Genomic DNA, 230686 nt, shown 5'->3' on the forward strand with positions numbered 1-230686 from the left:
GTCCCATTCCGAACCCGGTAGTTAAGCCCTTCTGCGCCGATGGTACTGCACTGGTTACGGTGTGGGAGAGTAGGTCGCCGCCGAACTTAATTTGCCCTGCGGGTTGAGCGCCACAAGCGCTCCCCGCAGGGCTTTTTCACGTCCTGGTGCAGGTGGCGCCGGCCTGCTGAGCGGCTGACCGGGTGATGAGACCCGGCGAGCGGGTGACGCGCGTCAAGCCGGGGTCGTTCATCCCTACCGTGATCGTCATGAACGATCAGTGGGCAGGGGAGGCACCATTGCGGTGGCGAGCGCGCAGGAGGCGGGGCAGGCACGCCCGCGAGCCCGCGCCGTCCTCGCAGTCGCTCCTGCCCGCAGTGCTCGGCGTCGTGCTGCTGGTGTGCCTGATCCTCCTCCTGCTGACGTACCTCTAGCGGGACTGCAGCGCGTCGAGCGCCACGGCCTGAGCGATCACGAGCCGGCGGTCGACGCCAGGATCCTGGATGCGGACCAGGTAGTGGTCGCGGATCCAGGTCTTCTTGTCGACGCTGAACACGGGAGCGCCGTTCTCCGTGGTGAAGTCGAAGTGATACCGCATGGGGAACGGCGCGTCTCCGATGACCGGGATCCACTGCCAGAGCCGCCGGAAGCCCGCGAGGAGCCCGTTCCGCTCGGCTCCTGTCGATTGGCCCCAGCCCGGCTGCTCTAGGTGCCAGGTCGACCGCAGCAGCGACTTCGCGAAGTTCTTGCGGAACAGGCCGATCGACCGGCCGCCGGCGTCCGTCACGTCGTAGCCGCTGCCGAGGTCGATCACCTTGCGGGCGTTGAACTCGAACAGCACCTGGTTCTTCGACGAGTCCGTGTAGACCGTGATCTTCTCCTTGATCTTCAACCGCTTCTGCTCGGCGAAGCCGACCAGTGCTCCGGGCTTGCCGTTGTCGTCGGCGAAGACCTCGTAGCGGTTGACCATGAACGTGACCTTCTGGTGCATGTGCAGGGCTTGCGCGTTCTGGAGATTCACAGCTCCCCCTTCTCCACGGCGACAGGCGTGAGGCTCCCGGTCGGGAACCGCCGCTCGTTGCGCTCGATCTTGGCGAACGCGGCCTCCACGAGGTCGACGTCGAGCTTGTCCGCCAGTCTGGTGAGGTAGTGCATCACGTCCGCGAGCTCGTCCCGCACGTTCCACGCGAGCTCCGGGTCCTTCATGGCGTCTCTCGCCTCTTCCGGCGTCAGCCACTGGAAGAGGTCGGTGAGCTCGCCGACCTCTGCGGACAAGGCCATGACCAGGTTCTTCGGCGTGTGGTAGCTGTCCCAGTCGCGGGCAGCGGCGAACGCCCGCAGGGCGTCCCTCAGGTCCACGAGATCACGCTCACTCATGTTCCACTGACTACCACGTGGACGAACGAGCAAGGATGGCGGTTGATCAATCATGGATCGTCCGCGTCAATGTTGATTGGCTCTTGTCATGTCAACATCGATCGCAGTCACCACCTCGTCCATCCTCGTCCTCGGTGCCACGGGCAAGACCGGCCGTCGCGTGACCGACCTCCTCGGCGCTGCCTCCCGTCCGGCCTCCCGGTCGTCGTCGACCAGGTTCGACTGGTCCGATCAGGACACCTGGGAGCCCGCTCTCGCCGGCACGACCGCCGTCTACGTGGTGCCGCCGGAAGACCCTTCACCCCTGGCCGAGTTCGTGCCGCTCGCCGTGAAGTCCGGCGTCACCCGGCTCGTGCTGCTGTCCATGCGCGGTGCCCAGGACGACGACCCGTTCGAGGCTGCGGTCAAGGACTCCGGTGCCGAGTGGACCGTCCTGCGGCCCACCTGGTTCATGCAGAACTTCGACGAGGACATGTTCGCGGCGCCCGTCCAGCACGGAGAGCTGGCCGTCCCCGCGGGCGAGGGCGTGCACCCGTTCATCGACGTCGTCGACATCGCCGAGGTCGCCGTCGTCGCGCTGACGCAGCACGGCCACGACGGGCAGACCTACGAGCTGAGCGGTCCGGAGGCGCTGTCGTTCCCGGAGATGCTCGCGCGGATCACCGAGGTCACGGGCAGGCCCGTGCGGTACAGCGACATCGCGCCGGAGGAGTTCGCCGCCTCGATGCGCGCGCTCGGTTACCCCGACGAGATCGCCGATCTCGTCACGATGCTGCTGGTGCGCATTCGCACGGGGGAGGAGGCGCACCTGTCCGACGGCGTGCGGCGAGTGCTCGGACGAGAGCCGCGGACGTTCGCCGACTACTTGGGCAGCAGCAAGTTCGCCTGAAGCCCGCGCGTGCCCTCGTTGGTGATGACGGCTTCGCAGAGGGCACGCCCGGTGCGGGTGCGCCACTCCTGCGCGGTGTCGCAGTAGCGCAGACCCGTCGCGTAGCTGAGCTGGCCGACGGACTCGCCTTCGAGGAGCACCTCGAGGGTGCGTTCGCCGATGTGGGAGCCCTTGGTGATGCGGCTGTCGCGGAGTTCGGCGATCACGTGGACGGGCGTGCGGCCGTTGACCACGCGGTGCAGCACGTACTGGTGGGCCGGTTCTCCCACGACGGCGACCTGGTGCTCGGCGGGCAACGTGGGTGTCGTGCCGAGTGACTCGTGGTCGAGCAGCAGGAGTCGAGGGGCCCCGAGGTGCAGGTGCACGGTGTAGGGGCGCTGCCCGCCGAGAACGCGGGCGGGGCACGAACCGACCTCCCCGCGCTCAGCGAGCTCGAGCAGGAGCGGCTGGTACTCGGCGGCCTGGTCGCCGCGCAGGTAGCCGGCGGTGACCGCGGAGCCGTCCCCGCGCAGCAGGTCGACCCGCACCGCCGCGGGGTCGTGCCGGCTCGCCGGTTCCGGCACCAGCACGGCGGTCGCCGGAACCGCGTCGTCCAGCGCCGGGAGGTGCCTCGCCACCTCGGCGATGGCGTCCTGGTGGTGCACCTCGCCGACGATCGCGACCCGTCCCGCCGTCGACAGGCGGCGCAGGCGGGAACGGGTGCGCGCCGGGACGATCTGGTCGGCGGTGTTCTTCTTGCTGCCGACGAACATGAGCGCGAAGAGCGCGAGGCCGATGACGAAGCCCAGCGGGCCGAAAGCAACGGTCAGGACCAGCGCGAGCACGGCAACGGCGATCAGGACCGCGGCAGGCGAAGGTTCCGTGCGTTGCTGCATCGTCATGGGGCGTCCTCACGACTCGGCTTCCCGTCACTCTCAGTGTCGGACGAGCCGGACGATGCGTTTCACAAATCGCTCGTTCGGCCTAGCGTCATCGATTGAGGGCTCCAGCCCGTGACTGGAACCCGGCGCGGATCAGGATCGTCGGCCAACGGCGACACCGGGTTCTCCTCGGTGAGCTTGTAGACGATGCCCTGCCGGAACCACACGTGCGTCGCGCCCCACGCGATCGCCCCGAAGACGAGGACGCCCACGAGGTAGCTCCAGCCGTCGGTGAAGATCCGGTACGCCGAGTAGAGCGCCATCGGCGTCGTGAGCGCGGAGATGATCAGCGCCGCCCAGCGGTTGCCGTGGTTGACCTTCTGGGTGTTGCGGACCGGCGGCTCCTGGTCGGCCAGCTCCCACAGCAGCTTGGCGTGGAACCACCGGCCGCTGTCGAGCGGCGGTCGAGGGTCCGGCGTCGCGCGCACCCGCGCCCGTTCCGAGACGAACCGCGCCGTCCCCTCGGCGTCGTCGACCGGCAGCAGCCACTCCTGCCCGCCGCCGATGATCCGCAGGACCGGGCCCGGTGTGATCGTGAGCTCGCTGGTGTTGGCCAGTCGCCACTGCGCAGGTGTCCGCACGACACCCGCCTCGACGCCGCGGATCCGGTCGAACCGGAGCGCGACCCGCCCGACAGGGCTCATCGGGTGCACCGGCGCCGGCAGCCGGTCGAGCAGCAGCCGCCGGGACTGGATCCGCAACCGGCCTCCGCCGCGCAGCCCGACGGCCACCTCGACCGCCGACCGCCGCACGGCACCGCTCACCGGCCGCACCACGATCTGCGCGGCGATCCACGCGAGTCCGAACGCGACAACCGGCGCGGCTGCTCCCGCCGCCGCGTGCTCCCAGCCGTCGAACAGCCCGTAGATCAAGCCGCCGAACAAGGCGGGCACCGACGGCACCAGCGCGATCTTCGGCCATGCCGTCGTCATCCACCAGAAGACGGCGAACAGCACGACCGCCAGCGCCGTCGGCCACAGCACGGCGGTCTGGGTGAAGGAATCGCGGAACTCACCGGCCCAGTCGAACGTCCCGTCGCGGACCTCGCGCCGGTACAGGTAGGACGAGAGCACCTTGGAGCCGGCCGGCACGCCGACGACGGCGGTGAGCAGGAACGGTGCGGCCAGCAGGTACCGCAGGTGGATCAACACGACTTCCCCCGGGATGGTCTGATCAGAACAGCGAGCGGCTCGGGGAGGCCGGTCGAGGGCTCCAGCCCGTGACCGGCGTCCGGTGTGGATCGGGATCTCCGTCCAGCGGAGAGCGCGGGTTCTCCTCGGTGAGCTTCTGCGTGGCGCCGATGGAGGCCCAGGACAGGACCGAGCCCAGGGCGACACCACCGAAGAACAGGGCGCCGAAGACGAAGGTCCAGTCGCCGGTGAACATGCGGAACGCCGCGAACCCGGCCATCGCTGTCGTGAGGGCGCTGAGAACGAGCATCATGTGGTGCGCGCCGTGCCTGACCTTCTGCAGGTTCGGCCGCAGCACCGGGGCGTCTTGGAGCTTCCACAGGTGCTTCGCGCTGGTCCAGCGGCTGCTGTCCATCGGCGGCCGTGGTTCTGCCTTGGAGCGCGCTTCGGCCCGTTCGAGCACCAGCCGGGCCGTCGTCTCGACGTCGTCGACCGGCAGCAGCCACTCCTGGCCACCCCCGATGATCCGCAGGACCGGCCCCGGCGTGATGGTGAGTTCACTGGTGTTGCCGAGCCGCCACTTCGCCGCGGTCCGCACGGCTCCGGCCTCGACGTGCTTGATCCGGTCGAAGCGGATCGCGACCCTGCCCACCGGAGACCCCTTCTGCAGTGGCGGCGGCAGCTTGTCGAGCAGCAGCCGCCGCGACTGCACCCGCAAGCGCCCCTCGCCCCGCAGCCCGACGACGACCTCGGCGGCCGAGCGCCGCACATCCCTCGTGAGCGGCCAGGACACGCTCTTCGCCGCGAGTTGCGCGAGCCCCCACGCCACCGCAGGTGCGGCCACGGCCAGCAGCGTCTTGTCGAACGTCCCGCTGAACAGTCCGGTGAACGCGAGCGGCGCCGACGGCAGCAACGCGATCCGAGGCCATGCCGTGGTCATCCACCACAGCGCCGCGAAGAGCACGAGCGCGACGGGGACGGGCCAGAAGCCGCTGATGTGCTCGGTGAACGTCTCGGTGAACCCGGTGGTGAAGGACTGGCTCGTGCCACCCGGCAGTGACCGGCGGAAGAGCTGCGACGACAACGTCAGGTACGCGAACGGCACGCCGACGTAACTGGTCAGGATCAACGGCAGCGCGACGAGATACCGCAAGAACATCATGTGGGTCCCCCAGGACTTGATCAGTGGACCAGGGTAAGGCGTGCCCGTCCTCCGGGTCCTGGTTCTCCACCACCTGGCAGTGCCGTCAGCACGAGCCCGAACACCATGCCGTTGAGCTCTTCCAGTCCGAGGTGGAGCGCCTTGGCCACCTGTGCCGGCGTCGTGCCGTTCTCACGCAGCACCCTGAACACCTTGGTGAGCAGCTTCGAGCTCTCGCGCCGCGTCATGCCGCCCTCGACGAGGCTGTGGACGTTCGCCCACCTCGTGAACTGCTCGCGGCCCACGTGCCAGTGCCGGTGGTCGGTGCCGGGCAACTGCCGCTGCGGCATCAGGAACTCGGCCGCGAACTCCCGGGGTTCGTCGTGCCCGAGGAGCACCGCGAGCTGCACCGCGGCGTCGAACCGCGCCTGCTCGGGGGACGACGAGGGGTCGAGGAACAGCAGCGGTGTCCCGTTGTGCCAGCAGCAGAACGCCTCGTGCCCGGCGCAGTCGACCGGCAACGAGAACACCCGCACACCGTGCGACTCCAGCAACTGCACCATGTTCGGCGCCGGCCCGTCCGCGAGCCGCCACGCGTCCCGCGTGCCCTGGGGAGACGTCCGCGGCGGCGGCAGGTCCGGCTGCGGCAGCACGAACAGGCGCTCCAGCCACCCGTTGAACTCGATCGCCAGCTGCGCGGCCGCCGCGACCTGCTCGTCCGGCGGCGCGTTCTGCGGCCGCGGCGGTTCGTCGGCCGTGAAGAACTCGGCCGGGAACCCCAGCGCTCCCGCCAGCGACTCGACCGTGGCCGGCAGCGGCGTGCGCGACCCGCGTTCGTACTCGCCGATGGCCCGCGCCTGCACACCCGATTTGTGCGCCAGCTCAGCAGCGGTGAGACCGCGCCGGGCGCGGGCGAGCGTGAGTCGCGAGGGCGTGAGCATGATCCGGTCATTGTCGCTGCTGGCTCACCGGGCTGCCAGGCGGGTCCTGCCGCGACCGCCGGACCTGCGGTCTCGCGCCCCTCTGCGGGTGCCGGTAGCGGAGTCGCCCCGGCCGTCACCGCCGGAGTGCGATCGGGAAGTCCACCTCCTCCGGACCGTCCACATTGGGCGTCCTGGTCCGCGCGAACTCCATCGGCGGCAACGAGATCCGGTGCGCCCACCGCTCAATGACCTGGTTCTGCGGCGTCGGCTCCGGCTGCGACACCTCGCGCAGCACGACGAGCCGGTCCTCCAGCTGCAGCGCGTACGTGACGAGGAACCACAGCTTGAAGCCCTCGTTGCGCACGTTCTCGAACAGGGCGAACTGGTCGTGGTCGTTGTCCCGCATCATCGCCGCGATGGCGGGCCCCTTCGCGTAGTCGCTGCGCAACGGCGCGTCGGGCGACCCCGTGCCCCGGTTGCCCTGCAGCGTGCCGAGCAGGATCGGCCGCGACGGGTGCCGGACCAGCCCCGCGTTCCAGTGGTCGAGGCGCTGCCAGCCCTCCTCGGCCAGGAGCTGCCGCAGCGTGCCGACCCGGTGGATCCAGTCGAGCAGGCCGGGCGCGTTGGTCGGCCCGAACGGCGGCGAGGCGGCGCGGGCGTCGATCCCGGCGGCGACCGCGCGGTCCAGGACCTCGAGGCGCAGGCCGAGGTCGGCGAGCTGCTCTCCGGCGGTGGGGGTGCGCTTGCGGAAGGCGGCGTTGGTCATGGGTCGACGGTAGCCGCGGGGTCTGACAATTCCGGGAGACTGCGGGTCGTGTACCGCTACGTCGACGCCGGTCCCGCCCCTCCGGCCACCTCCGAGGCGACGGCGCAGGTCATGCGCCGGACCCGCCGCACGGGCACCGCACCGGAGATGGCGGTGCGGCGGGCGTTGCACCGCCGCGGACTGCGCTACCTCGTGGACGTCGCGCCGCCGGGGACGAACAAACGCAGGCGGGTGGACGTGCTTGGCGGTCGCGGCGGCCCGGGCGTTGTGCCAGCCGGCGCCCGAAGTCCTGTCCGAGACGCAGGACATGCTCGACACGACGGGTGTGCTGCAGGCGTGGCAGATGTGGGAGGCGTGCGCCTCGATCGACGACCCGGTGCGGTTGCGGCGGGAGATGTTCGACCGCCACGCGGAGCTGGCCCAGGCCGTGGAGCAGCTGAAGTCCGTGGCGCGGGAGCAGATCGACCGGCGCGACCTCGTGTGGCGGCCGATGGCGATCGCGTTGTTCGAGTGGCACTCCCAGGCGCAGCAGGCGCTGGCGGACAGCGAGGTGCTCGCCGGCGTCACCGAGGCGGAGAACTGGATCCGCAAGACCGCGGCCACGCTGCGGTCCGAGCGCATCGCGCCGTTCGCCAGGGAGTCGCAGCGGATCTGGCAGCGGCTGCGCCAGCAGAGCAACGTCGACCTCGGCGCGGTGCGGCTCGGCGGCACCCGCAACGTCGAGCTGGACGTGTCGGTCGACGGCGTCTCGAACTCGGCGCTCGCGGTGATGAGCCAGGGAGAGCTGCACTCGCTGGGGCTCGCGCTGTTCCTGCCGCGCGCCATGGTCGACGAGAGCCCGTTCCGGTTCGTGATGATCGACGACCCGGTGCAGGCCATGGACGCGTCCAAGGTGGACGGTCTGGCGCAAGTGCTCGCCGACGTCGGCCTCACGCGCCAGGTCGTGGTCTTCACGCACGACGAACGGCTGGTGGAGGCGTTGCGGCGGTTGCGGCTCAGCGGAACCGTCTGGGAGGTCTGCCGCGGCGAGGAGTCCGTCGTGCAGGTGCGGATGTCCGACGACCCCGTCGGCCGGTGCCTGAACGACGCCCGGTCGATGCGCGGTGACGCCGATCTGCCGGACGCGTTGCGGGCCGAGCTCGTGGCGTCGTGCTGCCGCACGGCCCTGGAAGCGGCGTCGCACGCCCGGTTCCGGCGCGAACGGCTCGAGAGCGGCATGCCGCACGCCGAGGTCGAGCGCGTGCTGGAGTGCGCGCTGACGACCAGGCAGAAGCTCGCGCTGGCCGTGCTCGACGACCACGCGGAGCCCGCGGCGCTGCTGCCGCACCTGGAGGACGTCGTTGGCTCGTGAGCGGTGGACCTGCTGCAGGCGTGCCGCGTCGGCGGCGAGACCGGCGATCTGGACGTGCTGATACGGGACACCGAACTGCTGGCGGGGTGGCTGCAGCGATGACTCTTCCCTCCGACGTGCGGGACCGGCTGACCTGCGTCGCGAACCTGCTGACACGCCCAGGGCAGCTCGACGGCGTGCGGATCCGGTGCGGTGCCTACGTCCAGGCGGTCCGCGGCTCCGTGCAGCTGCGCGGCGGCCTTCGCGAGGTGCTCGGCGCGCCCGCGGGCCTTGCCGAGCCAGTGGCCGTCGAGCTTGCCGAGGTCGCACACCGGGCACGTCCGGGTGCCGCCGGACTCCTGCAGCTGGATCGCGAGGCGCAGGATTTCGCTGGAGCGCAACGAGTCCTGCGCGTTGTCGGTCGCGACGGCGGTGACCGCGCCGAGCGCCTGGTCGAGCGCGTCGCGAACCCTGGCCACCTCGTCGTCGGGCGGCAGCGAGATGTCCGCGACCCGGTGCAGGAGACCGGTCCCGCTGCCCACGTCGGCGTGCAGTGCGAGGTCCGCGATCGCGTCGAGGTCGGCGGAGTCGCTGCCGAGCAGCTCGGCGGCGCGGCGGGCGCGTTCGTCTGGGGACGCCGCCAGCTCCGCCCGCACGCGTTCACGCCGGTCGTAGGGGCGGGCGACGATCTCGGCGAGGCGCTTGCGGTGGTCGGCGAGCGCCTGCTGCGCCTCGGTGATCGCCTCCAAGCCCAGAAGGCGGTGCATTGCCTCATAGAGGTCTTCCGGCTGTGCGTCGAGAACGGTCCCCAGCTCGCTGTACGGCAGGAACGGCCGGTAGGCCTCCAGCGCGTCGTGCCACCTGAGGTCGTCGAACGGCTCGTCGTCCTGCGTCCACTCGCCCTGCGCGGCGTCCTCGCCCGGCGCCCAGCGTCTTCGGATCGTCGTCCGGCCCGGCCGCGCGGCCTGCACGAGGTCCAGTTCGACGGCGGTGTCGGGCTGGTGCAGGTTGCGCCAGCCCTGGAGCCACACGTCGTGCCTGGCGCGGGTCCAGCGCGCGTTGTAGCCGGTCAGCACCAGTTCCGCGGCCTCGGCGAAGCTCGACTTGCCCGAGCCGTTGCGCCCGGTCACGACGGTCAGGCCGGGACCCGGTGCCAGCGGCAGGCGTGCCCGGGGGCCGATGCCCCGGAAGCCGCGCACGCGGATCTCCGACAGGTAGATCCCGTGACCGGGGCCGTCGGTCTGCTCCCGCGGGGCCTCCTGCCTGTCGGGCACGCCGGCGAGGGCGCGGTCCAGCGCTCCTCCGCCACGGCACGCCGCCAGCACCAGTTCTGCCGCACGTGGGGTGAGATCGTATTTGGCCAGTCTCCCGGCCATCAGTTCGAGTAACCCGGCTTCACCCGCCACGGTCACGTTTCCTCCAGCTGCCACCACTCGATAGGGCGGCAACTTAGGCACCAAATGAGGGCTACTGACGAGTACTCACACGATCGGGTGGTGTTACATAGGGTGACTAAAGCAAGCCGTCGTCGTTATGGTCCCCACACCTCGAGCCCTCGGACGACGAAGTACGCGTCGGGCACGTAGGTGCCGTGCCTGGGGTAGGTGGTGAACTCGGCCTCGGTGGAGCAGTTCTCGCGTTGGTAGACGGTCGCGTCCCTGCTCAGGCGGTTGACGAAGGACTTGCCGACGATCTCGAGCGTGATGCACTCGCCGGGGTTCGCGGTCTCCAGGTCGAGGCGTTGCACGGCACCGGTGTAGTCGGGTCCCGCCCACACGCAGAACTCGCCCTTGTCGCAGCTCTTGTCACTCTGCGCTACGGCGATCCCACTGCAGGCGACCGCGCTCGCGGTGACCACCAGGGCGGTGATGAGGCTCTTCGACGGCATGGACGCACCTCCGCCAAGGAGTGTGGGTCCATTCGGGTCACTCGGCCAGACGATCTTGGAGCGCCTTCGCGTCGCGGGGCGCGTAGGCCTTCGCGTCGTTGTCGAAGTAGACGTACACGTCACCGTGCCGCGCCCACGCCCGGACCTTCTCCGCCCACATGTCGAGGCCCTCGTCGGTGTAGCCGCTGACGTAGAGCTCGTCGTGGCCGTGCAACCGGACGTAGACGAAGTCGCTGGTGACCTCCTCGATCAACGGGTACTTGCCGGCGGCGTCCGCGACCACGAGCGCGATGTCGTGCCGTTTGAGCAGGTCGAGGAACTCCGGCGTGTTGTAGCTCTCGTGGCGGATCTCGAGGGCGTGGCGCATCGGCCGTTCGGCGTCGGTGGTGGTGTGGGCCGGGTCGACGCGGTGGTCGTGCCGTTCGGCGATCTCGGCGGCCTCGGTGGTGGTGCGGGGCAGGCGCTCGAAGAATTCGGTGAGCAGGTCGGCGTCGAACCGCAGCGTGGGCGGGAGCTGCCAGAGGATCGGGCCGAGCTTCGGGCCCAGTGCGAGGACGCCGGAGGCGAGGTAGTTCGAAAGGAGCTCGTTGCCGTCCTTGAGGCGCTTCATGTGCGTGATGAAGCGGCTTCCCTTGACGGCGAAGACGAAGTCGTCCGGGGTCTCGGCGGCCCACCTCAGGTAGCTCGACGGGCGTTGCAGCGAGTAGAACGAGCCGTTGATCTCCACGGAGCCGAGTTGCCGGCTCAGGTAGGCCAGCTCGCGCTTCTGCGTGACGCCCTTGGGGTAGAACACGCCGCGCCAGGGCGGGTACACCCATCCGGAAGTGCCGATCTTGACGTCACCCATGCGGTTATCGTGGCACGGTGGACGCCTACCTACAGCGCATCGGTGCCTCGCGCACGTCGTCGTTGGCCGAGTTGCAGGAGCGGCACCTGCTGAGCGTTCCTTTCGAGAACCTCGACACCCACATGGACGTCAGGATCGTCCTGGAGGTCCCGTGGCTGCACGAGAAGATCGTCGAACGGCGCCGCGGCGGGTTCTGCTACGAGCTCAACGGGTTGTTCGCGGAGCTGTTGCGCGACCTGGGCCACGAGGTCGAGCTGCTGGCGGCGCGGGCGTACGGCGCGGAGCAGCGGCTCGGGCCGCCGTTCGACCACCTGGTGTTGCTCGTGGACGGTGAGTGGCTGGTGGACGTCGGCTTCGGGGCGTTCGCGCTGCACCCGCTGTCGTGGACGTCGCGGGACGACCAGGAGGACCCGGCCGGTGTGTTCCGGCTGCGGGACAACGGCGGCGACGTGGACGTGTTCCAGGACGGCGCGCCCGCGTACCGGGTGGAGCGCAGGCCGAGGGAGCTGGCCGAGTTCGTGCCCACCTGCTGGTGGCACCAGACCTCACCGGAGTCGCACTTCCGCAAGGGCCCGATGGCGACGCGCGCGACACCGGGCGGGCGGATCACCGTGACCGGCCAGAAGGTCGTGGTGACCGAGAACGGCCGCAAGACCTCGACCGACGTCGAGGATCCCGCGGCCGCTTTCCGGGAGCACTTCGCCATCGAGTTCCAGCGGGGTCACTTGCGGCAGAGCAGCGCGTCCGGCGTCCTGCGCCAGTCGTAGGCGACACCGGCGACGTGCTCGTCCTGCGCGCACTGGCCCTTGTAGTGCCCGTTCGCCCAGTCACCGCCCAGGTCCGGGCGGTTGTCCCCGCGGTCGAACCACACGACGCGGGTGGTCGTCCCGCCCGCGATCGGCGCGCAGACGAGGGTGAGGTTCGCGTAGCCGACGGCCGCGTTGCCGTCGGGGCACTGCAGCTTCGTGTAGCCGCGTGCCCAGTCGGTGGTCACGTGCTGCTCGTTCGTGACCCGGGTCGTGCCGCTCCACTGTGGACCGCTGGCGCACAGGCCCCGGCCGCCGGTGTGGCTGATGCCGGCGAGCTTCTCGTTCCGCGGGCACGACTCCTGGAGGAGCATGTTCCACCGGGTCTCGTGCGGGATCTGCCCGGTGCGGCCCGACGCGTGCACGAGCCGGTTCCACGCGCTCGCGCGCCAGTCGTCGCCGTCGTTGACGCTGACGCGGTTCCCGGCGGCGTCCCAGCGCAGCAACGCCCAGCTGTTGCCGGAGCGGTTGGTGTGGAAGCCGACCAGCGGCCAGTAGGCGAAGTCGGTGTCCTGCGCGATCAGCCGGTCGACGAACCGCTCGAACCAGGCGCGCGCCTTCTGGTTCGACTCGTCGACGCCGCCGACGCCGAACTCGCTGATCCACAAAGGCGCCGTGAAGTGCTTCTGCGCCTCGGTGATGAAGAACGCCTGGCGCTGCAGGACATCCGTGAGCTCCTGCGGTGACAGGTCCTGGTAGCGGGGGTCCGTCGTCTCACCGATTCCCGTCGCGCCGCTGTGGTTCGGGCCGGTGTAGCCGTAGAAGTGGGCGCTGTAGACCAGTTTCCCGGGGTTCGCGAGCGTGTGGCTGAGGAACCGCGCGGGTTCGAGCGTCGGCCGGCCGTGCGCGAAGCCGTCGGCCGGGATGCCGGTCCAGTTGATGCCCTCGACGATCACGAGCAGGTCCGGAGCGACCTGCTGGAGGCGGTCCGCCGCCCGCTGCGAGGCCTTGTGCCAGTCGTGGTCGTTGCCCCAGCCCCAGTTCGGGTCGTCGAAGACGTTGCGGCGCACCTCGTTGTAGAGGTCCGCGCCGACGACCCGCTTGTCGGCCTTGTACCGGTCGGCCATGAAGGCCCAGTCGGCGATCCACTGGTCGGTGCTCTGGCTGGTGTTCCACCGCTCGTTGCCGTCGACACCGCAGCACCAGCGCGACGTGGTGGTGTGGTTGTTGAGGATGACGGCGAGGTTGTTGCGCGTCAGTTCGGCCACGACCGCGTCGTAGACCTCCAGCGGCCGCTTGCCGTTGAGCTGCGCGTCCTTCAGACCGGTGACGGGGGTGGTGTCCCTGATCATCTGGTTGGAGAACGGCAGCCGGACGCTGTTGACGCCGATCTCCTGGAACCCGCTGATGATCGTCGCCATGGTGGCGCGGCCGAGGCCCAGGGGGACCTGGTCCGCCTTCTCGCCGGCGTGGTGGTTGGCGGGGTCGTTGATGTCGCCGGAACCGTTGTAGGTGCCGCTCGCACCGTGCCAGTTGCCGGACTTGAGCTTGAAGCGGTCGCCGTGGGCGTCGACGATCCACCGGCCCCTCGTGCTCAGAGGGCCGGTCCAGGTCGCCTCCTCCGCGTGCGCTTGCACGGGGGCCACGAGACTCGCGGCCAGCAGCAGGGGAGCTAAGACGCGAATCGTTCTCATGTCTCAGCACGCTAGTTGACATCGGGGTGCGCCTCGCAAATACTCGAATCCGAGCGATCGGAGTCGAGTAATGAAGAACCCTCTGGGTATGGCTGTGCTGGGGCTGCTGCTGGAATCGCCGTTGCACCCGCACGCGATGGCGGCGGCGTTGCGGGAACGCGGTTTGGACCGGGCTTTCAAAGTCACGACGGGCTCGCTTTATGACGTAGTGCGCGCGCTCGTGCGGGAAGACTGGATCGAGGCGCGCGAGACCGTGAAGGTCGGTGCGCGGCCGGAGCGGACGGTCTACGGGCTCACCGCGGCCGGGCGGGAGGAGTTCACCCGCTGGGTCGACCGGCTCGTGCGCGAGCCGCAGGCCGAGTTCCCGAAGTTCCTCTCCGCCGTGAGCTACCTGGGCGCTCTCGGGCCGTCCGGTGCGGTGGAGGCGTTGCGCGAACGCGCGGACCGGCTGCGGGCGTCGCTGGAGGAGATGCGCGCCGGGCACCGGGACGCGCTGGAACAGGTGCCGCGGTTGTTCGTGGTCGAGGTCGAGTACGCGGTCCGGATGGCGGAGGCCGAGCTCGGGTGGGTCGAGGAGATCGTCGGCGACGTCGAGTCCGGGCGGCTCGCCTGGCCGGATGAGTCGCGATGACGGTGCTGGTGGCCGGGGCAGGACCGGCGGGACTGGTGGCGGCGGCCGAACTCGCGCTCGCCGGGGTCGAGGTCGAGGTGGTCGACGCGGCCGCGCGGCGCGGGTCGCACCCGCGCGGGTTCACGTTGTCCGCCCGCAGCCTGGAACTGCTCGACCGGCGCGGGATCGTCGACCGGTTCCTCGCCGAGGGGCCCGCGGTGCCGTACGGGATGTTCCTGCCCGGGGTGTTCCTCGACCTGTCGGTCATGGACACCGACCACCCGTACACGCTCGGCATCGCGCAGAACCGCGTCGAGGAACTGCTGGAGGAGTGGCTCGCCGAGTTCGGGGTGCGGGTGCGCTGGGGACAGGAGGTCGTCGACCTCGCGCAGGACCCCGACGGGGTCGACGTCGTCGTCGGTGGCCAGCACCGGCGCTTCTCGTACCTGGTCGGGTGCGATGGCAGCCGTAGCGTCGTGCGCCGCCGTGCCGGCATCGCGTTCCCCGGCGTGGACGCGTCGTCGTACGGGCTGATTGCGGACGTCGAGGCCGATTACGACGCGCTCGCGACCGGTGAGGTGTTCGTGCTGCCACGGCCCGGCTACGTGCGGATCGTGCTCGAAGAGCCGGAGCCGCGCTCCGGTCCCGTCGAGGTCGAGTACGTCCGGGAACTGCTGACCGCGCGGCTCGGACGTGAGGTCGAGCTGGGAAAGCCCTTGTGGCTGAGCAGGTTCTCCGACGCCGCGCGGCAGGCCGAACGGTACGTCCACGGACGGGTCGTCCTGGCGGGAGACGCCGCGCACGTCCACCCGCCGGCCGGGGCGGTCGGCGTGAACGTGGCTCTGGCGGACGCGGTGAACCTCGGCTGGAAGCTGGCCGCGACGGTCTCCGGCCGCGCGCCGGACGGGTTGCTGCAGACCTACCACGACGAGCGGCACCCAGTAGGTGCACGCGTGCTGCGCACAACCCGCGCGCAATCGATGCTCGGACGTGAGGACCTCGCACCGGTGCGAGACCTTCTAGCAGACCTGAACGGCAAGCGGCTGGCCGAGCTCGTCGCCGGCCTCGACACCCGGTACGACCCGCGCATCCCCGGCGACCACCCGTTGCTCGGCAGGCTCGCGCCCAACCGCCCTGTGGTGGTGGACGGCAGGACGACGTCCATCGCCGAGCTGCTGCGTCCCGGACGGCCGGTGCTCCTGCCGGACGACGGCGGGATGCTCATCCGGCCGGACGGTCACGTCGCCTGGGTGGCGGATCCGGCGACGCTCAGCGCCGCGCTGCAGACGTGGACCGGGCCATGAGGTCCAGGGCGTTGCGCGGTGCGGCGCCGTGCATCGTGTTGTCGAAGTAGACGTAGGTGTCGCGGTCCCAGCCGTGGATCTTCTCGGCCCACTCGTCGAGCTGCTCGTCGCTGTATGAACTGATGTACAACTCGTCGTGCCCGTGCAGCCGCACGTAAGCGAAGTCAGCCGTCACGGCCTCGATGCACGGAAACGTCGGTGCGTCCGACACGACGTGAGCGACGTTGTGCGCGCGCAGCAGGTCGAAGTAGGTGTCTGAGCGGAACGACTCGTGGCGCGGTTCGAGGGCGTGCCTGCCCGGCGGCAGCAGCGCGAGGAAGTCGCGCAGAACCGCGTGGTCGAAGCGGAGGGACGGCGGCAGTTGCCAGATGATCGGGCCCTGCTTGTCGCCGAGGGCCAGTGACTCGAGGAACGTCTTCAGCGGGTCCTCGACGTCGCGCAAGCGTTTGACGTGCGTGACGAGCTTGGGCCCCTTGACGGCGAACACGAAGTCCGGCGGCGTCTCGGCGACCCACTTGCGGTAGTTCGACGGCGGCTGGAGCCGGTAGAACGAGCTGTTGATCTCGATCGTGTCCACGTGCTCGGCGAGGTGGCCGAGCCAGCGCCGTTGCGGGACGGAGCGGTAGAAGCCGTCGCGCCACTCCGGGTAGCGCCAGCCGGACGTGCCGATTCTGATCATTCCGTCCGGGTAGCCGGACGAGGCTGTAGCTACTCTGTAGCACTTTTTGGCCAACTGCGCTACATTGGTGGCATGCAGCAGCTCAACGCCATAGGGCAGCGTGAGCTCCGCAACGACAACGCGGAGATCATGCGCCGCGTCGAGGCGGGGGAGAGCTTCGTCGTCACCCGCAACAACAAGCCGGTTGCGCAGCTCTCGCCGTACCGGGAGGAAGCCGTGTCCAGGCCGCCGCTCGGTGACGTCCAGGTGCTGTTCGGCACCCTGCCCCCGGTCGACGCCGACCGCTGGGAGGCCGACCGCCGCGCCGCCGACGAGGTGTTCGGCGCGGACGACCCGCTGGAAGACCCGTGGCAGAGGTGAGGCGCTGCCTGCTCGACACCTGTGTGCTGATCCGGCTCGAGCGGGCGAACCTCGGCGAGTACGTCCACGCCCAGCCGTTCCTGAGCGCCGTCACGATCGCGGAGCTGGCGTTCGGGCTCGACACCGAGGACCCGGTGGAGCGGTTCGCGCGCACCGAGCGGTACTACGCGGCGCTGCAGACGTTCGAGGTGCTGCCGTTCGGCGTGGAGGAGGCCAAGGTCTACGGGCAGATGGCCTCGCTGGTGCGCCGTGCCGGCCGCTCACCCCGGCCGCGGCGGATGGACCTGCAGATCGCGGCCACGGCGGCGGTCGCGGACCTGCCGGTGCTGACGATGAACGTCAAGGACTTCCAGGACGTCGAACGGCTCGTCGAGGTCGTGCCGATCCGCCAGGTCTGAGCACCGTGGAAGAGGTACCGGCCCGGGCCGATGGCGACCACGAGCATCCCGTGCAGCGCGTGCTCGGCCGACGCGGCCGGCGGAACATCACCTGATCGAAACCATCCCGACTGCTAATGCTCGCGCGATTTTTCCCGATACCTGACACATGACTGTCACGGACATCGCGGCGTGGGGGACGGCGAACCACGTGCGAGCCGCTCTCGAACGGCACCTCACGGGCGCGCTGGTGGAGGTACCCGAGCACGACGAGTCGCCCCGCAGGGCGTTCAGCGAGGCGTTGCGCAAGTCGTTGCTGCTGCGCCAGACGCACCCGTTCGACACCGTCGCGATCGGGCTGCCGGACCTGCTGCGCTACCGCGACCTGGTGGCCGGGTCCGAGGTGACGCTGCGCGCGACGAACATCGACGCCTACTTCATCCGCCAGGACGGCAGCGCGGAGCAGTACCTGCCCGAAACGGAGTGAAGCCCCGGCTCCGTCGGGGGGAGAGCCGGGGCTTCGCGGTCCTGGACGACTAGGCGGGCACGGACGCCACACCGGGCGCCAGGAACCGCTTGCCGGTCACCTTCTCCGAGATGCCCGTCCGGTCCAGGTACGGCGTGATGCCGCCCAGCCAGAACGGCCACCCGGCGCCGAGGATCATGCACAGGTCGATGTCCTGCGCCTCCGCGACCACGCCCTCGTCGAGCATGATGCGGATCTCCTCGGCCAGGGCCTCCAGCGCGCGGTTCTTCACCTCGTCACCGGTGAGCGGCGTCGAGCCGAACTCCCAGAGCGCCTGGACCTCGGGGTCGACCGTCTGCGCGCCCGTGGAGTCCCACTGCCACACGGCGGTCTTGCCCGCGGCCACGAACTTCTTCATGTTCTCGGACACGGAGAAGCGGTCCGGGAACGCGCCGTGCATCGTCTCCGACACGTGCAGCGCGACGGCGGAACCGACGAGCTGCAGCAGGATCATCGGCGACATCGGCAGGCCGAGCGGCTCGGTGGCCTTGTCGGCGACCTCGAACGAGGTGCCCTCGTCGACCGACTTGATGACCTCGCCCATGAAGCGGGTCAGCAGGCGGTTCACGACGAACGCGGGCGCGTCCTTCACGAGCACCGAGGACTTCTTGAGCTGCTTGCCGATCGCGAACGCCGTCGCCAGGGTGGCGTCGTCGGTCTGCTCGGCGCGCACGATCTCCAGCAGCGGCATGACCGCGACCGGGTTGAAGAAGTGGAAGCCCACGACGCGCTCGGGGTGCTTGAGCTTCGACGCCATGTCCGTGATGGACAGCGACGACGTGTTCGTGGCGAGGACCGCCTCGGCGGAGACGTGCTCCTCGACCTCGGCGAACACCTGCTGCTTCACGGCGAGGTCCTCGAACACGGCCTCGATCACGAAGTCGGCGTCGGCGAACGCGGCCTTGTCGAGCGAGCCCGACACCAGCGCCTTGAGGCGGTTGGCCTCGTCCGGCGAGATGCGGCCCTTGCCCGCGAGCTTGTCGACCTCGGCGTGGACGTAGCCGACGCCCTTGTCCACGCGCGCCTGGTCGATGTCGGTCAGCACGACCGGCACGTGCAGGCGGCGCAGGAACAGCAGCGCCATCTGCGAGGCCATCAGACCGGCACCGACGACGCCGACCTTGGTGACCTTGCGCGCGAGCGACTTGTCCGGCGCGCCGGCCGGGCGCTTCGCGCGCTTCTGCACGAGGTTGAACGAGTACAGGCCCGCGCGCAGCTCGTCGCTCATGACGAGGTCCGCGAGGCCCTCGGTCTCGGCGGCGTAGCCCTTCTCGAGGTCGTTCTCGCGCGCCAGCTCCAGCAGCTCCAGCGCCTTCTGCGCGCCGGGCGCCGCGCCCTTGGTCTTGCCGTGGACGATGCCCTTGGCGCGCGCGACGGCGGCGTCCCACGCCTCGCCGCGGTCGATCTCCTTGCGGGGCACGGTGATCTCGCCGCGCACGACGCCGGACAGCCACAGCAGCGACTGCTCCAGGTAGTCGGCGGAGTCGAACAGCACGTCCGCGATGCCGAGCTTCAGCGCGTCGGCCGGCTTGAGCATCTTGTTCTGGTTGAGCGCGTTCTCGAAGATCACCGTCACGGCGTCGTTGGCGCCGATCAGGTTCGGCAGCAGCTGCGTGCCGCCCCAGCCCGGGAACAGGCCCAGGAACACCTCGGGCAGCGCGATCGCGGCCGCGTTCGACGCGAGCGTGCGGTAGTGGCACGACAGCGCGAGCTCGAGGCCACCGCCCATGACCGCGCCGTTGACGAAGGCGAAGGTCGGGATGTCCGAGTCGGTGAACTTCTTGAAGACGTCGTGGCCGAGCTTGCCGATCGTCACGCCCTGCGAGCGGTCGGTGGCCTGCTCGACGGCGGACAGGTCCGCGCCCACGGCGAAGATGAACGGCTTGCCGGTCACCGCGATGGCGGCGGGGCCGGCCGCGTGGGCCTCGTCGAACGCCGCGCCGAGCGACACGAGCGACTGCGGGCCGAACGTCGACGGGCGGGTGTGGTCCAGGCCGTTGTCGATCGTGATGAACGCGACCGGCTTGTCGAGGCCGGGAACGTCGATCAGGCGCGTCTTGGCGTGGGTGACGACCTCGTCGGGGAAGATCGCCTTTGCTTCCTCAGCGGTGATGGTCACTTGTCGCCACTCCAGTTCGGGTTCTCCCAGATGACCGTGCCACCCATGCCGATGCCGATGCACATGGTGGTGAGGCCGTAACGGACGTCCGGACGCTCGGCGAACTGACGCGAGAGCTGCGTCATCAGCCGCACGCCGCTCGAGGCCAGCGGGTGACCGGTCGCGATGGCGCCGCCCCACTGGTTCACGCGCGGGTCGTCGTCGGAGATCTTGAAGTGGTCGAGGAACGCCAGCACCTGGACGGCGAACGCCTCGTTGATCTCGAACAGGCCGATGTCCTCGATGGACAGGCCCGCGCGCTGCAGGGCCTTCTCCGTCGCGGGCACCGGGCCGACGCCCATGACCGACGGGTCGACGCCGAGGAACGAGTAGCCGACCATGCGCATGCCGATCGGCAGGCCGAGCTCGTTCGCGGTGTCCTCGTCGGCCAGGATGCAGCCGGTCGCGCCGTCGTTCAGGCCGGCCGCGTTGCCCGCGGTGACCCGGCCGTGCGGGCGGAACGGCGTCTTGAGCTTGGCGAGGTCCTCGACCGTGGTGCCCGGACGCGGCGGCTCGTCGGCCGTCGCGAGGCCCCAGCCGTTCTCCGCCGAGCGGGTCGCGACCGGCACGAGCTCCGGGCCGATCTTGCCCGCGGCCAGCGCGGCCGCGTACTTGGCCTGCGAGGCCGCGGCGTACGCGTCCGCGCGGTCCTTGGTGATCTCCGGGAACCTGTCGTGCAGGTTCTCCGCGGTCTGGCCCATGACCAGCGCGCTCGGGTCGACGATCTTGTCCGACAGGAAGCGCGGGTTCGGGTCGACGCCCTCGCCCATCGGGTGGCGGCCCATGTGCTCGACGCCGCCCGCGATGACGACGTCGTAGGCGCCGAACGCGATGCCGCTCGCCGCCGTGGTGACGGCGGTCATCGCGCCGGCGCACATGCGGTCGACGGCGTAGCCCGGCACCGACTTCGGCAGGCCCGCGAGCAGCGCCGCGGTCCGGCCGATCGTCAGGCCCTGGTCGCCGATCTGCGTGGTCGCCGCGATGGCGACCTCGTCGACGCGCTCCGGCGGCAGCTCGGGGTGCCTGCGCAGCAGCTCACGGATGACCTTCACGACGAGGTCGTCGGCACGGGTCTCGGCGAAAATCCCCTTGGGGCCGGCCTTGCCGAACGGCGTGCGGACGCCGTCGACGAAGACCACGTTCCGAACGCGTGCCGGCGCTGCTGGTGCGGCCACGGCGTCTCCTCCACTTGTGGTGACAACTCTGTCCACTCGGCAGGGGAGCGCGACGTCCCTACCGGTCGGTAACGCCAACTCTAGCCCTAGTTACTGGCCGGTAACCACAGCGGCGCCCCTGTTCTTTGCGTCACACACCTTGCGGATGACCAGGAACAGCGGCAACCCGGCCGGGGCCAGCAGGATCGTGATCACCAGAACGGGTGCCATCACCAGCGGGTGCACGTCCAGCCGGCGCCCCTCCAGGTACATCCAGCGCCCGACGAACAGGTCCCACGCGAGCATGTGCGCCCACGCCAGCGCCGTGCCGGTGTCCGTGGCCAGGTACTCGGCCAGCGGGCCGATCTCCGGCCGGGTGACCAGCGGCAGCACCGTGGAGAGCTCCGGGACCAGCAGCACGACGTAGATCAGCGCCGGCGGCAGCACGATCAGGTACGACTCGGCGATCCTCTCCGTCCACGACCACTTCGGCGCGAGGATCATGAGCGCCCAGAACGGCGCCACGACCAGGAACGTCAGGTCGAACAGGGTGGCGGTCATGCGGCAACGAGCTCCTTCTCCGGTTCACGCGCCCACGCCAGTCCGAGTGCGGTCGCGGCGATGATCCCGGCCAGCGCGACCAACGTCGTGCCGTCGGGCTGGACCAGCGACTGGCCGCGCAGGGCCTGCCAGGTCACGAGCAGGAAGATCCCCAGGAACGAGGCGCCGGCGACCCACGCGATCTTCGCGTTGGCGCGGTCGCCGAGCAGTGCGACGACGACCGGCAGCACCTGCAGCGCGTGCATGCCGATGAAGTGGCCGACGCGCAGGTCGCCGTGCTCGGTGCTCCACCCGGTGAGCGCCATGTACGCGCCACCGTCGGGCGCGCCGACGGTGTGCGAGCCGAGCGTGTCGCCGTCGAGCGCCTGGCCGGGCTTCGGGCTCGTCATGAGGAAGCCGACGCCGAGGCCCAGGAACGAGATCACGAGCCCGAGCCGGATCGACCACGCCAGCGCCTCGTTCTCGAACTTCGTGCGCCACAACAGGACCGCGACGACCGCGTGCGTCAGCCACAGCACGACGATCGTGGTGCCCATGATCGAGAACAGTGCCGCGTCGAGCGGGGTCTCGAAGTTGAAGTGGCTGCGCCTGCCGCGCAGGACCTGGCCGACGATCACGACCATCTCGGCGGCGCCGGCGAGCGCGAGGACGGTGCCCGCCCACCAGCCGACGCGTTGGAACTTCCGCAGGAACGTGAGCAGCCACGCCAGCGTGAACGCGTAGATCGTCAGCGACACGGCGAACTTGAGCGGCTTGAGCCAGATCGGCGAGTTGACCACCGTCCGGTCATCGACGAGCAGCCCGATCAGCGCGATCGGGATCAGCACTGCCATCGCGAGACCGAAGACCACTAGCGGCCGGTGCCACGTGCGCAACATCTCTGTACCCCCTGAATGGATAGCGGCACTCTCTACTATCCGGAAGTTACACTATCCATATGCGTGTTGGCGAGCTTGCGAAGAGAAGCGGCGTCCCGGTGCCGACCATCAAGTACTACCTGCGCGAAGGGCTGCTGCCCGCCGGCGTGCTGACCAGCCCGAACCAGGCGCACTACGACGACGAGCACCTGCGCCGGCTCCGACTGGTCCGTGCCCTGGTGGACGTCGGCGGCCTCTCGATCGCGTCGGTGCGCGAGGTCCTCGCCGCCATCGACACCCGCGACGAGTCGCTGCACAGCAAGCTCGGCGCGGTGCAGGAGGCGATCAGCCAGCCGAGCGCGGTGGAACTGGACCCGCTCGCCATCGAGGACGTCCAGGCCTTCTTCGCGCGGCAGGGTGAGACCGAGTGCGTCGACGTCACCGAAAGCAACGTGACCCACATGCTCGCCGCGGCGCTGTCCGTGGCCCGCTCGGTCGGTCACGACCACTTCCGCGACCTGCTCGACCCCTACCTGGCAGGGCTGAAGATCATCGCGCAGGCCGACGTGGAGTACATCGCGGGCCGCGGCTCGCGTGACGACGTCATCGAGGCGATGGTCGTCGGCACCCTGATCGGCGACGCCGTTCTCAAGGCCGTCCGGCGGCTCGCACACGTCCAGGTGTCGCGCGACGTGATCGACGGCCGGCCCGATTCCGATCCCCAGAACTGATGAGGTGAGGAGCGGCCGTCCCGCCCGGCATGGCGCGCACCGCGCCGGACGGCCTCCGGTACGGATGGATCATGACGACCCGTGTGCCCTGGAACCCCGGCGGCTACCTCGCGCTCGCTCGCCGCGCCTGCTTCGTCTGCGAGCTCCTCGTCGGCAACCCGGACCACCCGCACCACGTCGCCTACCGGGACGAGGTGGCGATCGTGTTCGCGAGCAGGTTCCCCTCGGCGGTCGGCCACTTCCTGGTGGCGCCGGTCGAGCACCGCGAACACGCCATCGGTGACTTCACGCCCGACGAGTACGCCGCGATCCAGCGGGTCGTGCACCGGGCGGGCGGCGGCTTGACCGCGCTGCTGCCCGTCGAGCGGCTCTACGTGCTCTCGCTCGGCAGCCAGCAGGCCAACCGGCACGTGCACTGGCACCTCGTGCCGCTGCCGCCGGGCGTGCCTTACGAAGATCAGCAGTTCGCCCTGTTCGAGCCTTCCCGCGGCTACCTCGACCTGCCCGACGACGAGGTGGCGGACTTGGCCCGGCGCCTCGGCGACCACATGGTCAAGTGAGGTGCCAACCGATATATCAGTTCGGGCAGCGCGCTGAGCTGGCCGTTAGCAACGACTCTTTGGACTTCGTCCGCAAAAGAGTCATTGCAAAGGCTGGTGGAGCAGCCAGCGGACCTCGCCGTCGCGGACCTCGGAGGTGGGCGTGAGACCGGCCGAGGCGGCGACGGCCGCGGAGGCGTGGTGGTTGGGATGGACGTGGGCGATGACCGTGTGGACGGGCTGGGTCCTCAGCCAGGTGACGAGGCCCTGTGCCGCCTCGCGGGCGATGCCGCGGCCTTGCCACGGGATGCCGACCACCCAGGAGACTTCGGCGACGTGGTCGGTGATGGTCGCCTGGACGGTGCCGGTGAGGCGGTTCTCGTCGCGCAGGGTGATCACCCAGTTCAGCCACCGGGTGCCCGGGTCGGGTGAGCCCGCGGTCAGCCGTTCGTAACGGGCCTGGAGCGCCTCGGGGGTGAGCGGTGCGCCGCCGGTGAACGTGTGCAGGGCCGGGTCGGCGAGCACTTCGGCCATTTCCGCGGCGTGGTCGACCCGCAACGGGATCAGGTCCAGGCGGGCGGTGCTGATCACGGGGGAACGTCCCTGGTGGCGGTGCGGGAAGGCGGCGACGAGGTCGCCGCTCCGGTCTAGGACGGGGAAGAGAGATCGGCTGCCAGGGAGACGTCCGGGCCGCGTGGACAGCGGGGACGACCCGTTCGGCGCGTTGACGACGGTCCTCGGCGGCGCACTGGGTGACCCAGGCGCGTGGACGTCGAGGCCGTCGTCAACGCACAGCTCTGCAGGACCCGGCTGATCTGCCGGACGTCAGCCGGCCGGTGGTGGTGCTGTCGCCGCCAGCGCCTTCGTCAGCGCTTCGAGGGTGAGCTCGATCTGCCACGACCGGGCTCCGCCCTCCCGCAGCGCGGACGCCACGGACTCGGGCGAGAGGTCGGCAGGCGGCTGCCAGCAGGTGCGGCGCACGAGGTCGGGCAGCAGCAGGTTCTCCACCGGGAGGGTGTTGGCCTCGGCGATGGCACCCAGCGCCGCCCTGGTCGCGGTCAGCCGGGCCGCCGCGTCCGGGTCCTTGTCCGCCCAGCGGTTGGGCGGGGGAGGGCCGTCGTGCTGGCCCGCGGGTTCCGGGAGTTCCGCCTTCGTCAGGTTCGCCGCCTTGCGCAGCGCGTTCATCCAGACGCCCGCCATGCGGCGCTGGGAACGTCCGCGGAAGACCGGAAGCGCGAGCAGTTCGGCTTCCGAAGAGGGGTTGCGAGCGGCCGCCTCCATCAGGGCGGAGTCCGGGAGGACCCGTCCTGGGGCGATGTCGCGTTCACGGGCCACGGCGTCGCGGGCTTCCCACAGCGCACGCACGAGGGCCAGTTGCCTCTGGTTGCGCACGCGGTGAATGCCCGACGTGCGTCGCCAGGGGTCGGTGCGGGGGCGCGGCAACGGCGCCGTCCGCACCGCCTCGAACTCCTCGAGCGCCCAGGCGAGCTTGCCCTGGCGCTCCAGTTCGGCTTCGAGAACGTCGCGCAGCTGCACGAGCAGCTCCACGTCGAGAGCGGCGTACGTCAGCCAATCGGCGGGAAGGGGCCGGCGCGACCAGTCGGCCGCGCCGTGCCCCTTCTCGAGCCTGTAACCGAGTAGCCGTTCCACCAGCGTGCCCAGCGCGACGCGCTCGAACCCAGCCAGCCTGCCCGCCAGCTCGGTGTCGAACAGCACGCCGGGACGCAGCCCGAGTTCGGCGAGGCACGGCAGGTCCTGGGACGCTGCGTGCAACACCCACTCGGTACCGTCCAGCGCCTGCACCAGCGGGTCGAGCCGTCCGCCCAGGGCGATCGGGTCGACCAACCACGTGCCGGCGCCCTCCCGGCGCAGTTGCACCAGATAGGCACGTTGTGAGTAGCGGTAGCCCGAGGCTCGCTCGGTGTCCACCGCGACCGGGCCCTTCGCCCCGGCGAGCGCGTCAGCGGCTCGCCGGAGCGCAGCAGGATCGGCGACCACGGGCGGGACCCCATCAGCAGGTTCCGTCAGCGGTACCGGATCTGGTCCGGTTGGTGCGGTTGGCTCGTCGGCGGGTACATCCACAGCGGATGACCCTACGACGATCGCACCACTCACAGGTGTTCTCGGCCGGTTCAGTGCTTCAAACCGGTATCTAACGGATCACGCCGGCACGCATGGCCAGCGCGACCATCTGAGCGCGATCCCCGGTGCCCAGCTTCCGGCCGATCCGCGACAGGTGAGACTTCACCGTCAACGCGGACAGGCTCAGAGCCTCGCCGATCTCCTTGTTGCTCTGGCCATCGGCGACCAGCTGGAGCACCTCGACCTCACGCGCGGAGAGTTCCCGCGGCGTGTTGTCCGTGCCCGGCACCCGAGTACCCGCTGCGAGTACTGGTGCCACGCTCGGATCTGCGTAAACGCCGCCGTCGAGGACCCTGCGCACCCCGTCGGTGACCACCATCGGAGAGGCGGACTTCAGGAGGTACGCCTGGGCGCCCGCCTGGAAGGCCGACCTGACCGCGTAGGGGTCGTCGGAGGATGCGAGGACCACGATGCGGGGCCAGCCCTGGGCACGGAGTTCCGTGACCAGGTCGATGCCGGTGCCATCCGGCAGGCCCAGATCGAGGATCGCGAGGTCGCACGGTCCGGTGGCAAGTGCCCGCGCCCGAGCCTCTGCCACCGATGCGGCCTCATGCACTGTCCCGGCTCCCATTTGGGTGAGCCGAGCTGATATCGCCTCCCTCAGCAGTGGGTGGTCGTCGACCACCAGCACTGAAAAAAGCTCTTCCCGCGGGTGCGGGACCATGTTCGCCGGCAACGAGCCGGCTGGCGTGGTACGAACGGCCTGACCTAAGCCGACGGCAGCCACGTCACTACCTCCCTGGAGTCGGTCGTGCCCCCCGACCGGCACCGGAGACTTTCGTCCAATCAGCCGCGCCACTGATCGACCGAAAGTGGTGTCGTCTGGGGCAGCGTAGCCGCCCATGCGGGTCTACGGGACGATCAATCGGGTATCTATCCCTATTGAGTTGTGACAGATGGCCTCATGTGTCACACGATTGGATGACAACTGGATAGGGGGCGTAACGCGAGGCCCTCTCGGAACGACATCTAGGAGTTGGTTGTGCGGAGCGGTTCGGGTGTCGAACGAGCGCGGGCACTGCTGCGGCGCGTGCCCCTGGTCGACGGCCACAACGACCTGCCGTGGGCCCTGCGGGAGTTCGGAGAGGGAACCGGCGAGGACGTCTACACGACCGCCGCGAAGATCGATCTCACGGACCGTCATCCCAGCCTGCACACCGACATCGTGAAAATGCGCGAGGGCGGCCTGGGAATGCAGTTCTGGTCCGTCTGGATCCCCGGCAGGCTCGCGGGAGACGGAGCCGTCACCGCCGTGCTGGAGCAGGTCGAGCTGGTCCACGAACTGGCCGTGCGGTACTCCGACCACCTCGGGATCGCGACCACCGCCGCCGAGGCCGAAAAAGTTTTCGCATCCGGGCGTGTCGCGTCACTGCTGGGCGCCGAGGGCGGCCATTCCATCAACTCTTCACTCGGTGTCCTGCGCGCCCTGCGCCGGCTGGGCGTCCGCTACATGACGCTGACGCACAACGACAACACCCCGTGGGCCGACAGCGCCACCGACCAGCCCGAACACGGCGGCCTGACCGAGTTCGGCCGCGAGGTCGTGCGCGAGATGAACCGGATCGGCATGCTCGTCGACCTGAGTCACGTCGCGCCCAGCACGATGCACGCGGCGCTCGACACGAGCGTCAAGCCGGTGATCTTCAGCCACTCCTCGTGCCGCCACGTCGCGGACCACCCGCGCAACATCCCGGACGACGTCCTGGTCAAGCTCGCGGCCAACGGTGGTGTGGCCATGATCACATTCGTCCCGGACTTCGTGTCGCCGCGTGTCGCTGAATGGGACGCGGCCCTTCGTGACGCGATGACCGCCGCCGGCGCGAGCCACGCGGACATGGACGAGCGGAAGCAGTTCGCCGAGAAGTGGGTCGTCGACAACCCCAAGCCGGTCGCGACGCTCGACGACGTCGTCCTGCACCTCGACCACGCACGCGAGGTCGTCGGCGTCGACCACATCGGGCTGGGCGGCGACTACGACGGCGTCCAGGCGCTCCCGCAGGGCCTCGAGGACGTCTCGACCTACCCGAACCTCATCGGCGCGCTGCTCGACCGTGGCTGGTCCGAGGACGACTGCACGAAGCTCGTCGGCGCCAACGTCCTGCGCGTGCTGCGCGACGCCGACAGCTGACCTGTCGTTTTGTCGTCGAGTCCTGTGCAACTGGTCTTTGCGAACGTCCGCAAAAGACCAGTTGCAAAGACGGCGGCGTGCGGAACAGCCGCTGATATATGGGATATCGGTGGATCAGGAGCGCTGGCCGAACAACGTCACGCCGACCGGGGGCAGCCCCACGGCCGTCGCCATCAGTTCGTAGAACGCGGTGCCGTGCTCGGCGAGCTCGCCGTCGAGCGCCGTCCACGACGCGCGCAGCTCCAGGTCGTCCGTGCGAGCCGGACCGGCGATGTCGCCGAACCTCGCTGACGACGTCTGCGTCACGGTGCCGCCCAGCGCGGTGAACCGCGCACCGGACTGGTCGAGGGCCTCGGTCAGCCACGACCACCCGACCTCGGGCAGCAGCGGGTCGGAGGCGAGCTCGTGGTCCAGCTCGACGCGCACGTACGCCACGACGCGCAGGACACCGCCCCACGCCTCGTCGCCGTCCGGGTCGTGCAGCAGCACGAGTCTTCCGGTCGACAGCTCGTCCGAGGGACCCGTGACCTCAGCCGTCAGCGCGTACGCCCACGGGGCGAGCCGCTGCGGCGGGCGAACCTCGGTGAGTTCGATCTCGGGCCTGTGGCGAACCGACTTGAGCGTCCCCACCGCCCGGCGGAAGATTTCCGGCTCGGTCACGCAACTGACTGTATGCCTCGGAAACCGACCGAGTGACGGCGGCACGCCGGGACGTGGGACCATGAAAGAGATATGACTTCTTCAGTTCCCCTCCTCGTGGCCGCAAGTGGCGGCACCCCGTCGCACACCCCTGTCTGGTTCATGAGGCAGGCGGGACGGTCGTTGCCCGAGTACCGGGCGCTCCGCCAGGGCACCGCGATGCTCGACGCGTGCATGGACCCGGAGATGGTCTGCGAGATCACCATGCAGCCGGTCCGGCGGCACGGGGTCGACGGCGCGATCCTCTTCTCCGACATCGTGGTGCCCCTCAAGGCGGCCGGTGTCGACCTCGACATCGTCGCGGGTACCGGTCCCGTCGTCGCGAACCCGGTCCGCACGCTCGACGACGTGAAGGCGCTGCCCGCGCTGCACGCCGAGCAGGTGCAGCCGGTCGCCGACGCGATCAGGCTGCTGCTCAAGGAACTGCCGCGCGAAGTCGCCCTGATCGGGTTCGCGGGGGCGCCGTTCACGCTCGCCTCGTACCTCGTCGAGGGCGGCCCGAGCAAGAACCACGAGCGCACCAAGGCGCTCATGCACGGCAACCCCGAGCTGTGGCACGCGCTGCTCGCGAAGATCGCCGACGTCACGGCGGCCTTCCTGCACGCGCAGCTCGACGCGGGCGTGCAGGCGGTCCAGCTGTTCGACTCGTGGGCGGGCGCGCTGTCCGAGCGCGACTACCGGGAGTTCGTCCTGCCGCACTCCCAGCGCGTGCTGGAGACGATCAGCACCGTTCCGAGGATCCACTTCGGCGTCGGCACGGGCGAGCTGCTGCCCGCCATGCGCGAGGCCGGCGCGGACGTCGTCGGCGTCGACTGGCGCCTGCCGCTCGACGTGGCCGTGCGGCGGCTGCGCGAGGCCGCCCCGGACCTGCCGGAGCCGGTCGTGCAGGGCAACCTCGACCCGGCACTGTTCTTCGCGGGCTTCGAGGCCGTCGAACGCGAGGTGCGCCGCATCCACGCCGAGGGCAAGGCCGCCCGCGGCCACATCTTCAACCTCGGCCACGGTGTCCTGCCCGACACGGACCCGGAGATCATCACCCGCACCGTCGAACTGATCCACAGCCTGTAATGCACGCCAGAGCACCGCACGTCGCCATCGTCGGGGGAGGCATCTCCGGACTCGCCGCCGCGCACCGCCTGAGGATGCTGCTCGGCCCCGACGCCAGGATCACGGTGGTCGAGCAGTCCGACCGGCTGGGCGGCAAGCTGCGCACCACCGAGCTCGCCGGTGTGCGGTTCGACGTGGGCGCGGAGGCGTTCCTGCACCGCAAGCCCGAGGCGCAGGAGCTGATCGGCGAGGTCGGGCTGCAGGACCACGTCGTGCACCCGACGGGCGCGAAGGCGAGCGTCCACGCGGCCGGGCGCACGCACCAGCTGCCGGCGCACACGTTCATGGGCGTCCCGGCGAGCGTCGAGAGCGTGCGGCACGTGCTGTCGTCCGAGGGCGCGCTGCGCGTCGAGATGGAACCGACGCTGCCGCCGGTCTCGCTCGGCGGCGGGGACGTCGCCGTCGGCGCGCTCGTGAAGGACAGGTTCGGCCCCGAGGTCGCGGAGCGCCTGGTCGGCCCGCTGCTCGGCGGTGTCTACGCGGGCCGCGCCGACGAGCTCGGCCTGCGCGCCACGATGCCGCAGATCGCGACGCTGCTCGACAAGGGCGTCGGGTCGCTGCTCGCGGCCGCCGCGATGACGATGCCCGCGCCACAGCAGCCCCGCGCGGCCCGCCCGCCGGTGTTCGCGTCGCTGGCGAACGGCGTCTCGTCGCTCGTCGACCGGCTCGCCGAGGTCGCGAAGCCCGAGGTGCGGCTGGGCCTGCCGGTGCGGGTGCTGTCGTGGCTCGGCGACGGCTGGCGCCTCGAGATCGGCTCGGCCGCGACCCCGGAGTACCTGGAGTGCGACGGCGTCGTGCTCGCGGTCCCCGCGCCGTCCGCGCGCAAGCTGCTGCACGAGATCGCCCCGCAGGTGTCCGCCGCGTACGGCAAGGTCGAGGTGGCCTCCATGGCCGTCGTCGCGCTCGCCCTGCCGCCGGGCACCGTGCTGCCGGACCGCTCCGGTGTGCTGATCGCGGAGGGGGAGCGGTACTCCGACCGCATCACCCCGTTCACCGCCAAGGCCTTCACGTTCTCCAGCCGCAAGTGGGCGCACTACGGCGAACCCGTGATCCTGCGCGGCTCGGTCGGGCGGCACGGCGAGACGGCGCTCCTGCAACGCAGCGACGCCGACCTCGTCAAGGCCGTCCGCAACGACCTCCACGAGCTGACCGGCGTCAAGGACGCGCCGATCGACTACGTGGTCCAGCGCTGGGGCGGCGGGCTGCCGCAGTACGGCGTCGGCCACGGCGACCTGGTCGACACCATCGAGCGCGGTATCGCCGACGTGCCGGGCCTCGCCGTCGCGGGAGCCACGCTGCACGGCGTGGGCGTGCCGGCGTGCATCGCGACCGCGGACGCGGCCGCCGCCCGTGTCGCAGCACACCTGCTGGGCCGCGTTCGCCGCTGAGAGGACCGTGCCAAGATGGACGTATGGCGCGCTTGAACTACAACGAACTCAACGACACCATCCGCTACACGATGTGGTCGGTGTTCCGGGTCGAACCCGGCAAGCTTCCGGACGACCGTTCGGCGGCGGCCAGCGAGACCCAGGACTACCTGGACGCGTTGGAGGGCAAGGGCGTCGTCGTCCGCGGTGTCTACGACGTGGCCGGTCTGCGCGCCGACGCGGACTACATGATCTGGTGGCACGCCGAGGAGATCGAGCAGGTCCAGGCCGCCTACACCGGCTTCCGCCGCACGCCGCTCGGCAAGGTCTCCACGCCGGTCTGGTCGCAGGTCGCCCTGCACCGCCCCGCGGAGTTCAACCGCAGCCACATCCCCGCGTTCCTCGCGGGTGAGGAGGCGCGCAAGTACGTGTGCGTCTACCCGTTCGTGCGGTCCTACGAGTGGTACCTGCTGCCGGAGGAGGACCGCCGCAAGATGCTGGCGGACCACGGCAAGGAGGCCCGCGACTTCCCGGACGTGCGCGCGAACACCGTCGCGTCGTTCGCCCTCGGCGACTACGAGTGGCTGCTGGCGTTCGAGGCGGACGAGCTGCACCGCATCGTCGACCTCATGCGCCACCTGCGCGGCACCGAGGCCCGTCTGCACGTGCGCGAGGAGATCCCCTTCTACACGGGCACCCGCGTCTCGGCCGCCGAGCTGGTCCTGAACCTGCCGTGAGGGCGGTCCCGGCCGTCCGGAGCGGGCGGCCGGGACCCCTCCGGGTGGATCAGTTCGACCGCCAGAACTTCCAGCGGGCCTTGCGCTTCGCCGACAGCTCGCCCGCGGCGCGGCACCATTCCGCGAACGATGCGGCGTCCTCGCGCGCGCGTGACCCCGCCCGGCGGGGGTGCTCGACGGCGTAGGCGTCGAACAGCGGCCGGAACCGCTCGCCGAGCTCGTCGGCGACAGCGGGGCCGAGCATCCGCACGATGCCGCGTCGTTTCGACAGCAACGTGCGCCGTTCGACGGCGAGGCGCTGTTCGTCGAATCCCGCCGGGGCCGGTCCGTTCGCGAGCAATGCGGTCAACAGCTCGGCCTGCCGGGCGGCGAGCCTCGCGCGGGCGGCGGGGACGTCGTCCTCGTTCACGACTTCAGCCACGGTGCTTGTCCACCACGGCGCGGATCGCGGCCAGCTCCGCCTCGATCTCCGCGTCGGACGGGTAGTTGTCGTCGCGTTCCAGCAGAACGCCCGGAGGGCTGACCCGCGAGCACAGTTCGTCCAGCACCTCCAGGACTTCCGGCAGGACGGCGTGGGCGTGCGTGTCGTGGTAGATGCCGCCGTGCTGCTCGCCGCCGGCCACGTGCACGTAGGCCAGCCGTTCGAGCGGGATCTCGTCGAGGAACCGCTCCGGGTCCGTGCCGATGTTGCGGGCGTTGGCGTAGAGGTTCGCGACGTCGACGAGCAGCCAGCAGTCCGTGCGCTCCACGAGCTCGGCGAGGAACTGACCCTCGGACAGCTCGCCGTCCGGCCACTCCAGCAGCGCGGCGACGTTCTCGAGCGCGAGCGGCACCGGCAGGTTCGCCTGGGCCAGCTTGACGTTCGCGACGAGCACGTCGAGCGCGTCCCTGGTGCGCGGCACCGGCATCAGGTGGCCGGAGTCGAGCCCGCCCGCCCGCACGAAGCACACGTGGTCGCTGACCATCGGCGCTCCGACGGCCTCGGCGACGGCGCCCAGGTGCTCGACCCGGTGCAGGTCGACCTCGTCGGCACCGCCCAGTGACAGCGACACGGCGTGGGGGAGCACCGGGACTCCGCGCTCCAGCAGCAGCGTGACCGACTCCGGCAGGTGTCCGATGTGGAGGTTCTCGGCGACGACCTCGACGAAGTCCACGCCGGGCAGCCGTTCCACGGTCAGGTCGATCTCCGAGCGCCAGCCGATGCCGACACCCAGGTCCGCGATCCCCGCCATCAGTCGCCCCCTCCGCCGCCGCCACAACCGCCGCCACCGCAGCTGCTGCTGCCCGACGAACACCCACTGGTACCACAAGAACTTCTGCCGCACCCGCTCCCGCAGCTGCCGCACCTGTCGTCCTCGGCGCGCTTCCTCTTCTTGCGCGGCACCGTCCTGACGACGCTCTGCGGCAGCCCGAAGAGGTCGCCGACGTTCCGGTCGCCGACCCGGCCGCGGAAGCCGTGCAGCGCGACCGCGAGCACCCTGTCGTCCGCGGTCACGCCCTTCATCGCCGCCCTGCCCGCCCTGGTGACCGGACGAGCGCCGAACGACCACCAGGAGGCCCCGAACAGCGCCGCGGTGCCCACGAGCAGGGTCGGCTCGGTGATCGCGGCCAGGGCGAGGAACGACCCGATCACCAGGAAGATCCACCACAGCCGCATCCGGGGACGGGGGGCGCGGATCAGCTTCCGCTCGCGCAGCCCCTGCTGCAGCACCCGCATCTCCAGGCTGGTCGCGGAGGCTTGCACCACCTGACCGAACTGCACGGGTTTGGTGAGCCGGCCGAGCATGCGCGTCTCGACCACCGTGACGCCGCCGCCGCTCTGGTGCACGGGGGACACCCGGCCGTCGCGCGCGACCCGCACCACGCCGGCGTCGAGCAGCCGGGCCAGCGCGGTCTCGGCCGCCCTGCCCGGTCCCGCCGTCAGGAAGCCGATCTCCTCGGGGGACAGGACCGTCGCCCGGGAGGTCGTCGGAGTCACCATCAGTTCTCCCTCAACTGCTGGAACTGCTGCAACTGCTGCTGGAACTGGAGCTGCTGCAACTCGAACTCGAACTGCTGCTGCTCGAACAACTGCTTGCGCTGGAGCAGCTCGACGAGCCGCCGCAGCTGTGGTGGCTCCAGTCGTAGGAGCCGCAACCGCCGCCGACGTGCGAAGTGGACGAACCGGAGGACTTGACCGCGCGCTGCTTGCCCCGCCGCAATCCGGACAACGCCACCGCTTCCGCACCGCTGTGCGTCGACCTGAACGCGTATCGCACCACGATCTTGCCGTTCGCCGTGAGCCTGCCCTTGTCCCGCAACAGGAGCGCGGTCACCAGCATCATGCCCGTCAGCACGAGCACCAGGGGTTCGACCGCGAGTGCCACGAGCAACGAGGCGAACGCCATCAGGAACAGCACGACCCGCAACGCGGTTTTGCCGCCGCGGGGCCTGCCCCACGAGGAGCGCACCACCCCGCGGGCTACGAGGCTCTGGTGCAGCGCGCCCATCTCGTGGCTCGTCATCGCCACCCGCACGACCTGCTGGACCGGCCGCGGCGTCCCGTGCAGTCCCGCCAGGACGTACGCCTCCAGCGGACTGGTGGCGCCGTAGGTGTTCTGGTGGACGGCGGTCACGAGTCCCTCGCGGGAGACGCGCACGAGACCGCCGTCCACCAGCCGGGCGAGAACGGCTTCCGCCGCCCTGCCCGGTCCCCCTGCGAGAAACCCGATCTCCTCCGCGGTCCACGTGGTGCGGTGCGGTGTCGAAGGCGTGGACATCAGCACTCCCCTCACTGGTGCCTGTGCTTCTTCGACGTGAGATCCACCCCCGGGTTCCTCGCGTTACCGGAAAAGAACGAGGGAGGACGGCTCAGCTGCCCCCGCCGCAGCCACCACCGCACCCGCCGCCCCCGCCGCAGCTGCTGCCGCTCGAACACGAGGAAGAGCTGGACGAACACCCGCTGTAGCCGGTGGTCGCCGACGTGGTGGAGGAGGAGGCGAGCAGCGAGCTGCGCACCGCCAGGTCCGGGTACACGGCGAGGCCGCCGAAGAGAACCGCTCCGGCCGCTCCCGCGTAGAGGGCCTCGTCCCCGCTCGCCGCCCTGGTGCGGGCGCCGCGGGCGGCCTCCAGCACCCTGGTGCCCTTGGCGGTGCGGAGGTGCTTGCCGCGCCGCGTGAGGAGCACGATCAGCAGGACCGTCAGGACGAGCTGGACGGAGAGCCAGCCGATGTCGGCGCCGATCGCGATGCCGTTGACCCAGCGGGCGGCACCGATCGCCAGCAGGACCCACAAGGCGGCACATCCCTTGTGCAGCGCGCTCTTGGCGACGGCCGGGTGCACGAGAAGGCCCATGTCCTCGAGCCGCCGGCCGATCGCGGTGACCACGTCGTCCTGGGCGACGGCCGGGATCATCAGGGTGACCGTGCGGTTGGTGTAGCGCTGGCCGTCGGTCACCACCGCGCGGTCCACCGGGTTCACCGAGTGCGTGGTGGACGTCACCTGCACCGTGCCGCGCCGGGACGTGCGGAGCTCACCCGCGGTGAGCAGGCGCGCGAGGGACGTCTCGACCACACGCCTCGGACCGCCTGCGAGGTAGGCGAGTTCGTCCATGTCCAGGGAGCGCGCGGGCTGGTCGCCGCGACCCGCCCGCACGCGTACCCGGACGACGATCGCGACCAGCACCGCCAGTGCCAGCCCGATCCAGTACAACTGGAGGAACTCCGGTCCGGACAGCCCCCAAGCCTTCATGCGACCCACCCCCTGAACTGCCCCGAATGTGCTTCGGTGCGTCCATGGTGTGGTCCGCGCCACAGCCCCACAAGGCTTGTTGACGAAGCCTTAGGGTTGCCCGTCACCGGTCGGCGGACGTGGCGCCGTGACTAGCTCGACGAGCCGCCGTCGACTCCGCTGGAGCCTTCACCGTCGGTACCGAAGAAGTTCATGGTGCCTCCCAGGTCGGTCCGGTCCGGTCGACCGGACTCCTCCCGCAGTCTCCTATTCGGACGGAACGAGTTTCAAGGAAACCGAGTTGATGCAGTACCGCTGGTCCGTCGGGGTGGGGTAGCCCTCGCCCTCGAAGACGTGCCCGAGGTGGCTGTGGCAGGCCGCGCAGAGCACCTCCACGCGCTTCATGCCGAGGGTGCGGTCCTCGCGCAGGATGACCGAGTCACCGGCCAGCGGCGAGAAGAACGACGGCCAGCCGCAGTGCGAGTCGAACTTGGTGTCGCTGCGGAACAGTTCGGCCCCGCACGCACGGCACTCGTAGACGCCCTCGGTCTTGGTCTCGGTGTACTCGCCGGTCCACGGACGCTCGGTGCCGGCCTGGCGCAGCACCGCGAACTCGGCGGGGTTGAGCAGCGTGCGCCATTCCTCTTCGGATCGCACGACTTTGGGGGTGGTGCCGACAACAGGTTCCATGTCTCTTCGTAACGCCGACGCGCTCGTGAGACTTCCCGGCGCGACGTTTCCCGTGCGAGGTCGTAAGACCCCGTTGAGAACTCGTTCTCATCCGGGTCAGAAGATGATGGTGAGGATGTCGCCCAGCGCGAACCAGATCGTGAGCAGCACGCCCAGCAGCAGCAGGCCCACGACGATGACGGCGACGAGCCGCTGGTGCCCCGTCGTGCGGTTCGCCGAGTCGGCGAAGTCCCGCACACCGTCGAGGTAGCCCTCGACGGTGTAGCCGGGACGCTGCCGCTGCATCCGGTCCAGGTGGTCCGCGAACGCCTTCGTCTCCGGGTCGTGGGGGTCGAGGCCGATCAGTTCCTCCTGGAACTTCTCGTCCTCGTCCTTCGGATCGCCCATGAGCCCAGCTTAGTGGCTTGGTCAGCCCGCGAGCGCGAGCGACGGCTTGACGGCGCCCACGGCGCGGCCGTGCCCGAGGACCGGGACGGTGGCGAGGTCCTCGACCGCGCTCACGTCCACCCCGAGGCGCTTGAGCACCGCGATGACGACGACGGCACGGGCGCGCGACGAACCGTCCGCGATCTTCAGCGCCACGCCCTCGCCGGAAGGGAGGCCCACGGCGTAGACGCCCTCGGCGCCGTCCTTGGCGATGACTCCGGGCAGGGCGCCCATCAGGGCCGTGACGTCACGGCCGGTGCCGCCGACCCACTCCGGGTGGGCGTTCATCGCGGCGGCGACGCGGTGCTCCAGCGTGCCGGGGGCGGCGCTGGCGAGGCGGCCGAACGCGCGGGCGAGGCCGGTGAGGCTGATGGCGAAGATCGGGGCGCCGCAGCCGTCCACGCCCACCTGGGCGACGGGCTCGCCGGCCACGTCCTCGATCGTGCGGCGGGTCGCGACCTGCAGCGGGTGCGCCGGGTCGAGGTAGTCCTCCGTCGACCAGCCGTTGACGACGCAGGTGGCGAGCATGGCGGCGTGCTTGCCCGAGCAGTTCATGTACTTCGGCGCGGCGGCGAGACCCTGGGCGAGGTGCCGGGCGCGGGCCTGCTCGCCGAGGGGCAGGTCGGGCGTGCACCGGAGGGCTTCCTCGCCGAGGCCGGCCGAGGAGAGGATCTCCAGGGCGCCGGCCACGTGGAAGTCCTCTCCCGAGTGGGAGGCGCAGGCGAGCGCGAGCAGCGGGCCGTCGAGGCCGAGGCCGCCGCGCAGCATCGCGAGGGCCTGGAGCGGCTTGTTGGACGAGCGTGGGAACGTGATGTCGTCCGGCCTGCCGACGGACAGGACCGGGGCGCCGGACGCGTCGGTGGCGACGACGGTGCCGTGGTGCACCGACTCGAGGAAGTCGCCCCGCCAGACCTCTGCCACCACTTCGTGTCCCATGTCGCCCCTTTCGCCCCCGGAAACTGCCAACTGTCGACAGTTGACACGTTCGCTAGCTTAGCGGGAGGACGGCCGGTGCCGTCCAGATCGGGAGACGAAGGTGACACCCCCGCTGCACCTCAGCCTGGCCGGGCAGGCCGTGGACGTCCTGCGCGAACAGGTGCTGACGGGCGAGATCGCGCCGGGCTCGCGGGTCAACGAGGTCGAGGTCGCGCAGAAGCTCGGCATCAGCCGCGGCCCGTTGCGCGAGGCGATCCGGCACCTCGCCTCCGAGGGGTTGCTGACGCTGGTGCCCCACCGCGGCGCGTTCGTGCCCGATGCCACGCCCGAGGACGTCAAGGCCCTGTTCGAGCTGCGCACCGCCCTGGAGTGCGCGGCGGCCGAGCTGGCGGCGTCCCGGCGGACCGACGTCGACCTGGTGCGGCTGCAGGAGGTCTGTGCGGAGAGCCGCCGCAACTACCGGGCGGGGCAGCCGTTCCCGTACCGGCTCGACCTCGCGTTCCACCAGTCGCTGCTCGACGCGGCTCGCAGCCCGCGCATCGCGGAGCAGGTGCGGCTCGTGCAGCAACGCGTGGTGCTCCTGCGCAGCGCGCTGGAGGACGACCCGCCGCACCAGCACGCGTCGCTGGACGACCACGACGAGCTCGTCCGGGCCGTCGCGGACGGCGACGCGGCCAAGGCGTCCGCGGTGATGCGCCGCCACCTCTCCCGCGTGTGTGCGCAGATGCTCACGAGCCTGAACCACTAGCTTCGGGTCATGACGTTCGGCGACCGGCTCGTGCGGCACCGCAGGAACGCCGGGTTCAGCCAGGAGGAGCTCAGCGAGCGGTCCGGTGTCAGCGTCCGCGCGATCAGCGACATGGAACGCGGCCGCGCCCGGTCACCGCAGCGCCGCACGACCGAAGCCCTGCTCGACGCGCTGGACCTCGGCGAACGCGACCGCGCCGAGCTGCGCCGCCTCGCGCGGACCGGCGGGGTCGCGCTGACGAGCCCTGTCCGGTCGCTGCCGATGTACGTCGCCGACCTCGTGGGCCGTGACGCCGAGCTCGACGCCATCGCGGGCAAGCCCCACGGCCTCGTGGTGGTCCACGGCGCGGCGGGCACCGGCAAGACGAGCCTCGCGGTGAGGGCCGCGCATCTGCTGGAGGGCCGGTTTCCGGACGGACAGCTGCTCGTCGACCTCGAAGGCTCCCGGCGACCGCTCCAGCGGCTGCTGAGAGACCTCGGTGTGCCCGCCGAGCACGTGCCTGAGGACGTCAACGGCCAGACGCGGCTCTACCGGTCGTTGGTCGCGAATAAGCGTCTGCTGCTCGTGCTCGACGGTGCGCGCACGGAAGAAGAGGTCCGCACACTCGGGGCCGATCCGGGGTGCCTCACGATCGTCACGTCCCGCCACCGCCTCGCCGGCCTGGCGGGCGCCACGTGGATCCGCCTCGGCGGTCTCGCGGAACCCTTCGCCCTGGACCTGCTCGCGTCGATCGTCGGGGCGGAGCGCGTCGAGGCCGACCGCGAGGCCGCGCGGACGCTCGTCCGGCTGTGCGGGGAGTCGCCGCTCGCGTTGCGGATCGCGGGCAACCGGCTCGCCAGCCGCCCGCGCTGGCCCCTGTGCCACCTCGTCGAGCAGATCGAGGAACGCCGCCTCGCCGCGCTCACGGCGGGCGACCTCGACGTGCGCGGCGCGTTCGAGGTGTCGCTCGCGCACCTGCCGGAGACGGCGCGCCTGGTGTTCCGGCGGCTCGGGCTGCTCGTCGGCACCCACGTGACCCCGGACCTCGCCGCGGAGCTGGCCGGCGTCACCGCAGCCGAGGCCGGGCAGGCGCTGGAGGAGCTCACCGACGTCAGCCTCCTCGACCCGGACGAGCACGGCTACGCGATGCACGGCCTCGTCCGGACGTTCGCCAACGGCCTGATCGACGCCACCGACGACGACGCGCACCGCAGGATGCTCTCCTGGCTGCTGGAGTCGACCGTGGCGGCGGGAGTCCTGTTCGGACAGACGGGCGACGCCCGGCGCGTCCGCCCGCGGGGCAGGGCGTTCGCCGACGTGGCCGCGGCGAGGCGGTGGCTCGACGAGCACCGCGACCTGCTGCCGGAGATCGTCGACCGGGCGCAGGCCAGGGGCTTGCACGACGACGTGGCCCGCGCGGTGATCGCCCTGTCGCACTACGCCGCCATCGAACCGGGCCTGCTCTGGGAACGCGTCTACCGCGCTGCTCTCGCGTCCGCGCACGAGCCGTGGCAGGAGATCGTGGTCCTCGCCCAGCTGGGCTGGGTGCTGTTCGACGTGGCCGGCCGGTCGGGCCCGGCGCTGGAGGTGCTGACCCGTGCCGCGCGGCTCGCCGAGGAGTCGGGGGAGACCGGGCACCTCGGCTGGGTGTGGCTCGTCGCGTCGGCCGCCCACAGCGGGCTCGGCCAGTTCGACGAGGCGGAACGCGTGTGCCTGAAGGCGATCGCGTCGATGCGCGAGCCCGGGGACGAGCACTACGCGCGATCGGTGCTCGGCGTGCTGTGGCGGTTGATGGGCCGCCCGATCGCCGCCGTGACCGCGCACGAAGAAGTGGCGGAGGAGCAACGCGCCTATGCCCGCGGCATCTACGACCTCTCCGCCCTCGGTCGCACGCTCGGATGGCTCGGCCTCGCGCTGATGGACGCCGACAGGGCGGACGAGGCCGTTGTTGTGCTGACCGAGGCCGAGGACGTCTACCGGCGTGCGCACATGAGGTCGTGGCTTGCGCGCACGCTGCTGCATCGCGCCTTGGCCCACCGTGCCGCCGGGTGCCTGGACGCGTCGGACGACGACCTGGCCCGGGCGCTGGAGGGGTTCCGGGCGATCGGTGACGGGCTCGGCGAGATCGAGATCCTGCGCGCGCTCGCCGACAACGCCGTCTCACGGGGCGACCACGACGCGGCGCAACGGCATCTGCGCGACTCGCTCGCGGTGTGCGAGCGGTGGGACACCGACGCCACCCGCGAAATCGCCACCGAGGTGCGAGAGCACCTGTCCGCGGTGTGACGGCCTAGCGCAGGACGGTGCTCAGGAACGCGTCGGCGTCGAACCGCTCGGAGCCGGGCGGCACGAGCTCGTGGGTCGCGCCCAGGAACTTCCGCAGCGTGCCCGCTCGCACCCGGAACACCGTGACCTGCCGGTCCGAGATCAGTTCCAGCAGCAGCACGCGGCCGGTGACCGGGCGCAGCCGCACGTCGCCTTCGCCCGCCGCCGCGGCCATGCCCTCGGAGATCAGGTCCCTGCCCACGACCCAGGTGGCCACCGAGCCGCCCGCGCGGAACCTCATGGTCACCGCGAACGGGTCGTCCGCCTGGTAGACCAGCTCGGTCTCGACCGGGGCGGTGGTGCCGTCCGGCCGGACGAAGTCGAAGACGGTGCGTGATGCGACCCGCATGGGGACTCCCGAGTGTTCGTGCCTACCTGGAGGAACACGTACCGGGATCCGGAACGGTTCACCGTCGTCACCGATCGATTGGTCGGGCGGGTTTCGCGTTCGTGCCCCGAAGAGCGGTCACCGGTGCTGTGCGAAGGGGCAGAACCGGCGGACTTCTGCCGGTGCTTCTGCATGGTCTGGCGGGGTCGCGGGCGATTTGCTGGACGGCATGGTCGTCCCACCTCGTCCCGGCCTCGTCGACGCCGCCGCGCGCCGGGCGGGCGGCCTGCTCGTGGGGCGTGAGCGGGAGATCGCCGTCTTGACGAACGCGATCAGCGGTGGTGCGAGGTCGTGCGTTGTGCATGGCGCGACTGGTATGGGCAAGAGCGCGTTGCTGTCGATCGCGTCGTCGATCGCGGTGCGCAGCGGGCTGCGGCCGGTGCGCGGGCTGAGGGCGCCGGCCGGGGCCGGCAGCCGCACGGTGCTCGTGGTGGACGACGTCGAGCGGCTGTCCGGGGAGGAGACCGAGCGGCTGGCGCGGTTCCGGGGCGCGGTGCTGGTGGCGGGGGACTGCGATCCGGACGCCCTGCCGGTCGTGGACGCCGTGCGGGTGCCCGTGGGGCCGGTCGGGGCCCCTGCGGTGGCCGAGATGCTCCGGCGCCGGTGCGACGCCGAAGTCTCGCCGGAGCTGGCAGAGCTGTGCCTCGAGTTCAGCGGCGGGGCACCCGGTGTGCTGAGCGACGTCCTGGACGTCGTCGCGGACGTGTCGGTGTCCTCGTTGCGCGCCCTGCTGCCCGGGCTGAGGCTGCCGCGCCTGCTGCGGGCGGTGCGGCGGAGCTGGGAGGCGCTGGACGCCGACGCGGTGGCGGTCGCGCGGGCGCTCTCGGTGCTGGGGACCGCGTCGCTGGACGTGCTGGGCGAGGTGGCGGGGACGGGGTCGTTCCGGACGCTGGCCGCGTTCGAACGGCTCGTCGACGCCCGTCTCGCCCGCGGTGAGCCGATGCGGGTCCGGTCGCCGGCGCTGCGCCACGCGATCCGGCACGAGATGGCGCCCGAACCACGGGAACGCCTGCATCGCGCCGCGGCGGAGGTGATGCACCGGCGGAGCGACCCACCTGCCGCTGTCGCCGAGCACGTCGTGGCGTGCGCGGAACCGCTGAAGGCGTCGTGGGCCGCTCCGCTGCTGCTCGGCGCGGCGCGGCTGCACCGGGCTGCCGGACGGCCGGAGCACGCGGTCCGGTGCCTGCGCGCCGCGCTGCGGGAGCCGCTGGACGCCGGGGTCGCGGGGGAGGTCGCGGTGGCCATGGCGGAGCTGCACCTGCGCTGCGGGATCGCGCCCCTGGCCGGCGAGCTCGCCCGGCAGCGGCCCGTCGCCCGCGCGTGGGTCGACGCGGTGGTCCTCGACTGGCAGTGCGACGAGGACGTGCTGAGCCTCGGCGGGACGCCGGTCGTCCCGCCTGATCCGGAACGGGTGCTGCGTTCGCTTCCCCCGAGCGGGCCGGTGGTGCCGTCGCTCGCTCTCGCCGGGCTTGCGCTGCTGCGCACCGGCTCGGAGCACGTGCTGCTGGAACTGGCGCCGCTGGTGCGGCCGAGGCTCGTGGGGGCGGAGCAGGACTGGCTGACCGCGTGGGTGATGTGGGCGCACCGGGCTCGCGGGCACCACGCCGAGGTGGCGCGGCTCATGCGCGAGCTGGCCCGGGCGTCACCGTCACGTGGCTGCGTGGCGCTGGGAGCGGCGGCCTTCGTCGCGTCCTGTGTGGACGCTCGACGGCCGGCCGATGCCCGGGAGGTGCTGGTGCGACTGGGGTACACCGGCACGGTGCCGCCTGCGTGGACGTGCGACCTGTTGCTGCACCAGCGCGCCCGCATGCACCTCGCGCTGGGCTCGCCGCGTGCCGCCGTGGCCGACGCCGAACGGGCCGGCGCCACCGACGTGGTGGAGCAGGCGAGGGCGGCCCTGTCCCGTCCCGCACGGCCGGTGCGCCCGGCGGCGTGGGACGAGCTGACGCCGCACGAGTCGCGAATCGTCTCGCTGGCGCTGCAAGGGCGGACGAACCGGGAGATCGCCGAGCGGTTCGGCGTGACGCGGCGGGCGGTCGAGCTGCACCTGACCCGCGTCTACCGCAAGGCCGGGATCGGCAGGCGGGTGCAGCTCTCGTCCGTCTTCGGTTACGGCTAGAGCAGGCCGGAGCGCAAGGCCCACGCCACCGCGTGCACCCGGTTGCGCAGGCCGAACCGTTCCAGGAGCTGGTGCAGCGCGTACTTCACGGTCCGTTCCGAGCAGAACAGCCGTGCGGCGACCTCGGCGATCGTGGCGCCGTCGGCCAGCAGCCGCAGCAGCTGCAGGTCGCGGTCGTTCAGCACCGGGGACCGCTCCTGCACGGCTTGGCCGCCGACGAGCAGCTTGACCAGGCGTTCGGCGTTGACGTCGGCGCGCCGCAGGGGCACCGGCAGCCCGGCCTGGGCGGCGATGGACGGCGTGAGGTCGTGCACGCGGGCGGCGATCACCACGATCCGGGAGGAACCGCAGGCCCGCAGCCGTGCGGCCTGCTGCGCGCACAGCTCGTTCACCAGGGCCAGCAGCACCTGCGCGTCGGAGCGGTCCTGGACCACCCGCACCCGCGGTGAGCTGGTCAGCAGGTGCGTCACACCGGCCGCGCTGATCAGGTCTCGGGACTCCACCACCACGCGCACCGGTTCGATCCCGGAGTCCACCATTGCCAGGGCACCACTCATGACACGATCGTGCGAACCTCCGGGCTGCGCTCCGCTTCGGAAAGCCGAACCGTTCCGATGAGGACCTGCTTCCCGTCGACGAGCGTGCGGAACTCGCCGGTGGGCCAGCGTTCGACCCGCAGCAGGTCGCCCGGCAGGACGGGGGCGGTGAAGCGGGCGTGCAGCTCGGTGAAGTCGAGGCCGCGCACCGTGATCCCGAGCGTGCAGAGGCCGTGCAGGATCGGCCCGGGGAACCCGGCGCGCCGGGCGAACTCCGGGTCGGTGTGCATCGGGTTCACGTCACCGGTCTCGCGGTACAGCAACGCCTGGTTCCCGGCGGTCCGGAAGAAGCCGACCTCCGGCGGTGCGCCGGGAACGGTGAACTCGCGGGTCTCGCCGCGTTCACCGCCGAAACCGCCCTCGCCCTTGACGAAGCACGACGACCGGGTGGTCGCGAACTCCGACTCCCACCTGCTGACGACCAGGGCGCCCGAGCCCTTGTCGTAGATGTTCTCGACCGTCTTGGTGACGGTCACGGGGAGGCCGGGGCGCAGCCTCCGGTGCAGCCACAGCGACTGCTCGGCGTGCAGGACCCGGGTCATGTCGGCGCCGGTCAGGCCGAGCTGCGGGCCACCGTGCTGCAGCAGCGGGATGGCGAACGCGGGGGAGAAGCCGCCCACGGCCGCCGCGTACACCTCGGCGTCGCGGACCGACCAGGTGCGGACCTGCCGGTCGACGACGCCGAGGATGCCGTGGTCGAGCACGAGTTCAAGCTAGCCGAGCGTGCCCCGCACGCTCGCGTGGCCCTTGAGCAGGTTGCGCGCGATCGTGCGGCGCTGGATCTCGTCGGTGCCCTCGTAGATGCGCAGCAGGCGCAGCTCGCGGTACCAGCGCTCGATCGGCAGCTCGCGGGTGTAGCCCATGCCGCCGTGGATCTGCAGCACGCGGTCGACGATCTCGTTGGCCTTGATGCCGCCGTAGAGCTTCGCGATCGACTGCGCCTGCCGCGAGTCCTGCTTCTGGTCGACGAGCCACGCGGCGTGCAGCACGAGCCAGCGCAGCGCCTCGATCTCGACCGCGGAGTCGGCGATCATCCACTGGATGGCCTGGTACTCGGCGATGGGCTTGCCGAACGTGACGCGGTTGCGGGCCTGCTCGACCGCCATCTCGACGAGCCGCTCGACGCTGCCGAGCGCGCGGGCGGGCAGCAGGTAGCGGCCCTGGCCGATCCACTGCATCGCCAGGTGGAAGCCCTTGCCCTCCTCGCCGAGGATGTTCTCGTGCGGCACGCGGACGTTGTCGAACACGAGCGCCGCCGGGCCCCACTGGCCCATGGTCGGGATCGGCTCGGACTTCCAGCCCATGTCGCGGTCGACGAGGAAGCACGTGACGCCGCCGTCGGCGCCCTTCTCCTTGTCGGTCACGGCGAACACCATCACGAAGTCGGCCTCGTTGCCCTGCGTGATGAACGTCTTCTCGCCGTTGATCACCCACTCGTCGCCGTCCCGCACGGCGGACGTGCGGATGGCCTTCGCGTCACTGCCGGCGCCCGGCTCGGTGATCGCGAAGCACGAGACGCGTTCGCCGGAGATCGTCGGCAGCAGGTAGCGCTGCTTCTGCTCCTCGTTGCCGTGGAACAGGATGTTGTCCGCGTAGCCGCCGAAGCGGAACGGCACGAAGCTGCGGCCCAGCTCCGCCTCGATGAGCGCGGTCATCATCGCGCCGAGGCCCATGCCGCCGTACTCCTGCGGCGTCAGCACGCCGAAGAACCCGGCCTGCTTGGCCTTGTCCTGCAGTGCCTTGAGCTCGTCGCGGCCGAGACCCGGCTGGCCCGCGCGCTCGCGGCGCAGCACCTCGGGCTCGAGCGGGACGATCTCCTTGCGCACGAAGGTCCGCACCCAGTCGCGGATCTCCTTCTGCTCTTCGTCGAGCGTGAAGTCCATTGCTTTCCTTTCAGACGAACGCGTTCACGCCCGTGAGCGCGCGGCCGATGAGCAGTTTCTGGATCTGGCTGGTGCCCTCGTAGAGGGTGGTGACGCGGGCGTCCCGGAGGTACTTGCCCACCGGGTACTCGTCGATGTAGCCGTAGCCGCCGAAGACCTGGATGGCGTTGTTGGCGACCTTCACCGCGGCCTCGCTGGCGAACAGCTTGGCCATGGACGCCTCGGTGCCGAACGGCTGACCCCTGTCGGCGAGGTCGGCGACGCGCCAGGTCAGCAGCCTCGCGGCGTCGGTCTCCACGGCCATGTCGGCGAGGAGTTCCTGCACGAGCTGGAACCCCGCGACGGGCTTGCCGAACTGCTCGCGTTCCCCGGCGTAGCGGAGCGCGGCTTCCAGCGCACCCCTGGCGGCACCGACGCAGCCCGCCGCGACGGACATCCGGCCCTTGTCCAGGGCGCCCATCGCGAGCTTGAAGCCCTCGGTGCTGAGCAGGGCGTCGTCGGGCACCTCGACGTCGTCGAGGGTGATCTCGGCGGTGGCCTGGCCCCGCATGCCGAGCTTGCCCTTGATCTCGGTGGCGTGGAAACCCTCGGAGTCGGTGGGGACGAGGAACGCCGAGATGCCCTTCGGACCTGGTCCGCCGGTCCTCGCGAACACGAGTGCGACGTCCGCCCACGTGCCGTTGGTGATGAAGACCTTGCGGCCGGTGATGCGGTAGCCGCCGCCGGTCTTCGCGGCCTTGGTGACGAGGCTGCCCGCGTCGCTGCCGGTGCCGGGTTCGGTGAGCGCGAAGCACCCGACCTGCGAGCCCGACGTGAGGCCCGGCAGCCAGCGCTGCTTCTGCTCCTCGGTGCCGTGCCGCGCGATCGACTTCGCGACCAGCCCGAGCGAGACGGAGATGATCCCCCTGACGGCCGAGTCGCCGCGCGCCACCTCCTCGAGCACGAGGCAGTAGGCGAGGTTGTCGCCCCCGGACCCGCCGTAGCGCTCGTCGACGCCGAGCCCGAGGAACCCGACCTCGCCCAGCGCCGGCACGAGGTCCCTGTCGATGGCCTCCTCGCGGTCCCACCGCGTGGCGTGGGGGACGATGCGGTCGTCGGTGAACCGCCGGGCCAGCTCCCTGAGCTGCCGGTGTTCGTCCGAAAGCGTTAGATCCACAGGCCCTCCCGACTAACCGAACAGTGTTAGGTTAACTCACATGCCCCGGCCGAGCACCCCTCTGCTGAGTCCCGACCGCATCAGGTCGGTGGCCCTGGCCATCATCGACCGAGACGGCCTCGACGGCCTGTCCATGCGCAAGCTCGCCGCCGAGCTCGGCGTGCAGGCCGCGTCGCTCTACGGGCACGTCCGCACCAAGGACCAGCTGCTCAACGACATCGCGTCCAGCATCCTGTCCACGGTCGACGTCACGGGCTTCTCCGACGGCTGGCGGGAAGGCCTGATCAGGTGCGCGCGCTCGTACCGCGCGGCACTGTCGTCGCACCCGAACATCGTCCCGTTCCTCGCCTACGGCCCGGCGGGCCGCGCCGAGTCGCTGCAGCGCCTCGACCTCCTGCACGGCGCGCTGGTCGACGCGGGCTGGTCGCGCCGTGAGGCCACGATGATCGCCGCCGGCCTGATGTACATCGTGTTCGGCTCGGCGCTGAGCTCGTTCTCGAGCGGTTTCTCCGCCGACCCCGCCGACTACGCGGACCGCTACCCGCACCTCGACCGCGCCCACCTGCTCCCCGGCGTCGCCCGCGAGCTCGACCGCGACAGCTTCGAGCTGGCCCTCGCGGCATTCGTGCGCGGCCTCTAGGGTTTTCCCGTGGCTGCCAAGTCGAAGGCGATCGAGCTCGAAGTCGGTGACCAGCTCGTGCGGGTGTCCAACCCGGACAAGCCGTACTTCCCCGCGCGCGGCATCACCAAGGGGCAGGTGGTCGAGTACTACCGCACCGTCGCCCCGGTCCTGCTGTCCGTGCTGCGCGACCGCCCGGTCGTCCTCAAGCGCTACGTCGACGGCGTCGAGGGCGAGGCGTTCTACCAGAAGCGCGTGCCCAAGGGCGCGCCCGAGTACGTCGAGACCGTGCAGGTCCGCTTCCCCTCCGGCCGCCCCGCCGACGAGATCTGCCCGACCTCCGAGGCGGTGGTCGTCTGGGCCGCGAACCTCGGCACGTTCGACTTCCACCCGTGGCCCGTGCGCCGGCCGGACGTCGACCACCCCGACGAGCTGCGCATCGACCTCGACCCGCAACCGGGCACCGGCTTCTCCGACGCCGCCCGCGTGGCCGGGGTGCTACGCGAGGTCCTGGCCGACGCGGGTCTCACCGGCTACCCGAAGACCTCCGGCGGCCGCGGCATCCACGTGGCCGTGCGCATCCGCCCCGACTGGGACTTCGTCGACGTGCGCCACGCCGTCATCGCCCTGGCCCGCGAGGTGGAGAAGCGGGCCCCGTCCCTCGCGACCTCGGCGTGGTGGAAGGAGGAACGCGGCTCACGCGTCTTCATCGACTTCAACCAGGCCGCGCGCGACCGCACCATCGCCTCGGCCTGGTCGGTGCGCGGAACCGCCCGCGCCACCGTCTCGACGCCGGTCACGTGGGACGAGCTGTCCACTGTGGATCCCGACGACTTCGACGTGCTGACGGTGCCGAAGTACCTGCGGGAGCGCGGGGACCCGCACGCGGCGCTGGACTCCGAGGCGTTCGGGATCGAGACCCTGCTGGAGTGGTACGCGGCGGATCCGCGCGGGGAGATGCCGTATCCGCCGGACTACCCGAAGATGCCGGGCGAGCCCATGCGGGTGCAGCCTTCGCGTGCCCGCAAGCAGGAGTGACCGCGACGCCGGGTCGTTGCGCGACCGGCTCGGCCTGCGCGGTGACGCGGTGCGGCTCACCGGGGCTCGCTGCCCGTCTTCGCCGTCGGCGGCGAGCCGGTGCTGGAGCTGTTCCCGCCGCAGTTCCACGGCGAGGCGCCGGTCGAGCTCGTGGTGATGGAGGCGTTGCACGGCAAGGAACCCGATGTGCCGGACGTGGAGGTCGCCGCGCGGGTCAGTGAGGTGGTGCGGGCGCTGCACGGCGTCGAACCCCCCGCGGTGCTCGGGCCCGCGGACTGGACGGCGTTCGTGGCGCAGCGGCGGTCCGCTTGCGTTGAGCAGCAACGCAAACGTGGGCTGGGTGAGTGGTGGCTGGAGCGGATCCCGGAATTCCCCCGCGGTGTGGACCTCGGTGCCGAGCGGGCTGTTCGACTTCGAACCGGCGGTGCGCGGGGCGTTCGAGTACGAGTTCGCGGGCGTCGGCGTCTTCGTGACGAAACGCGATCGCCGGTGCTGGCAGGCGTTGGTCGAGGCGTACGGGCGCGTTCCTGACGCTCGGCGTGTGATGGCTTACGCGCTGTTGCGCGTGTACTCGAACATGCCGTGGTACATGCGTGAGATGCCTGCCGGAGGAACGTTCGACGACCTCGCCGTGCGGTGGTTCGGGGGGTGAGTGAGCCAACTGGCTGGATCGGGACGGATCGAAGTCGCGACCTCGTAGACTGGACGAAACGCGCGAGAGGAGGTCGCCGTGTCACAGCCCTATGTCGTCCGGTACGTCGGCGGTCCTCTCGACGGCCGGGTGGACTCGCTGCCGTCCACGCCGGATGTCCCGAAGCAGACGGTGACGTACGTGCACCTGCACGGCGGGCCCAAGATCGTGCACGTGTACGAGCTGTCGTACACCGTCGAGTACGGGTGCGAATACCGGCTTCGCGTTGTCGAGACCGAAGAGGCCGAAGAGGCCTGAGCGCGTCCCGCGCCGCTTGATGATCTTGGCGGCGACCCGGTGCTCAGAAATGTCAGGGGTGTAGGGCATGCTGGGGCACAGGTGTTCGAACGGTGGGGAGGCAGCGCGATGGCGAAGAAGAGCGGGCTGTCGGCGGAGGACGTCGACAGCCTGCGCTCGCAGTTGAACGAAGGCACTCAGCCGATGGTGTGGTTCACAGCGGCCGCCGTGGGCATGGAGGCGGGCAGGTCGGCGAAGCTGCTCGCGTTCACCGAGCCCGAGGAGGGCGACTTCATCCAGGTCCGGCCCACGGGGTCGAAGGACGAGATGTCGTTCTCCCCGGCCGAGTTGACGCTGGAGAAGCCCCCGCCGCGCAAGAAGCCGGCCACCCCGCCCCCTGCGCCCCCGGAGCCGCCGCGGGAGACTGAGATCATCCACCCCTACGTCCCGGAGGCGCCGGTGAAGACTGCGGCCCCCAAACCGAAGCCCGCCCCGGCGCCGGTCGAGGCGGTGGCGGCGCCGAAGCCCGCCGCGCGCAAGGCGTCCGGCAAGGGCTCCACGCCCGAGGTCACCGTGACACTGGTGACGACGGGTGAGGGCGAGTGGACCGTCGAGGTGCTGCAGGGCAGCCGCAAGGCGGTCCGCCCGACCCCGGTGCCCCCGGCCGCCGTGGCGCAGGCCGCGAAGCTGCTCACGCCCGAGGTGTCCGAGATCGTCGAGGGCGTCCTGAACGCGGCGCGTGCCCAGCAGCTGGCCCGCGTGGAGCAGTTGCGCGCCGAGTTGGAGGCGGCCCAGAAGGCCCTGGACGAGCTGGGCGCGTAGCGGTATCACTCGCTGCGACGCCCCGGTGGTTGTCCGCACGCGTTCGGGTGAGAGGGGTTCCCAGGGCCGGTGCCGGAGCGGACCGTGGTGAGCGCGGAGGTCCCGCGCAGGTCCGGCTTGGAGGACGGGGAGGCCCTGATGGGTACGTGTGGGTGCTGTTCCGGGTGCACGGGGCCCGGCTGCGGCTGCTGTTCGAGCTGCTGACACGAGATTCGGTCGGGGAGCCCTCGCGCTGTGGTCACGCGAGAGGCTCCCTGCGCCGTGTCCGCCGGTGGAGCGTCAGCGGACCTGTTGCGGGACAACGGGCCTGACCGTCACGGCGGGCAGACGGTGCCGTTCGACGGCACCTTCGCGTCGATCAGGTAGTCCTTCACGGCGGTGGTGGCACAGCCCGAGAGCGTCAGGGCGCCGTGCCCGCTGCCCTGCCACCCGATCAGCACCGCACCCGGCAACCGCTGCGCCGCGTGCTCGGTGCCCGGCGCGGGGGTGGAGACGTCGTTGGCCGTGCTCAGCACCACGATCGGCGGCGCGCTCTTCAGCGCGTCGACCTTCTCGGCCTTGGGCGGCGGGAACGGGTTGCAGTGCAGCAGCTGGCGGGCGAACACGGCGCCGAACAGCGCGTGCTTGCCCTGCCAGTCCGCGGCCAGTGCCTTCACCCGGTCCGGCGGGATGCGGGTGGAGGTGTCGTTGCAGCCGATGATCAGGCCCGCGTCGAAGCGCGGCGGGTTCTCGTCGAGGTCGTTCACCACCGGGTCGAGCAGGGCGAACAGGCCGGAGGCGTCGCCGGCGCGGGCCTTCACCACGGCGTCGGCGAGCGCGGGCCAGCGGGTTCGGTCGGCGAGGCCCAGCAGGATCGCGTTCAGCGCGGAGCCCGGGGTCAGGTCGACGTACTCGCCGCGCAGGCGTCCGTTGCGCAGCTGGGTGAGAAGTGCGGAGACGTCCTCACGGGGGTTCGCGAGAGCGCAGCCGCGCGTCTTGCAGTCGCGGGCGAACGCCTCGAACGTCGCTTCGGCCGCCACGGCACGGGACTCGAGCACGCCGACCTGGTCGAGCGTCGGGTCCGGGGCGCCGTCGAGGACGGTGCGGCCGATGCGGTTCGGGTAGCGCTGCGCGTACGTCGTGATGGCGCGCGAGCCCTCGCCGAAGCCGAGGGCGTTGAGGCGGTCGGAGCCGAGGGAGTCGCGGAGGCGTTCCAGGTCGGCGGCGGCGCGCCACGAGTCGAACGCGGTCAGCCTGCCCTCCAGGTCGAGCACGCACTCCTGCGACGCCTCACCGGCGGCCACGACGAGGTTCGACTGCTCGGTCTCGGCGGGGTCGTACTCGACGAGCTGTGCGCGCGTGGCCTGCGGAACGCACGACAGGCCGTCCGAACGGCCCGTGCCGCGGCGGTCCATGCCGATGATCGTGTACGTGCTGAGGACCTCTTTCGGCAACGCCGCCGCGAGCCGCGCGGCCTTCAGCGTGCCGGGCTCGCCGCCGGGGTCGTTCACGACGACCAGCGCGCTCTTGCCGGTGCCGACGCGCATCAGCGCGATGCCGAGCGTGCCGCGGCCGGGACGTCCCGGCGGGTCGAGCACGACGGTCATGCGCGAGCACTCGTAGGTCTGGTCGCCCTGGGGCGCGGTGGCGCCGAGGCGGTCCTTCATCTGCTCGTTGCACGCCGACCACGCCAGCGAGTCCTTTTTGAACTCGCCGAGCGGGGGCACTGGCTGCGGCCCGGCGAGCGTGCTCTGGTCGAAGGGCTGGTTCTCGTCGCCCTTCACCGCGATCACCGGCCGGGTCGACGGCCCCGCGCTGCACGCCGTCAGCACGCTCACTGCCAGTAGGGCCAAGGCAGCGCGACGCACAGATGTCCTCGCTCTCGTTCACGGTCCGGGTGGTGAGCGTCGCACGCGGAAGGTGAGAACGCGGTGAGTCGATGAGCCAGGATGGAGACCATGGCTCACGCTGACCGGCTTCCCGTCGCCCGGTTCCTGGGCGGCATCCCGCCGACGGCGCTCGTGCTGCTGGGGATCGTCAGCGTGCAGGTGGGCGCGGCCGTCGCGAAGCAGCTGTTCGCGACGGCGGGCGCGGTCGGCACGGTGACGTTGCGGCTGGTCGTCGCGGCGATCGTGCTCGTCGCGATCTGGCGGCCGTCGCCGCGGATGGACCGCCGCACGCTGACCGTCGTCCTCACCTACGGCGTGGTGCTCGCGGGGATGAACCTCTGCTTCTACTCCGCGATCGAACGCATCCCGCTCGGCGCGGCCGTCACCATCGAGTTCCTCGGACCGCTCGCGGTGGCGGTCGCCGGGTCGCGGCGCTGGCTCGACGGCCTGTGGGTGCTGCTCGCGGGCACCGGCGTGGTGCTGCTCACGCGCGTGCAGGGCGGTCTGCTGTGGACGGGAGTGCTGTTCGCACTGGCCGCGGGCGCGCTGTGGGCGGCGTACATCCTCGTGACGGCCAAGCTCGGCAGCACCACCAGCGACGGCAAGGGCCTCGCGCTCGCGATGGTCGTCGGGGCGGCGGTCGCGCTGCCGTTCGGCGTCACCTCGGCCGGCACGGCGCTGCTCGACCCGGTGGTGCTGGCGGCGGCCGCGGCTGTCGCGCTGATGTCGTCGGTGATCCCGTACTCGCTGGAGCTGGAGGCGTTGCGGCGCATGCCGCCGCGCGTGTTCGGCATCCTGATGTCGCTCGAACCGGCGGTGGCCGCGGTCGCGGGCCTGCTGCTGCTCGGCGAGCACCTCGCACCGGCGCAGTGGGTCGCCGTCTGCTGCGTCGTGATCGCGTCCGTGGGAGCGACCAGGTCCGCGAGACCCGAGGTCTAACGGGCGCGCAGCTCCCCCTTGAGCACGGAAGCGACGTCGTAGCGGGCCGGGATCTCCAGCTGGTCGTAGCGGCACGACAGCGGCTCGCGGTCCGGGCGCCACCGCGCGAACTGGCCGTTGTGCCGCAGCCGCACCGGCTGCTCGCCCTCGGTCTGGGTGTAGTGGATCTCCAGCACCCGTTCGGGGCGCAACGCCACGTACTCGGCCTGCTTGCCGCGCCACCGGTTGATCTCGCCGGGGATCCGCTGGCCGGGCCGCGGGTCCGCCCACGGGTGCTCCGGCGAGTCGGTGATCAGCGGCGCGAGCTCCGCGGCCAGCTCGCGGCGTTCGGCCGCCTTGAACGAGCCGCAGACGCCGATGTGGTGCAGCAGGTCGTTCGAGTCGTAGACGCCGAGCAGCAGCGAGCCGACGGCCGTGCCGGGCTCGGTGTCCTTGTGCCAGCGCAGCCCCGCGAGCACCACGTCGGCGGTGCGGGCGTGCTTCACCTTGATCATCGACCGCTTGCCCGGCGTGTACGGGCCGTCCGCCGGCTTGCCCATGACGCCGTCCAGCCCGGCGCCCTCGAACAGCGCGAACCACTGCCTCGCCGTCTCGGCCGACGTGGTCGCCGGGGTGACGTTGAGGCCGGGCAACGCGAGCAGCGCCTCGCGCCGCGCCACCGTCGGTGACTCCAGCAGCACCTCGGACCCGAGCGCGAGCAGGTCGAACGCGACGAACGTGGCCGGCGTCGACTCCGACAGCATCGTCACCCGCGAGGCCGCCGGGTGGATGCGCTCGGACAGCGCGTCGAAGTCCAGCTCGTCGTTCTTCGCGACCACCAGCTCGCCGTCGACGACGACCCGTTCGGGCAGCACCTCGAGCATCGAGGCGACGACCTCGGGGAAGTAGCGGTTGAGCGGCTTGCCGCTGCGCGACTGCAGGAGGACCTCGTCGCCGGAGCGGAACACCAGGCAGCGGAAACCGTCCCACTTCGGTTCGAACAGCAGGTCGGCGGTGTCCGGTATGCCGTCCACCGCGGTCGCGAGCATCGGCTGCAGCGGAGGCGTGAGCGGGAGGTCCACGCGGACATCCTGCCTCTTCAGCCGGAATCGCGCCGCCGGTATCGCAACAACAACACGTCGTCCTCGCGCAGCACCGACTCGAGCGCCAGGTCGACCGGGGGCACCACCGGGCCGTGGGCGATCCGGGACGCGTCGCCGACCGCCAGCACCGGTGCCAGGGTCAGGTTCAGCGCGTCCACGAGCCCCTCGGCCACCATCGTCCCGAACAGCCGGGGACCCCCTTCGAGGTCGATCCGGTGCAGCCCGCGCGCCGCGAGCTCGGCGACGGCCACGTTCAGGTCCACCTCCTCCTCCCCGGCGATGACCACGTCGGCGCGCAGCGGCGGCATCCGGGCGGCCTCGGTGGTGATCACGATCGGCGGCACGGACGTGTCGGTGAACAGCGGCAGGTCCGGCGTCAGCGTCCCGCGCGCCGTCACCACGGCGATCGGCAGCGGCGTGGCCCTCCGCGCGCCCCGGTAGCCCTCCGCCAGCACCGTGCCGGCGCCCACCAGCACCACGTCGGCGAGCTCGCGGCCCAGCAGGTAGATCTTCTTGTCCGCCGGCGAACCGAGCCCCGCCGAGCGCCCGTCGACCGACACCGAGCCGTCGGCGCTCGACACGAAGTTCGCGGTCACCCAGGTCCGGCCCCGCGGGTAGGCGTAGAGCGACTCCAGTGCTGTGTCGGTCATCTCAACGCCCGGTGAGGGCCACAACATCTCCACGAACCCATCCCACCACGCCGATAAGGTGCGGGCATGCGCTTGTCCGACCGGGATCCCCAGATCGGTGCCGACGAACTGGTGGAGAGCCTGGTCCCCCCACCGAGGTTCGACCACGTCAGCTTCGACAGCTACCTCCCCAACCCGGACGAGCCCAGCCAGGCCGCCGCGGTCGAGGCCGGCCGCCTGTTCGCCGCACGCGTCAGCACCCGGCGCAAGAAGTGGTCGCTCTTCGGCGGCAGGGCCGAGGACGAGGGCAAGCTCGGCCTCTACCTCGACGGCGGCTTCGGCGTCGGCAAGACCCACCTGCTCGCCTCGCTCTGGCACGCCGTGCCGGGCCCGAAGGCGTACGGCACGTTCGTCGAGCTGACGAACCTGGTCGGCGTCCTGACGTTCCCCGAGGCGGTCCGGCGCCTGAGCGGTCACAAGCTCCTCGCGATCGACGAGTTCGAGCTCGACGACCCCGGTGACACGATGCTGGTCACGCGCCTGATCAAGGAGCTGGTCGCGGCCGGGGTGCACGTCGCCGCCACGTCCAACACGCTGCCCGACAAGCTCGGCGAGGGCCGGTTCGCCGCCGCCGACTTCCTGCGCGAGATCCAGTCGATGTCGTCGAAGTTCGACGTCGTGCGCGTCGACGGCCCCGACTACCGCCACCGCGGCCTGCCCGACGCCCCGCCGCCGATGTCGGACTCCGAGCTGGTCACGAAGGCCGCGAACACGCAGGGCGCGACCCTCGACGACTTCGACGACCTGTGCGCGGCGCTCGCCCGCATCCACCCGTCGAAGTACGGCCGGCTCGTCGACGGCGTCACCGCGGTGCACCTCAAGAACGTCAAACCCGCGCCGGACCAGTCCGTCGCGCTGCGGCTCGTGGCGTTCGGCGACCGGCTCTACGACCGCGACATCCCGGTCGCGGTGTCGGGCCAGCCGCTCTCGGACCTCTTCACCGACGAGATGCTCCGGGGCGGCTACCGGAAGAAGTACCTGCGCGCTGTCAGCCGATTGGTCGCACTGTCCCGGGTTTGACTACCGCGGCGTTCGAGTATCCACTGGTTACGGGCGGGAATGATGACGTCCCGACGTCTTCCGGAGGCACCCATGCTGAGTGAAGCCGAGCGCCGCTCGCTGAAGGAGATCGAGCAGCGGTTGTTGGCGGACGAACCGAGACTGGCCCGCACCATGAACCGCCAGGTGCGGCCCTGGCTGTTCTACTCCCTCCTGCTCGTCTTCGGTGGGCTCACGGTGCTGCTGACGGTGATCGGCGCGTTCGGCGCCGCGTTCCAGTGCCTGCTGGTCACCGCGGCGGCGCTGGTGCTGCGCAGGCACCCGATCCGCCTCCGGTAGCCGGAAACTCGCTGGCGCCCGCGCGGCACGCCCCCGACCATCTGCTGCGTGGGTTATCTGGAAGCGAACGGGCTCGCGTACTCCCTGCCCGACGGCAGGGAGCTGTTCCGCGACGTGTCGTTCAAGGTGAGCGGCGGCACCGTGGTCGCGCTGGTCGGCGCGAACGGCGTCGGCAAGACGACGCTGCAGCGGATCCTGTCGGGTGAGCTCACCCCGAAGCAGGGCAGCGTGCACGTGCAGGGCGGGCTCGCGGTGATGCCGCAGTTCATCGGCTCGGTCCGCGACGACAGCCTCGTGCGCGACCTGCTGCTCGCCATCGCACCCCCGGTGTTGCGGGCCGCCGCGCGGGAGCTCGACGACTCCGAGCTCGCGCTGATGGACACCGACGACGAGGCCGCCCAGATGCGGTACGCCAACGCCCTCACCGCCTACGGCGAGGCGGGCGGCTACGACGTCGAGGTCCTCTGGGACACCGTCACCGTCGCCGCCCTGGGCCTGCCCTACGACCGGGCCCGGTTCCGCGAGGTCCGCACGCTCTCCGGTGGCGAGCAGAAACGCCTGGTCCTCGAAGCGCTGCTGCGCGGTCACGAGCAGGTCCTGCTGCTCGACGAGCCCGACAACTACCTCGACGTCCCCGGCAAGCGCTGGCTGGAGGACCGCCTCCGCGCGACCGACAAGGCTGTGCTCGTCGTCAGCCACGACCGCGAACTGCTCGCCAGTGCCGCCACGCACGTCGTCACCGTCGAGGCGCACTCCGCCTGGACGCACTCCGGCTCGTTCTCCACCTGGCACGCCGCCCGCGCGAAACGCATCGAGAAGCTCCTTGAAGAACACCGCCGTTGGAACGAGGAGCACGAGCGCCTTCGTGAGCTCGTGCGCACTCTCCAGCAACAGGCCAAGTACTCCGAGGCGATGGCGCCCAAGTACCGCGTGATGGCCGCACGTCTGCAACGGTTCGAGGAGGCCGGTCCTCCTCCGGAGATCCCCTCGGACGAGAAGGTCACCCCTCGGCTGAAGGGCGGCCGTACCGGCGTTCGCGCGATCACGTGCGAGGAGCTGGAACTGACCGGGCTGATGAAGCCGTTCTCGCAGGAGATCTTTTTCGGCGACCGGGTCGCGGTCCTCGGCTCCAACGGCTCCGGCAAGAGCCACTTCCTGCGGCTGCTCGGGGGCGACGAGGTCCGGACCACCGGCGAGTGGAGGCTCGGCGCCCGCGTCGTGCCGGGCCTCTTCGCGCAGACGCACGAGCACCCCGAGTGGCTCGGCCGCACGCTCGTGGACATCCTCTGGCACGGCGAGGGCCGCCGGCCCGGCCGCGACCGGGGCGCCGCGATGGCGGTGCTGCAGCGCTACGGCCTGCACCACGCCGGTGACCAGCGCTTCGAGAACCTCTCCGGCGGTCAGCAGGCGCGGTTCCAGATCCTGCTGCTGGAGCTGTCCGGGGCGACGTTGCTGCTGCTCGACGAGCCCACCGACAACCTCGACCTCGCGTCGGCGGAGGCGTTGCAGAACGCTCTGAACGACTTCGAGGGGACGGTGGTGGCGGTGACGCACGACCGGTGGTTCGCGAGGTCGTTCGACCGGTTCCTGCACTTCCGGGCGGACGGCCGGGTGTCCGAAGTGGACGAGCCCGTCTGGACTTAACCGTGCAACTGCGTTCGGCGTCGTTGACCCCGGAGTGAGCTTCCGACACTGTCGCTATCAACTGAGATTTACTGAAAATCTCAGACGGTAAACCTGGGGGAAGGTCCATGAAGCTCCGGTTGTCGATCCTGAGCCTGCTCGCGGTGGTGGTGAGCCTCCTCGGCTTCGCCGGTCCGGCGGCGGCGGTCACACCTATCCGTGACCAGCAGATGTGCAACGCGCGCACCGACTTCACCGCGTTCTTCCGCAACCACGACGCGAAGGACAAGTACTGCTTCAACAACTCGGGCCCGACGACCATCTTCCTCAACATCGAGAGGGTCACCTGGTTCAACGCAGGCGCGAACAGCGGCTCCTTCGAGTTCTGGGACAGTGCTGATGGCAGGACCAAGAGCTACAGCTTCGACAAGGGCAACCAGACCGGGTGCACTTACTGCACGATCTTGAGCCTGACCCTCGACCCGTGACGTGTAGGCGGGTCATCCGGAGTGGACGTGAGCGGGTTCAGGAGAGGTCCCAGCTGACGAACGCGCCGTCGTCCACCACCCCGCCCGCCTTGCGGTAGGTGGCCTGCGCCGCCGCGTCACCCGCGGCGGTGCCGGTCCACATCGCGTAACAACCCCGTTGCACCGCAAGGGCTTTCAACGCCTCGACGAGCGCCGTGCCGATGCCGCGCCGCAGAAAGGCGTCGTGCACGCCCAGTTCGTAGAGGAACATCTCGGTGCCCTTGTCCGGGTGCGTCGTCTCCACCCCGGACACGAACCCCGCCGGCTGGTCGTCCACGTAGGCGATCAGCAGGTGGCTGTGGTCCTGCGCCAGGAACCGGGTGGTCGCGTCCGGCCGCGGCGGCGCGTCGAACAGGTGCGCGGCGGCGGCCACGTCGTCGGGGGAGGCGGCGCGGCGGATCTTCATGCGGCCAGGCTAGGTCACCCGCGCGGCGGGAGCGGGAAGGCGCGTCAGCGCTGTTCGACGTGCGCGGGCAGCTTCCCGTTCCTGACGAGCCTGGTCAGCTCCTCGTGGTCGGCCTCGGTCCGGTCGGCGTAGTCGAACGCGTACCGGGCGAAGGCGTCGTCGAGGTCCTCGCCGCCGCCGTTCTGGAAGTACCCGGCGAGCAGCCGCGGGTCGAGCGAGCGCGTGTGCGCGCGGGCCAGCAGGGCTCCCGCGAACCGGCCGTAGTCGTCGAGGTCGTCGCGCTTCAGGGAGGTCGGGTCGATGCCGCCCTTGCGGTTGCGGAACTGCCGCACGATGAACGGGCGGCCCTCGATCGTCGTCCAGCCGAGCAGGATGTCGGTCTCGGCCTGGACGAGGCGCGCGCCGTGCACGATGCGCTTGCCGTCGTGCTTGGGGTGCTCGACGTCGAGGAACGGCTTCAAGGCGGACGGGCGCGCTTCCTTCGCCTGCAGGACGAGGGCCTCGGAGCCGTTGCCGTGCAACAGGACGAGGTAGTTGCGCAGGCCGACGCTGCCGGTGCCGACGACGCGGAAGGCGACGTCCGAGACGCCGTAGCGCATGATCAGGTTGCGGCGGGACTCGCGCAGGCTGTCCACGTAGGACGGCAGTGCGCCGATCACCGCGTCGGCGGTCTCGGGGGAGACGTCGGTGAAGGTCGGCGGGTTCGTGACGAAACGCCACTTCTCGCCGTCGTGCGCTGTCCACTTCGCCGCGAACCGGGCGCTGGTGTTCCTGCGGGACTTCTCGGCGGCCTTGGAGAAGTCGTTCATCAGGTCGTCGGCCTTGACCTTCGACAGCGTGGACTGGTCGCCCAGGGCGCTCCACGAGTCCATGAACGGCATGTCCGCGAGGCGCTTGATCACCGCGCGGTAGGCGCTCACGGCGTCCTCGGCGGCATCGCGGCAGCCCTTGTCCGACACGCCGCCGACGCGGCCGGCCAGCACCAGGGACGCCACGAGCCGCTTGAGGTCCCACTCCCACGGGCCGGGGAGGGTCTCGTCGAAGTCATTGATGTCCATGACGATCTGGCCCTCGGCCGTGCCGTAGAGGCCGAAGTTCGCCGCGTGCGCATCACCGCACAACTGAGCGTGCAGGCCGGTGACGCACCCGGCGGCGAGGTCGCCCGCCTGCAACCCGGCCGCGCCGCGGAAGAACGCGAAGGGGTTGGCGAGCATCCGCCCCACCCGCAGCGGGACGAGGTGCTCGAGCCTGCCCTCGTTGCTGGCGCGCACGTATTCCAGAACGGACGGGCGTGAGCCGGCCAGCGACATGGGGCGGTGCGCTTTGAAGTCCACTGAGGACCGCAACGCGCGCCCCTTGGCGTAGACCTCTTCCGGCTCGACCCACCTGCCCAGCGCGGCAGCGGCCTCAGCACGCACCCGTTCACCCATAGGAGTCATGATGCACGCGACGGACGGGCGAAGAGGCCCGTCCGTCGCAACTGTGACCTGGTCAGGCCCGCGAATCACCCCAAACCGGGACGAACGACCTCCGCGATGGCCCGGACGCCCAGGTCGATCTCGTCCCTGGTGATCACCAACGGCGGCGCGACGCGCAACGTCGACGCGTGCGTCTCCTTGCACAGCACCCCGCGGGTGGCGAGGGCCTCGGACGCGGCACGGCCGACCGGGCCGCCGGGCGCGATCTCGACGCCCGCCCACAGCCCGCGGCCGCGCACCTCGGCGATGCCGTGGCCGACGAGCTTGCCCAGTTCCGCGTGCAGGTACGCGCCGAGCGAGCGGGAACGTTCCTGGAACTCCCCGGTCGCGAGCAGCCGGACGACGCCGCGGCCCACGGCGCAGGCGAGCGGGTTGCCGCCGAACGTCGACCCGTGCTCACCGGGCTTGAGCACGCCCAGCACCGCGCGCGAGCCGACCACCGCGGACACCGGCAGGATGCCGCCGCCGAGCGCCTTGCCGAGCGTGTAGAGGTCGGCGCGCACGCCCTCGTGGTCGAGCGCGAACAGCTCGCCGGTGCGCCCGAGGCCCGACTGGATCTCGTCGGCGATCATCAGCACGTTGTTCTCGTCGCACAGGCGCCGGATCCCGGCGAGGTAGCCGGCGGGCGGGACGACGACGCCGGCCTCGCCCTGGATCGGTTCGAGCAGCACGGCGGCGGTGCGCGGGGTGATCGCGGACTCGACCTCGTCCAGCGCCCCGTACTTCACGACCTTGAAGCCGGGCGTGAACGGGCCGAAGTCGTTGCGCGCGGTCTCGTCGGTCGAGAACGAGACGATCGTCGTGGTGCGGCCGTGGAAGTTCGACCCGGCGACGATGATCTCGGCGGTGCCCTCCGGCACGCCCTTGACCCGGTAGGCCCACTTGCGCGCGACCTTGATCGCGGACTCGACCGCCTCGGCGCCGGAGTTCATCGCGAGCACCATCTCGGTGCCGGTCAGGGCGGCCAGCTCGCGGCAGAACAGGCCGAACTGGTCGTGGTGGAACGCGCGGCTGGTCAGCGTGACGCGGCCGAGCTGTTCGACGGCCGCGTTCACCAGGGCGGGGTGGCGGTGCCCGAAGTTGAGCGACGAGTAGCCCGACAGGAAGTCCAGGTAGCGGCGGCCCTCGACGTCGGTGACCCACGCCCCCTCGCCGTGCGAGATGACCACCGGCAGCGGGTGGTAGTTGTGGGTGCTCCACTCTTCGTCGAGAGCGACGTAATCAGCGCTGGCCAGGTTCATGGTTCCCGCGGTGTGGTGGTGGGCGGTGGCGGTCATCCTCCAAGGCTAGGGGCCGGAACAGGCGATTTCAGCCGTCAAGCATTGCGCATGGCCTCAGTTCGTTGCGTAGATTCGTCAACGAGCGGAGATGTCTTGCACAGCAGGCGGACGCCGCGGTGAATAGCTACGGTCGGATGATGGTGAAGAAGTCGGTTCGTGACGCCCTGCGACTCGATCGGGTGGACCTCTCCACCCTCGACCCGGCCGGCCGCCCGATCGGCCCCAGGACCAAGAAGGAGGCGGCGGACGACCTCGCCGTCACGGGGGACGAGCTGGAGGCCCTGCAGGAGGCGCTCTACGCGGAGGACTCGCGCGCGGTGCTGCTCGTGCTGCAGGGCATGGACACCTCCGGCAAGGGCGGCGTGGTCAGGCACGTCATGGGCCTGGTCAACCCGCAGGGCGTGCGCATCGCGTCGTTCAAGAAGCCGACCGCCGCCGAGCTGCGGCACCACTACCTCTGGCGCATCCGCAAGGTCCTGCCCGACAAGGGCCACATCGGCGCGTTCGACCGCTCCCACTACGAGGACGTCCTCGTGCCGAAGGTCGAACGTCTGATCAACGCCGCCGAGCTGCGCAACCGCTACAAGGAGATCAACGCGTTCGAACAGGAGCTCGCGGACTCCGGCATCACCCTGGTCAAGTGCTTCCTGCACATCTCGCCGGAGGTGCAGAAGGAACGGCTGCTCGCCCGCCTCGACGACCCGAAGAAGAACTGGAAGTACAACCCGGCCGACATCGACGTGCGGTCGAAGTGGTCGAAGTACCAGGACGCCTACACGCAGGCGTTGCGGAACTGCCGGGACACGCCCTGGTACGCCGTCCCGTCGGACCGCAAGTGGTACCGGAACTGGGCGATCAGCCGGCTGCTGCTGGAGACGATGCGCGAGATGAACCCGGTGTTCCCGCAGCCCGCCTTCGACCTGGAGGCCGAGAAGGCGCGCCTGGTGAACGACGACCCGCTGCGCTAGCCGCTGTTGCGCTGGGCGCAATCTTGATCGTTCCTATTGCCTGGCCGCGACCGTCTGGGCCAGTGTGGAGCCACCGCCGCCGAAGAGATCGACCGGAGGTGCGGACGTGGGTGTGGACCGGCGACGTTTTCTCGGAGCCATGGGCGTAGGAGCTGGACTGCTGATGACCGGAGGAACCGCCGAGGCGGCTGCCGCCACGCGGAGAGTCTTTCTCGGTGCCTACACGACGTGGAGCGGGGGCGCCGAGGGCATCGGCGTCGGCACCTACGACACCTCGAACGGCCAGCTGAGGACTACCGGTGTGATCCGCGGTGTGGTCAACCCGTCGTTCGTCGTCGAGTCGCGCGACGGCAGGTTCCTCTACGCCGTCAACGAGACCAGCCGGGGTGAGGTCACCGCGATCGACGCGGCCACGCTGGAGGTCGTCGGCAAGCAGCCGACCGGCGGCGCCGACCCGTGCCACCTGACGGTCGACCCGTCCGGGAAGTTCCTGGTCACGGCCGACTACTCGTCCGGCTCGCTGAGCGTTTTCCCCGTCGGCGCGGACGGTGGTCTCGGCGCGCGGACGCAGAAGGTGCAGCACCAGGGCTCCGGGCCGAACAAAGAACGCCAGGAGGGCCCCCACGCGCACCACATCGTGTTCGACGTGGCGGGCAGGTACGCGGCCGCCGTCGACCTCGGCGCCGACTCGGTGTTCGTCTACTCGCTGGCCGGCGGGAAGCTGACCCGGGTCTCGCAGGCCAGGGTCAAGCCGGGTGCCGGGCCGAGGCACATCGCGTTCCACCCGGACGGCAAGACCGCGTACGTGGCGAACGAGCTGGACTCGACCATCGTGACCTGCTCCTACGCGAACGGGACGCTCACGCCGGGCCAGGTGCTGCCCACCGTGCCGGCCGGCAGCCCGACGAACTACCCGGCCGAGGTCCTGGTGTCGGCGGACGGCAAGCACGTCTACCTGTCGAACCGGGGACACGACAGCATCGCGCACTTCGCGGTCTGCGGGTCCGGGCTGACCCTGGTCGGCCACACGCCGGTCGGCGGCAAGTACCCGCGGCACATCACGTTCGACCCGACCGGGTCGTTCCTCTTCGCCGCCAACCAGAACTCGAACAACGTCACGTCGTTCGCGGTGGACCGGGCGACCGGGAAGCTGACCCCGTCCGGGACGCCGCTGCAGACCCCCATCCCGGTCTGCGTGCTGCCCGCACGACAGGGCTGACGCCCTGCTGACCGACCGTCCACAGTGGTGCTCCGCCCGGCGTGCCGACGACGTGCGCGCCGGGCGGACCACGGCGGGTGCCCGTCGCCACCGCCGGCCAACGGCGTATCGGGCTCGGCTTCGAGGCGCATTCGTGTGATCATGCGCGGGTGAGTTCTCTGAGGGAGGTCACGGCCACCCGGTACGTGACGCCGTTCCGCGAGGGCGGGTCGATGCCGGGTCTGGTCGAGGCCGACGACCTGGGCATGTACGTGGTGAAGTTCCGCGGCGCGGGACAGGGCGTGAAGGTCCTGGTCGCCGAGGTCGTCGTCGGCGAGCTGGCGCGACGGCTGGGCTTCCGCATACCGGAGATCGTCCTGGTGCACCTCGACCCGGAGCTGGCGCGCGCGGAACCCGACCAGGAGGTCCAGGAGCTGCTGCGGGCCAGCGGCGGGCTCAACCTCGGACTCGACTACCTGCCCGGCTCGTTCGACTTCAACCCGGTCGTGCGCGACCCCGGCGCCGGGCTCGCGACGAAGCTGCTGTGGTTCGACGCACTGGTGCTCAACGTCGACCGCAGCTGGCGCAACCCGAACATGCTGCTGTGGCACCGCGAGCCGTGGCTCATCGACCACGGCGCCGCGCTGTACTTCCACTACTCGTGGAGCGAGGACCGCCCGGCCACCAGGGACTACCGCTACGACGCCTCCGACCACGCGATGCTGCCGAGCGCCGCCGCACTGTCCGAAGTGGACTCGGAGATGGCGGGGCGGATCACGCCGGCGCTGCTCGACGAGGTGCTCGCGCTCGTCCCCGACTCCTGGCTCGAAGGCGACCCGGCCGAACTCCGCGGCCGCTACAAGGACTTCTTCACCTACCGCCTCGCGCACCGCGGCTGGGTCGACTCGCTGGAGGCCGCGCGTGCCGCACGTGTTTGAGTACGCGCTGCTGCGGGCCGTCCCGCGGCAGGAGCGCGGCGAGTTCATGAACGTCGGCGTCATCGTCTACTGCGCGCCGCTGGACTTCCTGTGCGCGAAGACCCATGTGGACGGAGACCGGTTGCGCGCGCTCGACCCGCACCTCGACGTGGAGACGCTCGAAAGCAGCCTCGCGCACCTCACCCGCTCGTGCGACGGCAGCCCCGACGCCGGTCCGGTCAGCAGGACCACGGTGGGGCAGCGGTTCCGGTGGCTGACGGCGCCGCGCAGCACCATCGTCCAGACGTCACCGGCTCACACCGGGTGGACCGACGACCCGTCCGCCGAGGTCACCCGCCTTTTCGAGACGTTGGTGCTGCCACCCCGGTAGGTTTCCTCGCAACCTGACGGGACGAACGGCGTCCCTAGTTGCAAAGCGGAACTGAAGCGATCGGGGTTGGCGACACATGAGCGCTGGGTATCACCACGGCTACCAGCAGCCGCGGCGGCCCATGCCGCCGCAGCGGCCGATGAGGAAGAAGAGGCGTCCCGGACGCGTCATCCTGGTGCTGCTGCTCGTCCTGGTGCTGGGCACGGTCGGGTTCGCGTTCTACGTGGACTCGACGCTGACCCGGATCAACGCGCTGCCGGACTACGAGGGCCGCCCCGCCGAGACGCCGGGCACCACGTGGCTGCTCGTCGGGTCGGACGCGCGGGAAGGCCTGACGCAGGAGCAGAAGGACGCGCTCGCCACCGGTGACGCCGCGGGCCGGCGCACCGACACCATCATGATGCTGCACCTGCCCGACAACAGCGCCGCCAAGCCGGTGCTGCTGTCGATCCCGCGCGACTCCTACGTCCCGATCCCGCAGAACGGCCGCAACAAGGTCAACGCGGCGTACGCGTTCGGTGGGCCGCAGATGCTCGTGCAGACCGTCGAGGGCGCGACCGGCGTGCGGATCGACCACTACATGGAGATCGGCTTCGGCGGGTTCTCCGACATGGTCGACGCGGTCGGCGGTGTCGACCTCTGCCTCGACCAGCCGATCAAGGACCCGCTCGCCGGCATCGACCTGCCCGCGGGCTGCCAGGAGCTCGACGGGCCGCAGGCGCTCGGCTTCGTCCGGACGCGCGCGTTCGCGACCGCCGACCTGCAGCGCGTGCAGAACCAGCGGCAGTTCCTGTCCGCGTTGTTCACCAAGGTCAAGAGCCCGGCCACGCTGGCGAACCCGTTCCGCGTCATCCCTTTGATGAACGCGGCCTCGGGTGCGGTGTCGGTCAACGAGGACGACCACGTGTGGCACCTCGCGAGCGTCGCGCTCAACATGGGCGACGCCACCAGCGGAACGGTGCCGGTCGGTTCCACGCCGACGGTGCCCGGTGCGGGCTCGGTCGTGCAGTGGAACAAGGAGAAGGCCTCGCAGCTCTTCGACCTGATCAGCAAGGACGAGCCGGTGCCCGCCGAGCTGATCGCCCCTCCGAAGTAGCTACTGCCCGTCGGGCTCGGTTGTGGGCTCCGAGCCGGTCAAACCGGCCTCCTGCGCGATGCTTTCGAACTCGCGCAGGAGGTCGTCGTAAATAGGCGTGGTCGACATGGGTACAGCCCCCTCGTGCGGATCTTCCCCCGTTCAGGTGACGGGAGCTTACGCCCCTGTACCCACCTTCCCGGCAGATATGCCTTCTAAACGCTAAATGGTGGCTAAAGCCACCTGGTGACCAGGCGTTGTGTGGGTCGACCACATGTCGATGACGCCGTGTGACGCCTACCGTTTCCGGTCATGTCGAGTGTCACGGGTCACAGCGCGCTGGTCACCGGAGCCGCGAGCGGCATCGGTCTGGCCTGCGCCCGCGCACTGGCCGCCGAAGGTGCCGAGGTCCACCTGGCCGACCGCGACCCCGGGGTCCTCGCCGTCGCCGAGGAGCTCGGCGGTGTCGGGCACGTGCTCGACCTGACCGGTCCGGTCGACGCGCTGCCCCGCGAGGTCGACATCCTCGTCAACAACGCCGGCGTGCAGCACGTCGCCCCCATCCAGGAGTTCCCCGCCGAGCGCTTCTCGGCGATGGTCGAGCTCATGCTCGGGGCGGCGTTCCGGCTCACCCGGCACGTGCTGCCGCACATGTACGACCGCGGCTGGGGCCGGCTGGTCCACATCTCCAGCGTGCACGGGATGCGCGCGTCCGCCTTCAAGTCCGCCTACGTCGCCGCGAAGCACGGCCTGGAGGGGTTCTCCAAGGTCGCCGCGCTCGAGGGCGCGCCGCACGGCGTCACGTCGAACTGCGTGCAGCCCGGCTACGTGCGGACCCCGTTGGTGGAGAAGCAGATCGCGGACCAGGCGAAGGTGCACGACATCGCCGCCGAGGACGTGACCTCCCGGATCTTCCTGCAGCGCAGCGCGGTCAAGCGGCTGATCGAGCCCTCCGAGGTGGCGTCGGCCGTGCTGTGGTTGTGCGACAACAGTTTTGTCACCGGTACGTCGTTGGCCGTCGACGGCGGCTGGTCAGCTCAATGAGGAGTTGTCGATGATCAAAAAAGTGGTGGGTGCCTCGCTCATCGGGACAACTGTCGAGTGGTACGACTTCTTCCTCTACGGGTCGGCCGCCGCTCTGGTGTTCAACAAGTTGTTCTTCCCGACCGCGGACCCGCTGACCGGCACGCTGCTCGCGTTCACCACGTACGCGATCGGCTTCCTGGCGCGCCCGCTCGGTGGCCTCGTCTTCGGCCACTACGGGGATCGCCTGGGGCGCAAGAAGCTGCTCGTGCTGTCGCTGCTGCTGATGGGTGGCGCGACGATGCTGATGGGCGTGCTGCCGACGTACGCGTCGGTGGGTGTCCTGGCGCCGTTGCTGCTGACGTTGCTGCGGCTGGTGCAGGGCTTCGCGCTCGGTGGCGAGTGGGGCGGGGCCGTGCTGATCGTGTCGGAGCACGGTGACTCGAAGCGGCGCGGGTTCTGGGCGTCGTGGCCGCAGGCGGGCGCGCCGGGCGGCAACCTGCTGGCGACCGGTGTGCTGGCGGTGCTGGCGGCGGTGCAGTCCGACGAGCAGTTCCTCGCGTGGGGCTGGCGGATCCCGTTCCTGCTCTCGGGTCTGCTGGTCGTGATCGGCCTGTGGATCCGCCTGCAGGTGGCCGAGTCCCCGGTCTTCCTGGCCGCGCAGGAGAGGGCGGCCAAGGAGCCCAGGCAGGAGAAGGCGCCGGTTCTCGAACTGCTCAAGCACAACTGGCGCGAGGTGCTGGTCGCGATGGGCGCCCGGCTCGCCGAGAACGTGTCGTACTACGTGATCACGGCGTTCATCCTGGTGTACGTGACGACCGGGCTCGGGTTGTCGAAGTCGGTGGGTCTCAACGCGGTGCTGATCGGCTCGGCGGTGCACCTGGTGACGATCCCGCTGTGGGGCCACCTGTCCGACCGGTTCGGGCGGAGGTCGATCTACCTCGTCGGCGCGGTGGGCATGGCCGTGTGGGTGTTCGCGTTCTTCGCGATGCTCGACACCAGGAACCCCGGGTTGATCATCCTGGCGACGACGGTCGGTCTCGTGCTGCACGGCGCGATGTACGGGCCGCAGGCGGCGTTCTTCTCGGAGCTGTTCGGCACGCGGGTGCGCTACTCGGGCGCGTCGATCGGCTACCAGCTCGCGTCCATCGCGGCCGGCGCGCTGGCCCCGCTGATCGCGACCGCGCTGCTGAAGGCGTACGGGTCGTCGTTCCCCATCTCGATCTACGTGGTGGCGATGTGCGTGCTGACCGTCGTCGCGGTGCTGGCCGCCCGTGAGACCCGTGGTGCGGATCTGGAGGAACGTGACAGGGTTGGGGTGTGACACGGCGGCGTGAGGCCGAACTGGCGGCGTTGTTCGAGACCGCGTCCGAGCTCGCCGGCATGCGAGACCCGGACGCGGTGCTCCGCTCGATCGTGCGCAGGGCCCGGACGCTGCTCGGGACGGACGTCTCGTACCTGTCGATGAACGACCCGGCCGGCACCTACATGCGGGTGACGGACGGGTCGTTCTCGCCGTTGTTCCAGAAGGTGAGGCTCGGGCTCGGCGAGGGCCTGGGCGGGCTCGTCGCGCAGACGGCCCGGCCGTACGCGAGCTCCGACTACTTCGCCGACGCCCGCTTCAACCACACCCGGGCGATCGACTCGGCGGTGCGCGACGAGGGCCTCACGGCGATCCTGGGCGTGCCGCTCAAGCTCGACTCGAAGGTCATCGGCGTGCTGTACGCGGCGGACCGGACGCCGCGCGAGTTCCCGCCGGAGGAAGTGGCGCTGCTGCAGTCGCTGGCCGACCACGCGGCGATCGCGATCGACACAGCGTCGTTGTTCGCCACGATCCAGTCGCACAACGAAGCCATGAAACGCGCCGAGGAAGCCCACGACCGCCTCACGGACCTGGTGCTGCGCGGTGGTTCCTCGGCGGAGGTGGCGGCGGCCGTGGGGGAGCTGCTCGGCGGGCCGGTCGAGGTGCTGGAGACGGTGCCCACGCCCGCGGTGCGCGCCAACGGGCGGGCCGTGCTGCTCGGCGACGTGTGGGTGTGCGCGGTGCTGGCGGGCTCGGAGCTGCTCGGCGGGATCGCGCTCTCGCACCGCCCGGACCTCCCGGACGCCGACCGGCGGGTGTTCGAGCGGTCGGCGGCGGTGACCGCGTTGCTGTTGCTGCTGCGGCGCACCGTGGCCGAGGCGGAGAACAAGGTCCGCGGTGAGCTGATCACCGACATCCTCGACGGCCGGGACGCCACCGGGCTGCTCGCGCGGGGGCGCCGGGTCGGCGTCGAGCTGAGCGACCCGCACGTGGTGCTGGTGGCGGACGGGAACCTGTCCGGCGCGACGCACTACGCGTCGGTCCACAGAGGACTGGCGGGCTCGCGCGGCCGGGACGTCGTGCTGGCGCTGCCCTCGACGTCCACGGACGTCGCCCGTGACGTGGCCAAGGCGCTGGACGCGACGGTCGGCGCGTGCGGACCGGTCGCGGGACCCCGGGCGATCGCGGCGGCCTACGAGGAGGCGCGGCGGTGCCTGAAGGCGTTGCGGCAGCTGGGCCGGGAGAAGGACGCCGCGACAATGGCCGACCTCGGGTTCGTCGGCGTCCTGCTGGGTGACCGCGCGGACGTGTCCGGGTACGTGCGGTCGGTGCTCGGCCCCGTGCTCGACTACGACTCCGAACGCGGCACGGAGCTGGTGCACACGCTGGAGGTCTACTTCCGCTGCGGCGCGAACCTCAGCCGCGCCAAGGCCGAGCTGCACGTCCACGTCAACACGGTCACGCAACGGCTCGACCGCGTCACATCGCTGCTCGGCGACTGGCAGTCGCCGGACCGCGTGCTGGAGGTGCAGCTCGCCCTGCGGTTGCTCCGGCTCCAGGGCTGACGCGGGCGCGGCGGAGCGGCCGGACCCACGTCGTGCGCCGGCGTGGACCCGAGGTCCTTCAGCCCGTCCCGGCTGTCAGGCTCCTCTGATCAGGTCTGCGGCGCGTTCCCCGATCATGAGCACCGTGACCATCGGGTTCACGGTGGGCATGGTGGGGAAGACGGACGCGTCGACGACCCGCAGGCCCTCCAGGCCGATGACCTTGAGGTCACCGTCCACAACGGACCCGATCGCGCACGTCCCGGCCGGGTGGTACACGGTGTGGGCCGCGCGCCGGGCGTACTCGGACAGCTCCTCGTCGCTCGTGACGTCCGCACCGGGCGCGATCTCCCGCGCGAGCCACGACTTCAGCGGCTCCCGCGCGGCGATCTCGCGGGCGATCTTGAAGCCGTCGACCAGCGTCTGCTCGTCGTAGCCGTCGGGGTGGGTGAAGTACCCGAAGTCGAGAGCGGGCTTCTCGTCGGGGTCGCTGGACTTCAGCCACAGCTTGCCCTTGCTGTGCGGCCGCGGGACGTTCGGCGTCATGCAGACCCCGTGCTCCACCTCCGGGTAGCCGAGGCGTTCGGTGTTGGTGGTGAACGGGATCTGGTAGAAGTGGAACATCAGGTCCGGCCGCGGGTCGGAGGGGTCACGCCGCAGGAACAGGCCCGCGTCGGAGTCCATCACCGAGTTCTCCGGCAACGGCTTCGTGGTCTCCCAGACGATGACGGACTCCGGGTGGTCGAGCAGGTTCTCGCCGACACCGGGCAGGTCGTGCTTCGGCTCGATGCCGATGGCGCTGAGGTGCTCCGCGTCGCCGACGCCCGAGAGCATCATCAGCCTCGGGGTGTCGATGGCGCCCGCGCAGAGCAGGACCTCCCTGTTCGCCTCGATGTAGCCCCGGTCGGTGTGCACGCCGATCGCGCGCGTGCCGTCGAACTCGATCTTGCCCGCCCAGGTGTTCAGCAGCAGCGTCAGGTTGCCGCGGCTGTCGAGGATCTCGTGCAGGTACGCGGTGGACGCCGACGACCGCCGGTTGTTCTCCTCCGGGTGGTAGGCGACCGAGAAGAAGCCGACGCCGTCCTCGAAGGGCTTCGCGTTGAAGTCGTCGATCTCCGGGACGCCGGTGGCCTGCCGCGCCGCGGCGACGAAGTCCTCGGCAACGGGGTTCCGGTCCTTCTCGGCGACCGGGATGATGTTGAGCTGGACCTTGTCGTAGTACGGGCCGATCGCGTCCCACGTCCAGCCGTGGCCCCACTCGTCGAAGTCCTGGGGTAACGGGGTGAAGCAGATCAGCGTGTTGTGGCTGGAACACCCGCCGAGCACCTTCGCGCGGCTGTGCCGGATGTGGGAGTTGCCGCGCGGCTGCTCGACCGTCGGGTAGTCGTAGTCGTACTCGGTCCCGAGCAGGTTGATCCAGTTGCGCAGGTCGAGGATCTTCTCGTCGCCGACGTCGGAGGGCCCGCCCTCGATGACGGCGACCGTGACGTCCGGGTCCTCGGTGAGCCTCGCCGCGAGCACGCAGCCCGCCGTGCCGCCGCCCACGATCACGTAGTCGTAAGCGGTCACTTCGAGTCCCTTCGCGCGAACCAGTTCTGGGCCTGCGGCTTGAGGTTCTGGTACACGTGCTTGGGCTCGGTGTACTCGTGCAGACCGGCGATGCCGAGCTCGCGGCCGACACCGGAGCGCTTGAAGCCGCCCCACTCGGCCTGCGGCAGGTACGGGCCGAACTCGTTGATCCAGACCGTGCCGTGGCGGAGCTTCTTCGCGACGCGCTGCGCCTTGTCGAGGTCCTGGCTCCAGACGCCGCCCGCGAGGCCGTACTCGGTGTCGTTGCCGAGACCGATCGCCTCCTGCTCGGTCTCGAACCGTTCGGCGGTGATGATCGGGCCGAACGTCTCGTCCCGGACGAGCTTCATGTCGCTCGTGCAGTCCGCGTAGACCGTGGGGCGGAAGAAGAACCCGTTCTGCAGCTCGGGTTCGCCGGGCCGCTTGCCACCGGCCTTGAGGGTCGCGCCCTCCTGCCTCGCGACCTCGACGTAGCTCTCGACCTTCGCGCGGTGCTCCTCGGAGACCAGCGGGCCGGACTCGGTGTCGGGGTCGACGCCGTTGCCCAGCTTGACGAGGTCGGCTCGACGCGCGACCTCGTCCACGAAGTCGTCGTAGACGCTGCTGTGCACGAGGAGCCTCGTGCCCGACGAACAGACCTGGCCCGCGTGGAAGAACGCCGCCGTGAGCGCGTAGTCGACGGCGGTGTCGAGGTCGGCGTCCGCGAAGACGATGTTCGGGTTCTTGCCGCCGAGCTCGAGCGCGACCTTCTTCACGGTCTTCGCGGCCGAGGCCATGATCCGCCTGCCGGTCGCGAGGCTGCCGGTGAACGAGACCAGGTCGACGTCGGGGTGCTCGCTCAGCGGCGCCCCGACCTCCGGCCCGGTGCCGAGGACGAGGTTCGCGACCCCGTCGGGCACCCCGGCCTCGGCCAGCAGCTCGAACAGCTTGATCGTCGTGAGCGGCGTGATCTCGCTGGGCTTGGCCACCAGCGTGTTGCCCGCGAGCAGGGCCGGCGCGATCTTCCACGAGATCTGCAGCAGCGGGTAGTTCCAGGGCGCGATCAGGCCGCAGACGCCGACGGGTTCGTAGTCGACGCGGCTGAGGACGTCGTCGGGGGCGCCCTGCACGATCTTCGGGTGCAGCAGCCCGGCGAGGTTGCCGTAGTAGCGGAACACGGAGACGACGTCGTCCACGTCGATGCGGCTTTCGACCAGCGTCTTGCCGGTGTCGAGCGTCTCGGTGAGGGCGATGTCCTCCTTGTCGCGCTCCAGCAGGTCCGCCACGTGGTTCAGCACCGCCGCGCGGTGCTCGGGGCTCGAGTGGGCCCAGTCGCCGTGGTCGAAGGCGTTCCTGGCCTTCGCGATCGCCTGGATCGCCTGGTCGCGGGTGTGGTCCTCGACCTCGGTGAGAACACTGCGGTCGAAGGGGTTGATGATCTGCCGCACCGGCGACACGGGGCCTCCCTGTTCGTCCGTCCGCGAAGGACATGGGGGTGTTGCCGATCGCCGGTGGCGGTAAACCGTGACGACCGTCTCCTACTTCAGGTTCCTGCGCAGCCTCGTGAAGAGGCGCGCGTTGCTCATCGCCACGATGCCGACGACGTCCTCCGGGTTGCCGGCGTCCCGATACGTCGCGACGAACTTCCTGTCCTGCACGGACCCGTCTTCGACGCGGACGTCCCGCGTCGCTCGCCCGATGAACTGGATGCGCACCCCGTACTGGTCGGACCAGACGTAGCCACCATTGGTGTGCGTGGCCACCGTCTCGCCCGCGAGCAGGTTGCGGGTGGCCACCTGGGCCTGTTCGGTCGCGGACGTCCAGTGCTCGGCGCGGTGTCCCGCGCAGTTCGCGACGTCGCCGACCGCGACGACGTTCCTGACGTTCGTCACGCCACCCGCGTCGCACAGCACGCCGTTGCCGAGGGCGACCGGTCCGCCGGCGAGCCAGTCCGTGGCCGGGCGCGTGCCGATGCCCGCGACGACGACGTCGGCGTCGACTCGACGCCCGTCGGCGAGGTTGATCCCACCGTCGACGTTGACCGAATCAACGTTGACTCCCGTGATCAACGTTGATCCGTGGTCGCCGTGCAGCTGTCCACACGCGGCACCCATCTCGGCGCCGAGCACCCGCGTGAGCGGCGCGGGCAACGCCTCGACGACGGTGACGTCCTTGCCGAGCGCCCGTGCGCTGGAGGCGATCTCGGCGCCGATGAACCCGGCGCCGATGACACCGATGTGCTGCGCGCCGCCGAACGCGTCGCGCAGCCTGATGGCGTCGTCGAGGGTGCGCAGGACGTGCGTGTTGGGGACGGTCCGCGGCAGGCCGCCGGTCGCGATGACGATGCCGTCGGCGGAGACCGTCGAGTCGTCGCTGAGCGCGATCTCCCGCGTCGACAGCAACCCGGTCGCCCGCACGCCCAGGCGCCACTCGGCGTCGAGCGCGTCGAGGTCCTCCTGGTCGGCGAGCGGCACCGCCTCCACCTTGCCGAGGAGGAAGTCCTTCGAGAGGGGAGGCCGGTCATAGGGGAGATGGACCTCGTCGCCGATGACGACGATCCGTCCGTCGAACCCCTGCTGGCGCAGCGCCTGCGCCGACCTCAGGCCGGCCAGTGATGCGCCGATGATCGCGATTGTCCTCACGCCACGTCCTCGTTCACCTCGACTCCGACATAGACCTCTCCATCTATAACCGAGACGGGGTAGGTCTTCACCGGTCTTTTGGCGGGTGGACACGTCGGCTCGCCCGTGCGGAGGTCGAAGCTCGCGGCGTGCAGCGGGCACTCGACGAAGCACCCCTCCAGCCACCCCTCGCTGAGCGAGGCGTCCTGGTGGGTGCAGGTGTCGTCGATGGCGTACAGGTCGCCGCCCGCGTTGAAGACGGCGATCGGCACGGGTGGGCCGACGACGCGAACCGCCTCCCCGGGGGGCAGGTCCACGAGAGCGCAGACGCGGATCATCGTCGGCCTCCGTTGCGTGACACGGCACACGTTCCGAATGACGCAACACAATGTGGGCCTCGGACGACCCGCCGTCAAGAGTCCACCAGGTTGTTTTACCTGTCGATTACTGTTGCGCGATGAGCAACTCCGCCTCGGCAGCTCAGGTGCAGTCCGTGGACAGGGCCATCAGCGTGCTCGAACTCCTCGCCCGGGGCGAGGCGGGCATCACCGAGATCGCCGGTGAGCTGGGCGTGCACAAGTCGACGGTGTCCAGACTCGTCTCCGTGCTGGAGGCGCGCGGCCTGGTGGAGCAGCTCGGCGAAAGGGGCAAGTACGCCATCGGGTTCGGGGTCGTGCGCCTCGCCGGCGCCGCCACCGGCCGCATGGACCTGACCAAGCTCGGCCAGCCCGTCTGCCAGAGCCTCGCGGACTCGTTCGGCGAGACCGTCAACATCGCCGTGCACGACGGCGGCGTCGCCATCAACATCACCCAGGCCCGCGGCTCCGCGGCCGTGTCCGCCGTGAACTGGATCGGCCAGCGCACGCCCCTGCACGCCACGTCGTCCGGCAAGGTGCTGCTCGCGCACCTCCCCGAGGACGAACGCCGCCGCCTGGTCTCGCTGCCGCTCGACGCCTACACCGAGAACACCGTCGTGGACGGCTCGGAGCTGCTCGCGGAGCTGGAGGAGGTCGCGGCGAAGGGGTACGCGTCCTGCTTCGAGGAACTGGAGCTGGGGCTGCACGCCGTGGCCGTCCCGGTGCGCGGGCACCGGGGCGAGGTGGTCGCCGCGATGAGCGCGTCCGGGCCCTCGTACCGGTTGTCGCGGCAGCGCGTGGACGAGATCGTGCCGGCGATGTCCACGGCGGCGGCGGACCTCTCGGCGCAGCTCGGCTACTTCGCGGGCTGAGCCCGCCAGGGGACCGCCCACGCCGGTCCGGGGCTCGCGGGGGTGTCCGGCGAGTCCCCGGTGCGCGAACGGCGGTATTGACAGCGGATCCGCCGAGCCGCAGGTTTGTTGCTGATAGCGGAACGAGTTCTGCGATTCGCAACTGCGGCGAAGGGATGTCCTGATGCCTGGTGCAGTTCCGCGCGTGGTGCTGGTGGGGGCGGGGATCGTCGGGTGCGCGCTGGCCGACGAGCTCACCGAACGGGGCTTCACCGACGTCACGGTCCTCGACCAGGCGACCGGGCCCGCGGCCGGCGGGTCCAGCAGCCACGCCCCGGGCCTGGTCTTCCAGACCAACCCGTGCCGCAGCATGACGCAGTTCGCCCGCTACACCGTCGAGAAGTACACCGCGCTCGGTTGCTTCGACCGGATCGGCGGTCTGGAGATCGCCACCTCCGGGGACAGGCTCGCCGACCTGTCCCGCCGCCACGGCTGGGCCACGTCGTGGGGGGTGCGGAGCCGGTTGGTCGACGCCGCCGAGGTCGCCCGGCTGCACCCGTTGCTCGACCGCGACCAGGTGCTCGGCGGGTTCCTGACCCCGGACGACGGCCTCGCGCGGCCCGTGGAGGCCGCCGGGGTCCAGGCGCGGCGCGCTGCCGGGCGCGGCGCGCGGTTCGAGTTCGGGCAGGAGGTCGTCGCGGTCGAGACCACCGGGGACCGCGTCACCGGTGTGCGCACCGAGACCGGCGTCTTCCCGGCCGACGTGGTGGTGTCGTGCGCCGGGATGTGGGGCCCGGTGCTGGGCGAGATGGTCGGGCTGACCGTCCCGCTCGTGCCGATGGCGCACCAGTACGTCTTCACCGGCGAGCTGAACGCCGACGCCGAGGCGCTGGCGAGGCAGCCGATCCTGCGGCACCAGGAAGCCGACCTGTACTTCCGCTCGCACGGCAAGGCGCTGGGCATCGGCGCGTACGGGCACCGGCCCATGCCGATCGCGGCGCGCGACATCACCGGCTCGGAGCTGCCGTTCACCGAGCAGGACTTCGACGCCTCGTGGGAGTCGGCCGTCGAGCTGATCCCGGCGCTGGCCGAAGCCGGCGTGGACCGCGGCTTCAACGGGCTGTTCTCGTTCACCAGCGACGGGATGCCCCTGCTGGGCGAGCATCCGGGGCTGCGGGGTTTCTGGGTCGCCGAAGCGGTGTGGATCACCCATTCCGCGGGCGTCGCGCGGTCGGTGGCCGAGTGGATCGTGGACGGGCAGCCGGAGCTGGACCTGCACGCGAGCGACCTCAACCGGTTCGAGCAGGTGCAGCTCGCGCCGGACTACGTGCTGGAGCGCAGCTGCCGGAACTTCGTCGAGGTTTACGACCTGCTGCACCCGTTGCAGCCCATGCAGAGCCCGCGGCCGCTGCGCACGAGCCCGTTCCACAGCCGTCAGCAGGAGCTCGGCGCGTTCTTCCTGGAGGCGTCCGGCTGGGAGCGGCCGCACTGGTACGAGGCCAACGCGTCCCTGCCCGAGGTGGCCGAGGTGCCGGACCGCAACGAGTGGGCGAGCCGGTTCTGGTCGCCGATCTGCGGCGCCGAGGCGCTGGTGACGCGCAAGCGGGTCGCCCTGTTCGACATGACGCCGTTGAAGCGGCTGGAGGTCGGTGGACCGGGGGCGCTCGAGTTCCTGCAGCGCATGACGACCAACAACGTCGACCGCAAACCGGGCGCGGTCGTCTACACGCTGCTGCTCGACGAGCAGGGCGGCGTGCGCAGCGACCTCACGATCGCCCGCCTGGGAACGAGCACGTTCCAGGTCGGCGCGAACGGCACCCTCGACCTCGACTGGCTCACCCGGCACGCGCCGGACGACGTCTTCATCAGGGACATCACGGCCGGCACGTGCTGCATCGGCCTGTGGGGCCCTCTTGCACGTGACCTCATCAACGACGTCCCGCACACCCTCGACGTGCGGAAGGGCTACTTCACCGCGCAGCAGGGGTTCGTCAAGAACGTCCCGGTGACGGCGCTGCGACTGTCCTATGTGGGCGAACTCGGCTGGGAGCTCTACACCACCGCCGACCTCGGCCCGAAGCTGTGGGACACGCTGTGGGAAGCGGGGCAGCGGCACGGCGTGATCGCGGCCGGGCGCGGGGCGTTCACCAGCCTGCGCCTGGAGAAGGGCTACCGGTCGTGGGGCGTGGACGTGACCACCGAGCACGACCCGTTCGAGGCGGGGCTCGGCTTCGCGGTGCGCCAGGACAAGGAGTTCCTCGGCAAGGGGTCGCTGCACAACCTCACCTCGACCAAGAAGCTCACCTGCCTCACGATCGACGACCCGTACGAGGTCGTGATGGGCAGCGAACCGGTGTTCCACCAGGGGGAGCCGGTCGGGTACGTCACGAGCGCCGCCTACGGGTACACGACCGGGCTCAACATCGCCTACGCCTGGCTGCCGAGCGAGATCGACGACGAGGTCGAGATCGAGTACTTCGGGCGGAAGGTCACCGCCCGGCCCGCTCGGGAGCCGCTGTTCGACGCCGGGATGAAGCGGCTCCGCGCGTGACCTGCGACGTCATCGTGATCGGGCTGGGCGGCATGGGCGGTGCCGCCGCGCACCGGCTCGCCCAGCGCGGCGAGCGGGTGCTGGGGCTGGGGCGGTTCACACCGGTGCACGCGCTCGGGTCGAGCCACGGCGGGTCGCGCATCACGCGGCAGGCCTGCTTCGAGGACCCCGCGTACGTGCCGTTGCTGCTCAGGGCCCACGAGATGGGGGACCGGACCGAGCGCGACAGCGGCGAGCGGATCTTCCACCGCGTCGGCGGCATCGTCGTCGGCGCCGCGGACTCCGGGGCGATCACCGGCAGCAGGGCCGGCGCCGAGCAATGGGACCTGGAGCACGAACTGCTCGACGCGCGCGAGATCCGCCGCCGCTTCCCGGCCCTGCACCCCGCCGCGGACGGGATCGCGCTGTACGAGAGGGGCGCGGGACTCGTCGTGCCGGAGAACGCCGTGCGGGCCCACCTGGCGCTCGCGGAACGGGCGGGCGCCGAGCTGCACTTCGAAGAGCGGGTGACGCACCGGGAGACCGGTCGCGTCACGACCACCAGGGCGACCTGCGAGGCCGGGCACGTCGTGGTGTGCCCGGGAGCGTGGGCACCGGAGTTGCTGGGGGGACCTGGGAATCCCGTTCCAGGTCGAACGCGCGGTCCAGTTCTGCTTCACGCCCCGCGAGGACCTCCGCGACCTCCACCACGGCGGGCAGCTCTGCACCCCGGAGACCGTCGACCGCACCGTGCACGCCCACGGGGTCGAGGCGATGGCGAACGCCACCAGGGCGCCGATGCCCGGTGTCGCCGGATCGTTCCAGCGCGCCGCGACCTGCCTCTGCACCAACACCCCCGACCCGCACTTCGTGATCGCGCACCACCCGGAGCACGAGCGCGTGACGGTGGCGTGCGGCTTCTCCGGGCACGGCTTCAAGTTCGCGCCCGTCGTCGGGGAGATCCTCGCCGACCTCCCGACCGACGGGGCCACGCGGCACCCGATCGCCCTTTTCGACCCTGCTCGCTTGAGAGGCGGAGCATGACCGGCAGCCTGATCTCCACCCTTGAGGGGCGCTACTACACCGATCCCGCGATCTTCGCGCGGGAGCAGGCGCACGTCTTCGAGAAGATGTGGTTCTGCGCGGTCAGGTGTGGCGACCTGCCGAACCCCGGCGACTTCCGCACGGTGCAGGTCGGACGGGAGAGCGTGATCGTCGCGCGGGACCGCTCCGGTGGCCTCAACGCGTTCCTCAACGTCTGCCGGCACCGCGGCGCGCGCATCTGTGCCGAGGGGTCCGGCAGCGTCAAAAGGGCGTTCCAGTGCCCATACCACGCCTGGACCTACGCGTTGGACGGCAAGCTGATCGCCGCACCCAATCTCACCTCTATGCCGGACGTCGATCGCACAGAGTACGGGCTCGCGAAGGTGCACCTGCGCGAGTGGCTCGGGTACGCCTGGGTGAACCTGGCCGACAGTCCTCCGAGCTTCGAGGACGACGTCCTGAGCGCCGTCACCGAACGTTTGGGGTCGCTCGAGGCCATCGACGGCTACGGGATCGACCGGTTGTCCGTGGGCCGGCGGATCACCTACGACGTCCAGGCCAACTGGAAGCTGATCATCGAGAACTTCATGGAGTGCTACCACTGCGCCACGATCCACCCCGAGCTCACCGAGGTGCTGCCGGAGTTCGCCGACGGCTACGCGGCGCAGTACTACGTGGGGCACGGCGCGGAGTTCGGCGACGGGATCAGAGGCTTCACCGTCGACGGTGGTGAGGGCTTCGAGAAGCTCACGGCCCTGGAAGAGGAACGCGACCGGAAGTACTACGCGATCACCGTCAAGCCGCAGGTGTTCATCAACCTCGTACCGGACCACGTGATCCTGCACCGCATGTACCCGCTGGCCGCGGACCGGACGGTCGTCGAGTGCGACTGGCTCTACGCCAAGGAAGTCGTCGACACCGGCCGTGACGTGTCTCGCTCGGTCGAGCTGTTCCACCGGGTGAACGAGCAGGACTTCGAAGCCTGCGAGCGATGCCAGCCGGCCATGGCTTCGCGCGCTTATGCACATGGTGGGGTGTTGGTGCCATCGGAGCACCACATCGGCGGTTTCCACGCCTGGCTGGTCGACAAACTGGAATCAGCCGACTAGGGGATCGACTGCTCACCCGTGCACGCGAAAGCTTGCACGGGTGATGGAGCAGACCGATTTCTTGCTCCCCCAAGGGGAGCCCGACCTCCTCCGCCGCATCAGGCTTCTGGCCGAGCGGGCGGAACGGACGGCGCACGACAGGTCCAACTTCGTGGGACCGCCGCCGTCGCAGGAGCACCTGAACATCCTGGCGGAGATCAAGAAGCTGACCGCCGAGATCGCCACGGCCACCGTCAGCTCGACGATGACCGCCGCGCCCGCGAAAACCAGGCGGGCCGAGGCGCTGCCCCGGCCCGCCAGACCCGCGGACGACCTGATCCCGAACAGCTAGACGTCAGCGGCGCTGGCCGCGGACCATCTTCACGAGACCCTTCATCGTCTCCTCCAAGCCGGAGCCGAACGGGTTGTCGTGCACCAGGTACGTCCACGTCGAGCTGGGGCGCTTCACCCCGGCGTCAGCGAGGTCGTAGCCGTCGTCGGTAATCTTCGCTGCCTCGTACCTCTCCCTGGTCAGCTCCCACGACTCCGGCACGATCTTGTTGAACGCCGGGATGGCCTCGCGGTGGAACTCGTCGAGCGGGTTCTGCCGGGCGAGCGCGCGCAGGTGGATGCCCTCGCGCAGGTCCGACAGGAACGTCAGGTGGTGCGTCCACAGGTCGTCGAGGAAGAACAGCGTGATCTTGCGGGCGGCGTCGGCGGCCACCTCGTCGGACACGCCCTCCTTCGCGCCGACCTTCTCGAAGGCGGCGTCCGTGCGCAGCACCACGTCGCGGTGCTGGAGCAGGATCTGGCGCTGGTGCTCGATCAGCTTGTTGTAGCGCCAGGTGTTGCGGTGGATCTCCAGGTTCACGCCCTCGGCGACGCGCTGCGCGTGCTCGAAGGTGTGCAGCAGGCCCTTGTCGTGCACGCGGCCGTCTTCGTCCACTTCGGACGGGTCCTGGGCGTCCGGCGCGTACTGGGTGATCAGCTCGTCCTGCATGGACGAGAAGAACACCGAGCCGCCGGGGTCGCCCTGACGTCCGGCGCGGCCGCGCAGCTGGTCGTCCAAGCGGGACGACGAGTGGCGTCCCGTGCCGATCACGTAGAGACCGCCGAGCTCGGCGATCCGGTCGTGGTCCTCGCCCTCGTGGCCGCCCAGCCGGATGTCCGTACCGCGACCGGCCATCTGCGTGGAGACCGTGACGCGGCTGTAGGAGCCCGCGTCGGCGATGATCGACGCTTCCTCGGCGTCGTTCTTCGCGTTGAGCACCACGCACTCGATGCCGGCCGCACGCAGCTTCGAGGAGATGCGCTCGGACTCGGCGACGTCGAGCGTGCCGACGAGGATCGGCCGCCCGGTCTCGTGGACGGTCTTGATCTCCTCGACGATCGCGTCTTCCTTCTGCTCCAGCGTCGCGTAGAGGCGGAAGTGCTCGTCCTCGCGGATGTTCTCCTTGTTCGGCGGGATCACGAGCACCTCGAGCTCGTAGAACTCCCGCAGCGTCTCGGCGACGGCGACGGCGGTACCGGTCATGCCGCAGCGCGTCGGGTAGCGCGACAGCAGTGCCTGCACCGTCATCGAGTCGAGGATCTCGCCCGACTCGGTCGTCTGCACGTTCTCCTTGGCCTCGACGGCGGCCTGCAGGCCGTCCGGCCACCGCTGCAGCTTCGCGACACGGCCACGCGTGTCGTTGATCAGGTGCACCTTGCCGTCGCGCACGATGTAGTCGACGTCGCGATGCAGCAGCACCTGAGCGTGCAGCGCCACGTTGACCTTCGACAGCGTGGACGTCACGTGTTCCTGCGAGTACAGGTCGATCTCGCCGAGCGCGCGCTCGACGGCCTCCGACCCGGCACCGGTGAGGAAGACGTTGCGCTCCTCGTCGTCGATCTCGTAGTGCAGGTTCTGCCGCAGCCGCTTCACCAGGTCGGCGATGACCGGGTCGGCCGCCTCCGCGCTGGTCGAGCCGGCGAGCACGAGCGGCACGCGCGCCTCGTCGACGAGCACCGAGTCGGCCTCGTCGATCAGCGCGACCTCCGGCTCGGGCACGATGAGGTCGTCCGGGCTCGTGACGATCCGGTCGCGCAGGACGTCGAAGCCGATCTCGCTGACCGGCGCGTACGTGACCTCGCACTGGTAGGCCTCGCGGCGCTCCTCGGCCTTCGAGCTGCCGTTGATCCAGCCGACCGTGACGCCGAGCAGCCGGTACAGCGGCCCCATCCACTCCGCGTCGCGCTGGGCCAGGTAGTCGTTGACGCTGACCACGTGCACGCGCTTGCCCTTGACGGCGAACCCGGCCGCGGCCATGGCACCCGCGAGCGTCTTGCCCTCACCGGTCGCCATCTCGACGACGAGGCCGCTGAGCATGCCCAGAGCGCCCAGCACCTGCACGTCGAACGGCCGCTGCCCGATGGCGCGCTCCGCGGCCTCCCGCGTGAGGGCGACCAGCTCGGTGTCCGTGCTCTCCTCGCGCAGCTTCTTCGCGTGCTCGGTCAGTTCCTCGTCGCTGAACGCCTTGAACGCGTCAGCGTGTTTCTCCACGTCCTCGAGCAAGGCCTGGAACGGGGCGAGGTCGACGGAGCCGGGTTTCTGCGCGAACCTGCGCATCCGCTGCTTCAAGCGCGCCATGAGAGTGGTCACGACTCAGCAACGTACGGCATCGGCTCCAGGTTCCGCAGACCTCTTGACTGTGAAGGCCCGATTTATCCGTTAGGTCGGGCCTTCACAGCCTCTGATCAGGCCCGTTCCGGCTGGTGCGTCTCCGGCAGCTTCAGCACCGACACCAGCGTGCACAAGCCCATGACCAGCAGGAACGCCGAAACGGACATCGACGTCCCGGTCGCGCCGAGCAGAGCCGTCATCACGAACGGCGTGCCGCCGCTGACCAGGATCGACGCCAGCTGGTAGGCGAGAGAGGCGCCCGAGTACCGCACGTGCGCCTCGAACAGTTCACCCAGGTAGGCGGCGATCGGCCCGTACACGAGAGAGGACGCGATGCCGCCGATGGTGTTCGCGACGAACAGCAACAGCAGCGAGGCCGTGTCCACGAGCAGGAAGTACGGGAACGCCCACACGATCAGTCCGACGGTGCCCGCGATGATCAGCGGACGACGTCCCAGGCGGTCCGACAGGTGCCCGGCGTAGAGGATCACCGGAATGCTCACCAGCGACGACAGCAGCGACACGACCAGCACGGACTCGCGGCTGAGGCCGAGCGAGGTCGTCGCGTAGGACAGCACGCCCGCGATCGACACGTAGAAGATCGCGTTGGACGCGAACATCAGCCCCGCGCCGAGCAGGATTGGCTTGCGGTGCGTGCGCAGGGCCTCCTTCAGCGGTGCGTGGACCACGGCCGGTGCCTCCGCGCGGCGCTGCTGCAGCTCCTTGAAGACCGGGCTGTCCTCGACCTTCAGCTGGATGAACAGCACCACGGGGAACAGCAGCGCCGACGCCAGGAACGGCACCCGCCAGCCCCACGACGCGAACGCCTCGGGTGAGAGAGCTGTCGTCGCGCTGATGAAGGCGACGTTGCCGAGCAGCACGCCGATCGGCACCCCGGCCTGGCCGAACGTGCCCGCGAAGCCGCGCCGGCGCGGTCCCGCCGACTCGGTCAGCAGCAGCACCACGCCACCCCACTGCCCGCCGACCGCGATGCCCTGCAGGAACCGCAGCAGGACCAGCAGCAGCGGAGCGCCGACGCCGATGGACGCCGTCGTCGGCAGCAGGCCGATGAGGAACGTCGCCGCCGCCATCATCGCGAGGCAGATGACGAGGGCCGGCTTGCGGCCCATCCTGTCGCCGACGTGCCCGAAGACCAGGCCGCCGACCGGGCGCGCGATGAAGCCCGCCCAGAACGTGCTGAAGCTCAGCAGCAACGCCACGAGCGGCGTCGCCTCGGGGAAGAACAGCTTCGGGAACACCAGTGCCGCGGCGGTCGCGTAGATGAAGAAGTCGTACCACTCGAGAGACGAACCGACGAGCCCGGCTGCCATGAGCCGGCGCAACGTCTTTTTTTCCGCAGGGGCGACGCTGACCACGGATTCTCCTCACCACGTGTCGATGAACGGGCGTTTCTTCCCTTGTGCTCGGGAAGTTGCGGGGGCCAGCGCCGTGGCGATCCAGCGGCGGGTGTCGGCCGGGTCGATCACGTCGTCGATCTCGAAGACCGAAGCGACGTTCAGGGCTTTGCCGTGCTCGTAGGCCATCGCGACCATCTGGTCGTAGCGCTGCTTGCGCTCGTCCGGGTCCTCGATCGCGTCGAGCTCCTTCTTGAAGCCGAGCTTGATGGCGCCTTCGAGCCCCATCGGGCCGAACTCGCCGGTGGGCCACGAGACGGCGAACCGGGGCACCTTGAGGCTGCCGCCCGCCATCGCCTGAGCGCCGAGGCCGTACGCCTTGCGCAGCACGACGAGTCCGAAGGGGACGGTCAGGTTCGCGCCCGTCACGACCATGCGGGTGAGGTGGCGGACGGTGGCGGTGCGCTCGGCCTCCGGGCCGACCATGAAGCCCGGCGTGTCGGTGAGCGAGACGACCGGGAGGCCGAACGCGTCGGCGAGCTGCAGGAAGCGGGCGCACTTGTCGGCGGCGTCGGCGTCGATCGCGCCGCCCAGGACGGCCGGGTCGTTGGCGACCAGGGCGATGGGCCGGCCTTCGACGCGGACCAGGGCGGTGACGATCGCCTTGCCGAAACCCCGGCGGAGTTCGAGGACCGAGCCGGTGTCGGCGAGGGTGTGGACGAGGGCGCGGATGTCGTAGGCGCGGAGGCGGTTCTCCGGGACGGCGTGGCGCAGCAAGCGCTGGTCGGCGCAGCTCCACGCCTGCCCGCCGGCCGATGCCTGCCCGCCGGCCGATGCCTGCCCGCTGGTCGGTGCTTGCTCCTGGGGACCCAGGACAGCCTGAGAACTCGGGGAGGCCTGGAAGTACGAGAGGTACTTCTTGGCGACGGCGACAGCCTCCTCCTCCGACGCCACCACGACGTCCACGACGCCGTTGGGCACCTGAACGTCCAAAGGCCCGATCTCCTCGGGCCGGAACACCCCCAGCCCGCCGCCCTCGATCATCGCCGGCCCGCCCATGCCGATGTTCGCGCCCTCGACCGCGATGATGACGTCGCACGTCCCGAGCAGCACCGCGTTGCCCGCGAAGCACCGTCCGGCCACCACCCCGACCAGCGGCACCTGCCCGCTGAGCCGGGCGAACGCGTGGAACGAGCCGCAGTCGAGACCGCTGACCGCGCTGTGGTCGGTGTCGCCGGGCCGCCCGCCACCGCCCTCGGCGAACAGCACCACCGGCAGGTTCTCCTGCTGCGCCAGCGCGAAGAGCCGGTCCTTCTTCTGATGGTTGCGCATGCCCTGCGTACCGGCGAGCACCGCGTAGTCGTAGGACATCGCCACGACCCGTGAGCCGTTCACGACACCGATACCGGCCACCATGCCGTCAGCGGGCGTGCGTTCGATCAGGTCTTCCAGCGAGCGGCGCCGGCGTTGCGCGGCGATGGCGAGCCCGCCGTACTCGACGAAGTCCGAACAGAGGTCGGCGATGTTCTCCCGCGCGGTCCGGCCACCGCGGGCGTGCCGCTTCGCCGCGGCCTCGGGACGGTCGAAGTCGTGGCGTGCCAGCACCTCGGCCAGATCCGGGCGCACGAACGACGGGTCCACCGCCTCGGCGTCCTCGGTGGACTCGGCGGAACCGGTGGCCAGCACCTGCCCCTCGGACACCGTGTCGCCCACCGACACCAGCACCTCGCCGGACACCCGGACGACGTGCTGCATCTTCATCGCTTCGAGCACCACGGAGTCCGAAGACACCGACACCACCGTGCCCGCCAGCGGCGCCCGCATGCCCGAGACGGGCTCGTCGACCACGAAGTCGGTGGTGGCGCCGACGACGTCACGGGCCAGGAGCCCCCGCAGGAACTCCAGGTTCGTCGAGACGCCCTCGATCCGGAACTCCCGCAACGCCCGCCGCGCCCGGTTCAGCGCCACGTCCAGGTCCTCGCCGTGCACCACGAGCTTCGCGAGCAGCCCGTCGTACCGCGTGCCGGCCCGGTAGCCGACGTACCCGTGCGTGTCGACGCGGACACCCGGCCCGGCGGGCAGGCCGAACGACGACAGCACGCCGCCCGAGGTCTGGTTCACCCGCACCTGCACCGCCGCGCCGCGGTCGTGCGGCGTGAAGTCGACGTCGCCGCCCCACGCGAGCAGCAGCTGGGTGCGCACGAGGTCCACTCCGGACACCATCTCGGTGACCGTGTGCTCGACCTGCAACCGCGGGTTGGCCTCCATGAAGTAGAACGCGTCCCCGGCGACGAGGAACTCCACGGTGCCGATGCCGGTGTAGCCGACCGCCTCCGCCAGCGCGACGGCCGCCGAGTGCAGGGCCTTGCGCAGCAACGGGTCCAGCAGGGGAGCGGGCGCGATCTCCACGACCTTCTGGTGCCGCAGCTGCAGCGAGCAGTCGCGGTCGCCGATCACGGTCGTGCCGACGAGCTGCACCTCGACGTGCCGGGCGGAGGTCAGCAGCCGTTCGAAGTAGACGTCGTCCACCCCGAACGCCGCCAGCGCCTCCGCCCTGCACGCCTGCACCGCGCTGTCGAGGTCCTCGGGCCGCCACACGGCCCGCATGCCCTTGCCGCCCCCGCCCGCGACGGCCTTGACCATGACCGGGAACTCGCCGGGCGCCGCGTCCAGCACCGGGATCCCCAGCGACGCGGCCAGTTCCCGTGCTCGCCGCTTGTCACCGAGCAGTTCCAGAACGTCAGCGGAGGGCCCGACGAACGCCAGCCCGCGCGCCGAACACGCCCGGGCGAACGAAGCGTTCTCGGACAGGAAACCCCAGCCGGGGTGCACCGCCTGGCACCCCTGCGCGGCGTCGAGGATCTGGTCGGCGTCCAAGTAGGGCGAGTCGCCGCGCAGGGCCACGGCCCGGTCCGCGAGGGTCACGTGCAGGGACGAGGCGTCGTCCTCCGCGTACACCGCCACGGTGCGAATTCCCAGGTCAGCTGCCGCGCGCAGCACGCGGACAGCGACCTCACCCCGGTTGGCGACGAGCAGCACGGCAATCCTCCTGAGCGACCGCTTAGTATGTGACGGCGGTCGCATGTTGCCATCTGAAGTCAACGGAAGTCCATACGGAACCGATCGTGGGGTCGAGGCGTCAACGGAACACTTCGCCGCAAACGGGCGATCCAGTTGGCAGACTCCCCGCAAACATGCGAAGGGCATTCAGGAGGCCGCAGTGGTGTTCAAGAGGATGATGCGCGCGTTCGGCGTGGGCGGGCCGACTGTCGACACGGTGCTGACGAACCCGAACGTCCGCCCCGGCGAGGTGCTGTCCGGCGAGGTGCGCATCGCGGGCGGCGACCACGCGGCCGAGATCGACCACGTCACGCTCGCGCTGCTCACCCGCGTCGAGGTCGAGAGCGGCGACAACGAGTACAACACCAACATGGAGTTCCACAAGTTCTCCGTCGGACAGCGGATCATCGCCCAGCCGCACCAGAACCTCTCGCTGCCGTTCCAGGTGCCCGTGCCGTTCGAGTGCCCGCTCAACGTCGTCGGCGGCATGCAGCTGAACGGCATGCAGCTCGGCCTGCGCACCGAGCTCGAGGTCCGCGGCGCGGTCGACCCCGGCGACCTCGACCCGATCTGGGTGCACCCGCTGCCGTCGCAGGACGCCGTGCTCCAGGCGTTCGGGCAGATGGGCTTCCGCTTCACCAAGGCGGACAACGAGCGCGGCCGCATCCACGGCGTGCCGCAGCAGCTGCCGTTCTACCAGGAGATCGAGTTCTACCCGCCGCCGCAGTTCGCCGGCCGCCTCAAGCAGGTCGAGCTGACGTTCGTGACGACGCCGACCGAGCTGCACGTGGTCCTGGAGGCGGACAAGCGCGCCGGCCTGCTCCGCTCGGGCGGCGACGCGTACGGCCGGTTCGCCGTGTCGCACCAGCAGGCCGCCGCCACGGACTGGACCGCGACGATCAACCAGTGGATGGCGCAGGTCTCCGGTAGCCGCTGGTAGTCCGATCAGGGCCGAAAGGCGCAACCCACTGCTCCTCGTGCTGCGGATCGATGCGTCCGAAGGGATGATTCGGCCGAGATCCGTTCATCAGCGGGAGGAGGCGGTCATGTCCATCGGCGGTGTCATCAGCGCGATCATCATCGGTCTGGTCCTGGGCCTGCTCGGCAAGCTGCTCGCGCCGGGCAGGCAGAACATCCCGATCTGGCTGACCATCCTGGTCGGCATCGCGGCCGCGTTCGTCGGAACGTGGATCGCGCGGCTGCTGGGCGTGGAGGACACGCGCGGCATCGACTGGATCGAGGTGGTCATCCAGCTCGTGCTCGCCGCGGTCGGTGTGTCCGTGGTGGCCGGCGTGTACGGCCGCAGATCGGTCAGGTAGCGGGGCGGACCATCCTCAGGACGAGGTCGGCGTACAGCGCGCCGATCTCGTCCGGGGTCCGCTTCCCGCCCGGCTGGTACCAGCGCGCGACGTCGATGCACAGCGACAGCACGGCCAGGGTCGCGCCCTTCACGTCCGGGACGTCGAACACGCCCGCCTCGACACCGTCCTCGAGGTAGGACCGCATCCGCTGCTCGATCTGCCGCCGCAGCTCCGCCACCTTCTCGTGGTGCTCGGGGGAGAGCGCGCTCAGCTCGTACTGCACCACGCGCGCCGTGGTGTGGAACTCCGCGTGCCACCCCGCGAACGCCGACACGGCGTTCTTCAGCCTTTCCACCACGTCGCCGCCCTCGATGCCCGCCAGCAGAGCCAGCGACGTCTCGTGGCCCACCAGCGAGATGTTGAAGAGCAGCTCTTCCTTCGAGCGGTAGTGGATGTAGACGGCCGCGGGGGACATCCCCGCGAGCGAGGCGATGTCCCGGGTGGTCGTGGCGTGGTATCCCTTTTCCGCGAACGCGCGGACGGCCGCGATGAGCATCCGGCGGGCGGCTTCCGGGGTGACCTCGCGCCAGATCTCGTCGAGCAGCGCGAACCCGTCCACTCCGGTGGTCGTCATCGGTGCTCCTCGCATGTTGACAGGTGATGGATCGTACTGCACGCTAAGCGTGCGCTTAGCGCTAAGCAACCGCTTAGTATGGAGGTAAGTCGTGCAGCGGACGCTGTTCAACGAGGATCACGCCGCGTTCCGGGAGTCGGCGAAAGCGTTCGTCGAGCGCACGATCACGCCGAACGTCGAGAAGTTCATCGAGCAGCGCGTGATCGACCGGGACGTGTGGCTGGAGGCCGGGCGTCAGGGCCTGCTGGGCCTGGAGATCCCCGAGGAATACGGCGGCAGCGGGGCGAACGACTACCGCTTCAACACCGTCTTCGCCGAGGAGCTGTGCCGGGTCAACGCCGCGGTCGCGTCGTCGCTCGGCATCCACGGCGACGTCGTGGCGCCCTACCTCGTCGACCTGTGCACCGAGGAGCAGAAGCAGCGCTGGCTGCCCGGCATGTGCACCGGCGAGATCAAGACCGGCATCGCGATGACCGAGCCGTCCGGCGGCTCCGACCTCGCCGCCCTGAAGACCAACGCCGTGCGCGACGGTGACGACTGGATCCTCAACGGCTCCAAGACGTTCATCACCAACGGCTACACCGCCGACATGATCGTCGTCGCGGCCCGCACCGACCCGTCGAAGGGCTCGCGCGGCATCTCGCTGTTCGCCGTCGAGACCGGCATGCCGGGCTTCGAGCGCGGCCGCAAGCTCGACAAGGTCGGCCAGCACCCGTCCGACACCGCGGAGCTGTTCTTCTCCGACGTGCGCCTGCCCGCCGCGAACCTGATCGGCGAAGAAGGCCAGGGCTTCATCTACATGATGGAACGCCTGCCGCAGGAGCGCATCGGCGCCGCCATCTCGAACCTGGCGCACGCGCAGGGCATCTTCGACGAGACGCTCGAGTACGTGAAGGAGCGCAAGGCCTTCGGCCAGGCGATCGGCAAGTTCCAGCACAACAAGTTCCTGCTCTCCGAGCTGCGCACCAAGCTCGACGTCACGCAGGCGTTCGTCGACACGCTGACGATGCAGCACGTCCGCGGCGAGCTGAGCCCGGTCGAGGCGGCGCAGGCGAAGTACTGGAGCGCCGACATCGAGAACGAGGTCATCGACGCCTGCGTGCAGCTGCACGGCGGCTACGGCTACATGACCGAGTACCGCGTCGCCCGCGCGTGGATGGACGCCCGCGTCACGAAGATCTGGGCGGGCTCCAACGAGATCATGAAGGAACTCATCGGCCGCGAACTGGGCCTGTAAGGGGAGAACGGCATGCCTGAAGCAGTCATCGTCTCCACCGCCCGGTCGCCGATCGGCCGTGCCCGCAAGGGATCCCTCGCGTCGATCAGGCCCGACGACCTGGCCGCGCAGGTGATCTCGGCGGCGCTGGGCGACCTCCCGGCGTCCGAGATCACCGACCTGCACCTCGGGTGCGCCGAGCCGCAGGACGAGCACGGCCAGAACATCGCGCGCCGCGTCGCCGTGCAGCTCGGGTTCGACACCCTGCCCGGCACGACCGTGAACCGGTTCTGCGCCTCCTCGGTGCAGACCGCGCGCATGGCCTTCCACGCCATCAAGGCGGGCGAGGGGCACGCGTTCATCTCCGCCGGCGTCGAGTGCGTCTCCCGGTACATGCACTCCGGCGTGCCGTCGTTCAACCCGTTGTTCGACGAGGCGCAGCAGCGGACGCTCGACACCGCCGCCTCGAACGCGCCGTGGACCGACCCGCGCCTGGACGGCCGGCTGCCCGACTACTACATCGCGATGGGCCAGACGGCCGAGAACGTCGCGACGCAGCTCGGCATCTCGCGCCACGACCAGGACGAGTTCGGCGTCCGGTCGCAGAACCTCGCGGAGAAGGCCATCGCGGACGGCTTCTTCGCCCGCGAGATCACGCCGGTCACCCTGCCCGACGGCACGGTGGTCTCCGCGGACGACGGCCCGCGCGCCGGCGTGACCTACGAGGCCGTGTCGACGCTGAAGCCGGTCTTCCGGCCCGAGGGCACGGTCACGGCGGGCAACTGCTGTCCCCTGAACGACGGTGCCGCCGCTGTCGTGGTCATGAGCGACGTGCGGGCGCGCGAGCTCGGCCTGACCCCGTTGGCGCGCATCGTGTCCACGGGCGTCTCGGGCCTCTCGCCGGAGATCATGGGTCTCGGCCCGGTCGACGCGACGAAGCAGGCCCTGGGCCACGCCGGTCTGTCCATCTCGGACATCGACCTGGTGGAGATCAACGAGGCGTTCGCCGTCCAGGTGCTCGGCAGCCAGCGGCAGCTGGGCATCGACGTCGACAGGCTGAACGTGCACGGCGGCGCCATCGCCCTCGGCCACCCGTTCGGCTCGACCGGTGCGCGGATCATGACGACGCTGATCAACGGCATGCGGGCCCGCGACGCCCAGTTCGGCCTCGAGACGATGTGCGTCGGCGGTGGCCAGGGCATGGCGATCATCCTGGAACGACTGAGCTGAAGGGCCTCTGGCGAAGATGGGCATCCTGGACAAGTTCCGCCTGGACGGACGGGTCGCGATCGTCACCGGCGCGTCCTCCGGCCTCGGCGTGGCGTTCGCGAAGGGCTTGGCGGAGGCGGGCGCGGACGTCGTGCTCGCCGCCCGCCGCGCGGACCGGCTGAAGGACACGGCGTCCCTCGTCGAGGCCGCCGGCCGCCGGGCGCTGGTCGTGCAGGCCGACGTCTCGCAGCCCGACGACTGCCGCGAGGTGGCGCGCGCCGCCGCCGAGTTCGGCACCGTCTCGGTCCTCGTGAACAACGCGGGCGTCGCCTCGGCCGTGCCCGCGTCGCGCGAGACGCCGGAGGAGTTCCTCGGCGTCATGGACGTGAACCTCAACGGCGCCTACTGGATGGCCCAGGCCGCCGCGGCGGTCATGACGTCCGGCGGCTCGATCATCAACATCTCCAGCGTGCTGGGCCTCGTGACCGGCGGCATCCCGCAGGCCGCGTACTCGGCCTCGAAGGCGGGCCTGCTCGGCCTGACGCGCGACCTGGCGCAGCAGTGGACCGGCCGCAAGGGCATCCGCGTCAACGCGATCTGCCCCGGCTTCTTCGCCTCGGAGATGACCGACCAGTACCCGCCCGGCTACCTGGAGAAGATGCAGGCGTCGCTGCCCGCGGGCCGCGTCGGCGACCCGGAGGAGCTGGCCGCGGCCGTCGTCTTCCTCGCCTCACCGGCGGGTGGCTACGTCACGGGCGAGACGCTCGTCGTCGACGGCGGCGCCGTCATCGTTTAGTCGCTGGACACGTCGGGGACGATCAGCACGTGATCACATTGGACCAGGTGCTGGTCGTCGACGTGGAGTCGACGTGCTGGGAGGCCTCGCCGCCGCCGGGTGAGATCTCGGAGATCATCGAGATCGGCATCTGCCCGGTCGAGGTGGCATCGGGCAGGCGTGGCGAGCGGCGCAGCATCCTCGTGCGGCCTTCCCGCTCGTCCGTCAGCCGCTTCTGCACCGACCTCACGACCCTGACCGCCGGCCAGGTCGCCGGCGGCAGCTCGTTCGCGGAGGCGTGCGCGTTGCTGCGCAAGGAGTACAAGTCGGACAACAGGGTCTGGGCGTCGTACGGCGACTACGACCGCAAGATGTTCGAACGCCAGTGCGCGGACTTCGGCGTCCGCTACCCGTTCGGGCCGCGGCACGTGAACGTCAAGACGCTCTTCGCCCTGAGCCGCGCGCTGCCCCGCGAGGTCGGCATGGCCGAGGCGGTGCGGCTCACCGGCCGCGAGGTCGACGGCACGCACCACCGCGGTCACGACGACGCGTTCAACATCGCCGGACTGCTGGCCGGCCTGCTCAGAAGGTGATCACGTCGGCGGTGGCCGGGTCCGCGCCGCCGCTCAGCACCGACCGCCACACCTCGGCCAGCCCCTCCGGCCCGCTGTGGTGCGCGATCGCGACCCACTCGCCGGCCTGAGCGGTGAACGCGTGCCACGCCTCCCCGAACCGCTCCGCCAGCCCCTCCGCGCCCCAGTCGGCCGTGCGCTTGCGCAGCCGGTCCGGCGCGAAGAAGAACGACGTGCGCGGGTCCCGCGAGGTGGCCTGGTGCGTCAGGCCGATCGAGATGTCCTCCACGAGGTCGGCGCCGAGGCGGTCGTGCAGCGCGGAGCGGACGTCCGGCGAGCCGCTGAAGTCCAGGTACACCGACGGTTCGACGTCCACCGGGGCGCCGTAGGGGAGCACGGTGTCGTAAAGGCCCAGGCCGGTGGTGAACTCCACGTTGCGGGGTGAGGTCAGGCCGACGAGCCGGACGCCGCGGGAGCGCAGGCACCGGGCGGTGCCGAAGGCGGTCTTGCTGGACGCCGACGAGATCACGACGGTGCGGGCGCCGTGGAAGTCGTTGTCCGCCAGTTGGTCCGCCAGCAGGAACGACGTGTAGAACAACGGGCGGTACAACACCTGCAGGTCCTCGAGCGACGCGTCGTGGGCGGGGTCGGACGACGTCACGAGGTAGCTGTTGTAGACGGCCGGCAGCTCGGCGCGGTGATCGGCCGTGTCCACGAACCCGGACGAGGTCAGCCGGGCCCGGACCACCAGGTGGCTGGACATCGGCAGGTAGCCGTAGACGCGCGTGCCGGCCGGCAGGGCGTCCAATGTGGACTCGACGACGTCGGCGAAGCCCCACAGCGGGATCACGCCCTGGCCCGGTCCGCCCGCCGGGAAGAAGTCCCAGTAACCGATGGCGTCGCCGATCACGCCGTAGGTGACGTTGTTGGCGGTGAGGCCGACCCGGCTGACGCGCAGCAGCACCTCGCAGTCCGCCAGGTCGGACGCGGAGGGCGGTTCGTCGTGCAGGACCTCGGTTCCGGCGAGGTCGCCGCGGTCGACGACGATGGTCCAGCGGCTGATCATTGCCCAGGTTCTCCTCGGTCGGGCGGTACGCTCCGGTCGTGACCGTGCCTGAAAGACTGATCGACGCCGCCACCCGCCTGTTCGCGGACAAGGGGTACGAGCGGGTCGCCGTGCAGGAGATCGTGGAACACGCCGGTGTCACCAAGGGCGCGATGTACCACTACTTCGGGTCGAAGGACGACCTGCTGCACGAGATCTACGGGCGGCTGCTGCGCCTGCAGACCGAGCACCTGGAGAAGATCGCCGCGGCGGACGGGCCGGTCACCAAGCGGCTGCGCGAGGCCGCGGTCGACGTCATCGTCACGAGCATCGACGACTTCGACGCCGCGAAGGTGTTCTTCCGCTCGATGAACCACCTCTCGGCCGAGAAGCAGCGCGAGGTGCGAGCCGAACGGCGGCGCTTCCACGAGATGTTCCGCGCGCTGGTCGAGGAGGGGCAGCGGGACGGGACGTTCCGCGCCGACGTGCCCGCCGACGTCGCCACGTACTACTTCTTCGGGTCGTTGCACCAGCTCGGCACGTGGTACCGCCCGGACGGGGACATCCCGCCCGGGCGGCTCGCCGAGCACTACGCGGACCTGCTGATCCACAGCCTCAAGGCCTGATCGTCAGGGGACGATCACGCTGACGATCTCGGCGACGCACGCGGGCTTCTCACTGCCCTCGATCTCGATGACGACCTTGGTCACGAGCTGCTTGCCCAGCGCGATGTCCGTGACGTCGAGCAGCTCGACCCCGCCGCGCACCCTGGCCCCGACGAGCACCGGCTGCGGGAAGCGGACCTTGTTGCTGCCGTAGTTGACGCCCATCTTGATGTTCTTGACGGTGTAGACGTCGCGCACCAGGTACGGCACCAGCGACAGCGTCAGGTAGCCGTGCGCGACCGGTCCGCCGAACGGGCCCTGCTTCGCCTTCTCGACGTCGATGTGGATCCACTGGTGGTCCAGCGTCGCGTCGGCGAACAGGTCGACCTGCTCCTGCGTGATCTCGTGCCACTCGCCGAAGCCGAGGTGCTGCCCCTTGGCGGCGACCAGCTCGTCGATGTTCTCGAAAGCGCGCATCTCAGTCCTTCGGTCCGCCGGCGACGTAGATGACCTGGCCGGACACGAACCCGGCACCCTCGCTGACGAGGAACGACGCGGTGTGGGCGATGTCCTCCGGCTGTCCGACGCGCGCGACCGGGATGGCCTGCGCCGCGCCGTTGACGAGGTCCTCGAACGAGATCTTCATGCGCTCGGCGGTCGCCTTCGTCATCTCGGTGGCGATGAAGCCGGGCGCGATCGCGTTGACCGTGACGCCGAACTTGCCGAGCTCGATCGCGAGGGTCTTCGTGAAGCCCTGCAGACCGGCCTTGGCGGCGGAGTAGTTGGCCTGGCCGCGGTTGCCGAGCGCGCTCGTGCTCGACAGGTTGACGATGCGGCCGAAGCCTTCCTTCGTCTGGTGGGCCTGCACGGCCTTGCTCATCAGGAACGCGCCGCGCAGGTGCACGTTCATGACCGTGTCCCAGTCGCTCGCGGACATCTTGAACAGCAGGTTGTCGCGCAGCACACCGGCGTTGTTGATCAGCACGGTCGGCGCGCCGAGCTCCTCGGCGACCTTCGCGACCGCGGCGTCGACCTGCTCCTCGTCGGCGACGTCGACCTTCAGGCCGATGGCGCGCCCACCGCTCGCGACGATCTTGTCCGCGCCGTCGAGCACGCCCTGCTCGTCGAGGTCGAGCAGCGCGACGGCCAGGCCGTCCGCGGCGAGGCGCTGCGCGACCGCGGCACCGATGCCGCGCGCCGCGCCGGTGACGATCGCAACCCTGTCGGCCACGGGTCCTCCTTCGGTGAGGGGATGGTGAGCTAAGCAAGCGCTTAGTAACGTACCTATCAGTCGCCTTGACGTCCAGCGTCGTCGAGACGACCATACCGACTGGTCGGAATGTGGCAATACGAGGAGGCAGGTGCCCGTGGAACTCACCGGCAAGGTCGCGCTCATCACCGGCGGATCCAACGGCATCGGCGCCGCGTCCGCCCGGCGTCTGGCTTCGCTCGGCGTCCGCGTCGTCGTGGCCGACATCGACGCCGAGCAGGGCAAAGCCGTCGCCGACGAGATCGGCGGCGTGTTCGTGCGGTGCGACGTGACCGTGCCGTCGGACTCGGCCGACGCCGTGGCGCTCGCCGTCCGGGAGTTCGGCGGCCTCGACATCGCCTTCCTGAACGCCGGCATCGGCACGGGCTGCTCGCTGGGCGACGACTTCGACGTCGAGACCTACCGCCGCGCGATGGCCATCAACCTCGACGGCGTCGTCTACGGCGCGCACCACGCGCTGCCCGCGGTCCGCGAGCGCGGCGGCCAGATCATCGCCACGGCGTCGATGGCCGGCCTCATGCCGATGCCCGGCGACCCGGTCTACGGCGCCAACAAGGCCGCCGTGGTCGGCCTGGTCCGCTCGCTCGGCGGCGCCTACCCCGACGTGCGCGTGAACGCCCTGTGCCCCGCGTTCGCCGACACCGGCATCATCACGCCGCTGCGGTCCACGCTGGAGGAGATCGGCATGCCGATCCTGCCCGTGTCGGCCGTCGTGGACACGTTCATGTCCATTGTGGAAGGTTCCGGCACCGGCGAGGCATGGTTCGTCCAGGCCGGCCGCGAGTCCGAGCCGTTCGGCTTCCGCAACCCGCCCGGCCCGCGCGCCGCGGACGGCTCGCGGATCCAGGCCGCCCAGAAGGACCCCGTTTCGATCGCGCTCAAGGAGAACTGACCGTGCGTGCCATTCAGATCACCGAGTTCGGTGGCCCCGAGGTGTTGCAGCAGGTGGAGCTGCCCGACCCCGTCGCGGGTGAGGGCGAGGTGCTGATCACCGTCTCGCGCGCCGGCCTGAACTACGCGGACACGCACCAGGCGGAGAACTCCTACCTGGCGAAGATGGAGCTGCCGATGGTTCCCGGCGGCGAGGTCGCCGGGGTCACCGCGGACGGCCGCCGGGTCGTCGCCCTGACGAAGAGCTCCGGTGGTTACGCGGAGAAGGCCGTCGCTCCCGCCCTGACCACCTTCGACGTCCCCGACGGCGTCGACGACCTGACGGCGCTGTCGTTGGTCGTCCAGGGCGCCACCGCGTGGTTGTTGCTGCGGAAGTCGACCCACATGGAGCCCGGCGAGTCCGTCGTCGTGCACGCCGCTGCCGGTGGCGTGGGCACGATCGCCGTCCAGCTGGCCAAGCTGTGGGGCGCCGGGCGGGTCATCGCCACGGCTTCTTCCGGCGACAAGCGGAAACTGGCCCTCGACCTGGGGGCGGACGTCGCCGTCGACTCGCGTTCGTCGGACATGACCGCCGCGCTGATCGAGGCGAACGGCGGGCGGCGGGTCGACGTCGTGCTGGACATGACCGGAGGGGCAACCACTGACCAGTCCTTGGTGGCGCTGGCTCCGTTCGGGCGTCTTGCGTTTTACGGCATGGCCTCGCGCGAAAGGCCGAAGCCGGTCGACCTCGGGGCGTTGCTGGTGCACTCCACGACCGTTGCGGGTATGTGGCTGCCGCACGCGCTGAAGGTCCGGGACGCGGAGCACGGAACGCTCGCCCACCGCGCCATGGCGGAGCTGTTCGCACTGGTGCTGGACGGCAAGTTGAAGGCCGTCGCGGGTGGGGAGTACGGGCTGGGGGAGATCCGGCAGGCTCACGAGGACCTCCGGTCGCGGAAGACGACGGGGAAGCTCCTGCTCGACCCGTCGCGCTGACCGAACACCCCGCGGTCACCAGTGTGGTGAAACGCAGGGAGGGGCGGTCCGCCGAAGCGGCCGCCCCTCCCCGCACGCGGGTCCTACTCGGAGAGCTCCGCCAGCTGCGCCTTCACCCTGGCCAGCTCGGCTTCCAGCTCCTCCATGCGGGTGCGGTGCTGGTCGCGCGCCGCCTCGAGCACCGACTCGATGCCCTCGGCGATGTCCTCGTGCAGCTCCTTGGCCGCCTTCGCCACCGCGATGGCCGGGATCACCAGGCCCGACACGACGCGCTGCGTGCCGTGGACCAGGTCCGCCTGCCATTCGCCTTCGGCGGTGCCGGTCACCGTGAGCGTGAGCTCGACGGTGCGGGTCTTCTTCGCCGTGCTCTTCGGGCGGCCGGCCTTCGGCTTCTCAGCCTTGGGGGCTTCGGCCTTCGGAGCCTCGGCGGGCTTCGGGGCCTCCACCGGCTTCGGAGCCTCGGCCTTCTCGGCCGCGAGGGCCGGCGCCGGAGTCTCCTCCACGACGGTCTCCTCGACTGCCTGCACCTCGGTGAGCGTGTCCGACACGATCAGGTTTCCTCTCTGCGCAACGACGTGACCCCGAGCACAGTGTAGAACACGTGTTCGATCAGACGTGAACGGGGTCAGCGCAGAGCCTAGTCAGTCAGTACGGCGGGAGCTGTACGCGCCACTGCCGTTCCACGTCCAGGACGCCTGGTACGGCCTGCAGGGCCGGAATGGCCCTGACCTCCGCCGTACCGGTCACGACGCCCAGCGCCTCGAGGACCGTGTCGACGACCAGACCGGCCTCCCGCAGGCCGTCGAGGACCTGCGGGAGGGTGTCCTCCGCCACGGAGACCATCACCTGGTCCACCGGAGCGGTCATGGCGCCTGGACTAGTCCGCTGCCGATGTCGGTGGACGGCAGGGGCAGGCGCAGGGTGGTGCCGACCAGGCGTGCCCACAGTTCGTAGCCCCGGGCCCCGGTCTTCTCCGCGATCAGGACGGCCACGCCCGCCGCGTGCGGGGTCGCCATCGACGTGCCGCGCAGGCGGCGGTACTTCTCCGGCAGCTTGAACGACGAGTAGACGTCCACGCCGGGTGCGCACACGTCGATCTGGCCGATCTTGTCCGCCGAGCCCGAGGAGAACGACGCGATCGCGCGGTTCACGTCGATCGCCGCCACCGCGATGATGCTGGGGCAGCGGGCCGGGTGGCCGACCGGTGCGATGCGCGCCGGGCGTGCGGAGGCGTTGCCCGCCGCCGCGATGATCAGCGTGCCCTTGGCCAGTGCGCGCTGGGCGACCGTCTCGTAGATCTGCGAGTACGGCGTGTTCACCGGGACGTCGGCGCCCAGGGACATCGAGATGACGGCGCAGCCGTTCGCGACGGCCCAGTCGATGCCCGCGAGGATGCCGCCGTCGGAGCCGGAGCCCGCGTTCGACAGCACCTTGCCCGCGAAGATCTCTGCCTCGTGCGCGACGCCGTAGCCGGGCGGGGTCGCGGGCTTGCGCGGGCCCGCGGACGTGCCGACGCAGTGCGTGCCGTGGCCGTGGCCGTCCTGCACGTCCTCACCGGTGATGAACGACTTCGTGGTGATGGCGCGGCCGGTGAAGTCCGGGTGGTTCTTCTCCCAGCCGGTGTCCAGGACCGCGATCTTGACGCCCTTGCCGGTGGCCGTGCTGACGTCCGCGCCGACCGCCTGCAACCCCCAGGTCAGCACGGACTCGTCGGCCACCGCCTCCGGCGCCTCCTCCTCCGCCGGCGCCGCGAACACGTGCACGACGCGTTCCGGTTCGACGATCTGGACCGGGCCGGGGCGCTCGGCGGCGCCGTTCAGCTCGGCCAGCAGGTTCGGGTCCGCGGACACGACCGCGACACCCAGCTCCGGGAAGACCTGGACGGCGTCCGCGTCCAGGTCACCGCTGTTCGGGTCGAACCCGGCGATGGCGCCGAGCTCGGCCAAGCCCTCTTCGACCGCGTCCTCCTGCAGCAGCACGAGGAAACGACCTGTGGTCTCCACTTCCGCGGGTTCGGTCATGACGATTCGCCCCTACTCTCCGTTCAGCCCTCACCTAGAGAGTCGTCACATCGGGGCAGTTGTTTCAGGCCATTTGCCGTCTGCGCGCGAAGAATTCACCGATCGGCTCAACGTACTTGGCCGCGATGGGGCCCAGGATGGCCATCAGGAGCACGTACGCGGTCGCGAGCGCGGCCAGTTCGGAGCTCACCTGGCCCGACGCCACGGCCAGGCCGGCGATGACGATGGAGAACTCGCCGCGCGCGACGAGTGCCGCTCCCGCACGCATGCGGCCCATCTTGCCGATGCCCTGGCGCCGCGCCGCCCACCAGCCGGTGAAGACCTTCGTCGCCGTCGTGACGGCGGCCAGCGCCACCGCGATGCCGAGGACGGGCGGGATCGAGCGCGGGTCGGTGTTGAGGCCGAACACCACGAAGAACATCGCGGCGAACAGGTCCCGGAGCGGTTCGAGCAGGCGCGTGGCGTTCTCGGCGGTCGAGCCGGAGATCGCGATGCCGAGCAGGAACGCGCCGACCGCCGCCGACACCTGCAGCTGCGAGGCGACGCCCGCGACGAGCAGGGCCGAGCCGAGCAGCTTGAGCAGGAACACCTCGTGGTCGGGACTGTCCACAATGGCCGAGATGAACCGGCCGTACTTCAACGCCACCACCAGGACCACGGTGATGGCGAAAAGCGAGATGCCGACCGAGGTGAGCCCGCCGAGGAAGCTCACGCCCGCGAGCACGGCGGTGAGCACCGGCAGGTACACGGCCATCGCGAGGTCCTCGAACACGAGCACGGACAGCACGACCGGCGTCTCGCGGTTGCCGAGCCGGCCCAGGTCGCCCAGGACCTTCGCGACGATGCCCGACGACGAGATGTAGGTGACGCCCGCCATCGCCAGCGCGCCGACCGGGCCCCAGCCCAGCAGCAGCGCCGCGATCGCGCCCGGCGCCGAGTTGAGCACCAGGTCGAGCACACCGGCCATCCACGACTTCTTCAAGCCGGTCGTGAGCTCCGACGCCGAGTACTCGAGGCCGAGAAGCAGCAGGAGCAGCACGACGCCGATCTCGCTGGCGAGGTGCGTGAACTCCTCGATGCCGTGCAACGGGACCAGCCCGCCGTGCCCGAACGCCAGTCCACCGACCAGGTAGAGCGGGATCGGGGAGATTCCGGCACGCCGGGCCACACGACCCAGCAGGCCGAGGCCGAAGAACACCGCGCCGAGCTGGATCATGGCGATTGTTGTCTCGTGCACTGTGATTAACCGCCGTGGAGGATCTCAGCGGCGGCGTCGAGGCCTTCCGCGGTGCCGACGACGACCGCGAGGTCACCGTTTTCGAAGAGGAAGTCGGGGCCGGGCGACGGATGCGCGTTGCCCGCGCGCACGACGGCCACGACGGACACACTGGTCCTGGTGCGCAGAGCGGTCTCGCCGAGCGAGCGGTTCGCGAAGGCGGTGACCGGCAGCTGGCGGGTGGTGATGCCCGCGATGTCGCGGGTCTCCTCGCGCAGGTGGGCGACGAGCTGCGGCGCGCCGAGCAGGCCCGCGAGCGTGTTCGCCTCTTCCGGTGAGAGGGGTATCGACGCCGCGCAGGAGTCCGGATCGCTCGCCTTGGAGAGGATGAGCTCGAACCGGCCGTCCCGGTACGTGATCACACCGACGCGCCGGCCGGCACGGATCATGAAGTCCTGACGCGTGCCGATGCCCGGCAGGGGCGTGATCTCTACGTTCACACAGATCATGATACGTGCATGTCCGAAACATCGAGGACGCTGTCCGTGGGCCCCGTGCGCCGGGGCTGGATCGTCCGGGAGCGCGTGCCCGGCCCGGACGTCGACGAGTTCGCCGAGCCCGGTCAGGTGATCGGGGCGCTCGCGAGAGCCCCGCACGGCACGTTGCTCGCCGTGCAGCACCCGCACCGCACGCCCGCCGCGCTCGCCGCCGGCACCGGGCTGCTCGACGCGCTGCCCGCCGCCCGCACCGAGCTCGCGGCGTTGATCCGGCGGGCCTACCGGGAGGTCACCGACGTCGTCGCGCCGTACCGGGTCGACGGGCCGGACGGCACGGCGTGCGGGCTGCTCTGCCTCGTCGACCCGGACGCGATCGAGCACACCGAGGACGTCTACCCGGACGTGGTCGCCGAACGCGGCCGGGTGCTGGCGTCGCTGGGCATCGCGACGAGCGCGGCCATGCTGATCCCGGTCACCCCGCACGACCGGCTGACGTCGCTCGTGCTCGGCATGACCGGGGAGCCCGCCGTGTCGCTCGTGGACTCCGGCGGGCGGCGGCACTGGGTGTGGCTCGTCGGACCGGGGGAGGCGCAGGAGGCGTTCCTGCGGGCGGCGGGCGCGCACCCGTTGCTCGTCGCGGACGGCAACCACCGGGTCGCGGCGGCGCGCGAGGCGGGGCTGTCCGGCCTGCTCGCGCTCGTGACGTCCGGGCCGGGGCTGCGGGTCGGGCCGATCCACCGCGCGATCGCCGGGACGGGGCTCGGCGCGTCCGACCTGGTGGCGGCCTGGGAGGGGGTGGGGCTGACGGTGTCGTCGCTGCCCTACGTCGTGGATCCGGAACCCGGTGTGGTCGTGGTGCGCTGTCCCGACGAGGTGCTGCGCGTCGAACTGCCCGCCGGGAAGGGCATCGACCACGCCGTCGTGGAGTCGTTGCTGCTGGGAACCGCTCTCGGGCTGGACCCGGAGAGCCCGTGCGTGCGGCCGGTCGTCGACCCGTCCGTCGAGGCCGAGGCGGTGCTGCTGATCGCACCCGTGCCGCTGCGGGAGGTGCTGGAGGGCGGGAAGATGCCGCGCAAGAGCACGTACTTCACCCCCAAGCCGCGCAGCGGGCTCCTGCTGGCCGACCTGTCACCGTAGGTCCCTGCCGGGCGGGTTCGTTCGGCCCTGGTCACCCTGTCCGGCGCGGGAACAGACTCCGTGGGCACGCGCTCACGGGGTCCTCTCCCCGGAACTTCGCCCCAGGAGGAGGACCCCCTGGCAGAAGAGGCGCTTCGGAGTCCACCGGCCCTGGTGGCCGTGGATCTGCTGACGTCTCATGGTGGGGGAACCAGGTTCGCGGTCTCCCCACCTGTGAGGCACCGACGATGGAACCGGAACGAGGCTTGCTGCGGGTGCGCCGCCACGACGCCGTGGTGGTGCTGACCGGTGAGGTCGACCTGACCACGAGCGACCTGCTGAGGTCGGAACTCGCCCTCGCCCGCGCCTCGGGGGACGGCGACGTGGTGGTCGACTTCACCGGCCTGACGTTCATCGGCTCGAGCGGCCTGCACGTGCTCATCGAGACCGCCGAGGCGCTGGGCGAGCGGCGGCTGGTGCTGCTCGGCGGCGGCTGGGCCGCCTACGTCGTGAACCTGCTCGGCCTCACGCTGAAGTTCCCGAACATCGTTGTCGGCCAATGACGTCCGGGCCGTCCACTGAGGACGCTGCCAGGGCCGGCCGCATGGCGGTGCGAGCGATCAGGGGAGCCACGCAGATCGACGCGGACTCGCGCCTCGGAGTTCCCCGCCCGCGCCGCGGGACGTGCCGCTGCTGCCCGCGACCGAGATCACCGTCCCGGCTCCCTGCCCGCGTGATCCGGCTGTCGGCACACGTCGAGGAACGACCTCCACCGCTGAAGACCGTCAGGCGCTGAAGTCCTTGCCGGGCAACCACCCGTTGGGGATGTCCGTGACGCGCCACCGCGGCACGGCCACCCTGACCGCCCGGACCGGCGTGGCCAGGAACGGTCCCGCCTCGGGCACCTTCGCCACGAGCGCCTGCCGCACGAGCTCGTCCTCGGCGCCGCCGACCACCACGGCCGTACCGCGCGCCTGCAGGAACGGCTCCATCGGCGACCCGGTGGACACGACCAGCGACACCTCGGGGTTCTCCCTGATCGCTTTGAGCGTCCGCCCGCGCTCCTCCAGCACGAGCACGAGCTCGTGCGGCCCCCGCTCGGCGAAGTACACGCCGCTCACCCACGAGCCGTCCGACCCGGCCGTGGCGAGGAACATCGACTTGTGCGCGGCGAGCGTGCGGTGCAGCAACGCCTCGACGGCGCCGCGCTGTTCGGTGGTGGTCACTGGAGCCTCCGTGAGTTCGGTGATGCGCTCACGTGATCGGTCCCGGCGCAGTGTGGCTGATGCGAATTCCACCGATCGATACCGTTGCGTCGGGCCGCCGGCAGCGGGCGATCACCGGCGACGCCGTCGCGCCGGAGCGGCCGTGAACTGTCCCGCCTGCGGTGTGAGCGTTCGCACCAGGCACAATGTGGGCCGTGGGTGTCTCGGAGGGAGCTGCTGTGGGCCAGGGTCAGTTGCGCGGTGTGGTCGCTCTCGACGGACCGTCCGGCACCGGCAAGTCCACCGTCGCGAAGCGGCTCGCGATGGCGCTGGACGCGCGCTACCTCGACACCGGCTCGATGTACCGGGCGGTCACGGTGGCGGTGCTGCGCGCCGGCGTCGACCCGGCTGACGAGGCGGAAGTCGCCCAGGTCGCGGACAACGCGGTGCTGGTCGTCGGCACCGACCCCGCCCGGCCGGGCATCACGCTCGACGGCGACGACGTGTCGGCGGAGATCCGCGGCCCCGAGGTGACCCTCGCGGTGTCGCCGGTGTCCGCGGCGCGGCACGTGCGGGAGCTGCTCGTGGCCCAGCAGCGCGCGATCATCGCGGACGCGCTGGACCACGTGGGCGGCATCGTCGTCGAGGGGCGTGACATCGGCACCGTCGTGTCGCCGGACGCCCCGCTGAAGGTCTACCTGACGGCGTCGGCCGACGCGCGGGCCGTGCGCAGGACCAAGCAGGACAACGCCGCCGGCCGTGAGTCCACTGTGGACGCGGTGCTGGCGGACGTGCAGCGCCGCGACAGCTACGACTCGTCGCGCGCGGTGTCGCCGCTGAAGGCGGCCGAGGACGCGGTGGAGCTCGACAACACCGACCTCGACCTCGCGGGCACCATCGACGCGTTGCTCGAGCTCGTGCACGAGCGCGGGCTGCGGGTGACCGGGTGAGCGTTCCCGAGGGGACATCGCCCTGGCTGTTCGACCTCGGGCGCTGGATCGGGCGCGTCCCCTACGCCTGGCAGTTCCGGCTGCGGGTCCACGGGCTCGACCGCGTACCCTTGAGCGGCGGCGTGGTCGTCGTCGCCAACCACAGCTCGATGGCCGACGGGCCGATCCTGTTCGGGGTGCTGCCCCGGCGCGTGACATTCCTGGTCAAGCAGGAGATGTTCCAAGGCGTCGTCGGCTACCTCCTGCGCAAGATCGGGCAGATCCCCGTCAAGCGGCAGGAGGCCGACCGCACCGCGCTGACCAGCGCGTTGTCCGTGCTCAGAGCAGGCGGTGTGATCGGGGTCTTCCCCGAGGGCACGCGCGGCGAGGGCGACGTGGCGAACGCGCAGAACGGCGCGGCGTGGCTGGCCAAGACCTCCGGCGCGGCGGTGCTGCCCATCGCCTGCCGCGGGACCTACCAGGCGAAGGGCTGGCGGCCCGAGGTCGACGTGCTGATCGGTGAGCCGTTCCACCTCCCCGAGGGGAAGGGACGAGCCGCCCTGGGCGTTGCGACCGAGCAGGTGCGCGACCGCCTGGCGACACTGGTCGCCGAACTAGACGGACAACGTGCGAGTGAGGGAAGACGATGACGGACCTGGACGGCACCTGGGAGGACGAGGCCGACTGGTCAGCCTTCGACGACCTCGACGGCGAGGGCGGCGAGGAGTCCGCTCCGCCGCAGCCGGTGCTCGCGGTGGTCGGACGGCCGAACGTCGGCAAGTCGACGCTGGTCAACCGCATCATCGGCCGCCGTGAGGCCGTGGTGCAGGACGTGCCGGGCGTGACGCGTGACCGCGTGGCGTACGACGCGCTGTGGAACGGCCGCAAGTTCACCGTGGTCGACACGGGTGGCTGGGAGCCGGACGCGGTCGGGCTGCAGGCCTCCGTGGCCGCCCAGGCCGAGCTCGCGATGGCGACCGCGGACGTGATCCTGCTGGTCGTGGACGGCTCCGTCGGCGCGACGTCGACCGAGGAGGCCGTCGCGAAGGTCCTGCGCCGGTCGAAGAAGCCCGTGATCCTGTGCGCGTCCAAGGTGGACGACGACAGGCTGCTGGCCGACATCGCGTCGCTGTGGTCGCTGGGTCTCGGCGAGCCGTACCCGGTCTCCGGCCTGCACGGCCGCGGCTCCGGTGACCTGCTCGACGTGATCCTCGACAGGCTGCCCGAGACCCCGCGCGACGACTTCGGCGCCCGCAGCGGCGGCCCCCGGCGCGTCGCGCTCGTCGGCAAGCCGAACGTCGGCAAGTCGTCGCTGCTCAACCGCCTGACCGGCGAGAACCGCTCGGTCGTCGACTCGGTCGCCGGCACCACCGTCGACCCGGTCGACTCGCTGGTGGAGCTCGACGGCGAGATCTGGCGCTTCGTCGACACCGCCGGCCTGCGCAAGCGGGTGAAGTTCGAGAGCGGCGCCGAGTACTACGCCTCGCTGCGCACGAAGTCCGCGATCGAGACCGCCGAGGTCGCGATCGTGCTGCTCGACGCCCACGAGCCGCTCGCCGAGCAGGACCTGCGCGTGCTGACGATGGTCGTCGAGTCGGGCCGCGCCTGCGTGCTGGCGTTCAACAAGTGGGACCTCGTCGACGAGGACCGCCGCAACGAGATGATCCGCGAGCTCGAACGCGGCCTGGTGCGCGTCCCGTGGGCCGACAAGGTCAACATCTCGGCCCTGACCGGCCGCGCCGTGCACAAGCTCGCTCCGGCGTTGCGGACGGCGTTGAACTCGTGGGACACCCGGGTCCCGACCGGCCGCCTGAACCAGTGGCTGACCGAGCTCATCGCCGCGACCCCGCCGCCCGTGCGCGGCGGCAAGCAGCCGAAGGTGCTGTTCGCGACCCAGGCCTCGACCCGCCCGCCGACGTTCGTGCTGTTCACGACCGGTTTCCTCGAGGCGTCGTACCGCCGCTTCATCGAGCGCAGGCTGCGCGAGGAGTTCGGCTTCGAGGGCAGCCCGGTCCGCATCTCCGTGCGCGTGCGCGAGAAGAAGAAGGCCGGCGCCGGCAAGAAGTAGCCCACCCGTTGATGACCCGACCAGCCGGTTGCCCTTCGTGACGGGGTGCGGTTGGTTGGGTCGGTGGCCGTACGAGTGGCGCTAGCCGACGACGAGGCCCTGCTGCGGCGGGGCCTGAAAGTCCTCCTCGAGGCCGACGGCCGGGTGGAGGTGGTCGGCGAGGCGGCCGACGGCGCCGAACTGGTCGAGGTCGTCCTGGCCCACCTGCCGGACGTCGTGCTGGTCGACGTCCAGATGCCCGGCGTCGACGGCCTGGAGGCCGTGCGCCGCCTGCGCACGTGGGCCACGCCGCCCGCCATCGCCGTGCTGACCACGTTCGACCTCGACGACTACGTGGCGACCGCCCTCGACCTGGGCGCCCAGGGCTTCCTGCTCAAGGACGCCGAACCCGAGGCCCTCGTCCGCGCCGTGGTGGACCTCGCCGCGGGCGGCGCCGTCCTGGACCCGCGCATCACCGCCCGCCTGCTTCCCCGCCTGAGGGGCTTCCGTGCCAACCGCCAGCTGGACTCGCTGTCCGCACGCGAACGCCAGGTGCTCGAACTGGTAGCAAGCGGCCGCTCGAACCACTCGATCGCCGAGCAGCTCTGCCTGTCCGAGGCGACGGTGAAGAGCTACGTCTCCACCGTCCTCACCAAACTGGGAGTGGAGAACCGGGTGCAGGCGGCCCTCGTCGCCCACCAGGTCGGTGCGTGGTGAAGGCAGTCCTGCGCGAGGTCCTCACCGTGGGCATCACCACGGGAGTGGTCCTCCTGACCCAGGACCGCCCGTTCCCGTGGTCACTGTGGACGGCCGTCATCGCCTCACTGCTGCTCTCCGTACGCCTGCGCTGGCCGTGGCTCGCCTCCCTGATCTGCATCCCGGCCGTAGCAGGTGGCCTCGGCTGGGCACCGGCACTCGTCGCCCAGTTCCGCCTGGGCCGCAAGGAGAAGTCCCTCCCGCGCCAGGTCTTCTGGATGATCGCGATGACCGTCGCCTCGACAGCACCGGTGCTCCTGACCGAGTCCATCCCTCCAGGCCCGCTGCTCCTGGTCGCAGCCTTCGCCTTCGGCCTGGCAGCCGCCCCCACGGTCCTCGGCGCCCTCGTCACCACCCGCAAGGAACTGACCAGGTCCCTGTACGAAACCCGCAGAGCCCGAGCCGCGGAACTGGAGGCTCGGGAAACCTCCGCCCGAGCCGCGGAACGAGCCCGGATAGCCCGCGAGATCCACGACGCAGTAGGCCACCACGCCACCCTGATAGCAGTCGAGTCAGCCGCCCTGGCCGCCACAGCCCCGGACGACACCGTCCGCGAGACCGCGCTGCGCTTGCGTTCCCTGGCAAAAGAATCACTCGCCGAGATGCGAGCCGCCCTCGGCCTGTTGAATTCCGACACCACCTACCCGTCCCTGCAAGAGCTGGTAGACCGAGCCCGCGTGGCAGGCGTGTCCGTGACCCTCTCCGAATCAGGCGACGCACCTCTGTCGCCGGCAGTGTCACGCGCCCTGTTCCGAGTGGTCCAGGAAGCCCTGACCAACGTGACGAAACACGCCCCGGGCGCCTCCGTGACCGTGACCGTGACCCGCGGCTCACCCGTCCGGGTCTCGGTGGTGAACGGCCCAGGAGATTCATCTTCGCCGGGTGATGGCGGAGGCGCGGGCCTGCACGGCCTGTCCGAGCGAGTCCGTCTGGCCGGCGGCACCCTGACCACCTCCTACCGCGCCGACGGCGGCTTCAGCGTCAGCGCCGTCCTACCACCCGGTAAGTCGAAGGTTGACGTACAAGACTCGACTTTCGGCGGTGGCGCCCGCGACGCCGCCACCGCATAGTTCAGGGTGTCGGTCGAGGATCGGGGGATCGGTCGGACCGAGGGGCGCAGGGACCCGAGCTTCGGGTCCCTGCCGTATTTCCGCAGCTCACGGCCTGTGGTGGGGGCCGTTTTTGATCTCTGTGCAGGGTGTTGTAGGATTTCCCATGCACGCCGGGAAACCGGGAGTGTGGCCGGGACGTGGCGCAGTTTGGTAGCGCACTTGACTGGGGGTCAAGGGGTCGCAGGTTCAAATCCTGTCGTCCCGACGGCCAATGACCAGCGGGTTTACCTTTCGAGGTAGACCCGCTGGTGTCGTTTTTGCCCGGTTGTGGTCGCAAAGTGGTCGCGCTATGCCGCTTCGGCTTCTTTCAGGGCCGTTTCGATTGCCTTCACCGCATCGAGTGCGACATGGCGGAGCAGGTGACCGTAGATCTCCGTTGTTGTCGACAAGGTCGAGTGGCGCAGCGTCTTCGATGCCATGGCCAGCGGAACTTGCGAGCTGAGCATCGTGGTTGCGGCGAAGTGCCGCAGGTCGTGGACACGGATCCGCGGCAGTTTCGCCTGTTCGGCGAGTTGGCGGAAGCGGCGCAAGACGTACTCGGGTCGGAGCGGTTGGCCTCCGCGTCGTGTGAACACGAGCGCGCGTTCGGGCTGTCGGCTCGCTTGATCCTTGAGCGCGGCAGCAACTCTGTCGGAGAGGCCGATCCAAGCAAGGCTGCTCTTGGTCTTCGGCGCGGTGAAGACCGGCGTGGAGTTGTTGATGTTGGACAGCGTGTAGCGGACGAAGAGCACGCGCTCGTCGAGGTGGACGTCAGACCAGTGCAGGGCGAGCGCCTCGCCTCTGCGCATGCCAGTACCGATGATCAATTCGAATAGGTTGGTCAACGGTTCGTTGTGGTCAGCGCAGTGTTTGAGGAACGTCGCGGCCTCAGTGGGTGACCAGCACACCGGCTCGTACTTCGTAGGTCGGGTGACCGAGACATACCTGGCCGCGTTGTACGGCAGGCGGTGTTGTCGCACGGCGTCGCCGAGCGCGCTGGACAGAGTTGCGAGGCAACGACGTAGAGTCGTGTGCCCGCGGCCGGCCTCCAGCTGGTTGCGGACGTAGAGCACGACGTGCTGGTGGGATAGATCTTCGAGTCTGATCAACCCGATGTGCGGGATCAGATCCTTATGAACGTACGCGTGGTAGTTCGCCATCGTGGTCGGCTTGAGCGTCAACGCCTTGGCGCGCAACCAACTCTCGAGGTAGGCAGCGACCGTTTGGTGGTCGTCGATGACGATGCCGGTGCGCTCGCATTCCAGCATCTTGCCCAGCGCCGCTTGAGCGTCTGCCTTGGTCGCGAAGCCGCCCCGGCGTCGTGTCCTCCGCTTGCCGTCGAGCGTCGGCAGGTCAACTGCGTAGGTCCAGGATCCGTGCTTGCGGTTCGTCAGCTTCGGGCAGCGAGCGCCGAGTTGGCGACCGTCGGCGCCACGGCAGGCGCAACGGCGGTAAACGCGCCCGCGGTTCGGGTTCCTCATGACGAAACTCTCCGGTTCCTTCGAGCTGCTCCCTGCGAGCAGTCCAGGATCGGAGCATGTGCCGAATGCGACCACAGCGCGACCACAGACTGTATCCATGCTGGTCAGGCCGATGGCACTTGTGACTGTGACAACCGGTTCCGTTTACGGAGTAAAAGCACGCATCTTCGCGCGGAAGGCGCGTGAGATACAACGGGCGCAGTTTACTGCAGGTGATCGCTGTGAGAATTGATTTATTGCGACGCTCCTGGTGTCACGTTTTTGACTAGTTTGCTCCTACTCCCGTGCTGCTTGTTGCGATTTACCGAGTAGGGTGTGGCTCTTACAGCTAGAGTGCGTGCGGTAACGGGTGGATACGAGAGGGCGACAAGTAGGCCATGAGTGATGTGCCCGCGCTGATCGACCGCTACGTGGTGGAGCGCGAGCTTGGCTCCGGAGGCATGGGCGAGGTGTACCTCGCCTACTCGCCCGCTGGCGATCCCGTTGCGGTGAAGCTGATCCGCAGCGATCGGCTGGATCCGGTCACCCGCGCACGGTTCGAAAAGGAAGCTTTGATCGCCCGGACCGTCATCGGGACGAACAGGGTTGCGAGGTTCCTCGACGCGGATCCCTATGCTGATCGCCCCTGGCTGGCGATGGAGTACGTGCCGGGAAGCACCTTGTTCGTTCACGTCGAAGCGCATGGCCCGTTGCCTGCGCCGCTCGTCGCAAGTCTTGGTGCGCTTCTGGCCGAAGGCTTGGCAGCAGTACATGCCACAGGGCTCTTGCACCGAGACCTCAAGCCACAGAACGTGATCATGGGCGGCTACGGTCCGATCCTGATCGACTTCGGCCTCGGCGCCTTCCTTGACGCGGCGAAGGACACCCTCTCACACAGCGGAATGATCATCGGCACAGTCCGCTGCATGCCACCTGAGCAGGCGATGGGCCACCCGCAGGTCACTCCAGCTGCGGACGTGTATGGACTGGGGACCGTTCTGCTGTACGCGGCGACAGGGCACTACCCCTACGAAGGCGGCCGATGGGAAGCCATCGTCGGACAGGTCGCCGACCCCCGCCAGCACCCTGACCTGGGCGGCCTCCCGGACGCTCTGCTTCCGCTGATCTCATCGATGCTCGCGCACGATCCGGCCGATCGTCCTTCTCTCGAGACGGTGACAGCCGAGTGTACGAAGCTGATGTCCGACAACAGTTTGTCGCCAGTGAGCGCCCGGCACGCATTGATCGACCGCACGGTTGGGAGTTCGTCAGCGATAGCTGTATCACCTCCACCGCCTTCGCTGCTGGACCAACTCGAAGCACAGGCTGTCCCCCTTGGCGGCGAAATGGCGCTGGACAGCCCTCTTGACGGTCTGCCCGATGCGTCCGCGGATGCCTCGGCGAACGAGGTGCCCAATGAAGTCGACCAGGCCGCCACACCCCCTCAGGCTGGCATGCGCCGCGGACGGGCGCCTGCTTCGCAGCGAGTGGCCGAGGAGCTGCGGAAACAGTACGCAACGCAACCTGGGTTGTAGTCAGTTCTGCAGGGTTGGACGAACGAGTTCATGAATGGAGTGCGCTTGACCGCGAACGTCGGGCGGGAAGACGGCCAGGACGTCGGCGCCCTTGAGGTCGAAATGGCGCAGGAGATGCCTGAGCACGCGGCGAGGTACGCGCCTGGCGCCCAGGTGCGTATTCGTGACGAGCAGTGGTTGGTGAGGAAAGTCAGCAGTACTCGCCACGACGGCTGGATGCTGGAAGTTACCGGCGTCTCCCCGTTCGTCCGCGGAACTGACGCGGTCTTCTACGAGAAACTCGAGGAGCTCGAGAAGCGCGCCGGCATCGAAGTGCTCGACCCTCGGAAGACCCGGCTGGTGGCTGACGACTCTCCGAATCATCGCCGGGCGCGTCTCTACCTGGAGGCGGCGATCCGCAAGACCGCCTTGCCTCAGACAGAGCACGGTCTCGCCCTCGCCGACAGCTTCCTCATGGACAAGCAGACCCATCAGCTGCGTCCCGCCGAGCTCGCGCTGTCGATGCAGAACCCGCAGCCGCGCATTCTCATCGCGGACGTGGTGGGCCTTGGCAAGACCTTGGAGATCGGACTTCTGCTCGCCGAGCTCATTCGTCGTGGCCGTGGTGAACGGATCCTCGTGGTGACGCCGGCACACGTCCTGGAGCAGTTCCAGCGCGAGCTGTGGACCCGTTTCTCCATTCCGCTGGTGCGGCTGGACTCGACCGGCATCCAGCGGATCCAGCAGGACATTCCGGCGGGCCGCAACCCGTTCGCCTACTTCAAACGCGCCATCATCTCGGTCGACACGCTCAAGAGCGACGTCTACGCGCACCACCTCGGCAACACCGACTGGGACGCTGTCGTCATCGACGAGTCGCACAACCTGGTCAACCGCGGTACCCGCAACAACGCGCTCGCCCAGCTGCTCGCCCGCCGTACCGATGCCCTGATCCTCGCATCCGCAACCCCGCACAACGGCAACGCCGAGTCTTTCGCCGAGCTGATCAAGCTGCTCGACGAGGCCGCGATCGCGAACCCGTCGAACTACGACGTGAAGAACCTCGAGCACCTCTACATTCGGAGGACGAAGACTTCACGGGAAGTGCGTGACTCCCTCAAGGGGGCTTGGGCCGACAGGGGACCGTCCTTGCCGGTGGAAGCCAAGGCAACGGACAAGGAAGAGGCAATCTTCGAGGAGCTTGCTTCCCGGTGGATCCCGCGCGACCGTGCAGCAGGCTCGGTCAGCGATCATCAGCTCTTCCCGTACACGCTGTTCAAGGCGTTCCTGTCTTCCCATAAGGCATTGCGGGAGACCATCGGGACGCGACTGCGCACGTTGGCCAGTGCCAAGGCTACGAGCGAGATCGAGCGGTCGGCGCTGCTGGACCTCGACCGGCTCGCCTCTCGAATCGAGGACGCCGACTCCGCGAAGCTGACAAAGCTCGTCGAGGTGCTCAACGAACTGGGAGTCGGTCCCAAATCGACTACCCGCGTCGTGATCTTCTCCGAGCGCATTGCGACGTTGAAATGGCTCGCTGAGGTCGTGCCCGCACAGTTGGGATTCCCCGCGGGCAAGAGCGATGACAAGAACAAGCCGTGGCTGTCCTACGGCGGCGTCGTGCAGGTGATCCACAGCGAGGCCACCGGTGAGGACGAGCAGAAGAGGATCGTGGAGAAGTTCGGCCTGCGGGACGATCCGGTGCGGATCCTGGTCACCAACGATGTCGCCTCTGAAGGCGTCAACCTGCATCAGCAATGCAACCAGCTCATTCACTACGACCTGCCTTGGTCGTTGATCCGGATCGAGCAGCGCAACGGTCGCATCGACCGCTACGGGCAGGAACGTTCCCCCGAGTTTCGTGCTCTTGTCCTTACCAGCGACGTGCAGTGGCGTGTGGATGAGGAGACTGGTGAGGTTCTCTCGCTTGATGACCGGTTGGTCGGTGCCAAGCTCCTTCGGCGGGAGGAGGAGGCTCACAAGATCGAGGGATCGGCCGAGGCCGTCACAGGCTTGTACCGGGCCAAGGAAGAGGACGACCGCCTGACGAAGGACCTGATCGCGGGCCGCACCGTCGAGACCTCCATCAAAAAGTCGCGGCAGGGCAGCGCAGGTTTCCTCGCGACCATGCTGGGGAACGTGGGCGCGGACCCCGACCACGCAGAGGTCGCGATCGCAACGGTCCCCTCAGTGTTCGAGTCCACGGCCGCGTACTTCGACGAAGCACTGCGCCAGATCTGTCCGACCCGTCCAGAGGACGACCTCTCGTTGCGTCGTGACGAGGACGGCACCATCGCCTTCGAACCACCGGCCGATCTGCAGTACCGGTTCAAGGCGCTGCCCAAGTCCTATCTGGATGAGCAAGGCATTCTGCCGACCTCGGCAAGGCCTGGCCGGCTGCTGATGACCTTCTCCAAGCAGCTTGCGGAAAAGCGGCTCAAGGCAGCACGCGACTCATCGAAAACGCTCTGGCCCAACGTCAGCTACGTGTCAGACGTCCACCCGGTGTTGGACTGGGTGACGGACAAAGCTCTCGCTTCGATCCGCTATGACGAGGCGTTCGTCCTGGCTTACTTGCCTCACGAGCGCCTGACAGGCCCGGTGTTCCTCGTCCAGGGGATCTACTCCAATGCTCTCGGCAGGCCGGCCGTCGTGGAGTGGATGGCGGTCCTCGGCCTGCCGGACACGCCCAGGGTGGTGCCCATGGATGCCGAATTCCTGGAGCTCTGTGGAGTGGGGCCGCGGATGCCTGGGCGCGCGACACCGCAGGACAGGGATGGACTGCAACGCCTTGTCCCGCAAGCAATCGATGAGGCCGAGCGGTGCCTCGTGCAGCGGGAGAACGAGTACGCGCAGCGCATCGACCGGGTTCTCGAGCCTTACAGCAGGCGCGTGCAGGAGTGGCGAGATCAGGCGGTGCTCTTTGCAGCGGGTAAGACCGGAGAACAAGGCGTGAATCTCGCCGCCAGTCGCCGCGAGGGGCTCATCGCGTCATTGAAGACCTCCGGGGCGCCGATGCTGCGCTTGCTCGCCGTCCTCGAGCCGCTGTCCGACGCGGAAGGCACCGCCCGATGAGCGCCGACTTTGACTCCTTCACCAACCGGGGCGAGTACTTCTCGGCGCACTACTTCGCCGACCAGCTCGGCGTGGATCTGAAGAAAGGGCTCCTCGCCACCTGGTCGCTGCGTGAGACCGACGAGCACGACAAGCGCAGGACGCCGCGGCAGAAGCTGCGTGATCTCCGCGCCGACTACCTGTCCGAGCGAGTCCGAACCTTCTTCGCCGAAAGTGCGGAGCAGGACGCAGCGGACGACGACGAGGTCTCCGCTCGACTGCGCACCCACAACAATCCGGAGTGGGTCAAGCGGCTGGGGGCCTGGCATCAGAAGGTTCTCGATGCCCTCGGCTTCGCGGAAGGCCCCACGCAGCTCACGGTCCACCGAGCCGGACGCGAACACGTCGTCGAGGCAGCCTGGCACGGCGATGGGATCGTTGCGATCGAATGCGGCTGGGCAGCGGTCAACGACTCCGCTCTCGACGCCGATGGCCCTGGACGGCTGCTGCATCCGTTGCGGGTGGGCGCCAGCGAGGCGTACGAGACAGGGCCGGCCCTTGCGACCTGGTTGTTCCAGAGCGAGCTGAACGAGGCCAGCGGCGCGCCGCCCCGCTTCGTGATCCTGCTGTGCGGCGGAGTCATCGTGCTCGCCGACCGACAGGCATGGGCCGAGGGACGTTTCCTCGTCGTGAATCTGGATGCGGCACTGGAACGCAACGACCGCAAGCAACTCGGTGAACTGGCCACCATCGCCGCCCTCTTCAGCCACGAGATGCTGGTTCCTGGAGAGGACGGCAAGGGACCACAGATCGACGCGCTCCTCAAAGCGTCGACGGACAATGCGGTCGGAGTCTCCGGGGAGCTCCGTGAAGGTCTCCAGCGTTCGGTCGAGATCATTGCCAACGAGGTGCTGGCGCGGTTGGACGCGGCTGGCGTTGAGCCCCGGCAAGTCGAGGACATCAGGATCCCGTTCGCCAAGGAACTCACCCGCGAGTCGCTGCGCTATCTCTATCGAATCCTGTTCTTGCTATACGCCGAAGCTCGGCCTGAGCTGGGCATCCTCCCTGCGGATGACGGTTCCTACGAGGCCGGCTACTCGGTAGCCCGACTGCGTGAGCTCGTCGAGCGCGACGAGCAACTCATCGAGGAGGAAGCCAGGAACGGGTTTCACCTCTTCGAGTCGCTGCACGTCCTCTTCGACAAGGTCAATGACGGGCACCGTCCGTATGGCACCGAGTCCGACGACGACCTGCCGGGCGACGACGAGGCGACCCGGAAGTCGAAGGCTGCACGTCGAAGCGAAGACCGCGGCCTTCGGTTCGAGCCGCTGCGCAGTGAACTGTTCGAGCCGAAGGCGATCCGGCTGATCGGGCGCAGCGTCAACGATCCTCGTGCGGCTGAGGACAGCGGTGCCGTTTTGGATCTGCGGCTGCGCAATTCCGCGCTGCACGAGGTGCTGCGGCTGCTGACGATGAAGAAGGCCACCCGGCGCGGTGACCGCGGTGGGTTCATCTCGTACCGAAACTTGGGCATCAACCAGCTCGGCGCCGTCTACGAGGGCTTGATGTCCTACACCGGGATCATCGCCGAGGAGGAGCTGTGTGAGGTCGCCAAGGGAGGTGATCCGGACAAGGGATCGTGGCTCATCCCCGCGCACCGGCAGATGGACTACCCGGCGAGCACGCTCGTCGAGTACAACGAGCACGACAACCGCAAGGGTCTGCGAGGGCCGAAGCGTTACCCGGCAGGTAGCTTCGTCTATCGGCTTGCCGGGCGAGACCGCGAGACGTCTGCCTCGTACTACACGCCGGAGTCACTCACCAAGGTCACGGTTGAACTGGCGCTGAAGCACCTGCTCGACCAGGAGCGGGACGCCGACGGGAACACGATCAGGACGCCGGCAGCGGAGCTGCTGAAGTACAAGATCTGCGAGCCCGCGCTCGGATCCGGGGCCTTCCTCAACGAGGCGATCAACCAGGTCGCCGATGAATACCTGCGGCGGCGTCAGGACGAACTCGGAGTCTCGATCCCGACAGCGGACGCCTTGACCGAGAAGCAGAAGGCCAAGGCGTACATCGCGTTGCACAACGCGTACGGCGTGGACCTGAACGCGACCGGTGTCGAGCTGGCCGAAGTGTCGTTGTGGCTCAACACGATGCATCCCGGCATGCGGGCACCCTGGTTCGGCTTGCACCTGCGTCGTGGCAACTCGCTCATCGGTGGGCGACGAGCGGTCTATTCGGGGGAGGACGTCGCCTCGGCGGAGAAGGCGTGGCTGAAGATCAAGGGTGGCCTGGCTCCGACTCCTTTGCCGTTCTTGAAGGATGGTGTTGAGCAGCCCTTGCCGCAGGACGCGGTGCACCAGTTCCTGCTGCCGAGTCCTGGCTGGGCGGCGGTTGCGGGGGCAACCGAGGCCAAGGAACTCGCCGGCAGTGAGGCGCACCAACTCGCCGGGTGGAAGAGGGGGATCCTCCAGCGGCCGGAGCGCAAGACGACGCATCTAAACAAGAAGACCGGCGAGCCCAAGGTCAAGAACGGCGAGCCAGTGCCCGAGCCGCAATCCCAGTTCACCAGACTCCGCGACGCCGCGAGGCGGGTGGAGTTCCTGTGGTCGCTCGTCGTCAAGCGGATGGAGATTTCCGAGCAGGCGATCGCGCGCCGGATCGACGTCTGGGGCGCCGATCCGGCTGATCCTGAGTACAACTTCCTGCGTCGGCCGGAACATGCGGTCGAGAAGGTCAAGGTCTTGGAGGACCTCTTCAACGCCGTCGACACGCCCTACTGGCGGTTGAAGACCGTCATGGACGCCTGGTGCGCGCTGTGGTTCTGGCCCGTTGACAAAGCTGGGCTACTTGACGGAACAGATGGGGTGTATGAGGAAGTTGTCGCGGTGGACACCGTGGCGGTCAGTGCCCTGCTCGGTGAGTCGCCTGTCGCGGTGACGACCTGGCCTCGGGTTGAGGAGCGCTTCGCGTTGTTCGCCCTGGGGCCTGAACAGACTTCGCTCGGTGACATGGAGCCAAAGCCTGATGACCTGATCGTCGAGGCCACGGAGATCAAACAGAGAGGCCTGTCGAAGCCCAAGGTGAAGCCGAAGGCCGTGCCTCTGCGGGATGCCATCCCGTTGAAGGATCTCGACGACTGGCTGGACTTCCTGGAAGCGATGCTGGGCACGGGGGACGTGTCCGAGGATGAGATCATCAGTCAGTTCAACAACCTTGACGAGCTGAAGGACTTCGAGGCGGTCCTGCCGGCGTACATGGGGATGGATCTGGCGGATCCGGAACAGCGCTTCCCGTGGCTGCACACGGTGCGGGACATCTCTACGCAGCAAGGCTTCCTTCACTGGGAATTGGAGTTCGCACTCGTCTTCGCCCAGGGTGGAGGCTTCGACCTTCAGGTGGGCAACCCGCCGTGGGTACGCCCACGCTGGAACGAGTCTGCTGTCCTGGCTGAGCACGAGCCTTGGTTCGAGCTGCAAGAGAAGGCGTCGACTGCAGAAAAGGAGCGCAGGCGCGAAAAGCTCCTTGAGACGCCGAAGACACTTGAGTACTTCCTTGGCGAGCTGACCAACACGACAGGGCAGGTTGCGTTGTTCGGCTCCTCTCAGGTCTACCCGCTCCTGGTGGGGACTCAGCCTGACCTGTACCGGGCGTTCATGTCACAGGTGTGGGCGCACGCTTCGTCTGTCGGGACGACGGGGCTTGTTCATCCGGACACACACTTCACTGGAGACAAGGAGGGGGTCCTCAGGTCGGCTGCCTACAGCCGCCTTCGGATTCACGGTGACTTCGTCAACTCGGGCCAGCGATTTTTCCCTGAGCCAGTTGGTCACACTGCTCACTTCGGTGTGCATATCTACGGACGACCTGGAGAGATCAGGTTCGACCACCTGTCGTGGCTGGTCTCGACGGATGCTCTGCGGCACTCAGCCCAGCACGATGGGTCAGGTGAGGTGCCGGGAATTCGATACCGCAACGGTGATTTCGACGAGCGTCCGCACTCAAGCCGTGTGGTACCGGTCGATCTGGAGCAACTCTCTGTCTGGCGGCGTCTCCTTGACAAGGAGGATCAGCCCGTCGAACAGGCACGTCTGCTGTTCCCGGTCAGCAAGGCGGAAGCGTCGGCCATCGAAGCCCTTGCGGACTATCCGCTCCGGCTGGGGTCCATGTCGCCACAGATCAGTTCTGGGTATCACGAAAGCGGCGCCAAGAAGGAAAGCCTGATCGACTACAACCGGCGAGATGCTGTCACCGGACAGGAGTACCAACCTGACCGGTGGCGCAAGGTGATCCTTAAGGGAACGCAGCTGAGCGTCGCCACCCCTGTGTTCAAGCGGTATGACGCCAACAGCAACGACCCGTATGGAGCTGACCTCGTCAGCCTCTCGCCGGACTTCGTGCCTGACACCGAGTACGTGCGTGTGCAGGGCAGAACACAGGCTTTCCTCGCAGCGCAGGATCGTTGGGTCGACTATCGCGCGCTCGCACGTCTTCGTATGGACGAGAAGGCGATTTCTCGCGCACGAAGCCGGGTTGCTCTGGCTGAAGGCATCAGCGAGGACGAGGTCGATGCGGACAAGATCGATGCACTGCTCGTGGCCAGAGCTCGGCGACGGTACGCCGCTTTCTATCGGCTGGCCTGGCGTCGCCAAATCGCGCCCAACACTGAGCGCGCACTGTATGCGGCCCTGGTGCCACCTGGTACCACGCATGTTGGTGGTTTGAGCAGCCTTGCAGTAAACACGATCGGGGACACCGTTCTACTGGCAGGATTCTTTGCCTCTCTACCTCTGGACTACTTCCTACGAGCGACTGGTCGAAGCGATCTCCACCCTTCGGTGGCCAAGGCTATGCCCGCCCCGGCCTCAGGCCATCCGCTGTCTGTTGCGCTTCTGCTCCGCACTCTGCGCCTGAACTGCCTCACGTCGGCATATGCCCGCCTGTGGGCAGAGCTGTACGACCCTGGTTGGCAAGACGGCGAGCGCTGGGCACACAAGTGGCCAGGCCTTCAACCGCTCCACGACGTCACGCCGGAGTGGAGGCCTGAGACGCCGCTGCGGTCCGAGCGAGCGCGCCGATCTGCGTTGGTCGAGATCGATGCTCTGGTGGCCGTGTGGCTAGGGATGAGCGCGGACGCCTTGATCGCCGCATATCGAGGGCGCTTCCCGGTGCTGCAGAAGTATGAGGCTGTCACGTGGTTCGACGCCGACGGCTGGAAGCTGGCTGGCAACGCTCGCACGATCGGTCAGCGGCAGTCAAAGGAGACCTGGGCTCAGTTCGAGGCCTACCAGGCTGCTCCGGACACTGCCCCGGTGCCGGAGGGTTACACCGCTCCGTTCTACAAGGCTGATCGCGAAACCGAGATGCGCGAAGCGCACGCCGTGTTCCAGGCTCGTCTCGACGCCGCCGTCGCGCGCGGCGAATGGGACCCGGTCAAGCAGGAGGTGCCGCAGTCGTGAGGCCGACTCTGGAAGCACGTGGACTCAAGGAAAGCCTGCTGCAGTACCTGTCGACCACCTACGCCCTCACCGATGAAGGTGCCCGCGAGTCGCTGCACCGGTTCCTCGGAGATGAGACCTCCGGAATGTTCCGTGGTCCGTTCCTGCGCATCCGCACACCCTTCACCACCGCGGATCCCAGCTGGCGCGAGCTGCTGGACTGGAAGCGCGAGGACGGCTGGATGCCGTACGCCCACCAGGCCGAGGCGTTCGCCCGGCTGAGCTCAGCGGCTGGCCGAACCCCGCAGCCGACCGTCATCACCACGGGCACGGGCTCCGGTAAGACCGAGGCGTTCCTGTACCCGATTCTCGATCACTGCGTGCGGGAGAAGGCCGCCGGCCGCGATGGGATCAAAGCGGTCTTCCTGTACCCGATGAACGCCCTCGCGACAGACCAGGCGCAACGTCTCAACGGACTGCTCGTCGAGCACAAGGCATTGAGCAGGCTGCACGCGGGTCTGTACATCGGCGACCGAGCGGCAACCAAGTACGAGAAGGTCCATACCCGGCGCTCGGACATGTGGATCTCGCCGCCCGACATTCTCATCACCAACTACAAGATGCTCGACCTGTTGCTGCAACGTTCCCACGACGCTCCGCTGTGGACCGACGCGGACATCCGCTACGTCGTCGTGGACGAGTTCCACACTTACGACGGCGCACAGGGAACCGATGTGGCGATGCTGCTGCGTCGTCTGGCTGCCGCGGTGGGGGAGCCTGAGCCTGCCCGGCCACTCGGCCGCATCTGCCCGGTGGCCACTTCCGCGACTTTGGGCTCCGGCGCCAATGCTGACGCGAGCGCTCTGCTCGAGGTGGTCATGCAGGTCTTCGGGACCGAGTTCACCGCGGACGCGGTGATTGGCGAGAACCGGCAGTCGGTGGACGAGTTCATCCCCGTCCACGACTTCGATCCGGTCCTCCCGTTCCCGTTGCCCGAGCAGCTTGCTGCGTTGCCCGATCCGGCCACGGGCGAGGAAGCGTTGGCGGATCTGGTCGAGGCAGTCACCGGCACCCGTGGCCTGGATCCGTTCGTGCTTGGCGCGAACCTGAAGAAGCACATGCTCACCTCAGCCGTCATGCGATCGCTGGACGGCGCGGTGCGGACGGGCGCCGAGATTCTCGACATGATGTGGCGTACTGGCGCGCAGTCATGGGTGCAGGCGATCACCCGGCAGCCAGAGGTGGCGGCCGGTGCTCTCGCCCGGTTCGTAGCGCTGCTCTCCATCGCGCGTGACCCCGAGTCCAGTCCGGAACGGCCGCGTCCGTTCGCGCATGTCGAGGTACACCAGTGGGCTCGTTCGGTGTCCAGGCTCGTGCGGGGTGTGGTGCCGTGGCCGAAGGCGGAGTTCCGGTGGGACACAGCCGGAACCAACGATGCGCACGGCGCGAACCACGGCCGTACGGCTCCGGTGACGGTGGCGACGTCCGGTCAGTCAGCGAACCTGTTCTTGCCTGCGGTTTACTGCCGCGACTGTGGGCGCTCTGGCTGGGCTGTGTTCTCCCCGGAGAGCGACGATCAAGACGTGGAGTTCGACACTTACAAGATCCGGCGGGCCTCCACCAGTCAGGACAAGATCAGGGTTCGCAACCTGATCGCGGCGACTGATCGTGAGGCGCGTGAAGGTTCCGGCGCTGCACCGATGGCGGTGTCGGCTCGTTCCATCAGGGACAAGGGCGCACTTGCCCATGGCACGGGTGGGATTCTGCTGGTGCTCGATGGGCTTGAGCGCCGGCTGAGGGTGCCTGATCCGCAGAAGGACTACGACCAGTCGACTGGTGAACCGCGTCTGACGGCGCGTGATTCGGCCTTTGTTCTGGTCAACATCGGCGATACCGCGAACACCGCGGCCGGCGAGGACTGGTGCCCGGCGTGCGGCGAGCGCAATGCGATCCGGTACTTGGGTACTGGTGCCGCGGCACTCGCGGCGGCATCGGTGACCCAGCTCTTCACCGGAGGCGAGCTCGACGAGGAGCAGGCCGAGGACAAGACGCTGATGTTCAACGACTCGGTGCAGGATGCCGCGCACCGGGCTGGGTTCGTTGCCAGCCGTTCGTACACGTTCTCACTGCGTGCGCTGCTGAAGAAGCATCTTTCCGAGGATCGGCCGACGGCACTGAACGACCTGATCGCCGACGTTGTCGCAGCGACCACCGATCCGAAGACCTTGAGCGCGGTCGTGCCGACCGACCTGCACGATCACAAGGGAGTGAACCGGCTGCTCTCCGGTCAGGGTCGCGGCGGAGATCTGAAGACCTGGCGACTGATCGGCGAGCGGCTCGCCTTCGAAGCGTTGATGGAGTTCGGTTTCCGGTCGCGCAATGGCCGCACCCTGGAGCTGACGCGCACCGCGGCTGCACAGGTTCGTGTCTCCGACACGGCTGCGGCTGTGGAGCTCGTCAAGACTGTCCACGTCGGGCTCGAACGTGGTGGCGTGGTGCCCGAAGCGCAGGAGGATTCGAGATATCTGGCGTTTCTGCGGATCTTCCTGGAGCGGTTGCGGACTCGTGGTGCGATCAAGCACCGATGGTTGAAGGGATATCTGCAGGAGGCAGGTACCAGCCGGTATCACGTCTGGGGTGGTCGGCCGCCGGGCATGCGGGCGTTTCCGAAGGGGATCGGCGCCCCGGTGTTCTTGCTGGGGCAGCCCAAGGCTGGCAGCGAGTTCGACTTCGCCACAGGCCGGTTGTCTTGGTACGAGCGTTGGGCGCAGCGGTGTCTGGAACTGCCGCGTGAACAGGTCCCGGAGTTCTGGAGCCAGCTGCTGCCCGAGCTTGCCGGTGCCAGCTTGTTGTCGGTCGGCACGCCCAATGACAGCTCCGCGCGGATTTACGGGCTTCAGCCGGGCAACATCGACATCCGGTTGTTGACCGACGACGAAGTGAACACCGCGTTTGTTCGTTGTCCAGTGTGTTTTTGGGAGCAGACGGTGCATCCGGCACTGCTGGAGCAGTGGCACGGCCAGCCTTGTCCTTCCTACCGTTGCCGCACCGGTCGGCTTGTCGCCGGAGACCGGCCGGAGGAGCTGGGAGTCCACCAGCGGGATCGCGACTACCGTGCCGACTACTACCGGCGCTTGTATCGGCGTGCTGGCACGTACCAGGTGATCACGGCCGAGCACACCGGCATGCTCAGCCGTCCTGAGCGTGAGCGGGTTGAGGCGGCGTTCAAGCATGGCACCGGGTTCAAGGATCCCAACGTGCTGTCGTGCACGCCCACGCTGGAGATGGGTATCGACATCGGCGATCTGTCCGCCGTCGTGCTGGCAGCGTTGCCGCGCCGCCCTGCCAACTACGCGCAGCAGGTCGGCCGCGCTGGACGCCGCACCGGCAATGCCTTCCTGTTGACCATTCCCGACCGCAGTCGCCGGGCCCTGTACTTCTTGGACCAGCCCAGGGAGATGATCGCCGGCCAGATCGTGCCACCCGGATGTCACCTCTCCGCGGTCGAAATCCTGCGCCGTCAGTACCTCGCTCACCTGCTGGACCTCGCATCACGAGACCGTTTGCTCCGGAGCGACGGTGTCCCGTTGCGCGCCTTGCCGCTGCAGGCCCCCGCCTTGTTCGGCCCATCCGGCTATCTCGTTGACCTGGTCGAGGTGGCCATCGCTCAGGGCGATCAACTTGTCGAGGGGTTTTTGGCGCTCTTCCCTTCCGGGGTCAACGACGAGGCCAAGGCCGACCTGCGCGCCTATGCGATACGTGGGCTGCGAAGCGCGGCCGAGGAGGCTGAACGTGACTGGCGGCGCAGCGAGGACATTCTGCGCTCCCGTCTGAAGATGATCGACGAAGCGCACGCGGAGCTGCACGAGTCGGATCCTGACCAGGCCAACCAGAGGGCCGAACTCGACGCCGAACGGCGGGCGGTCGGCAAACGCTTGCTCCAGCACGGCATGACGCCTGCGCAGAACGCCATGTGCGACCTCGGGCTGCTGCCGAACTATGCCCTGATTGACACCGCGACCACGCTGAACGCCACGTTGTACTGGTCTGAGGGCGCGGATCCGGTCACGGGGAAGGATCGGTTCACGTCCAAGCTCTCTTCTTACGACCGGCCTAGGCGGTACGCGTTGTCGGAGCTCGCGCCCGGCAACACGTTCTACGTCAACGGGTACAAACACGAGATCACCGGCATGGAGATCGGCACCACGGCTCACCGCCAGTGGCAGCAGTGGAGGTTCTGCCAGGACTGCGGTTTCGTGCGCACCGAGAACGCGGTGGAGGACCGCTCGCCGTGTCCACGCTGCCGCAGCCCTCGCATCGCCGATGACGGCTCGTGTCTGCATCAGGTGGTGGAGCCTGCCGTCGTCACCTCCCGTGGCAAGCGGGAGGATGCGCGGATTGGTGACGACAAGGATGACCGTGATCGGCGGTTCTATACCGTCATCGACGCGGTGGACATCCCGACCGAAGCGATCGAGCCGGACACGTCGTGGCGCCATGCAACACAGACCTTCGGTGTCGACTTCTGCCGGAACGCGATGGTCCGGCGCGTCAACGTCGGCCTCGCGCGCTTCGATCGGAGCCTGGAGGACGATCTCGCCGGGCAGCCCGTCCGGTTGAGCCCGTTCCACGTCTGCACCGGTTGCGGCGCGGCGACGGCCGACGGCAAACCGGTCTTCGACCACGATACGGATGCGCTGAACTCGTCCGCGGCGCGCAACCCCAAGGTCAAGCACCACCAGCCCTGGTGCCCGTTGCGGCGGGGAAAGCGCGCGGACACGGTGCCTCAGGTACCGGTGTTGCTCGCGCACCAGCTACGGACCGAGGCACTACGGGTACTGCTACCCGCGGCGACCGTGCTCATCGAGGAGAAGGTCCACTCGTTCCGCGCGGCGCTACGGCTGGGTGTAGACAAGCACTTCGGTGGTGATCCACAACATCTGGACACCACTGTGGCGTCGATGCCGGACCCAGCGACCGGGGAACGGCGCTACTTCCTCGTTCTCTTCGACCGGCTCCCCGGCGGTACGGGTTATCTGCACAGGCTCACCGATCCGGTCGCGTTCAGAGCTACGCTGGCCGATGCGCGGCGGACGTTGCTCGACTGCCTGTGCAAGGACGAAGGCCGCCTTGCCTGTCACCGTTGCCTGCACCGCTACACCGACGAGCGCTATCAGGACATCGTCTCTCGGCGCGAGGCCCTGGAGATTCTCAGCGACCTGCTGGGCACCGTAGACGACCGCGGCGAGACGCTTGTCGATGCGTGGGCAGTCGAGAAGCTCCCGCACACCGGGCAGATCGGTCTGGACAGGCAGGTGGAGTCTGACCTTGAGGCTCGTTTCCTGGCCGCGTTGCGAGGGTGGGTCACCACCGACGAGAAGGCGACGCTGGACGAGGACGGCCGGGCCAGTGGTTACCTCCGGTTCGCCGACACGAACGGGGTCATCAACTGGCGATTGACCACCCAGCAGGACCTGGACTACACGCGCACCGACTTCACCTTCGAACGGGTCGACGGTCCGAAGCAGAGCGTGACCGTTTACCTAGACGGCTATCGCTACCACGCAACCCGCAAGTACAACCGGCTTGCGGATGACTGCGACAAACGCAACCAGCTCCGCGCCGATGGACGGGTCGTTTTTCAGATCACCTGGGACGACCTCGATCTGTTCGAGAACCGCAACAACCGGGCCGAACCGGTGTGGCCCCCGTACCAGGGGCTCTCCCAGGAACGGGCCAAGGACGTCTACGAAGGACTGGGCGAACACCGCGCCCACCTGGCCGACGCCGTATTCGTCGATCCGATCCGCTCCCTGCTCGCGTATCTGCGGCGCCCCGACGCCGGGCTGTGGGCACGTCGTGCCAAGGCTTTGGTAGCAGGACTGACGACCTCAGCGGTCCCGATCGCCCAAGGGGTCGATCGGGAGGGTGCAATGGCGGCACTGCGGGCTGAACTTGCCTCGCACGAGGTCGGGATGGCTGGGGAGGACGGGCCGGTTCACGTATTGCGTGGCACTGACCTGCGTGGGCTGCCCATCGTCCTGGCCGTCGACTTCAGCGACGAGGCTTCTGCCGACACGGTGCGCTGGAGCGCCATCGCGATCGTCGATGACAGTGACGAGGTGCTGGAGACTGACGAGCACAAGCTCCGCTGGCGTTCCTGGCTCTACTGGTCGAACCTGCTGCAGTTCCTCTCCCGTATGGGTGGAGACGGGGTGCAGCTGGCCTCCAGCAGGGCTGCCGCCTTCCCTGTCGAGATCCTCACCGTCTGCGGTGGCGGGAGCGAGCTGGATTCCCTCGTCGAGCTCAAGAGGCCGAGGAAGGTAGCGGAACCGGACGACTCGCTGTCAGCTGCTGAGCAGGACATTGCGCAGCTGCTGCGAGATGCGTCCTGGGATGACGAGATCCTGCCGATCCTTGAAGAGGACGAACCGGAGTCAGCGCTCACCAGGCTTGCCAGACTGCTCGCCGCACACGGCAAGCGAGCACCCATCTTCGGACACGAGCTCGGCGAGGCGCGCTGGCAGGCGGACTTCGCCTGGGCGGAGTCCCGTGTCCGCGTCGCCGTCGTCGCCAAGTCCGACGACGATCACGACGAGGAGGCGAGGAATCGCGATTACGCGTACGCGGAGGCTGGCTGGACGGCTCGCACCGCGGACGCCTGGCTCGACCACCTCGACTCACTTCTCGAACTGCTCCCCGACGCGGAAGGTACCGCCGCCCGATGACCGCACGGCTCAGCCTGTACCAGAAGGCCGAACAGGAGCTGTACAAGCTCGACCGCTCGGTGAAGGCGAAGTTCTACGACTTCTGCCATCTCTTCCGTGACAACCCTGATCATCCTGGACTCGATCTCAAACCGCTCAAGGGCGATCGCCGGGTCTTCCGAGCCAAGATCGACCAGTCCTACCGGGCGCTGCTTGCCAAGACGGGCATTGACGACAGGGGACAGGAGAACTGGCTCGTCATCGCCGTGCGGCACCGCAAGCACGTGTACGAGGAGCTCTCCGTCGCGGTCAACCGGATCACCGGCGAGATCGAGTTCGTGGATCTCTCAGTGGTCGGCGAAAGCGTGTTGCAGCGCGCCGGTGTCACGCTCACGCCCGCCGAACCGGAACCCGAGGCTCCACACGCCACGCCGAGTAAGCCGAGCAGGGCCGTCGCTCCGCTCCTCGCCGGCATCACAGCTGAGGACCTCCGCGGCCTCGGTGTCACAGACCAACTGATCGATCTTGCCCTCGCAGTCACCGACAGCGGTGAGCTCGACCAGCTGGTCTCCGGTGCGCCACTGCTGTCCAAGGACGTCCTCTACGGGCTTGCTGCCGGTATGAGCATGGACGAGGTTCGCCGGGAGATCACCTCCCAGGTCGAGGTCGAACTGGGCAACGACTATGCCGAGAACCTGAGCGCGGCCCTTGCTCGTACCACGGTCACTACCGTCGACGAGGACCTCAAGGCCGCGATCGAGGAGGGTGACTTCCGCACGTGGAAGGTCTTCCTGCACCCGAGTCAGGCGAAGCTCGTCGCTCGCCACTACAACGGCCCGGCACGAGTCTCCGGCGGGCCGGGCACCGGCAAGACCATTGTCGCCCTGCATCGGGTGAAGCACCTCGCTGAACAGGTGCCGCAGGGCTCAGGCAAGCCGATCCTGTTGACCACGTTCACCAAGAATCTCACCACGGACCTGCGTGCACGCCTCGCCTCGCTGCTGGAACCCGAGTTGTTGGCCCGCGTCGAAATCACCCACATCGATCAGCTCGCCGCGCGAGTTCTCAGCGAGAACGCCGGCGTCGGCGCAGGCAAGCAACGTGTCTACGACACCGTGGCGCTCGGCGTCCTCCGCCAGGTGCTCGCCGAGGTCGACGACCAACGCTGGGACGCCGAGTTCCTGCTGGAGGAATGGGACCAGGTCGTTCTCGGTCAGTCACTGAACACCCGCAAGGCGTACTTCGAAGCCCGTCGCGCAGGCCGCGGCCGGTCGCTCACCCGCCCCGAACGCAACCAGATCTGGAAGCTGCTGGAGCAGTTCACCGCACGCCTGGACAAGGAAGGCATCGAAACCTGGGGCCAGGCTGCGGAGCGAGCGGCCCGCTTCGAGATGGAGCGCGCCGCGAAAATTGAGGAACGGCAAGAGAACAAGTCTGCCGAAGGCCCTGCCCAGACCCAGCCTGACGACAGTTCCGGCATGCGCTATCTCAGCCACCGCTACCGGCATGTGGTCGTCGACGAGGCTCAGGATCTCCGCGCCGCGCACTGGACGATGTTGCGTGCCATGGTGCCGAAGAGTCCCAACGACATGTTCATCGCCGGCGACACTCACCAGCGCATCTACGACCACCAGGTCACCCTCGGCACGGTAGGTATCAACATCCGCGGCCGTTCGTCACGACTGACCCTCAGCTACCGCACCACACGGGAGATCCTCGCCCGCGCCATTGGCGTCGTCGACCCCCAGAAGGTCTCCTACGACAACCTCGACGACGGTGTCGACACCCTCGATGGCTACCGCTCAGTGCTACACGGTCCGGCACCTGAACTCGTGGCCTGCGAATCCTGGGAGGACGAACTGCGCCAGCTCGCCGCGACCTTGACGAGTTGGCGCACCGAGATCTCCACAGGCGACAACGGAGTTCGGCGCGATCCCCGCGGCAACGTGGCCATCTGTGTCGCGGACAGGGACATGGTCAGCCAAGTCATGCACTACCTCACGACACAAGCCGAGATCAGTTGCGCCGAACTCACCAAGGACGGACCCAAGGGCGACGGTGAAGTCCACGTCGGCACGATGCATCGGTTCAAGGGACTCGAGTACCAGAAGTTGGCGATCGTCGGCGTCCGCGACGGCGTCATCCCTCGTACCGGCATGATCGAGCGCTACCGGAAGGAAGATCAACAGCGCTTCGCCCGAGAAGAACGCAAAGCACGCTCGTTGCTCTTCGTCGCTGCGACCCGTGCCCGCGACACCCTTCGGATCAGCTGGCACGGCAAGCCGAGTCCGTATCTTCCGGTGTAGATCGCCGCGGCGACGAGTGCGTCATCCGGTAGCTCGTCCGATCCGCCCATGCCTCGACGGTGCTTCCGCAGGAACATCCGGTAGGTTCCCCCGGTTCAGCGAGGGCAAGGCCACGCGGATGTCAGCGGACTGGGATCGGGCGAGCAGGTCGCAGCGTCGGGCAGCCCTGAGGGATGTGGTTCACGAGCGGCTCGGCGGTTTGCGTCTCTCGGTCGTCCGGTTCACTCACCTGTGGTCGGGTTCTCGTCCGGTGACGTGGCGGGATGAAGCCAGTCGCCGTCTGGCCGTGCGAGCAGCCTGGCGTTGTTGTAGGCCATCCCTGTGGTGAGGACCGTGTCGCCTCGGTAGTGCTCACCACGTCGCGACACCACCAAGGCGAGATCGACTTTCGTTGGTTCGCGCAATGCCAGTGGTAGCAGCAACTGAACCTGTTGGTGCTGCGGATACCAAAAGGGGACAGCGGTCTTGTAGTTATGCCGTACTCGCTTCTTCGCGACCTCTACAGCTCCGTTCAGCAGCAGCTCCAGGGTGTACGGCGCATCCTGGAGTTCTTTGGGGAACCGTGTGAGGTTGTCCTCAACGATGTGGCGAATGTTGACCTTCAGCTCTCGTCGCCAGTCGAAGATGTAGTCGGCGGGATTCTCCGTGTACGTAGCGAAGTCTGGCAGTGCCGGGAACTTGTCGAGCAGCAGCCGGTCGCTTTCGACCAGCCACGACTGAAGCCGCCACGGTTGGCGCTCGCCGGTGTTGCGGCGGAACAGGCCGTAGATCGACTCCTGACGGGTGGTGGCGAGTCCGACGTTGAACGCGCTGTAGTCGGCGTCCTCGCTGACGGTGATTTTGTCCTGCTGCTTGATCCGAGCGAACGTGTGCTCGACGTAGTTGCGGAGAATTCGCTTCTCGTCGGGGTATCGCGAGTCCATCCCGTCCCAGTCCTCGCTGGCGGCTAGGTCAGCGATCTTGTCGAGGTAGTCGGGATCGCCGCTGCCGTCCTGTCGTTCCTGAGAGGTCCGTAGCTTGCCGACGTAGGCGTAGTCGAAGAGGGCTGACGGCTGCCTCCGTGGTGCTGATTGCACGACCTGCGTCATTTGAATCCTCTCGTGCTCGGCCATGTCGCCGTGCGCAGTCACGCTTCCTATAGACGTCTGATCGCGTCGATGGCGGCAAAGCGTTACTGGCGCTCTGGAAGGAACGGGCGCCGACGGACGAGATTACTGGCAGCTCTGTGATGGTTGAGCGACGCGAGGTCGACTGACCAGTCGGCCGCCTTTGTTGCTCTCCGCGTTGCCGTACTCGGGGCGTGGCGAGCGGTGCTCAGCTCGGCCTTGGGGAGCTGCTGGACGGTCTGTATAAGGACGTGCGCAGCCGAGTACCGAATCAGGCTGCGCTCATCTGTGCTACTGCGGCGGCGACACCGGCCGCTGCCGACCCACGGCTTGGCGCACGTGCAGTAGCGGCGAGAGCTGCCGCTAGGGAACCTTATTCCACATAAGCGGGAATTCTTGGTGTAACCTCTTCGAGCCCTCCGGCGATCAATGGGCTACGCGGCGGCAATGTCTGTTACGCGGCAGAATCGCGCAAGTGGCCGGGTGGAGGAAGGCGAGTGACGACACCGAGCATCGGCAGCGTCCTGCTCAAGGGGCGGTACGAGCTGGTTGATGATCCAGTAGCGGGCGCAGGTAAATCGCAGATCTGGAAGGGGTTCAACTCAGGCTACGACTTCCTGGTCAAGACGTGGCGATATGAAGGCGACCAACCCGACCCCGTGCAGCGGGCACTGTGGGATCAGGAGCTGCGCACCCTCTATAAGGTGGCTAGCAGTCCCCGCTCCGAGGAGTCGCTGGTGCTGCTCAAGGACGCTGGGCTGGACCCTGATTACCAATGCTTCGTTATGGTGCTGGAAGCCGTCGGATACGACCGGCTGGCCGAAGCGCTCCAGCGTCGCCCGGCGCATTCGTGGTTGTCCGATCGCGGTGCTTCAGCGAGGAGGGAGATTTGGGGCGGCCTCGGACGCATCGCCACCGGGTTGAACCTGCTGCACGAACGTCAGGTGTTGCACCGGGGCGTCGACGTCGACTCTGTGTACTTCGACCAGGATCAGGGGCCGGAGTCATTCCGGCTCGGCGGGTTCGAATGGTCTGTCAAACTCGGCCGGCCTGTGGGCAGCAAACCTCCGCACGGCTGGCCGATGCCTCCTGAACGCGTTGCTGGCAGCCTGACTACGTGGCGGCCGGACGACGACTGGTTCGCCTTCGGAATCCTTTGCGCGCGGGTCCTGCTCGACATCGAGCGGTTCGGAGGAAACCCGCCGAAGGAACGCTATGAGCGCACCGTGAAGGCGGTGCAAACCTCGTCGCAGCACCTGTCAGACGCCGAGCGGAAGTTCATCCTCGATCTCATCGCCGCCGACCCGCTGGAACGCCAGACGCTCTCGTTCGACATCCTCGCCCGTATCCAGGAGATCGTAAGTTCGCTAGGGCATCCAAAGCTCACCTCGCCGGACAACGTTCAGCACATCCTGGCGCTAGACCTGCGCAACGCGGACTTTATCGACCACTTGCTTGAGAATGGCCTGCGCGAGCACATGAAGTTCGGCGTGACCGACACGTTCATCCCGCTCGACCCTCGCCACCGCAGCGAAGCCTGTGAATTCATCCGCCAAGATATGCGCAACGCGTCTGTCTATGCGGTGCCGGGGCAGAAGTACTATATCCTGGTCGGAGGGCGGCTTAGCCTTAAGGTGACCAGATATCGGACGCGCGATGGGCAGTTGACCTGGCAGGTGGCCGATTGCAGGTCGGCGTTGTCGCTGCGCTACAGCGAGGACGACGACAGCTATCGCGATCTCCCAGTGGGCAGCGTGTTCGCCTACTCCCGTGATCAGTTGGCCCGTGACCGAACGATCATTCAGAACTCCTCGACGTGGGAACCGGTGCTGCCCAAGGCCGACCGCAGCGCGATCGTCTCGCGAGAACTAGCCCGGCTCCACGAGTTCCTGCGAGCGAGCAACCAGATCGAACTGCTGCTGCTCGACTCCCAAATCTTCCCGTATGAACTCGTCAACGGCCCGTGGATTGAGGAAAACGAGGAGCGGATCGTCGTTCGTGAGCGCGCACGGCCAGAGGGACACGAACAGCTCAACTCCTTCGATATCAGCCTCATTGACTTTCTTCAGCGGGAGGTCAGGGGCAGCGACAAGTCAAAGTTCATCCTCACGCCGGCACGTGACGGCGATCGGCTTAAGTTGCCCCGGAAGGACCGAAACACGGTCGACGTTGACGACTCGTGGCAGGTCGAGCACTTCGAACCGCACACACATGAGATCAGGCTGGTCCGCGCGGCAATCGGCGAGAACCGTAGCCGTCCCGAACCCCTCGGCTTCCTGCGGAGTGCTGGCATGCCTGGACAGATCAGCCTGTTCCAGCGCCGGAAGAAGGCCATCGACGCGCTTGATCAACACGGTTACTTGCTTCGTTCACTGATCAACCCTGGCATGGTTCGGATGGACACAGGGGTCTCTGAACTTCCGGTACCCCTGGATCACAAGCTCGTGGACGAACCTAAGCGGGCCAGCATCGAGGACATCCTCAGAGTGCGGCCGATCTATACGCTTCAGGGGCCGCCTGGCACTGGGAAGACGACGCTCGTGGCGTGGCTGCTGCGGGAGATCGTGGCAGAGGACCCCGTGGTCCAGGTGCTCGTCACGGCGCAGGCACACGGGGCTGTCGACGTGCTGCGGTCGAAGGTAGGTGAGGCGTTCCGAGACGTGCCTGAGGATCAGCGTCCGCTGGAAGTCCGGCTACGCAGTGTCCACAAAGCGGATGAAGACGCAAAAGACGGGGCAAAAGGTGTCGCGAAGCAAGTTCTTGAGCGCAGCATCTTGCACCTCAAGGGGTTGAAGGACCCTACAGTTGTGCAGTCCGACTGGCTCGCCGACGCCCAAGCCATGTGGGCCGAGATGGATCAGATCAACGGCACGACAGACTTGGGCCGCCGCTCCGCGGACTTTGTAGAACTGGTCAAGCGCGGCGCCAACTTGACCTACTGCACCACCAGCGCGGGTGACCTGGTCGGCCTGGCTGCAGGGCAGGCGTTCGACTGGTCGATCGTTGAGGAGGCGGGCAAGGCGCACGGGTTCGACCTGGCGCTGCCGCTGCAGGCGGGGCACCGGTGGCTGCTGATTGGCGACCACAAGCAACTCGATCCTTACCGCTGGGAGAACTACCGCGATGGCGTTGAGCAGTTCGACACGGTAGTCCGGTTGCTGCGCGAGTTGAAAGGACGCGCGTTCGACCTGGTGGATCAGGCGTGGATCGACACCTGGGAGGAGCGAACGCCAGCCGAGCGGGCAGAGTTCAAGGAATTCGCGAAGGAGTGGTTGAAGACGTTCAAGAGCTTATTCGAACAGTGCGCGCACGCGACTAGTGGCGAGCGAGAGATCATCACTGAGACGACACCGGTAGGTGCGTCGGCGGGCAAGTTGGTTGGTCAGCACCGAATGCATCCGAACATCGGTCAGATCATCTCAGAGGCATACTACGGTCGGGCACTGGTCAACCGAACGATCGATGAGGACGGCGAACCCGTCGACCGAGTCCGGCATGGGTTCACTACGCCGGCTGAAATTAGGGATCGTGCCATCGTGTGGCTGGACGTGCCATGGTGCAGGCGTGACCCGGAGACCAAAGAGGTCGGCCCTAAGGACGGTCAATCGCCCTACACCAACCCAATGGAGGCGCGGGCGCTCGCGAACTTCCTGCGCACGCTGGGGCCGTCGTGCGACTATGGCGGAAAGCTTGCCGTGCTTTCTCCTTACGGTCGTCAGGTGAACCTGTTGAGCACGCAGCTCCGTGGTGTCCAACTCCCGGCGGGGTTGGCGCCTCGGTTGAGCCTCAACGTAGCGGGCGCGGAGCGTTCCACTTTCCCGACCCACACCGTTGACTCTTTCCAAGGCAACCAGGCTGACGTCGTGGCGATCAGCCTCGTGCGCAACAACGAGGAAGACCCCGGTAAGGGCATCGGCTTCTTGGACGACGCGGGCCGGATGAACGTGCTGCTATCCCGGGCCGAACGGCTACTGATCCTCGTGGGTTCGTGGGAATTCTTCCAACACCAAACCCATAACCTGCCGATCGGCGACACCTCGCAGCCGCTGTGGCCATTGAAAAAGATCACGACGCTGCTCGCCGACTGGTTCGCGAGCGGTCAGGCTGCACTTATCCCGGCGGACCTCGGGGAGCGCCCATGATTGTTCTGGTGCCGGTCAGCATGTTCAACGTTCCGTTCACGGTCGCTCAAGGCCGTCCGTACAGTCGGTTGGAAGTCCGTGTGCTGGAGGACATCGCCCAACGAGGTGGCACTGATACACAGGCGACCCTCGCTTCACTGCGCGAGACCTTCCACGTGCATCAGCGCCTACTGGTCGAAGCGGTAGTCACCTTGATCGGCGCAGGTTGGGTCGCGGTAGCCGACGGCCGCGAGGCGACGTTCGCGCTGACGGACGAGGGAGCTAAGGCGTTGTCGACGGGCAAGGACCCCGCGTCGGTCGTTGTCCGACCGGGGATGCCCTGTACGGTGATCATGGACCTCACGGCCGGGCAACTCGCCCGGCGCAATGAGGTGCCGACTGTGCACTTGAATGACCACGAGGTTCGGAGATACGCCCGCACGCCGGTTCGGCTCGTTAGGCGCTCGCTGGACGAGGCGCAGGTGGACAAACTTCTCCCGCGAGCCAGCGGCGACTGGGTCCGCAGCATTGGGCGGCCGAGGTTGGTGAACTTCCGCCGTTACATCCCAGTGCGAGTGAGTCTGGAAAGCCAGGAGGTCGTTGGCCTGCCGCGAGGGTGGGGCCGGGCGTTGACCGACCACATCGTGTCGGCGGCTACCAAGCACCACGACGAGACGATCGGGCAGGGCGAAGCTGCCTCGAACTCGTTCGACTGGCTGGACAACCCTGGGTTCGAACCGAGGGAGGCGCAGCGCACCACCAGGGCCAAGGTGCAGGCTGTGGGTACCTTGGCAGGTACTGAGAACCACCTCAGCGTGCTGGAGACGGCGTTCAGGACCGCGTACAGGTATGTACTCGTAGCTTCGCCTACGATCGAGCCACAGGTACTCCTGCGCTGGGAAGGCGCCATGCGGTCGGCGCTGAAACGCGGCGTGCGTATTGACTTGTTGTATGGCGAGGCGACCGCCGCCGTAGGACAGGGTGACCTGGTCAAGATCGCGAACAGGATCGGCTACGATGCCGTCGGCCAGCGGGGGAGGGATCTCATGCGACCCTCCACGAAGCCGACGCATTGCCCGGCTGGCTTGCTGTCCTTCGACCGTCCGGACGGGATGCCGGATGTGGTGGTTGGCGACTTCGACTGGCTGGGTCACCAGGGGACGGGCATCTCGCTGCACGTTCGAGGTCACGCGATCGGGACTGGCATTGCTCAGGTCGCCGCCGCTCTTTGGCGGCGCTCCGGCGAAGACGCCTCGGTCGACCGGTGGCGGAGAATCGCGCGGTCGTGTCAGGACGCTGCTGCGCTAGAAGGCGTCCAGGGGGAACTGAGCGGGTCTGTCGACGTCGAACTTCTGGTCGACGACGAGCACGCGGCGACCGAGTCGACGCCTAGCGGCGGCAAGATCTTCGGTGCGGCGAAACCATGTGCGGATTCTGCAATTTCTGGCGTGGTTGGTGTTTCGATACGAGAGGTGGCACAGGAAATTGGAAGCTGACGTGATTGGTACTATATTTCTAGGTCCAGCGCGTCGCTGAAATTGCATCAGACGTTGACCAGCCCGCCGGTATTAGCTGTACGGTCAGCGCTGACGGATCTTGAGAGGTCAATGGCGCTGAACGGTCATCAACGGCGCTTATTGACATCAACTCTCGATTTGCGTCATTCGGAGGTCTCGTGATGTCTATTGGCAACGTTAGGGAGCAGTTGCGCCGACTCTGCTGGTGACTTGTGCTCGGCGTCTCGATGTCCACAAGGAGTTGCGTTGACGGGCTGTGGCAACGGACGTCGGTGTACTTGACTCATGTACAAGTGTTCGACGCCTGCCGCAGTCGACACGTACCCATCATGGGAGCGCTATGGGAGGAGATTGGGAGAAGCTAAGGTGTGGCAATGGGATCGAGCTGCGGTCAAATGTATCCAATTGCACCGCCGCGACCTGCTTCTTCGTGTTTCCGCAGGTCGGGTTGTTATTCGGCCTACCCTGGGGGTCAAGGGGTCGCAGGTTCAAATCCTGTCGTCCCGACGGTCTGAATCAGCCCGCTGATTCTGGGTGAAAGCCCAGGTCAGCGGGCTTTTTCGTGCACTCGAAACGATCTTCGCTTGATCATCAATTTCATGATCGACAGGTCGAGGTAGGAGCCAAGGAGGAGGCGCTGCCTCCTTCGTTTGACTAAGCGCAAACGGGGTCGCCACGAACGGGTGAATTTGCCAAACGGCGCTGAACTGGCGTCAGCTGGCCCGTTCTGACTTCATCCGCGGTCAACGAGGCGTGACTGGTGATGGGTCGGCCGGTGCAGGAGGTGGTCACGTCGAAGTCGCGAACGTGCTCGAACCTCTCCGTATCGACCAGTAGGGCGGCGTTCCTGCCGCAACGCGGTCCAGCGGATTCGAACTGGGCCTGCCGGCACGCTGTGCCTTGTCGCCGCGAAGCCGAAGCGTGACGAAGCGAATTTCGAAGTGCCTGCGGTGTCGGGATGGCTTGTAGCGCGAACGCTCCGAGCCAGTGCTGTTGATCCGCCAAGATAGCGGCATGGCGCAGTACGCCTGCGACGAGACCCGCCGTGCGCTGATGGCCGTCTGGGAGACCGGTGATGGGCAGTTGGCTCGCACGGTCTTGGTGTTGCCGCCGGTGCTGGACCAGGAAGCGGCGTTGCGGCTCGCGGCCAGTCTGACGACCTTGTTGCGGTGGGCGTGGCGGACCTGCACCTATCCGGCGAGCGCCACCGAAAGCGTGGAGCCGAAGGCTGGCGTCGGCAGGGAGAGCGGGACGCGTTCGCCGAGGTACTCGACCACGTGAACAAGCCCCATCTGCCCGATGAGCAGGGATCCCTCATCCAGTCATTCGTGCTGGTCGAGGAAGCTGCCCACCGCGTCGGGCGGGCGCTGTACGCGTTCGGTGACCATGCGCTCTCAGATGCTGTCATCGCGGAAGTCCAGGAGGAGTTGGCGGCGGTCGAGCATGCGGAGCTGGGCGACCTCGACGACGAGGAAGACGGCAACCGAGTCGACGAGGAGTTCTTCGAACCTCTTCGAGAACAGGCCGAGGACGAACGCGATCGACTTCTGTAGCTCCGAACCGGTGACCTCTTGGGTGTGAACTATGGCACCGATATCGCGCTGAACTGCGGAAACAACACTCTTGCAGGTCGGCGCAGGGCCGTTCAGGTCCATTGAGGACCGTTCCGGCATGTTCAGCGCCCGAGTTGCTCCCAATCTGCTCCCACTCCGTGCTCCCAAGGCTTCACGCAGCGGCCCGAACGCGACAGGCCGCCACGGTTACGGCCGACGACAAGCTCAGGCGGCCGGCCCGGCGTATCCCGGTTCCCGCGCGACCGGACGTTTCGGGGAGGGGTGAAACGTTTTCAGCGCAGTTGACGTTGTTCGCGCATCGCTGGCAGGCTCGATCCCCGAGGGCGTCTTCGCGCGGCTGGGGGGTGAACGGCCGGAAACTGTCCACTGCCGATTGCAGTCGATGAGCTGCTTCTCATACGTGGCCCGGTAGGTGAATGCCGCACGAACGCCCTGGGTTGCTCGAACCACGGCGAATCCCACTCTGTCACAGTAGAGATCGAGAGGAAGTATTTTGAGGTCGAGAACCAGAGTTTTCGCGCTCATCACGTTCGCTCTGTCCGTGGTCTTGGTCGGTACCACGCCGGCGCCCGCCGCCAGCGCCCAGACCGTGGAACTCGCCGCGCCGGCCGGCAGCGGCCTCCCGCCCTACATCGCCGTCATCAAGCCGGTCACCGCGAAGCGGCTCGCTTCCAGCTGGCGCGAAGGCTGCCCCGTCGGGCCCGATCAGCTGCGGCTGATCAGCCTGAACTTCGTGGGCTTCGATGGTGCGGTGCGCCGCGGCGAGCTGGTCGTCAATGCCGATCTCGCCGTCGAGGTCGCCCGCATCTTCGCCGACCTGTACTTCGACCGGTTCCCCATCCAGCGGATGGAGACCGTGGAAAAGTACGACTCCGACGACGACGCGTCGATGGCGGCGAACAACACCTCGGCGTTCAACTGCCGGGCGATCACTGGCGGCACCGCCTGGTCCAACCACTCCTACGGACGGGCCATCGACATCAACCCCGTGCAGAACCCCTACATCTCCCGCAGCGGCACGGTCTACCCGCCCAACGGCGCGCCCTACGTCGACCGCACCCAGAACGTGCCCGGCATGATCCACGCGGGCGACCCCACGGAGCAGGCGTTCACCACACGCGGCTGGGCCTGGGGCGGCTTCTGGGACACACCGATCGACTACCAGCATTTTGAGAAGCCCTGACGGCGTCCAGGACCAGCCCTCGGGGAGGGAGTCAAACGAACGGTGTAACTCGGGTTGACGGAAACTACTTGTGTCCGGCGGCCAGGTGGCCGTTGAAGGCGATGTCGAACGCGTTGAGCGCGGTTTCCAGCGCATCGTCCAGCGTGCGCGTCCGGTGCCGGTCGGGTCCAGGCTCATGATCGCCATGTAGACGCATTTGAGCGCGGCTTGCTCGTTGGGGAAGTGCCCGCGGGCTTTGACGGCGCGGTGGATGCGGGCGTTGACGCTCTCGATTGCGTTGGTCGAGCAGATCACCCGCCGGATCTCCGGATCGAACGCGAGAAACGGCACGAACTCGGCCCAGGCGTTGTCCCACAACCGCAATATCGCCGGATACTGGGCGCCCCAGGCCTCAGCGAACTCGCCGAAACGCTCGCGGGCGGCGGCCTCGGTCGGCGGTGTAAACGGGTTCGAGGGTCTTGGCGATCGCGGCCCAGTGCTGGCGGCCCGCGTAGCGGAAACTGTTGCGCAGCAAGTGCACCACGCAGGTCTGGGTGATCGTCTGCGGCGAGACCGTGGTGATCGCGTCGGGCAGGCCGGTCAGCCCGTCACAGACCACCATCAGGACGTCGGCGACGCCGCGGTTCTTGAGCTCGGTGAGCACGTACAGCCAGTACTTGGCACCTTCGCCGCCGTCGCCGGCCCACAACCCGAGGATGTCACGCCGTCCTTCGCAGGTGACCGCGCGCGACGTAGATCGGCCGGTTGGCGACCTGCCCGTCGCGGATCTTGACGTGGATAGCGTCGATAAAGATCATCGGACACACCGCGTCCAACGGCCGGTTCTGCCATTCGACCATGCCCTCGATCACCTTGTCGGTGGTCGTGGAGATGGTCTGGCGCGACACCTCGGCGCCATAGACCTCCGCGAGATGCGCGGAAATCTCACCGGTGGTCAAACCTCGGCGGCCAGCGAGATCACCATCTCGTCCACGCCGCCCAGACGCCTCTGCCGCTTCGCGACAATTGTGGGCTCGCAGCTGGTGTCGGTCATGCGGCACGTCAATCTCGATTAGGCCGACATCGGTGAGCACCGTCTTGAGCGGGTGCCGTTGCGCGAGTTGCTGTCATAGCCGAGGTGGTCGGTGATTTCGCCTCGAGTGCGGACTCCAGCAGCCGCTTGGTCAGCTGCTGCAGCACCCCGCCCTCACCGGTCAGTTGCAGCCCGCTCGCTTTGGCGCTGCTCAGCAGCTGCGCGACGAGCTGCTCGTCCAGGCCGTCCAGACCGGCTGCGGGTTCGAGTCCTCGGCGTTCTCCACGCCGGACATCATGTCGGTCATCAGGTGCACTTCCATGATCGGGAATTACACCGAAGGCTTCGTGGATGTCGTCGCGGATCTCTTAGTGACCAGTTCAAAATGAGCTGGCGTGTCGGCTTTGCCTGCGGGGCAGGACATTCCAAGATCATGGTGTGCGTGAGGAGGTCCTGACCGACGAGCTGTGGGCTCGGCTGGAACCGTTGATCCCGATGTCTCCGAGGCGTTTCCGCTATCCGGGTCGCCGGCGTGCCGACGACCGCGCCGCGCTGGAGGGCATCCTCTACGCGGTGCGCACTGGCATCGGCTGGAACCGGCTGCCCACCGCCTTGTTCGGCGCATCAGGCTCGACCTGCTGGCGGCGGTTGACCGAATGGCACGAAGCCGGCGTCTGGCAGCAACTGCACGAGCTGCTGCTCGCCGAGCTACGCGCCGCCGGGCTGCTGGACCTGTCCGCTGCCCTGGTCGACTCCACCCACCTGCGCGCGTTCAAAGGGGGGACCACACCGGGCCGAGCCCGGTCGACCGCCGCAAACTCGGCTCCAAGCACCACCTGATCACCGACGCGGGTGGCATCCCGCTGGCCGTCACACTCACCGGCGGGCACCGCAATGACGTCACTCAGCTGATTCCGCTCATCGACGCGATCCCGCCGATCCGCGGCGTGGTCGGCAAACCACGCCGCCGACCGCGCCGGATCTACGCCGACCGCGGCTACGACCATGACGAGTACCGGCGCCTGGTCCGCACCCGCGGCATCACACCCGTCATCGCCCGCCGCGGCGTCGAACACGGCTCCGGCCTGGGCACGGTCCGCTGGCCGGTCGAACGCACCTTCGCCTGGCTCAAAGGCTTCCGACGACTCCGCATCCGCACCGAACGCCGAGCCGACGTCCATCAGGCCATGCTCAGCCTTGCCTGCTCGATCATCTGCCTGCGCAAACTCATTCTGAACTGATCTCTTAGCGGATCCGCAGGCGGTGGAACCAGTGCAGCAGCGCGAAGGTCTGCTCGACGACCCACCGGTAGGCGCCCGGGCCGGAGCCGTGTTCGCTGCCGCGGCGGGCGATCACCGGTGTGATGCCTTCGGATCGCACCAGGTTGCGGTACTTGTTGTGGTCGTAGCCGCGGTCGGCGTAGAGCGTGTCGGGCCGGAACCGCGGAGGCAGGAAACGCGTGTCGTGGCCGAAACGGCTGCGGGTCGTGCAAAGCACACAGTCCGTCAGATTGTGGAATTTGGAGCCGTGACGGGATCCGCCATCGTTGTCCTGCGAAACCCCATATCACTTGGTCATCCTCGGCCACCCGTCATACGGGCGGCCGGTTCGACGAGGCTGGGCTTGAGGCATCGCGCCCAGTGCGACCCGCTTGCCGTGCGGATGCTGCGCCGTTCGTTGGCCGATGACCTGCCTGCCGGGCAGGACAGGAAACATTTCGAGCGTGCGTTCGACATCCTCCTGTCTGTGCAAGGCCAGCCCCGACGGAACTGGATCAGGCCGCCGTTCGCGTGAAGGCGCGTTTCGGGTCTGGGGAATCCGCGCCGTTGGGAGGTTCCACTTTCGGACCACCGCCAACATTCGCACGATGACCACCATCTGCACAGTCACCACCGCCACGACTTCGGGGGACAGGTGCAGGGTGAACCCAAGTCCTACGAAGATCCCACCACCGAACGCAGGCAACGCGTAGATCTCCTTGTGCAGCATCGTCGGCACTCTCATGACCAGGACCTCGCGCATCAGGCCACCACCGACAGCATTGATCATGCCGATGATGCCGGCCACGTAGACCGGCGTACCGTGCTCCATCGCCCTGGTCGCGCCGGTGATGGTGAACATGGCCAGTCCGACCGCGTCGCAGAACTGCGCGGGCATGTCGAACCGGCACAGCCGCGGGTACCAGAGGACCACAATCGCCGCTATCACCAAGCTGGCCACGAAGTACCACGCCGTCAGCAACCCGATCGGTGGCTCAACCCCGAGGAGGACGTCCCGCAGCACGCCACCGCCGATCGCGGTGAGGATCGCCGCCGTGCCGATTCCGAACAGGTCCAGACGCGACCGTGCAGCATCCATGGCGCCCGCGAGCGCGAAAGCCAAGATGCCCAAAACTTCCATGACCACGAACACAGCTCGACCCCAAGACGTCCGAGAATGCGGAAGTTAGCGAAAGCAGATCAGGATCCGACGGCAATCTCTCCATACGCCAACAGTGTGGCCACAGCGCGCAGCCTTACGGGCAGTTTTACTCTCCCCCGCCCGTGCGGGGGGCGACTACATGATCCGCAGCAACCATGAGTTGTCGCGCGGCACACGCTTCAGTTCCGCGAATTCTCGCGGTTCTTGCGGTAGCTGGAGAAAAGTGAGATACCGCTAGCGACGGCAATCATCCCGAAAACGGCACTGATGTAGGAGCTCAGGCCGAAGGCTTGAGTGGCGACGTTGGCCACGATGCTGCTGACCAGGAGCGCCACGAGCAGCGCTCGGGTGCGAGTGGGCGAGGAGTTCAGTTCCTTGTTCATGACAAGAAACTTAGTTGTGCACGACAGCGTCGGCCATACCGCAGGCTTCCGGCTGTCAGGTAGTGCAGGCTGTACTCGATCCCGTGAACTGGTGCGATGGTTTCGCTTCCGATGCCTGGAGCGTCTGTGAAGCCGCACTTGGACTGAACCGGTCAGGTCGAGGCCGGTGCGGATGACGTGTCTCTCGGCGCGGACCTGCGGGCGGACAGGCGGTCCAGGTTGGCAGAGACGCCGGTGAGTACACCTCTTTTACCTCGTACATCGTCGCTTTCCCAGGTGAGGGAACGGACTGCTGAGCCCGTCGGTCATCGCCTGAAGTCAGTGACTCCTGCGTTTGGCGCAGGATGAGTTCGAAGCAGAGCTGCTCGGGTCGCTCGGGAGTGGTCGCCACGGCGATGGAGATCGGTGCGGCAGCGAATGGTGAGCGTGGGGAGGTGTGATATGTCGAGGTCTCCATGGAACGTGCTGGCCAGCAGCTAGGTGCCGTTGCGCTTCGCGCAGGTCCACTTGTGTGCTGTCACTTTGCCTGCCCACCCAGCAGCCGCCCTTGGTTCGGTACAGCAGGTTGTACCTCGTCTTGGGATTGGCCCATGCCCCTTTGCCCAGACACAAGCGCGACCAGATCGCCTCCGTGATGCTGCCCAGCCTCATTGGCGTGAAGTTTCCGCCGGCCTCCACCTGCTTCGAAAGCTCGTTCGCCGCAGCAGGATGAACGGTTCGATGTGGACGATAGCGGGTCGAACAAGCAGGGGTGCTGGCGCTGACGAACTGTTGTGTCTCTGCTTTGCCGCTGAGGGTCAGCAGCAAGCGTTGGACTGGGCGAGGACGATGTTCTCCGCCTGTGCCGTGGTGCACTGGATCAACCGGATCTTGAGACCGTGGCGGCTGATGTCACACCGATGGCGTCCGTGTTCGTCGGGTCCGGGGCGACGTCGGCGCCGCGGAGCGGACAGGTGCAGCCTGCGCTACCAAGAACCGCCCGCAGCCTGGGTCGTTTCGGCCGACGGGCGACATTACGGTTCCCGTCCTGGGAATCGAAGAACAGGACCTCGGGATATTGTGATGTCAATCCATAATGTACAGACTCATGGATCTTCTGGTGTGGGCGTTGCCAACCCCGCGTCGGCGGTGCGGGTACAGGGCCTGAAGAAGGTCTACGGCACGGAACTGCAAGCGGTGACTGCACTTGCGGGCGTCGACGCGATGTTCGAGCGGGGCACTTTCACCGCGGTGATGGGGCCGTCCGGTTCGGGCAAGAGCACGTTGCTGCAGACCGCGGCGGGGCTGGACCAGCCGACCGGCGGCCAGGTGTGGGTCGGTGACACGGAGTTGTCGCGACTGTCCGAGACGGATCTGACGAAGCTGCGGCGGTCGAAGATCGGGTTTGTTTTCCAGGCGTTCAACCTCATCGGAGCGTTGACGGTGCAGGAGAACATCGTGTTGCCGTTGCAGTTGTCGGGAAAACGTGCCGATGCCACGTGGGTGCGGCAGGTCGTCGACCGGGTCGGGTTGACCGAGCGGCTGGCGCACCGGCCGTCGGAGCTGTCCGGCGGTCAGCAGCAGCGGGTCGCGATCGCGCGGGCGTTGGCGACGCGCCCCGAGGTCATCTTCTGCGACGAACCGACCGGTGCGCTGGACACTCAGACCGCGGGCGAGGTGCTGAGCCTGCTGCGTTCGGTGGTGGACGAGGCGGGACAGACGGTGATCATGGTGACGCACGACCCGGTGGCGGCGTCGTACGCGGATCGTGTGATGGTGCTGGCCGACGGCCGGATCGTGCACGACATGCCGCAGCCGGGTGCGGAGCGCATCGCGGAGCACCTGGCGTCGCTGGGTCGTCGCCCTCGCGTGACGCAGGAGCGCTGACCGATGCTGAAGCTGGCCGCGAAGATGCTGCGCTACCGCAAGGGCAGTGCGGTCGCCACCCTGCTGGCCTTGACGGCCGGAGTGGTGCTCTTGATGTCGTTCGGACTTCTGGTGGAGTCCGGCATGCGGTTCGAGGCCGCGCCGAAGCGCTACGCCGCAACAGACGTCGTTGTCGCCCATCGCGACATCACCCTCACGACGACCGGTGAGGAGCAGGTCACCGTAGAGCTGCCTGAAGGGGGCACCGTCCCGGCCTCGATGGTCGAACGGCTCCGGCAGGTATCGGGTGTGGCCACGGTCGTGGGGGACACGTCGGTGACGGTGATCCTGGAGAACGGCGGGGCCACCGGGCACGGGTGGAGCAGCACGGCGCTCACTCCCTACCAGCTGGTCTCGGGTGCTGAACCGAAGACGGGCGAGGAAGTCGCGCTGGATGAACGCCTGGCCGGCTCGGTAGCGTCCGGCGACGAGGTCCCGATCCTGGTGGATGGGACGGCACGCGTCTACCGGATCAGTGGCCTCGTGCGCAATGCCGGCCCCCGGCCGGCCCCTGACGCGTTGCCTGCGGTGTTCTTCACCGACGAGCACGCGGCGGCCGTGTACCCGCGGCAGGGCCGGGTCGACGCTGTCGGCGTCATCGCTGAGCCAGGTGCCGACAGCGCCGCACTGGTCGCCGACGTACGCGAGTTGGCCACCGAGGCCGGAGTCAAGGCTTACGCCGGCGCCGAGCGCGGGGTGCTGGAACAGTCCGCGGATGCGGCGGCAGGCCGGATGCTGGTCCAGCTCGGCACTGTCTTCGGCGGGTACGTGGCGCTGCTGGTGATGTTCGTCGTGGCCGGAACCATCGGCCTCGCGGTCCGGCACCGGCGACGCGATCTCGCCTTGCTCCGGGCAGTCGCCGCCACCCCTGGCCAGATCACCCGGTTGGTCCTCATCGAGGTGGGGCTGCTCAGTCTGCTGTCGGTCGTGATCGGCGTGCCCTCGGGCTGGTTCGCCATCCGATGGCTGCGCGGGGAACTGGTCGACCACAAGTTCATCCCGGACACGTTCCCGTTTGGCGGCGGTGTGCTGACCTCGGTCGCGGTGGTGGTGGCGACGATAGCGGTGGCGGTGGGCGCCGCGCTGATCGCCGCCCGTCGGACGGTGCTGATCCGCCCGACGGAGGCGCTCGGTGAGATCGCTGTGGAACCCCGCCGCAACAGCAAGATCCGCTTGTTCTCCGGGTTCGTCGCCTTGGCCGGTGGCATTTTCCTGACCACCCTCACCACTGCGCTGAAGGGGAACGCTGCCCTCGGCACCGCGATAGGCGTGTTGTTCGTACTCGTCCTCGCGGTCGCCCTGCTCGCCCCCTGGATCAACCGGGTGGCCGCCCGGCTGCTCGGTCCGGTGCTGCGCGCGGTGTGGGGCGACAGCGGTTACCTCGCCGCGGCGAACCTGCGCGCCAATGCCCAGAGCATGGTCACCGTGCTGACCGCGCTGGTGCTGTCGGTTGGCCTCGGTGGCTCGATCTGGTTCATCCAGGACAACCAGCAACGAGCGGCCGTTGCGCAGAGCCGTGACGGGATGCGAGCCCAAACCGCCATGATCTCCGCTGCGGGTCTGCCTGACTCCGCCCTCGCGGAAATCCGCGGGATTCCCGGTGTGGTGGCCGCCACCGGAGTGCGCAACACCTCGATCATCCCCGCCGGGGGAGAGGAGGCCAGCGACGTGCAGGCGATCGATCCGGACGGCGCCGAGCTCACGATGGACCTCAGGGTCCGCAGCGGCAGCTTGGCCGACCTGCGCGGCCCCGCCATGGCGGTGTCGACCTTGCAAGCCGATTCCAGCGGCTGGGAGATCGGCGAGCAGGTCGAGGTGCGGCTCGGCGACGGCACACCGGCCACCCTGCGCATCGTCGCGATCTACGACCGGGGCATGGGCTTCGCCGCCGCTACCGTCGCCAAGGACCTCATCGCGGGCCACACCGCCTCCACCGGCTACGAGCGGATCCTCGTGCGCAGCGAACCGGGCACCGACATCACCACCGCCCTGGCCGACGTCGCCGATCGGCACCCCGGCAGCACCGTGACGAGCACGGCCGGCCTCACCGACCAGCTCGCCGACGACCTGGAGCTGGGATCCTGGTTGAACAAGCTGCTGGTCGGCATCATGGTCGGCTACGCCGCCTTGGCCGCCGCCAACATCATGGTCATGGCAGCCCTCACCCGTGGCCGTGAACTGGCTCTGTTGCGCTTGGTCGGCGTCACCCGCAAGCAGGTGAAGAGAATGGTTCACGCGGAACAGACCGGCCTGCTCGGCGTTTCCCTGCTGATCGGTGGAGCCATCGCCGCGATCACATTGGTGTCGGTTGTCCGCACTCTCACCGGGCAAAGCGTTCCTCATGTCCCTCCGCTGGGATGGGTGTTCATCGTCGGTGGCACGACGCTACTGGCCCTGCTCACCACCGTCCTGCCCATCGCGAGACTGCTCCGGATCCCGCCGATCGCCGGTATCGGCGTCAAGGAGTAACGATCGCCTGGGGCAGCAGACCGTCGCGATCCGGTTGACCGACAACCGAAGGGCGTCCTCGCAGTGCGGACGGCCTTCGGTTGTCGTCAAGCGTCTGGACGAAGTGGACGTTGACGACGGTGTTCGAAGCCCCTGCGCCACAGGCCCAAGTCGTTCGACTCACCGCCCGCTCCGATTTCGCTCCGCGTCCGCGATCGGTGTGGAGCTCGGTTCGCAATCGCAGCAACGGAGCCAATCGCTCGGCCAGGACAGCGCAGCCACGTCTTCATGCTCCGAGGTGCTTCGAGCCAGTCGGCTCAAGACCGGAGAGGCAACGGCCGATCGCTGCGGCGTAACGCCGCTCTGCGCTCGTCGCGGTGGCCGACGAACCGTCGTTACTTCGGTCCGGTGCCCTCGAGGTAGCGCAGGACCGCGGTGACGCGCCGGTCGGCCCGGTCGTCGGGGGCGAGGTCGAGTTTCGCGAAGATGCTGCGGATGTGCTTGTGCACTCCGCCTTCGGTGATGACGAGCTTCTCGGCGATGGCGGTGTTGCCGAGTCCCTGGGCCATGAGCGCGAGCACGTCGCGTTCCCTGGGGCTCAGCCGGCTCAGCGCGCTGGTGTGCGGGTTGCGGGCCAGCAGCTTACCCACCACCTCGGGGTCCACGGCGGTGCCGCCGCCGGCCACTCGGTGCAGCGCGGTCATGAACTCGTCGACCCGCCCTACTCGTTCCTTCAGCATGTAGCCGAGCCGGCCGGCGCCAGCGGCCAGCAGCTCGGTGGCGAACGTCTGCTCCACATATGCCGAGAGCACGAGCACCGCGAGACCCGGCTGCCGGCGGCGGGCCTCGACGGCCGCCACGATGCCCTCGTCGGTGTGAGTTGGCGGCATCCGCACGTCGACGATGGCAACGTCCGGCTCGTGTTCGGCCACCGCGGTCAGGAACGACCCCGGCGTGTCCGCGGTGGCCACCACGTCGAGCGACTCGGCGCGCAACAACAGTGCCAAACCCTCACGCAGCAACGCGTCGTCCTCGGCGATCACGATCCGCACGGCAACTCCACTCGCATCGTCGTCGGCCCGCCGGCCGGGCTGTCCAGGGTGAAACGCCCGTCGTAGGCCTCGATCCGCCGGCGGATACCGGCCAGACCCGACCCTTTGCTTTCGTCCGCGCCCCCTTGGCCGTCGTCGCTGATCTGCAGCGCCAGACGGTTGCCCTGCCTGGCCACTTCAACCACGGCGTTCGCGGCGCCGCTGTGCTTGGTCACGTTGGACAGGGCCTCGGCGATCACGAAGTAGGCGGTGGCCTCGACGGAGGCGGCGCACCGGCCCGGTACGTCCACCACCAACTCACACGGCACGCCGCAGCTGCTCGCGAGGCCGTCCAGCGCACCGGCGAGCCCTCGGTCGGCCAGCACCGGAGGCAGGATGCTGCGCGCCACCGCACGCAGCTCGGAAAGCGCCTGTTCGGCAGCATCCTGAGCTCGGTCCAGCGCGGCATGGGCCGCGGCGGGGTCGCGGTCCACGGCCCGCCGAACGGCGCCGAGCAGCACATTCACCGCGACGAGCCGGTTCTGCGTGCCGTCGTGCAGTGACCGCTCGATGCGGCGCAACTCGGCGGCGTGCGCGTCGAGAGCGGCGGCACGGGTAGCGGTCAACTCGACGACCCGCAACGAGAGGTCGGCGCCCGCGGGAGGTGCCAGCAGGTGCCGGCCCGGCCACTCCTGTGCTCGGACGAGCGCAGGCCCGAGCGTGATGATGAAGGCGCCGCAGAGCACGCCGGTGGCCCCGACGGCCAAAGGACCCGTGATGGTCCAGAAGAGGAAGCTGGGGGAGTTGTCCTCGGGCGGCAGCAGGTGGTACCAGAACGGGTACGTCGTGTTTTGCAGCATCACGACCGGCAACGAGAGCCCGATGAACCCGGCGGCGAAGCCGGCTGTGGCGTGCAGCAGCAGCCATGCCAGCTCACGTCGCACCGTCACGTCGCGCAGCGCGGCGCGCACCTGGTGCGGCACGGGGCCGGGGCCGAGAACATCGAGCCGGACCCGTTCCCGGTCCGCGACCGCCCGCAGCACACGCAAGGCGGAGGGCACCAGGAGGATGCCGGCACCGACGCAGCTGAGCAGCACGACCACGCCGATCCAGACGAGGACGGCCATTGCGAGCAACGCCGTGCCCAGGCCACCTATCAGGCGCGCAACGGCATCGAGCGACGCCCACGCGCGCCGCCACACCCGTGTCATTCCGCCTCCCGAGCCCTGGACCCTATCCGACCAGCACAACTCCACATCGGATCGAGTTGACCTGCCCACCATCGCTCGTCGAGAGGTCGGACGGACGTGCTCAGCCGTCGACGCCTGGCGCCGAACAATCGCGAGCCGCATGAAATCGTTGATTCCAAGGCAGAACGTAATGTCGTCCGCAGGTCAGAGCGACCCAGGCTGCAGGTGGTTCTCGGTAGCGCAGGCTGTACCTTTCGCTCCGCGGCTGCGATGCCCGAGTCCCTCTCCGCGCACAGCGATACAAGTGCGAGAAAGTCCGCGGCTCGAGCCGACCTATCGGTCGTCCGGCCCGGACGCGAGCGGTCGGACGCGGGAGAACATCTCCACATCGGACCATCGCCCACCCACGGCCTGCCAGTTGCGCAGCAGGCCTTCCCGAACGAACCCTGCGCTGAGCGCCACTTGCTTCGACGGTTCGTTCCACGGCTCGATGCGCCGGCTGCCGAGCCGGTCGAACGCCCAGTGGGAAAGCGCGGTCACGGCCTCGCGGGCCACACCTCGGCCGCGCGCCGACGGCAGAACCCAACAGCCGAGCCCGACCCGGCCGAGGTCGAGATCGCGCAGGCGGAGGCTGATGTGTCCGACGACTGTGTCGGTGACGCGGTCCGCGATCGCGCGTGGCACCGTGATTCCGTCGGCCGGCAGCTCCGTCATCCGGTGCAGGAAGCCATGTCCCGCTTCGGTCGTGTACGTGGCCGGAACCGTCGTGATTGATGTGATGCAAGAGTCGGTCGCGGCCTCAGCCAGCACACCCAGGTCACTCTCCCGCCACGGCCGCAGCTCGAACCGTTCGGTCGCTACCTCAACGGTCGCCAAGTCCACAGTCTGCAACACGCACCTCCTCCCTCGACGCCTCGCAACGGCGACATCCAGCGTGTGGTGGTACCCGGAAGATCTTCCCGCCGAGAGCTGCGCATCATCTGTCATTGCTGTCAACCAGCGGTGCCCTCGCGTGAGCCGACGAAGGCGGCAAAACCGCGGCATCGGTCTCAAGGAACGAGCACGATCTTGCCGAAGGCGGCACCGGACTCGAGTTTGTCATGCGCGTGCGCTGCGGCTGCGAGAGGAAACGTTCCATCGATCAGACTGGCAACGGTTTTGCCGGCGACGAGTTCCAAAAGCTTCTCCATGCGTGCGCGGAGTTCTGCACGGCTGATCGAGGAGAGGCTGAGCATGAGCAGGGCCGGGGATGCCGTGAACCGGCCGAGCAAGGTCGAGCCGAAGTCCGGCGTGGGGAAACCCGCCACTCCTCCGCACAGCACGTACCGGCCGTTGGGAGCCAGTTTCTCCAGGAAGCGATCGAACTCCGGGCCGCCGACCGGGTCGATGATGATGTCGTATTCCTCGTACGCTTGGGCGTCGGCAAGACGGTTCACGACAGTCGACGCCCCCAGCGCCGCCAGCCGTTCACCGCGAAGTGCGGAGCTCGTCACTGCCGTCACAGCGGCCCCGAGGTGGATGCCCAGCAGGGTCGCCATCAGCCCGACTCCACCTCCGGCACCACGGACCAAAACCTTGTCCGCCTTGCGTACCCCGGCACGTTCGAGCGACGTCAGAGCGGTCAACGCGGTGAACCCCAGCGCGACCGCTTCCGCTTCACCGACCTGGTCGGGAAGAGCCACGACAGCCTCGACGTCTGCCGCGACCAGTTCGGCATAGCCGCCACCGGTCTGGTCCAGCATCGCGTAGACGCGGCGGCCGACCCACGCGTCGTCGACGTCCCCACCGGTCGCCACGACGACACCGGCCACCTCAAGGCCTGGTACGGAACCGGGAGAACCACCGAACTCACCTCGGCGGGACATGACGTCGACGTGTCCCACACCGGCCGCCTTGACTTCGACCAGCACTTCTCCCGCTTGCGGCCGGGGATCGGGGAGGTCGGCGAGGACGAGGTTCTCCGCGCCTCCAAATGCCTTCAGAACAACGGCCTTCATGATCAGCGTTTCTCCTCGGTGGGACTGCGTCCGATTGGATCGCAGTTCCACTGTATGAGGCTTGGATCAGCACACACTATGCTCATATGTACCGCATTTTTGCGCGATTGTGCCTATGCTGCCGGTGTGGACGTGTTCAGCGATGTGATCGGCAGCATCCGGGCCGGGCGGCCGGCGTTCTGTCGCACTTCCGGCAGCGGCGCTTGGGGGCGGAGCTTCGACGCCTTCACCGGGGCCGGCTTCCACGTGCTGCTCCGTGGTGCGTGTTGGCTTCTGCTGCCCGGTCAGGCACCGTTGGCGCTCAGTCCAGGCGACGTGGTGCTCCTGCCGCACGGCACTGGGCACGGGTTGAGCGAGCGACCGGATCGACCACTGGCCGATCTGCCGAGGGAGGAAAGACTCCCCTCGGGAGCCAATTTGCGAGCGGAAGTGCCGATCGACCCCGCGGAGGCGCACGCGGACATGGTGTGCGGCGCCTACGAGTTGCAGCTCCGGCCGCTGCACCCGTTCCTGCGGGCGCTGCCGGACGTCGTCCACGTGCCTGCGCGGGCCGGCCGGCACCCGGCGCTACGCGCGGCGGTCGACCTCCTGGCCGCCGATGTGGTGGACGCACTCCCCGGTGCTGACGCGGCGGTGCCCGCGCTCATCGACCTGGTGGTGATCTACACGCTCCGTGCGTGGCTGCAGGAGGAGCCCGAGCGCACAGCCAACACCGGCTGGTGGGCCGCGCTGGCTGACCCCGCGATCGCCGAGGCGCTTCAGCACATGCACCGGGAACCCAGTCGCAAGTGGACAGTGCAGGAGCTCGGTGAGACGGTCGGCCTGTCCCGAACCGCGTTCACCCGGAGGTTCACCTCCATGGTTGGACAGCCTCCGCTGGTCTACCTGACGAACTGGAGGTTGGGCATGGCCGCTCAACTGCTGCGGGAAACCGATAGTCCCATCGCCCTCATCGCGGGTCAGGTCGGCTACCGGTCCGAGTTCGCCTTCGCCAACGCCTTTCGCAGAGCGTTCGGCGTGCCCCCTGGGCGGTTCCGACGCGCTGAGCTACCCGTCGGCCGCCGCAGTGAGAGCCATGGGAAGGCCGGCGCCATCGCATCCGTCGGGTAAGTCCTCCCGCTTGTGGCAGCACCACGGCTTCTGCCGACGAGGACGTCTCACAGCCCAGCGGAATGACACCTCTGGTCACGGTAGACCCGCCTGGCAGACTGACGATCTTCGTCGTGCCAGCGAACGCGGGGCGACCCTGCGGCTGGATACCGGGCAGTCCGGCGCCGTGCGCGTCGTCGGCGCCACGATGACCGTCGTCGTGACCGTCACGACGGGTGCGCCGTCCTCGACACACAGGTTCACGGTGATGTGGCCGGCCGGCTCCCACGAGCGCAGGTTGAAGAGGGTTCCGAACACCATGCGATCACCGATGGCGGCGGCATCCCACTGGCCGTGCTGCTGACCGGCGGCAGCCGGACGTGACCTTGCACAGAGCATCTGACGGACATGGCTTTGCACCCGGCAAGAAACCGCCACTTCGCGGCCAAGATCAGTGGGGAAAGGGGCAACCTCGGCGATCACGCCAGGCGTTCGAGCCCACGAAGTTGACCGGACGGCTCCGTGCCGGAGTGCGAGCGACTCATCCCGCCCGGTTGACCGGTGGGACGCCGGTGAAGGTGAGGCTGCCGGGAATGGCGGCGAACGCCGCGAGCGTGTCCGTGGCGAGATGCTCAACGGTGAGGTCTTGTGGCCGGTCTGCCCAGGTCTCCAGCGCGCGGTGGAACGCGGCGACGAAGATGTCCAGCGCCAGTCGGGGACGCAGGTCGTGGGGGTCGAGCCCGAATCTGCGGTGCAGGACGTCGAGGGCGGCGCGGACGGTGACGCCGCAGAAGTACAGGCAGTGCGCCTCGATCGCCGGAGTCCTGCCGGCAAGCCGCGTGCAGGACAGCAGCCGGTGCGCCCAGTCGCCGGTGTTCATGGTCCGCATCGCGGCGAGCACGGCGTCTTGCAGCACGATTCGGCAACGAGGACTGTCCCGCTCTGCGCGATACCCGCTGGCTGCGCGACAACCGTCCGGTCCGGACGGCGCCGTCGCGAGCCACCGGAAACCGTCCAAGGCTGTGTCGAGCCGGACCCTGTCCGATCAGCGCAACTCCACATCGGACCGAGTCGACCTGTCCACCGACGCCCACCAATTAGGACAAAAGAATCTTTCGCTTGGTGGTGCCACCACTACCTCGGTCGTTCAGCAAGCTGGATTGTCCACTCGGGAGGAGATGAGGAGCCTGGAGTCAGTCGGCACAGCAAGACCGACGTCCGTGGAACCCAGGAGTTGTCTGCCTTGTTCACATCCTCTTCCCAGCGATATCGACCTTCTTCCTCGGGGTGCCGCCGCATGGCCACCATGACGGCGGCGGCGGTCGCTGCGGGCGGTCTCGCGTTCGCCGGCCCGGTCCCAGCCGCCCAAGCCGAGCCCCGCCGCGACGCGGTACAGCAGAGCATCGACAAGGTCGTCGGTGTCGACCGGCACCCAGGAGCGCTGGCCGCGGTCCGGGACCGGCACGGCCGGACCCGCCACTACACGGCGGGAACCGGCGACCTGCGGACCGGCGAGCAGGTGCCGGTGAACGGCAGGGTGAGGATCGGCAGCGCGAGCAAGATGTTCGCCTCCGTGGTCGTGCTGCAGCTCGTCGGGGAGGGCAGGCTGGAGCTCGACGCATCGATCGAGAAGTATGTGCCGGGCCTGGTGCGGGCCAAGGGTGTGGACGCCTCCAAGATCACGGTTCGCCAGCTGCTGCAGCACAACAGCGGCCTGCCGGACTACACGGAGACGATGTTCGCGCCCTTGGGCGACTTCTTCCCGTACCGGCACGTCTACCTCGAACCGCGCGAACTGCTCGACCTGGCGAACGCCAGGGAGGACGGCGAGCCCTCTGGCGGCGGTTGGTCCTACAGCAACACGAACTACGTCCTGGCCGGGCTGATCGCCCAGCGGGTCACCGGTCGCCCGTTCAACGAACTGGTGACCACCAGGGTCATCGAGCGGCTCGGTCTGCGCGACACGTACGCGCCCGAGGTCGGCGAGCAGGACATCCGTGGCCGGCACCCCCAGGGCTACCAGCGCAACCCGACGACCAAGGAGCTGTTCGACTTCACCCGCATGGACCCGAGCTGGGGCTGGGCAGCCGGCCAGCTGGTCTCCACCCCTGGCGACATCAACACCTTCCTGCGCGCGTTGCTGGACGGCAAGCTTCTCGAACCGGCCCAGCTGGCCCAGATGCGCACCACCATCCCGACGGACCCGGAGTCGGGCCAGGGCTACGGACTCGGCATCTTCAGCATGCCGTTGAGCTGCGGGAAGGTCGCATGGGGTCACGGCGGCGACATCCCGGGCTACTCGACTCTCAACGCGGCCACCGATGACGGTCGCGCGGCGACGCTCACGGTCACCTCGCTCACCGGATCGGTGACCGACAAGTCCGTCGCCGCGGACCGGGGCGCGCTCATCGACGCCGCTCTCTGCGCGAACTGACCCCGGTGGAGAAGAGGTAGCTTCCGCGCTTGGCAAGCCACACAACGGCAAGGGCTCGGGCGGGTGCTCAACGCATCCACACCCGAGCCCTTGCCATACGTGTGTTTCCGGCGGGATCCGAGCGGTCGGGCGTCGACGGAGGTAGTGCTGGCTATACCAGAGTTGTGCAGCGCAGGGGATCGTCGGGAGCCGGAGGCGCGGCAACACTATGGGTGTCAGTGCACACCGTCCAATTTGGAGAGTGTCCTTTGTTGAAAGGTCTGAGTCGCTCGGCCGGAACCGGTCCGGGCCCGGCGCGTCGGCGTCGTGGTGTGGCCGTGGCGGCAATCGCGGCGGTGGCGGTTGCCGGTATCGCGGTGACCTCGACGGCCTCGGCGGATGCGTTGAAGGAGAGGTCAACGCCGGTTCACGACAAGTCGCTGCAGGCGGGCCTGGAGGAGTTGGTCAAGGACGGAACCCTGCCGGGGGCGCTGATGTCGGTGCGGAACCGGGACGGGCGGGTGGTGAACTACACCGCCGGGGTGGGGGACATCCGGACGAAGTCGAAGGTGCCGACGGACGGCTACGTGCGAATCGCCAGCAGCACCAAGATGTTCATCGCGGTGGCGGCCCTGCAGCTGGCCGGCGACGGCAAGCTCTCGCTGGACGACACGGTCGAGAAGTACTTGCCCGGTGTGGTGCGGGGTACCGGTGCCGGTGCGGCGATCGACGGCCGGAACATGACGATCAGGCAGCTGCTGAACCACACCAGCGGCATGACCCGCCAGATGCCTCTCATTCCCCAGGGAGGGATCCTGCCGATCAGGGACAGGTACTTCGAGGCGAGGGAGCTGTTGGATGCCGCGCTGGCCCAGGCCCCCACGTTCGCTCCCGGGCAGGACCGGGTGTGGAGCTACAGCAACGCCGGGTACGTGCTGCTGGGTCTCGTGGTGCAGAAAGCGGCTGGACGACCGCTCGCCGAGGTGATCACGAACCAGGTCATCAACCGTGCCGGGCTGAAGGAGACGTACTATCCCGGACCGGGCGACCGCGACATCCGTGCGCCCCACCCGCGGGGCTACCTGTTCGCCAAGGACGACAAGGGCAACCCGATCCTCGGTGAGCTGGTCGACATCACCCGGTTCGACCCGTCGATCGCCGGTGCCGCAGGGCAGATCATCGCGACCCCGAGTGACCTGAACAAGTTCCTGGTCGCCCTTCAGGACGGCCGGCTGCTCAAGCCCGGTCAGCTGGCGGAGATGCGTCAGACGGTCGAGGCCCCCGGCTTTCCCCCGGAGTGGCGCTACGGCCTGGGGACCATCGAGATGAAGCTCAGCTGCGGAGTCACCGCGTACGGCCACGGCGGCGACGCCGACGGCTTCCAGAGCCGCGCCGCGATCACCCCGGACGGCCGGGCGGTCACCGTCGTCGTGACGAACGACGAAGCCGGGGTGCCGGAAGTTCTCGCCCTCTTCGACAAGGCACTGTGCGCCACGAAGTAAAGCCGTCTTGTTTGGACACTCTCACCGGCCGGTGCGATGGAGCAACCACCGCACCGGCCGGTGAGTTTTGCCGGCACGACCCAACGATCTGACGACGCTCAGTCAGACCGGGACGACGCGCTTCGGCCCGCTGAGCGGTGTCAGCTGCTCCAGCGGCTGCGACATGTCAAGGGTTCGCAGGTTCAAATCCTGTCGTCCCGACGGTCTGGATCAGTCCGCTGATTCTGGGTGAAAGCCCAGGACAGCGGGCTTTTCGGACGTTCTTTTGAATCTTGAAGCGACTGTCTACAGTGGTCTGCAATGGCCGTTGACTCTGTGTCTGGGAGGATTTGGGAGAATCGGTTTGAGCGGGGCGAATTGGGGTCGCGTTGCCTAAATCGAATCGTGTCCTCCAATCGGGTGTTCTTCCAGGTGGTTCGACGTGTGGCGGCATCGTTCAAGCGGCACTGCGGGGCCTCGTCCAATGGGCAAGGGCACTTTCGGTGACGCTGCCGAGGTCGTCCAGTAGGACACCCCGTCGATCATTTCGGACCTGGCTCGAGTTCGTGTGGAACTGGTGGAGCATGCAGCCGCTGTCTCGTGTGCCTGCGGCGGGTATTGCAAACTTCTGAACGCCGGGTACTGCCGCATCTGCCTGGCCGCTCAACGATCAACGGTTTGGCTGACCTGTGCGGTCGGCGCAACGTACAGAAACCTCCAGGCGGTGCGGGGCAGTCGTGTTGGCCGCACCGCCTGGAGGTCTTCCATCCGGACCCTGCCGTCATCGCTGGTCTAATCCTGTACCGCAACGGCCGGTTCGGCTACTGATTCGATCAGGCCTGGCGGCGAGCCCGAGCGGTGATCAACGGATAGGAGTTGACCACGAAGCTCGGATCGTCGAGCAGCGTCCAGAACTCCTGCAGCGAATCCTGGGTGATGCCGGCGTCGAGGAGCTGGGCTGCGACCTGCTCCGTGTTCACGCGGTGCAGACTGGTGCCCGTGCTGCCACCCGACCATGATTCCGCGTAGGTCGTGGACGACACGTCCGCTAGCCCCGCCTTTGTCATGGCAGCTTGAACGTTGCGACCCCAAGCGACGTCCGCACCCGCTTCGCTCAGCAATTGCAGGACAGCACCGTGCACCTTGTTGAAGAGATCTCTCGCGGCGGCGTTTGGAGCGTCCAGAACGGGCGTCCACTCGCAGTCGAACTCCTCCAGAACGAGCCAGCCACCCGGCTTCAGGGCGGTCACCAGTCGTTCAAGAACCTGTTGGCGCTCCGGCAGGTGCAGGAGCACCAGTCTGGAGTGGATGAGATCGAACGAGGCCTCGGGAAGGTCGTCGTTGACGATGTCGTGGCGCTCGACCGTCAGATTCTCCCGTTCGCGACCTGGTGCCATTTTCGGTGCGATGTCGGTGAGTAACACGCTTCCGGTGGGGCCCACCGCGTCGGCCAGCCAAGTACCGAGCGAGCCGCCGCCACCGCCGACCTCCAAGCAGTTCCAGCCGACGCCGACGCCCAACCGCATCAGGTTGTCTTGCGTCACGTGGTCGTAGCAGGTCTCCAAGGCGGAGAACCGGTCGGGTGACTGGGCAGCGGTGTTGTCGAACAGGTACTCGGCCACTGTGGCTTTTCCTCTCTGAGATCCAAAGTAGAGCCGAATAGGGCGGCGGTCTTGCTCACAAAGACGCTCGTGTGGACTTGGCGTCGGTTGATGAGGTCGCTGGATCAGACCAGCGCGCGATCTCCAGACGAGACCGATGAGGTTGCGATGCACACAGGCCAGCTTCTTGTTGGTTTCTTCGAGTTCGCGTTCCGAGTGCGAACTCGCGGCGACCCTGGAGGCGATGTGCTGCATCGAGCCCCGGCTCCTTGATCGTGATGAACTCCTCGATCACGACGGTGTCGGGCGAGCACGACCCTGTCAGTTGGTCGATGGCGACCTTGACGGAGATGGCGACCTCGACGAGCACCTCGTCATGCCCTGGGGCCGGGACGGGTACTTCGCGCATGCCGAATTCCAGGGTGGCGAGGTCCAACTTTCCGGCGAGCACGGTCACGGTCACGTCGCTTGCACTCCCTCAGCTCAACCCGTGATCGGTATGCGGAACGCCCGTGTGCAAACAGATAGCAAAGTGAAGATGGCCGTGGACAACAATTTCGTGCACCGTTCCGTGTGATGGAACGGTAGGCTGTTTCGGCCGATCGCGGTCCGGAATATTCCGCATCGGCATTGCATAACCCGGCAGAGACCTGCCTTCCGCAGGATCTGCCGGATGTGGTGGTCGTGCGGGAGCGCACGTGGTCAGCCCGCGGTGCGGTCGGCGTCCGTCGGGGATCCTGTGACCGGAGCCGGCCCCGGCGAAGAACGCCGTGATTGCGGTGCTCGCCTCGAGGAATGCTCGGCGTGAGGCCGGCTGAACCGGCTTCCGGGTCTGGTCGAGCCGCTCACCTTCATGGCCTCTGACTCGGGGCACATGCCGATCGGTCCGATCGGCGACGGAAGGGCCAGATCCGAGGCATGGCCTACGTCGACCGAATTGCCACTCGAACGCGGGTGACGTCCTGCCGAAGGGAGTGCCATCTCATTCGCACTCGAACGGTCGCATCACCTGTGGTGAACACCGTTCTGGCGGCGGTGATGCGGTTTTTCGCGATGCGGGTTCGGTTCTGTTCCGGCTCCCGGAACGGACGGTTGCAGGCTGTGCAGTCGCTGAGTAGACGTAGTCGTCGTGCTTCCAGGACGCGTTCAGGGCAGGCATTGTCGGCTCGGGACAAGTCAACGCGGGACATCGATGCCGCGCCGGGGCAGCAACTGGTCCACCCACACGAAGCCGACCGACTTCCAGCTCATCTCGGGACAGCTGGCGGCGCCGTCCGACACAACCACCGACGCCGCAACCGGTTCCCGCACGCGTTGCGTGCTGGCCGGGTGAGCGGTTCCCCGACCGCGCAGCACGAGGCTCGTGAGAGGACCCGACCACGATGGTCGCTCCAAACAGGACAGACGCAGTCCAGTCGTCGCAGGCCCCCATCCGCCCGATCCCGTTCAAGTCCGTCGTGCCCGTGCCCGTGCCCGGGTGGGGGGAAATCCGTGTCCTCGTCGACGGACGCGCCAACGGCACCGTGCCGGGGTTCTCCCTGGCCGCCGGCGGGCTGGAGCTCCCGGCGAGCTTCCGCAGCGATCCGCAGCAGCACCCGGACAGCGACACGGTCCTGCTGTTCACCGCCGGCGGCCCAGTCCTCACCTACCACGGCGAAGACCTGTGCTCCTGGTCCATCCAGTGGCCTGGGGACCTTTTGGCAATCCCGCGGGGGACGCCCTACGTCGTCGACGTCCTGTCCGAGCACGCAGGCGCCACCGGCTATGTGGTGCGCTCCACCAGCAGCCTGCTCGTCGGCAACCTGGCCCGGCCGGATCTCGACCGCCGGGCTGCGGCCAAGGCCGACGCCGCCCGCGAGCACTGGAAGAACTGGACGCCCGCACCTGGCCGCTGCGCCGTGGTCCCGTTCGAGTCAGTCGACCCCGTCGTCACCCCGCAAGGCCACCGCATCCGGCCGCTCGTCGACGGACGACCTGGCGGCAACACGCCTGGGATGCGTTTCTCCGTCGGCGGACTGGAAGTGCCCGGCGCCTTCCTCGCCCACCCCCACCACCACCCCGAGACCCATGTCCTCGTGCTGCCCACCGAATGTCCCGTGGAAGGCGCACTCACCCTTCACGGGGAGCAGCTCGAACACGACGCCGTGCAGTACTCCGGCGACCTCCTTCCCATCCCGGCGGGACGCGAGTACGCGCACACCGTGCAGAACCTGAGCCTGACGGAGCCCATCGGACGCGTTTACGAGTTCCGGTCTCAGCCCTCGGTGCTCTGCGACAACCCCCGGCTCCCTGAGCTGCTCCCGATCGCTCGGCAACGGGGACGTGCGGCGCTCGAGCGTCTGCACGGCGTGGACGCGGTCGCCGAACAGTTGCGGCCGCGAACCCCGCTCAACCCCGCGCCGATCGCGGGAAGTGGTGCCGAAAGCGCTCGAAGTGCCCCCGCCGCCACTCGACAGCGCTGACCGCCGGGCTTGGTGAGCGGACCGCGCACCGGCACCAGGTCCAGCCCAGCCGGGTGGTCTTCGCGGCCGGATCCGGGACGGTGCCGGCGGCTGTGCTGTCGCGGAACCGGTGCGAAGAACCACACCGAAGCCCTTACACACCAACGCAACACCCGGTGCACCGAGACGTGGAGACCTCATGAACAGCAGTCGTGACAGCGAAGGAAGCACCAGGCGCCACAAGCAGTTCATCGGCGGCGAATGGCGCACCGGTTCGACCGACGAGGTTCTGGTGGACCGCAACCCGTTCGACGGGTCGACCATCGCGGAGTTCAACTGCGCGGGTGTCGCGGACGTCGACGAGGCGTACCGGGTCGCCCAGGGCGCCAGGTCCGAGTGGGACGGGGTGAGCCCTCACGCCAAGCGGGCGGTGTTCGAGCGGGCGGTCTCCTACGTCGAGGAGCACACGCCGGAGATCGTCGACATGATCATCGACGAGCTCGGGGGTACGCGGCTCAAGGCGCACTTCGAGATCGGCCTCGTGTTGGACGTGCTCAAGGAGGCCGGTACCTTCCCGCTGCGCATGGACGTGCGGATCCTCCCGTCCCCCAGTCCCGACCGGGAGAACCGGGTCCACCGGGAGCCGGTCGGTGTCGTCGGGGTCATCAGCCCGTTCAACTTCCCGTTCTTCCTCGGCATGAAGTCCGTCGCGCCCGCGCTCGCGGCGGGCAACGGTGTGGTGCTCAAGCCACACGAGGACACCCCGATCGTCGGCGGCACGCTGATCGCGGAGGTCTTCGAGGCTGCCGGTCTGCCCGCCGGCCTGCTCAACGTCGTGATCACGGAGATCGCGTTGATCGGTGACGCCTTCGTCGAACACCCCGTGCCGCGTGTCATCTCGTTCACCGGCTCGGACGCGGTGGGACGGCACGTCGCCGAGGTGGCGGTCCGCAACTTCAAGAAGCCGATCCTGGAACTGGGCGGCAACAGCGCCCTCATCGTCCTGGCGGACGCCGATCTGGAGGTGGCGGTGAACGCGGCCGTGTTCAGCCGCTTCACCCACCAGGGCCAGGTGTGCATGTCGGCCAGCAGGGTCCTCGTGCACCGCGAGGTGTTCGACGAGTTCGCCTCCCGGTACGTCGCGAAGGCCGAGTCGCTTCCGGTCGGCGACCCGCGCGACCCGGACACCGTCCTCGGCCCGCTGATCAACCAGCGGCAGGCCGACCGGCTGGCCGGGCAGGTCGAACAGGGCATCACCGAGGGCGCTCGGGTGCTGTTGCGCGGCAAGGTGGACGGCACGCTCTTCCACCCGACCGTGCTGACCGACGTCACGCCCGGGATGTCGGTGATGCAGGAGGAGCTGTTCGGCCCGGTCGCGTGCCTGGTGCCGTTCGACACCGAGGACGAGGCGGTGGCGATCGCCAACGACACCCGCTTCGGCCTGTCGGGCGCGGTCCACACCAGCGACCTCGACAAAGGCGTCGAGCTGGCCGGGCGCATCCACACCGGCATGGTCCACGTCAACGACTCGACCATCGCCGATGAGGCGACCGTCCCGTTCGGTGGTGAGAAGCAGTCCGGCCTCGGCCGCATGAACGGCGACTGGAGCCTGGACGCGTTCACGACACTGAAGTGGATCTCGGTCAACCGGGGCCGCGCCCGCTACCCCTACTGAGGCCCGGAGTCGTCGTCTGCTGTGGGTGACAGCACAGGCCGCCAGGCGTGTTCCGCTCGTGCGCGGACGCTCTTGTGGACGGTGTTGAGGTCTCCTTCCAGTGCGGCGGAGGCGGTTGGCCCTTGCGCGGTCTGCTGTCGGGAGCGGAAACCATCACCCGATGCGTCAAGGATTCCCAAGTGGACTTCGCTAGGCTTCCCGGCCACTTCCTCGTTCTCCAGGAGCTTGCGGCACAAGGAGAACGAATCCTGCACAGCTGAGCCCGGCTGCTAGCGTCGTTCGGGAGAAGCCGCCTTACCGGGCATGACCCGTTGCAGCCGAGAGGACATCCGAATGACGTCATCCGAAGACCTTGCGCGAGTGGTCGTCAGCCACCTGTCGGCCGCGCTCGACGTGCCTGTCGCCGAGATCGCCCTCGACGCGCAGCTCACCCACCTCGAGAACGCCAGCTCGCTGCGGCTGCTCACCGCGGTCAACGCCATCGAGGACGAGCTCGCCCTCGAACTGGACCCCGACGCCCTGGTGCGGGTGCGGACCGTGTCCGACCTCGCGGACCTGGTCGAAGCCGGGATCCGCACCTCCGGGACGCGGTGACCGCTTCGCACCCGGCACTAGTGGTCGTTCCGGACCGTGGAACGGAAATCGTCGGCATCGTGCGTCCTTTTCTACGGTGAACCGGAGGTCGCGGCCGCGCCGGCACATCGAGCCAGGTGGAGGAGAGTTCAGTGGGTCTGCAAGGCGATGCGGCGGTGCGTTTCGGTTCACGGGGCGGAAGGCCGGGACTTCGCTGGCTCGCGGAGACACGAGAACTGCGCACCATGGCGGACCTGCTGCCACTCCTCGCGGAGCGGACGGTGGGGGAGCTGGTCTTCCCGGACCTGAACACCTCGCTGGCCCACCGGGAGATTCCGGCGCGGGCCTACGGGGTCGCTGCGGAACTGCGCCGCGCGGGTCTGGATGACCGGCCCGACCAGCGGGTGGGGATCCTCGCCGCGACGTCGCCGGAGTTCGTCTTCGCGCTCTTCGGGGTGTTCGCCGCGAACGTCGCGGCGGTGCCGATTCCCGTGCCGTCGTTCGCAGGAGGACTCGAATCCGCTTTGGAGCGGATGGACGCACTGGTCCGCAGCGCGGACCTCCGGTGCATTCTGGTGGGGCCGCCGTTCGACGAGTTCGGCGCCGCCATGCAGGAGCGGTACCCGGACGTCGCGGTGGTGCGCATCGCCGACTGCGAACCGCTGTCCGAAGTCCCGCAGGCCGTGTTGCCGCAGCCGCAGGACCTGGCCGTGGTGCAGTTCAGCTCCGGGAGCACTTCTTCGCCCAAGGGGGCGATGATCGAACACAGTGCTCTGGTGGCCAGCGTGCTGGGCACCGCCGAGCGGGGCGGGGTGGAGGACGGGGACGCCGCGATGGTGTGGGTGCCGCTGTTCCACGACTTCGGGCTCGTCACGCTGCTGACCCACCTGGTGACCGCCAGCGACCTGCACATGTTCAGCCCCGTGACGTTCGTCCGGCGCACCGCGGAGACCATCCGGTACTTCGCCGACCAGCGCATCGCGTTCTTCACCGGCCCGAACTTCGCCTACGACCGCATCCTCGACGCGGCCGCGGCAGGGCGGCTCGACGGCATCGACCTCACCGGCTGGAAGGCCGCGATCAACGCCGGTGAACCCGTCGCCTCCTCGACGCTGCGCCGGTTCGACGAACTGCTCGGCCCGCTCGGCGCCGGACCGACCGTCATGACGCCGGGCTACGGTGCGGCGGAGTTCTGCGTGGGAATCTCGCTGCAGCCCGCAGGCCGTGTCGCGAAGGTCGTCCACGTCGACCGGGCGTCACTGCGGGACGGCGGCCGGGTGGTGATCCACAACGGCGCAGAGCCCGGTGCGGTGCCCGTCGTGTCGCAGGGGCCCGCGTTCCCCGGCGTCGAGTTCCGGATCAGCGACGGCGAAGGCCGGGTGCTGGACGAAGGGCACTTCGGCGAGATCGAAGCGCGGGGAGCGAACATGCTGCGCGGCTACCTCGACGACCGCGCCGCCACCGACGCCGCGATCCGGGACGGCTGGTTCCGCACGCAGGACACCGGATTCGTGCTCGGCGGCGAGCTCTACGTCTCCGGGCGGCGAAGTGACATGGTCGTGGTGGCCGGCCGGAACTTCCACGCTCACGACGTGGAGATGGCGATCCGCGACGTCGACGGTGTCTACCAGCGTCACGTGGTCGTCGTGGCGGACGTGTCCCGTGAACGCATGGTCGTCGTGGCGGAGACGCAGACCGACGCCCCGGCGGCCTTGATCGCCGGCATCCGTGCCCGGATCGCCGATGAGGTCGGACTGGCCGACGTCGACGTCCGGCTCGTCGAGCGGGGCTGGCTGCCGCGGACCAGCAGCGGGAAGTGGCGTCGTGGCGAGGTGCGCGAGCGGCTCTTCGCCGGCAGCGAGGCGTGAACCGATGTCCCGCGTCTTCGCGCTGAGCCCGAACCAGGCCGACAACGACTCGATGCTGACTGCGCTGGCGCAAGGAGGTGCGGTTCAGCAGGTCGTGCTGTCGACCGGTCTCCGGGTCTGGGTCGTGGCTCACCACGCCGAGGCGAAAGCGGCCCTGCTGGACAGCCGGCTGAAGAAGGATCCGGCGACGCTGTCCGACCCCTCGCACCTGTTCGACGGGGGACGGCACCCCGAGGACAGCTACGCGGTGCTGGGCCGGCACGTGCTGAACACCGACGGAGCCGACCACCGCCGTCTGCGGGAACTGCTCACGAAGTGCCTGGCCCCCAAGGCCGTCGATCGCCGCCGCCAGCGGATCACCGAGATCATCGAGACCTCCCTCGGCACCCTGGCCGCCTCGGCGGCGCCCGACCTGGTGACCACGTTCGCCGCGCCGGTTTTGACCTCCGTGATGAGCGAGGTCATCGGAATCGAGAAGACCCTTCTCGAACGGTTGCTCACCGCCGTCCGGACCGTCATCGGAGGCGCGGATCCGCGGAGCGCGGAGGCCCGGGAAGCCGCGGACGCGCAGCAACAACTCATCCTGGAGGCGATCGACGACCACGAGCGGTTCCCCGGCACGGACACGCTGCTGAAGCTGGCTTTTCGCGACTACCGGCCGCGCGGCAAGCTCAACCTGGCCGAGGTGATGTCGATGGTCGCCCTGACCGTGTTCGCCGGAACCACGACCTCCACGACACTGCTCGCGCACACCGCCGCTCTGGCGTCCACCCGGGAAGACCTGCTCGAAGCGATCACGGCCGGTCCGGCGTCGTGCTCGGCGGTGCTCTCGGAGGTCCTGCGCCGGTTCCCGCCGACGCCCTGCGCGACCTGGCGGTTCGCCGCCGAGGACGTGGAGGTGGGAGGGGTCACGATCCCGCGCGACGCCACCGTTCTCGTGGTCGTCGCCGCCGCCAACCGGGATCCTCTGGCGTACCCGGACGCGGACCGGCTCGTCGTGCCCCGCCCCGGCAACACCGGTCACCTCGGCTTCGGGCACGGCCCGCACTTCTGCGCGGGTGCCCCGTTGGCGCTCACCACGGCGAACATGGCGTTGCCCGCGTTGTTCGCGCGGTTTCCGCGGCTGTCCCTCGCCGTCCCGCTCGAGGAGCTGCACTGGACGACGAACCTGGGTGACCGCACCCTGTCCTCCGTGCCGATCCGCCTTCGACCCGATGAGCGACCGGCATGAGGGTCGAGCGCACCGTCCGGATCAAAGCTGCGACGACGTGGCTGCCCGACGCGCGTTACACGGCGGCGAGTGCCGTCGCCGCGGGTGCGATCACCGAGGAACAGGCCGCCGGGGCGGCGTGCTCCGAGGTGCCGGTCGGCGCCGCGGTGCCCGCGTGGTGGATGGGGTCGCAGGCCGCTCGGCAGTGCCTCGGCGACCACGGGGTGGATCCCGCGGAGATCGACTTCGTCGCCTACGCGGGCATGACCCCGGAGCAGGAAGATCCCTGGTCGCCCGCGCATCGGCTCGCCAGGGTGCTCGGCGCGTCCCGGGCAGTCGCGATCGGGCTGGCCCAGATGTCGAACGGCGGAGCCGCGGGAATCGGCTGGGCCACCACCTTGATGCAGGCGGACGACAGCGTCCGATACGCGTTGTGCACCACCGCGGGCAACTTCAGCGCGCTCCCGTACGACCGGTGGCGAACGGCTCCCGCCACCGTCTTCGGGGACGGCGCGACCGCCGTTCTCCTGGGACGCGACGAAGGCCCGCTGGCCATCCGTTCCCTCGGCTCGGCCGGCCGGCCGCTGCTCGAGGAGACCTTCCCGGCCTTCCACCCGTTCCGCCCGCTGCCCGAGCCGGTCTCCGGCCCCCGGGAGGACGCGCTGGGGTTCGCGTCGAACCTGAAGGGGTCCCGCGAGGTGATCCAGGAGGCCGTCGGCATCGCCCTGGCCGACGCCGGTCTGGCGGACGACGACACGGCCCGCGACCGCATCGCACTCATCTCGTCGAACCGGCTGGGTGCGCAGGTGACGGACCAGGTCGTGCGGCGTGCTTTGCCGCGGGCGCTGCGCGACCGCTACCGCGCGTTCGGGGCGGAGACCGGGCACCTCGGGGCCGGGGACCTGCCGGCGAACCTGGCGGACATCCTGGCGGGTGACCTGCTGGGAGCCGGTGAGTGCGCGCTCTTGATCGGCACGGGCGCCGGGGCGACCGCCTGCGCGATCGTCGTCGAACGCGAGTAGCCGGGACGGCGAACCAACAGGTCGAAGCGGCCCTCGACCACGTCGAGCAAGCGCGGATCCTGTTCCAGGGAACCGGTTCTCAGGCGCAGAAAGGCGAGCTGCGGGACCTCACGGCGTACGCCTGCACCAAGATCGGACGCTACCGCGAGGTCGTCGAGGTACAAGGAAGACCCGAACTACTACCGCGACGGCTTCAAGGGCGAGGTGCAGCGCACGCAGGACCGCATGTCCCTCGCGATAGACGAGCTGAACAGGCGTGGCGCGGCACGGGCCGAGGCGAACGGCACGACGTACACGCCGTTTTCCGCGGCGGACATCTCAGGCGATCTCCGCATGGTGGTCGACCTGCCGTCGGCCAAGCGCGACAGAACACCGGCCGAGTTCCAGATCTGCATGTCGTGCCAGAAGATCATGCTCACCTACGAGCGCATCTTCCCGAACATGCGCCTGGAGGTCGTCAATCGAGCTGGAGAGAGGCTCTACCCGCTGTGAACCAACCGACTGACAACCCCGGTGAGCGCATCGACGCGATCTTCGAGCGCGTGTGCGCGAACGGTCTGCGGCGCGGGTCCGTGGCTGGCGCGTCCGACGACCAGATCGACCAGATGGCCGCGGAGCAGGATGTGGACCGCGTGCCCGAGGCGGTGCGCGAGGTGTTGCGCATCATGGGTGTCCGATCAGGACTGTGGCTCGCCGGCACCGCGTTCGGGGTCGAGGCCATGACCGCCGAACGCAAGCGGCACGTCGTCGCCACGCTCACCAACCTCGAGCACGAGCTGGTGGACCCGCGCGGGCTGCTCGCGCTGACAGCGCACCAGGGGTACGCCTACCACGTCGTCGACGGCGCCGACCTGGACCAGGACGACCCGCCCGTCTGGGACGTCGTGGAGGGTGAGGGCGCGCGCAGGGCGTGGGACCGCGTCAGCGACTGGTTCGCGGGCACCGCGCCGAACGTCGCCGATCTGCGGGACGTGCTGGAGATGATGGAGGAGATGGGCAAGCAGCCGCCGAAGTGGGCCGAGTTCGTCGAACCCCGCCAGTCGTGACCGTCTTTTCGTTGTGCGGCAAGGAGTGAAGCAGGTGCAGTTCGACATCGCGATCGACGGGGACAAGGCGTTCCGGATCGGGCCCGGCGCGGACGCGCCGGTCGAGTCGCTGCTGGGCGCCGAGATCTGGCGTGTCACCGCCGAGGGCGCGAGGCTCACCGATCTGGATCCGTTGCAGGGCCACGTGAGCGACGAACGGCTGGTCGTCGTCCGTGAGCTGCCGCCGCTGCCCGGCGTGTGGCCGCAGTACCCGTCGCTGCCGCCCGGTGACACCACACCGCGCACGAACACCCCGGTACTGGACCGGGTGGAGAAGGCTCTCGTCGAGCTCGCCCCTGAGGGCTGGCACCGCGTCGAGCTCCACTTCCGTGCGCTCGGCCGCCGCATGGAGTACGAGGCGACGGTCACCCTCGACGGCACCACCCGCACGTGGGCGCCGCCCGCGATGGCCGGTCAGTGGCTGCACCGGTACCGGATGCGCGAGTTCCGCAACAGCCTCGGCACCTGGTACACCGGCAGCCTCACGTTCGCCCGGGACGGCGAGACGATTCGCGAGTTGCAGTTCGACGACCCGCCGCAGTGGCGGGTCGAGACGTCCCGGGAGGAGCACGCGGCCGACGAACTGCGCCTCCTGCCGCGACGGCCGGAGGCGGTACCGGACTGGATGTGGCACGCGGCCGGCAAGGCCCAGCAGAGGGGACGTGTCCGGTCCTGGGACCCCCCGCAGGAGACGGCCAAGCTCGACCTCGCGCGCGCGTTCGACGTGATCGAGGACGGCAGGGGCGTCTGGTACCGGCCGATGGTCGGGGGCAGGGAAGCCGCTCTGCTGCTGCGGTACCTGGAGAACGCGCCGGTCGTCCTGTCGTCGCGCGGCTCGGCGGTGGACCTCGTCACCGGCGGCGAGGAGAAGGTCGTACCGCTCGGCTACCAGACCGACGGCCGCTGGGTGTGGCCCGCGAGCGTGGTCCACCACCTGGACAAGCACGAGGTCCCGCCGCCGTGGGAACTGGTGGACCACATCCGCCAGCAGCGCTACGAACTGCCCGTCGTCCCGGAGATCACGAAAGCGCGCGCGGCGGCGCTCGCGATGGGCCGGCCGTTCAGCGAGCAGCAGGTCGAGGCGGCGCGCCGCAAGGCGCTGGAACCGCTCTGGCCGTTGATCACGCGCCTGCAGACCAGCCCGCGCTTCTACAGCCTGGACGGCCACCGCGAGCAGGCGTGGTGCCTGGTCCGCGACGGCGACTTCTACGAGGTCTACTGGGTCGGCGATGAGGTCGAGGAGAAGCGGGAGAGGTTCGCGGACGTCCGCAACGCGGTCGCCTACCTGGCGGGCCAGCTCGTCCTGAACCAGGACGCGCTCGGGTTCGAGCTCGACGAGGAGCTGCCCGCGTGGCAGTCGCCGTTCCAGGTGATCTCCGAGCTGGACCCGCCGCTCGACACGATGACCGGGGTGCGGCTGACCCAGGTCGAGGACCTGTTCGTGCACCGCTACGGCGACCACGACGGCAACCTCGCCTACGAGAGCCCGATCGAGTCGGACCGCGAGCACCACCTCTACCGGCTCAAGGGCCCGTGGAAGCTGATCACCGCCGTCACCTCGGAGGGCGTCCGCGCCTACGTCCTGCCGAAGCCGTTCACCGAGTACCCGGACCACATCGACGACTTCACCCTGCACCCCGGCCTGCCCGAGGTCACGGACTCGCTGCGCGAGCAGGCCCGCCGCCAGGTCCCCGACGCCTGGCTGTGGTGCGCCGACCCCGAGGTCAACCCGAACTTCATCGACGGCATCCCGGACGCGACGCTGTTCGGCGCGTACGCGGTGGGCCCGGACGGTGAACTGACGGGCGAGACCTACCTGAACCCCCACTACCGTCCCGGTCCGCGGCGGCGCGGTTTCCCCGAGCCCCTCGCGGACCTGGACGTGGTGCTGGGTTACGTCGCGGCCGGGTGGGCGCCGCAGCACCGTCTGCTGACGGCGGTGCTGGAGGCCAACCTGATCGTGGAGACCGATGGGCAGGGCAACCTGCGCATGGGGATCACGGCGGACGGGCAGCGCTTCGTGGCTGTGTGGTCGGCGCCGGGGCACGTGCCGGGGGAGGTCGTGGCACCGATGCAGACGACGGGACGTGAGCTGGCCGCGGTGCTGGCGGGTGGGGTGCTGGTGATCAACCCCGGTGGGCAGCTCGGCGTGGAGCTGCCGGGTGATGACCTGATCGCCGCGCTGAACGCCTGAGTCGCGCCCCGGTGGTCCGGTGGCGGGCGCCTGGGTGTGACGCCAGGCGCCGGCGGCGGGCGTGGTCAGCTCCCGGTGGGCTCCAGCAGGATCAGCGGCACCTCGCGGTTGCCGGCCTCGGCGGCACGGGCGCGGAAGTCGGCGAAGAACGGGTAGAGCTCGTCGGTGTAGGCCAGCCAGCTCTCCCGCTCCGCGCCTTCGGCCACCCTGGCGGTCATCAGCCGGCGATCGGGGCCGTCCTGCAGCTGCACCGTCGGGTGCGCCACGAGGTTGTGGAACCAGCCCGGGTTGCGGGCCTGGCCGCCCGCTGCCGCGCCGATGGCGTAGACGCCGTCGCGCTCGATGCGCATCAGGGCGACCTTGCGCAGCTTGCCCGAACGGGCGCCGCGCATGGTCACCACGACCACCGGGCCGCCTCCCATCGTCGCGCCTTCGCGGCCGTCGGTGCGCTCGTACAGCTCGACCTGGTCGCGGGTCGCTGCGTCGGCGCCGGGGACGTACTCACCGTCGAGCAGATCCTTCGTCATTTCGGACAACTTCCTTTCACAGAGGCGTTTTCCGGCTTCTCCGGTTTCAACCGGTCACCCGGATCACGGTCTTCCCGGTGGTCCGGCCGCTCTCGGCGAGGGCGTGCGCCGTCTTCATGGTCTCGGCGGTCAGGCCGTCCAGCGCGGTGGTGACGATCGGGCGCAGCCGGCCCGCCGCGACGTCGTCCGCCGCCCCGGCGAGGATCCGGCCCTGGCTGGCCACGTCGCCGCCGGCCACGATCTTGCTGAACACCATCTCGCTGTGCAGCGACAGCGACTTCGCCGTGAACGCGCTCAGGTCGAGGGGACCGGCGAGGTCGGTGTGGGCCAGGTGGCCGAAGGGGCGCAGCACCTCGACGATCGCCGCCAGGTGGCCGCTGGTGCCCGAGGTCGAGAGCACCAGGTCGACGTGGTCGATCCCCGCCGTGCGCAGCTGTCCGGCCAGGTCGCCGCGGTGGTCGACGACCAGGTCGGCGCCCATCGCCGTCACCCACTTCCGCGACTCGGACCGTGAGGCCGTGCTGATCACGAAGGCCGGTGTCCTGGCCTTGAGCAGTTGCGTGGCCATCGACCCGACGCCGCCGGCTCCGCCGATGACGAGCACGCGGCTGACGCCGGGCGGCAGGACGTCCTGGTCGCGGAACAGCGATTCCCAGGCCGTGAGGACACCGATGGGCAGCGAGGCGGCGTCGGTGAACGCGAGCCGGTCCGGGATCTTGGCCACCACCCGGTGGTCGACCGCGACGCGCTCGGCCCAACTGCCGTCGCGGGTGAAGTCGCCGGTGCCCATCACCCGGTCCCCGGCCGCGAACCCGGTGGCCGCGGGCCCGGCCGCGACGATGACCCCGGCGAACTCCCAGCCGAGCACGAGCCGTCCGCCGGGCTCGGCGCCGCGCGTTCGCCGGATCGCGGCTTCGCCCGGGTTGATGCCGATCGCACGGACTTCGACGAGCAGGTCACCGTCGCGCAGCCGGGGTTCGGCGACCTCGGTCAGGGTGATGGCGAACGCGTCGAGCTCGTGCGCTTTCTCGTAGGTGAGCGCCTTCACGGCTTCAGTCCTGCCTCAGGGCGTGCAGCGCCGAGAGCGGGCCGCCGATCTGCATCAGGCGGCCGCCGTCGCGCAGCGTCCCGGCGTCGACCGGCGCGAATCCGATGGTGTCGGCGACGGTGTGGAAATCCGCCTTGGCGGCTTCGTCGTCACCGGCGTAGAACAGCAGCTGCCGCCCTTCCGCGTGCCGGGGGTCGGCGGCGATGTACGGGGCGTGGAGGGTGTTGAAGGCCTTGACCACGCGTGCGCCCGGCGCACGGTCGGCCACGAACTCGCTCGCCGTCTCCACCCCGAGGTCGGCGGGGGTCGGCCGCATCGACTCGAGGTTGTTGGTGGTGTCGACCAGGATGCGGCCGTCCCACCCGGACAGTCCGGCCAGCGCGTCACCGACCTGCGGCCACCTCACGGCGAGGAAGACCATGTCGGCGGCGGCCGCTTCCCCGGTCGTGCCCGCGCTCGCGAGCGGTCCCAGCCGGGTCACGACGTCGAGCAGGGTGTCCGGGCCGCGGCTGTTGCTGAGCATCACCTCGTGGCCGGCCGCCACGAGGTGGCGGGCGATCGCCTGCGCGACCGTCCCGGCGCCGATGGTTCCGAAGTCCATGACCGTCCCTCCAGTCTTCGATGACATCCGTCATCATTAATTATGATTGTGGACGTCATCATTGACTGTCAAGCCGGACTCCTCCCCGTGGACGCCCGGTTTGATGATGGCTATCATCGGAAGCGATCTCGCCAGGAAGGTGGTCGGCGTGCCCCGCATCACGCAAGAGCAGAAGCGGCTCAATCGCGAGAAGATCGTCAACGCCGCCGGCGCGGGATTCCGGCTGCGCGGCATCGACGGCGTCGGCATCGAGGAGCTGATGAAGTCGGCCGGCATGACGCACGGCGGGTTCTACAACCACTTCGCCTCGAAGGACGACCTCGCTCTCGAAGTCCTCCACCAGGGCTTCACCGACTCGCTGGCGGCGCTCGGCGCCATCCGCGAAGCGCATCCCCGCTCGGCGCGCGCGGCCCTGCACGACATGGTCGACGAGTACGTCAACGCCGAGCACCGCGACCATCCGGAGATCGGCTGCGCCTCGGCTGCCTTCGTCACCGACGCCAGCCGCCACGGCGCCGCCGCCCAGACCGAGTACCGGCGCGGACTCGACGGCTACCTCGCCGCCATCACGGACATGCTGCTCGACCGCGCACGCCAGTCCGGCGCCGAGCTCGGTGCCGCCGAGGCCCGCGAGCGCGCGGTGGCGATGTTCAGCCAGATGGTCGGCGCGCTGGTCCTCTCCCGGGCGGTCGCCGACGCCGCCCCCGACCTGTCGGACGAGGTGCTGGCGGTCAACCGGCGGCGGCTCAAGAAGCTGTGACCGCCCGGCGGGCGATGGGTCTCGCACCGTCCCGGTGCGGTCAGGGGTGTCCCGTTGGCGCCGGCCACTCGCGGACGTGCCGGCCCAGGTCGCTCTCCGGGGTGAGGACCACCGGGTCGCCGCGGCGGGCGGCCGTCAGACCGCCTGCCCGGCGCAGCGCCTCCGGCGGGTCCAGGTCGCGGACGAACACGAGCGTGAAGATCTCGTCGAGGAACGGGCCGGGACCGGCGTCCGCCCAGGACAGGTCGTGCTGGTCCACGTGGTCCCCCGGACCGGTGAGTGACGCTCGTCGCTCACCGTGAATTCGAGTCGTGCTGTGGTCAACGCCTAGGGTGCTGCATGTGTCGTAGCGCGGCCTCGCCTGGTTGCACGGGTGCTTCCAGGGGCGCGGTCGCCGCCCAGGACAATTGCTCCCGACCGTTCAGCTCCAGGAGGATTGTTGATCCACAAGTTCTCGGTTCGCTCCGCGGGTGTCGCGGAGCCCGACATCCGCGAGCTCGGCCGATCGTGGGAGCTCGACGACCTAGAGGTGTGGCGCGACTACTACGTCGAGTTCGAGGGTGCGCCCGAGCCCGCCGCGCTGACCGCCGTCGCGCAGGTGCTCGGTGACCAGCTCGACGTCGAGGTCTCGGTGGACCAGCCGCTCGAGCCCGGCGCCGTGCAGGTCGCCTACAAGCGCGGCGTCGTCGACAACGAGAGCGACTCGATCATCACCGTGTGCGCCCTGCTCGGCGTCAAGGCGCGCGCGGGCAAGGTCGCGACCAGCTACAGGTCCGCTTCGCCGCGGCTGCGCGACCTCGTCGTCGCCACCCGGTTCAACGCGACGATCGAAGAGCTGCACGACGAGGAACCGCACTACGACACCCTCGTGCCGCAGGGGCACTACGAGTCGGCCGCGAAGTTCGACCTGCGCGGACTCGACGACGCGGCGCTCGCCGAGCTCGGCACCGCCGGGGGCCGCAACCTCTCGCTCGCCCAGATGAAGCACGTGCAGCACGTCCAGGTGACGCTCGGCGACGAGCACGTCACCGACGTCCTGCTGGAGGCCCTGGACGCGCGCTGGAGCGACCACTGCGCCCACACGACCTGGAAGTCGCTGGGCAGCCTGCTCGGCAGGCTGGTCCAAGCCGCGAAGGACGTGGACAACCCGAACGTGCTGAGCATGTTCCACGACAACGCGGGCGTCTGGGACTTCTACGAGGGCCACGCCATCGCGATCAAGGCCGAGACGCACAACGGCCCGTCGGCGATCTCCGGCTACTTCGGACAGCTCACGAAGCTCGGCGGCGTGCTGCGCGACATCCTCGGCACGGGCCTGTCCGCCGACCCGATCGGCAGCTTCGAGTACACGGCGATCGGCGAGCCCGAGGCGCCCGCGCCGATCAAGGGCCGTCCGGACGCGCGCAGGCTCGCCGGCGAGACGATCCGCGCGATCAAGGAGTACGGCAACACCTTCGGCGTGCCGATGATGTCGTCGCGCATGACGTTCCACCCGGCGTACCGCGCCAAGCCGTTCGCGCTCGGCGGCAGCATCGGCCTGCTGCCGGTGTCGGCGGCGCAGCGCGGCACCCCGAAGCCCGGCGACTTCGTCGTGCTCATCGGCGGCCTGACCGGCAACGAGGGCATCCACGGCGCGTCCGCGAGCTCCGCCGGCGCCACGATGGACACCGCGGCCGTGCAGATCGGCGCGCCGCTGGAGCAGGTCAAGTTCCGCAAGGCGCTGGTCGAGCTGCGCGAGGAGGGCTGCCTGAGCGCGCTGACCGACGTCGGTGGCGCGGGCCTGAACAGCGCCGTCGGTGAGATCGGCGAGGCGTGCGGCGTGTGGATCAACACCGCGCTGGTGCCGCTGAAGACCGCGGCGCTGCCGATGTGGCGGATCCTGCTGTCGGAGTCGCAGGAACGGATGCTGCTCGCCGTGCCGCCGGAGCACCAGGAGCGGGCGAAGAAGATCCTCGACAAGCACATGGTGCGCTCGACGGTCATCGGCCGGTTCGCGGACACGGGTCGCTACCACGTGTTCCACGCCCCGGACCTGACCGAGGAGGCCCTCATCGCCTCCGCGCCGGACGCCGTCCCCGCCCACCAGGGCGAAACCGGCTTCGACGTGGCCTACGACCTGCTCGACCTCGAGGTCGAACGGGTCGAGGTCGGCCCGCCGCCGCGCCCGGCGGGCGTTCCCGAGTGGCCGGAGCTCGCGCCCACGCAGCTCGCCGGGCTGCTGGAGGACGTCGTCGCCGACGCCGAGGTGGCCTCACAGCACTACGCCGACTCGCAGTACGACTCCACGGTCCAGGGCAACACCTGGTACGGCCCGCACTACGGCACCGTGCACTCGGTGCGGACGGCCTACTGGGCGGGCACGCCGGTCGCGGGATCGCCCGCCGCCGCCGTGCTGAACACCGCGTTCAACCCGTGGATGTTCGACGCGGACCCGGTCGCCGCCACGCGCCAGATGTTCTGCTCGGCCATCGCGGGCCAGGTGCTCGCGGGCGTCGAGGTGAAGGACATCTGCATGTGCGACAACTTCTACACCCCGCACCTGTCCCCGCACTGGCGCGAGTGGCTCGTCGGCATGGTCGACGAGCTGGCCGGCCTGGTCCGCCACTTCGGCGTGCCGCTGATCTCGGGCAAGGACTCCTCCGCGGGCTCGGTGCAGACCGACGAGGGCCTGGTCAGCGTTCCGCCCGCGGTGTTCCTGTCCGCTCTCGGCAAGGTCCCGCACACCGACCGGCTGCTGCGCGAGCAGTGGACCACGCCGGGCAACGTGCTCGTGCGCGTCGGCCTGGAGACGCCGTCCCCGGTCGGCACGGTCGCCGCGCGCAAGCTGAGCCTGCCCGCCGGCGCCCTCGACGACCTCGAGCTCCCCGCCGTCGACAGCTACCTGACCGCGCTCGCCGCGAGCAGGAACCTGCTGCGCAGCGGTGCCCGCATCGGCGCCGGCGGCGTCGCGGCCACGCTCGCCCAGGGCGCGCTGGCCAGCGGCATCGGCGTGAAGCTGGAGTCGGGGACGACCGAGTCGCTCTTCGCCGAGCACCGCGTCGGCGCCGTCGTCGAGGTCGCCCCCGACGACGTCGCCGCCCTGCCCGCCGAGCTCTCGCCGGTCGTCCTCGGCACGCTCGAAGGCACGCTGGAGGGCACCGGGATCGTGCTCGAAGGCATCGACCTGTTCGCCCCGGCCGCGCGCGACGGCTGGCTCAACTCGTTCACGGCGAGGATCGCATGAAGCCGACCGTCAACGTCCTGTACCTGCCCGGCACCAACTGCCAGGAGGAGACCGTCCGAGCGTTCGCCGAGGTGGGTGCGGAGCCGCGGCTGCGGTTCGCGGCCGACCTGCTGGCGGGCACCGAGCGGCTCGACGACGCCGATATCCTCTGCATCCCCGGTGGGTTCTCGTTCGGCGACCACCTGGGCGGCGGCGCCGTCGCGTCGGTGCTGCTGCGCAGCCACCTCGCGGACCAGTTCGAGACGTGCCGCACCCGTCCGCTGATCGGCATCTGCAACGGGTTCCAGATCGCGGTGCGCGGCGGCTGCTTCGGCAAGGTGGGCCTGAAGGTCAACAGCGCCGGCACGTTCCGCAACGAGGAGAACCAGCGGCACGTCGTCGACGGCGACAACGACAGCCCGTGGCTCACCGGCCTCGGCGGTCAGACGCTGACCTTCCCGTGCGCGCACGGCGAGGGCCGGTTCGACCCGGGCAGCGAGACCTCCGGCTACCGCGTCGCGCTGCGGTACGAGAAGGACTCGAACCCCGACGGGTCGTTCGAGGACATCGCGGGGGTCACGAGCGCCGACGGGCTCGCGTTCGGGCTCATGGACCACCCCGAGCGGGCGGTCGACCGCGAGGTGCGCCTGGCGTTCTTCGAGAACGGCGTGCGCGCGGTCAGGTAGTGGTTCCTGGTGCCGGCCCCACCGCGCACGCGGGGGCCGGCACCATGGCCGCGGTCCGGCGGCCACGGCAAGTTCGTGATCGTGAAAACACTCCTGGTCGCGGCCGTGGTCGCGCTCTCGCCCCTACCGCCGCCACAGCCGGAGCTGCTGCAGGCGGCCATCTCCGACCTGGAGAACCCGGCGGCCACGTCGGCTCAGCTGCGGGTGTCCGGCAGTGCGGGCGAGTGGTACGGCACCGCGGGGGTCGCGGACCGGCGGACGCGGTGCGCGGTCCGGCCGGACGACCGGTTCCGGATCGGCAGCGTCACCAAGGTGTTCGTCGCGACGGTGGCCCTGCAACTGGTCGCCGAGGGCAGGCTCGACCTGCGGACTCCCGTCCGGCAGCACCTGCCCGCCTTGCCGGAGGCGTTGCGGGACGTGGAGGTCGGTCACCTGCTCGACCACACCAGCGGCATCCCGTACGAGGTCGGCTTTCCCGACCTCGGCACGCCGGAGAAGGTGCTCGAGCACCGCTGGGACCGGTACGCGCCCGACCGGCGGCTGAAGATGATCCCCGCCGTCGAGCCGATCTTCACCCCCGGTACGAGGCAGGAGTACCGGGGCATCAACTACGTGCTCGCCGCGATGGTCGTCGAGAAGGTCACCGGCCACGGCTACGGCCACGAGGTCGAGAAGCGCATCGCCCGTCCGCTGGGCCTCACCAGGACCTACGTGCCGGGCCGGTACGAGACCAGGATCCGCGGCGCCCACGTCCACGGCTACCTGGACGTGCCGGGCAGGGGGCTGGTCGACGTGAGCGAGTTCAACACGTCGAAGTCCTACGGCGAGGGCGACATGATCTCCACCACCGGCGACCTCACCCGGTTCGCCGAGGGGCTCTTCGGCGGCGAACTGCTGCCTGCTCCGGTGCTGGACAAGATGTTCACGTTGCCGGACGTATCCATGGTGGACGGTCGCAAGGCCGCGTACAGCACGGGGCTCCAGACGTTCACGATCAACGGCGTCGAGGTGTGGGGCAAGACGGGGGAGCAGTACGGCTACAACGCGGGCCTGTTCTCGACGCGGGACCGGCAGCGGCGGATCGCGTACTCGTTCACGCCGGTGGCGCGGGACGCCACGCAGCAGCAGATGACCCTGCGGATCGCGAACGCGGCGACCAGCCCCGCGGTTGATCGGCCTTGATCCCGTCACGCTTGCCGGGGGAGTCCACGTCGTGAGGGCTCGCCGGGCGCGCGAGTCACCCCTTCGTGCGCCCGGCGAACTGTCCGGAGGCGACACCCTCATCGCGCGAAGGCCCAGCACCTCCGGCACCTCGTCGGCCTCGCGCTGTGAGCACCTACTCACGGTAGTGGCACCCGCGGTCCCCCATAAGGCCGAACCGCCGTCCCAGGCACCATGGATTTCCACTGTGGACCGTCGAAAAAGCACTGTTCAACTGTGGGAACACGGTTGCCCGGCTCGATTCACCCGTTGTGCGGACGGGTGGTGATCACCCGCTCCGGTGGATTACCGCCGTCACTCGGGGTGAGAACGAGTGAGGTGCGGATCGGCGTCCCGGAAAGGGGGCCGCGCCACGGCGGATTCCATCTCGAAGCGGGCAATCGACGAAATCGATCGTCAATGGACGAATCAGCACCTGTTCGCGGAAGGACAGGTGATCGGGCGTCCGGTCAATGACACGAGCGGACGAAAAGCGGGCCGAAAACGGCGAAATCCGGACCGTTCTGTGGCGGAGACCACTGCGACCTTCTCCGGCGGCGCGCCGGACTCCAGGCGGCGGACCGGCGTTCGTGCGTACGCCGAGTGGCGCCACGGCCATCCGGCGCCACCGCCCGCAGGCCGGTCCGCCCCATCGTGACCGGCGAATGAACTGCGGCGATCACGCTGAGTCGCGGTGTTCGGCACGCGAATTCACCAATAGGACGCAGTGACGGAAAGCGACGCCCGGACGTGCTGCGTCCCGCTGGAACGTCCGGGTATGTCGTTGTCAAGTTGCCGGTGATTAGCCGCCGCGTTTCCGGGGACCGGTTCGGGAAAGGCCGGTTCGCCCGCTCGGTCGGAGTGCCCTTGACCAGCGGGAGCGCGTTCCCGCGCCACAACGGCGGTTCCCCCGGACCGAGCGAACCTCGCCATGGGGGGTGTTGCGATGGTCATGGGACTGAGTAGTCTGCACACACCCCTCAAGATCATCGCTGTTGATCATGCTGATCTTGCAGTGCTATCTTTCCGTCGCCAATTCGGGTGGTCGTGGAGCGTTGTGAAGCGTAAGAACGTGCCGGACACGAATTACAAGACAATTCGTTCCCGGCTCACTGGTGTCGTGGTGGTTCCCAGCATCGTCCTCCTGGCCATGTGGGCGCTGTTCTCGTCCTACACGGTGTTCGAGGGGCTGTACCTCCAGCTGGTCGCCTCCGGTGTGAAGGACGCGTCGATCCCGGCCGTCCAGTCCTTCGCGTCGCTGCAGAAGGAACGCGAGCTCAGCATGACGAGCCTGAGCCGTCCCGGCACGGGCACGACGGCGCTCGCGAAGCAGCAGTCGGAGACCGACGCCGACCTCGCGAAGATGAAGACGGCGTTCAGCGAGCTCGCCTCCCAGGCGCCGCAGGAGGTCGTCGACGGGATCGGCAAGCTCAACGGCCTGCTGGACCAGCTCCCCGACGTGCGGGCGCGCCTCGAGTCGGGCGCCGCGTCCAAGGACGAGGTCTACCGCTACTACAACAGCCTGCTGGACTCCGGTGCCTCGCTGTTCACGACGCAGGCCCGCATCGTGCCGGACGCCGAGACCGTGACGGCCGCGCTGCTCGCGCCCCAGTCGTTCCAGGCCGTCGACTCGATGTCGCGGTCCGGCTCGGTGGCGGCCGCCGCGCTGTCGGCCGGCAGGTTCACGCCCGAGGAGCACCGCGAGTTCGCCCAGCTGGTCGGGTCCTACCGGTCCGCGCTGGTCGGCATGGAGCCGTTCGTGCTGCCCGAGGTGCGCGACCACTACAAGCGGATCGTCGCGAGCCCGCAGTGGCAGCAGCTGGCGACCATGGAGAACCGCCTGCTGCAGGTCGCGGAGCGGCCCATCGGCAACCAGGTCACGCTGGCCGACTGGGAGAACGCGAGCCGGGCGGTGTCCACCGAGCTCACCACCATGGTCGAGGAGCAGTCCAACGGCGCCGTGAACCTCGCCATGGCGAACGGCAAGGCCAAGTTCACCTCGGTGCTGATCGGCAGCCTCGTCGCCCTGATCGCCGTCATCGTCGGCATCCTCGTCGCCGTCCGCGTGTCGAACCGCCTGGTCAACAAGGCGTTGATCGTGCGTCTGACGAGCCTGAAGAGCGACTCGCTCAAGCTCGCCCACGAACGGCTGCCCGACATCGTCGAACGGCTGCGCGACGGCAAGCACGTCGACGTCGCCGCCGAGGTCCCCGCGCTCGACTACGGCAACGACGAGATCGGCCAGGTGGCCGACGCGTTCAACGCCGCGCAGTACACCGCCGTCGCCGCGGCGGTGAAGGAGAGCCAGACGCGGGAGGGCGTGAACCGGGTCTTCCTCGACATCGCGCGCCGCAACCAGGGTCTGGTGCACCGCCAGCTCAAGATCCTCGACAAGCTGGAGCGCGAGGAGGAGAACCCCGACCACCTCGACGCGTTCTTCCAGCTCGACCACCTGGCGACCCGCGCCCGCCGCAACGCCGAGAACCTGATCATCCTGACCGGTGAGCAGCCGGGCCGGCAGTGGCGCAAGCCCGTGCGCATGCTCGACGTCGTGCGCGCCGCCGTCGCGGAGACCGAGCAGTACGCCCGCGTGAAGGTGAACCCGGTGCCCGAGGTGGCGCTGGTCGGCGCCGCGGTCGCGGACATCATCCACCTGATCGCCGAGCTCGTGGACAACGCGACCTCGTTCTCCTCGCCGCGCTCGCAGGTCGAGATCCACAGCAGCGAGGTCCCGCAGGGCCTCGTGATCGAGATCGAGGACCACGGTCTCGGCATCAAGAGCGAGGACCGCGATCAGCACAACAAGATGCTGGCCGCGCCGCCCGACTTCGAGGCGATGCGCCTGCGCGGCGAGTCCCGCCTGGGCCTGTTCGTCGTCGCGCGCCTCGCCGCGCGCCGCCACGTCCGGGTCGAGCTGCGGGACTGCCCGTCCGGCGGCACGATCGCGCTGGTGCTCATCCCGTCCGAGCTGGTCGTCGGCGAGGCGGGCGTGGTGGAACCGGTCGACACGACCCAGATGCCCAAGCCCTCTTTCCGGCAGCAGGCGCTCCAGCAGGCCGTCGCGCCGGCGGAGACCGTCCCCGCGGTGGAGCCCTCGGTTCCGATGCAGGGCGACCTCGCGCAGGACTCCCGTCCCACCGAGACCTTCCAGCTCAACGAGTTCTGGACCGGGAGGGCAGTGGGAAACGGCGGGGCCCCAGGCCCGGAAGGGGACCTGGACAGCAGCAGCGGTCACATCGAGCTGCCCCGGGAAGACCGCCTGGCCGGTGCGTGGCCGACCGGCGACCCGGCGGAAGGTGAGAAGACGACGCGACAGGACACCAGGCCGGAGCTGCCGCGCCGCAGGCGGCAGCAGCACCTCGTGCCCCAGCTGGCCAACGACGACCTCCAGCCGATGCCCGACCTCGCCGAGTTCAACCCCGAGGAACGGGCGGAACGAACCCGCAACGGCATGTCCGCCTTCCAGCGTGGCACGCGTGACGCCCGCCAGGCGGACGACGTCGTGGAACCGTGATTACGACACTGAAAGGGCTATTTCCGTGGACGACCTGACCGGCGGGCATCCCGAGCTCAACTGGCTGCTGGAAGACCTCGTCGCGAGAGTGGTCGGCGCCCGGCACGCGGTGGTGCTCTCCGCGGACGGCCTGCTGCTCGCCCGATCGCCCGAGCTGTCCAAGGACGACTCCGACCACCTCTCGGCGATGGCCTCGGCCTTCCAGAGCCTCGCCAGGGGCACCGGACGGCACTTCGGGGGTGGACAGGTCCGGCAGACCATCGTGGAGATGGAGCGCGCGCACCTGTTCGTCACCGCGGCGGGCCAGGGCGCCTGCCTCGCGGTCGTCGGTGACGAGGACGCGGACATGGGCATGATCGCCTACGAGATGAACATGCTCGTGAAGCGCGTGGGCGCCTACCTGTCGTCGGCGCCCCGAACACTGGCGTCGCCGCGGATGCCCAACCCGCTTGGCCTGTCATGAGCCAGCACTCCGGCGACTGGTGGTACGACGAGGCGGCGGGCCCCATGGTCCGCCCCTACGCCATGGTGAGCGGTCGCACGAGGCCCAAGCCCGCGGGCGAGGACCTGACCCTCACGACCCAGGTCAGGGCGCTCCGCACGAACTCCGAGCAGGGCACGCTCTCGGTCGAGCACCTGGAGATCATCAAGCTCTGCCGGAAACCGCTCTCCGTCGCGGAGGTCGCCGCCTACCTGCACGCACCGCTCGTGGTCGTGAAGGTGCTGCTGAGCGACCTCATCCAGCGCGGTGACGTCATCACCCGCGACCCGTCCAGAACGGCGGTCCCGGTGGACATGAACCTACTCCAGAAGGTGCTCGATGGTGTCCGTGCAATCTGAGCAGGCGCGGGAGGACCTCTCCGTCCCCTCCTCCGTCAAGATCGTCATCGCCGGTGGGTTCGGCGTCGGCAAGACCACGATGGTCGGCGCCGTCAGCGAGATCACCCCGCTGCGGACCGAGGAGCTGCTCACCGAGGCGGGGGAGGAGATCGACGACCTCGCGGGCGTCGAGGGCAAGAACACGACCACCGTCGCGCTGGACTTCGGCCGCATCACGATCAGCTCCGAGCTCGTGCTGTACCTCTTCGGCACGCCAGGCCAGGACCGCTTCTGGTTCATGTGGGACGAGCTCGCGGTCGGCTCGATCGGCGCGGTCGTCCTCGTCGACACCCGCAGGCTCGAAGCGGGTTTCGGCGCGATCGACTTCTTCGAGCGCAGGAGGATCCCGTTCATCGTGGCGGTGAACTGCTTCGAGGGCAGCCACTCCTACACGGCGCAGGAGATGCGCGTGGCGCTCGACGTCTCGGACAACGTGCCGCTGGTGCTGTGCGACGCCCGCGACCGCGAGTCGTGCAAGAAGGTCCTCGTCAGCGTGATCGAGCACGCGATGAACCGGCTCGACGTCATGGCCTGACCTCCTCGACGGCTGAAGCCCTCGGTGACGTCCACCGAGGGCTTCAGCCGTGTCCGGGCTACGGCCTGACCTGCTCCAGCCGGCACCGGAACGGCCTGAGCATCGCCGGTGCCTCGACGAGCCGGTAGCCGGGAACCTCCTCGGCGTTCGCGGCGATGCCCGCGAGCGTCTCGGCCACGTACTCCAGGTGGCTGCGGGTGTAGACCCGGCGGGGGATCGCGAGCCGCACCAGCTCGAACGGCGCCGGCGTGACCAGCTCACCGGACGCGTCGATCTCACCCAGGTAGAGCGAACCCAGCTCGGCGCACCGGATGCCGCCCGCGAGGTAGAGCTCCGAGGCGAGCGCGTGGCCGGTGAACCTGCTCGGCGGGATGTGCGGCAGCAGCCTGCCCGCGTTGAGGTACACCGCGTGCACGCCGGCCGGGCGCACGCTGTCGACACCGGCCTGCCGCGCGCACTCCGCCAGGTAGGCGGTGGCCTCCGCCCGCTCGCGCAGGTACAGCGGGTCGGTCACCTCGATCATGCCCTGCGCGCACATGTCCAGGTCGCGTCCGGAGAGCCCGCCGTACGTGCGGAAACCCTCGGTGGCCATCAACATGAGCTCGCACTGCTTGGCGAGTTCGGCGTCCTGCAGCGCCAGCATGCCTCCGATGTGGACGATGCCGTCCTTCTTCAGGCTCGCCACACAGCCGTCGGCCAGCCGGAACGCGAGCTTCGCGACGTCGCGCGGGCTGTGGCCGCGGTACTCCTCCTCCCGCTGCGTCACGAGCCAGGCGTTCTCGGCGAACCGGGCGGCGTCGAGGATGAACGGCACGCCGTGCTTGCGGCACAACGCACTCGCGGCCTTGAGGTTCGCCATCGACACCGGCTGCCCGCCGCCGCCGTTGTTGGTGATCGTCATGAGCACCAGGCCGACGTCCTCCGGCCCCGACAGCGTCCGCTCCAGCGCCACGAGGTCGATGTCGCCCTTGAACGGCGCCTCGCTGTCGAGGTCCGCGGCCTCCGGGCAGGGCAGGTCGCGCACGACGCCGCCCGCCAGCTCCACGTTCGCGCGGGTGGTGTCGAAGTGCGTGTTGCCGACCGAGAGCTGCCCCGGCTTCAGCAGCACGCCGAACAGGATCCGTTCCGCGGCACGGCCCTGGTGCACCGGGAAGATGTGCGTGTACCCGGTCAGCTCCTCGGCGACCTCGCGGAACCGGAACCACGACCGGGCGCCCGCGTACGTCTCGTCGCCGCGCATGCCGGCGGCCTGCTGCTCCGCCGACAGCGCGCCGGTGCCCGAGTCGCTCAGCAGGTCGATCGTCACGTCCTCGGCGGTGAGGTTGAACTGGTTGTACCCGCCCTCGGCGTATCGGCGTTCCCGGTACTCGCGGGTGGTGATGGGAATGGGCTCGACGACCTTGATGCGGTACGGCTCCACGTGCTGCCTTTCTAAGCGGACAGTGCTCTGGTGCGGGGTGGCGTCACGGCGTACGCCTCGGAGGACAGGTAGACCGTGACTCCCGGCCGGGGTCTGCCGAGCCGCAGCGAGACGTGGGCGATCAGGCCGACGCCTTCACCGAGCGGCCGCCGGACGAGGCTCGCCAGCGCCATGAAGAACGGCGAGGGGTCGAAGCCGCACCTCACCATGATCGACAGCACGCGTTCGCACGCCTCGAGGTCGTCCTGCACGTAGTCCCGCACCGGGATGTAGAGGGAGTAGCCGCTCGGCCGGTCGGTGTCGCCGGACAGGAACGTGTAGCTCGACATCAGCGGGCGGCGGGAGAAGGGACCGTCGCCGCCGCAGGCGATCTCGCAGACGTCGGTCAGCAGCGCCGGGTCCACGTCCGGTGCGGCCTGCGCCGCGCGCACCACGTCGGCGATCACGGCGTCCTCGTGCGAGACGTAGGTCTTCACCCGCGCCCGGCTCTCGTCGGTGAGGTCGAGGGCGAAGAAGGAGAACCGGTCGAGGCCGTCGCGCCGCAGGGCGTTCCGGGAGACGGACGGCAGCGCCGCGTCGAGCCCCAGCCGCGCCAACGCCTCGGCCACCAGGGCGGTCGCGCTCTCACGGCCGCGCACGTCCGGGTTGAGGTAGACCTTCACCCCGGGAGCCGCCTCGCGCCCGACGATCAGCGAGTACCAGAACGCGAACTCGCCCTGCGGGTCTTCGGGCAGGAACAGGTCGCGCACCCGGTCGAGCAGTCCGAGTCGCACCTGGTGACGCGCCGCCAGCCCGTCGAGGACGTCGAGCGCGGCGCCCAGGTTCGCCCGCTTGCCCGGTTGCCCGGCGAGCGGCTCGACGATCATCCGCACGACCGGGTGCTCGTTTCGGGCCAAAGCCACCGAGAATTCGACGGGAGTGTGGTCGTCGGCCACGGAAGAGGGCCAATGGGGGACCGCGGAGAGGGGCAGCCCACCACCGGGCCCCAATGCCTCACCCAGCAGTTTTGCCGCGCTTTCCGCTGACTCCGCTAAACCTGCGGCGCGCAGGAGGTCGTGTAGTTGTCCAATGGCGAAATCGCGCAAAGACGGGACTGGCGCGCTCAAGATGGGGCACTCCTGATCGGCCGGGAATCAGTCGGGTGCAATCCCTGACGGAGTGGAATCGCAAACTGAATTCTCTCAACCAGCCACATGCCCAGGTCAAGAGCCAAGGGGGTTGCGTGCGACACTCTGACCTGTGACCAAGGTTGCACCGCTCGGGCTATTGACTTGACTGCTTCCGGTGTCGACGTGCGCAATTGTGTCCGCGAGTATGAGTGTGCTATGCGCGGACTACTCCGGTTTCACAGAGTGAGCGTTGTGCGATAAGGGACCGTCTGGTATCGAGTTCGTTTGGTGCCCGTTTGTTCCGGAACAAAAGAAAACGGGGGTGTTCGCGGGCGCGAACACCCCCCGTTCGGGGCTTGGTGCGAATCCGGTCAGGAGCGCGACTTGGCGCACCGCTCCATGCCGGGACAACTGCGGATCATGCGGACCACGGGCGGGGCCTCGATCGTCTTGGGGGGCTCCACGGCCCCTCCCGGCCACTGCACGGAGATCGCGATCGCCGACGCGTTGTTGTCGTAGCGCTTCTCCAGCAACGCGCGGTCGGCGTTCACGACGTTGACGACGTCGTAGGTCCCGGATTTCACGTTCGTGAGGTCGAGCCACTGGAAGTCGACGTCGTGCTTGTAGTCGTCGCCGGAACCGACCGAGATCCCGAAGATGACGTCCAGGGCGGACGGGTTGTGGTGCTCGCACTTGTGGCCCTTGAGGCGCTGCGCGAGCTTGCCCGCCGGGCTCTCGGGGTCCGACGGCCTGTTCAGGAGGACGTCGTCGACCGTGTACCGGTCGCCGATGCAGAAACCGTTCTTGCGGTCGGTCACGACGATGCCGCCGTCGGGCGTGCGCAGCTGGAAGTACTCGAAGCTGAGCAGGTGCCAGTGCTCGTGCGAGGCGGCGGGCTCGTAGTACGCGCTCGCCGTCGTCTCCCGCCGCGCCTCGGGGAACGAGCCGGCGATCGAACCGTCCACGCCGGACTGAACGGCCTGGCGCACCCGCATCGTCGGCGTCGAGGTGCTGGGGCGGTGCGCGTGCAGCAGCAGCGGGCCGTCGCCGACGTTGTCGATCGACGTCGTGAAGCGCAGGCGGACGGCCTTGGCCTGGCCGCCGCGGTGCGTGCACTGGCCGCGCGGCGCCGAGGCGTCCTCGACGAGGCACACGTCCCAGGCGCGGCACGACAGCGGCGAGCCGGAGAAGCCTCCCGGACAGCCGACGGGCGCCTGGCGGAGGTCGGGCAGCAGGGGGGCCGGGTCGGCCTGGACCTGCTGCGAGGAAACGAGGTTGACTGCGGTGATCGTGAGTGCCGCGATCACCGCGCCGATTCTGCCGGCCATGCGGTGTTCTCCTGGTTCGGGGAGCTCCTGGCGTCGCGCAGGAGCGCGTCCGTCACGGTGCGGGAGAGCTCGACGCTCGAGTTCCAGCTCGTGACGTTGGGGTAGACGTGGGCCGTGGTGGCGAGCCTCAGCCGGGTGCCGGGGACCACGACGGCCGGGCGCCGGGTGAGGTAGCCCAGCGGGTACACCGGTTCGACGAACGGCGCCTTGAAAACGCGCACCTCGTCGACGTCGTCCACAGTGAGTCCACTGTGGAGACTCAGTAGCTGCTCGGTCCAGCGGCGGGCGATGCTGTCGGAGTCCTCGAGGTACAGCGCGGACTCCCGGCCGGTGTAGTGCATGACGTACACCAGGTGCCGGTCGTCGTAGCGCTCCGAACCGGTGAGCGGCGTCATCTCGATCACGCCGTCGAAGTCCGTGCCCGAACGCAGCACCGGCGCCCAGTAGTGACCGGACAGCGGCTTGCGGAGGAAGAAGAGCGCGTTGACCACGCCCTGGTACGGCAGCTCGACCTCGGGCAGCAGCGGGGCGAGGCCCGCGTCGGCGATCGCCCGCAACGACGGCAGCGGCACGGTGGAGACCGCGTGGTCCGCCTCGATCGTCTCGCCGCCGGGCAGCGTCACGACCACCCGGTCCGGTCCGGCTTCGAGCCGCGCGACCGGCGCCGAGGTGCGGACCTCTCCGCCGTGCGCCTCGATCGAGGCCCTCAGCGCGTCGATCACGCTCCGGTAGCCGCCCGCCGGGTAGCCGCGGACCGACTCGTTGCTCTCGCGGCCCAGGCGCTGCCACAGGTACAGCGCGGGCACGTCGCCGAACGCGGCGCCGAACTTGGCGCCGAACATCGGGGCGAGCAGCACCTCCCAGATCCGGTCGCCGTACAGGCCGCGCAACCAGTCCTCGGTGCGCGTCAGGTCGAGGTCCCTGCCCCTGCCCAGCCTGCGCAGCAGCAACGAGACCACGCCGAACCGCAGCCGGTCCACGAGGCCCAGCGGCGTGAACCGCAGCAGGTCCAGCGCGGAGTTGAACGAGTGGCGGGTGCCGTCGACGACCATGCCCATGCTGGTCGGCCGCCAGTCGACGCTCTCGCGCAGGCCGACCTCGTCCAGCAGTTCCAGCAGCGCCGCGTCGGTCGGCATCACGCAGTGGTAGAACCGTTCCACGGTCCGGCCGCGCGACGTGAAGAACGTGCCGAGACCGCCGAGCTGGTCGCTCGCCTCGAGCAGCGTCACCGCCACGCCCCCGCGGGCGAGCCGGTGCGCCGTGGCGAGACCGCAGATGCCCCCGCCGACCACCACCGCACGTGCGGCCATCAGAGCTTCCGGAACGGAACTGGCGCGAGGCGGTCACGCGTGAGCAGGAGCGTGTACTGCACCAGCGTGCGGCCGAGGCGGAGCTTGCTCGCGCCGGGCTTGCGGTCGTAGCGCAGCCGCATCGGGATCTCGCTGACGACCGGGCCGCAGTGCCGCAGCTTGAGCAGGAGCTCGACCATGCAGGCGAAGCCGCGCTCCTCGACGAGCCGCTCGCCCCAGTGCGTGGTGGCGCGGCGCAGCAGGCTCACCCGGTACGCGCGGAAGCCGCTCGTGAAGTCCCGGACCCCGTCGAGGTGCAGCACCCTGCCGAACACGACGCGGGCGCCGCGGGAGAGCAGCCGGCGCCAGCGCGGCGCCGTCGAGTCGTCGCCGCCCTCGACGAACCGGGAGCAGATGACGACGTCCGCGCCGGCGCCGATCTCGGCCAGCAGCGCGGGGAACACGTCGGGGTCGTGCGTGTCGTCGGCGTCCATGACGATCAGGACGTGGTCCGGCTCCGCCTCCGCGAGCGCCGCCCGCAGTCCTGATTGGACGGCCTGGCCGAGGCCGAGGTTCTCCGGGTGGCGCACCAGGCGGACGTCGAGCCCGCGCACGCCGGTCACGCAGTCGCCGGTGCCGTCGGACGAGCCGTCGTCGACGACCCAGACCGTGATCCGGTCGGCGAGGTCGGTGCCGGCGATGCGGCGCAGCAGCGACGGCAGCGCCACGGCCTCGTTGTAGGCGGGCAGGACGACGTGGACGTCGCCGCACGTGCGGATCGGCTTCTGCACGATGGCGACCGGTTCACCGGACGAATGCCGGATGCCGTGTTCGTCGACTCTCACTCTGGCGCCCCCTCTTCGGTGGCTCGTGGTTGGTGGCGTGAATTATTGACAGGTCGTGCTAAAGCTTTCAGGCGGCCCTGGGTGAGTTCAGGGCGTGATCCACGTCGATTGCTCACCACCTGCGTTCACGAGAAACACAGAAGAGGGATGTTGATACCCGAAGAGATGATTTCTCAGCGTTCATTCACCCTTTCGTGCAGTTTTGTGGCCACAACTCCTTCGATCGGATGATCTTCAATGAGGCGATTCTCGGCGGTTGCCGTTCCCGCAGCACCGCACCCGGAGCGGGAGGCTGAGCAGCGGAGCCCCGCGCAGCGCCCCCTCAAGCCGTCCTCGGTCCGCCGTGACCTGCTCAGCCGGGTGAACGCGGTCGCGGTCCTGCTGGTCCTGGTGGACTGCGCGACGCTCGTGGCGGTCGGCGTTCACCGCGACCTCGGCTGGCTCTGGGGCGGCGCGATCGGGGCAGCGGTGCTCACGATCAGGGGTACCTGGCGGCTCTACCGCCGGCGGTTGTGGCTGTCGTGGCTCGAGGACCTGCCGCGCTCCGCGGCGAGCACCACCCTCGCGTTCGCGCTGCTGTCCGGCGCCGGTCTGCTCTGGGGCGCGCCCGCGGCCGACCTGGCGGCGGCGCAGTGGGCGATGATCGCGTTCGCGCTGGTCATCGAGCCGGTGCGGTGGTGCGTGTTCGCGTTCGGCCGGTGGTGCCGCCGGCGGTTCGACCGCTGCGACCGCACGATCATCGTCGGCGCGGGCGAGGTCGGCGTGAACCTCGCCAGGACGATGCTCGAGCACCCGCAGTTCGGCCTGCGGCCCGTCGCGTTCGCCGACTCCGGCCCCGACCCGGACCGGCAGCCGCCGGTGCTGGAGGTCGTCGACGGCGACCTGGCCGACGCGATCGTGCGGCTGCGCGCGGGCACCGTGGTGCTCGCGTTCTCGCACACCCGCGAGTCCCCGCTGGTCGACGCGGCGATCACCGCGCACCGGCTCGGCTGCTCCACGCTCGTCGTGCCCCGGATGTACGAGCTGCACCCCGACGGCCCCGGCATCGAACGGCTGCGCAGCTACCCGCTCATGCGCCTCGGCACCGCCCCGACCAGCAGGCCGACCTGGTGGGTCAAGCGCGCCGCCGACCTGGTGCTGGCGGCGGTCGCGCTGGTCGTGCTCTCGCCGGTGATCGGCCTGTGCGCGCTCGCGGTGCTGGTCGAGAGCGGTCGCCCGCTGTTCTTCCGGCAGGTCCGCGTCGGCATGGACGACCGCACGTTCACCCTCTACAAGATCCGCAGCGTCCGGCAGACCGGCGAGGACGACTCCCAGGTGAAGTGGTCCGTGGTGGGCGACTCGCGGGTCGGTCCCGTCGGCCGGTTCCTGCGCAGGACCTCGCTCGACGAGCTGCCGCAGCTGTGGAACGTGCTCAAGGGCGACATGTGCGTCGTGGGGCCGCGCCCGGAGCGTCCGGGTTTCGTTCGCGAGTTTTCCGCAATTCACGAGCTATATTGGGCTCGCCACCGCGTTCCGACCGGCTTGACGGGACTGGCTCAGGTCCACGGGCTGCGGGGTGACACTTCAATAGCCGACAGGTCTCGCTACGACAACTATTACATCGCCAACTGGTCGTTGTGGCTCGACCTGAGGATTCTACTCATGACGGCGGGTGAGTTGTGTTGTCGGAGAAATCGCTGATACGTCGATTCGCCGCTATCGCACTCGTGCTCCTGTCGTGTGCGTGCACGGTGAGTGCCGCGGATCCGGATCCGACCATCACCGGGCCGGTGCCCAAGCCGCTCGCGCCCTGCGCGTGGTGGTACGGCATCGGCGACTCGCCGACGCAGTGGGAGATCAAGGCCGCCGCCAAGCACTACGACGTCGTCGTGCTCAACGCGTGGGAGACGGCGGCCATGCGCAAGCTCCACGAGCTCAACCCCGAGGTCAAGGTGCTGGTCTACAAGGACTTCTCCAGCACCCGCAACTACCTCGGCGCGGTCGAGGGCAACCGCGACGCCAAGTACCTGCCCACCGGCGTCGGGTACTTCGCGGCCGAGCAGCGGCAGCCGTCGTGGTTCGCCAAGGACACGCTCGGGCAGCGCATCGAGTGGAAGGGCTACCCGAAGCACTGGCAGATGACGGTGTGGGACCCGGCCTACCAGAAGGCCTGGGCCGACGCGGTCGTGAGCGAGGTGGTCCGCGAGGGCTGGGACGGCGTCCTGGCGGACAACGACTTCAGCTCGCTCAAGTACTACTCGTCCGCGGTGCTCGCGGGCACCCCCGACGCAGCGGGCTCGGACCGGCTGCTGCGCGAAGGGCTCGACGGCATGCTCCAGCTCGCCGGCGACGCGCTCGAGAAGGCGGGGAAGATGCTGGTCCCCAACGTGTCGGAGTCGCAGCTGACACCGGGCCGGTGGTCGGCGCACTCGCGCTACTCCGGCGCGATGGAGGAGAACTTCGGCCTGCGGGGCGACGACGGCGCCGGCGAGCTGATCACGTTCCAGGGCAACCAGTTCAAGGAGCAGCGCGCCCAGGCCGCGCTCGGCGAGTCGTGGCTGCTGCTGATCACGCACACGAAGTCCGACAAGGAGGAACGCGTCGGGTACGCCTCCGCCGCCCTCCTCGCGAGCCCCTACACGTGCTGGACGAGGGCCCGGCCCGACTACAAGAGCCCGTACTGGTCGCTCTACCAGGACGCACGGCTCGGCCAAGCGGTCGAGACGGCCAACCGCCTGCCCAACGGGGTGTGGAACCGCCGCTACACGGGTGGCTGGGTGGCCGTGAACCCGACGAAGACCTCCGCGCTGCTCACCCCTCCGCCCGGCCTCGTGACGCTCAAGGGCGAAGCCGTGCCGCTGCAGCTCGACCTGCCCGCCGCCGACGCCGTGGTGCTCGTCAACGGGCCGATCCGGCGATGAGCTTGCCGTAGAGGTCGAGGTGCCGCCGCGCGCAGACCTCGGCGGTGAACCGCTCCCGTGCCCTCGTCGCGAGCAGCGCGCCCGTGCTCGCGGGGTCGGGGTCGGCGAACAGGGCGCGCAGCCGTGCCGCGAGCGCCTCCACGTCACCGGGCCGCGGGCACTGCTCGCCCGGGACGCCGAGCATGTCCGCGACACCACCGGTGTCGGTCGCCACCACGGGCTTGCCCGCCGCCATGGCCTCCGCGACGACGAGCGGCTGCTGCTCCATCGCGGACGGCAGCACCAGCGCGTCGTGCTCCAGCAGCAGCTCGGGGACGTCGCTGCGGAACCCCAGGAACCGCACGCGGTCGCCGAGACCGCGCCGGGTCACCCTGCCCTCGGCCTGCGTCCTCTGCGGACCGTCGCCGACGACCGTCAGCGTCGCGTCCCGCGGCATCGTGGTCTCCAGGGCGTCGAGCAGGTCGAGCAGTCCCTTGCGTTCGACGAGCAGACCCACGAACACCAGCTTGCGCACGGGGCCGGCGGGAGGGTTCGCGGTACCGACGTCGACGCAGTTGTCGATGTGGGTCATGCGGTGCGGCGGCACGTAGAGCCGTTCGCGCAGGAACCTGCCCATCTCCCTGGCGGGGACGACGGTCCGGTGCACGACACGGGCCACCGCGGCGTCCGCGGCCAGAACGGCCCTGGTGTAGGCCGGGGGAGGGGTGGCGCCGCGGACGTTGCGGAACCACGGCTCGGCCACGTCGTCGGGCACGCCGTGGTAGGTGTGCACGACCTTGGTGCCGGTGGTCGCGAGCCCCGCGCTCACCAGCCCCGCCCTGCGGTCCTGGGCGTGCACCACGTCCGGCCGCCACGCCCTGATCGCGGCGCGGGCCTGTCTCGCCGCCGCCATGTCGCCCTTGCGCGTCACCAGGGTCTCCTCGAAGAACGGGTCGACGAGGCCCGCGCCGCGCCGGGGCCGCGGACCGAACACCCGCACCTCGGCGGCGTCGGATTCCGCCAGCGCGGCCGCGAGGCGCACCGTCACGTCCACCGGGCCACCGCTGTCCTGGGTGAGCAGGTAGGCGATCCGTGTCATCGTCGTCCTTCCACGAGCTTCTCGGTGAGCGTCACGATGTGGTCGGTCATGCGGTCGCGGTCGAACAGGGCCTCGGCCCTGATCCGGCCGCGCTTGCCCTCCGCGGCGGCGAGCTCGGGGTCCGCGAGCCGCAGCGCAATCGCTTGCGCCAAGGCCTCCACGTCACCGGCGGGAACGACCTCGCCCGCGTCGCCGACGCTCTGCCGCACCCCCTCGACGTCGAACGCGACGACGGAACGCCCACAGGCCATCGCTTCCAGCGGCACGAGCGCCATGCCCTCGGCGCGGGACGGCAGGACGACCACGTCGGCCTCGGCGTAGAAGCCGGCCACGGCGTCGCTGTGCCCGTACCAGTAGACGTTGCGGTGGCCGGTCGCGCGGAGCTCCGCCGCCATCGGACCGTCGCCGACGATCACGAGCTCGGCGTCCGGGACCCTGGCCAGCACGCGCGGCCAGGCTCGCAGCAGCAGGTCCTGGCCCTTCTGGTGGGCGAGCCTGCCGACGCAGACCGCCGTGGGGGTGCGGTTCTGCTTGACGTGCGGGCTCAGGCGCCGGGTGTCGACGCCGTTGCAGACGACTTCCGCCGGTGCCCTGACGTTCGCGGCGCGGCCGACCTCCTCCTCGTCGTCGCTGACGCAGAGCAGGAGGTGGGTCCAGCGGGACGCCCAGGACTCCCAGCGGGCGCAGGCGCGGCTCAGCGCCCCCGTGGCCACGCGGAACGACCAGAGGTGCGGCTGGAAGATCGTCGGGGTGCGGCCGCGCAGCACGAGCCTCGCCAGGCCTGCCTTCGAGCTGTGCAGGTGCACGACGTCGGGGCGGAGCTCGCGCAGCGTCCGGCGCAGTGCGCGGAGTTCGCCCGCGGTCCGGGGTCCGGGGGTGCGCGTCGCCTGCCAGGGGTGCACCGGGATCCCGGCCTCGCGCGCCTCCTCGGGGAGCCGGCCCCGGGGTGGGCAGGCGATGCTGACGTCCCAGCCCCGCCGGTGCTGGGCACGGGCCAGGTCGAGGACCACGGCGGCGACGCCGGCCTCGACCGGCTGCGTCACGTGGACGATCTTCACGCGCGCTCCTTCAGTCCGATGAGGACCCTGCGGTTGGGGGGCAGGGCGATGGCGCAGTAGGTGACGAGGAGGACCAGGCCGGTGGCGACGACCGCCACGACGCTGTCGTCGTCCGGCAGCACCGTGCTCAGGGCGAGGCACGCCGCGGCGCCTCCCGAGACCCCGGCCAGGCCCCGCAGCGGCAGCGGGAACGCGAGGCCGTTGCGGGCCAGGACGAACCACGTCACCGGGACCAGCAGCCACACGACCGCCAGCTGCGTGACCGCCACCGCGGCCACGCCGTGGCGCGTGGTGAAGGCGAGCGCGCTCAGCAGCGCGACGAGGTGGGCGGCTTCCAGGGCGAGGTACTGGCGGGCGTGCCCCGCGGCCCTGATCACCTGGTACCAGACGTGCAGCAGGCCGAGGCCGAGGCCGTAGCCGCACAGCAGGACGAGGAGCGGTGCGGCGTCCGCCCACCGCTCACCGAGGACGACGATCCCGTCGGCTGTCAGTGCGAGGACGACGTACAGGCCGCCGGTGACCACGAGGGTGGCGGTGGTGAACCGCCCCGCGGTCTCCGCGAGCCGGTCGCTGCGTCCACCGCGGACCAGTTCGGCGCAGAGCGGGAACAGCACGCCGCCCAGCACGACCGCGATCATGATGTACGGCACCCAGGCGATGCGGAACGCGAGCGAGTACCCGCCGACCGCCTCCTGGCCGAGCACGTGGCCGATGGCGAGGTAGTCGACGTTGATCAGCAGCACCGCGATCAGGGCGCCGGGGCCGACGACGGCCAGCCACCTCCCGGCCTCCGCCGCGGACGCCGGGTCCCACGTGGGCCGGACCCTCGCTCCCGCGACGGCCGCGAGGACCGGCTGGGCGACCGCGGTGCAGAGCAGGCCGATCACGAGCGACGTGGGACCGGTGCCGTTCGCCGCGAGCGTCACGGTGACCACCGCTCCGAGCAGCATGCCGCCCGCGTCGGGGAGCATGCGGCGCCGGAAGTCGAGGTCGCGGTGCATCAACGCCATCTGCACCCCGCCCGCCGCCGTGAACGGCAGGGTGAGCGCGGCCAGCCGCAGCATCCCGGCGGCGTCCGGAGCGCCCAGCGCCGCCGCGATCGGGTGCGCGGCGGCGATGATCACCGCGGCGAGCACCGTTCCCGCCGCGACGCTCATCGTGAGCACGGTCCCCGCCGTCGTGAGCGGGTCGCGGGCCGTGCGGCTGACGATGTCGTAGACGCCCATCGCCTGCACGACCTGGCCGATGTTGACCACCGACACCACCAGCGCGACCGCGCCCAGGTCGGCCTCCGCGAGGAACAGGGCGAGCGCGAGGGTCACCACGATCTGGCTGCTCTTGCTCACCAGGTTGACCGCGAAGAGCCACAGCGACCCCCGCACCGCCACGTCCGTCATGCGACGCGCCGCCGTGTGTGCCGGACCGCGAAGACGACCAGCACCACCCAGGCCGCGACGAGCGCCGCCCCGTCCAGCGTGACGCTCGCCCTCGCTCCGAGCAGCGACCTGACCGCCGTGTCGAGGAAGTGGAGGTGCGCGAACGGGACGACGGCCAGCAGCGTCGCCGCCGCGGCCCACCGCCAGTGGCCGTCCCGGCGGTGCCGCCAGCAGAGCACCGCCATCGCCGTCATGGCCGGGACCGCGATCAGGACGTCGCCCGGCTGGTGCACCAGCGCCACCACGATGCCGAGGCAGATGAGCAGATCCGCGACCCGCGACCCCGCCGCGGTCCGGTCGAGCCTGCGCGCCAGGAACGCGGTGAGGGCGAGAACCCCGCACAGCGCCAGCGGTTCCGCGGCGGGAGGCAGCCACCCGGTCGTGCGGAAGAACACCGCCGGCAGGTCGACGCGCTGGGCCGTCACGGAGTCGACCGCGCCGTACCCGGTGCTGCTGGCCCACTCCAGGTTGCGCTTGACGACGTCGAGGAACTCGCCGACGCTGCTCCTGGCGACCAGCAGCACCACGACGGGCACGCTGGCCAGCGCCGCCACGCCGGTGCCCCGCAGGGCGACCCCGCGATCGCCCCTGGCGAACAGGACGAGCGCCAGCGGAAGCCCGAACTGCGGCTTGAGCCAGGCGATCGCGAGGGCCGCGCTCGCCCAGCCGGGGTGGGAGGTGCGCAGCAGGAGCGCACCGGCCGCGGCGACCGCGATCAGCGGGTTGACCTGGCCGATGTACATCTGCGCCTTGCCGACCTGGCTCGTCACCAGCAGCGTGCCGATGACGACGGTGCCCGCGACGAGCGGCAGCTTCGACGTCCGTGCCGCCATCACGGCGAGGACGACCAGCAGGACGAGGCACGCGAGCGCGAACGAGACCGCGCCGACGCGGTAGTCCGGCAGCGCGAACGGCAGGTGCAGGACCAGGTGGTACGGCTGGTAGAGGTTGAAGTTCTGCCGCACCGGCCAGTGGTCGAACATGACCGCCGGGTCGTAGGGGTTGCCGCCGCCGAGGAACTCGCGGATCGGGAAGTACAGCGCGTCGCGGAAGTCCTGCATGCGCTCTTCCGGCAGGTTCGCCTCGGTGGGGAGGGGCACCTCCCAGGACGGCTTGAGCGCGCGGAAGGCGCTGAGCGCGCCGGCCAGCGCGGTCAGGGCCACCAGGACGGCTCGGGCGAGCCCCGCCCGGTTCGTGGTGGTGATCATTCCGGCAGCACCGCCAGGGCGACCGAGATCGCCGCGACCGCGACGAGCACGGCCAGGGCGATCAGGCCGGTGAGGGCCGCGGTCGTGAGGACCGCCGTCAGCGGGATCGATTCGGACTGGCAGGCCCCCTGGGGGGATTCGGCCCCCACTCCTATCGTCTCAGGCGGGTCTGACAGTTCCGCGGCGTCGCCTGCGTGGTGGGTCGTTTCGGCTGCCGCGCCGGTGCCGGGCTGTGCGTTCGCGGGCGTGGTGGAGGTGGGTGTGGTGGAGGTGGGCTTCGCGTTCGGCGCCGCATCGTCGGCGGACTGGGCGTCGGTTGACTGGTCGTCGGTTGCCGCGCCGCCGGGGGGCTGTGCGGTGGAGTTGGGCTGCGCGGTGGTGCTCGACTGAATGTTGATGTCGGGCTGCGCGGTGGTGCCGCACCGCACGTCGGTGCCGGGCTGCGCGGTGGTGCCCGGCTGCATGTCGGTGTCCGGCTGCGCGGTGGTGCCGCGCCGCACCTCGGTGCCGGACTGCGCGTCCGCCTCACCGGACCAGGGCTTCGGCTCCTCCGCCCCGCCGGTGCCGAACTTCCCGATCGCGGCCACACCGGCGCCGAACCCGGCCGTCGCCGCACGCACTCCGGCCCGCGCGGCGACGGTGGGCCGGAGACCCGCCAGCGCCGCCACACCGGCGCGCAGTCTCTCCCCGGCGCTGAAACCCACCGCGGTCCTCGTCGTGGTCACGCCAGCACCACCGCCACCAGCACCGCCGACTCGGGCAGCACCGCCAAGGCGGTCGCGAGGTCGTGGCGGCGGGCGCGGTCGCGGGGAGCGACGGCGATCACCGCCGACCCCTCCGCGGGCTCCGAAGCCTTGTCCGGCAACGCCCGCGCGAGCTGCTCGGCCCGGTCCGCCAGCTCCGGCGCGACCGGCAGCACCCGCACGGGTCGTGCGGCCGCCACGCAGAGCGCACTGAGCCGCGAGGTCAGGTCCGGGTCGTCGTCGGAAGCCACCACCACCGGATGGGTGATGCCGGCGGACGCCAGGGCGGGGCTCACCGCGTCGGAACGCAGCCGCCGCAACGCCATCACGGCGGCGCCGGCGATCACCGCGGCGACCAGGGCGAGGCCCGTGGCGAGGCGCCAGTCCGGTGTCACCCGCGTCGCCTCGGGGCGCGGGTCCACCAGGCGGAAGCGGGCCGCGGGGGCGAGCAGGTCGGCCTCGACCACGGCCCGCGCGACCGCGGTGACGGCGGCCGAGGCGTGCTCGGCCGAGTCGGCGCGGACCGAGATCCTCGCGACGCCGGAGGCCGGGACCAGTTCCACGGCGATGGCGCCGGCCAGCGCGGCCGGCGTGGTGCCCGCCGCCGCGGCGGCCGCGTCCAGCACGGACGGGCTGCGGACCAGCTGGACGACGGCCGGTGCGGCGAGGGAGGTCACCTCACCGAACTGGGCGCTGTCCGGTGTGGACGGTGTGGCGAGCAGGGTCAGCCTGCCCTCGGTCACGTCGTCGCGCAGCGCGACGGCCAGCAGCACGGCGGCGCCGACGAGGACGGCGGCCAGCAGGCCCTCCAGCACGGCTCGGGAAGTCTTCATCGTCCCTCCAGGACGGTACGGAGCAGTTCGTCGTAGGACTTCATCAGGGTGTGCGCGTCGGCCGGGCCGTCGTGCGCGGCCGCCACCGAGCGGGCGGCGGGGGAGTGCAGCAGGGCGCGCAGCGCCTTCGCGGTCTGCTCGGGGTTCCGGCGGGGCACGAGGACCCCGCCGCCACCGGCCAGGACCTCCCGCACACCGTCCACATCGGACGCGACGATCGGGCGGTGCGCCGCCAGCGACTCGAGCAGCGCGATCGGCATGCCCTCCCAGTCGCTGGTGAGAACGGTGACGTCCGCCGCCTCGAGCAGGTCGCGGACGTCGGTGCGGGTGCCCAGGAACCGGACGCGCGGCGGGGCGCTCGCCTCCAGCGCGGCCCGCAGGCTGCCGTCCCCGGCCAGCCACAGCTCGGCGTCGCCCGGCACCTGCTCCCACGCGTCGAGCAGCACGTCGTGCCGCTTCTGCGGTTCCAGGCGCGCCGGGCACAGCGCCACCGGTACGTCGGGCGGCGTTCCGATCCGCGCCCGCACGGTCGCGCGGTCGGTGGTCGGCGGCGACGGGAACACGGCGTTCGGGATCACCACGACCGAGCCCAGCCCGGCGTCGCGCAGCCGTCGCGCGGCGGCCTCGGCGACGGTGACGACGACGGTCGAGACCCGGCGCAGGACCCGGACGGCACCGGCCACGTCCGCGTCGGCCACGCCGTGGAACACCGTCACCACGGGCCGGCGCGGCGCCGCGATCCGGGCCACGAGCGACGCGGAGACGTTGTGCGCCACCACGACGTCCGGGGCGAACCGGCGCACAGCGGCACGAGTCGCCCACGCCGCGCGCGCCACACCGAGCGGCGAACGGCGCGCGACGGGCACCTCGAACACCGGCAGCCCGGCCCGGCTCACCTCGTCCGCGCGAAACCCGCCGCCGCTGGCCACCGCCGACTCCCAGCCGACGTCACCGCCCGCGAGCGCCATGCCGGCCACGAGGGCCTCCGCGCCACCGGCGCCCATCTCGCTGATCACGTGCAGGACGCGCATCGCCCACTCTCCTCCCGCGCACGGCGTTCGACCGCCACCGCGAGGGCGACGAGCGACCACAGCGGCAGGTAGTACTGCTCGGACAGGAAGATCGAGGCGACCAGCACGGCGATCAGCGCCGCCTGCAGGGCCAGCGCCTCACGGCGGTCCGCCACGACGCGCAACGCCCGTTCGCTCGCGAGGAAGCCGACCGCGACGAGTCCGGCCAGCAGCGCGAACCCGGTCACGCCGAGCTCGGCGGCGACCTCGAGGAACAGGGTGTGCGCCACCGGGGTCTGCTCGTCGATCTCCGCGTTGTGGCCCGCCGCCGCGTACTGCTGGCGGAACCCTCCCGGCCCCACGCCGAGGAGCGGGTGGTCGGCGAGCATCCGCGCCGCCGCCTGCCAGCGCAGCATCCTGGTGTCGGCGTTGGTGCCCGCGATGTGGCTCTTCTCCTGCAACGCCCGTGCCAGCCCGGCCTGGGCCGCCGAGGCGAAGACCAGCGCCGCGAGACCCGTGACCGCCGCCGCGACGACCACCGCGCGGACCGGCAGGCCGCGCCGGGCGATCAGCCACAGCAGCGCGCACGCCAGGGCGAGTCCGCCACCGCGGGAGAACGTCGCCGCCGCACCGGCCACCAGCACGGCGCCCAGCAGCAGCAACACGATCCGCGACCGGCCCCCGGTGGGCAGCGCCACCAGCAACGGCAACGCCGCCACGAGGAAGAACGCGAGGTCGTTCGGGTCCTCCAGCGGCCCGGCCGCCCGCAGTTCGCCGCTGACGACGCTGAGCAGCCCACCGGCCGCCGCCACGACCGCACCGGCGACCGTCGCGGCGAGCAGCGCGCGGACCGGCACCTCGCGTGCGGCCACGTCGGCCAGCACCACCGTGACCACCAGGAACGGCACCCACCGGACCAGGTACTCCAGCGTGAACGGCTCGGCCAAGTGCACCGCGGAGGTCGCGAGAAGAACCACCGCCAGCAACGCGACCACGAGGTGCAGCGGGTGCGGGGCGGGCAGACGCCGTTGCTTGACCAGGGAGAACACCCACACGACGATCAGCGCGGCGGGCACGACCTTCGCCGACTGCCCGTGCACCCGCAGCAGGTAGCCCTCCAGCGGCGCCAGGGCCACCGTCGCGCAGGCGAGGACGCGCAGCAGGACCGTCAGCCCCATGCGACCGGGTCCCGTTCACGCAGACCGGCCGCCGCCACGCGCTCGACGTGCTCACCGGTACCGACGACCTCGAAGTCTCTGCGCAGCAACGACAACACCCAGCCGAGCAGCGCGACCTTCTCGCGGCCGGGGACGGCCATGCCGGGGAAGAACTCCATGCCGGGCGCCTCGGCGCCGGAGAGCACGTCGGTCGGGTGCAGCAGCAGCGACGGGGACACGTTGCGGGCGCGGCACAACCGCAGTGCCGTGCGGAAGTACCCGCGGGCGAGCCCGGGGGAGATCTGGTGCAGCTGCAGCAGGTACGCGCCGTGGACCGGCACCCTGAGCAACGGCATGGTCGTCACCGGCAGCTCGACGATCCCGCCGCCCCGCCAGCGGAACGGCGTGTTGGGCGCCTTCACCCTGCCGAACCCGCCGAACAGGTCCTCGCCGCCGTCGGTCGAGCCCGCCGACCGGTTGTGGTACGCGCGGGCGAGCGGCCCGATCCACGTGGGCAGGACGCTGGCGTCGTAGCGGTACCCGCGCCTGCCGAGCACGTCGAGCAGCCGGGGCGTGACGCTGAAACCGGGGCCGCGGAACCCGACGGGTTTCGGCGCACCGGCGGCCGTGATCGCCTCCTCGGCGCGCAGGACCTCCTTCTCGACCTCCTCGTCGGTGAGGCGGTGCAGCCACGGCTGGTGCCAGAACGAGTGGTTCGCGACCTCGTGCCCGGCGGCGACGACGCGGGCGACCGCCTCGGCACCGTCGTCGCGTTCCGCGTCGGCGCCGACGACGAAGACCGTGGTGGTCAGCCCGTGCTCACCGAAGACGTCGAGCAGGCGCGGCACCGCGGACGGCAGGAAGCTCGGCCTGCCCTCCCACCGCGGATCGCCGTGCGTCCGCAGGTACGCCCACAGGTTGTCGAGGTCCAGCGAGACGCTGGCGACGGGCTTCACCGCTCACCTCCGGTGGGGACGAGTTCCCGCGCGGGCTTGGCGACGGCGCCGAGCACCAGCACCCCGGACACCACCAGCAGCACGCCCAGCACGACCCACCACTCGCGCCCGGCCGCGATCCGGTCGCCCATCACCGCGAGCCCGGCGGCCGAGGCGATCACGACCGTGGTCGCGTCCATCGAGGCCACCGCGGACGTCGCCGACCCGCGCTGCAACGCCGTCGCGAGGCAGGCCTGCCCGACGAACGCGCCGATCACCATCACCCACGTCAGCGGGTGCAGGAGGAGCTCGGGCACCGGCTTGCCGGCGACGTTGCGCGCGGCCACCGCGACGACCGCGAACGCGATGCCGGCGAGCACCGGCGTGGCGGCCTTCCACGTCCGCGCCAGCGGGAGCACCGCGACCGTGACGAGTCCCAGCACGACCAGCGCGGGCACCAGGGGCAGCTCCTCGGCCGTGGACGGCGCCGCGGCCCCCGTCAGCAGCAGCAGACCGCACGCCATCGCCACCAGCACCGCGATCTCGACGCGCCGGATGCGCCAGCCGAGCAGCAGCACCCCGATCACCGTGGCCAGCCCGACGGCGCACGACGACCCGGCCTGCACCAGGTAGAGCGGCAGGTCCTCGCGGGCCAGGAACGCGAACGCGAACCCGCCGACCTGCCCCGCGAACCCCAGCAGGTACAACCGGTCCCCGGCCAGCCGCGCGAGCAGCCCCACGCCCGCGCCGGGACGTTCGTCGGCCCTGCGGGCGGCGACGGTCTGCGCGACTATCCCCAGCCCGTAGAGCACAGTGGACACCGCAAGTGCCAGATGACCGGACACGAAGGACTCTCCGTAGGTTCGGGCGGGAACACGCGATGGCGCGCCTTCAGGTGAAGGCCGCACAGTACGACACGCTTGTGCCGCAACACTTTCGAGCGATGTCCCGGACAACACCTTCGGGTGAACAGCGGCGGGATTGGCCGACTGCGCCGGGATCGCTCAGTACCTTCCCGCCGTGCGGGAAACGAACACCGTGACGATCGTCTGCGGCACCAGACCTGAACTGATCAAGCTCGCGCCGCTCGTCGAGCACTTCGGCAGCGCGTGCACCATGATCTACACCGGCCAGCACTACGACCGCTCGATGTACTCGCTCATCCGGCGGGATGTGCCGGAACCGGGCGGATTCCACGAACTGCGCCTCGGCGGCCTGCGCCGCGGCGAGGGCCTGGGCCGCGCCGTGGCCGCCGTCGACGAGGTGTTCGCCTCCGAACGCCCGTCCGTGGTGATCGTGCAGGGCGACACCACCTCCGCCCTGGCCGGCGCGCTGGCCGCGAACGCCTGCGACGTGCCACTGGTGCACGTGGAGGCGGGGCTGCGCAGCTACGACCGCGCGATGCCCGAGGAGCACAACCGGGTGCTCATCGACCACCTCTCCGACCTGTGCTGCGCGCCCACCTCGCTGAACCGCTCCAACCTCCTCGGCGAGGGGATCGCGCTCAACCGGATCGCGGTCACGGGCAACACCGTCGTCGAGGCCCTGGCCCACGCGCTGCCTTCTCCCGACGAGGAGGACGCGGTGCTGGATGGGCTGGGGCTGAAGCGCGACCGCTACGTGCTGGCCACGATCCACCGGCCGGAGAACGTGGACGACGCCGCCGCGCTGGAGACCATCCTGCGGTCGCTCGGGGAGCTGCCCCTGCCGGTCGTGCTGCCCCTGCACCCCCGGACCGCCGCCCGCGTCGAGGCTTTCGGCCTCGGCTGGTTGCTGCACGGTCTGCAGGTGGTGCAGCCGCAGCCGTACCGGCCGTTCCTGGCCCTGGCGCACGGGTCCGCGGTGGTGGTATCCGACTCCGGGGGCATCCAGGAGGAGGTGAGTGTGCTGAAGCGGCCCGTGGTCGTCGTCCGGCGGAGCACGGAACGGCCGGAGATCGAAGGGACGTTCGGCACGCTCGTCCCGCCCGGCCCGCTGGTCGTCAGCGCGGTGCTGGCCTGGCTGGACGACGTGCCGGCGCACCGGGAGGCGTTGCGCCTGATCCCTTCGCCGTACGGGTCGGGCTCGCCCTCCGAGCTGATCGCCGCGGCGGTGCGCCGGGTGCTGCGCCCGGTCGCCGCAGCGGTTCCGGCAGGCGTCTAGACCACCACGTCCGAGGCAGGGCTGCGGGAGGGCTACCGCTTCCGCAGCAGCCGGGGAAACCTGCGGCCGGTCAAGGCGTCGTGCCGTGCCGCGGGCGCACCCGGCACGCCGCTGTGCGCCGAACGGCCGCAACTCGCCGCCGCCACCAGGCTGATCATCACCAGCCCGAAACTCACCAGGCCGAGTGCGAGAACGATCCCGCCGTGCAGCACAACGGCGAGCACGAGCCCGATGCGACGCAGGCCGGGATTTCCGCACACGCACACCACGATCGCCGTTTCGAGCAGGATCGTCCCCCATGTGATCGCGGAGGTGAGAATGCTCCGTTCGAGTAACGGCAGGAGGTCGGCGGTGACTCCGAAATACGCGTCCTGCATCACGTGGTGCATCGCGCTGCCGTTGCGCCATTCGTGTTCGGCGAGTTTGATCCAGACCGCCTGCCCGTACACGAGTACGACCTGAAGCCGGATCACCAGGTGCGTGATGTACGCGCTGCCGCGCCACCACGCCGGCAACGGTGTCGCGGCTCGTTTCCAATGCCATGCCCGATCATCGGCGAGGCACAGGGGGATGAGCAGGAGTGTGAGGAAACGGGCGACGTTCTCGCCGCCGTTGGGCACGTGCATCACGGCCGCCAGGCTGAACGTGGCGTACCAGTGCGGAATGCACGTCCAGCGCGGCCGGTAACCCGAGGCGGCGATCAGCAGCACGCCCGTTGTGACGAGACGAAGAACGGTCTGAGAACCGGGAGACGAACTCGCGCACCAGAGCGAAAGGGCGCGCAAACCGTCGCACCGAGGCCCTTCCGGGCCATTCGGCACGACCGGGAAGAGGTCGGTGTCCGAGGTGAACACGAGCACCGTCAGCTCGGCCAGCGCGACCAGTGAGCGGGCGAGGCCGAAGGCGCGCGTGCGGTGGTCGAACGCCAGCGCACGGGCTACCGGGGTGCGCACGGGAGGTCCACGACGGCGACGCGGACGACGTGCCGGACAGAGGTCTCCCGGCTGGGCCGCTCGGTCGCGAACACGGTGCGCCCGCACGGCTTCTTCGCGCCGAAGTAGCTGCTCAGGGCCAGTTTCGGTGCTGTGGCGACAACGGCGGCGCAGTCGGAGACGGTCGCCGCCGCGCAGTCCCGCCAGTGGCCGGCGGGTACCTCCCGCGCCGCGGTCAGCAGGCGCACCAGGTCGGCGTAGGACCCGCGGTCGAGGCCCGCCAGGTAGTCCCGGTCACCCGCGGTCCGGGTGATCGGGACGAACGTGCCCGCGACCTCGTCGTGGTGGTACGCGACGGTGAACTCACGTCCCGCCGCGTTGGTGAACAGTTGCATTCCCTGCGGCCAGAACAACCGGAAACTCTCCCGCTGGGCGGTCACCCGCGGCCCGACGACATCGGCGGGGAGCTGTGCGACCGTGGTCGCCAGGAGAAGCACCCCGAGTGCGGCGCCGGTGAAGGCCATGCCTTTCGCCGCACGTGTCCGGGCGTCCATTTCCTCGGACATGGGAACGGTTGTTCCGGCCGGTCAGCACTCGCCGGTCGTGCAAGGCCCGATGACGAGTGCCGTGTCGTTGTTCGAATTGACTGGTTCCGCGTCGGAAGCGGAACTCGCAATGGTCACGGCGACAAGTGCGGCAGCCGCCAGCAGTGCGCCAAAGAATCCGGCCCGTCTCATCTTTTTCTTTTCCCCTCCTGAGGCCACGAGGAACCTCCCTCCCTCGTCGCTGCGGAGGGGAATATGGCAGCGTTTGCGCAGTTCGTCAACTGGTCACGGGCCGTGTGCGAGCGGTTCCTCTGCGTGATTCCACGTCACGCTGAATCGGTACAGGCGAATCCGCGTATCTTTCCGCCTCTTGGCTCCTCTTAAAGGTGATATCTCATGTTCTCGTCGCGGTGCCACTGGTGTCCCCGCCGGCTCCACCCGTCGTACTCCGGAAGGAAGCGTGCGGCTGAATGGAATATCGGATTCTGGGCCCTCTGGAACTGCGGTCCGCCAGGCGTCCCGTCGCACTCGGGGGAGAACGCCAGCAGAAGCTGCTGGCGCTCCTGCTGCTCGGCACGGGCGAGGTCGTCGGGTTCGACAGGCTGATCGACGAGCTCTGGGACGACCCGCCCCAGACCGCGCGCCGCCAGGTGTGCAACGCGGCCGCCGCGGTGCGCCGCGTCGTGACGCGGGGCGGCGGCCGGCTGACCACCAGCACGCACGGCTACCGCCTCGACCTGCCGGACGGCGCCCTCGACGCCGACGCGTTCCGCTCGCTCGTCGAAGCCGCGGAGACCGCCGCCGCGCAGGGCGTGCCCGAGCAGGCGGTGGCGCTGCTGCAGAAGGGGCTCGACCTGTGGCGCGGGCCGGTGCTGACCGGACTGGCCTCCCCCTCGATCGACGCGGCCGCCCAAGGCCTGCACGAGCAGCGGCTGCAGGCCGTCGAACGGCTGGCCGGGCTGCGTCTCGAGCTGGGCGAGGTCACCTCGCTGCTCGGCGAGCTGACGGGCCTGGTGGCGGAGCACCCGCTGCGGGAGTCGTTGCGCGCCACCTTGATCCGGGCGCTGGACAGGGCCGGGCGGCGGGGCGACGCGCTGGCGGTGTTCGAGCGGGGGCGGCAGGTGCTCGCCGAGGAGCTGGGCACCGATCCCGGTCCGGAGCTGCGCGGGCTGCACGCCGAGCTCCTGCGCGCCGAACCGGTTCCGGCCGCACCCGGCCGGACCTGCCTGCCGTTCGACATCCCCGACTTCACCGGTCGTGAGTCCGAAGTGGACAGGCTGGTCCGCGTGGCCGGCGGGCGGGAGCACGCGGTCGTCACCGTCGAGGGCATGGGCGGCATCGGCAAGACCGCGCTCGCCGTGCACGTCGCGCACCGGCTGGCGGACCGCTTCCCGGACGGGCGCTGCTACGTCGACCTGCGGGGGTTCACCGCGGACACCACGCCGATGACCCCGGGGGCCGCGCTCGAGCTGCTGCTGCGCCAGATCGGCGTGCCGGCGGAGCAGATCCCGGCCGACCCCGCCGCGCGCCGGGACCTCTGGCTGGCCGAGGTCTCCGGGCGCCGGGTGCTGGTGGTGCTCGACAACGCGGCCGACGCGGCCCAGATCCGGCCGCTGCTGCCCGGCTCTCCCGGAACCGTGGCGCTGGTGGTGAGCCGTTGCCACCTCATGTCGCTCGAAGGCGCGGTCCCCGTGTCGCTCGACGTGCTGCCCACCGGTGACGCCATCGCGTTGTTCCGCCGCATCGCCGGGGAGGCGCGCACGGCCGCCGAACCGGAGGCGGTCGCGGAGGTGGTCGCGCTGTGCGGCAGGCTGCCGCTGGCGATCAGGATCGCCGCCTCGCGCTTCTGCCGCAGGCCGTGGACCGTCGCCCACCTCGCCGGGCAGCTGCGCGACCGGCAACGCCGCGCCCGCGCGTTCACCGCCGACGACCTGAGCGTGGCCGGAGTGCTCGCGCTGTCGTACCACCACCTGGACTCCGACCGGCAGGAGCTGTTCCGGCTGCTGGCACTGGTCCCCGGCGCCGACCTCGACGCGCACGCCGCGGCGGCGCTCGCGGGCGTGCCCGTGCCCGACGCCCGGGACGTGCTGGAGGAACTGGTCGAGTGCAACCTGCTCCTGCAGCGCAGGTCCGACCGCTACTGCCTGCACGACCTCGTCCGCGACTGCGCCCGCGACCTCGCCGACGCGGCGCACACACCGTCCGAACTGGACAGTGCGCGGCGGCGGCTGTTCGACTACTACCTGCACCTCGCCGACGTGCGGGGCCGCCGCAGCCTGCCGGGCCGCCGCGGCTTCGAGCCGGACCTGGCGTGGGAGCCGGAGCTGCCGCCGTCGCGGTCCGAAGAGGACGACGTCCGCCAGCTGCGCGCCGAGTACAAGAACATGGTCGCGGTGGCGGAGTACGCGAGCGCGCACGGCTGGCACGTCCACGCGTGGCAACTGCCGTGCCTGCTCCTGCCCTACTTGACGCGGGTGGGTCAGCGCTCCGGCGTGCTCGAACTGTCCCGCAACGCTTTGCGGGCAGCGCAGGCGCTGGGCGACCGGTGCGGCGAGTCGATGGCGCTGACGACGATCGCGTTCGCGCTGCGCGAGGCCGGCCGCCACGGCGAGGTGCTGGAGTTCCTCGGCCGCGCCATCACGATCAGCCGCGAGCTGGGCGACCTGCCCGCGGTCGTGGGAGGCCTGCGCGACCTCGGGGCCGCCAGGGTGCAGGCGGGCATGCTCGACGACGCGGCCCGCAGCTTCACCGAGGCGGTGGCGCTCGCGCGGTCGATCGGCGACCAGCGCGCCGAGGTGAACTCGACCATCGACCTGGGGTTCGTCGACTGCAACCTCGGCCGCTACGCCGAGGCGGACGCGCGGTTCCGCGAGGCGCTGGCGATGCACCAGCTCGACGGCTACGTGAGCGGCGAGGTCGTCGTGCTGATCAACCTGGGCTGGCTCGCGCAGTTGCGCGGACGCGACGCCGAGGCGGTCGTCGCGCTGGAACGCGCGGTGCGGCTGAGCCGCGAGATCGGCATGAGCCGGGGCGAGGGGATCTCCCTGGCGTGGCTCGGGGTCACCTACCGCAGGCAGGGCCGGATCGCCGACGCTCTCGCGGTGGGGCGCGAAGCCCTGGAGTCCGCGCGTCGCATGGACTTGCGCGAACCCGAGGGCGACGCGTTGAACGGCCTGGCGGAGACCTGCCTCGCCGCCGGCCGGGCCCGCGAGGCCGAGGCGCTGTCGTGGGAGGCCGAGGAGCTGGCGACGACCGGTGCGCTGCCGATGGTGCGGGCACGGGCCCACGAGGGCCTCGCGCACGCCGCCGCCCGGCGGGGCGACCACGCCCGGGCGCGCCTGCACTGGGAACGGGCAGTCGAGCTGTACCCGGACGGCGCGGTGGACGCGGAGAACCCGCGCGCCCACCTGGACCGTCCCGGCGCGCTGTGCATGCGGTGCGTCCGCGGCGCGGAGAGCGCGCGCCCGGCGGTCGTGCGCGAGATCGCTTCAGTCGGATGACCAGCCACGACATCCGTGCATCGGCCACCGATGCGGCACGGATGCACGGTGCTGGTGCACTGCTCGCGTCAGGTCGAACGGCGAGGAAGTGGTGTTCGAAGATGCTGCAGCCAGCGTTACCCGCAAGGCTGGTGGATCGGCCCGCGCTGACCGCGGCGCTCGACGCGGCGGCCACCCACGAGGTGGTCGTCGTGAAGGCGGGGCCCGGTTGGGGGAAGACGACCTCGGTGGCCGCGTGGGCGGCGACGCGACGGGCCTGCTGGCTCGGCGTCGACCGGGCGGACACCTCCCTGGAACGCCTGTCGCGCGGGCTGTTGCGCGCGTTGCGGCAGCGGTTGCCGCACCTGCCCGCCGAACTGGTCACGACCACCGCGCAGGGCGCCGGCACCGTCGCCGCGCTGGTCTGCGGGCTGCTGGACGCGCACCTCGACGAGCCCCTCGTGCTGGTGGTGGACGACGCCGGGCTGCTCGGCGGGGACAGCGAGTGCGCGCGGCTGCTCGAGGCGCTGTGCCGCCGCGGCCCGGAGCTGCTGCGGCTGGTGCTCGTCACCGGGGACGAGCTCGCGTTCGACCCCGGACCGGCCGCGGAGATCGGCTCGCGGGAGCTCGCCTTCACCGAGCGGGAGATCGCCGCGCTCGTCGACGACGACCCCGCCGAGGTGCTGGCGCGCACCGGGGGCTGGCCCGCGGCGGTCGTGCTGGGCGGCGGTGAACCGGCCGAGCTGGTGTCGGCCGTGCTGGCGGCGGAACCGGAGGAGAACCGGGACCTGCTGCGGGCCATCGCCTGTCTCGGGACCGCGAGCACGGCGCTGTGCCTCGCGCTCGGGTTCACCGACGTCCGCGACCGGTTGCCGGGGCTGGCTCGCCGCGGGCTGGTCAGCGGACCGGAGTGGAGCGTCCTCGAACCCGTCGCCGAGGTGCTCCGGCGCGACACCGAGGACGAGGAGCTCCGGGTCAAGGCCGCGGTGTTCTGCGAACGCACGGGCGCGCACGCCGAGGCGTTGCGGCACCTGGTCGCCGTGCGGAGGTGGGACCTGGTGGCGCAGTTGCTGTTGCGCAGGGACGAGCAGATCGTCGCCGGCGGTGACGCCGACGCGGTGCTGGCCGCGCTGGAACAGCTGGAGGTCGACGACTCCCGCCTGCACCTCGTGTGGGGCTTCGCCCTGCAGCACAGGGGTGACTGGCTCGGCGCGCTGCACTCCTACGAGCAGGCGGGCGAGATCGGCGTGCGCCTGTCGTGGCGGATGGGGCAGCTGCACGCGCTCGCCGGGCAGACCGGTGAAGCCGTGGAGTTGTTCGACCGCACGGTGTTCGACGACGTCGCCTCGCTCGACGAGGTGCGGCTGCTGTCGCTGGCCGTGGGCTGGTTCCGCGAGACCGGCCGGCACGACAGGGCGCGCGAGCTGGCGGAGAGGTGCGCGGAGGCGGCGCGCAGGTGCACGGGCCACGCCGCGTTCGCCTGGAGCAGCAGGGCGTTCGGGTTGCTCGCCGGGTTCGACGGCGAGCGGGGGCCGTTCGAGATGCACTACGGGCAGGCCGTGGACCGGGCGCGGCGGGCGGGCTGCCGCGTGCTGGAGCTGACGATCCGCTGCGAACGGGCGTCGTTCCTCGTGGAGACCGGTCCGGCGCGGGCGGTGGCCGAGATCGACGAGGTGCTGGTGCTCGGCAGGCAGGCGGGGCTCACCGGGCACGAGCCCGGCTGCCGCGGCGTCCGGGCGCGGGCGAACGTCCGGCTCGGCCGGTTCGACGACGCGCTGCGGGACGCCGGGCAGTGCGCGAAGGACCTCGTGACCAAGGCGGAGGTGCACCGCCGGCGGGGCGAACCCGGTCAGGCGCAGGCATTTCTCGACGAGGCACTGGCGCTGCCCGGCACCGACCCGCTCGTGCCGGCGACGCTCGCGAGGGTCGTGGCGGGCGAGGACGTCCGCCGGGCGCGCGAGCTCGCGGAGCACGCCGTCGCCACCAGCCAGGTCCTGCGGCTGGGGGAGGTGCCCGCGCTGCTCGCCCGGGGCTGGGTCGCGGTGCTCGCGGGCGACCGGGAGACCGCGCGGGCGGACGCCGCCTCGGCCAGGGCGCTCGCGGGACGCCGGGGCGACCGGGCAGGGCTCGCGGACGCGCTGCAGCTGGCGGCGGCGACCTCGGCGGACCGCGAGGCCCTGCTGGCCGAGGCCGTGATGGTGTGGCGGGCGGCGGGGGACCCGGTGGGCGAGGCGGCCGCGGAACTGGCGGCGGCACGGCTGACCGGGGTGGACGTGTCCCGGTGGGAGAACGCCCTGCGGGCTCGGGGAGTGCGCACCGACGTGCGGATGGCCGACGTGCTCGGCACCGGCGCCCCGAGGAGCGCGCGGATCGTCGTGCGGACGCTCGGCGGGTTCCAGGTGCTGCGCGACGGCGCGCCCGTGCCGTCCGCGTCGTGGCAGTCGAAGAAGGCGCGTGACCTGCTGAAGATCCTGGCGGCCAACAGGGGACGGCCGGTGCCGCGGCCGCAGCTGGTGGAGCTGCTGTGGCCGGACGACCTGTCGGACCGCACCGCCAACCGGCTCTCCGTGCTGCTGTCGACGTTGCGGGCCGTGCTGTCCGCGCCGGGCCTGCCCGCCGACGCCGAACCTCTCGTCGCCGACCGCGACACGGTGTCGCTCGACCTGTCCCTCGTGAACCTCGACGTGGCGGAGTTCCTCGACGCGGCGAACGCGGCGCTGGCGGCACACCGGCGGGCGGACCCGGCCGCGTTGTCGTTGCTGACCGACGCGGACGAGCTGCACGTCGGCGAGTTCCTGGCCGAGGAACCCTACGAGCAGTGGGCCGTCCAGGCCCGCGAGGAGGTCCGCGGGCGGTACACAGCCGTGCTGCGGGCGTTGGTGCAGCTGGTGCGCGATCCCGATCAGCAGGTCGGCTACCTGGTCCGGATGCTCGAGCTCGACCCCTACGACGAAAGCGCGCACGTGCGGCTGGTCAAGGCGCTGCGGGCGGCCGGACGGCACGGCGAGGCACGCCGGCGGTACCAGGTCTACCTGGAGCAGATGCGCGAGATCGGTGTCCTGCCGGTCGAGCCGGACCTGTTCGGCACCAGGGGTTCGGAAGTTCTTCGGGCGGGCTGAGACCGGATCTCCCGGTAGCGGGGCCACCTTCGCGGACGAGAGTCCGCCGGGGTGGCCCCACTTGTGTTTTCCCTGGTGGCACAAGGGATAAGAGCACCGTCAGGTTTCCCGAAGGGTGCGTTAAGGGCCGGTTCGTAGCTTCGTCGCGTGAAGGAACAAGGGACAAGCGGCTGGCTGGTCCGCCCCCGGCCACGGCCGGAGGCGGCGCTGCGGGTGGTGTGCGTTCCGTACGCGGGCGGTGGCGCGTCGGCCTTCTGGGACTGGGCGGACCTGCTCGGGGAGTCCGTCGAGCTGTGGTGCGCGGTGCTGCCGGGCAGGGAACGGCGGTTCGGCGAACCCGCGGTCACCGAGGCCGCGCGGATCTCGCAACCGCTGGCCGAGGCGATCCGGGCCGAGATCGCGGCACCGGTGGTGCTGTTCGGCCACAGCATGGGCGGCCTGATCGCGTTCGACGTCGCCCGCAGGCTCGGCGGCCAGGCCGAGCACCTGGTCGTGTCCGCCGCCAAGGCGCCGCACCTGCCGTTCGGCGGCGAACCGCACCTGCTCGACGACGACGGCCTGCTCGGCTGGATGACCACGCTCGGCGGCGTTCCCGCGGACCTGCTGGCGCACAGGGACGTTCTCGGCCTGCTCCTGCCGACGCTGCGCGCCGACCTCACCGTGTGCGCCGGGTTCCACGGCACCCGTGACGTGCTGGACGTGCCGATCACCGCGTTCTGCGGCACCGACGATCCGCTCGCGAGCGTGGCCGACGTCGCCGCGTGGCGGCACCACACCGCCGCCGGCTTCGACCTCGTGGTCCGGCCCGGCGGCCACTTCTACCTCAAGGACGACCCGGCGGCGGTGACGAGCGTCGTGCGCTCGGTGACCGCCAAGGAAGGTGTGCAGTGACCCAGCAGCGACCAGCGGCCACCCGTGGCCAGCAGCAGATCTGGTTCTCCGACCAGCTCGCGCCGGACGCCACGTTCAACACCGTGCCGGTGCACGTCGAGATCACCGGTGACCTCGACCCCTACGCGCTCGCCACCGCCCTGACCGCCGTCATCGACCGGCACGAGCCGTTGCGCACCAGCTACCGCCTCGACGGCACCGACCTCGTGCCCGAGGTCGCGCTGGAGGCGCACCTGTCGATCACCACCCACGACCTGCGCGACCTCCCCGCCGCCGCGCGGTCGGAGCGCGCCGAGGCGCTGGTGGCCGGTGAGCTCGCCCGCCGGGTCGACATCTCCGGCGGACTGCCGCTGAGGGTCGTGCTGCTGCGGCTGGAGGACGACCGCCACCGGCTCCTCCTGCTGGTGCACCACATCGCGATCGACGGCGCGTCCGTCGCGGTGCTCCAGGACGAGCTGCCGCGCTGCTACCAGGCCGCCGTCGACGGCGGGAACGTGTCGCTGCCCCGGCCCGCGGTCGCCTACCGCGACATCGCCCCGCTCTCCGGGGACGTCGGGCACTGGCGCACCGAGCTGGCCGACCTGCCGGAACCGCTGGAGCTGCCGGCGATCCGCACCCGCCCGGCCCGGCCCGACTTCGCCGCCGAGGTGCTGCCGCTGGTCGTGCCGGAGGAGCTCGCGGACGCGGTGCGGCGCACGGCGAGCACACACCGGTCGTCGTCGTTCATGGTGCTGCTCAGCGCGTTCACCGTGCTGCTGCACCGGATCACGGGCTCTTCGGACATCGTCGTCGGCTCGCCGTCCGCCGGTCGCGAGCACGCCGACACCCACGACCTGGTCGGCTACTTCGTCAACATGCTCGCGCTGCGGGTGCGCCCGGGGTGGGACCCGACGTTCGCCGAGGTCATGGACGCCGTGCGCGACACCGTCCTCGACGCGCTCGACCACCGCGACGCGCCGTTCCACGAGGTCTGCGAGGCGCTCGGGCAGACCGGCGACGTGGACCGCCACCCGGTCTTCCAGGTCGTCTTCGCCTCCCCGCCGCCGCTGGCCGGGCCGCTCGCCGCGGGGGGCTGCGTCTTCACGTTCACCCAGGGCACGAGCGACCAGGGGCTCTACGACCTCGAACTGCAGCTGCCCGACTCCGGCAGCGGCGAGATGCGCGGCTGGGTCAAGTTCCGCACCGCGCTGTACCACCGCGCCGACGTCGTCGACCTGACCGAGCGCTTCGCCACCGTGCTCGGCCAGCTCACGACCGCACCGCGGGCGCGGCTGTCGAACCTGTCGCTGCTGTCGGGCGACGAGCGCGACCGGATCGTCCGCGACCTCAACGCCACCGCGACGGCGTACCCGGCGGACGCCACCGTGGTCGAGCTGTTCGAGCAGACCGCCGACCGGTACCCCGGCGACGTCGCCGTCGAGTTCGGCGACGTGCGGCTCACCTACGCGGAGCTGGACCAGCGGGCCAACCGCCTCGCCGCGCACCTCGGCACCCTCGGGGTGGCCGGGAGGCCCGTCGGTCTCCTCGCGGACCGGGGCGTGGACTGGGTCGTCGCCGCGATCGCCGTGCTCAAGGCCGGGGGCGCCTACCTGCCGCTCGACCCGGAGTACCCGCTCGACCGCCTGCAGGCGTTGTGCGCCGACGCCTCCGCCACCGCCGTGGTCACCGACCGCCCGGTGGCCCTGACCGGGGTCGAGCTCGTCGACCTGTCCGCGATGGTGCTCACCTGCCCGGCCGACCGTCCACAGCGGACTCCGGTCGCGGACGACCTCGCCTACGTCATGTACACGTCCGGCTCGACCGGCATGCCGAAGGGCGTCTGCGTCAGCCACCGCAACGTGGTCCGGCTCGTCCGCGACACGAACTACGTCGACTTCGCGCCCGGTGACCGGGTCGCGCAGGCGTCCACGACGACGTTCGACGCGGCGACGTTCGAGATCTGGGGCGCGCTGCTGAACGGCGGCCGGCTGGTCGGGCTGCCCAAGGACGTCGCCCTCGACCCGGCGGCGCTGGGGGAGTGGTTGCGCGCCAACGAGATCGACACGCTCTTCCTCACCACCTCGGTCGCCATGCACGTGGCACGCGAGCTGCCCGGCGCGGTGTCCGGCCTGCGCTACTTCGTGTTCGGCGGGGAGCAGCCCGACGAGCACGCGATCGCGGCGCTGATCGCCCACCCCGGCGGCCCCGAGCACGTCGTGAACGGCTACGGCCCGACCGAGACGACCACCTTCGCGTCCAGCCACGAGTGCGACCGCGCGGAGGGCCGCGTGCCGTTGGGGCGCGCGCTGAGCAACACCCAGCTCTACGTGCTGGACCAGTACCTCGAGCCCGTGCCGCCGATGGCCGTCGGCGAGCTGTGCATCGGCGGGGACGGCGTCGGCCGCGGCTACGTCGGCAACCCCGCCCTGACCGCCGAGAAGTTCGTGCCCGACCACCTCGGCGGCAGGCCGGGGACGCGGCTGTACCGCACCGGGGACCTGGCGCGCCTGCTGCCGGACGGCACGTTCGAGTACCTGGGCCGCGCCGATCGGCAGGTGAAGATCCGCGGGTTCCGGATCGAGCCGGGCGAGGTCGAGGCGTGCCTGCACTCGTCGGGACTGGTCCGCCAGGCCGTGGTGGTGCCGCGCGAGGACTCCGCCGGTGACGTCGCCCTCGTCGGCTACGTCGTGCTGGAGCAGGCCGGCGAGGAGCAGCTCGACGAGCTGATGCGGCACGTGCGCGACGCGCTGCCCGCCTACCTCGTGCCGTCCGCACTGGTGCCGCTGGAGGCGTTGCCGTTGACCCGCAACGGGAAGCTGGACCTGCGCGCGCTGCCCGACCCGGAGATCGCCGCCGAGGAACCGGACGAGCCGCGGACGCTCACCGAGGTCGCCGTCGCGAACCTCTGGCGGCAGGTGCTCGGCGCCGAGTCGATCGGCCGCGGCACCAACTTCTTCGACCTCGGCGGCCATTCGCTCAAGGCCGCCCGCATCCTGTCGCGCATCGAGGGCGAGCTGGGGGTCCGGCTGCCCATGCGGTCGCTGTTCGACCACCCGACCGTCGCGGGCATCGCGACCGAGGTCGACCGGTTGCGCGACACCACACCCGTATCCGCCGGCGCGATCCGGGCAGGGGCCAGGCCCTCGCTCTCCGTCGCCGACCTGCTCGACCTGTGACCGGAGGGGGACTCGTGCAGGACGTGTTGCGGCGCTTGAGAGCGCTCGATCCCGACAAGCGCGCGGAGGTGTTCGCGCGGCTCGCCGAACGGGGCGAGGAGTTCAACGTCCATCCCGTCTCGTCCGGGCAGCGGAGGCTGTGGCTGCTCGACCAGCTGCACCCCGGCAGCCCCGTCTACAACGTGCCGTACGCCTTCCGGCTGCGCGGACGCGTGGACAGCACGGCGCTGGGGGAGGCGCTGCTCGCCCTCGGGCGGCGGCACGAGGTGCTGCGGACCGTGTTCCTGGACCTCGACGGCGACCCGCGCCAGGTGATCCTGCCGGAGCCGCAGTTCTCGCTCGTCGTGACGCACGCCGACATCGGTGACCGCGACGCCTTCGCGAAGGCCCGTGCGGCGGAAGCGGCCCGCGAGCCGTTCTCGCTGGCGGACGGGCCGCTGCTGCGGGCCGAGCTGGTGGTGTTCGACGAGACCGACGCCTTGCTGCTGGTGTCGATGCACCACATCGTCTGCGACGGGTGGAGCACGCAGCTGCTGTTCGCCGAGTGGCGCGCCGCCTACGAGGGGCGCGACCTCGGGCCGGAACCGACGCAGTACCTCGACTTCAGCCGCTGGCAGACGGAGTGGCTCGCCGGTCCCGACGGCGCCCGGCTGCTGGACTACTGGACGGGGCAGCTCGCCGGGGTGCCACCGGTGCTCGAACTGCCGGCGGACCGCCCGCGTCCGGCCGTGATGGAGATGCGCGGTGGCGCGGTCGAGTTCTCCTGGCCCGCCTCGCTCAAGGCGCGGCTCGACGAGTTCTGCCTGGCAGAGCGCGTGACGCCGTTCATGGTGCTGCTGACCGCGTGGAACGTGCTGCTGCACCGCTACTGCGGCGCCGACGACATCGTGGTCGGCACCAACGTGGGCAACCGGCGTGCCGAGGTCGAGAACGCGATCGGGTTCTTCGTCAACACCGTCGCGCTGCGGACCCGCCTCGACCCCGAGGCGAGCTTCCTGTCGGTGCTGCACCAGGTGCGGGACACGACGCTGGCCGCGCAGCAGCACCAGGAACTGCCGTTCGAACGGGTCGTCGAGGCGCTCGCGCCACCCCGCAGCACCGCGCACCAGCCGGTCGTCCAGACGGTCGTCGGCATGGAGGACAGCCAGCACGAGATCTTCTCGCTGCCCGGTGTCGCCGTCGAGAAGGTCGCGTCGCACTCGGGGACCGCGAAGTGGGACCTCGAGCTCGGCGTCACCTCGACCGAGGGCGGGATCTCCGGGCTGCTGGAGTTCGACAGCGCGCTGTACGACCCCGCCACCGCGCGGAGGATGCTCGGCCACCTGGAAACGGTGCTCGGCTCGGGGCTCGCCGGCCCGTCGACGCCGATCGGCCGGCTGACGATGATCACCCCGGCGGAGCGGGTGCGGCTGCTGCGGGAGTGGAACCCGCCGGCGACCTGCCGGCTCGACGGCGTGCTGGTGCACGAGCTCACCGAGGCGTCGGCGGACCGCACGCCGGACGCGGTGGCGCTGGTGTTCGAGGACCAGCGGCTCACCTACGGCGAGCTGGACGCGCGGGCGAACCGGCTCGCGCACCTGCTGCGGTCGTCCGGGATCGGCCGCGGTGACCTCGTCGGCATCAGCCTGCCGCGGTCGATCGACCTCGTGGTGGCGCAGCAGGGCGTGCTCAAGTCCGGCGCCGCGTACGTGCCGCTCGACCCGGAGTACCCGGCGGACCGGCTCGCGTACATGGTCGAGGACTCCGGGCTGCGCCTGGTCGTGACGCTGGCGGCGCTCGCCGGCAGGTTCCCCGGTGCCGGCACGCTGCCGCTGGACGAGACCGACCTCTCCGGCCAGCCCTGCGACCGTCCACAGCGGACGATCGAGCCGGACGACCTGGCGTACGTGATCTACACGTCCGGGTCGACCGGCAAGCCCAAGGGCGCCATGCTGCCGCACCGGGGCGTGGTGAACCTCGCCGACGAGCTGGCGCGGATGCTCGGCATCGGGCCGGGCAACCGGATGCTGCAGTTCGCGTCGTTCAGCTTCGACGTGTCGGTCGCCGACATCATGGTGACGCTGCGGTCCGGTGCCACGGTGGTGCTCGCCGCGCAGCACGACCTGCAGCCCGGCCCCGACCTCGCGCGCACGATCACCGCGCAGCGCGTCGACTTCGCGTGCCTGCCGCCGACCGTGCTGAGGCTGACCGACCCCGCGCTCGTGCCCGGCCTGCGCACGCTGATGGCGGGCGGCGAGGCCTGCCCGGACGAGGTCGCCGCCGCGTGGGCACCCGGCCGGCGGTTCATCAACGTCTACGGACCCACCGAGGCCAGCATCTGGATCACCTCGTCCGAGTGCGACGGCACGGAGAGCCCGTTGCCGATCGGGCGGCCGATCACCGGCAACACGGCCTACGTGCTGGACGAGAACCGGGAGCCGCTGCCCGTCGGCGTGCCGGGCGAGCTGTACCTCGGTGGCGTGCAGGTGGCCCGCGGGTACCTGAACCGGCCGGAGCTCACCGCCGAGCGGTTCGTGTCCGACCCGTTCGGGGAAGGCCGCCTGTACCGGACCGGGGACCTGGCGCGGTTCCTGCCGGACGGGCAGGTCGAGTTCCTGCGGCGGATGGACGACCAGATCAAGCTGCGCGGCTACCGGATCGAGCTCGGCGAGATCCAGACCGCGGTGGCGCAGCACCCGTCCGTGCGCGCGGCGGTGGTCATCGCCCGCGAGGACGTGCCGGGGGACGTGCGGCTGGTCGCCTACGCGGTCGCCGCCGAGGGGTGCCGGATCGACGCGGCGCAGCTGCGGGCGTCGCTGCGGCGCGGGCTGCCCGAGTACATGGTGCCGTCGGCGTTCGTGGAGGTGCCGACGATCCCGCGCAACCCCAACGGGAAGCTCGACCGCCGGGCGTTGCCGAAGCCGGAGTCGGTGGTCTCCGAACGGGCCGTGGTGCCCGCCGGCAACCAGACCGAGCGCGCGATCTCCGACGTGTGGCGCGAGGTGCTGCGGATGGACCGGGTCGGCGCGGACGACAACTTCTTCGACCTCGGCGGCAACTCGCTGTTGCTGGTGAAGGCGCGCAGCAGGTTGGCCGAGGTGTTCGCGCGGGAGGTGCCGACGGTCACGTTGTTCACCTACCCGACCGTCCGCGCGCTGGCCGCTCACTTCGACGGCGGCGGTCAGACCGGCACACGTGCCGCCGGTGGCAGGAAGGCTTTGCTGGCGAGGGGGAAGAAGTCGTGACGGAGTACACGGGACTGGAGATCGCGGTGGTCGGCATGGCCGGCCGCTTCCCCGGGTCGTCCACTGTGGAGGAGTTCTGGGAGAACGTGCTCGCCGGCGAGGTCGGCGTGCGCCGCTTCACCGACGAGGAGCTGGACGCGGCGGGCGTGACCGCGGAGCGACGTGCGGAGCCGGGTTTCGTACCCGTGGGGGGCGCGCTGGACGGCATCGAGTTCTTCGACGCCAAGCTGTTCGGCTACAGCCCGCGCGACGCCGCCGTGCTGGACCCGCAGCAACGGGTGTTCCTGGAGTGCGCCTGGCACGCGCTGGAGCACTCCGGGCACCTCGGCGGCGGGGCGGAGGTCGGCGTCTACGCGTCGGCCAGCGTCGACACGTACCTGCTGCGGCACCTGTGGGACAACCCGGCCGTGCCCGGTGGCCTGCAGCCGCTCGACCTGCTGCTGGCCAACGACAAGGACACGCTCGCCAGCCGCGTCGCCTACCACCTCGACCTGACCGGCCCGGCGATCACCGTGCAGACGGCGTGCTCGTCGTCGCTGGTGACGATCCACGTGGCCTGCCAGGCGCTGCTGGGCCGCGACTGCGACATCGCCCTGGCCGGCGGCGTGTCCATCCGGCCGCCCGTGCACGAGGGCTACCAGTACACCGAGGGCGGCATCCTCGCCGCCGACGGCCGGTGCCTGCCGTTCGACGTCAACGCGCACGGCGTGGTCGCGGGCAACGGGGTCGCCGCCGTGGTGCTGCGGCGTCTCGAGGACGCGATGGCCGACGGCGACACGATCTACGCCGTCGTGAAGGGCACCGCGGTCAACAACGACGGCGCCGGCAAGGTGGGCTTCACCGCGCCGAGCGTCACCGGGCAGGCACGGGTCATCAGGGCCGCGCACGACCTGTCCGAAGTGGACTCGTCGACCATCGGCTACGTCGAGGCGCACGGCACCGCCACGCCGCTGGGCGACCCGATCGAGGTCGCCGCGCTGACGCAGGCGTTCGTGCACCCGCCTTCGGCGTGCGCGCTCGGGTCGGTGAAGGCGCTGATCGGGCACTTGGACGCGGCGGCCGGTGTCGCCGGGTTCGTCAAGGCGGCGCTCGCCGTCGGGCACGGAGTCGTGCCGCCCAGCCCGTACTTCACGGCGCCGAACCCCGAGACAGGGTTGGAGGACAGCCCGTTCTTCGTCAACCGCGAGGTGCTGCCCTGGCCCGGTGAGGGGCCGCGCAGGGCCGGGGTCAGCGGGTTCGGCATGGGCGGGACGAACGCGCACGCCGTGCTGGAGGAGCCGCCGTCGCCGGAGCCGATGCCGCCCGGCCGGTCGCGGCACCTGCTGGTGTTGTCGGCGGCGAGCGAGCAGGCGTTGGAGCAGAGCAGGACGAGGCTGGCGGAGCACCTCGCCGCGGGTGGGCACGAGCTGGCGGACGTGTCGCACACGTTGCGCACCGGCCGTCGTGCGTTGCGGCACCGGCTCGCGGTCGTGGCCGGTGACCGCGCCGACCTGACCGGGGCCTGGACCGGCTCGGGCGACCGCAGGGACGTGGTGTTCCTGTTCCCCGGCCAGGGTTCCCAGTACGCGGGCATGGCCTCCCAGCTCGCCGACGAGGAGCCGGTGTTCCGCGCGGCACTCGACGAGTGCGCCGCCCACCTGCCGTTCGACCTCCACGAGGTGCTGGCCGACGCCGAACTGCTGACGCGCACGAAGTACACCCAGCCGGCGCTGTTCGCGGTCGAGTACTCGCTCGCGAAGCTCTGGCGGCACTGGGGTGTGCGGCCGGTCGCGATGCTCGGGCACAGCGTCGGCGAGTACGTGGCGGCCTGCCTGGCCGGGGTGTTCGGGCTGCGGGACGCGCTGGAGCTCGTCGCGGCCCGCGGCGCGCTGATGGACGCGCTGCCCGCCGGCGCCATGCTGTCGGTGCCGCTGGGTGCCGCGGACCTGGACCTGCCGCCGGACGTGTGCCTCGCGGCGAGCAACGCGCCGAACCTGAGCACGGTCGCCGGCACGGTCGAGGCCGTCGGGAGGTTCGAGCAGAGCCTCGCGGTCACCAGCCGCAGGCTGCACACCTCGCACGCCTTCCACTCCTCGATGATCGACCCGGTGCTCGGCGAGTTCGCCGCGCTGGTGAGCCGGGTCGAGCTGCGGGAGCCGCGGATCCCGTTCGTCTCCAACGTGTCCGGCACCTGGATCACGAACGCGGAGGCGACCGACCCCGGCTACTGGGCGCGGCACGCCCGTGCGGCCGTCCGGTTCAGCGAGGGGCTGACGACGATCCTCGCCAACGGCCCGGCGAACCTGCTGGAGGTCGGACCGGGGAACGTCCTGAGCACGCTGGCCCGGCAGCACGACCTGACCGGCAGCGCGGCCTACGGGTCGCTGCGGCACCCGCGGGAGGACAAGCACGACCTCGACACCGTGCTGGCCGCGGCGGGCCGGCTGTGGATCGCCGGTGCCGACGTGGACCTCGGCGCGCTGACGGCCGGCGAGCGCCGCCGCCGGGTTCCGCTGCCGGGGTACCCGTTCGAGCGGGCGCGGCACTGGGTCGACCTGCCGGGTACCGCACCGCGCGAGGCCGAGGTCGTCGTCGAGCGGGCGCGCGAGCGGGAGGTGACCGCGACGGGTGACCTCGCCGTGATCACCGGGATCTGGCAGGAGCTGCTCGGCATCGCGAGCATCGGCCCGGACGACGACTACTTCGAGCTGGGCGGGCATTCGCTGCTGGCGACCCAGATCCTCGCGCGGATCACGGCCGGCCTCGGCGTCGTGCTGCCGGCGGGCGCGATCTTCGAGGCGCCCACGCCGGCGAAGCTCGCCGCCACGGTCGAGCAGCTGCGGGCGCACGAACCGGAGCAGGACGACGAGTTCGCCCGGCTCCTCGCCGAGATCCGCGACATGTCACCGGAAGAGCTGCGGGCCGAACTGGACCGCGAGCGGGACGCCCAGGAGATCTCCCAGTCATGACAGACCACCTGACCAGCTCACTGACCGAGGAGCAGCGCCAGCTGCTGGCCCTGCGGCTGCGCAACGCCGACCGCTCGCAGCCGGTGTCGTTCACCCAGGAGCAGCTCTGGTTCCTCGACCGCCTCGACCCCGGCAACCCCGCCTACGCGATCCCGTTCGGGCTGAAGCTCACCGGGCCGCTCGACCGCACCGCCCTCGAACTGGCGGTGGGCCGGGTCGTCGACCGCCATTCCGCGCTGCGCACCACGTTCTTCGAGCGTGATGGCGAGCTGCGGCAGCGAGTGCGCGACAACGTCTCCATCGCCATCGAGGTCATCGACCTGACGGCGGACCCCGGACGTGCCGGGGAGGTGGCCCTGGAGCACGCCCGGCACGTCTTCGACCTGAGCACGGGCCCGCTGGTGGCGTTCCGGCTCGTGGTGCTCGGCGAGCAGGAACACCTCCTGCTGGTGACGGCGCACCACATCGTGTTCGACGCCGCCTCGGCCGAGGTGTTCGGCTCCGACCTCGTCGCGTTCTACGGCGGTGAGACGCTGCCCGAGCTGCCCACGACGTTCGGGCGGCACGCGGCGGCCGAGCGGCGCAGGCTGACCGACGAGGTGATGGACGGGCACCTGGCGTACTGGAAGGACAAGCTCGCGGACAGCCCCGCGCGGTCCACGGTGCCGTCCGACCTGCCGCGCCCGGCGATCCAGACCCACACGGGCGGACGACGTCACTTCGTCGTGCCCGCCGACCTCACCGGGAAGCTCGCCGCACGGGCCCGTGAGCTCGGCGTGTCGCTGAACGCCGTGGTGCTCAGCGGGTTCGCGGCGCTGATCGGCCAGGAACGGGTGCTGCTCGGCATGCCGGTCAGCGGGCGCGGGCGCCCGGAGCTGGAGCCGATGATCGGCTCGCTGGCGAACATGCTGGTGCTGCGGGTCGACCTCGGCGCCGACGCCGACGAGGTCGTCCGGGGCACGCACCGCGCGATCAGCGAGGCCTACGCCCACCAGGACGCGCCTTACGCACGGGTCGTCGAGGCCGTCGACCCGCCGCGCGACCCGAGCCAGAACCCGTTGTTCCAGGCCATGCTCAGCCTCACCGAGGCACCGGCGGCCAAGACGGCCGGCGGGGTCGAGTTCAGCCCGTTCGAGGTCGACAACGGGCTCACCGACTTCGACCTGTTCGTGGTGCTGTCCAGAGTGGACGGCGAGCTGCGCGGCGTCCTCGGCTACAACGCGGATCTCTACCTCGACGAGACCGCCGATGAGCTCGGCGAGCAGTTCCTGACCGTGCTGAGCGGGCTGGCGGCGGGGGAGCCGGTGCGGCGGCGAGACCGGATCTCGATCGCCGCCACGTTCACCGCCGACCCGGTGCGCGAGCCGCTCGACGTCCTGAACGGCGTGCTGCGCCTGCCGGTCGACGTCGAACTGGCTCCCTACCGGCAGATCGTCCAGCACCTGCTCGGCGGCGACGGCGGCAGGCTCGCCGACGTCGTGCTGCTGCGCTGGGAGGACTGGCTGCGCCACGGCGACTCGGTCGAGGCGAGCTGGCAGGACCTCGAAGCCGCGGTCACCGCCTACCGGCAGCGGTCCGCCGCCCCGCTGTTCCTCGTCGTCTGCCCGTCCGAGCAGCCCTTCGGGCACCTCGACGACCGGCTCGCCGTGCTCGCCGACCAGACCGACGGCGTGCACGCGGTGTGGTTCGCGGACTGGGCCGAGGCGCTGCCCGTCAGCGCCACGTTCGACCCGCAGGCCGACAAGCTCGGCCACGTCCCCTACACGCAGGAGGTGTTCGCCGCCCTGGCGATCCTGCTGACCCGCAAGCTGCACCCGGACGCACCGCGCCTGCACCTGCTGGACACCGCGCTCGGAGACCCGGCCTCGCTCGCCGACCGCGCCGCGCCCGCCGTCCGGGCCGTCGCGGTCGACACACCTCCCGTGGCGCCGCGCACCAGGACCGAGGAACGGCTCGCGAAGGTCTGGCGGGAGGTCCTCAAGCTCGACGAGGTCGGCGTCACGCACGACTTCTTCGCGCTGGGCGGTCACTCGCTGCTCGCCACGCAGCTGCTGTCGAAGGTGTTCGCGGAGTTCGGCGTCGACGTGTCGCTGCACGCGCTGTTCACCCACCCGACCGTCGAGGCCCTGGCCGAGCTCGTCGACGAGCCGGGGGAGACCGGGCATCCGCTGTCGCCGGTCTCCCGCACCGGCCCGCTGGAGCTGTCGGCCATCCAGCAGCGGATGTGGGCGGCGACCCAGCTCGACACCACCACGACCCGGATGAACACCACGTTCGCCGTCAGGTTGAGGGGCTCGCTGGACGTGCCGGCGTTGCGCGCCGCGGTGGCCCAGGTCGTGCGCAGGCACGAGATCCTGCGCACCACGTTCGCCGAGCGGGACGGCCGGCCGGTCATGGTCGTGCACCCGGACCTGGACTGCTGGCTGCCCGAGGCCGTCGGCTCGCCCGGCGAGTTCCTCCTGGAGCACACCGGCCACGTCTACGACCTGGAGAACGGGCCGCTGCTGCGAGTCCGGCTGGTGCGGACCGGCACGGACGAGCACCACCTGCTGCTCGGCATGCACCACATCGTCTGCGACAACACGTCGTGGGGCGTGCTGCTCGCCGAGCTGTCCGCCGGGTACGCGCGGGCAGACCTGCCGGAGCTGGCGGTGCAGTACGCGGACTACGCGGCCTGGCAGCAGGAGCTGCTCACCGACGAGGCCCTCGAACCGCACGCGCGCCACTGGCGCTCCTACCTCGCCGATGCGCCGTCGCAGCTGGAGCTGCCGGCACGGCGTCCCGAGCGCAACGAGACCCGGCGCACCTCGTCCGAGGTCCCGGCCACCGTCGCGCAAGCGGTGAAGGACCTGGCCCGCGCCGAGGGCAGCACGCCGTTCGCCACGCTGCTCGCGGCGTACGCGGTGGTGCTGTACCGGCGCAGCGCGCAGCCGGACGTCGTGCTGAGCGTGCCGCAGCAGGGCAGGCCGCGCCCGGAGGTCGAGCACCTCGTCGGCTGCTTCACCGACCTGCTGCCGATCCGCGTCGACCTCGCGGGGCGCCTCACGTTCCGGCAGGTCCTTCAGCGGGTGCACCGCGCGATGGTCGACGGCTACCAGCACGCCGACGTGCCGTTCTCCAGCGTCGCCCACGTGCTGCCGCGGCAGAAGGGCCGGCACCCGGTCTACCAGTGCGCGTTCAACTACGCGGACCTGCCCGACGAGGCGATGACGTGGCCCGGGCTCGACCTGGAGCCGCTGGAGGTGCCGGTCACGAGCCTCGACTTCGACCTGTTCCTCACGCTGACCACCGAGCACGGCGAGCTGGCCGCGACGCTCGAGTACAGCGCCGACGTCTTCACCCCCTGCGGCGCCGACGAGCTGCTCGGGTCGTTCGTCGGGCAGCTGACCGAGCTGGTGGGCGCGCCGGACACGCCGATCGTCGTCGAGGGCACAGCCAAGTCCACTGTGGACGGCCTGCCGGTGAGCGTCGTGTCGTCGCGCCCGGTCGACGGCGTGTTGCCGGTCCTGTCGTCGTGGGCGGACAAGCTCGGCCTGCCGCTCACCGTGCGCACGACACCGGCCGGCCAGGTCCTGCGCCCGTTGCTGGACCCGGAAGCGGGGCTCGACGGGGTGGAGCGGGAGATCACCGCTGTGCTGCTGCGCTGGGAGGACCTGTTCGAGGGCGGCGTCGCCGCGTTCGAGATCGCGTTCGCCCGGCTGTGCGACGCGATCGGGCGGTGGACCGAGCGCACGGGCGCGTCGCCGGCGGTTCTCGCCACGTCCGGGCGCACGGAGAAGCCGTGGCCCGGTGTCTTCGGGCACGCGGCGGACCGCCTCGCCCGCCGCTTCCCGGCGGTGACCGTCGTCGACCTGCTGACGGCCGAGGGCGACCAGGACGTCGTGCTCGGCACCGCTCTCGCGCGGCTCGTGCACGGCGGTGAGCTGCCGGAGGAGACCGGGGCGGCGGAAGCCCCGCGCACCGCCGAGGAACGCGCCCTCGCCGCCGTGTGGCAGGACGTGCTGAAGCTCGCCGAGGTCGGTGTGCACGACGACTTCTTCGAGCTGGGTGGCGACTCGATGACCGCCATCCAGGTGGTGTGGCTCGCGAACCAGGCGGGGATCAGGTTCACGCCCGCCCAGCTCACGGCCAAGCGCACGATCGCCGCACTGCTGCGCGCCCCGATGACGCCGGAGCAGCAAGCGCTTGCGGCCGTGTGGTGCGAGGTGCTGAAGCTGGAAGAGGTCGGTCCGCACGACGACTTCTTCGAACTGGGTGGCGACTCGATGACCGCCATCCAGGTGGTGTGGCTCGCGAACCAGGCGGGCATCAGGTTCACGCCCGCCCAGCTCACGGCCAAGCGCACGATCGCCGAGCTGTGCGCCGCGACCGCGCCTCAGGCGGTCGTGGACCAGGGACCGGTCGAGGGCGACTTCCCGGCCACCGGTGCCCAGCGCTGGTTCTTCGAGGCGCTGGCGACGTCGATGGTCGCGCCCGCCCACTTCAACCACCCCTACTACCTCCGGCTGCGCGTGCCGGCCACGCCCGAGCAGTTGGAGCAGGCCACGAACGCCCTGGTCGCCCACCACGACGGACTGCGGCTGCGGTTCCGCCGCGAGGGGATCGACTGGTACGCCTCGCACGGCCCGGTCGAGGGCGCGATGCCGTTCGTCTCCTTCGACGTCTCGGACGCGGCCGACCGCGAGAAGGCGATCGAGGGCCACCTGAACGAGGTGCACCCGACGCTCGACATCGCGGACGGCCCGCTGGCCAAGGTCGTCCACTTCGGACTCGGCGGCCACGAGCCCGACCGCGTGATGGTCATCTGCCACCACCTGGTCACCGACGGCGTCTCGCGCAGCCTCGTCCTGGAGGACTTCCAGAACGCGCTGCGCCAGGTGCTCGCCGGCGAACCCGTCGACCTCGGGCCGAAGACGACGTCGTTCCGGGACTGGGCGCTGAGGATCGACGAGTACGCCCGCGGCCCGCAACCGCTGGAGGAGCTCGAGTACTGGGAGAGCCAGGCACCCGGCAGCGAGGAGCTGACCCCGGACCTGCCCGGCCTCAACACCTTCGGCGTCATGCTGGACATCCACACGACGATCGACGCCGAGACCACCGCGCGTCTGCGCGAGCTGGCCAAGCGGCACCAGGTCGGTGTCAGCGACCTGCTCGTCTGGGCGTCCGTGCGGATGGCCGCCGAACGCTCCGGCAGTCCCGAGTGGACGATCGCGACCACCGGGCACGGCCGGGAGGCGTTGTTCGACGGCCTCGACCTGTCCCGCACGGTCGGCTGGTTCCAGGTGATGTACCCGATCCGGCTCACACTGCCGGAGGGCGCCGACACCGAGGCGGTCCTGTCGCTGGCCGAGCAGCTCAAAACGGTGCCCGTCAACGGCATCGGCTACGGCCTGCTCCGCTACAACCACCCCGATCCCGCCGTGCGGCGGCGGCTCGAGAAGCCCAACCCGCAGCTGACCGTCAACTACGCCGGGGCGTTCGGGTTCACCGACCTGTCCAGCGCCGACGAGCTGTTCGACCTCTGCCAGTCCGAGCTCGGCGTCCTGCAGGACAGGGGAACCGTCTGGCCCGGCCGGATCGACGTCGTCGGATCGCTGGTGGACGACCGGATCCGCATCGAGATGAACTACGGCACCGAGATGTACCTGCCCGAGACCGCGCGCCGGATGCTCGGCCGAATCGAAGAGCTGCTCCGCCGGCTCGTTGACCAGAACAGGACGAGGTAATGCCCAAACCTTCGGGATTCGGCGCGTTCACGATCATGTGGGTAGGACAGCTGCTGTCCGCCCTCGGCACCCGCATGACGAACTTCGCGCTCAGCATCTGGGTGTGGCAGCACACCGGCTCGGCCACGTCGATGGCGCTGATGATGTTCTGCGGCTTCGGCTCGACGGTGCTCTTCAGCCCGATCGCGGGCAGCCTGATCGACAAGTGGAGCCGCAAGACGTCGATCATCGTCAGCGAGATCGGGTCGATCGCGGTCACGTTCATCCTGCTGGCGCTGTTCCTCACCGACTCGACCCAGCTCTGGCACCTGTACCTCGTCAACGTGCTGACCGGCGCGCTGCTCGCGATCCAGGGACCGGCGTTCGGGGCGACCATCGCGCTCATGATGGAGCGGGGGAAGTTCCTGCGGGCCAACGCGATGATGTGGTCGGTCAAGAGCTTCCCGGTGATCTTCGCGCCGGCGTTCGCCGCCACCCTGCTCGGCCTCACCGGCATCAAGCTGATCCTGCTCGTCGACGGGCTCACCTACGTGGTCGCGATCATCACGGTGCTCGTCGTGCACATCCCGCGGGTGCCGGGCCAGGACCGCGAGAAGAGCACCTTCTGGCAGGACTGCGTGTTCGGCTTCCGCTACATCGTCGAACGCCCGCCGCTGCTCGCGGTGCAGGTCGTGCTGTTCTCCATCAGCCTCCTCGCGGCCCTCGCGTGGGCGCTGATCGTGCCGCTGGTGCTCGCCCGCACGCTGGGCGACGAGGGAACGCTGGGCCTGGTGCAGAGCATCGGCGCGGTCGGCGGTGTGCTGGGCGGCACGCTGCTCGCGTTCATGAAGCCGCCGCGCCGCAAGATGCTGGTCGTGCTGGGCGCGATCCTCGTGTTCAGCATCGTCGGCCGGATCCTCTACGGCGTGGGTGACGGCTTGATCGCGTGGGCGGCGGCGATGTTCTTCGTCGAGCTGACCATCCCGTTCATCGACGGTCTCGCGCAGACCATCTGGCAGGAGAAGGTCGACCCGGCCGTGCAGGGACGCGTCTTCGCCGCCCGCAACTTCTTCGAGAACCTGTCGGTCCCGATCGGCTTCGCGGCCGCCGGACCGCTGGTCGACAAGGTGCTCGAACCCGCCATGCGAGGCGACACGGCGCTCGCGGACGCGTTCGGCTGGCTGGTCGGCACCGGACCGGGCTCGGGCATCGGGCTGCTGTTCGTGGTCGTCGGTGTGCTCGGCGCCGGCGTGGGTGTCGCGGGCTTCCTCAGCCGCAACGTCCGCGAGGTCGAGACCCTCGTGCCGGACCACGAGCCGGAGCCGGAAGCGAAGCCGCTCGACCGCCAGCCCGCGCTGGCCGACTGAACGACGAAGGGGGAGAACACCATGACGCACCGGGTCGTGATCAACGACGAGGAGCAGTACGCGCTCTGGCCCGCCCACAAGGACAACGCGCCGGGCTGGCGCGACGCGGGGGTCAGCGGCACCAAGGAGGAGTGCCTCGCGCACATCGGTCGCGTGTGGACGGACATGCGCCCGCTCAGCCTGAGAGGACGGTCATGACCTTCACCGAGGTGGTGGCGGGCGCGCTGGACGTCGATCCGGCGCACGTCACCGACGACGCGGGGCAGGACACGCTGTCGAGCTGGACCAGCATGCGGCACATCCAGCTGATCGTGACGCTGGAGGAGGCCTACGGGCTGTCGTTCGACTACGAGGAGATCGCCGGCGCCCGGACCGTCCGGGACGTCCGCGACGTGCTGCGGGCCAAGGGGGTCGAGGTCTGATGGACCTGGTGGAGGACCTCGCCGCGGTGCGCCGCCGGTGGCAGGAGATGGCCGGGACGCCGGTGACCCCGGTGATCGGGGTCGGCGTGCTGGCGAGCTACACGATCGACCCGGTGCTGCCCTACCTCGGCACCGCCCTGCACGACGCGGGCCTGCCCGCCTCGTTCACCACCGGGCCGTACAACCAGATCGTGCAGCAGTGCCTCGACGACACGTCGGTGATGGCGGCGGCCAGGCCGGACGTGCTCGTGGTGGCGCCCCGGTTCGAGGAACTGGGCGACGAGCTGCTGACCGTGGTCGACGCCGCGATGGCCGCGGCACGGCGCTGGGGGTCGTTCCTCGTCCTCGTCCTGCCCGCGGTGCCGGAGGAACGGGTGTTCGGGCACCTCGACGACGGACGGGCCGCCGGCACGGCCGCCACGGCGCACGAGGTGCGCGAGACGATCCGGGCGGAGCTCGCGGGCCGGCCGGACGCCTGGGTGGTCGACGCCGAGCAGGCGGTCCGCGCGGCCGGCACGGGCAAGGCCCACCACCCCGCCATGTTCAGGTTCGCCAAGATCCCCTACACCGAACCGGTGTTCGCCGAGCTGGGCGCCGCGCTCGCCGGTGTGCTGCGGGCGGTGCACGGCGTGACGCCGCGGGTCGTCGTGGTGGACGGGGAGTCGGCGGACGCGCTCGGCGAACCGCTGAGGTGGTTGCGCGAGTCCGGCGCCCGCCTGGTGTTCCGGCAGGGGCAGGAGCCGGTCTCCGAGCTGGCGGAGGCGGAGGGCGTGCCGGCCGGATCCGCGGCGCTCCTGCGGCTCGGTGCCAAGCCCGCCGCCTGGCGCGACGAGCTCGTCCGGTCCGGGCTGCTGGACCGCCTGCCGCCACCGGAGACCGCTCCCCGTCGCGCGCGGCGCGAGGTCCAGAAGACGGTGTCGCTCACCGACTTCGTCGCCGGGCTGAACGTCGAGGTCGACCTCCGCCCCGTGGGGCCGGACTCGGCCGCCAAGGTCGTCGAGGTCGTGTCCAGGGCCAAGGACTTCACCCTCGGCACCGAGGCGCTCGACCTGGCGCAGGACCGCGAGGTGTTCGCGGTCCACGTCCGGGACAAGTTCGGCGAGTACGGCATCAGCGGCGCGGTGGGCATCACCGGGGAAGGCGTCGTCGACGTCTTCTCGCTGTCCTGCGTCGTGCTCGGCAAGGGCGTCGAGGACGTCGTGCTCCAGCAGCTGCGCGAGAAGCACGGCGACATCGTCTTCCGCCACCGCCGCACCGCGCACAACCAGATCACCGCCGGGTTCCTCGCGGACGCCGGAGCGAGAATCGAGGAGATCACGTGACCGTCCACTTCGGAGTCGTGTCGCTCGGGCACGTGCTCGGCGACCCCGTCGACGTGGCGTCCGCCGCCGGCGGCTACACCGCGGACGTCGACCGCGTGCTGGGCTGGGGGTACCGGACGTTCCACCGCGCCGGGGACGGCGTCGGCCTCACCGACCTGGCCGCCGAGGCCGGTGCGAAGGCACTGGGCGACGCGGGCGTGCAGCCGCACGAGGTCGACTTGATCGTGCTGGCCATGTCCGACCTGTCCGAGCACCTGTACTGGGACGCGGCCGGCGCGACGCAGGCCAAGATCGGCGCCCACCGCTCGGAGAACGTCCTGCTGACCCAGGCGTGCGGCGGGGGAGTGGCGGCGTTCGACATCGTCGCCGGCAAGTTCGCCACCCACCCCGGCTACTCGACGGCGCTGATCATCGGCGCCAACCGCGTCTGCGAGCCGTACTGGAACCGGATGGAGATCAACACCAGCATCTTCTCCGACGGTGCCGCCGCGGCCGTGGTGAAGCGCGACCACCCGCGCAACCGCTGGCTCACCACCGAGATCATCAGCGACGGCCGCTACGCCGACTTCATGATGATGGACGTCGGCGCCGCGGCCCGCCCGTTCGCGGGCCAGCGGGACATCGGCGTGAAGAGCCCGCAGAAGCGGCTCGAGGAGTTCTTCGCGGGCGACATCCGCAAGATGTTCGAGTTCGTCTCGACCATCCGCACCAACAACCACGAGGTGGTGCGCCGCGCCTGCGACCGCGCCGGCACCACGCCCGCGGACCTGCGCAAGCTCCTGCACCTGCACGACAGCGTGCCCGCGATGACGTTGCTCGCCAAGGACCTCGACCACGGTCCCGAGTGGACGAACACCGAGGTGGCCCAGGCGCTCGGCCACGTCGGGTGCGCCGACCAGCTGATGTCGCTCGAGCACTACCTCGCGGCAGGGGAGCTCACCGAGGGCGAC

At 69.8% G+C, this 230686-nt stretch carries 193 protein-coding genes, 2 tRNA genes, 1 rRNA gene and 4 pseudogenes (1 of these 200 cut by a window edge); 108 read left to right on the forward strand and 92 right to left on the reverse strand.

The genetic code is table 11. From position 1 onward, the window contains the following. Window positions 1–86: ribosomal RNA gene (gene rrf / locus L6E10_RS11715) — 5S ribosomal RNA — on the forward strand; the annotation flags it as partial. Between the two features lie 162 nt (window positions 87–248). After that, window positions 249–413, forward strand: coding sequence for a hypothetical protein (locus L6E10_RS11720; protein ID WP_177221221.1), 165 nt, complete (start codon window positions 249–251; stop codon window positions 411–413). Here L6E10_RS11720 and L6E10_RS11725 read toward each other — a convergent pair. Both L6E10_RS11725 and L6E10_RS11730 read right to left on the reverse strand, forming a co-directional pair. Then, window positions 410–1000, reverse strand: coding sequence for a hypothetical protein (locus tag L6E10_RS11725; RefSeq protein WP_236219528.1), 591 nt, complete (start codon window positions 998–1000; stop codon window positions 410–412). The genes L6E10_RS11720 and L6E10_RS11725 overlap by 4 nt on opposite strands. Next, the gene (locus L6E10_RS11730) at window positions 997–1356 is read right to left on the reverse strand and encodes a nucleotide pyrophosphohydrolase (RefSeq protein ID WP_236219529.1); all 360 of its coding nucleotides are present in this window, start codon (window positions 1354–1356) and stop codon (window positions 997–999) included. Before L6E10_RS11730 ends, L6E10_RS11725 begins: the two co-directional genes overlap by 4 nt. Window positions 1357–1444: 88 nt before the next feature. Here L6E10_RS11730 and L6E10_RS11735 point away from each other — a divergent pair, with 88 nt between their 5' ends. Further along, on the forward strand, window positions 1445–2245 hold the full coding sequence (locus L6E10_RS11735; RefSeq protein WP_236219530.1) for an SDR family NAD(P)-dependent oxidoreductase: 801 nt from the start codon (window positions 1445–1447) through the stop codon (window positions 2243–2245). Here the strand turns inward: L6E10_RS11735 and L6E10_RS11740 are convergent. The 5 genes from L6E10_RS11740 to L6E10_RS11760 form a co-directional block, all read right to left on the reverse strand. Then, window positions 2218–3126, reverse strand: a complete 909-nt coding sequence (locus tag L6E10_RS11740) for an HIRAN domain-containing protein (RefSeq protein ID WP_236219531.1) — start codon at window positions 3124–3126, stop codon at window positions 2218–2220. The two genes, L6E10_RS11735 and L6E10_RS11740, sit on opposite strands and share 28 nt — an antisense overlap. A 62-nt stretch (window positions 3127–3188) precedes the next feature. Then, window positions 3189–4316, reverse strand: a complete 1128-nt coding sequence (locus L6E10_RS11745; RefSeq protein ID WP_236219532.1) for a hypothetical protein — start codon at window positions 4314–4316, stop codon at window positions 3189–3191. A 22-nt stretch (window positions 4317–4338) separates the two neighbouring features. After that, window positions 4339–5457 (reverse strand): hypothetical protein, encoded by a 1119-nt coding sequence (locus L6E10_RS11750; RefSeq protein WP_236219533.1) that lies wholly within the window; start codon window positions 5455–5457, stop codon window positions 4339–4341. A 20-nt stretch (window positions 5458–5477) separates the two neighbouring features. Continuing rightward, on the reverse strand, window positions 5478–6377 hold the full coding sequence (locus L6E10_RS11755; protein ID WP_236219534.1) for an XRE family transcriptional regulator: 900 nt from the start codon (window positions 6375–6377) through the stop codon (window positions 5478–5480). Window positions 6378–6492: 115 nt separating this feature from the next. Further along, a complete protein-coding gene (locus tag L6E10_RS11760; RefSeq protein ID WP_236219535.1) occupies window positions 6493–7125 on the reverse strand; it encodes a hypothetical protein in 633 nt (210 codons plus the stop codon). 241 nt (window positions 7126–7366) lie between these two features. Here L6E10_RS11760 and L6E10_RS11765 point away from each other — a divergent pair, with 241 nt between their 5' ends. Next, window positions 7367–8476 (forward strand): hypothetical protein, encoded by a 1110-nt coding sequence (locus L6E10_RS11765; protein WP_236219536.1) that lies wholly within the window; start codon window positions 7367–7369, stop codon window positions 8474–8476. 1073 nt (window positions 8477–9549) lie between these two features. On the opposite strand, the pseudogene L6E10_RS41170 reads toward L6E10_RS11765, so the two are convergent. The 3 genes and pseudogenes from L6E10_RS41170 to L6E10_RS11780 all read right to left on the reverse strand — a co-directional run. Then, window positions 9550–9831, reverse strand: a pseudogene (locus tag L6E10_RS41170) (hypothetical protein); the annotation flags it as partial. Window positions 9832–9986: 155 nt separating this feature from the next. Continuing rightward, on the reverse strand, window positions 9987–10343 hold the full coding sequence (locus L6E10_RS11775; RefSeq protein WP_236219538.1) for a peptidase inhibitor family I36 protein: 357 nt from the start codon (window positions 10341–10343) through the stop codon (window positions 9987–9989). A 37-nt stretch (window positions 10344–10380) separates the two neighbouring features. Next, on the reverse strand, window positions 10381–11190 hold the full coding sequence (locus L6E10_RS11780; protein ID WP_236219539.1) for a DUF72 domain-containing protein: 810 nt from the start codon (window positions 11188–11190) through the stop codon (window positions 10381–10383). A gap of 17 nt (window positions 11191–11207) precedes the next feature. Between L6E10_RS11780 and L6E10_RS11785 the strand changes: the two genes are divergently transcribed. Next, window positions 11208–11957: an arylamine N-acetyltransferase gene (locus tag L6E10_RS11785; protein ID WP_236219540.1), complete on the forward strand. Its 750-nt coding sequence runs from the start codon at window positions 11208–11210 to the stop codon at window positions 11955–11957. On the opposite strand, the gene L6E10_RS11790 is transcribed toward L6E10_RS11785, so the two are convergent. Continuing rightward, a complete protein-coding gene (locus L6E10_RS11790; RefSeq protein WP_308102777.1) occupies window positions 11912–13573 on the reverse strand; it encodes a cellulase family glycosylhydrolase in 1662 nt (553 codons plus the stop codon). The two genes, L6E10_RS11785 and L6E10_RS11790, sit on opposite strands and share 46 nt — an antisense overlap. Before the next feature lie 145 nt (window positions 13574–13718). Here L6E10_RS11790 and L6E10_RS11795 point away from each other — a divergent pair, with 145 nt between their 5' ends. Further along, window positions 13719–14261, forward strand: coding sequence for a PadR family transcriptional regulator (locus L6E10_RS11795; protein WP_236219542.1), 543 nt, complete (start codon window positions 13719–13721; stop codon window positions 14259–14261). Next, window positions 14258–15544 carry an FAD-dependent monooxygenase gene (locus L6E10_RS11800; RefSeq protein WP_236219543.1) on the forward strand — a complete coding sequence of 429 codons (1287 nt, stop codon included), beginning with the start codon at window positions 14258–14260 and terminating at the stop codon, window positions 15542–15544. Before L6E10_RS11795 ends, L6E10_RS11800 begins: the two co-directional genes overlap by 4 nt. On the opposite strand, the gene L6E10_RS11805 is transcribed toward L6E10_RS11800, so the two are convergent. Further along, window positions 15510–16223: a DUF72 domain-containing protein gene (locus L6E10_RS11805; RefSeq protein ID WP_236219544.1), complete on the reverse strand. Its 714-nt coding sequence runs from the start codon at window positions 16221–16223 to the stop codon at window positions 15510–15512. The two genes, L6E10_RS11800 and L6E10_RS11805, sit on opposite strands and share 35 nt — an antisense overlap. A gap of 72 nt (window positions 16224–16295) precedes the next feature. Here L6E10_RS11805 and L6E10_RS11810 point away from each other — a divergent pair, with 72 nt between their 5' ends. From L6E10_RS11810 to L6E10_RS11820, 3 genes are all read left to right on the forward strand, one after another. Further along, entirely contained in the window at window positions 16296–16583 is a 288-nt protein-coding gene (locus tag L6E10_RS11810) for a type II toxin-antitoxin system Phd/YefM family antitoxin (protein ID WP_236219545.1), read from the forward strand. Beyond that, the gene (locus tag L6E10_RS11815; RefSeq protein ID WP_236219546.1) at window positions 16571–16981 is read left to right on the forward strand and encodes a type II toxin-antitoxin system VapC family toxin; all 411 of its coding nucleotides are present in this window, start codon (window positions 16571–16573) and stop codon (window positions 16979–16981) included. The genes L6E10_RS11810 and L6E10_RS11815 overlap by 13 nt, the downstream gene beginning before the upstream one ends. A 148-nt stretch (window positions 16982–17129) precedes the next feature. Further along, window positions 17130–17447 (forward strand): hypothetical protein, encoded by a 318-nt coding sequence (locus L6E10_RS11820; RefSeq protein WP_236219547.1) that lies wholly within the window; start codon window positions 17130–17132, stop codon window positions 17445–17447. A 49-nt stretch (window positions 17448–17496) separates the two neighbouring features. Here L6E10_RS11820 and L6E10_RS11825 read toward each other — a convergent pair whose 3' ends face one another. The 4 genes from L6E10_RS11825 to L6E10_RS11840 form a co-directional block, all read right to left on the reverse strand. Continuing rightward, window positions 17497–19605: a 3-hydroxyacyl-CoA dehydrogenase NAD-binding domain-containing protein gene (locus L6E10_RS11825; protein ID WP_236219548.1), complete on the reverse strand. Its 2109-nt coding sequence runs from the start codon at window positions 19603–19605 to the stop codon at window positions 17497–17499. Then, the gene (locus L6E10_RS11830) at window positions 19602–20819 is read right to left on the reverse strand and encodes an acetyl-CoA C-acyltransferase (protein WP_236219549.1); all 1218 of its coding nucleotides are present in this window, start codon (window positions 20817–20819) and stop codon (window positions 19602–19604) included. Before L6E10_RS11830 ends, L6E10_RS11825 begins: the two co-directional genes overlap by 4 nt. A 90-nt stretch (window positions 20820–20909) precedes the next feature. Then, window positions 20910–21359, reverse strand: a complete 450-nt coding sequence (locus L6E10_RS11835; RefSeq protein WP_236219550.1) for an ABA4-like family protein — start codon at window positions 21357–21359, stop codon at window positions 20910–20912. Next, entirely contained in the window at window positions 21356–22192 is an 837-nt protein-coding gene (locus L6E10_RS11840; RefSeq protein ID WP_236219551.1) for a hypothetical protein, read from the reverse strand. Before L6E10_RS11840 ends, L6E10_RS11835 begins: the two co-directional genes overlap by 4 nt. A 104-nt stretch (window positions 22193–22296) precedes the next feature. On the opposite strand from L6E10_RS11840, the gene L6E10_RS11845 reads away from it, so the two are divergent. Together L6E10_RS11845 and L6E10_RS11850 are read left to right on the forward strand one after the other, a co-directional pair. Continuing rightward, a complete protein-coding gene (locus L6E10_RS11845; RefSeq protein ID WP_240010472.1) occupies window positions 22297–22947 on the forward strand; it encodes a MerR family transcriptional regulator in 651 nt (216 codons plus the stop codon). Window positions 22948–23018: 71 nt separating this feature from the next. Then, window positions 23019–23507 (forward strand): HIT family protein, encoded by a 489-nt coding sequence (locus tag L6E10_RS11850; protein WP_236219553.1) that lies wholly within the window; start codon window positions 23019–23021, stop codon window positions 23505–23507. A gap of 81 nt (window positions 23508–23588) precedes the next feature. Here L6E10_RS11850 and L6E10_RS11855 read toward each other — a convergent pair whose 3' ends face one another. The 3 genes from L6E10_RS11855 to L6E10_RS11865 all read right to left on the reverse strand — a co-directional run bounded on the left by L6E10_RS11855 (window position 23589) and on the right by L6E10_RS11865 (window position 26292). After that, a complete protein-coding gene (locus tag L6E10_RS11855; protein ID WP_236219554.1) occupies window positions 23589–24077 on the reverse strand; it encodes a GNAT family N-acetyltransferase in 489 nt (162 codons plus the stop codon). Window positions 24078–24311: 234 nt separating this feature from the next. After that, window positions 24312–25568, reverse strand: a complete 1257-nt coding sequence (locus L6E10_RS11860; protein WP_236219555.1) for a ribonuclease D — start codon at window positions 25566–25568, stop codon at window positions 24312–24314. A 70-nt stretch (window positions 25569–25638) separates the two neighbouring features. Continuing rightward, window positions 25639–26292 carry a response regulator transcription factor gene (locus L6E10_RS11865; protein ID WP_181320591.1) on the reverse strand — a complete coding sequence of 218 codons (654 nt, stop codon included), beginning with the start codon at window positions 26290–26292 and terminating at the stop codon, window positions 25639–25641. Window positions 26293–26610: 318 nt separating this feature from the next. On the opposite strand from L6E10_RS11865, the gene L6E10_RS11870 reads away from it, so the two are divergent. Next, the gene (locus L6E10_RS11870; RefSeq protein ID WP_236219556.1) at window positions 26611–27756 is read left to right on the forward strand and encodes a dipeptidase; all 1146 of its coding nucleotides are present in this window, start codon (window positions 26611–26613) and stop codon (window positions 27754–27756) included. 114 nt (window positions 27757–27870) lie between these two features. Here the strand turns inward: L6E10_RS11870 and L6E10_RS11875 are convergent, their stop codons facing one another. Beyond that, window positions 27871–28416, reverse strand: coding sequence for a DUF3000 domain-containing protein (locus L6E10_RS11875; protein ID WP_236219557.1), 546 nt, complete (start codon window positions 28414–28416; stop codon window positions 27871–27873). A 72-nt stretch (window positions 28417–28488) separates the two neighbouring features. On the opposite strand from L6E10_RS11875, the gene hemE reads away from it, so the two are divergent. Genes hemE through hemQ form a run of 3 tightly spaced genes read left to right on the forward strand, consistent with a single transcriptional unit; the run spans window position 28489 to window position 31666 of the window. After that, a complete protein-coding gene (gene hemE / locus L6E10_RS11880; RefSeq protein ID WP_236219558.1) occupies window positions 28489–29523 on the forward strand; it encodes a uroporphyrinogen decarboxylase in 1035 nt (344 codons plus the stop codon). Continuing rightward, complete coding sequence (gene hemG / locus L6E10_RS11885) at window positions 29523–30950, forward strand: protoporphyrinogen oxidase (protein WP_236219559.1); 1428 nt, start codon at window positions 29523–29525, stop codon at window positions 30948–30950. Before hemE ends, hemG begins: the two co-directional genes overlap by 1 nt. Before the next feature lie 23 nt (window positions 30951–30973). Continuing rightward, window positions 30974–31666, forward strand: a complete 693-nt coding sequence (gene hemQ / locus L6E10_RS11890) for a hydrogen peroxide-dependent heme synthase (protein WP_236219560.1) — start codon at window positions 30974–30976, stop codon at window positions 31664–31666. A 49-nt stretch (window positions 31667–31715) separates the two neighbouring features. On the opposite strand, the gene L6E10_RS11895 is transcribed toward hemQ, so the two are convergent. The 8 genes from L6E10_RS11895 to L6E10_RS11930 all read right to left on the reverse strand — a co-directional run bounded on the left by L6E10_RS11895 (window position 31716) and on the right by L6E10_RS11930 (window position 37426). Then, window positions 31716–32087, reverse strand: a complete 372-nt coding sequence (locus L6E10_RS11895) for a hypothetical protein (protein WP_236219561.1) — start codon at window positions 32085–32087, stop codon at window positions 31716–31718. Continuing rightward, complete coding sequence (locus L6E10_RS11900; RefSeq protein ID WP_236219562.1) at window positions 32080–32898, reverse strand: DUF692 domain-containing protein; 819 nt, start codon at window positions 32896–32898, stop codon at window positions 32080–32082. The genes L6E10_RS11895 and L6E10_RS11900 overlap by 8 nt, the downstream gene beginning before the upstream one ends. Further along, on the reverse strand, window positions 32898–33647 hold the full coding sequence (locus L6E10_RS11905; RefSeq protein WP_236219563.1) for a TIGR04222 domain-containing membrane protein: 750 nt from the start codon (window positions 33645–33647) through the stop codon (window positions 32898–32900). The genes L6E10_RS11900 and L6E10_RS11905 overlap by 1 nt, the downstream gene beginning before the upstream one ends. Window positions 33648–33657: 10 nt before the next feature. Further along, a complete protein-coding gene (locus tag L6E10_RS11910) occupies window positions 33658–34425 on the reverse strand; it encodes a TIGR04222 domain-containing membrane protein (protein ID WP_236219564.1) in 768 nt (255 codons plus the stop codon). Window positions 34426–34516: 91 nt separating this feature from the next. Further along, complete coding sequence (locus L6E10_RS11915; protein WP_236219565.1) at window positions 34517–35395, reverse strand: TIGR04222 domain-containing membrane protein; 879 nt, start codon at window positions 35393–35395, stop codon at window positions 34517–34519. 246 nt (window positions 35396–35641) lie between these two features. Continuing rightward, window positions 35642–36064, reverse strand: a complete 423-nt coding sequence (gene msrB / locus L6E10_RS11920; RefSeq protein ID WP_236219566.1) for a peptide-methionine (R)-S-oxide reductase MsrB — start codon at window positions 36062–36064, stop codon at window positions 35642–35644. A 96-nt stretch (window positions 36065–36160) separates the two neighbouring features. Beyond that, entirely contained in the window at window positions 36161–36451 is a 291-nt protein-coding gene (locus L6E10_RS11925; RefSeq protein ID WP_236219567.1) for a hypothetical protein, read from the reverse strand. 21 nt (window positions 36452–36472) lie between these two features. Then, the gene (locus L6E10_RS11930; protein WP_236219568.1) at window positions 36473–37426 is read right to left on the reverse strand and encodes an asparaginase; all 954 of its coding nucleotides are present in this window, start codon (window positions 37424–37426) and stop codon (window positions 36473–36475) included. A gap of 100 nt (window positions 37427–37526) precedes the next feature. On the opposite strand from L6E10_RS11930, the gene L6E10_RS11935 reads away from it, so the two are divergent. Both L6E10_RS11935 and L6E10_RS11940 read left to right on the forward strand, forming a co-directional pair. After that, complete coding sequence (locus L6E10_RS11935; RefSeq protein WP_236219569.1) at window positions 37527–38174, forward strand: GntR family transcriptional regulator; 648 nt, start codon at window positions 37527–37529, stop codon at window positions 38172–38174. A 9-nt stretch (window positions 38175–38183) separates the two neighbouring features. After that, on the forward strand, window positions 38184–40439 hold the full coding sequence (locus L6E10_RS11940; RefSeq protein ID WP_236219570.1) for a tetratricopeptide repeat protein: 2256 nt from the start codon (window positions 38184–38186) through the stop codon (window positions 40437–40439). A 4-nt stretch (window positions 40440–40443) separates the two neighbouring features. Here the strand turns inward: L6E10_RS11940 and L6E10_RS11945 are convergent, their stop codons facing one another. Next, complete coding sequence (locus tag L6E10_RS11945; RefSeq protein WP_236219571.1) at window positions 40444–40827, reverse strand: SsgA family sporulation/cell division regulator; 384 nt, start codon at window positions 40825–40827, stop codon at window positions 40444–40446. 208 nt (window positions 40828–41035) lie between these two features. Between L6E10_RS11945 and L6E10_RS11950 the strand changes: the two genes are divergently transcribed. Next, window positions 41036–42985, forward strand: coding sequence for a LuxR family transcriptional regulator (locus L6E10_RS11950; RefSeq protein WP_236219572.1), 1950 nt, complete (start codon window positions 41036–41038; stop codon window positions 42983–42985). Here L6E10_RS11950 and L6E10_RS11955 read toward each other — a convergent pair. The 4 genes from L6E10_RS11955 to L6E10_RS11970 are packed head-to-tail and all read right to left on the reverse strand — an operon-like array spanning window position 42982 to window position 46620. Continuing rightward, a complete protein-coding gene (locus tag L6E10_RS11955) occupies window positions 42982–43542 on the reverse strand; it encodes a helix-turn-helix transcriptional regulator (protein WP_236219573.1) in 561 nt (186 codons plus the stop codon). The two genes, L6E10_RS11950 and L6E10_RS11955, sit on opposite strands and share 4 nt — an antisense overlap. Next, window positions 43539–44285 carry a MaoC/PaaZ C-terminal domain-containing protein gene (locus L6E10_RS11960; protein WP_236219574.1) on the reverse strand — a complete coding sequence of 249 codons (747 nt, stop codon included), beginning with the start codon at window positions 44283–44285 and terminating at the stop codon, window positions 43539–43541. Before L6E10_RS11960 ends, L6E10_RS11955 begins: the two co-directional genes overlap by 4 nt. A 9-nt stretch (window positions 44286–44294) precedes the next feature. Further along, the gene (locus L6E10_RS11965) at window positions 44295–45464 is read right to left on the reverse strand and encodes an acyl-CoA dehydrogenase family protein (RefSeq protein WP_236219575.1); all 1170 of its coding nucleotides are present in this window, start codon (window positions 45462–45464) and stop codon (window positions 44295–44297) included. 10 nt (window positions 45465–45474) lie between these two features. After that, entirely contained in the window at window positions 45475–46620 is a 1146-nt protein-coding gene (locus L6E10_RS11970) for an acyl-CoA dehydrogenase family protein (RefSeq protein ID WP_236219576.1), read from the reverse strand. Between the two features lie 40 nt (window positions 46621–46660). Between L6E10_RS11970 and L6E10_RS11975 the strand changes: the two genes are divergently transcribed. The 5 genes from L6E10_RS11975 to L6E10_RS11995 all read left to right on the forward strand — a co-directional run bounded on the left by L6E10_RS11975 (window position 46661) and on the right by L6E10_RS11995 (window position 50027). Then, window positions 46661–47260, forward strand: a complete 600-nt coding sequence (locus L6E10_RS11975) for a TetR/AcrR family transcriptional regulator (RefSeq protein ID WP_236219577.1) — start codon at window positions 46661–46663, stop codon at window positions 47258–47260. Window positions 47261–47269: 9 nt separating this feature from the next. Then, window positions 47270–48277 (forward strand): non-homologous end-joining DNA ligase, encoded by a 1008-nt coding sequence (ligD, locus tag L6E10_RS11980; protein WP_236219578.1) that lies wholly within the window; start codon window positions 47270–47272, stop codon window positions 48275–48277. Window positions 48278–48376: 99 nt separating this feature from the next. Continuing rightward, on the forward strand, window positions 48377–48808 hold the full coding sequence (locus tag L6E10_RS11985) for a hypothetical protein (protein ID WP_236219579.1): 432 nt from the start codon (window positions 48377–48379) through the stop codon (window positions 48806–48808). A gap of 199 nt (window positions 48809–49007) precedes the next feature. Then, window positions 49008–49226 (forward strand): hypothetical protein, encoded by a 219-nt coding sequence (locus L6E10_RS11990; protein ID WP_236219580.1) that lies wholly within the window; start codon window positions 49008–49010, stop codon window positions 49224–49226. Window positions 49227–49334: 108 nt separating this feature from the next. Beyond that, complete coding sequence (locus L6E10_RS11995; protein WP_236219581.1) at window positions 49335–50027, forward strand: DUF6319 family protein; 693 nt, start codon at window positions 49335–49337, stop codon at window positions 50025–50027. 314 nt (window positions 50028–50341) lie between these two features. On the opposite strand, the gene L6E10_RS12000 is transcribed toward L6E10_RS11995, so the two are convergent. Continuing rightward, window positions 50342–51844, reverse strand: a complete 1503-nt coding sequence (locus tag L6E10_RS12000; protein ID WP_236219582.1) for an alpha/beta hydrolase — start codon at window positions 51842–51844, stop codon at window positions 50342–50344. A gap of 120 nt (window positions 51845–51964) precedes the next feature. Between L6E10_RS12000 and L6E10_RS12005 the strand changes: the two genes are divergently transcribed. After that, window positions 51965–52834, forward strand: coding sequence for a DMT family transporter (locus tag L6E10_RS12005; RefSeq protein WP_236219583.1), 870 nt, complete (start codon window positions 51965–51967; stop codon window positions 52832–52834). Here L6E10_RS12005 and L6E10_RS12010 read toward each other — a convergent pair. Together L6E10_RS12010 and L6E10_RS12015 are read right to left on the reverse strand one after the other, a co-directional pair. Beyond that, window positions 52831–53895: an ATP-dependent DNA ligase gene (locus L6E10_RS12010; RefSeq protein WP_236219584.1), complete on the reverse strand. Its 1065-nt coding sequence runs from the start codon at window positions 53893–53895 to the stop codon at window positions 52831–52833. The two genes, L6E10_RS12005 and L6E10_RS12010, sit on opposite strands and share 4 nt — an antisense overlap. A 17-nt stretch (window positions 53896–53912) precedes the next feature. Next, window positions 53913–54566 carry a dihydrofolate reductase family protein gene (locus L6E10_RS12015; protein WP_236219585.1) on the reverse strand — a complete coding sequence of 218 codons (654 nt, stop codon included), beginning with the start codon at window positions 54564–54566 and terminating at the stop codon, window positions 53913–53915. Between the two features lie 66 nt (window positions 54567–54632). Between L6E10_RS12015 and zapE the strand changes: the two genes are divergently transcribed. The 4 genes from zapE to L6E10_RS12035 all read left to right on the forward strand — a co-directional run bounded on the left by zapE (window position 54633) and on the right by L6E10_RS12035 (window position 58054). After that, complete coding sequence (gene zapE / locus L6E10_RS12020; protein WP_236219586.1) at window positions 54633–55625, forward strand: cell division protein ZapE; 993 nt, start codon at window positions 54633–54635, stop codon at window positions 55623–55625. Window positions 55626–55697: 72 nt separating this feature from the next. Next, the gene (locus L6E10_RS12025) at window positions 55698–55943 is read left to right on the forward strand and encodes a DUF3040 domain-containing protein (protein ID WP_236219587.1); all 246 of its coding nucleotides are present in this window, start codon (window positions 55698–55700) and stop codon (window positions 55941–55943) included. Window positions 55944–55991: 48 nt separating this feature from the next. After that, complete coding sequence (locus tag L6E10_RS12030) at window positions 55992–57587, forward strand: ABC-F family ATP-binding cassette domain-containing protein (RefSeq protein ID WP_236219588.1); 1596 nt, start codon at window positions 55992–55994, stop codon at window positions 57585–57587. 107 nt (window positions 57588–57694) lie between these two features. Next, entirely contained in the window at window positions 57695–58054 is a 360-nt protein-coding gene (locus tag L6E10_RS12035) for a hypothetical protein (RefSeq protein WP_090104395.1), read from the forward strand. Window positions 58055–58091: 37 nt separating this feature from the next. Here the strand turns inward: L6E10_RS12035 and L6E10_RS12040 are convergent, their stop codons facing one another. The 3 genes from L6E10_RS12040 to rocD form a co-directional block, all read right to left on the reverse strand. Further along, a complete protein-coding gene (locus L6E10_RS12040; RefSeq protein ID WP_236219589.1) occupies window positions 58092–58499 on the reverse strand; it encodes a GNAT family N-acetyltransferase in 408 nt (135 codons plus the stop codon). Between the two features lie 44 nt (window positions 58500–58543). Next, on the reverse strand, window positions 58544–59929 hold the full coding sequence (locus tag L6E10_RS12045) for a DUF2252 domain-containing protein (protein ID WP_236219590.1): 1386 nt from the start codon (window positions 59927–59929) through the stop codon (window positions 58544–58546). Between the two features lie 74 nt (window positions 59930–60003). Then, entirely contained in the window at window positions 60004–61254 is a 1251-nt protein-coding gene (rocD, locus tag L6E10_RS12050) for an ornithine--oxo-acid transaminase (RefSeq protein ID WP_275676429.1), read from the reverse strand. Between the two features lie 140 nt (window positions 61255–61394). On the opposite strand from rocD, the gene L6E10_RS12055 reads away from it, so the two are divergent. The 8 genes from L6E10_RS12055 to L6E10_RS12090 all read left to right on the forward strand — a co-directional run bounded on the left by L6E10_RS12055 (window position 61395) and on the right by L6E10_RS12090 (window position 69697). Continuing rightward, window positions 61395–62225, forward strand: a complete 831-nt coding sequence (locus L6E10_RS12055; protein WP_236219591.1) for a PPK2 family polyphosphate kinase — start codon at window positions 61395–61397, stop codon at window positions 62223–62225. Between the two features lie 163 nt (window positions 62226–62388). Further along, window positions 62389–63444, forward strand: a complete 1056-nt coding sequence (locus tag L6E10_RS12060; RefSeq protein WP_236219592.1) for a lactonase family protein — start codon at window positions 62389–62391, stop codon at window positions 63442–63444. A gap of 149 nt (window positions 63445–63593) precedes the next feature. Beyond that, a complete protein-coding gene (locus L6E10_RS12065) occupies window positions 63594–64361 on the forward strand; it encodes a HipA family kinase (protein ID WP_236219593.1) in 768 nt (255 codons plus the stop codon). Further along, window positions 64345–64731, forward strand: coding sequence for a DUF3037 domain-containing protein (locus tag L6E10_RS12070; RefSeq protein WP_236219594.1), 387 nt, complete (start codon window positions 64345–64347; stop codon window positions 64729–64731). The genes L6E10_RS12065 and L6E10_RS12070 overlap by 17 nt, the downstream gene beginning before the upstream one ends. Window positions 64732–64807: 76 nt before the next feature. Continuing rightward, window positions 64808–65827, forward strand: coding sequence for an LCP family protein (locus L6E10_RS12075; protein ID WP_236219595.1), 1020 nt, complete (start codon window positions 64808–64810; stop codon window positions 65825–65827). Between the two features lie 291 nt (window positions 65828–66118). After that, window positions 66119–66850, forward strand: coding sequence for an SDR family NAD(P)-dependent oxidoreductase (locus L6E10_RS12080; RefSeq protein ID WP_236219596.1), 732 nt, complete (start codon window positions 66119–66121; stop codon window positions 66848–66850). A 10-nt stretch (window positions 66851–66860) separates the two neighbouring features. Next, on the forward strand, window positions 66861–68153 hold the full coding sequence (locus L6E10_RS12085; RefSeq protein WP_236219597.1) for an MFS transporter: 1293 nt from the start codon (window positions 66861–66863) through the stop codon (window positions 68151–68153). After that, window positions 68150–69697: a GAF domain-containing protein gene (locus tag L6E10_RS12090; protein ID WP_236219598.1), complete on the forward strand. Its 1548-nt coding sequence runs from the start codon at window positions 68150–68152 to the stop codon at window positions 69695–69697. The genes L6E10_RS12085 and L6E10_RS12090 overlap by 4 nt, the downstream gene beginning before the upstream one ends. A 75-nt stretch (window positions 69698–69772) precedes the next feature. Here the strand turns inward: L6E10_RS12090 and L6E10_RS12095 are convergent, their stop codons facing one another. The 4 genes from L6E10_RS12095 to L6E10_RS12110 form a co-directional block, all read right to left on the reverse strand. Beyond that, complete coding sequence (locus tag L6E10_RS12095; RefSeq protein WP_236219599.1) at window positions 69773–71245, reverse strand: GMC family oxidoreductase; 1473 nt, start codon at window positions 71243–71245, stop codon at window positions 69773–69775. Continuing rightward, window positions 71242–72681: an aldehyde dehydrogenase family protein gene (locus tag L6E10_RS12100; protein WP_236219600.1), complete on the reverse strand. Its 1440-nt coding sequence runs from the start codon at window positions 72679–72681 to the stop codon at window positions 71242–71244. The genes L6E10_RS12095 and L6E10_RS12100 overlap by 4 nt, the downstream gene beginning before the upstream one ends. A gap of 81 nt (window positions 72682–72762) precedes the next feature. Continuing rightward, window positions 72763–73866 (reverse strand): FAD-dependent oxidoreductase, encoded by a 1104-nt coding sequence (locus L6E10_RS12105; protein WP_236219601.1) that lies wholly within the window; start codon window positions 73864–73866, stop codon window positions 72763–72765. Then, a complete protein-coding gene (locus L6E10_RS12110) occupies window positions 73863–74183 on the reverse strand; it encodes a bifunctional 3-phenylpropionate/cinnamic acid dioxygenase ferredoxin subunit (protein ID WP_236219602.1) in 321 nt (106 codons plus the stop codon). Before L6E10_RS12110 ends, L6E10_RS12105 begins: the two co-directional genes overlap by 4 nt. Before the next feature lie 119 nt (window positions 74184–74302). On the opposite strand from L6E10_RS12110, the gene L6E10_RS12115 reads away from it, so the two are divergent. The 5 genes and pseudogenes from L6E10_RS12115 (at window position 74303) to L6E10_RS12135 (ending at window position 80066) form a co-directional block, all read left to right on the forward strand. Beyond that, window positions 74303–75073 (forward strand): IclR family transcriptional regulator, encoded by a 771-nt coding sequence (locus tag L6E10_RS12115; RefSeq protein WP_236219603.1) that lies wholly within the window; start codon window positions 74303–74305, stop codon window positions 75071–75073. 163 nt (window positions 75074–75236) lie between these two features. After that, the gene (locus L6E10_RS12120) at window positions 75237–77603 is read left to right on the forward strand and encodes an FAD-dependent oxidoreductase (RefSeq protein WP_236219604.1); all 2367 of its coding nucleotides are present in this window, start codon (window positions 75237–75239) and stop codon (window positions 77601–77603) included. Window positions 77604–77635: 32 nt separating this feature from the next. After that, window positions 77636–78626: pseudogene (locus L6E10_RS12125) on the forward strand (FAD-dependent oxidoreductase). Then, window positions 78623–79735: an aromatic ring-hydroxylating dioxygenase subunit alpha gene (locus L6E10_RS12130; protein ID WP_236219605.1), complete on the forward strand. Its 1113-nt coding sequence runs from the start codon at window positions 78623–78625 to the stop codon at window positions 79733–79735. The pseudogene L6E10_RS12125 and the gene L6E10_RS12130 overlap by 4 nt, the downstream one beginning before the upstream one ends. A gap of 43 nt (window positions 79736–79778) precedes the next feature. Continuing rightward, window positions 79779–80066, forward strand: a complete 288-nt coding sequence (locus L6E10_RS12135) for a hypothetical protein (RefSeq protein WP_236219606.1) — start codon at window positions 79779–79781, stop codon at window positions 80064–80066. A gap of 3 nt (window positions 80067–80069) precedes the next feature. Here L6E10_RS12135 and secA2 read toward each other — a convergent pair whose 3' ends face one another. The 3 genes from secA2 to L6E10_RS12150 all read right to left on the reverse strand — a co-directional run bounded on the left by secA2 (window position 80070) and on the right by L6E10_RS12150 (window position 86815). After that, window positions 80070–82355 carry an accessory Sec system translocase SecA2 gene (secA2, locus tag L6E10_RS12140; protein WP_236219607.1) on the reverse strand — a complete coding sequence of 762 codons (2286 nt, stop codon included), beginning with the start codon at window positions 82353–82355 and terminating at the stop codon, window positions 80070–80072. A gap of 95 nt (window positions 82356–82450) precedes the next feature. Next, window positions 82451–83752, reverse strand: coding sequence for an MFS transporter (locus L6E10_RS12145; RefSeq protein WP_236219608.1), 1302 nt, complete (start codon window positions 83750–83752; stop codon window positions 82451–82453). Between the two features lie 9 nt (window positions 83753–83761). Continuing rightward, entirely contained in the window at window positions 83762–86815 is a 3054-nt protein-coding gene (locus tag L6E10_RS12150) for a carboxyl transferase domain-containing protein (protein ID WP_240010519.1), read from the reverse strand. Between the two features lie 136 nt (window positions 86816–86951). Here L6E10_RS12150 and L6E10_RS12155 point away from each other — a divergent pair, with 136 nt between their 5' ends. Continuing rightward, entirely contained in the window at window positions 86952–87731 is a 780-nt protein-coding gene (locus L6E10_RS12155; RefSeq protein WP_236219609.1) for a sporulation protein, read from the forward strand. Window positions 87732–87837: 106 nt separating this feature from the next. After that, complete coding sequence (locus L6E10_RS12160) at window positions 87838–88110, forward strand: GlsB/YeaQ/YmgE family stress response membrane protein (protein ID WP_236219610.1); 273 nt, start codon at window positions 87838–87840, stop codon at window positions 88108–88110. On the opposite strand, the gene L6E10_RS12165 is transcribed toward L6E10_RS12160, so the two are convergent. Beyond that, window positions 88103–88726 (reverse strand): TetR/AcrR family transcriptional regulator, encoded by a 624-nt coding sequence (locus L6E10_RS12165; RefSeq protein WP_236219611.1) that lies wholly within the window; start codon window positions 88724–88726, stop codon window positions 88103–88105. The genes L6E10_RS12160 and L6E10_RS12165 overlap by 8 nt on opposite strands. 91 nt (window positions 88727–88817) lie before the next feature. On the opposite strand from L6E10_RS12165, the gene L6E10_RS12170 reads away from it, so the two are divergent. The 4 genes from L6E10_RS12170 to L6E10_RS12185 are packed head-to-tail and all read left to right on the forward strand — an operon-like array spanning window position 88818 to window position 92519. Next, window positions 88818–89963, forward strand: coding sequence for an acyl-CoA dehydrogenase family protein (locus L6E10_RS12170; RefSeq protein ID WP_090104432.1), 1146 nt, complete (start codon window positions 88818–88820; stop codon window positions 89961–89963). Between the two features lie 12 nt (window positions 89964–89975). Continuing rightward, window positions 89976–91172 carry an acetyl-CoA C-acetyltransferase gene (locus L6E10_RS12175; protein WP_236219612.1) on the forward strand — a complete coding sequence of 399 codons (1197 nt, stop codon included), beginning with the start codon at window positions 89976–89978 and terminating at the stop codon, window positions 91170–91172. Window positions 91173–91188: 16 nt separating this feature from the next. Beyond that, window positions 91189–91947: an SDR family NAD(P)-dependent oxidoreductase gene (locus L6E10_RS12180; RefSeq protein ID WP_236219613.1), complete on the forward strand. Its 759-nt coding sequence runs from the start codon at window positions 91189–91191 to the stop codon at window positions 91945–91947. A gap of 29 nt (window positions 91948–91976) precedes the next feature. Continuing rightward, window positions 91977–92519, forward strand: coding sequence for a 3'-5' exonuclease (locus L6E10_RS12185; protein WP_236219614.1), 543 nt, complete (start codon window positions 91977–91979; stop codon window positions 92517–92519). Here the strand turns inward: L6E10_RS12185 and L6E10_RS12190 are convergent. Beyond that, window positions 92509–93564 (reverse strand): DUF2855 family protein, encoded by a 1056-nt coding sequence (locus tag L6E10_RS12190; protein ID WP_236219615.1) that lies wholly within the window; start codon window positions 93562–93564, stop codon window positions 92509–92511. The two genes, L6E10_RS12185 and L6E10_RS12190, sit on opposite strands and share 11 nt — an antisense overlap. 38 nt (window positions 93565–93602) lie before the next feature. Between L6E10_RS12190 and L6E10_RS12195 the strand changes: the two genes are divergently transcribed. Continuing rightward, the gene (locus L6E10_RS12195) at window positions 93603–94169 is read left to right on the forward strand and encodes a TetR/AcrR family transcriptional regulator (RefSeq protein ID WP_236219616.1); all 567 of its coding nucleotides are present in this window, start codon (window positions 93603–93605) and stop codon (window positions 94167–94169) included. A gap of 3 nt (window positions 94170–94172) precedes the next feature. Here L6E10_RS12195 and L6E10_RS12200 read toward each other — a convergent pair whose 3' ends face one another. Both L6E10_RS12200 and L6E10_RS12205 read right to left on the reverse strand, forming a co-directional pair. Beyond that, window positions 94173–94625 (reverse strand): MaoC family dehydratase, encoded by a 453-nt coding sequence (locus L6E10_RS12200; protein ID WP_236219617.1) that lies wholly within the window; start codon window positions 94623–94625, stop codon window positions 94173–94175. A gap of 1 nt (window position 94626) precedes the next feature. Next, on the reverse strand, window positions 94627–95379 hold the full coding sequence (locus L6E10_RS12205) for an SDR family oxidoreductase (RefSeq protein WP_236219618.1): 753 nt from the start codon (window positions 95377–95379) through the stop codon (window positions 94627–94629). A 130-nt stretch (window positions 95380–95509) separates the two neighbouring features. Between L6E10_RS12205 and L6E10_RS12210 the strand changes: the two genes are divergently transcribed. Beyond that, window positions 95510–96310 carry an SDR family NAD(P)-dependent oxidoreductase gene (locus L6E10_RS12210; RefSeq protein ID WP_236219619.1) on the forward strand — a complete coding sequence of 267 codons (801 nt, stop codon included), beginning with the start codon at window positions 95510–95512 and terminating at the stop codon, window positions 96308–96310. Between the two features lie 2 nt (window positions 96311–96312). Next, window positions 96313–97284, forward strand: a complete 972-nt coding sequence (locus tag L6E10_RS12215; protein WP_236219620.1) for a zinc-binding dehydrogenase — start codon at window positions 96313–96315, stop codon at window positions 97282–97284. An 83-nt stretch (window positions 97285–97367) separates the two neighbouring features. Here the strand turns inward: L6E10_RS12215 and L6E10_RS12220 are convergent, their stop codons facing one another. The 5 genes from L6E10_RS12220 to L6E10_RS12240 form a co-directional block, all read right to left on the reverse strand. After that, entirely contained in the window at window positions 97368–97832 is a 465-nt protein-coding gene (locus L6E10_RS12220) for a DUF6319 family protein (protein ID WP_236219621.1), read from the reverse strand. A gap of 97 nt (window positions 97833–97929) precedes the next feature. Continuing rightward, window positions 97930–98151, reverse strand: coding sequence for a hypothetical protein (locus tag L6E10_RS12225; RefSeq protein ID WP_236219622.1), 222 nt, complete (start codon window positions 98149–98151; stop codon window positions 97930–97932). After that, a complete protein-coding gene (locus L6E10_RS12230) occupies window positions 98148–99305 on the reverse strand; it encodes a S8 family serine peptidase (RefSeq protein ID WP_236219623.1) in 1158 nt (385 codons plus the stop codon). Before L6E10_RS12230 ends, L6E10_RS12225 begins: the two co-directional genes overlap by 4 nt. Window positions 99306–99369: 64 nt before the next feature. After that, the gene (locus tag L6E10_RS12235) at window positions 99370–100521 is read right to left on the reverse strand and encodes a cation:proton antiporter (RefSeq protein WP_240010527.1); all 1152 of its coding nucleotides are present in this window, start codon (window positions 100519–100521) and stop codon (window positions 99370–99372) included. A 26-nt stretch (window positions 100522–100547) separates the two neighbouring features. Beyond that, on the reverse strand, window positions 100548–101021 hold the full coding sequence (locus L6E10_RS12240; protein ID WP_236219624.1) for a TrkA C-terminal domain-containing protein: 474 nt from the start codon (window positions 101019–101021) through the stop codon (window positions 100548–100550). An 18-nt stretch (window positions 101022–101039) separates the two neighbouring features. Between L6E10_RS12240 and L6E10_RS12245 the strand changes: the two genes are divergently transcribed. Further along, a complete protein-coding gene (locus tag L6E10_RS12245; protein WP_236219625.1) occupies window positions 101040–102155 on the forward strand; it encodes a DUF1015 family protein in 1116 nt (371 codons plus the stop codon). 227 nt (window positions 102156–102382) lie between these two features. Continuing rightward, on the forward strand, window positions 102383–102697 hold the full coding sequence (locus tag L6E10_RS12250; protein ID WP_236219626.1) for an STAS domain-containing protein: 315 nt from the start codon (window positions 102383–102385) through the stop codon (window positions 102695–102697). Between the two features lie 222 nt (window positions 102698–102919). Here L6E10_RS12250 and L6E10_RS12255 read toward each other — a convergent pair whose 3' ends face one another. Continuing rightward, on the reverse strand, window positions 102920–103360 hold the full coding sequence (locus L6E10_RS12255; protein WP_236219627.1) for a pyridoxamine 5'-phosphate oxidase family protein: 441 nt from the start codon (window positions 103358–103360) through the stop codon (window positions 102920–102922). A gap of 242 nt (window positions 103361–103602) precedes the next feature. On the opposite strand from L6E10_RS12255, the gene cmk reads away from it, so the two are divergent. The 6 genes from cmk to L6E10_RS12285 all read left to right on the forward strand — a co-directional run bounded on the left by cmk (window position 103603) and on the right by L6E10_RS12285 (window position 108388). Next, window positions 103603–104289, forward strand: a complete 687-nt coding sequence (gene cmk, locus L6E10_RS12260) for a (d)CMP kinase (RefSeq protein ID WP_236220106.1) — start codon at window positions 103603–103605, stop codon at window positions 104287–104289. Next, window positions 104286–104918 carry a 1-acyl-sn-glycerol-3-phosphate acyltransferase gene (locus L6E10_RS12265; RefSeq protein ID WP_236219628.1) on the forward strand — a complete coding sequence of 211 codons (633 nt, stop codon included), beginning with the start codon at window positions 104286–104288 and terminating at the stop codon, window positions 104916–104918. The genes cmk and L6E10_RS12265 overlap by 4 nt, the downstream gene beginning before the upstream one ends. Next, window positions 104915–106336 carry a ribosome biogenesis GTPase Der gene (gene der, locus L6E10_RS12270; RefSeq protein ID WP_236219629.1) on the forward strand — a complete coding sequence of 474 codons (1422 nt, stop codon included), beginning with the start codon at window positions 104915–104917 and terminating at the stop codon, window positions 106334–106336. The genes L6E10_RS12265 and der overlap by 4 nt, the downstream gene beginning before the upstream one ends. A gap of 63 nt (window positions 106337–106399) precedes the next feature. Then, complete coding sequence (locus tag L6E10_RS12275) at window positions 106400–107032, forward strand: response regulator transcription factor (RefSeq protein WP_236219630.1); 633 nt, start codon at window positions 106400–106402, stop codon at window positions 107030–107032. After that, window positions 107026–108141 carry a sensor histidine kinase gene (locus L6E10_RS12280; protein WP_236219631.1) on the forward strand — a complete coding sequence of 372 codons (1116 nt, stop codon included), beginning with the start codon at window positions 107026–107028 and terminating at the stop codon, window positions 108139–108141. The genes L6E10_RS12275 and L6E10_RS12280 overlap by 7 nt, the downstream gene beginning before the upstream one ends. Before the next feature lie 173 nt (window positions 108142–108314). Continuing rightward, window positions 108315–108388 (forward strand) — tRNA-Pro (locus L6E10_RS12285). 82 nt (window positions 108389–108470) lie between these two features. On the opposite strand, the gene xerC is transcribed toward L6E10_RS12285, so the two are convergent. Next, entirely contained in the window at window positions 108471–109643 is a 1173-nt protein-coding gene (gene xerC, locus L6E10_RS12290; RefSeq protein ID WP_236219632.1) for a tyrosine recombinase XerC, read from the reverse strand. Between the two features lie 377 nt (window positions 109644–110020). On the opposite strand from xerC, the gene L6E10_RS12295 reads away from it, so the two are divergent. The 5 genes from L6E10_RS12295 to L6E10_RS12315 are packed head-to-tail and all read left to right on the forward strand — an operon-like array spanning window position 110021 to window position 128644. Beyond that, entirely contained in the window at window positions 110021–111157 is a 1137-nt protein-coding gene (locus L6E10_RS12295) for a serine/threonine-protein kinase (protein ID WP_236219633.1), read from the forward strand. A gap of 45 nt (window positions 111158–111202) precedes the next feature. Further along, window positions 111203–114211 carry a DEAD/DEAH box helicase gene (locus tag L6E10_RS12300; RefSeq protein WP_236219634.1) on the forward strand — a complete coding sequence of 1003 codons (3009 nt, stop codon included), beginning with the start codon at window positions 111203–111205 and terminating at the stop codon, window positions 114209–114211. After that, the gene (locus L6E10_RS12305; RefSeq protein ID WP_236219635.1) at window positions 114208–119652 is read left to right on the forward strand and encodes a class I SAM-dependent DNA methyltransferase; all 5445 of its coding nucleotides are present in this window, start codon (window positions 114208–114210) and stop codon (window positions 119650–119652) included. The genes L6E10_RS12300 and L6E10_RS12305 overlap by 4 nt, the downstream gene beginning before the upstream one ends. Then, window positions 119649–126359: a DEAD/DEAH box helicase gene (locus tag L6E10_RS12310; RefSeq protein WP_236219636.1), complete on the forward strand. Its 6711-nt coding sequence runs from the start codon at window positions 119649–119651 to the stop codon at window positions 126357–126359. Before L6E10_RS12305 ends, L6E10_RS12310 begins: the two co-directional genes overlap by 4 nt. Further along, window positions 126356–128644 (forward strand): UvrD-helicase domain-containing protein, encoded by a 2289-nt coding sequence (locus L6E10_RS12315; protein ID WP_236219637.1) that lies wholly within the window; start codon window positions 126356–126358, stop codon window positions 128642–128644. The genes L6E10_RS12310 and L6E10_RS12315 overlap by 4 nt, the downstream gene beginning before the upstream one ends. A 221-nt stretch (window positions 128645–128865) precedes the next feature. Here the strand turns inward: L6E10_RS12315 and L6E10_RS12320 are convergent, their stop codons facing one another. Then, window positions 128866–129732 (reverse strand): DUF3825 domain-containing protein, encoded by an 867-nt coding sequence (locus L6E10_RS12320; RefSeq protein ID WP_236219638.1) that lies wholly within the window; start codon window positions 129730–129732, stop codon window positions 128866–128868. Window positions 129733–130247: 515 nt separating this feature from the next. Here L6E10_RS12320 and L6E10_RS40760 point away from each other — a divergent pair. From L6E10_RS40760 to L6E10_RS12345, 5 genes are all read left to right on the forward strand, one after another. Beyond that, complete coding sequence (locus tag L6E10_RS40760; protein WP_236219639.1) at window positions 130248–133892, forward strand: AAA domain-containing protein; 3645 nt, start codon at window positions 130248–130250, stop codon at window positions 133890–133892. Beyond that, the gene (locus tag L6E10_RS12330) at window positions 133889–135367 is read left to right on the forward strand and encodes a winged helix DNA-binding protein (protein WP_236219640.1); all 1479 of its coding nucleotides are present in this window, start codon (window positions 133889–133891) and stop codon (window positions 135365–135367) included. Before L6E10_RS40760 ends, L6E10_RS12330 begins: the two co-directional genes overlap by 4 nt. 1035 nt (window positions 135368–136402) lie before the next feature. Further along, window positions 136403–136669, forward strand: a complete 267-nt coding sequence (locus L6E10_RS12335) for a hypothetical protein (protein WP_236219641.1) — start codon at window positions 136403–136405, stop codon at window positions 136667–136669. Beyond that, entirely contained in the window at window positions 136666–136941 is a 276-nt protein-coding gene (locus L6E10_RS12340) for a hypothetical protein (protein WP_236219642.1), read from the forward strand. Before L6E10_RS12335 ends, L6E10_RS12340 begins: the two co-directional genes overlap by 4 nt. 514 nt (window positions 136942–137455) lie before the next feature. Then, on the forward strand, window positions 137456–138145 hold the full coding sequence (locus L6E10_RS12345) for a M15 family metallopeptidase (protein WP_374236438.1): 690 nt from the start codon (window positions 137456–137458) through the stop codon (window positions 138143–138145). Between the two features lie 228 nt (window positions 138146–138373). On the opposite strand, the pseudogene L6E10_RS40280 reads toward L6E10_RS12345, so the two are convergent. Further along, window positions 138374–138511 (reverse strand): annotated as a pseudogene (locus L6E10_RS40280) (transposase); the annotation flags it as partial. Between the two features lie 25 nt (window positions 138512–138536). After that, a pseudogene (locus tag L6E10_RS41175) lies at window positions 138537–139218 on the reverse strand (transposase). Window positions 139219–139595: 377 nt separating this feature from the next. Between L6E10_RS41175 and L6E10_RS12360 the strand changes: the two are divergent. Then, window positions 139596–140398, forward strand: a protein-coding gene (locus L6E10_RS12360; protein ID WP_374236440.1) for an IS5 family transposase whose coding sequence is annotated in 2 segments (ribosomal slippage) — window positions 139596–139941 and window positions 139941–140398 — 804 coding nt in all. Because the reading frame shifts where the segments join, the coding sequence is not laid out codon by codon here. Window positions 140399–140402: 4 nt separating this feature from the next. Here L6E10_RS12360 and L6E10_RS12365 read toward each other — a convergent pair. The 3 genes from L6E10_RS12365 to L6E10_RS12375 form a co-directional block, all read right to left on the reverse strand. Beyond that, window positions 140403–140654, reverse strand: a complete 252-nt coding sequence (locus L6E10_RS12365) for a hypothetical protein (protein WP_374236442.1) — start codon at window positions 140652–140654, stop codon at window positions 140403–140405. Window positions 140655–140723: 69 nt separating this feature from the next. Further along, window positions 140724–141569 carry a trimeric intracellular cation channel family protein gene (locus tag L6E10_RS12370; RefSeq protein WP_236219645.1) on the reverse strand — a complete coding sequence of 282 codons (846 nt, stop codon included), beginning with the start codon at window positions 141567–141569 and terminating at the stop codon, window positions 140724–140726. A gap of 188 nt (window positions 141570–141757) precedes the next feature. Further along, window positions 141758–141961 (reverse strand): hypothetical protein, encoded by a 204-nt coding sequence (locus L6E10_RS12375; RefSeq protein WP_236219646.1) that lies wholly within the window; start codon window positions 141959–141961, stop codon window positions 141758–141760. Between the two features lie 1062 nt (window positions 141962–143023). On the opposite strand from L6E10_RS12375, the gene L6E10_RS12380 reads away from it, so the two are divergent. Continuing rightward, entirely contained in the window at window positions 143024–143827 is an 804-nt protein-coding gene (locus L6E10_RS12380; protein ID WP_236220108.1) for an ABC transporter ATP-binding protein, read from the forward strand. 3 nt (window positions 143828–143830) lie between these two features. Next, window positions 143831–146335, forward strand: a complete 2505-nt coding sequence (locus L6E10_RS12385) for an ABC transporter permease (protein WP_236219647.1) — start codon at window positions 143831–143833, stop codon at window positions 146333–146335. A 374-nt stretch (window positions 146336–146709) separates the two neighbouring features. On the opposite strand, the gene L6E10_RS12390 is transcribed toward L6E10_RS12385, so the two are convergent. The 4 genes from L6E10_RS12390 to L6E10_RS12405 all read right to left on the reverse strand — a co-directional run bounded on the left by L6E10_RS12390 (window position 146710) and on the right by L6E10_RS12405 (window position 150532). Next, on the reverse strand, window positions 146710–147366 hold the full coding sequence (locus L6E10_RS12390; RefSeq protein WP_236219648.1) for a response regulator transcription factor: 657 nt from the start codon (window positions 147364–147366) through the stop codon (window positions 146710–146712). After that, window positions 147354–148556, reverse strand: coding sequence for a sensor histidine kinase (locus tag L6E10_RS12395; protein WP_236219649.1), 1203 nt, complete (start codon window positions 148554–148556; stop codon window positions 147354–147356). The genes L6E10_RS12390 and L6E10_RS12395 overlap by 13 nt, the downstream gene beginning before the upstream one ends. A gap of 312 nt (window positions 148557–148868) precedes the next feature. Next, on the reverse strand, window positions 148869–149411 hold the full coding sequence (locus L6E10_RS12400; protein ID WP_236219650.1) for a GNAT family N-acetyltransferase: 543 nt from the start codon (window positions 149409–149411) through the stop codon (window positions 148869–148871). Window positions 149412–149584: 173 nt separating this feature from the next. Further along, on the reverse strand, window positions 149585–150532 hold the full coding sequence (locus tag L6E10_RS12405) for a zinc-binding dehydrogenase (RefSeq protein ID WP_236219651.1): 948 nt from the start codon (window positions 150530–150532) through the stop codon (window positions 149585–149587). Window positions 150533–150658: 126 nt separating this feature from the next. Here L6E10_RS12405 and L6E10_RS12410 point away from each other — a divergent pair, with 126 nt between their 5' ends. Next, on the forward strand, window positions 150659–151642 hold the full coding sequence (locus L6E10_RS12410) for an AraC family transcriptional regulator (RefSeq protein WP_236219652.1): 984 nt from the start codon (window positions 150659–150661) through the stop codon (window positions 151640–151642). A gap of 75 nt (window positions 151643–151717) precedes the next feature. Here the strand turns inward: L6E10_RS12410 and L6E10_RS12415 are convergent, their stop codons facing one another. After that, window positions 151718–152104, reverse strand: a complete 387-nt coding sequence (locus tag L6E10_RS12415; RefSeq protein WP_236219653.1) for a hypothetical protein — start codon at window positions 152102–152104, stop codon at window positions 151718–151720. A gap of 58 nt (window positions 152105–152162) precedes the next feature. Further along, window positions 152163–152537: a hypothetical protein gene (locus L6E10_RS12420; protein ID WP_236219654.1), complete on the reverse strand. Its 375-nt coding sequence runs from the start codon at window positions 152535–152537 to the stop codon at window positions 152163–152165. A 381-nt stretch (window positions 152538–152918) separates the two neighbouring features. Between L6E10_RS12420 and L6E10_RS12425 the strand changes: the two genes are divergently transcribed. The 3 genes from L6E10_RS12425 to L6E10_RS12435 all read left to right on the forward strand — a co-directional run bounded on the left by L6E10_RS12425 (window position 152919) and on the right by L6E10_RS12435 (window position 155737). Continuing rightward, on the forward strand, window positions 152919–154055 hold the full coding sequence (locus L6E10_RS12425) for a serine hydrolase (RefSeq protein WP_236219655.1): 1137 nt from the start codon (window positions 152919–152921) through the stop codon (window positions 154053–154055). Window positions 154056–154372: 317 nt separating this feature from the next. After that, on the forward strand, window positions 154373–155536 hold the full coding sequence (locus L6E10_RS12430; protein WP_236219656.1) for a serine hydrolase: 1164 nt from the start codon (window positions 154373–154375) through the stop codon (window positions 155534–155536). Between the two features lie 108 nt (window positions 155537–155644). Beyond that, window positions 155645–155737, forward strand: a tRNA-OTHER gene (locus tag L6E10_RS12435). A gap of 611 nt (window positions 155738–156348) precedes the next feature. On the opposite strand, the gene L6E10_RS12440 is transcribed toward L6E10_RS12435, so the two are convergent. Both L6E10_RS12440 and L6E10_RS12445 read right to left on the reverse strand, forming a co-directional pair. Continuing rightward, window positions 156349–157137, reverse strand: coding sequence for a methyltransferase (locus L6E10_RS12440; RefSeq protein ID WP_236219657.1), 789 nt, complete (start codon window positions 157135–157137; stop codon window positions 156349–156351). A gap of 55 nt (window positions 157138–157192) precedes the next feature. Further along, on the reverse strand, window positions 157193–157579 hold the full coding sequence (locus tag L6E10_RS12445) for a hypothetical protein (protein ID WP_236219658.1): 387 nt from the start codon (window positions 157577–157579) through the stop codon (window positions 157193–157195). A 919-nt stretch (window positions 157580–158498) separates the two neighbouring features. Here L6E10_RS12445 and L6E10_RS12450 point away from each other — a divergent pair. The 9 genes from L6E10_RS12450 to L6E10_RS40765 all read left to right on the forward strand — a co-directional run bounded on the left by L6E10_RS12450 (window position 158499) and on the right by L6E10_RS40765 (window position 169184). Continuing rightward, entirely contained in the window at window positions 158499–159578 is a 1080-nt protein-coding gene (locus L6E10_RS12450; RefSeq protein ID WP_236219659.1) for a hypothetical protein, read from the forward strand. A gap of 178 nt (window positions 159579–159756) precedes the next feature. Further along, window positions 159757–161232, forward strand: a complete 1476-nt coding sequence (locus tag L6E10_RS12455; RefSeq protein WP_236219660.1) for an aldehyde dehydrogenase family protein — start codon at window positions 159757–159759, stop codon at window positions 161230–161232. Window positions 161233–161565: 333 nt separating this feature from the next. After that, window positions 161566–161826, forward strand: coding sequence for an acyl carrier protein (locus L6E10_RS12460; RefSeq protein WP_236219661.1), 261 nt, complete (start codon window positions 161566–161568; stop codon window positions 161824–161826). Window positions 161827–162050: 224 nt separating this feature from the next. Next, window positions 162051–163673 carry an AMP-binding protein gene (locus L6E10_RS12465; protein ID WP_236219662.1) on the forward strand — a complete coding sequence of 541 codons (1623 nt, stop codon included), beginning with the start codon at window positions 162051–162053 and terminating at the stop codon, window positions 163671–163673. A gap of 4 nt (window positions 163674–163677) precedes the next feature. Beyond that, window positions 163678–164904 (forward strand): cytochrome P450, encoded by a 1227-nt coding sequence (locus L6E10_RS12470; RefSeq protein WP_236219663.1) that lies wholly within the window; start codon window positions 163678–163680, stop codon window positions 164902–164904. Then, a complete protein-coding gene (locus tag L6E10_RS12475; RefSeq protein WP_236219664.1) occupies window positions 164901–165905 on the forward strand; it encodes a ketoacyl-ACP synthase III family protein in 1005 nt (334 codons plus the stop codon). The genes L6E10_RS12470 and L6E10_RS12475 overlap by 4 nt, the downstream gene beginning before the upstream one ends. 225 nt (window positions 165906–166130) lie before the next feature. Beyond that, a complete protein-coding gene (locus L6E10_RS12480) occupies window positions 166131–166397 on the forward strand; it encodes a hypothetical protein (protein ID WP_236219665.1) in 267 nt (88 codons plus the stop codon). After that, window positions 166394–166951, forward strand: a complete 558-nt coding sequence (locus tag L6E10_RS12485) for a hypothetical protein (protein ID WP_236219666.1) — start codon at window positions 166394–166396, stop codon at window positions 166949–166951. Before L6E10_RS12480 ends, L6E10_RS12485 begins: the two co-directional genes overlap by 4 nt. A 34-nt stretch (window positions 166952–166985) precedes the next feature. Then, window positions 166986–169184 (forward strand): SseB family protein, encoded by a 2199-nt coding sequence (locus L6E10_RS40765; RefSeq protein ID WP_236219667.1) that lies wholly within the window; start codon window positions 166986–166988, stop codon window positions 169182–169184. A gap of 65 nt (window positions 169185–169249) precedes the next feature. Here L6E10_RS40765 and L6E10_RS12495 read toward each other — a convergent pair whose 3' ends face one another. From L6E10_RS12495 to L6E10_RS12505, 3 genes are read right to left on the reverse strand one after another with little or no spacing between them, the layout of a single operon-like run. Beyond that, window positions 169250–169711, reverse strand: coding sequence for a nitroreductase/quinone reductase family protein (locus tag L6E10_RS12495; protein WP_236219668.1), 462 nt, complete (start codon window positions 169709–169711; stop codon window positions 169250–169252). Between the two features lie 46 nt (window positions 169712–169757). Beyond that, the gene (locus tag L6E10_RS12500; RefSeq protein ID WP_236219669.1) at window positions 169758–170759 is read right to left on the reverse strand and encodes a zinc-binding alcohol dehydrogenase family protein; all 1002 of its coding nucleotides are present in this window, start codon (window positions 170757–170759) and stop codon (window positions 169758–169760) included. 4 nt (window positions 170760–170763) lie between these two features. After that, complete coding sequence (locus L6E10_RS12505; RefSeq protein WP_236219670.1) at window positions 170764–171360, reverse strand: NADPH-dependent F420 reductase; 597 nt, start codon at window positions 171358–171360, stop codon at window positions 170764–170766. A gap of 148 nt (window positions 171361–171508) precedes the next feature. On the opposite strand from L6E10_RS12505, the gene L6E10_RS12510 reads away from it, so the two are divergent. Then, window positions 171509–172120 (forward strand): TetR/AcrR family transcriptional regulator, encoded by a 612-nt coding sequence (locus L6E10_RS12510; protein ID WP_236219671.1) that lies wholly within the window; start codon window positions 171509–171511, stop codon window positions 172118–172120. Between the two features lie 40 nt (window positions 172121–172160). Here the strand turns inward: L6E10_RS12510 and L6E10_RS12515 are convergent, their stop codons facing one another. Further along, entirely contained in the window at window positions 172161–172379 is a 219-nt protein-coding gene (locus L6E10_RS12515) for a hypothetical protein (protein WP_236219672.1), read from the reverse strand. A 180-nt stretch (window positions 172380–172559) separates the two neighbouring features. Between L6E10_RS12515 and L6E10_RS12520 the strand changes: the two genes are divergently transcribed. From L6E10_RS12520 to L6E10_RS12550, 7 genes are all read left to right on the forward strand, one after another. Further along, window positions 172560–175343, forward strand: coding sequence for an AIR synthase-related protein (locus tag L6E10_RS12520; protein ID WP_236219673.1), 2784 nt, complete (start codon window positions 172560–172562; stop codon window positions 175341–175343). Beyond that, window positions 175340–176008 carry a phosphoribosylformylglycinamidine synthase subunit PurQ gene (locus L6E10_RS12525; protein WP_236219674.1) on the forward strand — a complete coding sequence of 223 codons (669 nt, stop codon included), beginning with the start codon at window positions 175340–175342 and terminating at the stop codon, window positions 176006–176008. The genes L6E10_RS12520 and L6E10_RS12525 overlap by 4 nt, the downstream gene beginning before the upstream one ends. Window positions 176009–176089: 81 nt before the next feature. Continuing rightward, window positions 176090–177190: a serine hydrolase gene (locus L6E10_RS12530; protein ID WP_236219675.1), complete on the forward strand. Its 1101-nt coding sequence runs from the start codon at window positions 176090–176092 to the stop codon at window positions 177188–177190. A gap of 1141 nt (window positions 177191–178331) precedes the next feature. Further along, complete coding sequence (locus tag L6E10_RS12535) at window positions 178332–180722, forward strand: nitrate- and nitrite sensing domain-containing protein (protein ID WP_308102780.1); 2391 nt, start codon at window positions 178332–178334, stop codon at window positions 180720–180722. A gap of 25 nt (window positions 180723–180747) precedes the next feature. Continuing rightward, the gene (locus tag L6E10_RS12540) at window positions 180748–181185 is read left to right on the forward strand and encodes a roadblock/LC7 domain-containing protein (protein WP_090099343.1); all 438 of its coding nucleotides are present in this window, start codon (window positions 180748–180750) and stop codon (window positions 181183–181185) included. Continuing rightward, complete coding sequence (locus L6E10_RS12545; protein WP_090099341.1) at window positions 181182–181562, forward strand: DUF742 domain-containing protein; 381 nt, start codon at window positions 181182–181184, stop codon at window positions 181560–181562. The genes L6E10_RS12540 and L6E10_RS12545 overlap by 4 nt, the downstream gene beginning before the upstream one ends. Next, entirely contained in the window at window positions 181543–182136 is a 594-nt protein-coding gene (locus L6E10_RS12550) for an ATP/GTP-binding protein (protein ID WP_236219676.1), read from the forward strand. Before L6E10_RS12545 ends, L6E10_RS12550 begins: the two co-directional genes overlap by 20 nt. A 58-nt stretch (window positions 182137–182194) precedes the next feature. Here the strand turns inward: L6E10_RS12550 and L6E10_RS12555 are convergent, their stop codons facing one another. The 5 genes from L6E10_RS12555 to L6E10_RS12575 form a co-directional block, all read right to left on the reverse strand. Beyond that, window positions 182195–183556, reverse strand: coding sequence for a tryptophanase (locus tag L6E10_RS12555; RefSeq protein ID WP_236219677.1), 1362 nt, complete (start codon window positions 183554–183556; stop codon window positions 182195–182197). A gap of 11 nt (window positions 183557–183567) precedes the next feature. Then, entirely contained in the window at window positions 183568–184662 is a 1095-nt protein-coding gene (locus tag L6E10_RS12560) for a tryptophan dimethylallyltransferase family protein (protein ID WP_308102781.1), read from the reverse strand. 374 nt (window positions 184663–185036) lie between these two features. Further along, a complete protein-coding gene (locus L6E10_RS12565) occupies window positions 185037–185993 on the reverse strand; it encodes a lysyl oxidase family protein (protein ID WP_236219679.1) in 957 nt (318 codons plus the stop codon). Continuing rightward, window positions 185969–187303: an FAD-dependent oxidoreductase gene (locus L6E10_RS12570; protein WP_236219680.1), complete on the reverse strand. Its 1335-nt coding sequence runs from the start codon at window positions 187301–187303 to the stop codon at window positions 185969–185971. The genes L6E10_RS12565 and L6E10_RS12570 overlap by 25 nt, the downstream gene beginning before the upstream one ends. Then, window positions 187303–188127 (reverse strand): glycosyltransferase, encoded by an 825-nt coding sequence (locus tag L6E10_RS12575; protein ID WP_236219681.1) that lies wholly within the window; start codon window positions 188125–188127, stop codon window positions 187303–187305. Before L6E10_RS12575 ends, L6E10_RS12570 begins: the two co-directional genes overlap by 1 nt. A gap of 237 nt (window positions 188128–188364) precedes the next feature. Here L6E10_RS12575 and L6E10_RS12580 point away from each other — a divergent pair, with 237 nt between their 5' ends. Both L6E10_RS12580 and L6E10_RS12585 read left to right on the forward strand, forming a co-directional pair. Then, the gene (locus tag L6E10_RS12580; protein WP_236219682.1) at window positions 188365–189807 is read left to right on the forward strand and encodes a sugar transferase; all 1443 of its coding nucleotides are present in this window, start codon (window positions 188365–188367) and stop codon (window positions 189805–189807) included. An 89-nt stretch (window positions 189808–189896) separates the two neighbouring features. After that, on the forward strand, window positions 189897–191027 hold the full coding sequence (locus tag L6E10_RS12585) for a putative glycoside hydrolase family 15 protein (RefSeq protein ID WP_236219683.1): 1131 nt from the start codon (window positions 189897–189899) through the stop codon (window positions 191025–191027). On the opposite strand, the gene L6E10_RS12590 is transcribed toward L6E10_RS12585, so the two are convergent. Genes L6E10_RS12590 through L6E10_RS12635 form a run of 10 tightly spaced genes read right to left on the reverse strand, consistent with a single transcriptional unit; the run spans window position 191005 to window position 201330 of the window. Next, a complete protein-coding gene (locus L6E10_RS12590; protein ID WP_236219684.1) occupies window positions 191005–192105 on the reverse strand; it encodes a glycosyltransferase family 4 protein in 1101 nt (366 codons plus the stop codon). The two genes, L6E10_RS12585 and L6E10_RS12590, sit on opposite strands and share 23 nt — an antisense overlap. After that, entirely contained in the window at window positions 192102–193163 is a 1062-nt protein-coding gene (locus L6E10_RS12595) for a glycosyltransferase family 4 protein (RefSeq protein WP_236219685.1), read from the reverse strand. Before L6E10_RS12595 ends, L6E10_RS12590 begins: the two co-directional genes overlap by 4 nt. Beyond that, window positions 193160–194560: an oligosaccharide flippase family protein gene (locus L6E10_RS12600; protein WP_236219686.1), complete on the reverse strand. Its 1401-nt coding sequence runs from the start codon at window positions 194558–194560 to the stop codon at window positions 193160–193162. Before L6E10_RS12600 ends, L6E10_RS12595 begins: the two co-directional genes overlap by 4 nt. Further along, window positions 194557–195807, reverse strand: a complete 1251-nt coding sequence (locus L6E10_RS12605) for a glycosyltransferase family 87 protein (RefSeq protein WP_236219687.1) — start codon at window positions 195805–195807, stop codon at window positions 194557–194559. Before L6E10_RS12605 ends, L6E10_RS12600 begins: the two co-directional genes overlap by 4 nt. Further along, a complete protein-coding gene (locus L6E10_RS12610; RefSeq protein ID WP_236219688.1) occupies window positions 195804–196532 on the reverse strand; it encodes a hypothetical protein in 729 nt (242 codons plus the stop codon). Before L6E10_RS12610 ends, L6E10_RS12605 begins: the two co-directional genes overlap by 4 nt. After that, complete coding sequence (locus L6E10_RS12615) at window positions 196529–197383, reverse strand: hypothetical protein (protein ID WP_236219689.1); 855 nt, start codon at window positions 197381–197383, stop codon at window positions 196529–196531. The genes L6E10_RS12610 and L6E10_RS12615 overlap by 4 nt, the downstream gene beginning before the upstream one ends. Next, window positions 197380–198414 carry a glycosyltransferase gene (locus L6E10_RS12620; protein WP_236219690.1) on the reverse strand — a complete coding sequence of 345 codons (1035 nt, stop codon included), beginning with the start codon at window positions 198412–198414 and terminating at the stop codon, window positions 197380–197382. The genes L6E10_RS12615 and L6E10_RS12620 overlap by 4 nt, the downstream gene beginning before the upstream one ends. Next, window positions 198396–199571, reverse strand: coding sequence for an O-antigen ligase (locus L6E10_RS12625; RefSeq protein WP_236219691.1), 1176 nt, complete (start codon window positions 199569–199571; stop codon window positions 198396–198398). The genes L6E10_RS12620 and L6E10_RS12625 overlap by 19 nt, the downstream gene beginning before the upstream one ends. Then, the gene (locus L6E10_RS12630; protein WP_236219692.1) at window positions 199562–200506 is read right to left on the reverse strand and encodes a polysaccharide deacetylase family protein; all 945 of its coding nucleotides are present in this window, start codon (window positions 200504–200506) and stop codon (window positions 199562–199564) included. Before L6E10_RS12630 ends, L6E10_RS12625 begins: the two co-directional genes overlap by 10 nt. Next, entirely contained in the window at window positions 200503–201330 is an 828-nt protein-coding gene (locus L6E10_RS12635; protein WP_236219693.1) for a hypothetical protein, read from the reverse strand. The genes L6E10_RS12630 and L6E10_RS12635 overlap by 4 nt, the downstream gene beginning before the upstream one ends. A gap of 175 nt (window positions 201331–201505) precedes the next feature. Here L6E10_RS12635 and wecB point away from each other — a divergent pair, with 175 nt between their 5' ends. Continuing rightward, entirely contained in the window at window positions 201506–202627 is a 1122-nt protein-coding gene (gene wecB, locus L6E10_RS12640) for a non-hydrolyzing UDP-N-acetylglucosamine 2-epimerase (protein WP_236219694.1), read from the forward strand. Window positions 202628–202659: 32 nt separating this feature from the next. On the opposite strand, the gene L6E10_RS12645 is transcribed toward wecB, so the two are convergent. Together L6E10_RS12645 and L6E10_RS12650 are read right to left on the reverse strand one after the other, a co-directional pair. After that, on the reverse strand, window positions 202660–203667 hold the full coding sequence (locus tag L6E10_RS12645; RefSeq protein ID WP_308102782.1) for a sporulation-delaying protein SdpB family protein: 1008 nt from the start codon (window positions 203665–203667) through the stop codon (window positions 202660–202662). Then, window positions 203565–204125, reverse strand: coding sequence for a hypothetical protein (locus tag L6E10_RS12650; protein WP_236219696.1), 561 nt, complete (start codon window positions 204123–204125; stop codon window positions 203565–203567). Before L6E10_RS12650 ends, L6E10_RS12645 begins: the two co-directional genes overlap by 103 nt. A gap of 449 nt (window positions 204126–204574) precedes the next feature. On the opposite strand from L6E10_RS12650, the gene L6E10_RS12655 reads away from it, so the two are divergent. From L6E10_RS12655 to L6E10_RS12710, 12 genes are all read left to right on the forward strand, one after another. Beyond that, window positions 204575–207604, forward strand: a complete 3030-nt coding sequence (locus L6E10_RS12655) for a BTAD domain-containing putative transcriptional regulator (protein ID WP_236219697.1) — start codon at window positions 204575–204577, stop codon at window positions 207602–207604. Between the two features lie 131 nt (window positions 207605–207735). Next, window positions 207736–210702 carry a BTAD domain-containing putative transcriptional regulator gene (locus L6E10_RS40770; RefSeq protein ID WP_236219698.1) on the forward strand — a complete coding sequence of 989 codons (2967 nt, stop codon included), beginning with the start codon at window positions 207736–207738 and terminating at the stop codon, window positions 210700–210702. Between the two features lie 147 nt (window positions 210703–210849). Next, a complete protein-coding gene (locus tag L6E10_RS12665; RefSeq protein WP_236219699.1) occupies window positions 210850–211593 on the forward strand; it encodes a thioesterase II family protein in 744 nt (247 codons plus the stop codon). Next, window positions 211590–214748 carry an amino acid adenylation domain-containing protein gene (locus L6E10_RS12670; protein WP_236219700.1) on the forward strand — a complete coding sequence of 1053 codons (3159 nt, stop codon included), beginning with the start codon at window positions 211590–211592 and terminating at the stop codon, window positions 214746–214748. The genes L6E10_RS12665 and L6E10_RS12670 overlap by 4 nt, the downstream gene beginning before the upstream one ends. 14 nt (window positions 214749–214762) lie before the next feature. After that, window positions 214763–217972: an amino acid adenylation domain-containing protein gene (locus L6E10_RS12675; protein WP_236219701.1), complete on the forward strand. Its 3210-nt coding sequence runs from the start codon at window positions 214763–214765 to the stop codon at window positions 217970–217972. After that, window positions 217969–220920, forward strand: coding sequence for a type I polyketide synthase (locus L6E10_RS12680; protein WP_236219702.1), 2952 nt, complete (start codon window positions 217969–217971; stop codon window positions 220918–220920). Before L6E10_RS12675 ends, L6E10_RS12680 begins: the two co-directional genes overlap by 4 nt. Then, entirely contained in the window at window positions 220917–226646 is a 5730-nt protein-coding gene (locus L6E10_RS12685) for a condensation domain-containing protein (protein ID WP_236219703.1), read from the forward strand. The genes L6E10_RS12680 and L6E10_RS12685 overlap by 4 nt, the downstream gene beginning before the upstream one ends. After that, complete coding sequence (locus L6E10_RS12690; RefSeq protein ID WP_236219704.1) at window positions 226646–227992, forward strand: MFS transporter; 1347 nt, start codon at window positions 226646–226648, stop codon at window positions 227990–227992. The genes L6E10_RS12685 and L6E10_RS12690 overlap by 1 nt, the downstream gene beginning before the upstream one ends. Before the next feature lie 21 nt (window positions 227993–228013). Further along, complete coding sequence (locus L6E10_RS12695) at window positions 228014–228190, forward strand: MbtH family protein (RefSeq protein WP_236219705.1); 177 nt, start codon at window positions 228014–228016, stop codon at window positions 228188–228190. Continuing rightward, a complete protein-coding gene (locus L6E10_RS12700; protein ID WP_090099296.1) occupies window positions 228187–228414 on the forward strand; it encodes an acyl carrier protein in 228 nt (75 codons plus the stop codon). Before L6E10_RS12695 ends, L6E10_RS12700 begins: the two co-directional genes overlap by 4 nt. Beyond that, entirely contained in the window at window positions 228414–229736 is a 1323-nt protein-coding gene (locus L6E10_RS12705) for a hypothetical protein (RefSeq protein ID WP_236219706.1), read from the forward strand. The genes L6E10_RS12700 and L6E10_RS12705 overlap by 1 nt, the downstream gene beginning before the upstream one ends. Next, window positions 229733–230686: the 5' portion of a 3-oxoacyl-[acyl-carrier-protein] synthase III C-terminal domain-containing protein gene (locus L6E10_RS12710; RefSeq protein WP_236219707.1), read on the forward strand. The gene runs 63 nt beyond the window's last position; the window shows 954 of its 1017 coding nt (coding positions 1–954); its start codon is at window positions 229733–229735; its stop codon lies off the right edge, out of view. The genes L6E10_RS12705 and L6E10_RS12710 overlap by 4 nt, the downstream gene beginning before the upstream one ends.

The sequence above is a fragment of the Lentzea sp. CC55 genome (assembly GCF_021056325.1).
Lineage (GTDB): Bacteria > Actinomycetota > Actinomycetes > Mycobacteriales > Pseudonocardiaceae > Lentzea > Lentzea jiangxiensis.

Excerpts from the sequence above, each read along its gene's own strand:
- L6E10_RS12225 (WP_236219622.1), bottom strand. The coding sequence starts at position 98,151 with ATGACCGCTCCGGTGGACCAGGTGATGGTCTCCGTGGCGGAGGACACC.
- zapE (WP_236219586.1), top strand. The coding sequence starts at position 54,633 with ATGCGCTTGTCCGACCGGGATCCCCAGATCGGTGCCGACGAACTGGTG.
- L6E10_RS12200 (WP_236219617.1), bottom strand. The coding sequence starts at position 94,625 with ATGCGCGCTTTCGAGAACATCGACGAGCTGGTCGCCGCCAAGGGGCAG.
- L6E10_RS12580 (WP_236219682.1), top strand. The coding sequence starts at position 188,365 with ATGAGGCGATTCTCGGCGGTTGCCGTTCCCGCAGCACCGCACCCGGAG.
- L6E10_RS12425 (WP_236219655.1), top strand. The coding sequence starts at position 152,919 with ATGGCCACCATGACGGCGGCGGCGGTCGCTGCGGGCGGTCTCGCGTTC.
- L6E10_RS11750 (WP_236219533.1), bottom strand. The coding sequence starts at position 5,457 with ATGATGTTCTTGCGGTATCTCGTCGCGCTGCCGTTGATCCTGACCAGT.
- L6E10_RS11975 (WP_236219577.1), top strand. The coding sequence starts at position 46,661 with ATGCCCCGGCCGAGCACCCCTCTGCTGAGTCCCGACCGCATCAGGTCG.
- L6E10_RS11735 (WP_236219530.1), top strand. The coding sequence starts at position 1,445 with ATGTCAACATCGATCGCAGTCACCACCTCGTCCATCCTCGTCCTCGGT.
- L6E10_RS12380 (WP_236220108.1), top strand. The coding sequence starts at position 143,024 with ATGTCAATCCATAATGTACAGACTCATGGATCTTCTGGTGTGGGCGTT.
- L6E10_RS12600 (WP_236219686.1), bottom strand. The coding sequence starts at position 194,560 with ATGACGGACGTGGCGGTGCGGGGGTCGCTGTGGCTCTTCGCGGTCAAC.
- L6E10_RS12190 (WP_236219615.1), bottom strand. The coding sequence starts at position 93,564 with ATGATCAGCCGCTGGACCATCGTCGTCGACCGCGGCGACCTCGCCGGA.
- L6E10_RS11740 (WP_236219531.1), bottom strand. The coding sequence starts at position 3,126 with ATGACGATGCAGCAACGCACGGAACCTTCGCCTGCCGCGGTCCTGATC.
- L6E10_RS12395 (WP_236219649.1), bottom strand. The coding sequence starts at position 148,556 with ATGACACGGGTGTGGCGGCGCGCGTGGGCGTCGCTCGATGCCGTTGCG.
- L6E10_RS11910 (WP_236219564.1), bottom strand. The coding sequence starts at position 34,425 with ATGTCCACGCCTTCGACACCGCACCGCACCACGTGGACCGCGGAGGAG.
- L6E10_RS12450 (WP_236219659.1), top strand. The coding sequence starts at position 158,499 with ATGGTCGCTCCAAACAGGACAGACGCAGTCCAGTCGTCGCAGGCCCCC.
- msrB (WP_236219566.1), bottom strand. The coding sequence starts at position 36,064 with ATGGAACCTGTTGTCGGCACCACCCCCAAAGTCGTGCGATCCGAAGAG.
- L6E10_RS12165 (WP_236219611.1), bottom strand. The coding sequence starts at position 88,726 with ATGACGACCACCGGAGTGGACGGGTTCGCGCTGCTCGACGAGATCTGG.
- L6E10_RS11955 (WP_236219573.1), bottom strand. The coding sequence starts at position 43,542 with ATGAGTGGTGCCCTGGCAATGGTGGACTCCGGGATCGAACCGGTGCGC.
- L6E10_RS12175 (WP_236219612.1), top strand. The coding sequence starts at position 89,976 with ATGCCTGAAGCAGTCATCGTCTCCACCGCCCGGTCGCCGATCGGCCGT.
- rocD (WP_275676429.1), bottom strand. The coding sequence starts at position 61,254 with ATGACCGCCACCGCCCACCACCACACCGCGGGAACCATGAACCTGGCC.
- L6E10_RS12375 (WP_236219646.1), bottom strand. The coding sequence starts at position 141,961 with ATGAACAAGGAACTGAACTCCTCGCCCACTCGCACCCGAGCGCTGCTC.
- L6E10_RS12545 (WP_090099341.1), top strand. The coding sequence starts at position 181,182 with ATGAGCCAGCACTCCGGCGACTGGTGGTACGACGAGGCGGCGGGCCCC.
- L6E10_RS12655 (WP_236219697.1), top strand. The coding sequence starts at position 204,575 with ATGGAATATCGGATTCTGGGCCCTCTGGAACTGCGGTCCGCCAGGCGT.
- L6E10_RS11930 (WP_236219568.1), bottom strand. The coding sequence starts at position 37,426 with ATGGGACACGAAGTGGTGGCAGAGGTCTGGCGGGGCGACTTCCTCGAG.
- L6E10_RS12315 (WP_236219637.1), top strand. The coding sequence starts at position 126,356 with ATGACCGCACGGCTCAGCCTGTACCAGAAGGCCGAACAGGAGCTGTAC.
- L6E10_RS12040 (WP_236219589.1), bottom strand. The coding sequence starts at position 58,499 with ATGAAGATCCGCCGCGCCGCCTCCCCCGACGACGTGGCCGCCGCCGCG.
- hemE (WP_236219558.1), top strand. The coding sequence starts at position 28,489 with ATGACTTCTTCAGTTCCCCTCCTCGTGGCCGCAAGTGGCGGCACCCCG.
- L6E10_RS12120 (WP_236219604.1), top strand. The coding sequence starts at position 75,237 with ATGCCTGGTGCAGTTCCGCGCGTGGTGCTGGTGGGGGCGGGGATCGTC.
- L6E10_RS11865 (WP_181320591.1), bottom strand. The coding sequence starts at position 26,292 with ATGGTCCCGCACCCGCGGGAAGAGCTTTTTTCAGTGCTGGTGGTCGAC.
- L6E10_RS11760 (WP_236219535.1), bottom strand. The coding sequence starts at position 7,125 with ATGACCAACGCCGCCTTCCGCAAGCGCACCCCCACCGCCGGAGAGCAG.
- L6E10_RS12650 (WP_236219696.1), bottom strand. The coding sequence starts at position 204,125 with ATGTCCGAGGAAATGGACGCCCGGACACGTGCGGCGAAAGGCATGGCC.
- L6E10_RS12250 (WP_236219626.1), top strand. The coding sequence starts at position 102,383 with ATGGAACCGGAACGAGGCTTGCTGCGGGTGCGCCGCCACGACGCCGTG.
- L6E10_RS12495 (WP_236219668.1), bottom strand. The coding sequence starts at position 169,711 with ATGACGAAGGATCTGCTCGACGGTGAGTACGTCCCCGGCGCCGACGCA.
- L6E10_RS11820 (WP_236219547.1), top strand. The coding sequence starts at position 17,130 with ATGACTGTCACGGACATCGCGGCGTGGGGGACGGCGAACCACGTGCGA.
- L6E10_RS12705 (WP_236219706.1), top strand. The coding sequence starts at position 228,414 with ATGGACCTGGTGGAGGACCTCGCCGCGGTGCGCCGCCGGTGGCAGGAG.
- L6E10_RS12075 (WP_236219595.1), top strand. The coding sequence starts at position 64,808 with ATGAGCGCTGGGTATCACCACGGCTACCAGCAGCCGCGGCGGCCCATG.
- L6E10_RS11900 (WP_236219562.1), bottom strand. The coding sequence starts at position 32,898 with ATGGCGGGGATCGCGGACCTGGGTGTCGGCATCGGCTGGCGCTCGGAG.
- L6E10_RS11915 (WP_236219565.1), bottom strand. The coding sequence starts at position 35,395 with ATGAAGGCTTGGGGGCTGTCCGGACCGGAGTTCCTCCAGTTGTACTGG.
- L6E10_RS11795 (WP_236219542.1), top strand. The coding sequence starts at position 13,719 with ATGGCTGTGCTGGGGCTGCTGCTGGAATCGCCGTTGCACCCGCACGCG.
- L6E10_RS12455 (WP_236219660.1), top strand. The coding sequence starts at position 159,757 with ATGAACAGCAGTCGTGACAGCGAAGGAAGCACCAGGCGCCACAAGCAG.
- L6E10_RS11835 (WP_236219550.1), bottom strand. The coding sequence starts at position 21,359 with ATGACCGCCACCCTGTTCGACCTGACGTTCCTGGTCGTGGCGCCGTTC.
- L6E10_RS12005 (WP_236219583.1), top strand. The coding sequence starts at position 51,965 with ATGGCTCACGCTGACCGGCTTCCCGTCGCCCGGTTCCTGGGCGGCATC.
- L6E10_RS11925 (WP_236219567.1), bottom strand. The coding sequence starts at position 36,451 with ATGGGCGATCCGAAGGACGAGGACGAGAAGTTCCAGGAGGAACTGATC.
- L6E10_RS12245 (WP_236219625.1), top strand. The coding sequence starts at position 101,040 with ATGTCCGAAACATCGAGGACGCTGTCCGTGGGCCCCGTGCGCCGGGGC.
- L6E10_RS12025 (WP_236219587.1), top strand. The coding sequence starts at position 55,698 with ATGCTGAGTGAAGCCGAGCGCCGCTCGCTGAAGGAGATCGAGCAGCGG.
- L6E10_RS11810 (WP_236219545.1), top strand. The coding sequence starts at position 16,296 with ATGCAGCAGCTCAACGCCATAGGGCAGCGTGAGCTCCGCAACGACAAC.
- L6E10_RS12235 (WP_240010527.1), bottom strand. The coding sequence starts at position 100,521 with ATGATCCAGCTCGGCGCGGTGTTCTTCGGCCTCGGCCTGCTGGGTCGT.
- L6E10_RS12330 (WP_236219640.1), top strand. The coding sequence starts at position 133,889 with ATGATTGTTCTGGTGCCGGTCAGCATGTTCAACGTTCCGTTCACGGTC.
- L6E10_RS12055 (WP_236219591.1), top strand. The coding sequence starts at position 61,395 with ATGGTGAAGAAGTCGGTTCGTGACGCCCTGCGACTCGATCGGGTGGAC.
- L6E10_RS12060 (WP_236219592.1), top strand. The coding sequence starts at position 62,389 with ATGACCGGAGGAACCGCCGAGGCGGCTGCCGCCACGCGGAGAGTCTTT.
- L6E10_RS12550 (WP_236219676.1), top strand. The coding sequence starts at position 181,543 with ATGGTGTCCGTGCAATCTGAGCAGGCGCGGGAGGACCTCTCCGTCCCC.
- L6E10_RS12115 (WP_236219603.1), top strand. The coding sequence starts at position 74,303 with ATGAGCAACTCCGCCTCGGCAGCTCAGGTGCAGTCCGTGGACAGGGCC.
- L6E10_RS11775 (WP_236219538.1), bottom strand. The coding sequence starts at position 10,343 with ATGCCGTCGAAGAGCCTCATCACCGCCCTGGTGGTCACCGCGAGCGCG.
- L6E10_RS12475 (WP_236219664.1), top strand. The coding sequence starts at position 164,901 with ATGAGGGTCGAGCGCACCGTCCGGATCAAAGCTGCGACGACGTGGCTG.
- L6E10_RS11905 (WP_236219563.1), bottom strand. The coding sequence starts at position 33,647 with ATGGTGACTCCGACGACCTCCCGGGCGACGGTCCTGTCCCCCGAGGAG.
- L6E10_RS12150 (WP_240010519.1), bottom strand. The coding sequence starts at position 86,815 with ATGCGACCGCCGTCACATACTAAGCGGTCGCTCAGGAGGATTGCCGTG.
- L6E10_RS11720 (WP_177221221.1), top strand. The coding sequence starts at position 249 with ATGAACGATCAGTGGGCAGGGGAGGCACCATTGCGGTGGCGAGCGCGC.
- L6E10_RS12700 (WP_090099296.1), top strand. The coding sequence starts at position 228,187 with ATGACCTTCACCGAGGTGGTGGCGGGCGCGCTGGACGTCGATCCGGCG.
- L6E10_RS12085 (WP_236219597.1), top strand. The coding sequence starts at position 66,861 with ATGATCAAAAAAGTGGTGGGTGCCTCGCTCATCGGGACAACTGTCGAG.
- L6E10_RS11840 (WP_236219551.1), bottom strand. The coding sequence starts at position 22,192 with ATGGCAGTGCTGATCCCGATCGCGCTGATCGGGCTGCTCGTCGATGAC.
- L6E10_RS11950 (WP_236219572.1), top strand. The coding sequence starts at position 41,036 with ATGGTCGTCCCACCTCGTCCCGGCCTCGTCGACGCCGCCGCGCGCCGG.
- L6E10_RS11850 (WP_236219553.1), top strand. The coding sequence starts at position 23,019 with ATGACGACCCGTGTGCCCTGGAACCCCGGCGGCTACCTCGCGCTCGCT.
- L6E10_RS12565 (WP_236219679.1), bottom strand. The coding sequence starts at position 185,993 with ATGGCCGGCAGAATCGGCGCGGTGATCGCGGCACTCACGATCACCGCA.
- L6E10_RS12135 (WP_236219606.1), top strand. The coding sequence starts at position 79,779 with ATGGAGCAGACCGATTTCTTGCTCCCCCAAGGGGAGCCCGACCTCCTC.
- L6E10_RS11845 (WP_240010472.1), top strand. The coding sequence starts at position 22,297 with ATGCGTGTTGGCGAGCTTGCGAAGAGAAGCGGCGTCCCGGTGCCGACC.
- L6E10_RS11965 (WP_236219575.1), bottom strand. The coding sequence starts at position 45,464 with ATGGACTTCACGCTCGACGAAGAGCAGAAGGAGATCCGCGACTGGGTG.
- L6E10_RS11780 (WP_236219539.1), bottom strand. The coding sequence starts at position 11,190 with ATGGGTGACGTCAAGATCGGCACTTCCGGATGGGTGTACCCGCCCTGG.
- L6E10_RS12335 (WP_236219641.1), top strand. The coding sequence starts at position 136,403 with ATGGCGCAGTACGCCTGCGACGAGACCCGCCGTGCGCTGATGGCCGTC.
- L6E10_RS12525 (WP_236219674.1), top strand. The coding sequence starts at position 175,340 with ATGAAGCCGACCGTCAACGTCCTGTACCTGCCCGGCACCAACTGCCAG.
- L6E10_RS12460 (WP_236219661.1), top strand. The coding sequence starts at position 161,566 with ATGACGTCATCCGAAGACCTTGCGCGAGTGGTCGTCAGCCACCTGTCG.
- hemQ (WP_236219560.1), top strand. The coding sequence starts at position 30,974 with ATGGCGCGCTTGAACTACAACGAACTCAACGACACCATCCGCTACACG.
- L6E10_RS12695 (WP_236219705.1), top strand. The coding sequence starts at position 228,014 with ATGACGCACCGGGTCGTGATCAACGACGAGGAGCAGTACGCGCTCTGG.
- L6E10_RS12295 (WP_236219633.1), top strand. The coding sequence starts at position 110,021 with ATGAGTGATGTGCCCGCGCTGATCGACCGCTACGTGGTGGAGCGCGAG.
- L6E10_RS12625 (WP_236219691.1), bottom strand. The coding sequence starts at position 199,571 with ATGGGGCTGACGGTCCTGCTGCGCGTCCTCGCCTGCGCGACGGTGGCC.
- L6E10_RS12045 (WP_236219590.1), bottom strand. The coding sequence starts at position 59,929 with ATGGGTGAACGGGTGCGTGCTGAGGCCGCTGCCGCGCTGGGCAGGTGG.
- der (WP_236219629.1), top strand. The coding sequence starts at position 104,915 with ATGACGGACCTGGACGGCACCTGGGAGGACGAGGCCGACTGGTCAGCC.
- L6E10_RS11730 (WP_236219529.1), bottom strand. The coding sequence starts at position 1,356 with ATGAGTGAGCGTGATCTCGTGGACCTGAGGGACGCCCTGCGGGCGTTC.
- L6E10_RS11940 (WP_236219570.1), top strand. The coding sequence starts at position 38,184 with ATGACGTTCGGCGACCGGCTCGTGCGGCACCGCAGGAACGCCGGGTTC.
- L6E10_RS12465 (WP_236219662.1), top strand. The coding sequence starts at position 162,051 with ATGGCGGACCTGCTGCCACTCCTCGCGGAGCGGACGGTGGGGGAGCTG.
- L6E10_RS12385 (WP_236219647.1), top strand. The coding sequence starts at position 143,831 with ATGCTGAAGCTGGCCGCGAAGATGCTGCGCTACCGCAAGGGCAGTGCG.
- L6E10_RS12615 (WP_236219689.1), bottom strand. The coding sequence starts at position 197,383 with ATGAAGACTTCCCGAGCCGTGCTGGAGGGCCTGCTGGCCGCCGTCCTC.
- L6E10_RS12690 (WP_236219704.1), top strand. The coding sequence starts at position 226,646 with ATGCCCAAACCTTCGGGATTCGGCGCGTTCACGATCATGTGGGTAGGA.
- L6E10_RS12480 (WP_236219665.1), top strand. The coding sequence starts at position 166,131 with ATGTCCCTCGCGATAGACGAGCTGAACAGGCGTGGCGCGGCACGGGCC.
- L6E10_RS12605 (WP_236219687.1), bottom strand. The coding sequence starts at position 195,807 with ATGATCACCACCACGAACCGGGCGGGGCTCGCCCGAGCCGTCCTGGTG.
- L6E10_RS11755 (WP_236219534.1), bottom strand. The coding sequence starts at position 6,377 with ATGCTCACGCCCTCGCGACTCACGCTCGCCCGCGCCCGGCGCGGTCTC.
- L6E10_RS11800 (WP_236219543.1), top strand. The coding sequence starts at position 14,258 with ATGACGGTGCTGGTGGCCGGGGCAGGACCGGCGGGACTGGTGGCGGCG.
- L6E10_RS12160 (WP_236219610.1), top strand. The coding sequence starts at position 87,838 with ATGTCCATCGGCGGTGTCATCAGCGCGATCATCATCGGTCTGGTCCTG.
- L6E10_RS12570 (WP_236219680.1), bottom strand. The coding sequence starts at position 187,303 with ATGGCCGCACGTGCGGTGGTGGTCGGCGGGGGCATCTGCGGTCTCGCC.
- L6E10_RS12110 (WP_236219602.1), bottom strand. The coding sequence starts at position 74,183 with ATGATCCGCGTCTGCGCTCTCGTGGACCTGCCCCCCGGGGAGGCGGTT.
- L6E10_RS11995 (WP_236219581.1), top strand. The coding sequence starts at position 49,335 with ATGGCGAAGAAGAGCGGGCTGTCGGCGGAGGACGTCGACAGCCTGCGC.
- L6E10_RS11945 (WP_236219571.1), bottom strand. The coding sequence starts at position 40,827 with ATGCGGGTCGCATCACGCACCGTCTTCGACTTCGTCCGGCCGGACGGC.
- L6E10_RS12180 (WP_236219613.1), top strand. The coding sequence starts at position 91,189 with ATGGGCATCCTGGACAAGTTCCGCCTGGACGGACGGGTCGCGATCGTC.
- L6E10_RS12470 (WP_236219663.1), top strand. The coding sequence starts at position 163,678 with ATGTCCCGCGTCTTCGCGCTGAGCCCGAACCAGGCCGACAACGACTCG.
- L6E10_RS12505 (WP_236219670.1), bottom strand. The coding sequence starts at position 171,360 with ATGGACTTCGGAACCATCGGCGCCGGGACGGTCGCGCAGGCGATCGCC.
- L6E10_RS12130 (WP_236219605.1), top strand. The coding sequence starts at position 78,623 with ATGACCGGCAGCCTGATCTCCACCCTTGAGGGGCGCTACTACACCGAT.
- L6E10_RS12305 (WP_236219635.1), top strand. The coding sequence starts at position 114,208 with ATGAGCGCCGACTTTGACTCCTTCACCAACCGGGGCGAGTACTTCTCG.
- L6E10_RS12685 (WP_236219703.1), top strand. The coding sequence starts at position 220,917 with ATGACAGACCACCTGACCAGCTCACTGACCGAGGAGCAGCGCCAGCTG.
- L6E10_RS12405 (WP_236219651.1), bottom strand. The coding sequence starts at position 150,532 with ATGAAGGCCGTTGTTCTGAAGGCATTTGGAGGCGCGGAGAACCTCGTC.
- L6E10_RS12035 (WP_090104395.1), top strand. The coding sequence starts at position 57,695 with ATGAAGCTCCGGTTGTCGATCCTGAGCCTGCTCGCGGTGGTGGTGAGC.
- L6E10_RS12620 (WP_236219690.1), bottom strand. The coding sequence starts at position 198,414 with ATGCGCGTCCTGCACGTGATCAGCGAGATGGGCGCCGGTGGCGCGGAG.
- L6E10_RS12590 (WP_236219684.1), bottom strand. The coding sequence starts at position 192,105 with ATGACACGGATCGCCTACCTGCTCACCCAGGACAGCGGTGGCCCGGTG.
- L6E10_RS12230 (WP_236219623.1), bottom strand. The coding sequence starts at position 99,305 with ATGACCGAACCCGCGGAAGTGGAGACCACAGGTCGTTTCCTCGTGCTG.
- hemG (WP_236219559.1), top strand. The coding sequence starts at position 29,523 with ATGCACGCCAGAGCACCGCACGTCGCCATCGTCGGGGGAGGCATCTCC.
- L6E10_RS12015 (WP_236219585.1), bottom strand. The coding sequence starts at position 54,566 with ATGACCGACACAGCACTGGAGTCGCTCTACGCCTACCCGCGGGGCCGG.
- L6E10_RS11805 (WP_236219544.1), bottom strand. The coding sequence starts at position 16,223 with ATGATCAGAATCGGCACGTCCGGCTGGCGCTACCCGGAGTGGCGCGAC.
- xerC (WP_236219632.1), bottom strand. The coding sequence starts at position 109,643 with ATGAGGAACCCGAACCGCGGGCGCGTTTACCGCCGTTGCGCCTGCCGT.
- L6E10_RS12080 (WP_236219596.1), top strand. The coding sequence starts at position 66,119 with ATGTCGAGTGTCACGGGTCACAGCGCGCTGGTCACCGGAGCCGCGAGC.
- L6E10_RS12320 (WP_236219638.1), bottom strand. The coding sequence starts at position 129,732 with ATGACGCAGGTCGTGCAATCAGCACCACGGAGGCAGCCGTCAGCCCTC.